Origin of the sequence: Gemmobacter denitrificans, assembly GCF_036964905.1 — a bacterium.
GTDB classification, from domain to species: Bacteria; Pseudomonadota; Alphaproteobacteria; order Rhodobacterales; family Rhodobacteraceae; genus Gemmobacter; species Gemmobacter denitrificans.
Genome location: NZ_JBALHR010000004.1, coordinates 109,462 through 333,876, shown reverse-complemented (window position 1 = coordinate 333,876; position 224,415 = coordinate 109,462). Strand labels below are relative to the sequence as shown.

General features: G+C 63.8%; 217 protein-coding genes and 1 tRNA gene (2 of these 218 cut by a window edge). 87 read left to right on the top strand and 131 right to left on the bottom strand.

The window, feature by feature from the left end; translation table 11 throughout:
- From fabB to V6590_RS09715, 5 genes are all read left to right on the top strand, one after another.
- Positions 1-941, top strand: the 3' portion of a protein-coding gene (fabB, locus tag V6590_RS09735; protein WP_335422367.1) for a beta-ketoacyl-ACP synthase I. The gene continues 289 nt to the left of window position 1, outside the view; 941 of the gene's 1,230 nt are visible here — the last part of the coding sequence; its start codon lies off the left edge, out of view; the stop codon is at positions 939-941.
- 45 nt (positions 942-986) lie between these two features.
- Positions 987-1,775 (top strand): enoyl-ACP reductase FabI, encoded by a 789-nt coding sequence (locus tag V6590_RS09730; protein WP_335422363.1) that lies wholly within the window; start codon positions 987-989, stop codon positions 1,773-1,775.
- A gap of 299 nt (positions 1,776-2,074) precedes the next feature.
- A complete protein-coding gene (locus V6590_RS09725) occupies positions 2,075-2,509 on the top strand; it encodes a universal stress protein (RefSeq protein WP_335422361.1) in 435 nt (144 codons plus the stop codon).
- Between the two features lie 17 nt (positions 2,510-2,526).
- Positions 2,527-4,083, top strand: coding sequence for an alanine/glycine:cation symporter family protein (locus V6590_RS09720; RefSeq protein ID WP_335422358.1), 1,557 nt, complete (start codon positions 2,527-2,529; stop codon positions 4,081-4,083).
- A 227-nt stretch (positions 4,084-4,310) separates the two neighbouring features.
- Positions 4,311-5,348 (top strand): calcium-binding protein, encoded by a 1,038-nt coding sequence (locus V6590_RS09715; protein ID WP_335422356.1) that lies wholly within the window; start codon positions 4,311-4,313, stop codon positions 5,346-5,348.
- Positions 5,349-5,432: 84 nt separating this feature from the next.
- On the opposite strand, the gene V6590_RS09710 is transcribed toward V6590_RS09715, so the two are convergent.
- Positions 5,433-5,506, bottom strand: a tRNA-Gly gene (locus V6590_RS09710).
- Between the two features lie 227 nt (positions 5,507-5,733).
- On the opposite strand from V6590_RS09710, the gene V6590_RS09705 reads away from it, so the two are divergent.
- Entirely contained in the window at positions 5,734-6,243 is a 510-nt protein-coding gene (locus V6590_RS09705; protein ID WP_335422354.1) for a hypothetical protein, read from the top strand.
- Between the two features lie 50 nt (positions 6,244-6,293).
- Entirely contained in the window at positions 6,294-6,977 is a 684-nt protein-coding gene (locus V6590_RS09700) for a hypothetical protein (protein WP_335422352.1), read from the top strand.
- A 21-nt stretch (positions 6,978-6,998) separates the two neighbouring features.
- On the opposite strand, the gene V6590_RS09695 is transcribed toward V6590_RS09700, so the two are convergent.
- From V6590_RS09695 to V6590_RS09685, 3 genes are read right to left on the bottom strand one after another with little or no spacing between them, the layout of a single operon-like run.
- Positions 6,999-7,646, bottom strand: coding sequence for a response regulator (locus V6590_RS09695; protein ID WP_335422350.1), 648 nt, complete (start codon positions 7,644-7,646; stop codon positions 6,999-7,001).
- Complete coding sequence (locus tag V6590_RS09690) at positions 7,643-9,031, bottom strand: sensor histidine kinase (RefSeq protein ID WP_335422348.1); 1,389 nt, start codon at positions 9,029-9,031, stop codon at positions 7,643-7,645. The genes V6590_RS09695 and V6590_RS09690 overlap by 4 nt, the downstream gene beginning before the upstream one ends.
- Positions 9,032-9,082: 51 nt before the next feature.
- Complete coding sequence (locus tag V6590_RS09685; protein WP_335422346.1) at positions 9,083-9,328, bottom strand: accessory factor UbiK family protein; 246 nt, start codon at positions 9,326-9,328, stop codon at positions 9,083-9,085.
- Positions 9,329-9,472: 144 nt separating this feature from the next.
- Between V6590_RS09685 and lgt the strand changes: the two genes are divergently transcribed.
- The 4 genes from lgt to V6590_RS09665 all read left to right on the top strand — a co-directional run bounded on the left by lgt (position 9,473) and on the right by V6590_RS09665 (position 12,568).
- Positions 9,473-10,354 carry a prolipoprotein diacylglyceryl transferase gene (lgt, locus tag V6590_RS09680; RefSeq protein WP_335422344.1) on the top strand — a complete coding sequence of 294 codons (882 nt, stop codon included), beginning with the start codon at positions 9,473-9,475 and terminating at the stop codon, positions 10,352-10,354.
- A gap of 37 nt (positions 10,355-10,391) precedes the next feature.
- Entirely contained in the window at positions 10,392-11,420 is a 1,029-nt protein-coding gene (locus tag V6590_RS09675; RefSeq protein WP_335422519.1) for a class I SAM-dependent methyltransferase, read from the top strand.
- Positions 11,417-12,166: a peptidoglycan editing factor PgeF gene (gene pgeF, locus V6590_RS09670; RefSeq protein ID WP_335422342.1), complete on the top strand. Its 750-nt coding sequence runs from the start codon at positions 11,417-11,419 to the stop codon at positions 12,164-12,166. Before V6590_RS09675 ends, pgeF begins: the two co-directional genes overlap by 4 nt.
- Positions 12,167-12,415: 249 nt before the next feature.
- A complete protein-coding gene (locus V6590_RS09665; protein ID WP_335422340.1) occupies positions 12,416-12,568 on the top strand; it encodes a hypothetical protein in 153 nt (50 codons plus the stop codon).
- Between the two features lie 431 nt (positions 12,569-12,999).
- Here V6590_RS09665 and V6590_RS09660 read toward each other — a convergent pair whose 3' ends face one another.
- Positions 13,000-13,500 carry an Lrp/AsnC family transcriptional regulator gene (locus V6590_RS09660; RefSeq protein ID WP_335422338.1) on the bottom strand — a complete coding sequence of 167 codons (501 nt, stop codon included), beginning with the start codon at positions 13,498-13,500 and terminating at the stop codon, positions 13,000-13,002.
- Between the two features lie 178 nt (positions 13,501-13,678).
- On the opposite strand from V6590_RS09660, the gene trxB reads away from it, so the two are divergent.
- Positions 13,679-14,617, top strand: a complete 939-nt coding sequence (gene trxB, locus V6590_RS09655; protein WP_335422337.1) for a thioredoxin-disulfide reductase — start codon at positions 13,679-13,681, stop codon at positions 14,615-14,617.
- Between the two features lie 99 nt (positions 14,618-14,716).
- On the opposite strand, the gene V6590_RS09650 is transcribed toward trxB, so the two are convergent.
- Together V6590_RS09650 and V6590_RS09645 are read right to left on the bottom strand one after the other, a co-directional pair.
- Positions 14,717-14,944: a DUF1150 family protein gene (locus V6590_RS09650; protein ID WP_335422335.1), complete on the bottom strand. Its 228-nt coding sequence runs from the start codon at positions 14,942-14,944 to the stop codon at positions 14,717-14,719.
- A gap of 12 nt (positions 14,945-14,956) precedes the next feature.
- Positions 14,957-15,412, bottom strand: coding sequence for an Hsp20 family protein (locus V6590_RS09645; protein ID WP_335422332.1), 456 nt, complete (start codon positions 15,410-15,412; stop codon positions 14,957-14,959).
- A gap of 217 nt (positions 15,413-15,629) precedes the next feature.
- Between V6590_RS09645 and V6590_RS09640 the strand changes: the two genes are divergently transcribed.
- From V6590_RS09640 to V6590_RS09630, 3 genes are all read left to right on the top strand, one after another.
- Positions 15,630-15,848 (top strand): YdcH family protein, encoded by a 219-nt coding sequence (locus V6590_RS09640; protein WP_335422517.1) that lies wholly within the window; start codon positions 15,630-15,632, stop codon positions 15,846-15,848.
- Positions 15,849-15,992: 144 nt separating this feature from the next.
- Complete coding sequence (gene purE / locus V6590_RS09635; protein ID WP_335422330.1) at positions 15,993-16,478, top strand: 5-(carboxyamino)imidazole ribonucleotide mutase; 486 nt, start codon at positions 15,993-15,995, stop codon at positions 16,476-16,478.
- Positions 16,471-17,541, top strand: a complete 1,071-nt coding sequence (locus V6590_RS09630) for a 5-(carboxyamino)imidazole ribonucleotide synthase (protein WP_335422329.1) — start codon at positions 16,471-16,473, stop codon at positions 17,539-17,541. Before purE ends, V6590_RS09630 begins: the two co-directional genes overlap by 8 nt.
- A gap of 235 nt (positions 17,542-17,776) precedes the next feature.
- Here V6590_RS09630 and V6590_RS09625 read toward each other — a convergent pair whose 3' ends face one another.
- Positions 17,777-18,706 carry an HNH endonuclease gene (locus V6590_RS09625; RefSeq protein WP_335422327.1) on the bottom strand — a complete coding sequence of 310 codons (930 nt, stop codon included), beginning with the start codon at positions 18,704-18,706 and terminating at the stop codon, positions 17,777-17,779.
- An 89-nt stretch (positions 18,707-18,795) separates the two neighbouring features.
- Positions 18,796-19,149 carry a hypothetical protein gene (locus V6590_RS09620; protein ID WP_335422325.1) on the bottom strand — a complete coding sequence of 118 codons (354 nt, stop codon included), beginning with the start codon at positions 19,147-19,149 and terminating at the stop codon, positions 18,796-18,798.
- Positions 19,150-19,219: 70 nt separating this feature from the next.
- Between V6590_RS09620 and V6590_RS09615 the strand changes: the two genes are divergently transcribed.
- Entirely contained in the window at positions 19,220-19,960 is a 741-nt protein-coding gene (locus V6590_RS09615; RefSeq protein WP_335422324.1) for a DeoR/GlpR family DNA-binding transcription regulator, read from the top strand.
- 2 nt (positions 19,961-19,962) lie between these two features.
- Here the strand turns inward: V6590_RS09615 and V6590_RS09610 are convergent, their stop codons facing one another.
- The 3 genes from V6590_RS09610 to groES all read right to left on the bottom strand — a co-directional run bounded on the left by V6590_RS09610 (position 19,963) and on the right by groES (position 23,444).
- Positions 19,963-21,213, bottom strand: a complete 1,251-nt coding sequence (locus V6590_RS09610) for a glycosyltransferase (RefSeq protein ID WP_335422322.1) — start codon at positions 21,211-21,213, stop codon at positions 19,963-19,965.
- Between the two features lie 238 nt (positions 21,214-21,451).
- Positions 21,452-23,089 (bottom strand): chaperonin GroEL, encoded by a 1,638-nt coding sequence (groL, locus tag V6590_RS09605; protein ID WP_335422320.1) that lies wholly within the window; start codon positions 23,087-23,089, stop codon positions 21,452-21,454.
- A gap of 67 nt (positions 23,090-23,156) precedes the next feature.
- The gene (gene groES / locus V6590_RS09600) at positions 23,157-23,444 is read right to left on the bottom strand and encodes a co-chaperone GroES (RefSeq protein WP_335422318.1); all 288 of its coding nucleotides are present in this window, start codon (positions 23,442-23,444) and stop codon (positions 23,157-23,159) included.
- Positions 23,445-23,717: 273 nt separating this feature from the next.
- Between groES and V6590_RS09595 the strand changes: the two genes are divergently transcribed.
- The 3 genes from V6590_RS09595 (at position 23,718) to V6590_RS09585 (ending at position 27,070) form a co-directional block, all read left to right on the top strand.
- Positions 23,718-24,551 carry a chromate resistance protein ChrB domain-containing protein gene (locus V6590_RS09595; RefSeq protein ID WP_335422316.1) on the top strand — a complete coding sequence of 278 codons (834 nt, stop codon included), beginning with the start codon at positions 23,718-23,720 and terminating at the stop codon, positions 24,549-24,551.
- Positions 24,548-25,912, top strand: coding sequence for a chromate efflux transporter (chrA, locus tag V6590_RS09590; RefSeq protein WP_335422314.1), 1,365 nt, complete (start codon positions 24,548-24,550; stop codon positions 25,910-25,912). Before V6590_RS09595 ends, chrA begins: the two co-directional genes overlap by 4 nt.
- 108 nt (positions 25,913-26,020) lie before the next feature.
- Positions 26,021-27,070 carry a TraB/GumN family protein gene (locus tag V6590_RS09585; protein WP_335422312.1) on the top strand — a complete coding sequence of 350 codons (1,050 nt, stop codon included), beginning with the start codon at positions 26,021-26,023 and terminating at the stop codon, positions 27,068-27,070.
- Positions 27,071-27,080: 10 nt separating this feature from the next.
- Here V6590_RS09585 and V6590_RS09580 read toward each other — a convergent pair whose 3' ends face one another.
- From V6590_RS09580 to V6590_RS09550, 7 genes are all read right to left on the bottom strand, one after another.
- Positions 27,081-28,103, bottom strand: a complete 1,023-nt coding sequence (locus tag V6590_RS09580) for a threonine aldolase family protein (RefSeq protein WP_335422310.1) — start codon at positions 28,101-28,103, stop codon at positions 27,081-27,083.
- Complete coding sequence (locus V6590_RS09575; protein ID WP_335422308.1) at positions 28,103-28,546, bottom strand: YcgN family cysteine cluster protein; 444 nt, start codon at positions 28,544-28,546, stop codon at positions 28,103-28,105. Before V6590_RS09575 ends, V6590_RS09580 begins: the two co-directional genes overlap by 1 nt.
- Positions 28,546-29,469: a bifunctional riboflavin kinase/FAD synthetase gene (locus tag V6590_RS09570; RefSeq protein WP_335422306.1), complete on the bottom strand. Its 924-nt coding sequence runs from the start codon at positions 29,467-29,469 to the stop codon at positions 28,546-28,548. The genes V6590_RS09575 and V6590_RS09570 overlap by 1 nt, the downstream gene beginning before the upstream one ends.
- A gap of 29 nt (positions 29,470-29,498) precedes the next feature.
- Positions 29,499-29,942 (bottom strand): MaoC family dehydratase, encoded by a 444-nt coding sequence (locus V6590_RS09565; RefSeq protein WP_335422304.1) that lies wholly within the window; start codon positions 29,940-29,942, stop codon positions 29,499-29,501.
- Between the two features lie 148 nt (positions 29,943-30,090).
- On the bottom strand, positions 30,091-30,972 hold the full coding sequence (locus V6590_RS09560) for a TIGR01459 family HAD-type hydrolase (protein WP_335422302.1): 882 nt from the start codon (positions 30,970-30,972) through the stop codon (positions 30,091-30,093).
- Positions 30,973-31,050: 78 nt separating this feature from the next.
- Positions 31,051-31,863, bottom strand: coding sequence for an alpha/beta fold hydrolase (locus tag V6590_RS09555; RefSeq protein WP_335422300.1), 813 nt, complete (start codon positions 31,861-31,863; stop codon positions 31,051-31,053).
- A complete protein-coding gene (locus tag V6590_RS09550; protein WP_335422298.1) occupies positions 31,860-32,456 on the bottom strand; it encodes a 2-hydroxychromene-2-carboxylate isomerase in 597 nt (198 codons plus the stop codon). The genes V6590_RS09555 and V6590_RS09550 overlap by 4 nt, the downstream gene beginning before the upstream one ends.
- Positions 32,457-32,585: 129 nt before the next feature.
- On the opposite strand from V6590_RS09550, the gene V6590_RS09545 reads away from it, so the two are divergent.
- Positions 32,586-33,605, top strand: a complete 1,020-nt coding sequence (locus V6590_RS09545; protein ID WP_335422297.1) for a ribose-phosphate pyrophosphokinase — start codon at positions 32,586-32,588, stop codon at positions 33,603-33,605.
- 259 nt (positions 33,606-33,864) lie between these two features.
- Positions 33,865-35,241 carry a methyl-accepting chemotaxis protein gene (locus V6590_RS09540; RefSeq protein WP_335422294.1) on the top strand — a complete coding sequence of 459 codons (1,377 nt, stop codon included), beginning with the start codon at positions 33,865-33,867 and terminating at the stop codon, positions 35,239-35,241.
- Positions 35,242-35,282: 41 nt separating this feature from the next.
- Here the strand turns inward: V6590_RS09540 and V6590_RS09535 are convergent, their stop codons facing one another.
- The 7 genes from V6590_RS09535 to V6590_RS09505 all read right to left on the bottom strand — a co-directional run bounded on the left by V6590_RS09535 (position 35,283) and on the right by V6590_RS09505 (position 41,618).
- Complete coding sequence (locus V6590_RS09535) at positions 35,283-35,633, bottom strand: H-type lectin domain-containing protein (RefSeq protein ID WP_335422292.1); 351 nt, start codon at positions 35,631-35,633, stop codon at positions 35,283-35,285.
- A gap of 113 nt (positions 35,634-35,746) precedes the next feature.
- Positions 35,747-36,145 (bottom strand): F0F1 ATP synthase subunit epsilon, encoded by a 399-nt coding sequence (locus tag V6590_RS09530; protein WP_335422290.1) that lies wholly within the window; start codon positions 36,143-36,145, stop codon positions 35,747-35,749.
- 11 nt (positions 36,146-36,156) lie between these two features.
- Positions 36,157-37,581 carry a F0F1 ATP synthase subunit beta gene (atpD, locus tag V6590_RS09525; RefSeq protein ID WP_335422288.1) on the bottom strand — a complete coding sequence of 475 codons (1,425 nt, stop codon included), beginning with the start codon at positions 37,579-37,581 and terminating at the stop codon, positions 36,157-36,159.
- Positions 37,582-37,602: 21 nt separating this feature from the next.
- Positions 37,603-38,469, bottom strand: a complete 867-nt coding sequence (locus tag V6590_RS09520; protein WP_335422286.1) for a F0F1 ATP synthase subunit gamma — start codon at positions 38,467-38,469, stop codon at positions 37,603-37,605.
- A 21-nt stretch (positions 38,470-38,490) separates the two neighbouring features.
- A complete protein-coding gene (gene atpA / locus V6590_RS09515; RefSeq protein ID WP_335422285.1) occupies positions 38,491-40,029 on the bottom strand; it encodes a F0F1 ATP synthase subunit alpha in 1,539 nt (512 codons plus the stop codon).
- Between the two features lies 1 nt (position 40,030).
- Positions 40,031-40,591 carry a F0F1 ATP synthase subunit delta gene (locus V6590_RS09510; RefSeq protein ID WP_335422282.1) on the bottom strand — a complete coding sequence of 187 codons (561 nt, stop codon included), beginning with the start codon at positions 40,589-40,591 and terminating at the stop codon, positions 40,031-40,033.
- Between the two features lie 262 nt (positions 40,592-40,853).
- On the bottom strand, positions 40,854-41,618 hold the full coding sequence (locus V6590_RS09505) for a class I SAM-dependent methyltransferase (protein ID WP_335422280.1): 765 nt from the start codon (positions 41,616-41,618) through the stop codon (positions 40,854-40,856).
- Between the two features lie 62 nt (positions 41,619-41,680).
- Here V6590_RS09505 and gloB point away from each other — a divergent pair, with 62 nt between their 5' ends.
- The 3 genes from gloB (at position 41,681) to V6590_RS09490 (ending at position 45,881) form a co-directional block, all read left to right on the top strand.
- Positions 41,681-42,451, top strand: a complete 771-nt coding sequence (gene gloB / locus V6590_RS09500) for a hydroxyacylglutathione hydrolase (protein ID WP_335422278.1) — start codon at positions 41,681-41,683, stop codon at positions 42,449-42,451.
- A gap of 158 nt (positions 42,452-42,609) precedes the next feature.
- Complete coding sequence (clpA, locus tag V6590_RS09495; protein ID WP_335422277.1) at positions 42,610-44,931, top strand: ATP-dependent Clp protease ATP-binding subunit ClpA; 2,322 nt, start codon at positions 42,610-42,612, stop codon at positions 44,929-44,931.
- Positions 44,928-45,881 (top strand): M23 family metallopeptidase, encoded by a 954-nt coding sequence (locus V6590_RS09490; protein WP_335422275.1) that lies wholly within the window; start codon positions 44,928-44,930, stop codon positions 45,879-45,881. The genes clpA and V6590_RS09490 overlap by 4 nt, the downstream gene beginning before the upstream one ends.
- On the opposite strand, the gene V6590_RS09485 is transcribed toward V6590_RS09490, so the two are convergent.
- Positions 45,873-46,841: a DUF2125 domain-containing protein gene (locus V6590_RS09485; protein ID WP_335422272.1), complete on the bottom strand. Its 969-nt coding sequence runs from the start codon at positions 46,839-46,841 to the stop codon at positions 45,873-45,875. The two genes, V6590_RS09490 and V6590_RS09485, sit on opposite strands and share 9 nt — an antisense overlap.
- Positions 46,842-46,902: 61 nt before the next feature.
- Here V6590_RS09485 and V6590_RS09480 point away from each other — a divergent pair, with 61 nt between their 5' ends.
- From V6590_RS09480 to V6590_RS09470, 3 genes are all read left to right on the top strand, one after another.
- Entirely contained in the window at positions 46,903-47,424 is a 522-nt protein-coding gene (locus V6590_RS09480) for a gamma-glutamylcyclotransferase (RefSeq protein ID WP_335422270.1), read from the top strand.
- An 82-nt stretch (positions 47,425-47,506) separates the two neighbouring features.
- Complete coding sequence (locus tag V6590_RS09475; protein ID WP_434063244.1) at positions 47,507-48,655, top strand: biopolymer transporter ExbB; 1,149 nt, start codon at positions 47,507-47,509, stop codon at positions 48,653-48,655.
- A gap of 1 nt (position 48,656) precedes the next feature.
- The gene (locus tag V6590_RS09470) at positions 48,657-50,240 is read left to right on the top strand and encodes a peptidoglycan -binding protein (protein ID WP_335422266.1); all 1,584 of its coding nucleotides are present in this window, start codon (positions 48,657-48,659) and stop codon (positions 50,238-50,240) included.
- A gap of 80 nt (positions 50,241-50,320) precedes the next feature.
- Here the strand turns inward: V6590_RS09470 and V6590_RS09465 are convergent, their stop codons facing one another.
- The 4 genes from V6590_RS09465 to V6590_RS09450 all read right to left on the bottom strand — a co-directional run bounded on the left by V6590_RS09465 (position 50,321) and on the right by V6590_RS09450 (position 53,853).
- Entirely contained in the window at positions 50,321-51,199 is an 879-nt protein-coding gene (locus tag V6590_RS09465) for an extensin-like domain-containing protein (RefSeq protein WP_335422265.1), read from the bottom strand.
- A 2-nt stretch (positions 51,200-51,201) separates the two neighbouring features.
- Complete coding sequence (locus V6590_RS09460) at positions 51,202-52,128, bottom strand: prephenate/arogenate dehydrogenase family protein (protein WP_335422263.1); 927 nt, start codon at positions 52,126-52,128, stop codon at positions 51,202-51,204.
- The gene (gene hisC, locus V6590_RS09455; RefSeq protein ID WP_335422261.1) at positions 52,125-53,210 is read right to left on the bottom strand and encodes a histidinol-phosphate transaminase; all 1,086 of its coding nucleotides are present in this window, start codon (positions 53,208-53,210) and stop codon (positions 52,125-52,127) included. Before hisC ends, V6590_RS09460 begins: the two co-directional genes overlap by 4 nt.
- 109 nt (positions 53,211-53,319) lie before the next feature.
- Entirely contained in the window at positions 53,320-53,853 is a 534-nt protein-coding gene (locus V6590_RS09450) for a TIGR00645 family protein (protein WP_335422259.1), read from the bottom strand.
- 101 nt (positions 53,854-53,954) lie between these two features.
- Between V6590_RS09450 and V6590_RS09445 the strand changes: the two genes are divergently transcribed.
- Positions 53,955-54,743 (top strand): alpha/beta fold hydrolase, encoded by a 789-nt coding sequence (locus tag V6590_RS09445; protein ID WP_335422257.1) that lies wholly within the window; start codon positions 53,955-53,957, stop codon positions 54,741-54,743.
- A 16-nt stretch (positions 54,744-54,759) separates the two neighbouring features.
- Here V6590_RS09445 and V6590_RS09440 read toward each other — a convergent pair whose 3' ends face one another.
- Together V6590_RS09440 and menC are read right to left on the bottom strand one after the other, a co-directional pair.
- The gene (locus V6590_RS09440; RefSeq protein WP_335422255.1) at positions 54,760-55,467 is read right to left on the bottom strand and encodes a GNAT family N-acetyltransferase; all 708 of its coding nucleotides are present in this window, start codon (positions 55,465-55,467) and stop codon (positions 54,760-54,762) included.
- The gene (gene menC / locus V6590_RS09435; protein ID WP_335422253.1) at positions 55,464-56,573 is read right to left on the bottom strand and encodes an o-succinylbenzoate synthase; all 1,110 of its coding nucleotides are present in this window, start codon (positions 56,571-56,573) and stop codon (positions 55,464-55,466) included. Before menC ends, V6590_RS09440 begins: the two co-directional genes overlap by 4 nt.
- A gap of 188 nt (positions 56,574-56,761) precedes the next feature.
- Here menC and V6590_RS09430 point away from each other — a divergent pair, with 188 nt between their 5' ends.
- From V6590_RS09430 to V6590_RS09420, 3 genes are all read left to right on the top strand, one after another.
- A complete protein-coding gene (locus V6590_RS09430; RefSeq protein WP_335422251.1) occupies positions 56,762-56,941 on the top strand; it encodes a CTP synthetase in 180 nt (59 codons plus the stop codon).
- A 166-nt stretch (positions 56,942-57,107) separates the two neighbouring features.
- Positions 57,108-57,401, top strand: a complete 294-nt coding sequence (locus tag V6590_RS09425; RefSeq protein WP_335422249.1) for an HdeA/HdeB family chaperone — start codon at positions 57,108-57,110, stop codon at positions 57,399-57,401.
- A 100-nt stretch (positions 57,402-57,501) separates the two neighbouring features.
- Positions 57,502-58,626, top strand: coding sequence for an MFS transporter (locus V6590_RS09420; RefSeq protein WP_335422247.1), 1,125 nt, complete (start codon positions 57,502-57,504; stop codon positions 58,624-58,626).
- On the opposite strand, the gene V6590_RS09415 is transcribed toward V6590_RS09420, so the two are convergent.
- The 3 genes from V6590_RS09415 to V6590_RS09405 all read right to left on the bottom strand — a co-directional run bounded on the left by V6590_RS09415 (position 58,623) and on the right by V6590_RS09405 (position 60,517).
- The gene (locus tag V6590_RS09415) at positions 58,623-59,786 is read right to left on the bottom strand and encodes an alpha-hydroxy acid oxidase (protein WP_335422245.1); all 1,164 of its coding nucleotides are present in this window, start codon (positions 59,784-59,786) and stop codon (positions 58,623-58,625) included. The genes V6590_RS09420 and V6590_RS09415 overlap by 4 nt on opposite strands.
- 90 nt (positions 59,787-59,876) lie before the next feature.
- Entirely contained in the window at positions 59,877-60,197 is a 321-nt protein-coding gene (locus V6590_RS09410; protein ID WP_335422243.1) for an antibiotic biosynthesis monooxygenase family protein, read from the bottom strand.
- On the bottom strand, positions 60,194-60,517 hold the full coding sequence (locus V6590_RS09405; protein ID WP_335422241.1) for an NIPSNAP family protein: 324 nt from the start codon (positions 60,515-60,517) through the stop codon (positions 60,194-60,196). Before V6590_RS09405 ends, V6590_RS09410 begins: the two co-directional genes overlap by 4 nt.
- An 82-nt stretch (positions 60,518-60,599) precedes the next feature.
- Between V6590_RS09405 and V6590_RS09400 the strand changes: the two genes are divergently transcribed.
- The gene (locus V6590_RS09400) at positions 60,600-61,322 is read left to right on the top strand and encodes an ArsR/SmtB family transcription factor (RefSeq protein ID WP_335422240.1); all 723 of its coding nucleotides are present in this window, start codon (positions 60,600-60,602) and stop codon (positions 61,320-61,322) included.
- Here the strand turns inward: V6590_RS09400 and trpA are convergent.
- Both trpA and V6590_RS09390 read right to left on the bottom strand, forming a co-directional pair.
- On the bottom strand, positions 61,271-62,062 hold the full coding sequence (gene trpA / locus V6590_RS09395) for a tryptophan synthase subunit alpha (RefSeq protein ID WP_335422238.1): 792 nt from the start codon (positions 62,060-62,062) through the stop codon (positions 61,271-61,273). The genes V6590_RS09400 and trpA overlap by 52 nt on opposite strands.
- 66 nt (positions 62,063-62,128) lie before the next feature.
- Positions 62,129-63,685, bottom strand: a complete 1,557-nt coding sequence (locus tag V6590_RS09390) for a hypothetical protein (RefSeq protein ID WP_335422236.1) — start codon at positions 63,683-63,685, stop codon at positions 62,129-62,131.
- Between the two features lie 108 nt (positions 63,686-63,793).
- On the opposite strand from V6590_RS09390, the gene ychF reads away from it, so the two are divergent.
- The gene (gene ychF, locus V6590_RS09385) at positions 63,794-64,891 is read left to right on the top strand and encodes a redox-regulated ATPase YchF (RefSeq protein WP_335422234.1); all 1,098 of its coding nucleotides are present in this window, start codon (positions 63,794-63,796) and stop codon (positions 64,889-64,891) included.
- 142 nt (positions 64,892-65,033) lie between these two features.
- The gene (locus V6590_RS09380) at positions 65,034-65,621 is read left to right on the top strand and encodes a 50S ribosomal protein L25/general stress protein Ctc (RefSeq protein ID WP_335422232.1); all 588 of its coding nucleotides are present in this window, start codon (positions 65,034-65,036) and stop codon (positions 65,619-65,621) included.
- A 66-nt stretch (positions 65,622-65,687) separates the two neighbouring features.
- Here V6590_RS09380 and V6590_RS09375 read toward each other — a convergent pair whose 3' ends face one another.
- The gene (locus tag V6590_RS09375; RefSeq protein WP_335422230.1) at positions 65,688-67,079 is read right to left on the bottom strand and encodes an aldehyde dehydrogenase family protein; all 1,392 of its coding nucleotides are present in this window, start codon (positions 67,077-67,079) and stop codon (positions 65,688-65,690) included.
- A 261-nt stretch (positions 67,080-67,340) separates the two neighbouring features.
- Here V6590_RS09375 and V6590_RS09370 point away from each other — a divergent pair, with 261 nt between their 5' ends.
- The 11 genes from V6590_RS09370 (at position 67,341) to V6590_RS09320 (ending at position 81,179) form a co-directional block, all read left to right on the top strand.
- Positions 67,341-68,381 carry a substrate-binding domain-containing protein gene (locus V6590_RS09370; protein WP_335422228.1) on the top strand — a complete coding sequence of 347 codons (1,041 nt, stop codon included), beginning with the start codon at positions 67,341-67,343 and terminating at the stop codon, positions 68,379-68,381.
- Positions 68,382-68,463: 82 nt separating this feature from the next.
- Positions 68,464-69,924: a phosphate ABC transporter permease subunit PstC gene (gene pstC / locus V6590_RS09365; RefSeq protein WP_335422226.1), complete on the top strand. Its 1,461-nt coding sequence runs from the start codon at positions 68,464-68,466 to the stop codon at positions 69,922-69,924.
- On the top strand, positions 69,921-71,273 hold the full coding sequence (gene pstA, locus V6590_RS09360; RefSeq protein ID WP_335422224.1) for a phosphate ABC transporter permease PstA: 1,353 nt from the start codon (positions 69,921-69,923) through the stop codon (positions 71,271-71,273). Before pstC ends, pstA begins: the two co-directional genes overlap by 4 nt.
- Positions 71,274-71,292: 19 nt before the next feature.
- Positions 71,293-72,081 (top strand): phosphate ABC transporter ATP-binding protein PstB, encoded by a 789-nt coding sequence (gene pstB, locus V6590_RS09355; RefSeq protein ID WP_434063246.1) that lies wholly within the window; start codon positions 71,293-71,295, stop codon positions 72,079-72,081.
- 15 nt (positions 72,082-72,096) lie between these two features.
- Positions 72,097-72,810 (top strand): phosphate signaling complex protein PhoU, encoded by a 714-nt coding sequence (gene phoU, locus V6590_RS09350; protein WP_335422515.1) that lies wholly within the window; start codon positions 72,097-72,099, stop codon positions 72,808-72,810.
- A gap of 4 nt (positions 72,811-72,814) precedes the next feature.
- Positions 72,815-73,507, top strand: a complete 693-nt coding sequence (gene phoB / locus V6590_RS09345) for a phosphate regulon transcriptional regulator PhoB (protein WP_335422220.1) — start codon at positions 72,815-72,817, stop codon at positions 73,505-73,507.
- 49 nt (positions 73,508-73,556) lie between these two features.
- A complete protein-coding gene (locus V6590_RS09340; RefSeq protein WP_335422218.1) occupies positions 73,557-74,021 on the top strand; it encodes an RrF2 family transcriptional regulator in 465 nt (154 codons plus the stop codon).
- Between the two features lie 96 nt (positions 74,022-74,117).
- Complete coding sequence (locus tag V6590_RS09335) at positions 74,118-74,900, top strand: hormone-sensitive lipase (protein WP_335422216.1); 783 nt, start codon at positions 74,118-74,120, stop codon at positions 74,898-74,900.
- Between the two features lie 63 nt (positions 74,901-74,963).
- Complete coding sequence (locus tag V6590_RS09330) at positions 74,964-75,908, top strand: efflux RND transporter periplasmic adaptor subunit (RefSeq protein WP_335422213.1); 945 nt, start codon at positions 74,964-74,966, stop codon at positions 75,906-75,908.
- The gene (locus tag V6590_RS09325) at positions 75,905-79,093 is read left to right on the top strand and encodes an efflux RND transporter permease subunit (protein ID WP_335422211.1); all 3,189 of its coding nucleotides are present in this window, start codon (positions 75,905-75,907) and stop codon (positions 79,091-79,093) included. The genes V6590_RS09330 and V6590_RS09325 overlap by 4 nt, the downstream gene beginning before the upstream one ends.
- A 112-nt stretch (positions 79,094-79,205) precedes the next feature.
- Positions 79,206-81,179, top strand: a complete 1,974-nt coding sequence (locus V6590_RS09320; RefSeq protein ID WP_335422210.1) for a M10 family metallopeptidase — start codon at positions 79,206-79,208, stop codon at positions 81,177-81,179.
- Positions 81,180-81,194: 15 nt separating this feature from the next.
- Here the strand turns inward: V6590_RS09320 and V6590_RS09315 are convergent, their stop codons facing one another.
- The 5 genes from V6590_RS09315 to V6590_RS09295 all read right to left on the bottom strand — a co-directional run bounded on the left by V6590_RS09315 (position 81,195) and on the right by V6590_RS09295 (position 87,831).
- The gene (locus tag V6590_RS09315) at positions 81,195-84,146 is read right to left on the bottom strand and encodes a calcium-binding protein (protein WP_335422208.1); all 2,952 of its coding nucleotides are present in this window, start codon (positions 84,144-84,146) and stop codon (positions 81,195-81,197) included.
- 259 nt (positions 84,147-84,405) lie between these two features.
- Positions 84,406-85,710: a UDP-glucose dehydrogenase family protein gene (locus V6590_RS09310; protein ID WP_335422206.1), complete on the bottom strand. Its 1,305-nt coding sequence runs from the start codon at positions 85,708-85,710 to the stop codon at positions 84,406-84,408.
- A 172-nt stretch (positions 85,711-85,882) separates the two neighbouring features.
- On the bottom strand, positions 85,883-86,785 hold the full coding sequence (locus V6590_RS09305; protein WP_335422204.1) for a DMT family transporter: 903 nt from the start codon (positions 86,783-86,785) through the stop codon (positions 85,883-85,885).
- Positions 86,786-86,843: 58 nt separating this feature from the next.
- Positions 86,844-87,449 carry a LysE/ArgO family amino acid transporter gene (locus V6590_RS09300; protein WP_335422202.1) on the bottom strand — a complete coding sequence of 202 codons (606 nt, stop codon included), beginning with the start codon at positions 87,447-87,449 and terminating at the stop codon, positions 86,844-86,846.
- A complete protein-coding gene (locus tag V6590_RS09295; RefSeq protein WP_335422200.1) occupies positions 87,442-87,831 on the bottom strand; it encodes an ACT domain-containing protein in 390 nt (129 codons plus the stop codon). The genes V6590_RS09300 and V6590_RS09295 overlap by 8 nt, the downstream gene beginning before the upstream one ends.
- A 98-nt stretch (positions 87,832-87,929) precedes the next feature.
- Here V6590_RS09295 and V6590_RS09290 point away from each other — a divergent pair, with 98 nt between their 5' ends.
- A complete protein-coding gene (locus tag V6590_RS09290) occupies positions 87,930-88,790 on the top strand; it encodes a LysR family transcriptional regulator ArgP (protein WP_335422198.1) in 861 nt (286 codons plus the stop codon).
- Between the two features lie 131 nt (positions 88,791-88,921).
- The gene (locus tag V6590_RS09285) at positions 88,922-89,875 is read left to right on the top strand and encodes a calcium-binding protein (RefSeq protein WP_335422196.1); all 954 of its coding nucleotides are present in this window, start codon (positions 88,922-88,924) and stop codon (positions 89,873-89,875) included.
- A 92-nt stretch (positions 89,876-89,967) separates the two neighbouring features.
- Here V6590_RS09285 and V6590_RS09280 read toward each other — a convergent pair whose 3' ends face one another.
- Positions 89,968-90,711 (bottom strand): YebC/PmpR family DNA-binding transcriptional regulator, encoded by a 744-nt coding sequence (locus V6590_RS09280; RefSeq protein ID WP_335422194.1) that lies wholly within the window; start codon positions 90,709-90,711, stop codon positions 89,968-89,970.
- Positions 90,712-90,822: 111 nt separating this feature from the next.
- Here V6590_RS09280 and pdeM point away from each other — a divergent pair, with 111 nt between their 5' ends.
- Positions 90,823-91,509, top strand: coding sequence for a ligase-associated DNA damage response endonuclease PdeM (gene pdeM, locus V6590_RS09275; protein WP_335422193.1), 687 nt, complete (start codon positions 90,823-90,825; stop codon positions 91,507-91,509).
- Here the strand turns inward: pdeM and V6590_RS09270 are convergent.
- The 15 genes from V6590_RS09270 to V6590_RS09200 form a co-directional block, all read right to left on the bottom strand.
- The gene (locus V6590_RS09270) at positions 91,473-92,096 is read right to left on the bottom strand and encodes a LytTR family DNA-binding domain-containing protein (protein WP_335422191.1); all 624 of its coding nucleotides are present in this window, start codon (positions 92,094-92,096) and stop codon (positions 91,473-91,475) included. The two genes, pdeM and V6590_RS09270, sit on opposite strands and share 37 nt — an antisense overlap.
- 310 nt (positions 92,097-92,406) lie before the next feature.
- Positions 92,407-93,297, bottom strand: coding sequence for a bifunctional methylenetetrahydrofolate dehydrogenase/methenyltetrahydrofolate cyclohydrolase FolD (folD, locus tag V6590_RS09265; protein ID WP_335422189.1), 891 nt, complete (start codon positions 93,295-93,297; stop codon positions 92,407-92,409).
- Positions 93,298-93,308: 11 nt separating this feature from the next.
- Positions 93,309-94,187, bottom strand: a complete 879-nt coding sequence (locus V6590_RS09260) for a bifunctional 5,10-methylenetetrahydrofolate dehydrogenase/5,10-methenyltetrahydrofolate cyclohydrolase (RefSeq protein ID WP_335422187.1) — start codon at positions 94,185-94,187, stop codon at positions 93,309-93,311.
- 49 nt (positions 94,188-94,236) lie between these two features.
- Entirely contained in the window at positions 94,237-94,548 is a 312-nt protein-coding gene (locus tag V6590_RS09255) for a chorismate mutase (protein WP_335422185.1), read from the bottom strand.
- Between the two features lie 70 nt (positions 94,549-94,618).
- Positions 94,619-96,295 (bottom strand): formate--tetrahydrofolate ligase, encoded by a 1,677-nt coding sequence (locus V6590_RS09250; RefSeq protein WP_335422183.1) that lies wholly within the window; start codon positions 96,293-96,295, stop codon positions 94,619-94,621.
- Positions 96,296-96,560: 265 nt separating this feature from the next.
- Positions 96,561-98,474: an ATP-dependent zinc metalloprotease FtsH gene (gene ftsH / locus V6590_RS09245; protein ID WP_335422181.1), complete on the bottom strand. Its 1,914-nt coding sequence runs from the start codon at positions 98,472-98,474 to the stop codon at positions 96,561-96,563.
- Between the two features lie 80 nt (positions 98,475-98,554).
- On the bottom strand, positions 98,555-99,808 hold the full coding sequence (tilS, locus tag V6590_RS09240) for a tRNA lysidine(34) synthetase TilS (protein ID WP_335422179.1): 1,254 nt from the start codon (positions 99,806-99,808) through the stop codon (positions 98,555-98,557).
- Positions 99,809-99,822: 14 nt separating this feature from the next.
- Entirely contained in the window at positions 99,823-100,632 is an 810-nt protein-coding gene (ybgF, locus tag V6590_RS09235; RefSeq protein ID WP_335422513.1) for a tol-pal system protein YbgF, read from the bottom strand.
- Between the two features lie 5 nt (positions 100,633-100,637).
- Positions 100,638-101,165 (bottom strand): peptidoglycan-associated lipoprotein Pal, encoded by a 528-nt coding sequence (pal, locus tag V6590_RS09230; RefSeq protein WP_335422177.1) that lies wholly within the window; start codon positions 101,163-101,165, stop codon positions 100,638-100,640.
- Between the two features lie 87 nt (positions 101,166-101,252).
- Positions 101,253-102,515, bottom strand: coding sequence for a Tol-Pal system beta propeller repeat protein TolB (gene tolB, locus V6590_RS09225; protein ID WP_335422511.1), 1,263 nt, complete (start codon positions 102,513-102,515; stop codon positions 101,253-101,255).
- Positions 102,516-102,808: 293 nt separating this feature from the next.
- A complete protein-coding gene (locus V6590_RS09220; RefSeq protein ID WP_335422175.1) occupies positions 102,809-104,008 on the bottom strand; it encodes a cell envelope biogenesis protein TolA in 1,200 nt (399 codons plus the stop codon).
- A gap of 7 nt (positions 104,009-104,015) precedes the next feature.
- Positions 104,016-104,513, bottom strand: a complete 498-nt coding sequence (gene tolR / locus V6590_RS09215) for a protein TolR (protein ID WP_335422173.1) — start codon at positions 104,511-104,513, stop codon at positions 104,016-104,018.
- 3 nt (positions 104,514-104,516) lie between these two features.
- Positions 104,517-105,218, bottom strand: coding sequence for a protein TolQ (tolQ, locus tag V6590_RS09210; RefSeq protein ID WP_335422171.1), 702 nt, complete (start codon positions 105,216-105,218; stop codon positions 104,517-104,519).
- A 141-nt stretch (positions 105,219-105,359) separates the two neighbouring features.
- The gene (ybgC, locus tag V6590_RS09205; RefSeq protein ID WP_335422169.1) at positions 105,360-105,752 is read right to left on the bottom strand and encodes a tol-pal system-associated acyl-CoA thioesterase; all 393 of its coding nucleotides are present in this window, start codon (positions 105,750-105,752) and stop codon (positions 105,360-105,362) included.
- Complete coding sequence (locus V6590_RS09200; RefSeq protein ID WP_335422167.1) at positions 105,749-106,378, bottom strand: hypothetical protein; 630 nt, start codon at positions 106,376-106,378, stop codon at positions 105,749-105,751. The genes ybgC and V6590_RS09200 overlap by 4 nt, the downstream gene beginning before the upstream one ends.
- 70 nt (positions 106,379-106,448) lie before the next feature.
- Between V6590_RS09200 and V6590_RS09195 the strand changes: the two genes are divergently transcribed.
- Positions 106,449-106,886 (top strand): RbsD/FucU family protein, encoded by a 438-nt coding sequence (locus tag V6590_RS09195; RefSeq protein ID WP_335422165.1) that lies wholly within the window; start codon positions 106,449-106,451, stop codon positions 106,884-106,886.
- 96 nt (positions 106,887-106,982) lie between these two features.
- Here V6590_RS09195 and ruvB read toward each other — a convergent pair whose 3' ends face one another.
- Both ruvB and V6590_RS09185 read right to left on the bottom strand, forming a co-directional pair.
- Positions 106,983-108,014 (bottom strand): Holliday junction branch migration DNA helicase RuvB, encoded by a 1,032-nt coding sequence (ruvB, locus tag V6590_RS09190; RefSeq protein WP_335422163.1) that lies wholly within the window; start codon positions 108,012-108,014, stop codon positions 106,983-106,985.
- Positions 108,015-108,074: 60 nt separating this feature from the next.
- Complete coding sequence (locus V6590_RS09185) at positions 108,075-110,246, bottom strand: primosomal protein N' (protein ID WP_434063245.1); 2,172 nt, start codon at positions 110,244-110,246, stop codon at positions 108,075-108,077.
- A gap of 110 nt (positions 110,247-110,356) precedes the next feature.
- Here V6590_RS09185 and fsa point away from each other — a divergent pair, with 110 nt between their 5' ends.
- From fsa to V6590_RS09165, 4 genes are all read left to right on the top strand, one after another.
- Positions 110,357-111,010 carry a fructose-6-phosphate aldolase gene (gene fsa, locus V6590_RS09180; protein ID WP_335422159.1) on the top strand — a complete coding sequence of 218 codons (654 nt, stop codon included), beginning with the start codon at positions 110,357-110,359 and terminating at the stop codon, positions 111,008-111,010.
- Positions 111,011-111,169: 159 nt separating this feature from the next.
- Complete coding sequence (locus V6590_RS09175; RefSeq protein ID WP_335422157.1) at positions 111,170-111,862, top strand: DUF484 family protein; 693 nt, start codon at positions 111,170-111,172, stop codon at positions 111,860-111,862.
- Positions 111,859-112,812 carry a tyrosine recombinase XerC gene (locus tag V6590_RS09170; protein ID WP_335422155.1) on the top strand — a complete coding sequence of 318 codons (954 nt, stop codon included), beginning with the start codon at positions 111,859-111,861 and terminating at the stop codon, positions 112,810-112,812. The genes V6590_RS09175 and V6590_RS09170 overlap by 4 nt, the downstream gene beginning before the upstream one ends.
- Positions 112,813-112,849: 37 nt before the next feature.
- A complete protein-coding gene (locus V6590_RS09165) occupies positions 112,850-113,554 on the top strand; it encodes a CDP-alcohol phosphatidyltransferase family protein (protein WP_335422154.1) in 705 nt (234 codons plus the stop codon).
- A gap of 9 nt (positions 113,555-113,563) precedes the next feature.
- Here the strand turns inward: V6590_RS09165 and V6590_RS09160 are convergent, their stop codons facing one another.
- The 4 genes from V6590_RS09160 to ileS all read right to left on the bottom strand — a co-directional run bounded on the left by V6590_RS09160 (position 113,564) and on the right by ileS (position 118,884).
- The gene (locus V6590_RS09160) at positions 113,564-114,400 is read right to left on the bottom strand and encodes a DMT family transporter (protein WP_335422151.1); all 837 of its coding nucleotides are present in this window, start codon (positions 114,398-114,400) and stop codon (positions 113,564-113,566) included.
- 16 nt (positions 114,401-114,416) lie between these two features.
- Positions 114,417-114,860 carry a methylated-DNA--[protein]-cysteine S-methyltransferase gene (locus tag V6590_RS09155; RefSeq protein ID WP_335422148.1) on the bottom strand — a complete coding sequence of 148 codons (444 nt, stop codon included), beginning with the start codon at positions 114,858-114,860 and terminating at the stop codon, positions 114,417-114,419.
- Entirely contained in the window at positions 114,857-115,453 is a 597-nt protein-coding gene (locus V6590_RS09150) for a DUF1176 domain-containing protein (protein WP_335422146.1), read from the bottom strand. The genes V6590_RS09155 and V6590_RS09150 overlap by 4 nt, the downstream gene beginning before the upstream one ends.
- A 446-nt stretch (positions 115,454-115,899) precedes the next feature.
- Positions 115,900-118,884, bottom strand: coding sequence for an isoleucine--tRNA ligase (gene ileS, locus V6590_RS09145; protein ID WP_335422144.1), 2,985 nt, complete (start codon positions 118,882-118,884; stop codon positions 115,900-115,902).
- A gap of 229 nt (positions 118,885-119,113) precedes the next feature.
- Between ileS and V6590_RS09140 the strand changes: the two genes are divergently transcribed.
- A complete protein-coding gene (locus tag V6590_RS09140; protein ID WP_335422142.1) occupies positions 119,114-120,280 on the top strand; it encodes an FAD-dependent oxidoreductase in 1,167 nt (388 codons plus the stop codon).
- Between the two features lie 84 nt (positions 120,281-120,364).
- Complete coding sequence (locus tag V6590_RS09135; protein WP_335422140.1) at positions 120,365-120,769, top strand: group III truncated hemoglobin; 405 nt, start codon at positions 120,365-120,367, stop codon at positions 120,767-120,769.
- Here the strand turns inward: V6590_RS09135 and V6590_RS09130 are convergent.
- From V6590_RS09130 to V6590_RS09120, 3 genes are all read right to left on the bottom strand, one after another.
- Entirely contained in the window at positions 120,746-123,508 is a 2,763-nt protein-coding gene (locus tag V6590_RS09130) for a DUF2339 domain-containing protein (RefSeq protein WP_335422138.1), read from the bottom strand. The two genes, V6590_RS09135 and V6590_RS09130, sit on opposite strands and share 24 nt — an antisense overlap.
- A 61-nt stretch (positions 123,509-123,569) precedes the next feature.
- Entirely contained in the window at positions 123,570-124,613 is a 1,044-nt protein-coding gene (locus tag V6590_RS09125) for a YcjF family protein (RefSeq protein WP_335422136.1), read from the bottom strand.
- Positions 124,610-126,025 carry a YcjX family GTP-binding protein gene (locus V6590_RS09120; protein WP_335422134.1) on the bottom strand — a complete coding sequence of 472 codons (1,416 nt, stop codon included), beginning with the start codon at positions 126,023-126,025 and terminating at the stop codon, positions 124,610-124,612. Before V6590_RS09120 ends, V6590_RS09125 begins: the two co-directional genes overlap by 4 nt.
- A gap of 133 nt (positions 126,026-126,158) precedes the next feature.
- On the opposite strand from V6590_RS09120, the gene truA reads away from it, so the two are divergent.
- Together truA and V6590_RS09110 are read left to right on the top strand one after the other, a co-directional pair.
- On the top strand, positions 126,159-126,929 hold the full coding sequence (gene truA / locus V6590_RS09115; protein ID WP_335422132.1) for a tRNA pseudouridine(38-40) synthase TruA: 771 nt from the start codon (positions 126,159-126,161) through the stop codon (positions 126,927-126,929).
- 203 nt (positions 126,930-127,132) lie between these two features.
- Positions 127,133-127,633 (top strand): pyridoxamine 5-phosphate oxidase, encoded by a 501-nt coding sequence (locus V6590_RS09110; protein WP_335422130.1) that lies wholly within the window; start codon positions 127,133-127,135, stop codon positions 127,631-127,633.
- 59 nt (positions 127,634-127,692) lie between these two features.
- Here V6590_RS09110 and V6590_RS09105 read toward each other — a convergent pair whose 3' ends face one another.
- Together V6590_RS09105 and V6590_RS09100 are read right to left on the bottom strand one after the other, a co-directional pair.
- Positions 127,693-129,972 (bottom strand): glycosyl hydrolase family 28-related protein, encoded by a 2,280-nt coding sequence (locus V6590_RS09105; protein ID WP_335422128.1) that lies wholly within the window; start codon positions 129,970-129,972, stop codon positions 127,693-127,695.
- 132 nt (positions 129,973-130,104) lie between these two features.
- Positions 130,105-130,503, bottom strand: coding sequence for a DUF4864 domain-containing protein (locus V6590_RS09100; protein ID WP_335422126.1), 399 nt, complete (start codon positions 130,501-130,503; stop codon positions 130,105-130,107).
- 98 nt (positions 130,504-130,601) lie between these two features.
- On the opposite strand from V6590_RS09100, the gene V6590_RS09095 reads away from it, so the two are divergent.
- Positions 130,602-131,477: a CHAD domain-containing protein gene (locus V6590_RS09095; protein WP_335422124.1), complete on the top strand. Its 876-nt coding sequence runs from the start codon at positions 130,602-130,604 to the stop codon at positions 131,475-131,477.
- Positions 131,478-131,501: 24 nt separating this feature from the next.
- Here the strand turns inward: V6590_RS09095 and polA are convergent, their stop codons facing one another.
- Positions 131,502-134,315 (bottom strand): DNA polymerase I, encoded by a 2,814-nt coding sequence (gene polA / locus V6590_RS09090; protein ID WP_335422122.1) that lies wholly within the window; start codon positions 134,313-134,315, stop codon positions 131,502-131,504.
- Positions 134,316-134,615: 300 nt separating this feature from the next.
- Between polA and V6590_RS09085 the strand changes: the two genes are divergently transcribed.
- Positions 134,616-135,080, top strand: coding sequence for a GNAT family N-acetyltransferase (locus V6590_RS09085; protein ID WP_335422120.1), 465 nt, complete (start codon positions 134,616-134,618; stop codon positions 135,078-135,080).
- 3 nt (positions 135,081-135,083) lie between these two features.
- Here V6590_RS09085 and V6590_RS09080 read toward each other — a convergent pair whose 3' ends face one another.
- The 3 genes from V6590_RS09080 to V6590_RS09070 form a co-directional block, all read right to left on the bottom strand.
- Complete coding sequence (locus V6590_RS09080) at positions 135,084-135,548, bottom strand: DUF1203 domain-containing protein (RefSeq protein ID WP_335422119.1); 465 nt, start codon at positions 135,546-135,548, stop codon at positions 135,084-135,086.
- 111 nt (positions 135,549-135,659) lie between these two features.
- The gene (locus tag V6590_RS09075) at positions 135,660-136,043 is read right to left on the bottom strand and encodes an HIT domain-containing protein (protein WP_335422117.1); all 384 of its coding nucleotides are present in this window, start codon (positions 136,041-136,043) and stop codon (positions 135,660-135,662) included.
- A 5-nt stretch (positions 136,044-136,048) separates the two neighbouring features.
- Positions 136,049-137,626 carry a DUF5928 domain-containing protein gene (locus V6590_RS09070; RefSeq protein WP_335422115.1) on the bottom strand — a complete coding sequence of 526 codons (1,578 nt, stop codon included), beginning with the start codon at positions 137,624-137,626 and terminating at the stop codon, positions 136,049-136,051.
- A gap of 147 nt (positions 137,627-137,773) precedes the next feature.
- On the opposite strand from V6590_RS09070, the gene V6590_RS09065 reads away from it, so the two are divergent.
- Both V6590_RS09065 and V6590_RS09060 read left to right on the top strand, forming a co-directional pair.
- Positions 137,774-138,592: a sulfotransferase family protein gene (locus V6590_RS09065; protein WP_335422114.1), complete on the top strand. Its 819-nt coding sequence runs from the start codon at positions 137,774-137,776 to the stop codon at positions 138,590-138,592.
- A gap of 60 nt (positions 138,593-138,652) precedes the next feature.
- Positions 138,653-140,065 (top strand): FAD-binding oxidoreductase, encoded by a 1,413-nt coding sequence (locus V6590_RS09060; protein WP_335422112.1) that lies wholly within the window; start codon positions 138,653-138,655, stop codon positions 140,063-140,065.
- Between the two features lie 72 nt (positions 140,066-140,137).
- Here V6590_RS09060 and V6590_RS09055 read toward each other — a convergent pair whose 3' ends face one another.
- Positions 140,138-141,739 carry a D-alanyl-D-alanine carboxypeptidase family protein gene (locus V6590_RS09055; RefSeq protein WP_335422110.1) on the bottom strand — a complete coding sequence of 534 codons (1,602 nt, stop codon included), beginning with the start codon at positions 141,737-141,739 and terminating at the stop codon, positions 140,138-140,140.
- Between the two features lie 172 nt (positions 141,740-141,911).
- Complete coding sequence (locus V6590_RS09050) at positions 141,912-142,622, bottom strand: HAD family hydrolase (protein ID WP_335422108.1); 711 nt, start codon at positions 142,620-142,622, stop codon at positions 141,912-141,914.
- A gap of 180 nt (positions 142,623-142,802) precedes the next feature.
- Between V6590_RS09050 and clpS the strand changes: the two genes are divergently transcribed.
- Genes clpS through V6590_RS09035 form a run of 3 tightly spaced genes read left to right on the top strand, consistent with a single transcriptional unit; the run spans position 142,803 to position 144,956 of the window.
- Positions 142,803-143,123 carry an ATP-dependent Clp protease adapter ClpS gene (gene clpS / locus V6590_RS09045; protein ID WP_335422106.1) on the top strand — a complete coding sequence of 107 codons (321 nt, stop codon included), beginning with the start codon at positions 142,803-142,805 and terminating at the stop codon, positions 143,121-143,123.
- Positions 143,124-143,151: 28 nt separating this feature from the next.
- Positions 143,152-144,132, top strand: a complete 981-nt coding sequence (locus tag V6590_RS09040) for a class I SAM-dependent methyltransferase (protein WP_335422104.1) — start codon at positions 143,152-143,154, stop codon at positions 144,130-144,132.
- Between the two features lie 20 nt (positions 144,133-144,152).
- Positions 144,153-144,956, top strand: a complete 804-nt coding sequence (locus V6590_RS09035) for an SDR family NAD(P)-dependent oxidoreductase (protein ID WP_335422103.1) — start codon at positions 144,153-144,155, stop codon at positions 144,954-144,956.
- A gap of 5 nt (positions 144,957-144,961) precedes the next feature.
- Here the strand turns inward: V6590_RS09035 and V6590_RS09030 are convergent, their stop codons facing one another.
- Positions 144,962-145,294: a hypothetical protein gene (locus tag V6590_RS09030; RefSeq protein ID WP_335422101.1), complete on the bottom strand. Its 333-nt coding sequence runs from the start codon at positions 145,292-145,294 to the stop codon at positions 144,962-144,964.
- A 112-nt stretch (positions 145,295-145,406) separates the two neighbouring features.
- Here V6590_RS09030 and hemF point away from each other — a divergent pair, with 112 nt between their 5' ends.
- Both hemF and V6590_RS09020 read left to right on the top strand, forming a co-directional pair.
- The gene (gene hemF / locus V6590_RS09025; protein WP_335422099.1) at positions 145,407-146,267 is read left to right on the top strand and encodes an oxygen-dependent coproporphyrinogen oxidase; all 861 of its coding nucleotides are present in this window, start codon (positions 145,407-145,409) and stop codon (positions 146,265-146,267) included.
- A 4-nt stretch (positions 146,268-146,271) separates the two neighbouring features.
- Positions 146,272-146,610 carry a hypothetical protein gene (locus V6590_RS09020; protein WP_335422097.1) on the top strand — a complete coding sequence of 113 codons (339 nt, stop codon included), beginning with the start codon at positions 146,272-146,274 and terminating at the stop codon, positions 146,608-146,610.
- A gap of 19 nt (positions 146,611-146,629) precedes the next feature.
- Here V6590_RS09020 and V6590_RS09015 read toward each other — a convergent pair whose 3' ends face one another.
- Together V6590_RS09015 and hemE are read right to left on the bottom strand one after the other, a co-directional pair.
- Entirely contained in the window at positions 146,630-147,706 is a 1,077-nt protein-coding gene (locus V6590_RS09015) for a calcium-binding protein (RefSeq protein WP_335422095.1), read from the bottom strand.
- 32 nt (positions 147,707-147,738) lie between these two features.
- Entirely contained in the window at positions 147,739-148,770 is a 1,032-nt protein-coding gene (hemE, locus tag V6590_RS09010; protein WP_335422093.1) for a uroporphyrinogen decarboxylase, read from the bottom strand.
- 125 nt (positions 148,771-148,895) lie between these two features.
- Between hemE and hemC the strand changes: the two genes are divergently transcribed.
- Positions 148,896-149,840: a hydroxymethylbilane synthase gene (gene hemC / locus V6590_RS09005; RefSeq protein WP_335422091.1), complete on the top strand. Its 945-nt coding sequence runs from the start codon at positions 148,896-148,898 to the stop codon at positions 149,838-149,840.
- Between the two features lie 24 nt (positions 149,841-149,864).
- Here hemC and ccoS read toward each other — a convergent pair whose 3' ends face one another.
- The 5 genes from ccoS to V6590_RS08980 form a co-directional block, all read right to left on the bottom strand.
- On the bottom strand, positions 149,865-150,023 hold the full coding sequence (gene ccoS, locus V6590_RS09000; RefSeq protein ID WP_335422089.1) for a cbb3-type cytochrome oxidase assembly protein CcoS: 159 nt from the start codon (positions 150,021-150,023) through the stop codon (positions 149,865-149,867).
- Between the two features lie 2 nt (positions 150,024-150,025).
- On the bottom strand, positions 150,026-152,239 hold the full coding sequence (locus tag V6590_RS08995; protein WP_335422087.1) for a heavy metal translocating P-type ATPase: 2,214 nt from the start codon (positions 152,237-152,239) through the stop codon (positions 150,026-150,028).
- Between the two features lie 5 nt (positions 152,240-152,244).
- On the bottom strand, positions 152,245-152,700 hold the full coding sequence (locus tag V6590_RS08990) for a FixH family protein (RefSeq protein ID WP_335422085.1): 456 nt from the start codon (positions 152,698-152,700) through the stop codon (positions 152,245-152,247).
- A gap of 1 nt (position 152,701) precedes the next feature.
- On the bottom strand, positions 152,702-154,120 hold the full coding sequence (ccoG, locus tag V6590_RS08985; RefSeq protein WP_335422083.1) for a cytochrome c oxidase accessory protein CcoG: 1,419 nt from the start codon (positions 154,118-154,120) through the stop codon (positions 152,702-152,704).
- Positions 154,121-154,417: 297 nt separating this feature from the next.
- Positions 154,418-155,308: a LysR family transcriptional regulator gene (locus V6590_RS08980; RefSeq protein WP_335422081.1), complete on the bottom strand. Its 891-nt coding sequence runs from the start codon at positions 155,306-155,308 to the stop codon at positions 154,418-154,420.
- A 96-nt stretch (positions 155,309-155,404) separates the two neighbouring features.
- Here V6590_RS08980 and V6590_RS08975 point away from each other — a divergent pair, with 96 nt between their 5' ends.
- Positions 155,405-155,554 carry a hypothetical protein gene (locus V6590_RS08975; RefSeq protein WP_335422079.1) on the top strand — a complete coding sequence of 50 codons (150 nt, stop codon included), beginning with the start codon at positions 155,405-155,407 and terminating at the stop codon, positions 155,552-155,554.
- Between the two features lie 150 nt (positions 155,555-155,704).
- Entirely contained in the window at positions 155,705-156,103 is a 399-nt protein-coding gene (locus V6590_RS08970; RefSeq protein WP_335422077.1) for a GFA family protein, read from the top strand.
- 110 nt (positions 156,104-156,213) lie between these two features.
- On the opposite strand, the gene ccoP is transcribed toward V6590_RS08970, so the two are convergent.
- From ccoP to ccoN, 4 genes are read right to left on the bottom strand one after another with little or no spacing between them, the layout of a single operon-like run.
- Positions 156,214-157,101: a cytochrome-c oxidase, cbb3-type subunit III gene (gene ccoP / locus V6590_RS08965; protein WP_335422075.1), complete on the bottom strand. Its 888-nt coding sequence runs from the start codon at positions 157,099-157,101 to the stop codon at positions 156,214-156,216.
- Positions 157,102-157,105: 4 nt separating this feature from the next.
- The gene (locus V6590_RS08960) at positions 157,106-157,309 is read right to left on the bottom strand and encodes a cbb3-type cytochrome c oxidase subunit 3 (protein WP_335422073.1); all 204 of its coding nucleotides are present in this window, start codon (positions 157,307-157,309) and stop codon (positions 157,106-157,108) included.
- A gap of 10 nt (positions 157,310-157,319) precedes the next feature.
- Complete coding sequence (gene ccoO / locus V6590_RS08955; RefSeq protein WP_335422072.1) at positions 157,320-158,045, bottom strand: cytochrome-c oxidase, cbb3-type subunit II; 726 nt, start codon at positions 158,043-158,045, stop codon at positions 157,320-157,322.
- 11 nt (positions 158,046-158,056) lie between these two features.
- Entirely contained in the window at positions 158,057-159,661 is a 1,605-nt protein-coding gene (gene ccoN, locus V6590_RS08950; RefSeq protein ID WP_335422070.1) for a cytochrome-c oxidase, cbb3-type subunit I, read from the bottom strand.
- Positions 159,662-159,885: 224 nt separating this feature from the next.
- Here ccoN and V6590_RS08945 point away from each other — a divergent pair, with 224 nt between their 5' ends.
- Entirely contained in the window at positions 159,886-160,734 is an 849-nt protein-coding gene (locus tag V6590_RS08945; RefSeq protein ID WP_335422068.1) for a universal stress protein, read from the top strand.
- A 118-nt stretch (positions 160,735-160,852) separates the two neighbouring features.
- Here the strand turns inward: V6590_RS08945 and fnrL are convergent, their stop codons facing one another.
- Entirely contained in the window at positions 160,853-161,599 is a 747-nt protein-coding gene (gene fnrL, locus V6590_RS08940) for a transcriptional regulator FnrL (RefSeq protein WP_335422066.1), read from the bottom strand.
- 61 nt (positions 161,600-161,660) lie between these two features.
- Between fnrL and hemN the strand changes: the two genes are divergently transcribed.
- The gene (hemN, locus tag V6590_RS08935) at positions 161,661-163,016 is read left to right on the top strand and encodes an oxygen-independent coproporphyrinogen III oxidase (protein ID WP_335422064.1); all 1,356 of its coding nucleotides are present in this window, start codon (positions 161,661-161,663) and stop codon (positions 163,014-163,016) included.
- Positions 163,017-163,125: 109 nt separating this feature from the next.
- Here the strand turns inward: hemN and V6590_RS08930 are convergent, their stop codons facing one another.
- The 6 genes from V6590_RS08930 to V6590_RS08905 all read right to left on the bottom strand — a co-directional run bounded on the left by V6590_RS08930 (position 163,126) and on the right by V6590_RS08905 (position 170,878).
- Positions 163,126-164,355, bottom strand: coding sequence for a glycosyltransferase family 4 protein (locus V6590_RS08930; RefSeq protein WP_335422062.1), 1,230 nt, complete (start codon positions 164,353-164,355; stop codon positions 163,126-163,128).
- Positions 164,352-165,941, bottom strand: a complete 1,590-nt coding sequence (locus V6590_RS08925) for an ABC transporter ATP-binding protein (RefSeq protein ID WP_335422060.1) — start codon at positions 165,939-165,941, stop codon at positions 164,352-164,354. Before V6590_RS08925 ends, V6590_RS08930 begins: the two co-directional genes overlap by 4 nt.
- The gene (locus tag V6590_RS08920) at positions 165,938-167,044 is read right to left on the bottom strand and encodes an ABC transporter permease (protein ID WP_335422058.1); all 1,107 of its coding nucleotides are present in this window, start codon (positions 167,042-167,044) and stop codon (positions 165,938-165,940) included. The genes V6590_RS08925 and V6590_RS08920 overlap by 4 nt, the downstream gene beginning before the upstream one ends.
- Before the next feature lie 3 nt (positions 167,045-167,047).
- Positions 167,048-168,214: a microcin C ABC transporter permease YejB gene (locus tag V6590_RS08915; RefSeq protein WP_335422057.1), complete on the bottom strand. Its 1,167-nt coding sequence runs from the start codon at positions 168,212-168,214 to the stop codon at positions 167,048-167,050.
- A gap of 36 nt (positions 168,215-168,250) precedes the next feature.
- Entirely contained in the window at positions 168,251-170,173 is a 1,923-nt protein-coding gene (locus V6590_RS08910; RefSeq protein ID WP_335422056.1) for an extracellular solute-binding protein, read from the bottom strand.
- Between the two features lie 180 nt (positions 170,174-170,353).
- Positions 170,354-170,878, bottom strand: coding sequence for a c-type cytochrome (locus V6590_RS08905; protein WP_335422055.1), 525 nt, complete (start codon positions 170,876-170,878; stop codon positions 170,354-170,356).
- 134 nt (positions 170,879-171,012) lie between these two features.
- Between V6590_RS08905 and V6590_RS08900 the strand changes: the two genes are divergently transcribed.
- From V6590_RS08900 to rpmE, 3 genes are all read left to right on the top strand, one after another.
- Positions 171,013-171,843: a prephenate dehydratase gene (locus tag V6590_RS08900; protein ID WP_335422054.1), complete on the top strand. Its 831-nt coding sequence runs from the start codon at positions 171,013-171,015 to the stop codon at positions 171,841-171,843.
- 264 nt (positions 171,844-172,107) lie between these two features.
- Positions 172,108-172,482 carry a 50S ribosomal protein L19 gene (rplS, locus tag V6590_RS08895; protein WP_335422053.1) on the top strand — a complete coding sequence of 125 codons (375 nt, stop codon included), beginning with the start codon at positions 172,108-172,110 and terminating at the stop codon, positions 172,480-172,482.
- Between the two features lie 11 nt (positions 172,483-172,493).
- Positions 172,494-172,715 (top strand): 50S ribosomal protein L31, encoded by a 222-nt coding sequence (rpmE, locus tag V6590_RS08890; protein WP_335422052.1) that lies wholly within the window; start codon positions 172,494-172,496, stop codon positions 172,713-172,715.
- A gap of 157 nt (positions 172,716-172,872) precedes the next feature.
- On the opposite strand, the gene V6590_RS08885 is transcribed toward rpmE, so the two are convergent.
- The 6 genes from V6590_RS08885 to V6590_RS08860 form a co-directional block, all read right to left on the bottom strand.
- Positions 172,873-173,223, bottom strand: a complete 351-nt coding sequence (locus V6590_RS08885) for a hypothetical protein (RefSeq protein WP_335422051.1) — start codon at positions 173,221-173,223, stop codon at positions 172,873-172,875.
- A gap of 77 nt (positions 173,224-173,300) precedes the next feature.
- Positions 173,301-175,733 carry a GcvT family protein gene (locus tag V6590_RS08880; protein ID WP_335422050.1) on the bottom strand — a complete coding sequence of 811 codons (2,433 nt, stop codon included), beginning with the start codon at positions 175,731-175,733 and terminating at the stop codon, positions 173,301-173,303.
- A complete protein-coding gene (locus V6590_RS08875) occupies positions 175,733-176,611 on the bottom strand; it encodes a phosphotransferase (RefSeq protein ID WP_335422049.1) in 879 nt (292 codons plus the stop codon). Before V6590_RS08875 ends, V6590_RS08880 begins: the two co-directional genes overlap by 1 nt.
- The gene (locus tag V6590_RS08870) at positions 176,608-178,581 is read right to left on the bottom strand and encodes an ABC transporter permease (RefSeq protein WP_335422048.1); all 1,974 of its coding nucleotides are present in this window, start codon (positions 178,579-178,581) and stop codon (positions 176,608-176,610) included. Before V6590_RS08870 ends, V6590_RS08875 begins: the two co-directional genes overlap by 4 nt.
- A complete protein-coding gene (locus V6590_RS08865) occupies positions 178,578-179,594 on the bottom strand; it encodes a betaine/proline/choline family ABC transporter ATP-binding protein (RefSeq protein ID WP_335422047.1) in 1,017 nt (338 codons plus the stop codon). The genes V6590_RS08870 and V6590_RS08865 overlap by 4 nt, the downstream gene beginning before the upstream one ends.
- Positions 179,595-179,663: 69 nt before the next feature.
- The gene (locus V6590_RS08860) at positions 179,664-180,602 is read right to left on the bottom strand and encodes an ABC transporter substrate-binding protein (protein WP_335422046.1); all 939 of its coding nucleotides are present in this window, start codon (positions 180,600-180,602) and stop codon (positions 179,664-179,666) included.
- A 232-nt stretch (positions 180,603-180,834) separates the two neighbouring features.
- On the opposite strand from V6590_RS08860, the gene V6590_RS08855 reads away from it, so the two are divergent.
- A complete protein-coding gene (locus V6590_RS08855) occupies positions 180,835-181,605 on the top strand; it encodes a DeoR/GlpR family DNA-binding transcription regulator (protein ID WP_335422045.1) in 771 nt (256 codons plus the stop codon).
- On the opposite strand, the gene V6590_RS08850 is transcribed toward V6590_RS08855, so the two are convergent.
- The gene (locus tag V6590_RS08850; RefSeq protein ID WP_335422044.1) at positions 181,561-182,199 is read right to left on the bottom strand and encodes a class I SAM-dependent DNA methyltransferase; all 639 of its coding nucleotides are present in this window, start codon (positions 182,197-182,199) and stop codon (positions 181,561-181,563) included. The two genes, V6590_RS08855 and V6590_RS08850, sit on opposite strands and share 45 nt — an antisense overlap.
- 59 nt (positions 182,200-182,258) lie before the next feature.
- Here V6590_RS08850 and V6590_RS08845 point away from each other — a divergent pair, with 59 nt between their 5' ends.
- Together V6590_RS08845 and V6590_RS08840 are read left to right on the top strand one after the other, a co-directional pair.
- Positions 182,259-183,146, top strand: a complete 888-nt coding sequence (locus tag V6590_RS08845; protein WP_335422043.1) for a phosphotransferase family protein — start codon at positions 182,259-182,261, stop codon at positions 183,144-183,146.
- A gap of 133 nt (positions 183,147-183,279) precedes the next feature.
- The gene (locus V6590_RS08840) at positions 183,280-184,089 is read left to right on the top strand and encodes a division plane positioning ATPase MipZ (protein ID WP_335422042.1); all 810 of its coding nucleotides are present in this window, start codon (positions 183,280-183,282) and stop codon (positions 184,087-184,089) included.
- Here the strand turns inward: V6590_RS08840 and V6590_RS08835 are convergent.
- The 5 genes from V6590_RS08835 to V6590_RS08815 all read right to left on the bottom strand — a co-directional run bounded on the left by V6590_RS08835 (position 184,058) and on the right by V6590_RS08815 (position 189,054).
- Positions 184,058-184,231, bottom strand: a complete 174-nt coding sequence (locus tag V6590_RS08835; RefSeq protein ID WP_335422041.1) for a hypothetical protein — start codon at positions 184,229-184,231, stop codon at positions 184,058-184,060. The two genes, V6590_RS08840 and V6590_RS08835, sit on opposite strands and share 32 nt — an antisense overlap.
- Positions 184,232-184,329: 98 nt before the next feature.
- Positions 184,330-185,118, bottom strand: a complete 789-nt coding sequence (locus V6590_RS08830; protein WP_335422039.1) for a trypsin-like serine peptidase — start codon at positions 185,116-185,118, stop codon at positions 184,330-184,332.
- Between the two features lie 50 nt (positions 185,119-185,168).
- Entirely contained in the window at positions 185,169-186,464 is a 1,296-nt protein-coding gene (gene glcF, locus V6590_RS08825; RefSeq protein ID WP_335422037.1) for a glycolate oxidase subunit GlcF, read from the bottom strand.
- 3 nt (positions 186,465-186,467) lie between these two features.
- Positions 186,468-187,556 carry an FAD-binding protein gene (locus V6590_RS08820; RefSeq protein ID WP_335422035.1) on the bottom strand — a complete coding sequence of 363 codons (1,089 nt, stop codon included), beginning with the start codon at positions 187,554-187,556 and terminating at the stop codon, positions 186,468-186,470.
- A gap of 64 nt (positions 187,557-187,620) precedes the next feature.
- A complete protein-coding gene (locus tag V6590_RS08815; protein WP_335422033.1) occupies positions 187,621-189,054 on the bottom strand; it encodes an FAD-linked oxidase C-terminal domain-containing protein in 1,434 nt (477 codons plus the stop codon).
- An 82-nt stretch (positions 189,055-189,136) separates the two neighbouring features.
- Between V6590_RS08815 and V6590_RS08810 the strand changes: the two genes are divergently transcribed.
- Positions 189,137-189,847, top strand: coding sequence for a DUF599 domain-containing protein (locus tag V6590_RS08810; RefSeq protein WP_335422031.1), 711 nt, complete (start codon positions 189,137-189,139; stop codon positions 189,845-189,847).
- Here the strand turns inward: V6590_RS08810 and V6590_RS08805 are convergent.
- From V6590_RS08805 to V6590_RS08790, 4 genes are read right to left on the bottom strand one after another with little or no spacing between them, the layout of a single operon-like run.
- Positions 189,829-191,913, bottom strand: a complete 2,085-nt coding sequence (locus tag V6590_RS08805; protein WP_335422029.1) for a hypothetical protein — start codon at positions 191,911-191,913, stop codon at positions 189,829-189,831. The two genes, V6590_RS08810 and V6590_RS08805, sit on opposite strands and share 19 nt — an antisense overlap.
- Positions 191,910-194,666, bottom strand: a complete 2,757-nt coding sequence (locus V6590_RS08800) for a DUF4159 domain-containing protein (RefSeq protein WP_335422027.1) — start codon at positions 194,664-194,666, stop codon at positions 191,910-191,912. The genes V6590_RS08805 and V6590_RS08800 overlap by 4 nt, the downstream gene beginning before the upstream one ends.
- Complete coding sequence (locus tag V6590_RS08795) at positions 194,666-195,538, bottom strand: DUF58 domain-containing protein (RefSeq protein WP_335422024.1); 873 nt, start codon at positions 195,536-195,538, stop codon at positions 194,666-194,668. Before V6590_RS08795 ends, V6590_RS08800 begins: the two co-directional genes overlap by 1 nt.
- The gene (locus V6590_RS08790) at positions 195,535-196,533 is read right to left on the bottom strand and encodes an AAA family ATPase (RefSeq protein WP_335422022.1); all 999 of its coding nucleotides are present in this window, start codon (positions 196,531-196,533) and stop codon (positions 195,535-195,537) included. The genes V6590_RS08795 and V6590_RS08790 overlap by 4 nt, the downstream gene beginning before the upstream one ends.
- A gap of 86 nt (positions 196,534-196,619) precedes the next feature.
- Here V6590_RS08790 and V6590_RS08785 point away from each other — a divergent pair, with 86 nt between their 5' ends.
- The 4 genes from V6590_RS08785 to V6590_RS08770 all read left to right on the top strand — a co-directional run bounded on the left by V6590_RS08785 (position 196,620) and on the right by V6590_RS08770 (position 198,429).
- Positions 196,620-197,168 carry a DUF1285 domain-containing protein gene (locus V6590_RS08785; protein ID WP_335422021.1) on the top strand — a complete coding sequence of 183 codons (549 nt, stop codon included), beginning with the start codon at positions 196,620-196,622 and terminating at the stop codon, positions 197,166-197,168.
- Between the two features lie 37 nt (positions 197,169-197,205).
- Positions 197,206-197,451, top strand: coding sequence for a DUF2798 domain-containing protein (locus V6590_RS08780; protein ID WP_335422019.1), 246 nt, complete (start codon positions 197,206-197,208; stop codon positions 197,449-197,451).
- A gap of 116 nt (positions 197,452-197,567) precedes the next feature.
- Positions 197,568-197,753 (top strand): zinc-finger domain-containing protein, encoded by a 186-nt coding sequence (locus V6590_RS08775; protein ID WP_335422016.1) that lies wholly within the window; start codon positions 197,568-197,570, stop codon positions 197,751-197,753.
- Positions 197,722-198,429 (top strand): DUF2459 domain-containing protein, encoded by a 708-nt coding sequence (locus V6590_RS08770; RefSeq protein ID WP_335422014.1) that lies wholly within the window; start codon positions 197,722-197,724, stop codon positions 198,427-198,429. The genes V6590_RS08775 and V6590_RS08770 overlap by 32 nt, the downstream gene beginning before the upstream one ends.
- A gap of 34 nt (positions 198,430-198,463) precedes the next feature.
- Here V6590_RS08770 and V6590_RS08765 read toward each other — a convergent pair whose 3' ends face one another.
- The gene (locus V6590_RS08765; protein WP_335422013.1) at positions 198,464-200,068 is read right to left on the bottom strand and encodes a lysine--tRNA ligase; all 1,605 of its coding nucleotides are present in this window, start codon (positions 200,066-200,068) and stop codon (positions 198,464-198,466) included.
- Between the two features lie 95 nt (positions 200,069-200,163).
- Here V6590_RS08765 and V6590_RS08760 point away from each other — a divergent pair, with 95 nt between their 5' ends.
- Complete coding sequence (locus tag V6590_RS08760) at positions 200,164-200,607, top strand: tellurite resistance TerB family protein (protein ID WP_335422011.1); 444 nt, start codon at positions 200,164-200,166, stop codon at positions 200,605-200,607.
- Between the two features lie 4 nt (positions 200,608-200,611).
- Here the strand turns inward: V6590_RS08760 and V6590_RS08755 are convergent, their stop codons facing one another.
- A complete protein-coding gene (locus V6590_RS08755) occupies positions 200,612-202,081 on the bottom strand; it encodes a D-alanyl-D-alanine carboxypeptidase/D-alanyl-D-alanine-endopeptidase (RefSeq protein WP_335422009.1) in 1,470 nt (489 codons plus the stop codon).
- A gap of 65 nt (positions 202,082-202,146) precedes the next feature.
- Positions 202,147-202,764, bottom strand: a complete 618-nt coding sequence (locus tag V6590_RS08750) for a nicotinate-nucleotide adenylyltransferase (protein WP_335422007.1) — start codon at positions 202,762-202,764, stop codon at positions 202,147-202,149.
- A 44-nt stretch (positions 202,765-202,808) separates the two neighbouring features.
- Here V6590_RS08750 and V6590_RS08745 point away from each other — a divergent pair, with 44 nt between their 5' ends.
- Complete coding sequence (locus tag V6590_RS08745; protein ID WP_335422006.1) at positions 202,809-204,131, top strand: KAP family P-loop NTPase fold protein; 1,323 nt, start codon at positions 202,809-202,811, stop codon at positions 204,129-204,131.
- A 72-nt stretch (positions 204,132-204,203) separates the two neighbouring features.
- The gene (ettA, locus tag V6590_RS08740; RefSeq protein WP_335422004.1) at positions 204,204-205,859 is read left to right on the top strand and encodes an energy-dependent translational throttle protein EttA; all 1,656 of its coding nucleotides are present in this window, start codon (positions 204,204-204,206) and stop codon (positions 205,857-205,859) included.
- Positions 205,860-205,952: 93 nt separating this feature from the next.
- On the opposite strand, the gene V6590_RS08735 is transcribed toward ettA, so the two are convergent.
- The 5 genes from V6590_RS08735 to V6590_RS08715 all read right to left on the bottom strand — a co-directional run bounded on the left by V6590_RS08735 (position 205,953) and on the right by V6590_RS08715 (position 209,556).
- Positions 205,953-206,669: a hypothetical protein gene (locus V6590_RS08735; protein WP_335422002.1), complete on the bottom strand. Its 717-nt coding sequence runs from the start codon at positions 206,667-206,669 to the stop codon at positions 205,953-205,955.
- Between the two features lie 72 nt (positions 206,670-206,741).
- A complete protein-coding gene (gene parA / locus V6590_RS08730) occupies positions 206,742-207,365 on the bottom strand; it encodes a ParA family partition ATPase (protein ID WP_335422000.1) in 624 nt (207 codons plus the stop codon).
- A gap of 55 nt (positions 207,366-207,420) precedes the next feature.
- Complete coding sequence (locus V6590_RS08725) at positions 207,421-207,834, bottom strand: universal stress protein (RefSeq protein WP_335421998.1); 414 nt, start codon at positions 207,832-207,834, stop codon at positions 207,421-207,423.
- Between the two features lie 101 nt (positions 207,835-207,935).
- Complete coding sequence (locus V6590_RS08720) at positions 207,936-208,139, bottom strand: YgaP family membrane protein (RefSeq protein WP_335421996.1); 204 nt, start codon at positions 208,137-208,139, stop codon at positions 207,936-207,938.
- Between the two features lie 67 nt (positions 208,140-208,206).
- Complete coding sequence (locus tag V6590_RS08715) at positions 208,207-209,556, bottom strand: 1-acyl-sn-glycerol-3-phosphate acyltransferase (protein ID WP_335421993.1); 1,350 nt, start codon at positions 209,554-209,556, stop codon at positions 208,207-208,209.
- A gap of 134 nt (positions 209,557-209,690) precedes the next feature.
- Between V6590_RS08715 and V6590_RS08710 the strand changes: the two genes are divergently transcribed.
- Positions 209,691-211,655 carry a methylmalonyl-CoA mutase family protein gene (locus tag V6590_RS08710; RefSeq protein WP_335421992.1) on the top strand — a complete coding sequence of 655 codons (1,965 nt, stop codon included), beginning with the start codon at positions 209,691-209,693 and terminating at the stop codon, positions 211,653-211,655.
- A 106-nt stretch (positions 211,656-211,761) separates the two neighbouring features.
- On the opposite strand, the gene lpdA is transcribed toward V6590_RS08710, so the two are convergent.
- The 10 genes from lpdA to mdh form a co-directional block, all read right to left on the bottom strand.
- Complete coding sequence (gene lpdA / locus V6590_RS08705; protein ID WP_335421990.1) at positions 211,762-213,150, bottom strand: dihydrolipoyl dehydrogenase; 1,389 nt, start codon at positions 213,148-213,150, stop codon at positions 211,762-211,764.
- Between the two features lie 77 nt (positions 213,151-213,227).
- Entirely contained in the window at positions 213,228-213,623 is a 396-nt protein-coding gene (locus tag V6590_RS08700; RefSeq protein ID WP_335421988.1) for an MAPEG family protein, read from the bottom strand.
- Between the two features lie 555 nt (positions 213,624-214,178).
- Positions 214,179-215,384: a 2-oxoglutarate dehydrogenase complex dihydrolipoyllysine-residue succinyltransferase gene (gene odhB / locus V6590_RS08695; protein WP_335421986.1), complete on the bottom strand. Its 1,206-nt coding sequence runs from the start codon at positions 215,382-215,384 to the stop codon at positions 214,179-214,181.
- 4 nt (positions 215,385-215,388) lie between these two features.
- Positions 215,389-218,358, bottom strand: a complete 2,970-nt coding sequence (locus V6590_RS08690; protein WP_335421984.1) for a 2-oxoglutarate dehydrogenase E1 component — start codon at positions 218,356-218,358, stop codon at positions 215,389-215,391.
- A 36-nt stretch (positions 218,359-218,394) separates the two neighbouring features.
- On the bottom strand, positions 218,395-218,748 hold the full coding sequence (locus tag V6590_RS08685) for a hypothetical protein (RefSeq protein WP_335421982.1): 354 nt from the start codon (positions 218,746-218,748) through the stop codon (positions 218,395-218,397).
- 58 nt (positions 218,749-218,806) lie between these two features.
- Positions 218,807-219,691, bottom strand: a complete 885-nt coding sequence (sucD, locus tag V6590_RS08680; RefSeq protein WP_335421980.1) for a succinate--CoA ligase subunit alpha — start codon at positions 219,689-219,691, stop codon at positions 218,807-218,809.
- A gap of 1 nt (position 219,692) precedes the next feature.
- Positions 219,693-220,313 (bottom strand): STM3941 family protein, encoded by a 621-nt coding sequence (locus V6590_RS08675; RefSeq protein ID WP_335421978.1) that lies wholly within the window; start codon positions 220,311-220,313, stop codon positions 219,693-219,695.
- The gene (gene sucC, locus V6590_RS08670; RefSeq protein WP_335421977.1) at positions 220,313-221,506 is read right to left on the bottom strand and encodes an ADP-forming succinate--CoA ligase subunit beta; all 1,194 of its coding nucleotides are present in this window, start codon (positions 221,504-221,506) and stop codon (positions 220,313-220,315) included. The genes V6590_RS08675 and sucC overlap by 1 nt, the downstream gene beginning before the upstream one ends.
- Positions 221,507-221,681: 175 nt before the next feature.
- Positions 221,682-222,362 carry a class I SAM-dependent methyltransferase gene (locus V6590_RS08665; protein WP_335421975.1) on the bottom strand — a complete coding sequence of 227 codons (681 nt, stop codon included), beginning with the start codon at positions 222,360-222,362 and terminating at the stop codon, positions 221,682-221,684.
- A gap of 79 nt (positions 222,363-222,441) precedes the next feature.
- The gene (gene mdh / locus V6590_RS08660; protein ID WP_335421973.1) at positions 222,442-223,404 is read right to left on the bottom strand and encodes a malate dehydrogenase; all 963 of its coding nucleotides are present in this window, start codon (positions 223,402-223,404) and stop codon (positions 222,442-222,444) included.
- A gap of 152 nt (positions 223,405-223,556) precedes the next feature.
- Here mdh and V6590_RS08655 point away from each other — a divergent pair, with 152 nt between their 5' ends.
- Positions 223,557-224,300, top strand: a complete 744-nt coding sequence (locus V6590_RS08655) for a sulfite exporter TauE/SafE family protein (protein WP_335421971.1) — start codon at positions 223,557-223,559, stop codon at positions 224,298-224,300.
- Between the two features lie 4 nt (positions 224,301-224,304).
- On the opposite strand, the gene V6590_RS08650 is transcribed toward V6590_RS08655, so the two are convergent.
- Positions 224,305-224,415, bottom strand: the 3' end of a protein-coding gene (locus V6590_RS08650) for a hypothetical protein (protein ID WP_335421969.1). 195 nt of this gene lie beyond the right edge of the window; only the last 111 of its 306 coding nucleotides appear in the window; its start codon lies beyond the right edge, outside the window — the gene reads right to left on this strand; its stop codon occupies positions 224,305-224,307.

The following is a 224,415-nucleotide window of genomic DNA, read 5'->3' as shown; positions in this document are numbered from 1 at the left end:
GCACCGGCATCATCGTGGGCTCCGGCGGGCCTTCGACCAAATCCTTCTTCAAGGCGCATAACATCGTGCGCGACAGCGGCAGCCCCAAGCGGATCGGGCCCTTCGGCGTGACCAAGGGCATGTCTTCGACCAACTCTGCCTGCCTTGCCACGCCCTTCAAGATCAAGGGCGTGAACTATTCGATCACCTCGGCCTGCTCCACCTCGGCCCATTGCATCGGCAATGGCACCGAGCTGATCCAGATGGGCAAGCAGGATGTGGTCTTTGCCGGCGGTGGCGAGGAACTCGACTGGACGCTGAGCTGCTTGTTCGACGCCATGGGCGCCATGTCGTCAAAATACAATGACGCGCCCGCCACGGCGAGCCGCGCCTTTGACGCCACGCGCGATGGCTTCGTGATCGCAGGCGGCGGCGGCGTGGTGGTGCTGGAAGAGCTGAACCACGCCCTCGCGCGCGGGGCCAAGATCTATGCCGAAGTGACCGGCTATGGGGCCACCTCGGATGGGCATGACATGGTCGCGCCCTCTGGCGAAGGCGGCGAGCGTTCCATGCGCCTCGCAGTTTCCACCCTGCCGGAAGGCCGCAAGATCAGCTATATCAACGCCCATGGCACCTCGACCCCCGCAGGCGACGTGACCGAGGTGAAGGCCATCCGCCGCGTCTTTGGCGAAGGCAACGTGCCGCCGATTTCCTCGACCAAATCGCTGACCGGCCACAGCCTTGGCGCCACCGGCGTGCATGAGGCGATCTATTCGCTGCTGATGCTGCAGGGCGATTACATCACCGCCTCGGCCAACGTCACCCAGCTCGACCCCGAGCTGAAGCCGGAAGAAATCGCCACCACCTACCGCGAGAATGTGGGCATGGATTCGGTTCTGTCCAACAGCTTCGGCTTTGGTGGCACCAACGCCACGCTGGTCATGAGCAAATATCGGGGCTGACGCCGCCCCGATTTTTCAACAAGTATCGGATTCAGGGGGAAAGCCATGGCCGGATTGATGGCAGGCAAGCGGGGCCTTATGATGGGCGTCGCAAATGAACGCTCGATTGCCTGGGGCATCGCCTCGGCGCTGGCGGCAGAAGGCGCGGAACTGGCCTTTTCCTATCAGGGTGAAGCCTTCGGCAAACGCGTCGAACCGCTCGCCGCCAGCGTGGGCAGCGATTTTCTGGTGGATGTCGATGTCACCAATGACGACAGCCTTGATGCCTGCTTCACCGCGCTGAAGGATCGTTGGGGCACGATGGATTTCCTCGTCCATGCCATCGCCTTTTCCGACAAGAACGAGCTGACCGGTCGTTTCATCAACACCACCCGTGGCAACTTCAAACATTCGCTGGATATCTCCTGCTTCTCCTTCATCGACGTGTCGCGGCGCGCCGCCGAGATGATGCCCAATGGCGGCAGCCTGATCACGCTGACCTTCCAGGGGTCGAACCGCGTGACGCCGAATTACAACGTGATGGGTGTGGCCAAGGCCGCGCTGGAAAGCGCCACGCGCTATCTGGCCAATGACCTTGGGCCGCAGGGCATCCGCGTGAACGCCATCTCGCCCGGCCCGATGAAAACTCTGGCAGGCGCAGCCATTGGCGGCGCCCGCGCCACCTATCGCCATACCGAAGCCAATGCGCCCCTGCGCAGCAATGCCACGCTGGAGGCCGTGGGCGGAACGGCCGTCTGGCTTTGCTCGGACTACGGTGCCTGCACGACCGGCGAGATTGTGCGGGTTGACGGCGGGTTCCACATTCTGGGCATGCCGCAAGCCGACAATCTTTGATTGTAAATTCAGCACGTTAAAGGGCCCGGCAGCAGCAATGTTGCGGGGCCTTTCGCATTTTGGCCTGTGCGCGCAACATTGCACTCGCAAGCAAACTTTCTGCGAAATTATGTTTCAAGACCGCAGATTCTTCTAAATGTGAAAGATTTGCGACAAGATTTCAGCAAATTCTTGCCAACACGTCCGCCAATTCGGGAAAAACCACCATGCGACCTGCGTCATAAGGCCCCACCCGCTGCGAGGGGCAGAGGGTGCGAACGGGGGCCAAACCCCCGTCCATGTAACAAGGGAGTCATGTGATGTCTGACACGATCATCGTGGCCTATGACGGCTCTGCCGCAGGCCGCAGGGCGGTCGATTTTGCCGCCGCTCTGGTGCGGGGGGCGGAAGGCAGTCTGGTGCTGCTGCATGTTCTGGAATGGTCGCCCTATTCCTTCCTGACCCCGGACGAGGTTGAGGAACGCCATGCCCGCCGCAAGGTGGAACTGGCCCGCGCAGAAAGCGCCATCGTCGCCCCCGTCAAGGCCGAGCTGGAGGCAGCGGGGCTGAAGGTCGATGCCCTGATCCGCTATGGCAATGTGACCGACACCATCTGCGAAGTGGCACAGGAAACTGGCGCGCGCCAGATCGTGATCGGCCGCACCGGGCAGGCCGGCGTCATGTCACGCCTGTTCGGATCCGTCGCGGGCGCACTGGCCCAGGTGGCCCCGGTGCCCTGCACCATCGTTCCGTGATGCCAGAGGAGAACCCGATGCAAACCTACACCCCACGTTCGGCCTCTGCCTGCCGTCTTGCGGCTGGTGCAGCCGCCACGCTGTTCAGCGCCCTGCCCGCCCGGGCCAGCACGCTGGACGAAACGATCAACACCGTCTTTGCCTCCACGACCGGCTGGTTCGTCAACTTCATCTTCGCCCCGCTGCCCGGCACCAGCTTTCCCTGGATCGTGCTGTGGCTGGTGGTCGGCGCCGTCGTCATGACGCTTTACTTCGGCTTCATCCAGTTCCGGGTGATCCGCCATTCCCTGCAGCTTGTGCGGGGCGATTATTCCGACCCCAAGGATGCGGGCGAGGTCAGCCACTTTCAGGCCCTGGCCACGGCGCTGTCGGGCACGGTGGGGCTGGGCAATATCGCCGGTGTGGCGGTGGCCGTGTCGATCGGCGGCCCGGGTGCAACCTTCTGGATGATCCTTGCCGGTCTTCTGGGCATGGCGTCCAAATTCACCGAATGCACATTGGGCGTGAAATACCGCAATGAATACCCCGATGGCACCGTGTCGGGCGGTCCGATGTACTACATCACCAAGGGGTTTGCCGAACGCGGTATCCCGGGCGGCAAGGCGCTGGCGGTCCTGTTTGCCATTTTCTGCGTGCTTGGATCGCTGGGCGGCGGGAACATGTTCCAGGCCAATCAGGCGCATCAGCAGATTGCCGGCGTGTTTGGTGATTTCCCCGGCTGGATCACCGGCATCGTCTTTGCCGTGATCGTGTTTGCGGTGATCGTCGGCGGGTTGAAGTCGATTGCGCGCGTCACCGACAAGATCGTGCCCTTCATGGGGGTGCTGTATTGTGGCACTGCCCTGATCATCGTGCTGATGAACTATGACAAGATCGGCTGGGCCTTCGGCCAGATCTTTGCCGGGGCCTTCACCGGGCTTGGCGTGGCGGGCGGCATGGTCGGCGCGCTGATCCAGGGGTTCAAACGGGCGGCCTTTTCGAACGAGGCCGGTGTCGGTTCGGCGGCCATCGCCCATTCGGCGGTGCGCACCAAGGAACCGATCACCGAAGGTTTCGTGTCGCTGCTGGAACCCTTCATCGACACCGTGGTGATCTGCACCATGACCGCGCTGGTCATCGTCATCACCCAACAGTTGATGATCGATCCGGCAACCGGGCTGTATATCGTGCAAGAGGGCCGCATCGCCACCGTGGGCGGAACCTCGGGCGTGGGTCTGACTTCGGCGGCCTTCGGGTCGGCAGTCAGCTGGTTCCCCTATGTTCTGGCGGTGGCGGTGATCCTGTTCGCCTTCTCCACCATGATCTCCTGGAGCTATTACGGGCTGAAAGCCTGGACCTATCTCTTTGGCGAGGGCAAGGGGCAGGAACTGTCGTTCAAGCTGCTGTTCTGCCTGTTTGTGGTGATCGGTGCAGCGGCAAATCTGGGGCCGGTGATCGATTTCTCGGATGCCGCGATCTTTGCGATGGCAGTGGTGAACATCATCGGATTGTACATGCTGCTGCCGATCGTCAAACGCGAGCTTGACAGCTATCTGTCGCGTCTGCGGTCGGGCGAAATCCGCAAGTTCCGCTGATTGATCTGCACTGGTAACACCAGACGATCGGGCCGGGCAGGCAACTGCCCGGCCCTATTTCGCCATTGGGCTGCCTAAACCTGCGATCTAGGCAGCCCTTGCAGGCTTCACCCAAAGGGGGAAAGCCGCACACCCCCCCCAGAAAGGACGCGAAGGTAGGGATTTGCCTACATTGACCCGTCAGCGGGCTTGTCATCACTCTGGCGCGATCCAGAAGGAGCCTGCCTATGCGTATTATCCGTGAAACCGTCTCGTCCGATATCAGCGGCTTTGACGACATTTACACCCCAATCACTGACCTGACCTCGATCCCCGGCGCAAAGATCGGCGAGATCGCCGTGGGCGGCAAGGTCGATGCCTTTGCCCATGTCAGCACGACCAATACGTTCGACCATGACACGTTCCGCACCGCCCTTGTCGCCGGTGAAAAGTATCGGCTGGTGTTCCGCCCGGATGATCCGACCAAGTTTCAGGGGAATGTCATTCTGTGGCAGCAAGACAGTTCAGGGCGCGATTCCGCCCTGGAGATGAACCTGATCGGCGCGCCGAACACCTATATCGAAGGTGCCCTCTATTCAGAGGTTTTTTCGGTGGCAGCCAGTGGCACCCATTGGCTCAACTTTCAGGTCGGCGTCAGCCCCGCCATCTTCTTCATGCCCGGCTTTTCCCTGTCCCAGATGGGCTATGAACTGACGCTGGAACGGATCGGGCCGAAGATCACCGAGGGCACCACCGGCGATGACCAGCTGACCGGCATTGCCAAGGCTGACCGGATGTATGGGCTTGAAGGCAACGATGTCCTGCTTGGCCGGGGCGGGAATGACCGGTTGAGCGGTGGCAGCGGCAATGACCTGCTGGATGGAAACACCGGGCGCGATACCCTGCTGGGCGGCAGCGGCAGCGATACGCTGGATGGCGGCACCGGCAAGGATGTGCTGGCCGGGTCGATCGGGGCCGATACCTTCCGCTTCACCGCCGCACCGGTGGCCGCCAATGCCGACCGGATCAGCGATTTCAACGGCAAGGTGGATCGGATCGCGCTGGACAATGCCGTGTTCACTGACATTGGCGGCAATGGTGCGCTGGACGCCGACGCCTTCACGCTGGGCACTACGGCCACCACGACGGCCCATCGGGTGATCTATCACCGCGACAGCGGGCAGCTGTTCTACGATGCCGATGGCCAGGGCGGTGCCGCCGCAGTGCTGATTGCCACGCTGGACGGGGGCACGGCAGTCAATGCAGGGGATTTCCTGATCCTGTAACAGCGCGCCAGTTGCGCCCAAATCACGAAAGCCGCCCTTCGGGGTGGCTTTTTCGTCGCTTCTCAGCTATCCGCTGGTGAAGTCTGGAGCGGGTAGCGGGAATCGAACCCGCCCCATCAGCTTGGAAGGCTGAGGCGCTACCACTACACCATACCCGCCGCTCTGCGCACCGTCTTAGCGGGCTGGCGGGCCGGGTGCAAGAGGGCGAAAGCGGTGGGACATCGGACCTTGGTCCGGTGACAGGGCCGGACTTTCGGACCAATCTGCCAAGGCAGTGGTCGGACCCTGCGGGGCAGAGGTCGGGCGGCAATGGCGATGCAGGGTGCCAGCGGGCAGGCTGATCCCATCCCCGCCATCCCGGCCGGGAAGAAAAGGAACCAGAGCCATGACCCAGACGAACCTTGCGCGCCGCCTGCCCGCCCTTGTCGCGGCTGCTGCGCTCTTTGCCACGCTGCCCTATACCGCCCGGATTGATCCGCAGACCGGGGTCTTTGCGATCAGCGATGCCGTGGCCCATGCCAAGCGCGGCCGGGGTGCCGATGATGGCGCAGACCACGATGCAGAGCATGATGCTGATGATGACAAGGGCGGCCTGCGCCCCCATGGTGACGACGATGATGACCGTGGCAAGGGGCGCAAGGGGAAAGGTAAGGGTAAGGGCAAGGGGAAAGGCAAGGGCGGCATCACCCCGACGCCCGATCCGGTCCCTTCGGGCCCGGTCACACCGGTAAAGATCGAACATTCGGCCGACGGGATCGAGGTGCGTTATTCCGACGGCACCAAGGAAGAGATCGAGAATGGACGGTATGAGCGCAAGAACAGCGCCGGCCGTACGGTCGAGGAACGCCCCGCCACCCAGGCCGATATTGACCGGCTGTCCGCGCTGCGCTCCTGATACCGCGGGGGGCGCCGCAAGGGCGCCCCCATCCTGAAAGGCCAGATCCAATGCGCCGCCGCTTTGCCCTTCTGCCGCTGATCGCCCTCTTGTCCTGGGGAGTGGCAGAGCTTGCCCTGTCAGATGTGCTGGGCTGGGGCATGGCCGAAGCGCGCCGCGGCGGTTCGGATGATGGCGGTTCCGATGACGGGGGCGGCGATGATCGTGGCAACGATGACGGCTCCGACAGTGACAAGGACCGCGACGCCGATGATGATCGTGACGATGACAGCGGCGGAAAAGGGCGCGGCAGGGGGCGCGGGCGCGGCGGTGCAGATTCCAAGGACGATCCGGCATCGGCAGGGACACCACTGGGCTCGGGGAAGGAGTTTCGCACCAAACTGCGCCGGACCCTGGGTGGTGAACAAACCCGTCGGCTTCTGAAGGATGGCAGCGAGGAACGCCTGATCGGCGGGCGGTATCAGCATCTGGACCGGGGGGGCCGGCTGATCGAAGACCGCGCGGCCACCGCCGCCGACCGCCGCCGTCTGGGCCAGCTTGACCGTGGCGCCGTGGCCGCGCTGATCGAAGTCAGGGGCGATGGTGTCATGGTCACCGATCCTGGCGGCTGGCGCGAGGAATTGCGCGCAGGCCGCTACCGTCTGACCGATCCGCGCGGCAATCTGGTGGTGGATCGCGTGGCAGGCAGCGCCGATCTGGAACGCATCCGGCAAAGCCTGACAGGGCAACGCTGAATGCCGCCACGACGCGCCAGACTACCGCCTAAGATGTTCGCGCGCCAGCACTGCCGCTTCGACCCGGTTGCGCAGATGCAGCTTCTGCAGGATCGAGGTCATGTAGTGTTTCACCGTCTTTTCCTGCAGGTCGAGCGTCAGGCCGATTTCCTTGTTGCTCTTGCCTTCGGCCACCAGCCGGAGGATGTCTTCTTCGCGCTTTGACAATTCATCCAGCGGATTGGCCGCGCGCTGCTTTGTCCCGCCGCGCAGCGTCGCCAGCAGCCGCCCGGCCAATGCGGGCGATACATAGGTCTGCCCCCGCGCCAGATCCTTGACCAGCGCTGCCAGTTCGCGCCCGCCCACCCCTTTCAGCACATAGCCGAGCGCCCCGGCCTTCAGCGCCTGCATCACCACGTCATCTTCTTCTGACGCGGTCAACATCGCCACTTTCGGCGGTTTATCCCATTCCATCACCGCGCGCAGGGCCGCAAGACCACCGCCACCCGGCATCGACACATCGAGCAGAAGCAGATCGGGCTTCATCCGTTCGGCCAGTTCCACCGCGCCCGGCGCATCCTGCGCCTGCCCCACGACAAGGATCCCTGCATCCTCGGACAGGCTGCGCGCCACGCCTTCGCGATACAGCGGGTGGTCATCAGCGATCACGACGCGGATCTGTTCGGTCATTTGTTCTGCCCCAGTTGCAATTCCATGCTGAGTTCCGTGCCGCCCCCGTTACGGGCGCGGATGTCAAACAGGCCGCCAAGCGCCTCGACCCGGTCCCGCAGCCCGGCCAGACCCAACCCGCCATCGGCACTTCCCGAAATCTGCATGCCGGGGCCGGGACCACGGTCGGTCACACTCAGCACCAGGCGGTCCCCCACCCGGCCCAGCCAGACCGCCTGTTCGCGGCCTTCTGCATGGCGCCACGCATTGGTCAACCCTTCCTGCACGAACCGGTACAGGCAGGTTTTGACCGCGGCATCCAGGGGCGGCAAGTCATCGGCAAGGCAAGTCACCTCGACATCGGTCCCGCTGCGGGCCCGATGGGTTTCCGCAAGATCGGCGATAAAGGCGCAGGGGCAGCGTTCGGCGATGTCGGGCAACGCCACCCCGCGCGAGATGGACCGGATCTCGCGGATTGCATCCTTGACCGCGCGTTCCATCTCGGCCAGCAGCAGGGCACCATCGGATGCCAGATGCGGCGCAAGGCTGTCCATCCGCAAGGCCGCAAAGGCCAGTTGCTGCGCCGGTCCGTCATGCAGATCGGCACCGACCTGACGCAGCACCTGATCATGCAGGGCCGAGATGCGACCGGCCGCGCCCTGCACCCGCAGACGAAGCGCAGTGTTGTGGGCCGACAGTTCGGCCAGTTCGGCCACCTGCTGCTGCAATTCGGCGGCCTGTGCCACAATCAGCCGGCTTCCCCGCGCCACGATCCCCCACAGCACAAGCCCGATGGCTGCGAAAACCGCGGCAACTGCGCCCCAGCTGCGCCGCCGTGCCTGCGTGAGATCGGCCACAAGGGCATCGGCACGTTCATAGAATTCCACCACGCCGATCACCCGGCCCGACCAGACTTCACGGATCGGGCTGTAGATTTCCAGAAGCGGCACGCCAAGCGCGGCCTCACCGGCGTTTTCCTGTTCCGTCAGATCGGCCAGACTGGCCGAAACCTCGCCGGCCCATGCCGCCCGCAATTCCGGCCCCACCGGAAACTGCCGCCCCAGCAGCGCATGGTCGGACGCATCAATGATCCGGCCCTGTTCCTTCCAGATCTTGTAGGACACCACCCTTGCGCCCAACGATGTGGATGTGAACACCTCGTCCAATGCCCGATGGGCCAGGGGCGACAGCTCGTCACTATCCGCCAGATCCTGACTGAGCGGCGAGATGAAGCTTTCCATGTAGAGTGCGGTTGCATTGGCCCAGTTGCGGATCACCGTTTCGCTGATCCGGGCCGCGACCCATTGGCCCACCACCAGCATGGCCACCAGCATGACGATACCCCCCGCCACCGCGAATTGCGTGGCAAGGGCTGCGTTGCGCCATCTGGAAATCAGCCTGTTCATCCCCCTGTTCTAGCCGCAGCTGACGGGGGCGCAAACGGGCTTAGGTCTGATTCACTTGAGTTTGGCTTCCAGCGCCGCGATCCGCGCCTCAAGCGCGGCGTTTTCCTCGCGGGCCTTCTGGGCCATCGCGCGGACGGCATCGAATTCCTCGCGGCTGACGAAATCGCGATCCGCCATCCAGCGATCCATCAGGCTTTTCACGGCCGTCTCTGCCTCGGTCCGGGCGCCCTGAGCCACGCCCATGGCATTGGTCATCAGCTGCGAGATGTCGTCGAGGAACTTGCTGCGCGTCTGCATCGGGAACTCCTGTGCGATGGGCTGTATATGCGGGCGCGGCGGGCTGCTTGCAAGCCCTGCCGGACCTGTGCCGCCGGTTGACATTGCCGCAGGGCCGCCCGACAAGCGGCATGAGGCCCGGCACGCCGGGGACCGGAGGCGCGCATGACCTATATCCCCTTTCCCGACATCTCGCCCGATCTGATCTCGGTCGATCTGTTCGGCATCACCTTTGCACTGCGCTGGTATGCGCTGGCCTATATTGCCGGGCTGCTGATCGGCTGGCGTCTGGTTTTGCGCGCGGCCGGTCTGGCAGTGTGGCAAGGGAAGCCGCCGATCACCGCCGAACAACTTGACCGGCTGCTGACATGGATCATCATGGGCGTGGTGATTGGCGGGCGGCTGGGCTTTGTGATCTTTTACCAGCCAAGGTATTTTCTGGCCAATCCGACAGAGATTCCGCAGGTCTGGCAAGGCGGCATGTCCTTTCACGGCGGGTTTCTGGGCGTCGTCGCGGCGGGGTGGATCTTTGCCGGGCGCGAAGGGATCGCGCGCGCCACGCTGGCCGATCTGCTCGCATTGGCCACGCCGCCGGGCCTTTTGCTGGGCCGCATCGCCAATTTCATCAATGCCGAATTGTGGGGCCGCCCCACCACCATGCCCTGGGGCGTAGCCTTCCCGGGCGAGGCCGCGCAGGCCTGCGCCACGCTGGAAGGCCCCTGTGTGCGCCATCCCAGCCAGTTGTACGAAGCCGGGCTGGAGGGTTTGCTCCTGGGGGCTGCCCTGCTCTGGCTGGCCTTCGGCACCCGAGCCTTCCGCCGACCGGGCCTGATGGCCGGGGTATTTCTGGCGGGCTATGGCACGGCGCGGTTCCTTGTAGAGTTCTTCCGCCAGCCCGATGCACAATTCGTGACGACGGACAATCCGCTTGGGCTCTATCTGCATATTGGCGGGTGGGGCCTGACGGCAGGGCAGCTTCTGTCGCTGCCCATGGTGCTGGCGGGGCTTTGGCTGGTGACAAGGGCGCGCCGTGTCTACCCCGCTTGAGCCGCTGATCCGCCGCCGTATCGCCCTGACCGGGCCGATGACGCTGGCCGATTACATGGCGGACTGTCTGCTGCACCCCGAACACGGCTATTACACGACGCGGACGCCCTTTGGGGCGCAGGGTGATTTTACCACCGCGCCGGAAATCAGCCAGATGTTCGGCGAATTGCTGGGCCTGTGTCTTGCCCAGACATGGCTGGATCAGGGTGCCCCGCCGGGCTTTGTGCTGGCCGAATTGGGCCCCGGGCGCGGCACGCTGATGGCCGATGTCTTGCGGGCCACGGCCCGTGTGCCGGGATTTCATGCGGCAGCGCGGGTGATGCTGGTTGAGGCCTCACCCCGATTGCGGGCGCAACAGCGGGCCACGCTGGGGACGCATGCCGTCGAATGGCGCGACCATGTCGATGAGTTGCCGCACGGCCCGCTGTACCTGCTGGCCAATGAATTCTTCGACGCACTGCCGATCCGCCAGTTCACCCGCGACGCGCGGGGCTGGGCCGAAACCGTGGTAACCGAGGCCGACGGCAAACTCGCCCTGGCCCGCACCCCGCCCATGCCATTGGCGCTGCTGGATCATCGGCTGACAGATACCACGCCGGGCGATGTGGTCGAGATCTGCCCCGCTGCGCCGCCGATCATGGCGGCCCTTGCCATGCGCATTGCCAATCATGGCGGGGTGGCGCTGATCATCGACTATGGCGGCTGGAAATCGCGCGGCGATACGTTTCAGGCGATGCGGCATCACGCCTTTACCGATCCGCTGGCCGAACCGGGCCATGCCGATCTGACGGCCCATGTCGATTTCGCGGCCCTTGCCGCGGCCGCCCTGCCCTGCAGCACCGCCTATGCCAGCCAGGGTGCCGTGCTGGAGGCGCTTGGCATTGCACAGCGCAGCACCACCCTTGCCGCAAGGCTGACCGGTGCCGCCCTGCAGAACCACCTTGCCGCCACACATCGCTTGACCCACCCCGATGCGATGGGACAATTGTTCAAGGTGCTGGCCTTGCATCCAACCGGCACCCCCCTGCCCCCGGGCTTCGCCCCCGAGACACGAGGACAGCCATGATCGAGATCATCACCTCAGACGCGCTGGCAGGTGTCACGCATGGTTTCTTCACCCGCAAGGGCGGTGCCTCTTCGGGGATATTTGCCGGGCTGAACTGCGGCACCGGATCATCTGATCTGGCCGAGGTGGTGGCGATCAACCGCGCAAGGGTCGTGCAGGCCATGGGGGCTACCCGCATCGAAACCGTGCATCAGGTGCATTCAGCCGATGTGGTCACGCTGACCGGCCCGCTGGACGGCCCCGCCCCGCGCGCCGATGGCATGGTGACGGCAACCCCCGGTCTGTTGCTGGGCGTGCTGACGGCCGATTGCCAGCCGGTGCTGTTTCAAGACCCAAGGGCCGGCGTGATCGGCGCGGCCCATGCCGGATGGCGCGGCACGAAGGACGGCATTCTTGAAGCGGTTCTGGACGCGATGGAGGCACTGGGTGCGCGCCGCGCCGATACGGTGGCAGTGATCGGCCCGACCATTTCGCAAGCGGCCTATGAGGTTGGCCCCGAATTCGTGGAAAGCTTCATCGATGATGACCGCGAAACGGCGCGGTTCTTCATCAATGGGCAGGGGGATCGTGCCTTGTTCGATCTGCCCGGCTATGCGCTGTGGCGGCTGCGGGCGACAGGCCTTGGCCATGCCGAATGGACGCGCCACTGCACCTATCGCGACCCGGAGCGATTCTATTCCTATCGCCGCACCACCCATCACAAAGAGGCCGATTACGGCCGGCTGATGTCCTGCATCCGGTTGTGAGTGCCGCAAGGCTGCCAAGGTCTTGCCGCATTTGCGGAAACAATCCCGCCGGATTGTCGCAGATTTGCGTAAAATTCCCTGAAATCACGGGCTCTGGAATTTGGGCCGCTACGCCACAATCTGCATGGCGATCACCGTCGCCCGCCATAATCCGGGCCCTAACCTTGCCGCAAAGCCCAGGCATAAAGTGTGCAAGGTCGAAGCGCCCAAAGCGGCGCGATCAGAGCAGAATGTGAAGGAGAACGGGCCATGAAGAAAGAACGCCGCTGGCTGAAATCGGTGATCGCCGCATCGGAAACCACCCAGGTCGCCATGCCTTGGCAGCGCGGTCAGCGCCGCAAACCCGAAGCCTTCAAGGCCCCCGCCCCGGCCACCAAACCGCCGGCCCAAGCCGCACGCTGATACATTCGTCACCCACCTTGGGACAGAAGGGCCGCGCAGGCAGAGGGCGCGGCCCTTCTGGCGTTTCGGGGCCGTGATTCCACAACGATTCGCGCGTCGGCCCCTGATGTGACGGCATTTTTGCGGCCCCGGTCAGTTACCCGGGAAACAATCACGGCAGTCGTGGTTAACTGGCGCCGAAGTTTGAGACAAAAATGGAAAAAGTTTGACGCACTGCCCAAAAGCCGCCATTTTCATACTTGTCCAAAACGTGCACCGGACCGCGGCGCGGTAAGTCCTTGCCCCGGCACCCCATGGTCCGATGTCAGGTGTAACTAGCTCAGTACGGGCGGCTCCGTTGCGAACCTCTGCGCAACATCACGGGGCCGCCTGTATGATTCCGGGCGTCCTGACAGGCAGAGGCCATCCCGAGGCGCCCCATTGCAGGGCGGTCAGGCGGTCTTGTTCAGCCGCGCTTCCAGTACATCAAAAGGCAGGCCCGGTTCATCCTTGGCGCAGCGGATCACCAGGCTGGTTTTCACACTGGCCACATTTTCTGCTGCCGTCAGATCGCCGGTCAGAAAGCTCTGAAAGGTGGAAAGATCGGGGGCCACGCATTTCAGGATGAAATCGATCTCGCCATTCAGCATATGGCATTCGCGTACCAGCGGCCATTCGCGGCAGCGCCGTTCAAAAGCCGAAAGATCGGCCTCTGCCTGACTCTGCAGCCGCACCATCGCGAAGACCTGCACTTCAAAGCCCAGTTCGCGGGCGTCGATATCGGCGTGATAGCCCCGGATATACCCGGCCTCTTCCAGGGTGCGCACCCGGCGCAGGCAGGGCGGCGCCGAAATGCCGACCCGCTTGGCCAGTTCCACATTGGTCATCCGCCCATCGGCCTGCAATTCTGCAAGAATGTGGCGATCGATGGGGTCCAGTTTGGAACCGGCCATGAGGGTATCCTTGTTGTCGCGCCAATGTCAGGCGCCGGTTTTGCGCGGACATTAGGATTTTGCGCCTTCAAGCGCAACATTCTTTCGCGCATTGCCACCATTGCGCACAGGGCTGTGAGCAGGGCTTTGCCTTGCCAGCCGCCGCCGTTATATGGCAGGGCAATCAAAGGGGGCAGAAATGGGCGAGACGCGTCACACCAAGGTTCTGATCATCGGCTCCGGTCCGGCGGGCTATACGGCGGCGGTCTATTCCGCCCGCGCCATGCTGGAGCCGATCCTCGTGCAGGGCCTGCAACCCGGCGGCCAGCTCACCATCACCACCGAGGTCGAGAACTGGCCGGGTGACACCCATGTGCAAGGCCCCGATCTGATGGTGCGCATGGAAGAACACGCCCGCGCCATGGGGGCCGAGATCATCTCGGATTACATCTCGTCGCTCGACCTCTCCAAACGTCCCTTTACCGCCATCGCCGACAGCGGCATCACTTTCACCGCCGATGCGGTCATCCTCGCCACCGGCGCACAGGCCAAATGGCTGGGCCTGCCGTCCGAGGAACATTTCAAGGGCTTCGGCGTTTCGGCCTGCGCCACCTGCGATGGCTTCTTCTATCGCGGCAAAGAGGTGGTGGTGATCGGCGGCGGCAATACTGCGGTGGAGGAGGCGCTGTTCCTGACGAACTTCGCCACCAAGGTCACGCTGATCCACCGCCGCGATACCCTGCGCGCCGAAAAGATCATGCAGGACCGCCTGTTCAAGCACCCGAAGATCGAGATGCTGTGGAACCATGAAGTGACCGAAGTGCTGGGCGATGATGCCCCGCGCGGCGTCACCGCCGTGCGCGCCCGCAATGTGCAGACTGGCGAAACCACCGATGTGCCCTGCGCGGGCTTCTTCGTCGCCATCGGCCATGCCCCGGCGTCAGAGCTGGTGAAAGACCAGCTGGAGCTGCACAATGGCGGCTATGTGAAGGTCGAGCCAGGCACCACCCGCACCTCCATCCCCGGCGTCTTTGCGGCGGGCGATCTGACTGACCATGTCTATCGCCAGGCCATCACCAGCGCCGGCATGGGCTGCATGGCCGCGCTGGACGCCGAACGCTTCCTCGCGGGGCACTGATCCCGAACGACAGATACCCAAAGGGGGCGGTCACAGGGCCGCCCCCTTTTGCATTCCACGCGCAAAATCTGCGGCGGGGTCGGGCCCCGCCTGATGGGGTCAATGCGCGCTGACCGGCGCCAGATCGTTCTGCCGTGCCAAGGCAAAGGCCAGGGCGCGATCACGCACCAGCGCCAGTCGTTCGCCATCGGGCCGATGCACGGCATAGATATGGTCTAGCCCGTCGGCCTGTGCCCGCAGTTCATCCGGCAATTCCCGAACCGGAACCGGGCGTACATAGACGATATTGCCCGGGCCTTCGGGAAAGAAATCCACTTTCGCATCCATCGCCTGCCCTCCTTACTTCGACTCGATCCGTTTCACCGGTGGCACCGGCGCATCCATGCGCCCTGACCGGATCGGGATGGTCTGAACGACGGTTTCCGGCACGATCCGCTGCAGATCGACATGCAGCAGACCATGTTCCATATGGGCCCCCGCAACCTCGACCCCATCGGCCAGAACAAAGCTGCGTTGGAAGGCGCGGGCCGCGATACCACGATGCAGGAAAACCCGGGCGGGTTCATCTTCACCCTGACGGCCACGGATCACCAGCTGGCGATCTTCCACCGTGATCGCCAAGTCTTCATCACGGAAGCCGGCCACGGCCAAGGTGATGCGATAGGCATTGTCTGCCACCGCCTCGATATTGAAGGGGGGGTAGCCATCCCCGGATTTGGCTGTGCGTTCGACCAGCCGTTCCAGCTGTTCGAACCCGAGCAGATAGGGGTGCGCCCCGAAGCTGATCTTTGTCATCGACTTGTCCTTGCGAAAAGCGACATATCGCGCCGGGCCCCTGCAGGCGCCGCGGCATGTTCTGAATATGGGCGTGCAATGCGGCGCGCGCAAGGCCAAGCCGTGCGACCATGCGCAGCGAACGCTGCCAGATTTTTTCCCAAAGCACGGAAAAAACGCTATATTTGATCAACGAACAACAACGACTCGAACCGAGCCCCTTGCCAGGACCATGCCCATGAATGCGTCGATGGAGCTGAACCTTGAAGAGATGCTGCGCATCCGGCTGGAGGTTCTCAGGCGCGAACACCGGGATCTGGACGAGGCCATTGCCGCGCTGGAAACCAATGGCCGCCCCGATCAGCTGACCCTGCGCCGGTTGAAAAAGCAGAAACTGTCGCTGAAGGACCAGATCGTGAAGATCGAAGATCAGCTGATCCCCGACATCATCGCCTGATCGCCCTGTCAGGGTGTTAGGGCTGTCGCGTGGCTGTATGGCCCGTGGGGAGGGGTGCGCCTTCGACGCTTGAAACCGGGCGTCTTCCTGTCTTGCCCCCCGCCCCCTGCCACGCTAAAGCGCCTGCAAACAAAGGGGGATGCGATGGCGGTGGATGTAGGAATCATCATGGGCAGCCAGTCCGACTGGCCCACCATGCGCGAAGCAGCAGCGATCCTTGACGAGTTGGGGATCAGCTACGAAGCCAGAATCGTCAGCGCCCACCGCACCCCCGACCGGCTCTGGACCTATGGCAAGACGGCGGCCGAGCGCGGCCTCAAGGTCATCATCGCAGGCGCAGGCGGCGCGGCGCATCTGCCCGGCATGATGGCCTCGAAAACCCGCATCCCCGTGGTCGGCGTGCCGGTGCAGACCAAGGCGCTGTCGGGTGTCGATAGCCTGTATTCGATCGTGCAGATGCCCAAGGGCTTTCCCGTCGCCACCATGGCGATCGGGGCCGCCGGGGCCGCCAATGCAGGCCTGATGGCCGCCGGTATCCTCGCGATTTCCGATCCCGCTCTGGCCGCCCGGCTGGATGCCTGGCGCGATGCCCTCTCCGCCTCCATCCCCGAGGAGCCCTCTGATGTCTGATATCCTCCCCCCCGGTTCGGTCATCGGCATTCTGGGCGGCGGGCAATTGGGCCGCATGCTCTCGGTCGCGGCGGCGCGTCTGGGCTATCTGACCCATATCTATGAACCAGCCGCCAACCCGCCCGCAGGCCATGTGGCCGACCGGGTGACGACCGCGAGCTATGAGGATGCAGACAGCCTCCGCGCCTTCGCGGCATCTGTCGATGTCATCACCTATGAATTCGAGAACGTGCCCACCGCCGCGCTCGACCTGCTGGAGGCGGCAAAGCCCATCCGCCCGAACCGCCGCGCGCTGGCCGTGAGCCAGGATCGCATCGCCGAGAAAGACTTTCTCACCGGCCTTGGCCTGACCTGCGCGCCCTATGCCGCCGTCAGCGACATGGACTCGCTGCAAGCCGCCATCGCGCAAGTGGGCACACCCGCCATCCTGAAAACCACCCGTCTGGGCTATGACGGCAAGGGCCAGGCCCGGCTGCGCAGCGCTGACGATGCGGGAGCGGCGCTGGCCGACATGAACGGCGCGCCTGCCGTGCTGGAAGGCTTCATCAGCTTCACGCATGAGGTCTCGGTCATCGCGGCGCGCGGCCTTGATGGCGCGGTGTCCTGCTATGACCCGGGCGAGAATGTGCATAAGGACGGTATCCTGCACACCACCACCCTGCCCGCGAACCTCAGCCTCGCACAGCGCACCGATGCCGTGCTGCTGGCCGCGCGCATCCTGAATGCGCTGGATTATGTGGGCGTGATGGGGGTGGAACTGTTCGTGACGCCCAAGGGCCTGATCGTGAACGAAATCGCCCCGCGCGTGCACAATTCCGGCCACTGGACCCAGAATGGCTGCGCCGTGGATCAGTTTGAACAGCATATCCGCGCCGTGGCGGGCTGGCCGCTCGGCGATGGCAGCCGCCATTCCGATGTGGTGATGGAAAACCTGATTGGCGATGACATCCTGCGCGTGCCGCAGATCGCCACCGAGAAACACGCGGCCCTGCACCTTTACGGCAAACACGAGGCCCGCCCGGGCCGCAAGATGGGCCATGTGAACCGCGTGACCCCGAAATAAGGGGCGTGCCTCGGGGGCATCGAGCCCCCTCGGCCCGCATTGCCATGGACAGCGGAGCCGACACCGCCCGCCCGGCAACGGTGCTTGGGCGGTTGCCGGGCATCTTGGATATTTGAACCAAGATTAAAACCAAACCGTGGACCCGCTTTCATCTTGGCCCAAATATCCTCAGGGGGTGAGGGCCGCAGGCCCGAGGGGGCGCGAGCACCCCCTGCCCGGCCCCCAGCCAAAGCGCTCAGCCCTTGAAGCGATGCTCCCGGTGCCATTTCAGATAGGCCGGATGGGGCGCCTTGCGCGCCTCCTGCGGCAGGATCAGCCGCATCTGGGGCACGAACAGCCGCTGCGCCAGATCCGCCGCCACCGTGTCGCGCGCCACAAGGATCGCCCCGTCATCCTCTGCCGAGACCAGCCCGCGATCAAACATCCAATGCACGGTGCCGGACAGCGCCAGACCATTGGACACCACATCCGGCCCCTGCGCCTCGACCGGCACGATATGCGCCGCCTCCACCTCGGGCCGCCCGCCGCCATTGCGCAGCGCGAGCCCCGTCATGGCGCAGCGCCCGGCATAGGCTTGCTTCACCTGCCGCGCGAAAGCGCGATCCCGGAAGGCGCGGTCGCTCAGCACGCGCTGCCGCTCCACAGCCTCAAACCCGACGAAATCGGCCTGCGCCGCCTCGCCAAATCCTGGGCCGAACCTTGGGCCGAACCCCGGCACAGGCGGTTGCAGCAAAGGCCCGCTGCGCGGCAATGTATCCGGGTTGCCCGCCTCCTCGCGCAGCCCTTCCGCGATGATGGCCGCGAAATCCGCCTCTGAAATCAACCGCACCGAGGAAGTGTTGGAGCCCCGCGCCCTTGGCAGCCCGGTTTCATAGGGCGTGTCATCGGCCCGAAAGCGCGGCACCTCGCGCTCGAAATCTAGGCGGCTGCCCCGATCCAGCACGGCATAGCTATGGCTGGCATCCGCCGGGTCCGGCACCACCCGCGCCACCCGCTGCACGGCGTAATAGCCCGAAACACCGCCCCGCCGCCCCTGATAGAAGATCACCCAATCGCCCACGGTCTGCGCCACGCGGGACAGGTAGATGTTCGGGAAGTGATACACCTCCCCCGGCCTGTCGTCGTAACGGCTATGGCTGGACGCGATGAAAATGGCCTTTGTCATCCTGGGCTTGACCTTGCTGCACCCGATCAATCTGCCTCAGACCGCGCCGCATCACCAGGCCCCACAGAGGCGAGATGCCCGCTTTCCCCTCACGCCATCGGCACCTCGGCCAAATCATGCCAGACCGGGATGCCCCGCGCCTTGGCGCGCCGCACATCCTCATCCGCCCCCACTGAGGCGCCGGGCAGGCGCAGCACGCCGCCGCAAACCTCCAGCAGGCGATGCGCCACCGGGTGCATCACCGCATCATACAGCGCATCGCCCACCGCGCCGCCACCCGCGCCGCGCAACACCGGCAGTGCCGCCCATTCGCCGATCATCGGCACATGGCCCTTCTGGAAGATCGGCCAGGCCGCCGCCTCCAGCCGCGCCAGGTTCGCGGCCATCTTCGCCGGGTCATCGCCGGTGCCGCTGCGATAGGGGCCTGCAATCAGGATCATCATGCTGTCTCTCCATGCTTGATTTCACACAACTGCACGTTTAATCTGATTCGTGCAATATCAAGGAATCCTTATGCTGACCCAAGACCGCAAAGCCCTGTTGCTGGACCGACTTGGCCGTGACGGGCGGCTGATTGCCGCCGAACTCGCCACCGAATTGCAAGTCTCCGAAGATACGATCCGCCGTGATCTGCGCGATCTCGCAGCCGAGGGGCGTCTGTTGCGGGTGCATGGCGGGGCCTTGCCGCTGTCCCCCACCCATGCGCCGGTGGCGACGCGCCAATCGCTGCACCCGCAGGCCAAGGCCAGGCTGGCCCGCCGTGCGCTGCCGCTGATCCGCCCCGGGCAGATCGTGATCATGGATGGCGGCACCACGCATCTGGCCATGGTCGCGCAATTGCCGCCGGGTCTGGCCTGCACCATCGTGACCCATGCCCCGGCGATTGCCGCCGCGCTGGAACCCTTTCCCCGGATCGAGATTCTGCTGATCGGCGGCCCGATCCTGCGGCTGTCGATGGTGGCCTGCGGCGCTGAAGCCGCCGAGGCCTATGGCAATATCCGCGCCGACCTGTGTTTTCTGGGGGTGACCGGCCTGCAGTCCGAAACCGGTCTGACCACCGGCCACCCGGAGGAAGCGCGGCTCAAGGCCCGGATGATGCGGTCAGCAGCCGAAACCATTGTTCTGGCAACGCCAGACAAGCTGGGGGCAACCTCACCTTTTCGCATTGCGGGGCTGGATGCGGCCACTACCGTGATCAGCCAAGGCCCGCGCCCAGACTGGTTGCCGGACAGGGTGGTGCATCTGTCGGCCTGATCTCAGGCTTGTTGAACGAACGAACCCGGCCCCGGCAGATGGGTCTTGATCACTTCGCTGCGGTGCCGGAAGACCGCTTCATCATCAAAGCCTTCGCGATCCCGGGCGGCCCGCCCGATCAGATCGGCCACGCGCGCCCGATCTGCCGCCAGTGCCACAACCTGCGCCGCAAGCGCCGCAACATCACCGCGCGGCACCAGAATTCCGCCCCCGGCCCGGCTGACAAGCTCTTCTGCGAACGCGTCGCCATAGCCCAGCAGCGGGGTGCAGGCGGCCAGAGCCTCGATCAGGCAGCGCGGCGATTCCGGCGTCTGATGGCAGAACAGAAAAACCTGCGCCCGCGCCAGCGCAGCCCGCACCGCCGCGCGATCCGTCACCTGCCCGGGCAGGCAGATGCGATCTTGCAGGCCCAGCTCGGCCACCCGTGCCCGCATCCGCTCCAGATCTTCGCCCGCACCAAACCATTCGGCATCCACATCGGCCCCTGCGGCAATGGCTTGCGCCACCACCTCGACCCAATCGAGACCGCCCTTCATCGCATCTGCCCGGCCCAGATACATCAGGCGCAGCGGCCCCTCAGCGGTGCCTGACTGCTTGGTGGCCACCTCTGCCACGGGCAGATGGTCGGCGCGCTTCAGATGGATGTCATGCACGATCTGCGGATTGCGGCAGTAGGGGGCGTAATGGTTGAAGGTCTCTTGCCCATGAAACAGGCCCAGATCGGCGCGGCGCACCACCGCACGTTCCAGCATCGCCATCGGTGCCCATGTCACCGCCGCCTTCAGCCGGGTCTTGAACCGTGGCGCAGACCGGGCGGCAAAGCGTGTCACCGCCGATTCAACGCGGTCGGTCCAGACATAGAACGGCCGCCGCATCGCCCGCGCCTCAAACGCCGCCACAGCCCCCCAATCGCCCACCAACCCGCCAATGGCAAAGCCCATGCGATCGGCCTTGGCAATGGCCGCCCGGATCGCGCGCCGGGCCGCTGGCAGGGCGCGCAGAAAGGATCGCAGCCCCCAGGCCGCCGGAAGCGGGACGAAGTCGATCCGCGCCAGCGCAGGGCCAATGGTATCCAGCGGCACCCAGCGACCAGGAGCGGGCCCCTCCTCGACCGGCATGATCGCAATGACGCGGTCGAAATTCTCGGCCCACAGCCGCATGCCGTTACAGGCCTGATCCTCCAGCAGGAAACCGCCGTTGCCATCCCGGTACAGCGGCACAGGCGCATAGATCAACAAACTGCCTGATGACACCGGAACCTCCTGCCGCAGTCTGCCCCATGCTGGCCTGTGCGGGCGCCGCAGGCAACGGCTTTTCGCCCTTGGATGGAAAACGGACTGGTGCCGCAACCAACAACAAAACCATGGATTTGCCGCAGGTCCGCCCCAATTCCCCTGCGCCGCCCCGCAGCGTGGCCTGAAAACGCAAAAGGGCGCCCCGAAAGGCGCCCTTCCACGTTTTGCCCCATAGGGCAAAGACCGGTGTGATGGATCAGAAATCCATCCCGCCCATGCCGCCGCCGCCCGGCATCGCCGGAGCAGCCTTGTCGGCCGGCTTGTCGGCAATCATCGCCTCGGTGGTGATGAGCAGCGAAGCAACCGAAGCCGCATCTTCCAGCGCGGTGCGGGTCACCTTGGCCGGGTCGATCACGCCGAAGGCGAACATGTCGCCATATTCTTCGGTCTGAGCGTTGAAGCCAAAGTTCTTGTCCGACGACTCACGCACCTTGCCAGCCACGACAGCGCCATCGACGCCAGCGTTTTCAGCGATCTGACGCAGCGGAGCTTCCAGAGCGCGGCGCACGATGGCGATACCAGCATTCTGGTCGCTGTTCACGCCCTTCAGACCATCCAGCACTTTGCCAGCCTGAACCAGAGCCACGCCACCGCCGACAACGATGCCTTCCTGAACGGCGGCACGGGTCGCGTTCAGCGCGTCATCCACGCGGTCCTTGCGCTCTTTCACTTCGATCTCGGTCGAACCACCGACGCGGATCACGGCAACGCCGCCAGCCAGCTTGGCCACGCGCTCTTGCAGCTTTTCACGGTCATAGTCGCTGGTGGTTTCTTCGATCTGGGTGCGGATCTGAGCCACGCGGGCTTCGATCTCGGCCTTGTCGCCAGCGCCATCAACGATGGTGGTGTTGTCCTTGTTGATGGTGACTTTCTTGGCGCGGCCCAGCATGTCGATGGTGACATTTTCCAGCTTCATGCCCAGATCATCGCTGATCACCTGACCACCGGTCAGGATGGCGATGTCCTGCAGCATGGCCTTGCGGCGATCGCCGAAGCCCGGAGCCTTGACAGCAGCGATCTTCAGACCGCCACGCAGCTTGTTGACGACGAGCGTGGCCAGAGCCTCGCCTTCCACGTCTTCGGCCACGATGATCAGCGGGCGCTGCGACTGGATCACGGCTTCCAGTAGCGGAACCATCGGCTGCAGCGACGAGAGTTTCTTCTCGTGCAGCAGGATCATCGCGTCTTCCAGCTCGGCGACCATCTTGTCGGCATTGGTCACGAAGTAGGGCGACAGGTAGCCACGGTCGAACTGCATGCCTTCGACGACTTCAACCGAAGTCTCCAGGCCCTTGTTCTCTTCGACGGTGATCACGCCTTCATTGCCGACCTTCTGCATCGCGTCAGCGATGAAACGGCCGATCTGGGCTTCGCCATTGGCCGAAATGGTGCCGACCTGGGCGACTTCGTCGCTGTCCTTCACCGGACGGGCAGCGGCCTTGATCTGTTCGACAACCTTGGTGGTCGCGAGGTCGATGCCGCGCTTCAGGTCCATCGGGTTCATGCCGGCGGCCACGGCCTTCAGGCCTTCCTTGATGATGGCCTGGGCCAGCACGGTGGCGGTGGTGGTGCCGTCGCCTGCTTCGTCATTGGTGCGGGAAGCGACTTCCTTCACCATCTGGGCGCCCATGTTCTCGAACTTGTCGGCCAGTTCGATTTCCTTGGCAACCGACACACCGTCCTTGGTGATGCGCGGGGCACCGAAGGACTTTTCGATCACCACGTTGCGGCCTTTCGGGCCCAGCGTCACCTTCACGGCATCGGCGAGGATGTTCACGCCGCGCAGCATGCGGTCGCGGGCATCGGATTCAAACTTGACGTCTTTAGCAGCCATTTGCTTGCTCCAGTGTCTAGAATTTCAGGGAAAGGGCGCGCGGTTCCGCACACCCGGAAAGGCGATCTCAGGCGATGATGCCGAGGATGTCGCTTTCCTTCATGATGAGCAGCTCTTGCCCATCCAGGGTCACTTCGGTGCCCGACCACTTGCCGAACAGCACGCGGTCACCGGCCTTGACCGACATCGCGATCAGTTCGCCCGAATCCTTGCGCGCGCCTTCGCCCACGGCAACCACTTCGCCCTCGGCGGGCTTTTCCTTGGCGGTGTCGGGGATGATCAGGCCGCCCTTGGTCTTTTCGTCGCTCTGGACGCGGCGAACCAGCACACGGTCATGCAGCGGTTTGAAAGCCATCTGGTAACACTCCCTAAGGTTCCAGGTTCAAATCTGGTTAGCACTCACATCGGATGAGTGCCAACGGGCGGAGAGTTAGGCAGCAAAGAGGCCCCTGTCAACGGGCAGTTTGCGAAAAATCCATCGCTCCGGTCTCGGTCAGCAAGGCGCGCGCCTTGACAACCTGCCGCCAGCCCCCGACAAAAGCGGCATGGGGTTTCACGAACTCCCCACGAGGCGCCAGCTGAAGATCGTGTTCCAATCCAGACCGTACACGACTTGGGAGGAACGCAGATGCCTGCGCCAGATGCCATTTCCAGTGAACAACTCGCCCGCCTGCTGGGCACACCAAAGGCCCCGGTGATTCTGGATGTCCGCCGCGATGCTGTGCGCGCGGGCGATCCGCGTCAGCTTCCGACGGCGGTCGCCATCCCGGAATCGGATGTATCGCCGCATTATCTTGCCCGGATCGCCGCAGAAACCGCGCAGCCCATCGTTGTCGTATGTGCCGAGGGCCATCGGCTCAGCCAAGGCACCGCCGCATGGCTGCGACACGAAGGGGCACAGGCCGAATACTTGCTGGGCGGTCAGGTGGGCTGGGCCGCGGCAGGTTTGCCGCTGATCGACCCGCGCAAGATCACCGCCCGCGACGCACAGGGCCGTTCCGTCTGGGTGACGCGGTCGCGCCCGAAGATCGACCGCATCGCCTGTCCCTGGCTGATCCGGCGGTTCATCGACCCGCAGGCCGTTTTTCTGTTCGTCGCCCCGGCCGAGGTTCCGGGCGTGGCCGAACGCTTCGGTGCCGTACCCTTTGACATCACCGACGTCACGTTCAGCCATCGGGGTGATCTGTGCAGCTTTGACGTGTTCCTGTTGGAATTCGGCCTGTCCACCCCTGCGCTGAACCGTCTGGCACAGATCGTCCGGGGAGCAGATACCGGTCGGCTTGATCTCGCGCCGGAATGTGCCGGCTTGCTGGCCGCCTTGCTGGGCCTGTCACGAATGTATTCCGATGATCTGGCCCAGCTGGATGCCGAGATGACCCTGTTTGATGCCTTCTACCGTTGGGCACGCGATGCGACGGATGAACGGCACAACTGGCCGAACCAGAACGGAAAACCGGCATGACCCGCCGCCCCTATCCCACCGTGACCGAGGCCGCGATGGTCTGGGCCCGAATTGCTGCCCTGTCCTTTGGGGGGCCAGCCGGGCAGATCGCGATCATGCATCGCATCCTGGTAGAGGAAAAACGCTGGCTGGGCGACGGGCGGTTTCTGCATGCGCTGAACTTCTGCATGCTTTTGCCCGGCCCCGAGGCACAGCAACTGGCCACCTATATCGGCTGGCTGATGCATGGGGTGCGGGGGGCCCTGCTGGCGGGACTGCTGTTCATCCTGCCCGGTCTGCTGGCGATCATGGCGCTGTCCTGGGTCTATGCAGTATGGGGCGATGTCGGGATCGTGGGCGGCCTGTTCTTCGGGTTGAAAGCCGCCGTGCTGGCCATCGTCTTGCAGGCGGTGGTGCGGGTTGGCCAAAGGGCGCTGAAGACGCGCGCCTTGCAGATGATTGCGGCGGGATCCTTTCTGGCGATCTTTGTCTGTTCCGCGCCCTTTCCGCTGATCGTGGCGACTGCAGCGCTGATCGGCTGGGCGGGCGCGCGGGCGGGCATCGCGGGCTTCCAGCCGGGCAGCGGGCTTGGGCCGGGCCATGCGGCGCAGGTCGAAGATGCACAGACCCTGCTGGGGGCGGATGCGGGCCATCTGACCGGGGCGCAGCGGGCAGCGGCCTTGCGGGCGGGGACATTTGCGTTGCTTCTTTGGCTTGCGCCGGTGGTGGCGTTGATGTTGCTGGCACCCGACAGCGTGTTCACCGATATCGCCACCTTCTTTTCCAGGCTTGCGGTGCTGACCTTTGGCGGGGCCTATGCGGTGCTGGCCTGGGTCGCGCAGGAGGCGGTCGGGTCTTACGGCTGGCTGCAGCCCGGCGAAATGCTGGATGGCCTGGGCATGGCCGAAACCACGCCGGGGCCGCTGATCATGGTGCTGCAATTCGTGGGCTTCATGGGGGCACTGCGCGAGGCAGGTTGGGCCATGCCCTTGCTGGCGGGCACTGCGGGCGGGTTGTTGGCCACCTGGGTCACCTTTGCGCCCTGCTTTGCATGGATTTTTCTGGGGGCACCCTTCATGGAAGGCCTGCGCGCCAACCGGGGGCTGGCGGCAGCGCTGGCTTCGGTCACGGCGGCTGTGGTCGGGGTGATCCTGAACCTTGGGCTTTGGTTTGCCCTTCATGTCATCTGGCGCGAAGTGACAGATATGGCCGTTGGACCGGTGGTCATCGACCTGCCGGTTCTGGCTTCGGTCAACCTGCCTGCGGCAGCTCTGTCGACATTTGCCCTGCTGGCCGTGTTTCGCCTGCGGTGGGGCATGGCTGCGGTGCTGGGCGCTTCGGCGGGGCTTGGCATGGCGCTGCATCTGGCCGGGCTGGTATGATTTCCGGCACGCGGGATGGGAGCCATGATCGGCGATAGCCCGCGCGGCGCAAGGCCACGCCAGACTTGGCCCCTTGGCCTGACACGATTGCCATGGCAGTCTGCGATCATGCGATTTCTGTCTGCCTTGCGCCCCGCCGCCCTGTTGCCCCGTCTGTTGCGCCGCCTGTTTGGTGCGGCGCTGCTGGCTAGCCTGCCCCTGGTCCCCGCGGCCGCCTGGGCCGCGTGCAACGGTCAGAACCTGTTTGCCAGCCTGTCCCCCGCTGACCGCGCCACGCTGGATGCCGCCACCGAGGCCCAACCCTTCGCAACCGGCAATCTCTGGCTGGCTTCAAAAGGCGATGATCGGCTCTGGCTGCTGGGCACCTATCATCTGGCCGATCCGCGACATGATGCGGTGATCGCGGCTGTGGAGCCGCTGATCGAAGACGTGACTGTGCTGCTGGTCGAGGCCGGGCCCGAGGAAGAGGCTGCGCTCAAGCGCGATATCGCAAAAGACCCCGGCCTGTTGTTCCTGACCGAAGGCCCCAGCCTGATGGAACAGATGCCCGCAGAAGACTGGCAGCGGGTACGCACCGCCGTCGCGGCGCGCAACATTCCCGGCGTCATGGCCGCCAAGATGCAACCCTGGTATCTGGCAACCATGCTGGCCATCCCCCCCTGCGCCATGCAGGAGGTGGCCAAGGGCAAGGGGCTGGATCATCAGGTGATGGAGATGGCCAAGGCGCGTGACCTTTCCGTGCGGGCGCTGGAACCCCATACCACGCTGTTTGCGATCTTCGACAGCCTGAGCGCCGAAGATCAACTGGCCATGCTGCGTTCCACCCTGCTGATGGAGGATCAGGTGGCCGATTTTTCGGCTACGCTGGCCGATGCCTATTTCGCAGAAGACAGCCGCCGTGTCTGGGAATACATGCGCCTGATGACCGCGCGGATGCCCGGCTACACCCAGACAAGTGCCGATGCCGAACTGGCCCGGATGGAAGAGGTCTTGATCACCCGCCGCAATGCAGGCTGGATCCCCCGGCTGGAGGCCGCCGCTGCCGAGGGCCCCGCGCTGGCCGCCTTTGGCGCGCTGCACCTGCCCGGACAGGGCGGCGTGCTGGCCATGTTGGCCGAACGCGGCTGGACAGTGGAACGGCTGCCGCTGGGCAATTGATCGCGCGGGATCAGATCAGCCGCAGAAAGGCCGCCACATCCGCCTCGGTCGTGGCCCAGCTGGTGACAAGCCGCGCCCCTTCCTGCCCTTCGGTGGCGGGCATGTCATAGAACATCGCCCCGCCCGCGCGCAGTCGGGCCGAGGTACCCACAGGCCATTCCACAAACAGGATATTGGCCTGAACCGGGTGGCGCAGCACGACGCCCCGCGTCGCCAGACCTTCGGCCAGCAGCGCGGCCATGGCATTGGCCTGTGCCGCCCAGTGCCGCCAGCGCCCGTCCTGCAGCATGGCCACCATCTGCGCGCCCAGATACCGGCCCTTTGACAGAAGATGCCCGCCCCGCTTGCGGCGCAACTCGAATTCCCAGGCCCTGGCAGGATCGAAGAACACCACCGCCTCAACCCCCATCAAGCCATTCTTGGTGCCGCCAAAGGACAGCACATCCACCCCCGCCCGCCATGTCAAATCGGCGGGTGTGGCCCCGGTTGCCATCACGGCATTGGCAAACCGCGCGCCATCCAGATGCACCGGCAGGCCCTGCGCGCGGGCAAGCCCCGCCAGTTCCGCCGTCTCGGCGGCGGTATAGACGGTTCCCGCTTCGGTGACATTGGTAAGTGTCAGCATACCACGCTGCACGCCATGCACGCCCCCTGCCCCGGTGCGGAGCAGCGCCGTGCCAAGTGCCAGAGCGTCCATCCGGCCATGATCGCCGCCAACCAGCACCAGCTTGGCCCCATGGGTATAGAATTCCGGCGCCCCGCATTCATCTTCGGCCACATGGGCATGGCTATGGCAGAACACCGCGCCCCAGGGCGGGCAAAAGGCCGCCAGGGCCAGCGCATTGGCGGCCGTGCCGGTGGTCACCAGATGCACCACCGCATCAGGCGCGTCCAGCACCTCGCGCAGCATCTCTTGCGCCGCTGCGGTAGCCTGATCGGCACCGTAACCCCGGGTGAAGCCGTCATTCGCCCGGGCCAGTTCGGCCATCACCTCGGGCGGGACCGGGGCCGCATTGTCAGAGGTGAAATACATCAGGGCGTCTCCTCGATGATGTAATCTTCCCAGTCCTCTTCCGGCACCTCGAATTCCGGCACCGTCCAGCCCCGGACCGAGGCCCCGGCGTCATGGATGGTTTCGCGGCTGCCGGTCAGCAGATGGTGCCATTCAGGCAGCGGTTTCTTTTCATGCAGCAACCGATAAGCACAGGTCTTGGGCAGCCAATAGGCCACCTTGGGCAGGGCTTTCGGGGTCAGTTGCACGCAATCGGGTACGAATTGCCGGCGGATCGCATATTGGCTGCACTGGCAGCTTTGTCCGTCCAGCAAGCGGCAAGCCAGCCGGGTAAAGGCCACCTCGCCGGTATCCTCGAATTCGATCTTGTTCAGGCAGCACTTGCCGCAGCCATCGCAGAGCGACTCCCATTCCTCGGGGGTCATCTTGTTCAGGGGCACGGTTTCCCAATAACGTTTGCGCATCACGCCGCCGCCAACAGGGCGCGGGCGCGCAGGCAATCGGCATCCATCTGCGCAATCAGCGCGGGCAGGCCATCAAATTTCATCTCGGGGCGCAGATATTCCACCAGCGCGACCGACAGGTGATGACCATACAAATCGCCTTTGAAATCAAACAGGAAGGTTTCAAGGTTGGGGGTGTTTTCACCAAACATGGGGCGCACGCCAAGGCTGGCCGCACCGCCATAGCTGCCGGCTTGCGGCCCGGTCAGCACATCGACCTTGACGGCATAGACCCCCAACCGGGGCAGATGCAGCCCTGCCACGCTCATGTTCGCCGTCGGATAGCCCAGTTCCCGGCCCCGCTTTTCGCCATGGATCACGGCGCCTTCGATCCGGTGCAGATGGCCCAGCATCAAGGCCGCGTCGCGCGGGCGGCCTTCGGACAGCGCGTTGCGGATCGCGGTTGACGAGATTTCCTTGCCCCCGGACCGCAGCAAGGGTGCGACGGTGACGCCAAAGCCCAACCGCGCCCCAAGCGCCTGCAGATCGGCCACGGTGCCCTTGCGCCCCCGACCAAAGCAGAAATCCATTCCCACGGTGACATGGGCGACACCCAAGCCTTCGGCCAGCACCTCTTGCGCGAAGGCTTCTGGCGTCAGGCTGGCCATCACCGCGTCAAAAGGCAGTTCGAACAGATGCGATACGCCCAGCTTGGCCAGCCGGTTGGCCCGTGCCTCGGCATTCATCAGGCGAAAGGCCGGGGCATCAGGGGCGAAGAATTCGCGCGGATGCGGCTCGAAGGTCAGAACGCCCAAGGGGCCCTGCGCGGCGGCTGTCTCGATCACCGACCGGTGGCCCAGATGAACCCCATCGAAATTGCCCATCGCGACCGAAACACCCCGGTCGGCAGCAGCGATCCCTTGCCAGGTCTTGATGATCTTCATGCGGCCCCGTGTCAGGGCGCGACGGCCCGTCAGTCGAACTTGCGGCTGGGCGCCAGAACCAGCGCCTCACCCTTCAGCACCACGGTATTGCCTACGGCGCAGTGGGTTTCAAGGGTCACGCGGCGTTTGGCATGATCGATCGCCGTCACCTTCACCTCGGCATAGACCGTATCGCCCGGGCGGACGGGGGCCATGAACTTCAGGCTCTGGCCCAGATACACCGTGCCATGGCCCGGAAGCTGTTCACCGATCACCGCCGAAATCAGCCCTGCCGTGAGCATGCCATGGGCAATACGCCCCTGAAAGATGGTGTCCTGCGCGTAATCTTCATCCAGATGCACCGGATTGCGGTCGGTGGAGACTTCGGCAAACAGTTCGATGTCGCGATCCGTCACGGTCTTGCGCAGATGGCGCGACATGCCGATCTCGATGTCTTCGATGCAGATCGTTCCACGCGGCATGTTGTCCAGCATCCTGCGATTCCTCCGGTTTACTGCGCTGCAGCCTAGCAGATGCTGCAACGCAGCGCAATCCGTCGCGAAACATTCGGGCGCAGATCAGGCGAAAGTGGCAATTTTGTTGCTTTGCCATTTCCCCAGCAGATCAGCGGGGCCCCTGCCCTTAGCGCAGATGCCCCATCGCATAGGTCGGGCCAAGCTGTTCCCGCGCCAACCAGGCCTCCAGCAGGGCCGCATCGGGATTGCCGCTGTCAGGGCCAAATTCATGCGCCACGATGCCGCCCGTGATGAACAGCGTATCGATCCCCTCATTCTGCCCTCCCAGAACATCGGTCCAGGGTCCATCGCCGATGCAGAGGATTTCGTCATTCGGGATCGCGCCAACCGTTTCCGCCAGTTTGCGCCGGGCCAGATCATAAATCGGCGGATGCGGCTTGCCGAAATACAGCGCCTGCCCGCCCATGTCCTCATAGGCTTTGGCGATGGCCCCGGCGCAATATAGCCGCTTGTCCCCCATATCGACGATGATATCGGGATTGGCGCAAAGCAGCGTCAGGCCCCGGGTCTTGGCCAGCAACAGCGTGGCGCGATAATCTTCGGGCGTTTCGGTCTCGTCATCCGCCAGGCCCGTGCAGACAACCCCCTCGGCCTCGGCGGTGGGCACAAAACTGATCGGCGGCTGGCCCTGCAGTTCGGGCGGCAGATCGGTGAAGAATGGCATGTCCTTTTCGGCACCGATGAAGGCCACGCGCCGCCCAACGGCCCCGGCCACCAGCGCCTGCTGCGCCGCATCGCCCGAAGACACGATCAGATCATAACAATCGCGCGGAGCGCCCATCCGCTCCAGCTGCGCGGCGACCGATCCAAAGGAGCGCGGCGCGTTGGTCATCAAGACCACGGTGCTGCCTTCGGCACGAAAGGCCTGCAACGCCGCGACCGCTGCAGGGAATGGGGTCTTGCCATTGTGCAGGCACCCCCAGAGATCGCAGAATACCGCGCGGTAATTGCGCGAGATTTCGGAAAGCGCTGAAATGATCCGGGTCATGGGGCACCTTTGGGATTGCGGGCTTGGCCCGGACATACAGACAAAACCGCTGCGGGGCCAGTGCGGCCACCGCGCGCATCAGGTGGTGGACAGATGCGCGCGCAGTTGCATGGCCACCAGGGACGAATGAGTGATCGGCACCATATGCCCCGCCCCCGGCACGGTGAAGCGGCTGACCCGGGGCAGGCGCGCGGCGAGCGCGCGGTGGATGGCCCCGATGATGGGCGGGCTGTCGGCCCCGTCGATCAGCAGAACCGGGCGGTCCAGCGCCTCAAGCCGCCCCGGCACCAGCATCCGGGCAGCGTCCTCCAGCAGGACCGGGCTTTGCCCCCGCACCAACGGCATGCGCGCGATCATGTAATCCTGTTGCACGGGGGGCAGACGGTCGAACGCGCCGATCCCCCAGCGACCATGAAAATCGCGTGCGGCAAGGCGGTCATCCTGGCCGATATGGTCCTGAACGCCTTGGTATCCGGCGACGAAGTCCTGCCATTCCGGGGCATCCGCCTGCAGGGCCGCGGCGAACAGCACGGGTTCGATCAGGGTCAGGCTGCGGATCAGCCCGGGCTGTTCCAACGCCAGCCGCAAGGCGACCGTGGCCCCGAAACTATGCCCGACCAGATCGACCGCGCCGCCCAGCCCCGCCGCCAGATCGGCAACAACGGCGGTGGTCAGATCATGCAGATCGGGGGCGCCGGTCCAATCGGCAGACCGGCCATGGCCCGGCAGATCGGGGGCGGTGATCCGGCATCCCGGCAGTTCGGCGGCCAGACCAGACCAGGCACCGGCATGGGCCAGCGAACAATGCAGGGCGAGAACCTGACGGTCACCTTCACCCCATTGGCGGAGGGCGGTCGGATGCCCCGCGGGCGTCAGCAACCCTTCCGTCACAACCGGCCCGCCAGATGGGCTGCCAGATCGTCGATATGATCCTGCCCCCAGAAACACTCGGTGCCGACCACATAGAACGGCACGCCGAAGACGCCACGCCCGACCGCCTCTTCCAGATTGACTGCATAGGTTTCCGCCGCCGCGAGCATGCCCTTTTGCGCAATGGCCGGATCAAACCCTGCCGCCTGCATCACCGCGCCGATCACCTCGTCATCCGAAATGTCGCGTTGTTCGGCCCAGCAGGCCCGCGTCAGACCATGGGCCAGCGCGCCGATATCCCCGCCCCCCGCCATTTGGGCCGCGATGATGGCATAAGAAGCCGGTGCCGGATTGACCGGCCAGAACATCGGCTGAAGATTGATCGGCAGGCCCAGCTTGATGGATTGCCGACGCAATTCCTGCAGCCGATAGGCCTTCCGGCTGTCATGGCGCTGCGCCAGCGGCAGGCCACCGGTGCGGGCAAACAATTGCGCCGCGTCAACCGGCTTGTAGGTCACAGTTGCACCCGCCTCGCGGGCAACCGCCTCAAGCCGCATGCCCGCAAGGTAGACATAGGGCGAAACGGGGGTGAAATAATAGTCGATATGGGCCATGGATATCCTCGTTCCTGCCGCACGCGGTTTGCGCCGACCCTAGCCCGGTGATAAGCGGTGTCAACGCCTGGGGACAGGCGCGAATCCCTGCCGAACATGATCGGCCCACAGGAATCCAGGATCAGACCCATGGCTGCCATGACCGAACCCAAGTTGATTGCGGGCAACGCGAACCGCACCCTTGCCAATGCGATTGCCCGGCGGATGTCGATGCATCGCGGCATGCAGGTGGGGCTGGTGGATGCCCGGGTCGAACGGTTCAACGACGGTGAAATCTTCGTCGAAGTGTTCGAGAATGTCCGCGGCGAGGATATGTACATCATCCAGCCGACCTCGCGCCCGGCCAATGACAACCTGATGGAACTGCTGATCATTGCCGACGCGCTGCGCCGGTCGTCGGCGGACCGGATCACCGCCGTGATCCCCTATTTCGGGTATGCCCGTCAGGATCGCCGCGCCAAGGCGCGCACCCCGATCAGCGCGAAGCTGGTGGCTAATCTGCTGACCGAGGCCGGGATCGACCGCGTTCTGACGCTGGACCTGCACGCCGCCCAGATTCAGGGGTTCTTCGATATTCCGGTGGATAACCTCTATGCCAGCCCGGTCTTCGCCCTGGACATTGAACATCATTTCAAGGGCCAGATGGCTGACCTGATGGTCGTTTCGCCCGATGTGGGCGGTGTGGCCCGCGCGCGCGATATCGCCAAACGGATCAACGCCCCTCTCGCCATTGTGGACAAGCGGCGCGAAAAGGCGGGCGAAGTCGCCGGCATGACAGTGATCGGCGATGTGCGCGGCAAGAAATGTATCATCGTGGACGATATCTGCGATACTGCCGGCACATTGTGCAAAGCTGCCGAAACGCTGATCGAGGCCGGTGCAACCGAAGTTCACAGCTATATCACCCATGGCGTTCTGTCCGGGCCTGCGGTGGAGCGGGTGACCAATTCGGTCATGAAATCACTGGTCATCACCGACTCCATCGAACCGTCAGATGCCGTGCGCAACTGCCCGAACATCCGGATCGTTCCGACCGCGCCGATGTTTGCCCAGGCGATTCTGAACACCTGGCATGGCACCAGCGTATCCTCGCTGTTCGAAACCGATACGCTGGTCCCGATCTATGACGGGATCTATCTGCGCGGGTAACATCCCGACTTTGCAAGACATCAGCATGGCGGACAGGGACAACCCGCCGCCATGTTTGGCCAATTCTGCGCGTGTTTCGACCCATGATTGCCGACGGGTTCCCCCGTCTGCGCATGACGGGCGCAGCATCAGCAAAGTGGTGCCGGTGCCCCGCGCCCCGCTTTGGGCTTAACGCCCTGTTTGGGTTTGCAGCCCTATAACCAGTTGGATCACATTCGGGGCCCACGGCATGCAAACAGCGCTTTCCTCTGCCGAAGACATGTCTCAATCGTCGCGGCTTGACCGCATGGCCCAGGGTGCGGTGCAATTGTCCTATGACATTGTGGAAACCGCTGGCCTGCTGGATACGGTCGAGGGGCTGACCCGCGCACAGGTGCAGGAACTGGATCGGTCGCGCACCGCAGCCCGCGCTGTCAGTCAGGCGTCACAGGACATGACGGCAGCATCCGACCGCGCAAGCCAGGCCCTGGTCGGGGTGACCGAGGCAGTGCATGACGCAACCAACCGGGTGCAACGTACCCTTGAAACCAGTGGTGCGGTGTTGAATTGGGTCGCAGGCACTGCGCAACGGATGGAAAAGGTCTCCACCATCATCGGGAAGGTGCGACAGAACAATACCCAGATCACGGAAATCTCGCGCGAGGTCAACATGTTGTCCGTGAACGCCCGGATCGAGGCGGTCCGGGCTGGCCAATCCGGGCAAGGGTTTATCGTCGTCGCAGATGCGATCAAGGTGCTGTCGCAGCAGACTTCGGTCGCAGCGGAAACCATCGGCGAAACGGTGCGGGATCTGGCGACGGAACTGGATGAACTGACCGCCGAAGCTGTCGAAGTGTCGGACCAGGCCCGCCATACCATATCCGCACTTGCCGAGGCAGAGGCCGCCATGGCGCGGATGGCAGAACAGTCAGACTGCGCGCAGACCGCAGCCAAGGACATCGCCCGCCAACTTGAAACGGTGCGACTGGCTTTGAACGATTTTGCACCGGCCCTGCGGGCGCTGTTTGGCAGCGTGACCCAGCAGATCGAAGAAATGCCCGCAATTCGTAAGCGTATCAACGGGTTGGTAAGTCTGGGCGAGGATCTGGTGCAGCTTTCGGTCGAGGCAGGCGGCGCGGCAGGCGACACCCCGCTGATCGAGGCGGTGCAGGCACGCGCCACCGAACTTGGGCAATTGCTGGACAGCGCGATAGACCGTGGCGATATCTCGATCACTGATCTGTTTGATGAAAACTATCAGCCTGTGCGGGGGTCAGACCCGCCACAGGTGATGGCGCGGTTCACCCAGCTGACCGACCGGCTTTTCCCGGCAGTGCAGGAACCGGCGCTGGAACTGGACCCCCGCATCGTCTTTTGTGCGGCGGTGGATCGCAATGGGTATTTGCCCACCCATAACCGCAAATTCTCGGCACCGCAGGGCAGCGATCCGGTGTGGAATGCCGCCAACAGCCGGAACCGCCGTATCTTTGATGATCGGGTTGGCCTTGGCGCCGGACGATCTACGGCATCATTCCTGATGCAGGTCTATCGGCGCGACATGGGTGGGGGCGTGTTCGCGATGATGAAGGATGTCTCGGCCCCGATCCGGGTCAAGGGGCGGCATTGGGGCGGGTTGCGGCTGGCCTATCGGTTCTAGGGCCAACTGACATGAACAGGTGGACCCACGATCCCCCCTGTTCAGTAGATTTCCCACTGGTCGTCGTCACGGACCGTTCCGATGGCCGTCCAGTCGGCACGGATACGGGCGACCCTTGTGTCGCCCCAGGTCCGAAACACCAGATGAAACCCTTCCGTCGTGATGTTTTCGGCGGTGATATCTGCCCGGCTCGTATGCTTGTGGTCGATATCCCACATCGACATGCCCACCATCACCGCGGGCACCTCGACAAAGGCCTCGTCAAAATTGATGATGTGGCGGCTTTCGCGCGGGCCCTGCCCCGTCCACATGACCCCGCCATCCGCAAAATCGGAAAACAGCACGCGGCTGCCCTGTGCGATCCCGATAGCTCCGGTTGTCATGCGTTTCATGCCAGATGCCTCCTGTCGGGATCGCCTTAACCGCGAATCCGGGCCAAAGTTTGGTAACATAATGAAAAAGGCCCCGAAAGTATCGGGGCCCTTCTCGCAGTCGATGGATGGCTTCAGTGCGCCGCGCCAGACCGGATGGCCAGCGTGTCGCTGACCAGCTTTTCTGCCGCGTCCTTCTGATCCGCAGGGGCAGCAGCTGCCTGGGCCCGGGCATCGGCAACCAGTTCATCGAACAGGGCCGGGGTCAGTTCGTCCAGCGGGATCGCGCGCTCGGCCAGAACCGAAACGCCCGAAGCGGTGATTTCAGCGAAACCGCCGGTCACCGCATAGGCCTTGGTGCCTTCGGCAGAAACTGCCTTCAGCACGCCGGGACGCAGGGTGGTGATGGTGGCCGAATGGCCCTCCATCGCCGTCAGGTCGCCGTCAGCCCCCGGGATCTGCACCTCGGTGGCCTGAACGGAAGCCAGCTTCCGTTCGGGCGACACTAGGTCGAATTGCAGGGTGTTGGCCATTCTCAGCCCCCTTACGCCGCAGCCGCAGCGAGTTTCTGGGCCTTGGCTTTCACTTCCTCGATGTCGCCGACCATGTAGAAGGCGGCTTCGGGCAGGTGGTCATATTCGCCGGCAACCACGGCCTTGAACGAGGCGATGGTCTTTTCCAGCGGAACCTGAACGCCGTCCGAACCGGTGAACACCTTTGCCACGTCGAAGGGCTGCGAGAGGAAACGCTGGATCTTCCGGGCGCGGGCCACGGTCAGCTTGTCCTCTTCCGACAGTTCGTCCATGCCAAGGATGGCGATGATGTCCTGCAGCGACTTGTAGCGCTGAAGGATACCCTGCACCGAACGGGCCACCTGATAATGCTCTTCGCCGATCACAGCCGGGTCGAGCAGACGCGAGGTCGAGTCGAGCGGGTCCACTGCCGGGTAGATACCCAGTTCCGAGATCGCACGCGACAACACCGTGGTGGCGTCGAGGTGGGCGAAGGACGTGGCGGGCGCGGGGTCGGTCAGGTCGTCGGCCGGAACGTAGATCGCCTGCACCGAGGTGATCGAGCCGTTCTTGGTCGAGGTGATGCGCTCCTGCAGGGCGCCCATGTCGGTCGCCAGCGTCGGCTGATAGCCCACTGCCGAAGGGATACGGCCCAGAAGAGCCGACACTTCCGAACCGGCCTGGGTGAAGCGGAAGATGTTGTCCACGAAGAACAGCACGTCCGTGCCCGACTGGTCGCGGAACTGTTCGGCCAGCGTCAGGCCGGTCAGCGCCACGCGGGCACGGGCGCCCGGCGGTTCGTTCATCTGGCCATAGACCAGGGCCACTTTCGACTCGGCCAGATTGTCCAGCTTGATAACGCCCGATTCGATCATTTCGTGATACAGGTCGTTGCCTTCGCGGGTCCGTTCACCCACACCGGCGAACACCGAGAAGCCCGAGTGCACCTTGGCGATGTTGTTGATCAGTTCCATGATGAGAACCGTCTTGCCCACGCCGGCGCCGCCGAACAGGCCGATCTTGCCGCCCTTGGCATAGGGGGCCAGCAGGTCGATGACCTTGATCCCGGTCACCAGAACCTGGCTTTCGGTCGCCTGTTCGCTGAATTCCGGGGCCTTCTGGTGGATGGCACGGTGTTCGCTGGCCACAACCGGGCCCTTTTCGTCCACCGGCTCGCCGATGACGTTCAGGATACGGCCCAGCGTCGCGTCGCCCACCGGCACCGAGATCGGTGCGCCGGTGTCGCTGACGCCAGCGCCACGGACCAGACCTTCGGTCGCGTCCATCGCGATGGTGCGAACGGTGTTCTCGCCAAGGTGCTGGGCAACTTCCAGAACCAGTTTCTTGCCGTTGTTGTCAGTCTCGAGGGCGTTCAGGATCGCCGGCAGAGCGCCTTCGAACTGAACGTCCACAACGGCGCCGATGACTTGCGTCACTTTGCCTTGTGCTTTTGCCATGTCGTTTCTCCGTTCGGGTCGTCAGAGCGCCTCGGCGCCCGAGATGATTTCGATAAGCTCTTTGGTGATCGCGGCCTGACGGCTCCGGTTGTACTGGATCGTCAGCTTGTTGATCATGTCGCCCGCGTTGCGGGTGGCATTGTCCATCGCGCTCATCCGCGCACCCTGTTCGGACGCGCCGTTCTCAAGCAGTGCAGTGAAGATCTGCGTAGCCAGTCCGCGGGGCAGCAGGTCGGCCAGGATGGCTTCCTCGTCGGGCTCGTAATCATAGAGCGCCGAGGGCGAGCCGCCTTCCAGCTTGGCCGGGATGACCTGCTGTGCAGTCGGAACCTGACTGATCACCGACTGGAAGCGGTTGAAGAAGATCGTCGCCACATCAAACTCGCCTGCTTCAAAGCGGGCCAGGATGTCGCGGGCGATTTCCTGCGCATTGGCATAGCCAAGACGCTTCACTTCCGAAAGATCGACGTGACCCACGAACTTGTCGCCAAAATCGCGGCGCAGTTGTTCGCGGCCCTTCTTGCCGACCGTCAGGATCTTCACGGTCTTGCCCTGCGCCAGCAATTCGTTCGCATGCGCACGGGCCAGCCGCACGATGGTCGAGTTGAAGCCGCCGCACAGGCCGCGTTCCGCCGTCATCACCACGAGCAGATGCACACGGTCGGCGCCCGTCCCGGCCAGAAGCCGGGGCGCGCTGGTTGATCCGGCAACCGAGGCCGCCAGCCCCGCCATCACGGAGTTCATCCGTTCGGCATAGGGGCGGGCCGCTTCGGCCGCATCCTGGGCGCGGCGCAGTTTCGCCGCGGCCACCATCTGCATGGCCTTCGTGATCTTCCGCGTGTTCTTGACGCTTCCGATCCGGTTTTTGAGGTCCTTAAGGCTGGGCATGTCCCTGTCCTTTCAGGCCGCTCAAGCGAAGGTCTTGGCGAATTCGGCGATCGCGTCTTTCAGCTTCTGCTCGTCGGCACCCTTGATCTTCGGATCGCTCTCGGTGATCCAGTCCAGGATGTCCTTGCGCTGACCGCGCAGATAGGCCAGCAGGCCCGCTTCAAAGCGGCCCACGTCCTTCACTGCGACCTTGTCGAGGAAACCGGCGGTCCCCGCATAGATCACGCAGACGATTTCGGCGTTGGTCAGCGGCGAATATTGCGGCTGCTTCATCAGCTCGGTCAGGCGCGCACCACGGTTCAGCAGGGCCTGGGTCGATGCGTCAAGGTCCGAACCGAACTGGGCGAACGCGGCCATCTCGCGATACTGGGCGAGCGACAGTTTCACCGGGCCAGCCACGGTTTTCATGGCATTGGTCTGAGCAGACGACCCCACGCGCGACACCGACAGACCGGTGTTCACAGCCGGGCGGATGCCCTGGTAGAACAGTTCGGTTTCCAGGAAGATCTGGCCGTCGGTGATCGAGATCACGTTGGTCGGAATGAAGGCCGACACGTCGCCGCCCTGGGTTTCGATGATCGGAAGAGCGGTCAGCGAACCAGCGCCGAAATCTTCGTTCAGCTTGGCCGAACGCTCCAGCAGGCGCGAGTGGAGATAGAACACGTCGCCCGGATAGGCTTCACGCCCCGGCGGACGGCGCAGCAGCAGCGACATCTGACGATAGGCAACGGCCTGCTTGGATAGATCATCATAGATGATCAGGGCATGGCGGCCATTGTCGCGGAAGTATTCCGCCATCGCGGTCGCGGCATAGGGGGCCAGGAACTGCATCGGAGCAGGGTCGGATGCGGTGGCGGCCACAACGATCGTGTAGTCGATGGCGCCGGTTTCTTCCAGCTTCTTCACCAGCTGGGCAACGGTCGAACGCTTCTGGCCGACGGCAACATAGATGCAGTACAGCTTCTTGCTTTCGTCCGAACCGGCAGCTTCGTTGTACGACTTCTGGTTCAGGATGGTGTCGAGCGCCACGGCGGTCTTGCCGGTCTGACGGTCACCAATGATCAGTTCGCGCTGGCCACGGCCAACGGGGATCATGGCGTCCACAGCCTTCAGGCCGGTCGCCATCGGCTCATGCACCGATTTGCGCGGGATGATCCCGGGGGCCTTCACGTCGGCGATGCGGCGCTCGGTCGCGGCGATCGGGCCTTTGCCATCGATCGGGTTGCCCAGACCATCCACAACGCGGCCCAGCAGGGCGTCACCGGCGGGCACGTCCACGATGGACTTGGTGCGCTTGACGGTATCGCCTTCCTTGATGTCCTGGTCGGAACCGAAGATCACGATACCGACGTTGTCGACTTCAAGGTTCAGCGCCATCCCGCGGATACCGCCGGGGAATTCCACCATTTCACCGGCCTGGACATTGTCCAGCCCGTGTACACGCGCAATCCCGTCGCCAACCGACAGCACGCGGCCAACTTCGGCCACGGCAGCGTCCTTGCCGAAGTTCTTGATCTGCTCCTTGAGGATCGCAGAGATCTCAGCAGCCTGGATTCCCATCTCACCCAACCTCTTTCATTGCATTCTGGAGAGCCGCGAGCTTCGACTTGATCGATGTGTCGATCATGGTCGAGCCGAGCTTGACGACGAGACCACCGATGAGGCTTTCATCGACGGCCAATTTCACTTTCACGTCCTTGCCGACGCGGGCCTTCAGCGTGGCGGCCAGCTTGTCGGCCTGCTCCTGGCTCAATGCGCTGGCAGCGGTCACTTCGGCGGTGACTTCACCCTTTTCGGCAGCGATGCGCGCGCGCAGATCGGCAACCAGTTGCGGCAGCACGAAAAGGCGGCGCTTGGCGGCCATCAGGCCAAGCGTGTTGGCCGTCAGGGCCGACAGCCCGGCCTTGCTGGCGATTGCGGCGATGGCATTGCTTTGGTCTTCACGCGAATAAATCGGCGAAGAAATCAGGTCACGCAGATCGGCGCTGGCGTTCAGGGCAGCGTCAAGCGCGTCGACGTCCCCTTCCAGAGCCTTCAGGCCCTTGTCTTCCCGTGCAAGGTCAAACAGGGCAGTTGCGTAACGCGCGGCAATGCCGGAGGAGATCGAAGCTGGTTCGGACACGTCAACCCTTCCGTTGGCTATGCCCCCCATCCCGCAGGTCGCGCGGGCCAGAGGCTTCCCGTGACGCATACGGATGCATGCGTCCTAATTTCGTGGCGTCTCTAGCAGAGCGGGCACCATGCCGCAACCGTGAACAGGGCATAAATAAGCCATGTCCGCCGCAAACATTTACCGGTTTGACCCCTTCGGCGTCGCTTGTATCGAAACAATGACACAATGGCGGGAATCGGTCGCAAAATGCCGCGGGTGACCCAAGGTTCCGTCAGGTCCGCGCACCGTCCATCGCGGGTTCCGGCACGCCCTTGCCTACCCCTTCCCAGACCCGCAAAGGCTGGCGCACCACGGCGCCCAGCCCCCCGCGCGTGGGGGCATAGACCTGCTTGCTGGCCTCGACCATCAAAACGCCCCCTGCGACCCAAGGTGCGACCGACCGGCCCATCCCTTCCCAGAGCGCCGCGGTGCGCAGCCAGAAGCGGCGGCCAGACGGCGGGGCGTAAAGGGCTGCCACATGCCGTTCAGGGGTGAATCCATGGCGTTTCAACTGCGCTTCCAGCTGGCGCAACGAATAGGGCCGGCCAAAGCCGAAGGGCGTGCCATCCCCGCGCACCCAAAGTCCGGAACGATTGGGAACCACGAACATCGCCTTGCCCCCCGGCCCCAGCACCCGGTTGCATTCACCAAGAATGACCGAAGGCTGCTCGGAGGTCTCGAGCCCGTGCATCAGCACCAGACGATCCACAAATCCGGTGGAGACGGGCCAGGCGGTTTCCTCGCAGAGCACGCTGACATTTTCCATGCCTGCAGGCCAGGGCATCACTCCTTGCGGGCCAGGCATGAGCCCGATCACCCGCCGTGCCTCGGCCAGATAGGGGCGCAACAGGGGCACGGCAAAGCCAAAACCCGCCACTGTCTGCCCCGCAGCGGGCGGCCACATTGCCACAAGTTGATCACGGATGGCCCGTTGTGCCACCCGGCCCAACTGGGTGCGATAGTAGAAGTTGCGAAGGTCCAGCACATCAAGATGCATTGCAGGCGGGTCCTGTTGCGGCCAAGTTAGGGCCAGATTGACCGATTGCGACAGGAATTGCCATGGCACCCGAATTGCTCACCATCCCCTGCCTGCAGGATAACTATGCCTTTGCGCTTCACGATCCGGAAACCGGAGCGACCGCGGTGATCGATGTGCCAGAGGCAGCGCCGATCCGTGACGCGCTGGCATCGCGCGGCTGGCAGTTGAGCCATGTGCTTCTGACCCATCACCATTGGGATCATGTCGATGGCCTTGCAGGGCTGATCGAGGACCAATCGGTTCAGGTGATCGGGGCTGCCGCCGATGCACATCGCTTGCCGCCCCTCTCGCAGACCGTGGCCGAGGGCGACAGGGTGCGGATCGGCCAGCTGTCGGCCCATGTGATCGAGGTGCCAGGACATACGGTCGGCCATATCGCCTTTCATGTGCCGCAGGCCGCAGCCGTCTTTACCGGCGACAGCCTGATGGCCATGGGCTGCGGGCGGCTGTTCGAAGGGACGCCGGCGCAGATGTGGGAGAGCCTGCGCAAACTGGCCACCCTGCCCCGCAATACCCTGGTCTGTTCGGGCCACGAATACACCATGTCGAATGCGCGCTTTGCCCAAAGCCTGGAAGATGATCTGCCGCCCGCCCTTGTGCTGCGCCTAGATGCCATAGCCCGCGCCCGGGCAGCCCAGCAACCGACGGTGCCTTCCCTTCTGGGCGAGGAACTGGACACCAACCCCTTCCTGCGGGCCACGGATCCGGTTTTGCGCGGTGCCCTTGGCATGGCCGATGCTTCTGACGCGGCGGTTTTTGCCGCGTTGCGCGCCCGCAAGGACAAATTCTGAGTCCCTTCGATCACAATTTGCAACCAACCGGGGCGTTGCGGACAAATCCACCAAATAGGGCTTGAAGCGACGCAAATAAAACCGAACTTTAACCCTATGAGGCCAGGCTCGGATCAGGCGTCAAAGCCCGACCGCCCGCAGGACAGGAGCACCGGATCGTGCCATCATTTTCGACCACTCTGGAACAGGCCATCCACGGCGCGCTGGCGCTGGCCAATGCCCGCCGCCATGAACTGGCGACGCTGGAACACCTGCTTTTGGCCCTGATCGACGAACCCGACGCCGCCCGCGTCATGAAGGCCTGTTCGGTCGATCTGGACGAATTGCGCAAGACGCTTGTCGATTTCATCGACGATGATCTGTCTACCCTTGTGACCGATGTCGAAGGGTCAGAAGCCGTGCCGACTGCCGCGTTTCAGCGCGTCATCCAGCGTGCGGCGATTCACGTGCAGTCCTCGGGCCGGACCGAGGTGACCGGGGCAAACGTCCTGGTCGCCATTTTTGCCGAACGCGAATCGAATGCGGCCTATTTCCTGCAGGAACAGGACATGACGCGCTATGATGCGGTGAATTTCATCGCCCATGGCGTGGCAAAAGACCCGTCCTTTGGCGAGGCGCGCCCGGTGACCGGGGCCGAAGATCCGCATCACGAAACCCCCAAGGGTGAGGCGGGCGAGGCCAAGGAATCCGCGCTCTCCAAGTATTGCGTCGATCTGAACGTCAAGGCGTTGAAAGGCGATGTCGATCCGCTGATCGGGCGTGAGGCCGAGGTGGAGCGCGCCATTCAGGTTCTGTGCCGCCGCCGCAAGAACAACCCGCTTCTTGTGGGTGACCCGGGCGTGGGCAAGACCGCGATTGCCGAAGGTCTGGCCAAGAAGATCGTCGATGGCGAAACGCCCGATATTCTTGCCGGGGCCACGATCTACAGCCTTGATATGGGCGCTTTGCTGGCGGGCACCCGCTATCGCGGCGATTTCGAGGAACGGCTGAAAGCTGTGGTGAAGGAGATGGAAGATCATCCCGACGCCATCCTGTTCATCGACGAAATCCACACGGTGATCGGCGCCGGGGCGACCTCGGGTGGCGCGATGGATGCCTCCAACCTGCTGAAACCTGCGCTGCAGGGCGGCAAGCTTCGCTGCATGGGTTCGACCACCTACAAGGAATTCCGTCAGCATTTCGAAAAGGACCGCGCGCTGAGCCGCCGGTTCCAGAAGATCGACGTGAACGAGCCCTCGGTGCCGGATGCGATCAAGATCCTTATGGGGCTTAAGCCGAATTTCGAAGAACATCACGATCTGCGTTACACGTCGGATGCGATCAAATCGGCGGTGGAACTGGCCGCGCGCTATATCCATGACCGCAAGCTTCCCGACAGCGCGATCGACGTGATCGACGAGGCCGGCGCAGCCCAGCATCTGCTGTCGGAATCCAAGCGCCGCAAGACCATCGGCACCAAGGAGATCGAGGCCGTGGTGGCCAAGATCGCCCGCATCCCGCCGAAAACCGTGTCGAAGGATGATGCCGAAATCCTGCGCGATCTGGAAAAGACGCTGAAGCGCGTGGTCTTCGGGCAGGACAAGGCGATCGAAGCGCTGGCATCGGCCATCAAGCTGGCGCGGGCCGGTCTGCGTGAACCCGAAAAGCCCATCGGGAATTATCTGTTTGCAGGCCCAACCGGCGTCGGCAAGACCGAGGTTGCCAAGCAACTGGCAAATACGCTGGGTGTGGAATTGCTGCGGTTCGACATGTCGGAATACATGGAGAAACATGCCGTGTCCCGCCTGATCGGTGCCCCGCCCGGCTATGTCGGGTTCGATCAGGGCGGCATGCTGACCGATGGCGTCGATCAGCACCCGCATTGCGTGCTGCTGCTCGACGAAATCGAAAAGGCCCACCCGGATGTCTATAACATCCTGCTGCAGGTGATGGATCACGGCAAGCTGACCGACCATAACGGTCGCCAGGTCGATTTCCGCAATGTGATCCTGATCATGACCTCCAATGCCGGGGCGTCGGACATGCAGAAGGCCGCGATGGGATTTGGTCGTGACAAGCGGACGGGCGAAGATACTGCCGCCATCGAACGCACCTTCACCCCGGAATTCCGCAACCGGCTGGATGCCGTCATCAGCTTTGCCGCACTTGGCCGCGAAACCATCAGCCAGGTGGTCGAGAAGTTCATCCTCCAGTTGGAGGCGCAACTGATGGACCGCAATGTTCATATCGAGCTGACCCCCGCCGCCGCGCATTGGCTGGGGGAAAAAGGCTATGATGACAAGATGGGCGCCCGTCCGCTGGGCCGGGTGATTCAGGAAAACATCAAGAAGCCATTGGCCGAAGAACTGCTGTTCGGCAAACTGCAGAAGGGCGGCGTGGTGCGGATTTCGGTGAAGGACGACCAGATCGACCTGATCATCGAAGAACCGGCCAAGCCCCGGCTGACCGGGCAGAAACCGCCGCTGCTGACGGCGGAATGATTAGGGCTCTGTCCCTTGGTCTGATCCTGGCCCCCGCTGCGGCGGGGGCCTTTGACTTGGGTTTGCCGGTTGCCTGCACCTTGGGCGAAACCTGCCATATCCAGCAATTCCCGGACCGCGATCCCGGACCGGCCGCACGCGATTACACCTGCGGATCGCTTAGCTATGATGGCCATGACGGCACCGATTTCGCGTTGCCTTCGCTGGCGGCCATGACGGCGGGGGTTGATGTGCTGGCCGCAGCGCCCGGCGTGGTGCGCGGCGCGCGCGATGGCATGCCCGATATCCTGATCAGCGATCCCGCCGCACCACCGCTGGAAGGCCGCGATTGCGGCAATGGGCTTGCCATCACCCATACCGACGGGTGGGAAACCCAGTATTGCCACCTGAAACAGGGTTCGGTGCAGGTCAAACCTGGCGACGCGGTGCAGGCCGGTCAGGTGCTGGGGCAGATTGGGCTGTCCGGCAATACCGAATTTCCGCATCTTCATCTGACCGTCCGCCAGAACGGCGTGGCAGTCGATCCCTTCGCCCCCGGAGATATGGCCCTGTGCGGCAAGGCGGGCGATGACCTCTGGTCCGCCCCCTTGCCCTACCAGCCCGGCGGGATCATAGCCATCGGTTTTGCCGATGCGGTGCCGGATTACGGGCAGGTCAAGGCGGGTCTGGCGGCGCAACCGCTGCGGGCCGCCGCCCCGGCCTTGGTGGTCTGGGCCTATCTGTTCGGCACCCGCGCGGGGGATCGGCTGCAGCTTACCCTGACCGGCCCGCAGGGCGAGGTGGTGGCAGACACCATCGCACTGGATCGCACGCAGGCGCAGGCCATGCGCGCCATCGGGCGCAAGTTGCGGGACAGCCGCTGGCCCCCGGGCCGCTATCAGGGGCAGGCGATCCTGTTGCGCGATGGCGCCGAGGTGGATCGCGCCATTCTGACGGCAGACCTACCGTAGCAGCGGCGCAGCCCCCAGCGGCAGCGGCCCCAACATCATCCGTCCGCCCTGCATGACCAGCGGCAGGTCCAAGGTGCCGGGCTCGGTCGATTGCGCGGCCAGCCCCTGCAACACTGATCGCAGCGCCACGCGAAACTGTTCCGGCACCAGCCCCATCTGTTCTGCCGCTGCAAGCCCGGCCTCCCACCCGGCCACCTTCAGGCGCAGTTCACCCTCTGCCTGCCCCAGATCATCGGCCACGACCCGGCCCGAAATGGTCGCCTGCACTGGCCCCCACAGAAGATGGGCCTCACGCAGATCAATCGCCCGCACCTCGGGACGATCCCCGCGCAGGGCCAGCGGCGCGGCAAGCTCCAGATCGGCCAGAAGGTCCAGCCGTTCGATGACCGCTGGCAGGCTGCCCCCCATTGCCGCGATCAGGGCCTGATCGGGCACCAGATCCAGCCCCCGCAGCGCCAGTTGCGCCGTGGCCCCCTCACCCGTCACCAGCGACACATTGACCGATCCTGCCGCAAGTGCCCAACCGGCATCCGACCGCAGGTTCAGCCCCTCGGTGACAAATTTGAAATCCGACAGTGGCAGCGCCGGTGAGGGCGTCAGGAACAGCGATGCCTGCATGCGCGTCGATTGTACCCCGATTGTCTGGCCCGGCAGGGTCAGATGCTGGTCATTGGGCAGCGCCGCGATCAGCTTCCACGGGCTGTAGCTGAGCGCGAAGACCTGCGCGAATTCCGCCTGCCAGCCCACCGCACCGGCGGCAACCCTGGGCTGGGTCAACGTCAGGTCAAACCGGCTGGGAAAGCCCGCAACCGACAGGCCCTGATGATCGACCACGATGCCCCGCGCTGCCGCCTCGACCAGTGCCCGCTCTGCCCCGCTTTCGGCAGCCCGCGCGCCCACGAACCAATAGCCCCCATACAGCGCGGCCAGTATCATCACCACCCAGATCAAGCCGCGCATGGCGCCCCCTTTTCCTTTACCGCCCCCCGGTTTACAGCGGCACGGGCAGGAGGGCCAGCGCATGTGGGTATTCGGTTACGGTTCCTTGATCTGGGATCCCGGCTTTCCGGTGGCGGAACGCCGCATCGCGCGCCTGACGGGCTGGCATCGCAGCTTCTGCATGCGCTCGATCCATCACCGCGGCACAGAAGACGCGCCTGGCCTTGTACTGGCACTGGATCGGGCCACAAGCGCCACTTGCGATGGCGTGGCGTTCCGGGTGGCACCGGGGCATGAAAGCGCCACACTGGCGGCCCTGCGTGAGCGCGAGTTGGTATCCTCTGCCTATCTGGAAACCCGGCTCGAGGTGCTGGCAGATGCAGACCGGCTCGACTGTCTGGCCTATGTGATCGACCCCGATCATGTGCAATATTGCGGGGGGCTGGCGCTGGAGGAACAGGCGCAGATCATCGCCCGCGCAACCGGCGGGCGCGGCCCCAACCGCGATTATCTGTGGAACACCGCCGCACATCTGGCCGAACTGGGCATCGCCGACCCGGATCTGGAATGGCTGGCAGCACGGGTCCGTGATCTGACGGCGTGACCTTCACGCTTGGCAGGCGCGACGCGGCAGCCTATTGTGGCGCGCAAGTGGCCCGATCAGCCGGTCACAGCGAGCAGGACCGATGATGAGCAGATCCCCCGCGCCGCTTTTCACCCAGCCGATCCGGCAGATCACCCTGATGTTGCTGGTGCTTGGCATGATTGCCGCCGGTGCATGGGTGGCACTGCCCATGCTGCGGGGCATCATTGCCGCCAATCCCTTGCTGAACGGCACGATCATCGGGGTGTTCGGGCTGGGCGTGCTGACCTGTTTCTGGCAGGTCTGGCAACTGGCGCAATCGGTCAGCTGGATCGATGCCTATGTGCAGGATCGCCCCGGATCGGAGACCGATGCAGCCCCCCGCCTGCTGGCCCCTCTGGCCGCGCTGCTGGGTCCGCGCACGGCACGGCTGCAACTGTCGTCTTCGTCCACCAGGTCCATTCTGGACAGTATTGCCACGCGGATCGACGAGGCCCGCGACATCACCCGCTATCTGGCCAATCTGCTGATCTTTCTGGGGCTTCTGGGCACGTTCTACGGGCTGGCCACCACGGTGCCCGCCATCGTGGACACCATCCGCGGCCTGTCGCCGCAAGAGGGCGAGAATTCGCTCGACATCTTCGGCAAGCTGATGTCCGGGCTGGAAACCCAGTTGGGCGGCATGGGCACGGCCTTCTCCTCGTCGCTGCTGGGTCTGGCCGGATCGCTGGTCGTGGGCCTGCTGGAACTGTTCGCCGGCCACGGCCAGAACCGGTTCTTCCGCGAAATGGAGGAATGGCTGTCCTCGATCACGCGGATCGGCGTGGCCGAGGGCGATGGGGGCGACATGGGTGCGCTGGCGCAGGTGCTCGATCAGCTCAGCCAGCAGATCGACAACATGCAGATGCTGTTCACCCAATCGGATATCAGCCGGTCTCTGGCCGATGAACGCACCGGGGAACTGGCCGAGGCGGTGGCACGGCTGGCCTCGCGGCTTGACTCCGAAGCCACCATTGCCGGGCAATTGCAGCGCATCGCCGATGGGCAAGAGCGGCTGTTGGCCGCCATGTCGCATAATGACAGCAATCTGCATGCCGATGCCGAGGCGCGGATGCGCCTGCGGTCGATGGATGTGCAACTGCTTCGCATTCTTGAAGAATTGTCGGCCGGGCGGCAGGAAAGCACGGCGGATCTGCGCGGCGATCTTTCTGCACTGACCCAGGCCGTGCGGCAATTGGGACGGGGGGCGTAGCATGGGCCTGTCGCGTCGCGGATCGGTCCGGTCGGGCGACGGGGTGATCTGGCCAGGCTTCGTGGATGCGGTCACCACACTCTTGATGGTGTTGATGTTCGTGCTGACCATCTTCACCGTCATGCAATCCGTGCTGCGCCAGACCATCGACAATCAGGGCAACGAACTTGACGCACTTTCCGCCCAGGTGGCGCAACTGGCCGATGCGCTCGGGCTGGAACGGGCGCGGGCCGAAGGTCTGCAGGCCGAACTTGGGTCGCTGCGCAGCACATTGGCCGAGGCCCAGGCGCGCGGCGAGGCGCAAGCCGGACAGATTGCCGCGCTGACCGCCACGCTGGCCGCGCGCGAAGGTGAACTGTCGCAGGCGCAGGCCCGTATCGCCAGCTTTGAACAACAGGTCGCCAGCCTGCTGGCCGAACGCGATGCCGCACGGGGCGAGGCTTCGGCGCTGGCCGCATCACTTCAGGACCTGGAGGCCGCACAAGCCCGCTTGATCAGCGAACAAGAGGCGCTGCAACTGGCGCTGGCCAAGGCGCGCGACGAGGTTGATGCGCAGGCCGAAGCCGCGCGGCTGGCAGCCGCCCGGGCCGAGGCGATCGAGGCGCTGGCCGCAAAGCTGCGGGCCGAAAATGCGCAGCGGGCGGCGGAACTGGACGAAACCGAAGCCGCGCGGCAGGTCGATCAGGCGGCATTGGCTGAATTGCGCGACCGCCTGAAAGGGGCGGATAGCGAACTTGCCGCCCTGACGCTTGCGCTGGAAGAACAGCGCAAAAGGGCCGAGGAAACCCTGACCCTGCTGGCCGCCGCGCAAGGGGTAGAGGCAGAAAAGACCGATGCCTTGCAAACCGCCCGCGCCCTTCTGGCCGAACGCGAGGCACAATCGGCCGAGGCCGAACGCCGCCTGGCCCTGCTGAATGAACAGATCACCGCCCTGCGCGGGCAATTGGGCAGCCTGCAGGCCCTGCTGGATGCGGCAAAGGCCCGGGATGCCGAAGCGCAAGTACAGCTTGAATCGTTGGGCGGACAGTTGAATTCCGCGCTGGCCCAGGTCGCGGCAGAACAGAAGCGCCGCGCCGAGTTGGAAGAGGCCGAACGCAAGCGGCTGGAGGCCGAAAAACAGAACCTTGAAAAATTCCGGTCGGAATTCTTTGGCCAGTTGCGCGAAGTGCTGGCCGGGCGCGAAGGGGTACGGATCGTAGGCGACCGCTTCGTCTTTTCGTCAGAAGTGCTGTTCACCCCCGGCGCCGCCGATCTGGCCCCCGAAGGTCGCGCCCAGATCGCCCGCGTGGTCGAAACGCTTAACGATGTGCGCGGCCAGATCCCGTCCGGGATCGACTGGATCATCCGGGTCGATGGTCATACCGACAATGTCCCGCTGTCCGGCACCGGGGCCTTTGTGGACAATTGGCAGCTGAGCCAGGCGCGGGCCCTGTCTGTCGTGCGCTTCATGCAGGATGAACTGGGGTTCCCTCCGGAACGGCTGGCGGCAACCGGATTTGGCGAATGGCAACCCGTGGCGGCAGGCAACAGCGCCGAAGCCCGCGCGCAGAACCGCCGGATCGAACTGAAACTGACCGAACGCTGAACCCCGCACTTGTCCGGGGGGGTCTCCACCCCGACGCGCGTTCCGATGAGATTTTGGCCAAGATAAAGGGAGGCGACCGGTCAGCGGCAATAGCTGCCATTGCCATGGCGAGCGACGTCGAAATGCAGGTGATCTTCGTGGTGGCCATCCGATCCGGGGCCCAGGGTAGTGCCGAAAATTCCGCAGGCTGCCTTGTGCGCGGCCTTGATCGCCTTGGACCGGCGATAATCCCCGGCAATGGACAATTGCCGACCATCCGCCAGCACAAAACCAGATATATCCAGCGCGCGGCCACGGCCATGTTCGCTGATCTTGGCGCCGCGGATATTGTTGCGCGGGCGACAGACATAATGGCCTGCGATGTTCAGCTTCACCACCGGGGTCTTGCCGAAGGCCGGTTGCACCGCGCGTTCCAGCCATTTCCGGGTGGCGATGGCCGTGTCGCAGGTGATGGTGGCCGGTTGGCTGAGTTTCACACCGGCGATGGAGGTCACGCGCACGGGGTCTTCGATCCCGCAACCCTTCACCTTGCTGACCACGGGGGCCATGGTTTCGCCCCGGATCGCCGGATCGCCGCAGACGGAGCCCTTCTTGGGCAGAAGGCTGCCCTTGTCTTGCGGAGTGCGCACGGCAGCAGCCTTGTGCAGATCGGCCACCTTCTTGCGCTTGGCCGCGGCTGGGGCCGCCGTCAGCCCTTCCGGGCGCGGACGGGGGCGCAGGCTGGTTGCCAGCGGTGCCAGAGCGGCCAGTTCAACCACGGTTTCGGGTTTGATGGCCCCCAATTGAGCGGGGCGGGGCTTGGGTGGCATGCGGCTGATCGGCGCGTTGGAACTGGCCACGGTCAGTTCGGCAGGAACCGGGCGCGGCTTGGGGATCAGGGATTTTCCGATCCCTTCGGCCAGCAGCGGTTGGCCCGTCAGCACCAGCAGAACGGCCAGAACGACACCCGGTCTTGTCATCATCACTCTCCCGCGGGGGGCTGCACACGTCCGAAATCGGGGGCGGCAGTATCCTGACCGGCCTCGATGATCCCCCGGCGGATGGCGCGCGTGCGAGTGAAATAGGCGTGAAGATGGTCGCCATCCCCCAGCCGGATCGCCCGTTGCAGCGCAAAGAGTTCCTCGGTGAACCGACCGAGAATATCCAGCGTCGCCTCCTTGTTCGTCAAGAACACATCGCGCCACATGGTCGGGTCACTGGCGGCAATCCGCGTAAAGTCGCGGAAACCCGCCGCCGAATACTGGATCACTTCGCTGTCGGTCACGCGGCGCAGGTCATCGGCCACACCCACCATCGTATAGGCGATCAGGTGCGGCGTATGCGAGGTGACGGCCAGCACAAGATCATGGTGCGCCGCATCCATTTCATCGACCTTGGCCCCCATCCCTTCGCACAATTGGCGCAGGCGAAGGGTGGCTGCGGGGTCTGTGCCGGGGGCCGGGGTCAGCAGCCACCAGCGGTTCACGAACAGCGTGGCAAAGCCCGAACGCGGCCCGGAATGTTCTGTCCCGGCAATCGGGTGGCCTGCCACGAAATGCACGCCTTCGGGCATATGCGGGGCGACGGCATCGATCACCGCCTGCTTGACCGACCCGACATCGGTCACCGTGGCACCGGGCGCCAGATGCGGGCCGATCTCGGCCGCCACCGCGCCCATCGCCCCGACCGGCACCGCCAGCACAACCAGATCGGCACCCACCACAGCCTCGGCAGCGGTCGCCGCCACCCGGTCAACAAAGCCGATTTCCAGCGCGGTCGCCCGGGTTTCTGCCGATTTGGCATGGCCGACGATTTCGCCCGCCAGACCATGCGCCTTCATGGCATGGGCCATGGAGGATGCGATCAACCCAAGACCGATCAGGGCCACACGGTTGTAGATGACGGTCATTTCTGCCCCTTGAACTGACCAATGGCATGCGCCACCCGGCGACATGAGGCTTCGTCACCCACCGTGATGCGCAGACAATGCGGCAGTTTGTAGCTGGCCACGCGCCGCACGATCAGACCTTGCTCCTGCAGGAACCGGTCGCAGGCTTCGGCCTCATCGGCATTGGCGAAACGCGCCAGCACGAAATTCGCCATCGAAGTGTCGGACGGCACACCATGTTCGGCCAGGGCTTCGGCCAACCAATGCCGCAGGCGGGCATTTTCAGCCCGGCATTTCGCCACATAATCCTGATCGCGGACGGCGGCCTCGGCCGTGTCCAACTGGGTGTTGGACAGATTGAACGGCCCACGGATGCGGTTGAGCACATCAATGATCGCCTTCGGCCCATAGCCCCAGCCGATGCGCAGCCCCCCCAGACCGTAGATCTTCGAGAAGGTCCGGGTCATCACCACATTCGACATGGCCTCGATCAGGCTCAGCCCGGCATCGAACCCTTCGACATACTCGGCATAGGCCCCGTCGAGCACCAGAATGGCCTGCGGCGGCAAACCGCGCGCCAGCCGCGCCACTTCGCCTGCCGAAATCATCGTGCCGGTCGGGTTGTTCGGATTGGCGATGAACACCAGTTTGGTGCGATCCGTGCAGGCGGCCAGCAAGGCATCCACATCGGTGCTGCGTTCACGTTCTGCCACTTCGACCGGGGTGGCGCCTGCCGCCATGGCCGAAATCTTGTACATCAGGAAACCGTGTTCGGTATACAGCACCTCATCCCCCGGCCCGGCATAGGCCTGGCAGAGGAAATGGATGATCTCGTCCGACCCCACGCCACAGATCACCCGCCCTGCATCAAGCCCATGGGTTTCGGCGATCGCCGCGCGCAGGCTGGCATGATCGGTAGAGGGGTAGCGGTGCAGCTGATGCACCGACCGGGCGAAAGCATCCTTGGCCTTGTCCGAAGGCCCGAACGGGTTTTCGTTCGAGCTGAGCTTCACCACATTGCTCACGCCCGCCACATGGGCCTTGCCGCCTTCATAAAGGGCAATATCCATGATGCCGGGTTGCGGGCGGATGGCGTCGTTCATCGCGGTCTCCTTGGGTTCCGGCCTGCGGTTTACCGGGACGGTCGCCGCAATGCCAGTGCGATGTTGCAGCGACAGACGAAAGGCGGGGCTGGCCGGCGGCCCAGTACCGTCAGTGCTTGTCGGTTTTCGAAGCCAGCAGGTCCATCAGCGCCAGCAGCACGCCTGACAGCACAAAGGTCAGGTGGATGACCACCAGCCAGAACAGCTTGTCGGTCGGCACCGCGTCACCGGCCTGCTTGCCCACTTCCATGAAGACCTTCAGCAGGTGGATGCCTGAAATCGCCACGATCGAGGCGATGAGCTTCATCTTCAGCCCCGAGAAATCCACCTTGCCCATCCAGTCGGGCCGGTCGCGCGCATCGCCCAGGTCCAGTTTGGACACGAAATTCTCATATCCCGAAAACAGCACGATCAGCAGAAGGTTCGCCGCCAGCGACAGGTCGATCAGCGTCAGAATGGCAAGGATCGCCTGATCTGCCGTCATGATCAGGGTCTTGGACGCGTAATAGACCAGTTCCTTGACAAAGACGACCGTCAGCATCGCAAGGCTGATGACCAGGCCCAGATACATCGGTGCCATCAACCAGCGCGAGGCAAAAAGCCCGTTTTCGAACCGGCTTTCCAGTGATGGTTTCTCGGCCATGATCCGCTCCTGTCCTGATCCTGCGCGGGCCAGATAATCCATAACGGTCTGCCGGAAAAGGGGGCCTTGGCAGGCTTCCGGCCTGCGGGTTAGATGCAGGCATGCTGAACATCGTCCATCACCCCGCCCAGACCCCCGCAAGCCGCCCCGATGACAGCCTGCCGCCGCTGCTGATCGTGCACGGGCTTTACGGGTCGGCCCGCAACTGGGGGGTGATTGCCCGCCGCCTGTCGGAAAACCGCGATGTGTTTGCGGTGGATCAACGCAATCATGGCGAAAGCCCGTGGTTCCCAACCCACAGCTACCCCGACATGGCCGCCGATCTGGCCGAGGTGATCGCCCGGATCGGTGGGCCGGTTGATATGGTGGGCCATTCCATGGGCGGGAAGGCCGCCATGCTGCTGGCGCTTACGCAGGGCGCGCTGATCCGGCGGCTGGTCGTGGCCGATATCGCGCCCATCGCCTATGCCCATGATCAGACGCAGTACATTACAGCCATGAAGGCCATGGATCTGACGGGCATTGCCGCCCGTGCCGAAGCGGACCGGCGTCTGGCCCTGACTGTACCCGAGGCCCCCTTGCGCGCGTTCTTCCTGCAATCGCTGGATCTCAAGGCACCGGGCGGGCCGCGCTGGCGGCTCAATCTGGATGTGCTGGAGGCAGAGATGCCCCGGATCGTCGGTTGGCCGCAGACCATCGATGGCCAGTTTGACGGGCCCGCGCTGTTCCTGACCGGCTCGGAAAGCCGGTATGTTCTGCCAGAACACCGCCCGGCCATCCGGTCGCTGTTTCCGGCGGCGCGTTTCGCGCGCATCCCCGGCGCAGGCCATTGGCTGCATGCCGACAAGCCGCGCGAGTTTGAAGAAACGCTGAAGGTGTTCCTGTCCTGATCTGCCGCAACCGGGATCAGGTCAGCACATAGACCCGGCGCTCGGGATCAAAGCCCACGATCTTCAGACCGGCCGCAAAGGCCGTGGTCAGGGCCGCACGGTTCGCCTCGCGCAGCCGCTGCGCCTCGGCCGGGTCGCGCAGCAGGATCGCACCGAAATCGGCTGGAATCTCTACCTCCAGCGCCGGATGCTGCGGCAGCGGCAAGGGGCGGTTGGCCGCCGCTGCCGTGACGCGCGGGCTGTCCAGATGCCAGTCGGCCAGCAACCGGTCCGAGGCCGCGCCCTTGTTGATCCCTTCCATCGCGCCATAGTAGTCAGGCAGATAGGTGCTGGCCCCTGCCCCCAAACGCGCGATGTTCAGGCTGGCATTGGGCAGGCGCAGCGGATCATAGGTCCAGCGCACATGGCGGATGCCCCGCGCCCGGCACCAGTCGCGCTGATACCATTTCAGCCGCAGGCCAAGACCCAGCCCCCGCGCATCTTCATGCACCGCGAGACGATGCGAATGCTGCACCCCGGGCGTTACGGTCGGAAAGCCGAAGACATAGCCCAGCAGCCGATCCCCCCGAAACGCCCCGGCGCAAAGCCCGCCTTCATGCTGCACGACCATCATCAGATCGGCCGGGTCTTCCTTGTCCCCTGCCCCCCAGACATCGCGCTGCAATTGTTCGGCCTTGCGGAACTCGTCCATCCCCTTCAGGTCGCGAAAGACAAGGTCGGTCATCCAAACACCTCGGGCGTCTCGGATACGCGGGCAAGAAAACCGCGGTCAACCGTGACCCCGATCCCCGGCCCATGGCGCGGCACGGGCATCTGGCCGCCTGCGGTTTCCAGCTGCTGTTCGGTGATGTCGCGGGTGAAATAGCGGCTGGAGGAAGACACATCCCCCGGCTTGGTAAAGTTGGGCAGGGTGGACAGGTGGATGTTATGCGCCCGGCCGATCCCCGATTCCAGCATGCCGCCGCACCAGACGGGCACGTTGAAGGCCAGACACAGATCATGGATGCGCAGGCTTTCCAGATAGCCGCCCGACCGGCCAACCTTGATGTTGATGACCCGCGCCGCATCGGTCTGCAGCGCCTTGCGGGCGTCCTGCAGGGTCTTGATGCTTTCATCCAGACAGATGGGCGTTGCAATCCGGGTTTGCAGCGTGGCGTGATCGTGCAGGTCGTTCCACGCCAGCGGTTGTTCGATATAGTCAAGATCGAAGGCATCCATCGCCTTCATCAGCGCAGTATCCGCCAGCGAATAGCAGGAATTGGCATCCACGGTCAGATGGGCATCGGGAAAGGCCCCCCGCGCCGCCCGCACAAGCGCCAGATCATGGCCCGGTTTCACCTTCAGCTTGATCCGCTGATAGCCCTGATCCAGATGGCTTTCGATCCGCCGCAACGTTTCGGCGACCGGGGTAATGCCCAGAGACACGCCCACCGCGACCTGATCGCCCGATCCGCCGATCACATCCTGCAAGGGCAGGCCCAGCGATTTGGCCCAGAGATCCCAGACCGCCATTTCCAGCATGGCCAGCGCCATCCGATGCCCGCGCCACGGGGCCAGAAGTGGGGTCAGCGCCTGCGGATTGCTCAGCGGACGACCGATCACGGCCGGGATCAACACCTCGCGCAGCAGGGCCATGGACGAGGGCAGCGCCTCTTCCAGATAATCGGGCCAGGGGTCCATCACCCCTTCGGCATAGCCTTCGATCCCATTGGCACGCAAAGTCAGCAGCGGAAACAGCTTTTCCGTCATCGTGCCGGTGGAAATGGTGAAGGGGGTCACCAGCGGCAGGCGCACAAGGCGCAATTCGGCGCTGTCGATCGTCAGGGTCATGGGGGGCCTTCCGGTGCAAGTCTCGGGCGAAGCGTCGCGGATGGGTGGCGTAACGTCAAGCTGGGTTGGCAGTCTGGCAGGGCATTCCGGCAGATCGCCATTTCGCGCCGCTTGATCCGGATCAAGGCCCCCGGTTCATAAAATGGCTAAGACAACAGCGAACGCGCCAGACCTTTGGGGAGGACAGCATGTCCCGCTTGATGATGGTAGTTTTTTCGATGGCCTCCACGGCGCTGATGGGGGCGGCCATCGTGGTTGCGCTGACCATGGGGATGGATACGCTGAAACCCATCGTGATTGCCGCCGCCATCGGCTTTGTTGCGGCACTGCCGGTCAGCTGGTTCGTGGCCCGTCAACTGGAAGGGTAAGACGGCCTCGATCCGCCTTTTGCGATAGCGCCGCCCCAAGCCCACATGCAGGGGTGGCGTCAGGTGCAATCGGGCGCATATCCTTTGGTTGGGATCCAATGCTGCGGCTTGTCGGCGGCATTGCGGTTGATAATCTGCCGCCGCAAACCCCGAACCGGAGACATCCATGTTCCCTGCCCGCCTGACTGCAACCCTTGTTGCTGCCACCCTTCTTTCCAGCCCTGCCCTGGCACAAAGCACCGATGTGTCCACCATCAAATGCGCCGATCTGGCAACGATGGATGCCGATGGCATTGCAACCCTGATGATCTGGGTGGATGGCTTCATGGGTGGTGCCGCCGAAGACCCGACCTTTGATCTTGACCGGCTGGGAACCAACATGGATGGCGCCGGAACGATCTGCGCCAACAATCCCGATATGTCGGTGATGGACGCCTTGGCACAGGCTGAAGGCCAGTAAAGCCCGTGACTGAAGCAGCCCGGGGCGACGGCGTGATGTCGCCCTTGGGCAAGCCCTGGCCGCCAGCCCTGCGCTAGGCAGGGGCATGGTATGGTTACGCATGATCCGGGACACCCGCGCACCGCTGGCTGCATTTGCGGCCATGGGGGTGATCTGGGGCAGCTATGCCGCTGTTCTGCCCGATCTGAAATCCCAATTGCAGGTGGATGAAACCCAGCTTGGCCTGCTGATGCTGCCAACGCCATTGGCGGCCGTGCTGGCCATGCTGGTGGCCCCGGCCATCGGTGTGGCACTTGGCCGGTTCGCGCTGCCACTGGCCGCAGCGGGGATGGCCTTTGCCTTTGCCGGTCCGGGTCAGGTGCATCAGGCATTGCTCTTTCCACTGGCAATGATGTCACTAGGGGCGGTCACCGGCCTGACCGATGTGCTGATGAATGCCCGCGTCTCGGCGATCGAGGCGGCGCGGGGGCAGCCGCTGATGAACCTCTGCCATGCGGGCTACAGCTTTGGCTATGCGGCGGGGGCGTTGCTCGCGGGGATTTTGCGCGACGCCGCCTGGCCCCCGAGCGCGGTGATGGGCACGATGGCATTGCTGGCCGGGGTGCTGGCCCTGCTGTGCCTGGAGCGCGATGGCCGGATCGAGGGCCTGGCCAAGCCCAAGGGCGCAGGCGGTGCCGGCCTCGGCTTGGTGCCGCTGATCGGCGGCGGCATCGTGCTGATCGCCTTTCTGACGGAAAATGCCGCCGAAAACTGGTCGGCCCTGCATATCGAACAGACCTTGGGCGGCGATCCGGCCCAAGGGGCGATGGGCCCGGCAGCGCTGGCACTGACCATGGGGTTTGCCCGGATCGCCGGTCAGGGTCTTTCGGCGCGGCTGGCACCGGGTGTGGTGCTGACGCTGGGTGCCGCCCTGTCCGCCTGTGGTATGTTGGGGGCGGCCTTTGCCACCAGCCCCGCCATGGCCCATGCCGGGTTCATCGTGATGGGGTTGGGATCGTCGGTGATCGCCCCGACCGCCTTCACGCTGGTGGGGCAGATGGCCCATCCCGAGGCCCGGGCCCGGGCTGTCGCCCGCGCCACGCTTTACGGCTATTTCGGTTATTTCTTCGGCCCGCCGATGCTGGGTTTTCTGGCAGGCAGTTTCGGGCTGCGCGCGGCCTTTGTCTTTGCGGCGGTGATGCTGCTGACGGTGCCGCTGCTGGCCCGGGTCTTGTTGCGGCGTTAGGCCCAGTCGCCCTCGAAATCCTTTGGCACCAGCAGATTATGCGCGCCAAGATTCTTGACGTCGCGTTCGCCGCACAGCGCCATGGTCACATCCAGTTCCTTGCGCATGATCTCCAGCGCGGTGCTTACCCCGGCCTGGCCCATCGCGCCCAGACCATAGATATAGCTGCGCCCGATCATCGTGCCATCGGCCCCCATGGCCAGCGCCTTGAGGATGTCCTGCCCCGACCGGATACCGCTGTCGATCCAGATTTCGGTCTGCCCCTTCACGGCGCGCACGACCGAAGGCAGGATGCGGATTGATGACAGCGCCCCGTCCAGCTGCCGACCGCCATGGTTCGACACTACAATGGCATCGGCGCCGAAATCGGCCGCGCGGCGGGCGTCATCTTCATCCAGCACCCCCTTCAGGACCAGCTTGCCACCCCATTTGTCACGGATACGGGCGATCTTGCCCCAGTCCAGCTTGGGATCGAACTGTTCATTGGTCCAGCTGGACAGCGACGACAGATCGCCCACGCCCTTGGCATGGCCGACGATATTGCCGAAGGTATGCCGCCTTGTGCCCAGCATCCCCATGCACCAGCGCGGCTTGGTCATCATGTTCAGGATATTGGGGATCGTCAGGCGCGGCGGGGCCGATAGCCCGTTCTTCAGATCCTTGTGCCGCTGACCGAGGATCTGCAGATCCAGCGTCAGCACCAGCGCCGAACAGCCCGCCTTGCGGGCGCGTTCGATGATATTGTCCACAAACTCTTCGTCCTGCATGACATAAAGCTGGAACCAGAACGGCTTGGTCGTATGTGCCGCCACATCCTCGATCGAGCAGATCGACATGGTGGACAGGGTGAAGGGCACGCCGAACGCCTCGGCCGCGCGGGCGGCCTTGATTTCGCCATCCGCCGATTGCATGCCGGTAAAGCCCACCGGCGCCAGCGCGACCGGCATGGCAACCTGCTGGCCCAGCATGCTGCCCGCGACCGAGCGGTTTGACATATCGACGGCCACCTTCTGCCGCAGACGGATGCGGGAGAAATCGCTGACATTTTCCCGGAATGTCTGTTCGGTATAACTGCCGCTTTCGGCATAATCATAGAACATCCGCGGCACGCGGCGGGCATGCAGGCGTTTCAGATCGTCGATGCAGGTGATGACGGGCATGGCGATATCCAATATTGGTTAGGTAACCTTACCAATATTGGATATCGCCATGCAAGTCTGTTGTCGAACCCAACTAGAATGACAGCGGGGTCAGGGCACCTCTGCCCGATCCTCCAACCCATAATCGCGGATCACCGCAGCCACACGCAGCCTGTAGTCGGAAAACAGCCCGCTGCGCCCGGCCTCTTGTGCGGAGCGGTGATCCGGGCTTTCGCGCCAGCGCCTTACTGCCTCCTCATCACGGAAGAACGACAGCGAAAGCAACTTGCCGGGCGTGGTCAGGCTTTGAAACCGTTCCACACCCAGAAAGCCGTCCACAGTCTCCAGCTCGGCCCGCAGCCGTGCCGCATGATCCAGATAGACCGCCATCGCGCCGGGGGCGGGCAGGACTTCGAAAATCACCGCGATCATGCGCCCGCCCCATGCGGGGCCGAGACCAGACGCAGAAAGGTACGATCCTCACGCAGCAGGAAACCTTCGCGCTGCGCAAATTCGTAATTCTGCCGCCCCAGCGGATCAGCCGCCAGCCTTGCACGATAGGCCTCGTATTCGGCCAGCGACGGGATGGTATAGATGCCATAGGCCAGGGTGGATGAACCTTCATGCGGTGCGAAATAGCCGATCAACCCGGCCCCGCAGCGCGGGATGGCCTGCCCCCAGGTGCGGGCGTAGGTTTCGAACTGCGCCTTTTTCGTCGGGTCGATGTGATAACGGATGATGCAGGTCAGCATGGTCTGTCCTTTCTGTTGCTGCCCCCTTCTGCCCGATTGCGTAACGCCAATGCTTCGGCCATGATCGAACTGTGGAGGTGCCATGAAAGACGGACCAGACCTTGCCCGCATCGCGGCGCTGATCGGCGATCCGGCGCGCGCCAATATGTTGACCGCCCTACTGGCTGGGGCGGCACTGACAGTCACCGAACTGGCCAATGAATCAGGGATCACCGTGCAGACCGCATCGGGCCATCTGGCGCGGCTGGCGGCGGGCGGGCTGGTCGAGGCCCGCATGTCGGGACGGCACAAGTATTATGCGCTGGCCGGGCCCGAGGTGGCGGGCGTGCTGGAATCCCTGCTGGGGCTGGCCGCCGCGCGGGGCCATCTGCGCCACCGCCCCGGCCCCCGGGATGAAGGCCTGCGCGCGGCACGGGTCTGTTACGACCATCTGGCCGGGGCGGCGGGGGTGCAACTGCATGACAGCCTGGTGGCACGCGGCCATCTGCTGCTGGGCCAGGACGGGCCTGTATTGACAGAGCCGGGGCGCGCTTTTCTGGCCGGGTTGGGCCTCAGCCTTGCCCCCAGCCGCCGCCCGCTGTGTCGGCAATGCCTGGACTGGAGCGAAAGGCGCAACCATCTGGCCGGCGCGCTTGGGGCGGCACTGTTGCAGCATATGCTGGGCCAGACATGGATCAGGCGGCCGGAGGGGGGCCGCCTGCTGCAGTTTTCCGATCAGGGTCGCCGCGCCTTTGACGCGGCCTTTCCGCCGGTTCAGGCCGAATGCGCGCCCGCGGCAAGATCGGCCACCCGGGCCAGAACCTGATCGACGGGCTTGCCCGCGCCGATTTCCTTCACGATGGCCGAGCCGACAACGCAGCCATCGGCGATGCCCGCAATGTCGCGCGCGTTTTCGGCGGTGGTGATGCCAAAGCCCACGATCACCGGCAGATCGGTCGCCGCCTTGATCCGCGCGACCTCGGGGGCCACATCGGCGGCCTGCGCCGCAGCGGCCCCCGTGATCCCGGTGATCGAGACATAATAGACAAAGCCGCTGGTATTCTGCAGCACCTTGGGCAGGCGCTTGTCATCGGTGGTGGGCGTGGCCAGACGGATGAAATTGATCCCCGCCGCCTGCGCCGGGATGCACAATTCGCTATCCTCTTCGGGTGGCAGATCGACCACGATCAGCCCGTCAATCCCGGCCTCGACCGCCTCGGCCAGAAAGCGATCCACACCGCGCGCATAGATCGGGTTGTAATAGCCCATCAGCACGATCGGCGTTTTCGTATCGCCCTTGCGGAAGGCGCGCACCATGTCCAGCACCTTGTCCATGGTCATGCCGCCATCCAGCGCGCGCTGCCCGGCCAGCTGGATCGTCGGGCCATCGGCCATCGGATCGGTGAAGGGCATGCCCAGCTCGATGATATCCACCCCTGCCCCCGGCAGGCCCTGCATCACCGCAAGCGAGGTGGCCACATCAGGATCGCCCCCCATGATATAGGCGACGAAGGCCTTCTTCCCCTCGGCCTTCAGCCGCGCGAACGTATCATCAATTCTGGTCATGGCCGGTCCCTTGAATGCCGCCTTGGGCTTGCACGGGACAAGGCCGGAAATCAAGGGGGGATGCAATCAAACTGCCCCGACCCAGATCGCAAAGGTCTCCAGCAGCGCAAGATAGCCCAACCCCACCCGGGCCGCGAAACCGCCAATACCCTGCCAAAGTGCCCAAGCCGCCCCGGCAAGAAGCAGGATCGGCAGCCACCAAAGCGTGGCCTGCGCCATAAAGCCCCGCACGGCATCCAGCGGGCTGTGGGGCGAGGCATCGATCCAGCGCGCGATGCGCCGACGTGGGCCTTGGGGAAGAAGCCCCTGCAACGCCAGCGCCGCAAGCAACAGATGCAGGGCTGTCGGCACAAGGGTGGAAAACAGGATCATGTAAAGCCACCAGTAATCGCCGGGGCTTGCCCGCAAACCCGCAAACAACGCAGGCAGATCCACCAGCGGCGCATTGGCCAGGGCATTCAGCGCCGCAATCACCGCCAGCATCGTGGCCCCCAGCCCGGCAAAAAGCAGCGCGCCAATCCCAAGGTCCAACAGGCCCAGCAGCAGCGCCCAACGGGTCGCCAGCCCCTTGCGCATCGTGGCCAGGGTGGCGGCATAGGACAGGGCGTCGAAAAGGCCGTTGATGAGGGGCAAAACGGCTAGGAAAACGATCATCGCCTTGCGACCTGTTGTTAGTGCGCTTGCGTCGACAAAGCGCACGAGGATTGCCAAGCCAAGCGACCACCAAAACAGCAAGTAGATGACTGCGCCACCCGGGCGGCTAGTTTCCCAAAGAAAACCCAGTGTGAGCGTGAATGCGAATGCGAATACCAGTGCTAGCGCCCCTGCGCCCTCGCCAGAAAACGCACCAGCAAGTGCGAAGGCTCCCGCGATTACCACTGCGTATCCGAATGCATATGCGCCAGTGAACGCATATGAGAATGCAAATGCAAATGCGACCGCGTATCCGCCTGCGAATGCGTATTCTGCAGCGAAAGTGTATGCAAATGCGAATGCTGATGCGAGTGCAAACATTGGCAGCCAGTCAGCGGCATTTCGCCAGAACCGCCGCGCATTTGAGCGCGCCAGATGCCTGCCCAGAAAACCCGAAGTCAGGATAACAAGCTGCCCCAGAACAACCGCGCGATCCGGCCAGAATGGGCTGGCCGGGAACACCACGATCCCCGCGCCCAGGACAGCATCGCCGCCAAACAGCCAGGGCCGTAGCAGCGCCAGCACCGGATAGGCCACCGCCAGCAAAAGAGCGAAGTTCAGCACCCGCCATGTCAGCGCCATGCGCATCAACCGCCGCAGGGGCGCGGTTTCGGGGGGCGGGCGCAAGGTGCCGTCTGGCCCCGGCTCCATCCGCCCCAGCCGGTGCCAGAGCCAGGTGTTCAGAGGCCGCGCCAGATAGAGGTAAACCTGAGTATAGCGGCGATGGCGCAGCGTGGCGGACAGATAGGTACGACGTTCCGTATCGGCCTGCATCAGCAAGGCCACAAGCGCCAATCCCAGCCAGAGGATGAAGGCCAGCCAATGCCAGGCCACGGCCCCAAATGTCTGGAACGCAACGCCCAGCAGGCCTGCGGCCACCGTCCAGACGGCAAGCGTTATGGAAATTGTCTTGTCAATCGTCCAGTTCATCCCTGCATTCAACTTTGGCGAAAGCCGAAACGCAAGGGCGGCAAAGCCGCGCTTGATCCTATCCCCCATCCCCCATAAAAGCGCGCCAAAGGTCAAAGGAGCGGGAACATGGGCTTCAAGATGGGCATTGTCGGGCTGCCGAATGTGGGCAAGTCCACGCTCTTCAACGCGCTGACGCGCACGGCTGCCGCGCAGGCCGCCAACTTCCCCTTCTGCACCATCGAACCCAACGTGGGCGAAGTGGCGGTGCCAGATGCGCGGCTGGACAAGCTGGCGGCGATTGCGGGCTCCAAACAGATCATCCCGACCCGGATGACCTTTGTGGATATTGCGGGCCTCGTGCGCGGGGCATCAAAAGGCGAAGGTCTGGGCAACCAGTTCCTCGCCAATATCCGCGAATGCGACGCGATTGCCCATGTGCTGCGCTGCTTTGAAGATGGCGACATCACCCATGTGGAAGGCCGGATTGATCCGGTCGCCGATGCCGAAACCATCGAGACCGAGCTGATGCTGGCCGATATGGAATCGATCGAGCGCCGTCTGGCCAGCCTGTCGAAAAAGCTGCGCGGCGGCGATCAGGAGACGCTGGATCAGGACCGCCTGCTGCGCGCCGCACTGGCCGCGCTGAACGAGGGCAAGCCCGCCCGCACCGTGCAGGTGGCGGCGGATGACCAGAAGCAATGGCGCATGCTGCAACTGCTGACGGCCAAGCCCGTGCTGTTTGTCTGCAATGTCGAGGAATCGAAGGCCGCCGAGGGCAACAGCCAATCCGCCCGCGTGGCCGAGATGGCGGCCAAGCAAGGCGCGGCCTCGGTGGTGATTTCGGCCAAGATCGAGGAAGAGATCAGCCAGCTTTCCGATGACGAAGCCGCGATGTTCCTGGAGGAAATGGGGCTGGCCGAGGCGGGTCTGGATCGCCTGATCCGCGCGGGCTATGCCCTGCTGGGCCTGCGCACCTATTTCACCGTCGGCCCGAAAGAGGCCCGCGCCTGGACGATCCTGTCAGGGATGCTGGCTCCGCAGGCGGCGGGCGTTATCCATGGCGATTTTGAAAAGGGCTTCATCCGCGCCGAAACCGTCGCCTATGACGATTACATCGCCCACAAGGGCGAGGCGGGCGCCAAGGAGGCGGGCAAGTTCCGGGTGGAAGGCAAGACCTATGAGGTGAAGGACGGCGACGTTCTGCACTTCCTGTTCAACGGCTGATAAGGCGCGCGCAGCCCGCCGGAGGGGCCTGAAGACGGGCCTTTCCGCTTGCCATCCGCACGATTCCCGGATAATGCCCGCCGATCCGTCACGCACCCTTGGAGGGTGACGGATGATTGCAATGCCAACGATGGAGAATACAATGGCAAGCAAGATCGAAGATCTGCACGCCGAGCTGCGCGCGGGGACGGGCAAGGGGGCCGCTCGCCAGGCACGCCGGCAGGGGCTCGTCCCCGGCATCGTCTATGGGGACAAGCAGGACCCGATGCCGATCAACATGAACTACAACACCCTGCTGAAGCGTCTGAAGCAAGGCCGTTTCCTTTCGACCCTGTTCAACCTGAAAGTCGAAGGCCAGGGCGACGTGCATGTCGTCTGCCGCGGCGTTCAGCGCGATGTGGTCAAGGACCTGCCGACCCACGTGGATTTCATGCGTCTGCACGATGACAGCCGCATCAACCTGTTCATCCATGTGACCTTCATCAACCACGACGCGGCCCCCGGGCTGAAGCGTGGCGGCACCCTGACCGTGGTACGTCCGGAAGTGGAACTGGAAGTTCTGGCTTCGGACATCCCGTCGGAAATCGTCGTGGACCTGACCGGCAAAAACTTCGGCGATGTGATCCACATCAATGACGTGACCCTGCCGAACGGCGCCAAACCGACCATCGACCGGAACTTCGTCATCGCCAACGTGACCGCACCTTCGGGCCTGGTCGCAGACGAGTAATCCGGCCCCCTTGTGGGACCGGCAACGCGGCGGGGGCAACCCTGCCGCGTTTTCTTTTATGCGGCCTCAGGTCAGAAAGCGGCGCACCAGCCCGATCATCCGCCGCGCCCGTCTGCCATAGGGCGGGAACAGCAGTGACAGGGGTGAAAAGCGGTTTTCCAGCACCGCCTTTTCATGACTGAAGGCCCGAAAGCCCCAATGCCCATGCGCGGCCCCGATGCCCGAACTGTTCACCCCGCCAAAGGGGAGGCCCGCATGGGAGAATTGCAGCAGGGTCAGGTTCACCCCCACCGACCCAGACGAGGTTTCGGCGATGATCCTGTCGATCCGGCTGCGGTCGGTATCAAAGACATAGAGGGCCAGTGGCTTGGGCCGGGCATTGATCCGACCGATCACCGCATCCAAAGCGCCATAGCGGATGATCGGCAGGATGGGGCCAAAGATTTCCTCGCGATCCAGCGCGCAATCGGGGGCCAATGCCTCGATCAGCGTGGGTTCGATGCGACGTGCCTCCGACGCACCGCCCAGCACCAGCCGCGCACCCTGAGCCTGCGCCTCGGCCAGATGCCCGGTCAGCCGGGCCGCATGGCGGGGGCTGACAATCTGCGCCAGATCGGGCGAGCCTAGCCCCTTGGGATACATGCCTGCGATGGCCCGCCGCAATTCCGTGCCGAAGGCTTCGGCCACGCTGTCGGCCACAAACACATGATCAGGGGCAATGCAGGTCTGGCCGGCATTGCTGAACTTGCCAAAGGCGATCCAGCGCGCCGCCCGGGTCAGATCGGCCCCCGGCCCGACAATGGCGGGCGATTTCCCCCCCAGTTCCAACGTGACAGAGGCCAATGACCGCGCCGCCGCCGCCATGACGATCCGGCCCACCTCGGGGCTGCCGGTGAAGAAGATATGGTCAAAGGGCTGGGCCAGAAGCTCTTCGGCCACTTCCTTGCCGCCTTCGATCACGGTCACAAGGTCGGGCGGAAAGGCGCTGGCGACCAGCCGCGCCAGCACGGCAGAGGTGGCGGGCGTCAGCTCCGAGGGCTTCAGCACCGCGCTGCACCCCGCGGCCAGGGCCGAAACCAGCGGACCAAGCGCCAGACTGACCGGATAGTTCCATGGGGCGATGATCAGCGCGGCGCCTTTGGTTTCGGGCCGCAGCCGGGCCACGGTGCCCAGGCCGGCCAACCCGCCCGCCTGCCGCCGCGCCCGCATCCATCCGGGCAAGGCCCGCCGCGCATGCGTGATCTCGGCCAGGGTCGGCACGATTTCCAGCAGGGTGAATTCGGCAGGATGCTTGCCCATGTCCTGGGCCACGGCGGCCTGCAGATCGGCCTCATGCGCGATGATCGCGCGGCGCAGATCGGCCAGCGCCTGCCGCCGTTCTGCCAGGCCGAATCGCAGCCGCCGCGCCGCCACCTGCGCCTTTTGTGCGGCCACTGTCGCGGCAATTGTCGCTGTCATGGCATGTCCTCCCCTGCCCTGCCGCGACAGGCTAACAGCCTTGTGCGCGATCTGCAGATGAACGCCGCGTCAGCGGGGAACCGATTCCGGCGCGGTTAATCTTTTCCACAGATTCGGTGCCTATCACATGGGTCGCTTTACAGAACTGTCACAAAACTTCGGCATAGGGTTCACAAATGCCCGCTAGTCGAAGCAACAAGGGCGGCCCACCGCCACCCTGACGACAAGCAGCCTGTAGTGGCAAAACCCAAGGAGCCTCCGATGAAACTGCTCTCGCTCACGACTTCGACCCTCGCGGTCGCAGCGCTCTCGACCGGCGTGGCCTATGCCCGCGACAACGTCCAGATCGCTGGTTCCTCGACCGTTCTGCCCTATGCGCAGATCGTTGCCGAAGCCTTCGGCGAAAACACCGATTTCCCGACCCCGGTCGTGGAAGGTGGCGGTTCGGGCGCCGGCCGCAAGAAACTGTGCGAAGGTGTGGGCGAAAACACCATCGACATCGCGAACTCCTCGTCGCGCATCAAGCAGTCGGACATCGACCTCTGCGCCCAGAACGGCGTGACCGAGATCATGGAAGTCCGCATCGGCTATGACGGGATCGTTTTCGCCTCTGACGTGGCTGGCCCGGAATTTGCCTATACGCCGACCCATTGGTTCAACGCTCTGGCCAAGGACATCGTGAAGGACGGCCAGATCGTCGCCAACCCGAACAAGACCTGGGCTGACGTTGACGCTGCTCTGCCGGCACAGGACATCCTGGCCTTCATCCCGGGCACCAAGCACGGCACCCGCGAAGTGTTCGACGAAAAAGTGATCGTGCAGGGCTGCGAAGACTCGGGCGCTTATGAAGCCTTCAAGGCTGCCAATGGCGGCGACGAAGACAAGGCCGAGGAAGCCTGCATGGCGCTGCGCACCGACGGTCTGTCGGTTGACATCGACGGCGACTACACCGAGACCCTGGCCCGCATCGACGCTGCCAAGAACGCCATCGGCGTGTTCGGCCTGTCGTTCTACCAGAACAACACCGACAAGCTGCGCGTCGCCACCATGAACGGCGTTGTGCCTTCGGTCGAAACCATCTCGTCGGGCGACTACCCGGTGTCGCGCCCGCTGTACTTCTACGTCAAGAACGCCCACCTGGGTGTGATCCCCGGCCTGCAGGAATATGTTGAATTCTTCATGTCGGATGACATCGCTGGCCCCGATGGCCCGCTGGCTGCCTATGGTCTGGTGTCGGACCCGGAACTGGCCAAGACCCAGGAAATGATCGCCAACAAGACCCCGATGGGTCCGCTGAAGTGATCTGACACGATCCGGGGGGCGCCTTCGGGCGCCCCTTTCGTCTTTTCGCCGCTGTTGTATTCCCAAAGCAATCGGACATTCCATGAGCGTCGGCCTTCTGTCCCTGATCGTGCTTGGCCTAGGGCTGGCAGGATTTTTCATCGGGCGCATGCGTGCGCTGCAAAGCGCCGGGGGCAACCCCCGCGAGCTTCATTCACTGCCGGGCTATTACGGCCAGGCGGTCTTTCTGTTCACGGCCGTGCCCGCTTTCGCATTGATGACGCTGTGGCTGCTGGTTCAGGCCCCGCTGATCGAAAGCCGCGTCGTCGGCATGCTGGGCACCCAGATCGCCCCCGATGCGACCACAGCGCAGCTGGTCATGGCCGATGTGCGCCGGATTGCCGGGGGCCTTGATGCCCTGCAGGCCGCCGGGCAGTTGTCCGACCAGCAGATCGTCGATATGCGCGCCGATCTGTCCGATATCCGGGGCCGTCTGGCTTCGGTGGGCGTAGCCCTTGGGTCTGAGGTGAAGCCCGAAGTGTTCGAGGCTGCCAAGGCCTACAAGAACATGCAGAAATCCGGTGCCTTCGCGATGAGCATCGTGGTCATTCTGGCCGCGCTGGCGGGCCTGTCGGTCGCGCTGATGCGCACCAACCGCGAGTTCCGTGCCCGCAACGTGACCGAACGCTTCGTGCTGTGGCTGTTCATTGCTGCGGCCGGGATCGCCATTCTGACCACGGTCGGCATCGTGCTGTCGATGCTGTCGGAATCGATCCGCTTCTTCGGCATGTATCCGATCACCGAATTCTACTTTGGCACCGTCTGGAACCCGCAATTCCGGGGCGGGTCGGAGCTGGGCTTCCTGCCACTGCTGTGGGGGACGCTGTACATCACCGTGGTGTCGATGCTGGTGGCCGTGCCGCTGGGTCTGTTCGCCGCGATCTACACTGCCGAATATGCGCCCAAGAAGGTGCGCAATGTCATCAAGCCGCTGATCGAGGTGATCGCAGGCATCCCCACCGTGGTGTTCGGCCTGTTCGCGCTGGTGACGGTCGGCCCGCTGCTGCGCGACTATTTCGCCCAACCGACCGGCCTGGGCGACTCCGGGTCTTCAGTGATGACCGCCGGGATCGTGATCGGTATCCTGAACATCCCCTTCATCTCGTCGTTGACCGATGACATCATCAATTCGGTCCCGCAATCCATGCGCGACGGGTCGCTGGGTCTGGGGGCCACCAAATCGGAAACCATCCGTCAGGTGGTTCTGCCTGCCGCCCTGCCCGGCATCATGGGTGCGGTGCTGATGGCGGCCAGCCGCGCGATCGGGGAAACCATGATCGTGACCATGGGCGCGGGTGCAGTTGCGAAACTGTCGCTCAACCCGTTCGAAGCGATGACCACCATGACGGTGAAGATCGTGGGTCAGCTGACCGGTGACACCGAGTTCAACTCGCCCGAAACGCTGGTGGCCTTCGCACTTGGCATCACGCTGTTCCTCATCACCCTCGGCCTGAACGTTCTCGCGCTCTTCATTGTGCGCAAGTACCGGGAGCAATACGAATGACCGATACCGCAACGCCCGGCCCCGCGCGGCAGATGCATGGCTCGCTTTACGAGCAAAGCAGCCTGATGAAGCGCCGCAACTCCGCCGAGACCCGTTTCCGCACCTATGGCATCCTTGCTGTTGTCGTGGCCCTGCTGACGCTGGCAATCATGCTCTTCACCATCTTCCGCGATGGCGTGTCGGCCTTCCGTCAGACGACGGTCGCCTTCCCGGTGGAAATCACCGAAACTGTTGTGGACAAGAAGGGCACCCGCAACCGCGACGACATGGCCAAGGTCACCACGGTGGGCTATGGCAAGCTGCTGGCGGCAGGCCTGCTGGCTGAAATTCAGGCCCGCGGCATCGACACCGCCGGGATGTCCGAAAAGGACATCACGAACATGCTGTCGAAGGACGGCCCGGCCCAGCTGCGCGATCAGGTCCTGGCCGATACGTCGCTGGTCGGCCAGACCATTGATGTGAAGATCTACACCAACGGCCGGATCGACGGCTATATCAAGGGCCGCGTCACCCGTGAAACCGCCGAGCGCGATTCCAACGTGACCCCGGCACAGCTTGATCTGGCCGACCGCCTGCGTGATGCCGGTATCCTGTCCACCGGCTTCAACATGGGGTTCCTGACCAACCCTGACGCGTCTGATACCCGGCCAGAAGCTGCCGGCCTGGGCGTGGCAATCATCGGATCGCTGTATCTGATGGCGCTGGTGCTGATCTTCACCCTGCCTGTCGGTGTGGCAGCCTCGATCTATCTTGAGGAATTCGCCCCCAAGAACCGCATCACCGACCTGATCGAGGTGAATATCTCCAACCTTGCCGCCGTGCCGTCGATCGTGTTCGGTATTCTGGGTCTGGCGATCTTCATCAACTTTGGCGGTCTGCCGCAATCTTCGGCGCTTGTCGGGGCACTGGTGATCTCGCTGATGACGCTGCCGACCATCATCATCGCCACCCGTTCCGCGATCCGCGCTGTTCCGCCGTCGATCCGCGATGCGGCGCTTGGCATCGGTGCGTCGAAGATGCAGACGGTGTTCCACCATGTGCTGCCGCTGGCCGCACCAGGCATCCTGACCGGCACCATCCTTGGTCTGGCATCGGCGCTTGGCGAAACCGCGCCGCTGCTGCTGGTGGGCATGGTGGCCTTCGTGACCAACTACCCCGCAGGCCCGTTTGACGGGGGCGTGATGGACCCGGCAACCGCCCTGCCCGTGCAGGTCTATTCCTGGGCCTCGCGTGCCGATCCGGCCTTCCTTGAACGCTCGTCCGGTGCGATCATCGTGCTGCTTGTGTTCCTTGTCATCATGAACGCGGCCGCCATCCTGCTGCGCCGCCGCTTCGAACGTCGCTGGTAAGGTGAGCCAAATGAACGATATGCGAATTGTGGAGAGAACCGTGTCCACCGAGACCGCGAAAATGACCGCCCGTGGCGTCCAGGTTTATTATGACGAAAACCACGCATTGAAGGATGTCGATGCCGATATCCTGGCCAATACCGTGACGGCCTTCATCGGCCCCTCGGGCTGCGGCAAATCCACCTTCCTGCGTTGCCTCAACCGCATGAACGACACCGTTTCGGTGGCGCGCGTGGTGGGCGAGATCAAGCTGGATGGCGAGGATATCTATGACAAGCGCGTCGATCCGGTGACACTGCGCGCCCGGGTCGGCATGGTGTTCCAGAAGCCGAACCCCTTCCCCAAGTCGATCTATGACAATGTGGCCTACGGCCCCAAGATCCACGGCCTGACCCGCAACAAGGCGGAAATGGACGAGATCGTCGAGACCAGCCTGCGGAAGGCCGCGCTCTGGAACGAGGTGAAGGACCGGCTGAATGCGCCCGGCACTGGCCTGTCGGGTGGTCAGCAGCAGCGCCTGTGTATTGCCCGCGCGGTTGCCACCAGCCCCGAAGTCCTGCTGATGGACGAACCCTGTTCGGCCCTTGACCCCATCGCCACGGCGCAGGTCGAAGAGCTGATCGACGAGTTGCGGGCCCATTTCTCGGTGGTGATCGTGACGCACTCGATGCAGCAGGCCGCGCGGGTCAGCCAGCGCACCGCCTTCTTCCATATGGGGCATCTGGTGGAATACGGCGAAACCGGCCAGATCTTCACCAATCCCAAGGACCCGCGGACCGAGTCCTACATCACCGGCCGGATCGGCTGAGGAGTACGTGCGATGATGAACACCGATCCCCATATCCGTTCTGCCTTTGATCACGATCTGGAAGCCGTGCAGGCCATGGTCATGAAGATGGGCGGTCTGGTCGAGGCGGCGATGCTGGATGCGGCTCAGGCGCTGGATACCCGGGACGCCGAACTGGCCGCCCGGGTTCGCGAAGGCGACAAGGCCATTGACTCGCTGGAAGAGCAGATCCAGACTGAATGCGCCCGTCTGATCGCCCTGCGTGGCCCCACCGCCAGCGACCTGCGCACCGTGCTGAGCGTGATGCGTATTGCCGCCAATCTGGAACGCTGCGGCGATTATGCCAAGAACATGGCCAAGCGCAGCACCGTTCTGGCCGACATGCCCGTCGTGCCCGGTGCCACTGGCAGCGTGCGCCGCATGACCAAATCGGTCGTTGGCCTGCTGAAGGATGCGCTGGACGCCTATATCGCCCGTGACGCCGCGATGGCCGATGATGTGCGTCGCCGCGACCGCGAGGTCGATCAGATGTATGACGGGCTGTTTCGCGAATTCCTGACGCATATGATGGAAGACGCGCGCAACATCAGCGCCAGCATGCATTTGCATTTCATCGCCAAGAACATCGAGCGCGTGGGCGACCATGCGACCGGGATCGCCGAACAGGTGATCTATCTGGTCACGGGCAGGCTGCCCGAGGAAGAGCGCCCGAAAGGGGCCAACCCGTCCCAGTTCGGCGCGGCGGAGTGACTTGATGGCCGCGCAGGACAGACCTACCGTTCTTCTGGTCGAAGACGAGCCGGCGCAACGCGAAGTTCTGGCCTACAACCTCGATGCCGAAGGCTTCGAGGTTGCTCAGGCTGGCGACGGCGAGGAAGCGTTGATGCTGGTCGAGGAATCGCCTCCCGACATCATTATTCTGGATTGGATGATGCCGAAACTGTCGGGCATCGAAGTGTGCCGCCGCCTGAAGATGCGGCCCGAGACGCGCGGTATTCCGATCATCCTGCTTTCGGCCCGGGCCGAAGAGGTGGATCGGGTGCGCGGTCTTGAAACCGGGGCGGATGACTATGTCATCAAGCCCTATTCGGTGCTGGAACTGATGGCCCGTGCCAGGGCGCAACTGCGTCGGGTGCGCCCCTCGACCGCGGGCGTGGTGCTGGAATTTGCGGATATCCGTCTCGATCCCGAAACCCATCGCGTGTATCGGTCGAACAATATCCTGAAACTGGGCCCGACCGAATTCCGCCTGCTGTCCACCTTCATGGAAAAGCCGGGCCGGGTCTGGAGCCGCGAAGCGCTGCTTGATCGTGTCTGGGGCCGCGACATCTATGTCGATACCCGCACGGTCGATGTGCATATCGGGCGCCTGCGCAAGTCTCTGTGCCAGTTCGGAGGGGAAGACCCGCTGCGCACCGTGCGCGGTGCGGGCTATGCCTTGGGCTGAGACCGGGAAACCCGATTGAAAACCGACCGTTGCGTGGTTAGCATGCCGCATGATCACGCAACGGATGAAATACGCCTTGAAGGCACTTCTGGTGCTGGCCGATGAAAAGGCCGGGGCGGGCAGCGCGTTGCGGATCGAAGAGGTCGCGCAACGGGCCAATGTGCCCAAACGCTTTCTTGAACATATCCTGCTGGATATCCGCAATGCTGGCGTCATCGCATCGATTCGGGGGCGATCTGGGGGGTATGTGCTGGTGAAAGACCCGGCGCAGGTGTCGATTTCGGAACTGTTGCGCCTGATCGACGGGCCGATTGCCCCGCTGCAATGCCTGAGCCGCCACAGCTATCAGCGCTGCGAAGATTGCGCCGATGAGGAAAGCTGCCGCATCCGCCGTGTCTTTGCGGAAATCTTCTACAGCTATCTGGTGCTGATCGACAGCCTGACATTGGCCGACATGCTGCGCAGCGCGGCGGTTCAGGCCTCGGTGCTGCAAGGCGCGACCGCCGCGCGATAGCTTTGCCGCCCGCACAGACCGGATCATCGGCATATGTGGGCTTGACCGTGTTCCGCCCGGCAGAAAGGATGCCGCGACAGTTTGGGGGGAAGCGATATGGATATGGACAGGGCTTATGCCAATGGGGCTTTCATTCCCGGGGCAGACCAGTATCCGCCGAGATGGGCCACAGCGGCAGCGGCCTTTCGCGATGGCCTTGGTGCCCGGGCCGAAACCGGTATCGCCTACGGGCCGGGTGCACGGCAGGCGCTGGACCTGTTCTTGCCCGAAGGTACAGCCCGCGGGTTGCTGGTCTTTGTCCATGGCGGCTATTGGCTGGCCTTCGGGCGTGAGACATGGTCGCATCTGGCCGCCGGGGCGCTGGCGCGGGGATGGGCGGTGGCGATGCCATCCTATACCCTTGCGCCCGAGGCGCGCATTGCCACCATGACGCAGGAAATCGCCCGCGCGGTCGAGGTGGCCTCTGTCCGGCTGCCCGGCCTGCCCGTAGTCATCACCGGCCATTCGGCAGGCGGGCATCTGTCGGCGCGGATGGGCTGCGCCGATCAGGCCCTGCCCCACCTGCACCGCGTTGTGCCGATCTCGCCGCTGTCCGATCTGGCCCCCTTGATGCAGACCGAAATGAATACCCGCCTGAAGCTGGATGCGGCCGAGGTGGCGGCGGAAAGCCCGGCACTGCTGTCACTGCGGGCCGGGGTGCAGGCGCATGTCTGGGTGGGCGGACAGGAACGCCCGTCCTTCCTCTGGCAGGCCCGGTTGTTGTCAGAAGCCTGGAATTGCGGCTGGACGGTCGATCCGGGGCGCCATCATTTCGATGTGATCGACGCCTTGGCCGATCCGGCATCCCCCTTGATCGCGGCTTGTCTGAACGGGTTCTAAGGCTTGCAATTCACGCGGGATGATTATATTCACAATGCTGAATATAATCATCCCGAGGTTCCCATGCTGCGCGCCCTTCTGCTGACATGCCTGTTTACCTCGCCATTGGCGGCAGAACCTGTGGCGTTTCAGACCGTAACCGACTGGAAACCGGTTTATGGACGGGTAGAGGCGAAGGATCGCCTGCCCGCCCGCGCCCGCATCGGTGGCACGCTGGTCGCGCTGAACCTGGTCGAGGGCGACCGGGTCGCGGCCGGGCAGGAACTGGGCCGGATCGTCGATGACAAGCTGACCTTCCAGATCGCCGCCGTGCAAGCGCAGATCGAGGCCTTGCAGGCGCAGTTGGCCAATGCCCGGACCGAATTGCAACGCGGCGAAGACCTGTTGAAGCGCGGGGTCAGCACGGTGCAGCGGCTGGATGCCCTGCGCACGCAGGTCGATGTGTTGACCGGTCAGATCGCGGCACAACAGGCACAGGCCCGGGTGCTGGAACAGCAAGAGGCCGAGGGGCGCATCATCGCGCCGGTGGCGGGCCGGGTGCTGCAGGTGCCACAGGCGGTGGGTGCGGTGATCCTGCCGGGCGAGGCGGTGGTGACCATCGGCGGCGGCGGGTTCTTCCTGCGGCTGGCCGTGCCGGAACGGCATGCCAGCCTGCTGCAGCAAGGTGCCGCGCTGGAGGTGGAAACCCCCGCCGGGCCAGCCAATGGAACGCTGGCCCGCATCTATCCGCTGATCGAAAATGGTCGTGTTCTGGCCGATGTCGATCTGCCGGGCCTGTCAGATGCCTTTGTCGATGCGCGCGTCGTGGTCAAACTGCCAGTGGGGCAGCGGCAGGCCCTGCTTGTGCCATCGGCCGCTGTCCTGTCGCGTATGGGTCTGGATTACCTGCAACTTTCCGACGGGGAACGGGTTGTGGTGCCCGGCCAGCGGCATCTGGTGAACGGGGTCGAGATGGTGGAAATCCTGTCCGGCCTGCAGGTGGGCGATGAGATCGGGGCACAGCAATGACCCCGAAACTTGGTATTGCGGGCGGCCTGACGCGCGCCTTCATCGGATCGGCCCTGACGCCACTGTTCATTCTGGCAGCGCTTGCAGTGGGCCTCGTGGCGCTGGTCTCGCTCCCGCGCGAGGAAGAACCGCAGATTTCGGTGCCGATGATCGACATTCTGGTCACCGCCCAAGGCTTGCGCGCGGAAGATGCCGTGAAGCTGGTCACCGAACCGCTGGAAACCATCGTGAAGGGGATCAACGCCGTCGATCACGTCTATTCGCAGACGCGCGACGATGGCGCGATGGTGACCGCGCGGTTTCTGACCGGCACCCCTGCGGATGCGGCCATCCTGCGGGTGCATGAAAAGCTGCGCGCCAATATGGACCGGATGCCGGTCGGCATTCCCGAACCGCTGATCGTGGGCCGGGGGATCGACGATGTGGCGATTGTCTCGCTGACCTTGTCGCCCAGGCCCGGGGCCAGCATTGGCCCCGCCGATCTGACCCGCATCGCCCGCGAATTGCGGTCGGAAATCGCCAAGACCGAAGATGTCGGCCTGACCTATCTGGTCGGCGAAGCCTCTGAGGCGATCCGCATTGCCCCCGATCCGGCGCGGCTGGCGCTCTATGGGGTGACGCTGCAGCAACTGGCGCAGAAGGTGCAGCAGGCCAACCGGGCGATGAACACCGGCAAGCTGCTGGATCAGGGTCAGGAAATCGATCTGGTGGCGGGGGAAACGCTGACTGCGCCGTCCGAAGTGGCGAACCTTCTGCTGACCACCCGCGATGGCCGCCCGGTCTATGTGGCCGATGTGGCAGACGTGGCCTATGTGGAAAACACTGCGGATGCGCTGGTGTCGCATCTGTCGCGCGACGCAACCGGCGCGGTGCAGCGCGCGCCTGCGGTCACGCTGGCCGTGGCCAAACGCGCCGGGGCCAATGCCGTGGTGGTGGCCGAGGCGGTGTTGCACCGGGTTCACACGCTGGAAGGCCGCCTGATCCCCGAAGATGTGGCGGTCACCATCACCCGCGATTATGGCGAAACCGCCAATGAAAAGGCCAATGAACTGCTGTTTCATCTGGGCCTTGCGACTGTCTCGATCATCGGGCTGGTGCTGATCGCCATCGGCTGGCGCGAAAGCCTTGTCGTGGCCATCGTGATCCCGGTCACCATCCTGCTGACGCTGTTTGCCGCCTGGGTCATGGGCTATACGCTGAACCGGGTCAGCCTGTTCGCGCTGATCTTTTCCATCGGCATCCTTGTCGATGACGCCATTGTGGTGATCGAAAACATCGCGCGCCATTGGGGCATGGGCGATGGCCGGGCACGCCCGCAGGCCGCCATTGATGCCGTGGCCGAAGTGGGCAACCCCACCATTGTGGCCACGCTGACCGTTGTGGCGGCGCTTTTGCCGATGCTGTTTGTCAGCGGGCTGATGGGCCCCTACATGTCGCCCATCCCGTCCAATGCTTCGGCGGCGATGATCTTTTCGTTCTTCGTCGCCGTCATCATCACGCCCTGGCTGATGGTCAAGATCGCAGGCAAGGCCCCGGCCCATGCGCATGACAGCCATGGCCCGGCAGGTGGGCGTCTGGGTGCGGCTTTTGCAACAGTGGCGCGGCCGCTGCTGGCCACCAAAGCCCGCAGCCTGACCTTCCTGCTTGTGACGGCGGCGCTGTCCTTCGGGTCGCTGGGGTTGCTTTACACCCAGCATGTCACGGTGAAGCTGCTGCCCTTTGACAACAAGTCGGAACTCTCGGTCACCATCGACCTGCCGGAGGGCAGCAGCCATGAGGCGACCGACCGCGTGGCACAGGATGTGGCGCAGGTGGTGATGGCCCTGCCCGAAGTGGTGTCGGTTGAAACCCATGCCGGGACGGCAGCGCCCTTCAACTTCAACGGGCTGGTGCGCCACGCCTATCTGCGCAATGCGCCGGAACTGGGCGAAGTGCAGATCATGCTGGCCCCCAAACATGACCGCGACCGCGCCAGCCACGACATCGCGCTGGAGATCCGCGAACGTCTGGCGGACCTGAAGGTGCCACCCGGCACGGTGCTGAAAACGGTAGAACCCCCACCCGGCCCGCCGGTCATGGCGACCTTGCTTGCCGAGGTTTACGGCCCCACGCCAGAAGCCCGGCGCGCGGCCGCCGCGCAAATCCGCGAGGCCTTTGAACAGGTGCCCTTCATCGTCGATGTTGACGACAGTTTCGGCACCCCGCCACGCCGCCTGCGTGCCACGATTTCCACCGACGATCTGGAATTCTTCGCCGTGCAGGAACAGGATGTGTTCGACACGATCGCCCTGCTGAATGCGGGGCAGACGGTCGGCTATTCGCATCGCGGCGAAGGGCGCCAGGCCCTGCCCATCGTGATCGACCGGGCCAAGGCGGATCGCGTGCTGGATGAAACCGCGCTGTCCACCCCGATCCCGGCCAATACCCTGCCGGGTGCGCGGGGCGTGGTGGAACTCGGCGATGTGATCCGCGTGACCGAGGAAACCGCAAGCTTCCCGATCTTCCGCCACAATGGCCGCGCGGCCGAGATGGTCACCGCCGAACTGGCGGGGGATTTCGAAGCCCCGCTTTACGGCATGATCGCAGTGGCCAAGGTGCTGGAAGGGATGGAGTGGCCCGAAGGCACCCGCCCTGTCATCAGCCTGAATGGCCAGCCCGAGGATGAGGCCGGCATCACCCTGCTGTGGGATGGCGAATGGGAGGTGACCTGGGTGACCTTCCGCGACATGGGCGCGGCCTTTGCGGTGGCGCTGTTGGGCATCTACATCCTTGTTGTGGCGCAGTTCGGATCGTTCCGGCTGCCGCTGGTGATCCTGACACCGATCCCGCTGACCTTTCTGGGGATCATGGCCGGGCATCTGATCTTTGATGCGCCGTTCAGCGCGACCTCGATGATCGGGTTCATCGCGCTGGCCGGGATCATCGTGCGCAATTCGATCCTGCTGGTGGACTTCATCCGCCATGCGCCACCCGGCCTTGGCCCGGTGGAGCTGCTGATCGAGGCGGGCGCGATCCGTTTCAAGCCGATCCTGCTGACCGCCATCGCCGCCATGATCGGCGCGGTGGTGATCCTGGCCGACCCGATCTTCCAGGGCCTTGCCATTTCGCTGTTGTTCGGGCTGCTCAGTTCAACCCTGCTGACGGTGCTGGTGATCCCGGCCATCTATCGGGTGTTCAAGACCTGATGGAACCATCTTTAGGCGGATTTCCGTCGGACCGGGGCATAGAGGCTTGGCCAGCGCCGGTCCCGCAGGTTACACCAAAGGCAGATCTGGACAACACGGATAGGCCCTTCGCATGTGCACGCTTTGCTCCGCCCTGAACCCGACCGACCTTGCGGCAGGCTCTGACCTTCATCTGGGGAATGCACCCAATGCCAAATTGTCCAGTTTCACGCTGGATCAGATCGCGGATCAGCTGACCGAAGGCTACTGGACCTTCAACGAAGAAGCCCCGAACCGCAGCTTTGACGTGGCCCCGGGTGGCACACTGACAGTGGATTTCGGCGATCTGGGGGCCGATGAACGCTATCTCGCGCGGGCGGCACTGGAAGCCTGGACTGATGTGACCGGCATCATCTTCGAAGAATTCGTCGAACCCGATCTGACCGATGTTTTCGAAATCGGGGATGCGGGCGAAGGCACGACCACGGCCGCGCGGATGACGGTGGGCCAAGCCTATCATGGTGAATTGACCAGCGACACAGATACGGATTGGGTTGCTGTCCGGCTTGAGGCGGGCAAGACCTATACGGTCGCACTGGCCGGTGAAGGCGACAGCTTCGAGGCTTTGGAAGACCCGCGCCTGTTCCTTTACGATGCGCAAGGCAGGCTGGTGGCGGAGAATGATGATTTTCAGGGTGGGCTCAACAGCCTGCTGACCTTCACCGCCACCACAACCGGCACCTATTATGTGCGCGCCGCCGCCTATCAGGATGATTTCGGGGCATATGTGATGGGCGTGGCCGAAGGTGCGATGACGCCGCCCCAGATCACCTTCACCAATTCCGAAGAACTGGACGGAGCCTATGCAACATCCGAACTCGACGGGAACACGATCCTGAGTTCAGCGATCAATATCGGCACCGAATTCAATTCGGAACCGTTTTCGCTGAATTCCTACTGGTTCGAAACCTATATCCATGAAATCGGCCATGCCCTGGGCCTTGGCCATGCGGGCAATTACAACGGCAGCGCCGTGTTCAGCCGTGATGCGCATTACGCCAATGACAGCGTGCTGAATACGATCATGTCCTACTTCGATCAGGACACGAACCCGAATTTCGACGCCGATTATGGTTATGTCTCGACCCTGATGCCCGCCGATATCATCGCGATCCAGAATCTTTACGGAAGCAACGTGCAAACGCGCACCGGCGATACGGTCTATGGTGCCAACAGCAATGTCACCGGCTATCTGGGCGATCTGTTCGGGGCCATGTTCGATGGGGATGCCGCGGCTGCTCGGATCTGGCAGGACAGCAACATGGCCTTCACCCTGTTTGATACCGGCGGTCATGATACGGTGGACATGTCTACCGTTCGGGCGCGGCAGACTATTTCCTTGACGGCGGGCGAACTGTCCTCGGTCGGCGGCTTCAAGCTCAATATGGCCATCGCCCGGGGCACGGTGATCGAAGACGCCATCGGCGGCAGTGGCGCAGACCGGATCACCGGCAACAATGTGGGCAACCAGTTGGTCGGCAAGGCTGGCAATGACCGGCTGATCGGGGGTGGCGGGGCCGATACCCTGATCGGGGGGGTGGGCAATGACCGCATGATCGGCGGCACCGGTCGCGATGCCGTGTCCTATGCCGAGGCGCGCAACGCGATCCGTGTCGATCTGAACCGCACCACCGCGCAGGACACTCGGCAGGGGCGCGACACGCTGACCGGGATCGAGGACGTGATCGGATCACGGTTTGGCGACCGTATCACCGGCAGCAATCGTGCAAATGACCTGGATGGCCGCGCGGGCAATGACACGCTGGCAGGCGGGCGCGGCGATGATGTGCTGGCTGGTGGGGCCGGGGCCGATACGTTCCGCTTCAATGCTGGTGCCGATCGCATTACCGATTTTGCCGCAGGTCAGGACCAGATCGGCTTTGATGATGCGCTTTGGGGCGGCGGGCGCCGCAGTGGCGAGCGTATCCTTGAGGCCGCCGAAGTGGTCGGCGATGCGGTCGTCTTCACCTTTGGCCAGGGCAACAGCCTGACACTGGAGGGCATCAGCAGCCTTGCCGGTCTGGCGGACAACCTGTTCAGCTACTGACCCAAGGCCTGCCGGTCAGATCAGCACCAGCATGGCGCGCAAGGCATCCAGGTTCGGCACATCCTCAAGCAGGAGCCGGCCCTGGTTGCCGAAATCCAGTACAACATCAGCCCCAGTATCGCGGGCAAAGCGTGTGATCACGCTGGAAACGGTGGTATTGGACCCGAGCCCAAGATCCGACAGGTCAAGATGGACACGGTCGCCCTCGGCCCGGCTGGCATCCCGAATGGTATCGCGGCCGGACCCGAACACAAAGACATCCCCCCCGGAGCCCCCCGTCAGCACATCATCGCCCACCCCGCCAACCAGCCGGTCACGGGCAGAACCACCGCTCAGCGTGTCATTGCCATTGCGGCCAAACAATTGATCAGCACCTGAATTCCCGCTCAGACGGTTGTTGCCGGCATTGCCGAGCAATCTGTCATTGCCGCTGCCACCCAGCAGCGCCTCAATGCCGATCAGCGTATCCCTGCCATGGCCCGTTTGCTGCCCGCCCTGTTTGGCCAGATCAATCTGCAAATTGGCGCGCGCATCGCGGTAATCGGCAACATCATAGCCCGTCCCGCCCGCAAGCCGGTCATTGCCCTGGCCGCCCCGCAGCGTATCATTGCCGCGCTGTCCTGCCAGCGTATCGTCACCTGCACCGCCCTGCAGGATATTGGCCCGCTTGTTGCCCGAAAGCCGATCATTGCCATCGCCGCCCCGCGCATTCTCAATCCCGGTGATGATGTCGCGCCCGGCACCACCGGTTGTCTGCACGGCCTTTGTTCCCAAAGTGATCGAGACCGCCGGCAGGCCGTCGTACCAGACCCAGTCCTTCAGCCCGCTGCCACCGTTCAACGTATCATCCCCAAGCCCGCCGATCAGCGTATCGCTGCCAGCCCCTCCGGACAGGGAATCATTGCCTGAGCGACCTTCCAGCCGATCATTGCCGCTACCGCCGACAAACACATCCGCCCGATCCGTGCCCGCGATCCGATCCCCGAAGCGCGATCCGACCAACACTTCCACACCGTCCAGCCGGTCTCCCTTTGCGGCCCCCCGAAAAGACCCGGATGCAAGATCGATCCGCACTGCACTTCTCGCCTCGGCCCAGGTCACGGTGTCGATCCCCTGGCCGCCAATCATCAGATCGGCCCCTGAACCGCCATCCAGCGTGTCATTCGCTTCGCCACCATCCAGCGTATCGGCGCCCTTGCGGCCGATCAGAACATCCAGCCCGCCCCGCCCGAGCAGCCGGTTCCCGCCCCCATCGCCGCGCAACGTATCGTCAAGCCGTCCGCCCGCCAGCCCTTCGATGCCTTCCAGCCGGTCCTGCACAATGGATCCGGCTGTTGCCGCCTGCGTGTTCAGATCGGCCAGCACAGGGGCCTGAACCGCGCCATAGTCCACCAGATCAAAGCCGCCCCCGCCGCGGATCACATCGCGCCCACCGCTGCCACCGACGAAGGTATCCGCGCCTGCGCCGCCCTCCAGCGTATCATTGCCGGTCGTGCCCAGCAGTCGCAGCCCCGGATTGACCGGCGGCGCCACCACATGCCACAGGCCGAACAGATCGGAGGAGGTAAAGGTCTCCGACGGCAAGGGCCGCCCGCTGGAGGAATAGATATACACGATTTCGTCGTTCCAGCGCAGGATCAGCATGTCGGGGCGTTCCAGCGACTCCACCACTTCGATGGAATAGACCCGCCCCCAGTTCGACAGATCGAGCCGATCCTGCCCGGGGGTGAAATCGCGGATCGTGTCGGCCTCGCCATCCGCCAGCAGAACGAACAGATCGGCACCGGAACCACCGGTCATTTCATCGCGTCCGGTTCCATCCACCAGTATGTCGTCGCCTGCCCCACCCTGCAGCGTGTCATTGCCAGCGCCCCCGGCCAGCAGGTCGTTGTTGCCCCCCCCGATCAAGCGGTCATTGTCCTGACGCCCGACCTGCTGCCGGGCCAGAGTACCCGGGTCAAGGGACAGCCGCAGCACACCGCTGCCTTCGGTGCCGATGATCACTTCGATCCGGCCATTCACCAGCACCGCCTCGATCGCGGAAATATTGTCCAGCGGCATGCGGTCTGTCAGCAATTGCTGGGCCACAGAAACCAGCTTGCCATCGGGCAAGAGCATGAAGGCCGACAGACCTTCATCATTCCCCCCGGCAAACACGAATACGCGATCCCCCACCACCACCGTGGCCATGGCCTGCACCGATTGGAACCGGGTATCCAGTGTATCGACAATATGATCGGTCAGACGAATGCGGCCATTGCTGCCCAGCAGCAGCACCGAAATTGACGACGATCCACCACCGGCCAGAAAGACCCAGGTGTTTCCGCCGGTCTGCACGACCTCAAGGGCACTGGGGGCAGAAATGCCCAATCCCGCCGGCGCCCCGACCTGCGAGATCACGGACAACCGCCCGTCACTTGACAGTTCTGCCACCGTGACCGTTTCGGCCGCCGTGGACAGTGACAGCACAAAGCTGCGGCTGCCGATGGTCACGATCTGCAGATCGGCGATGGTCACACCCAGCGTTGCAGGATCGGTCAGCTGGGTGACGCTGCGCCTGCTCATGCTGCCATTGTCGGCGATCTGCCAGACCTCGACAAAGGCGCTGTCCTTCATGGCCAGAACCACCGTTCCACCGCTGAAGGCCTGCGCCACCACCACGCCAGAGGGACCATTGGCAAAACCCCGCTCTGCCCCGATCATCCCGCGATCATCCAGCGCATAGCCGATCGGGCGCGACGCCCACCCCCCGAAGGATGCCAGAACACCGTTGTCCAGCACGGCCAGACGGCCCGGTGCCGACAGAACATTGCTTGCGGCCAGCCCCTGCTGGTCGATCAGGGTCAGCCCGTCATCCGTCTGATCCAGCCGGAGCGCCAGAATCCCGCCCCCGGCACGCGTCGTCGTGAAGACCTGAACAACGCCGTCCACGACACGCAACGCAATATCCGTTACCCCGGCAAGCATCTGTGATGCCGCAGACCGGAATACGCCCCGCAACTCGAAGCTGAACACCTCGCACCCTCACCACCCCGTATCACCCGTGGTCAGTGTAGCGGCCAGTTTCTTTTCACCGGCTTAACGCAGCAGGGCTTGCCCGTGCAGACTGGTGGCAAGATTGCGGTCTTTGGGCAGAATCTGTGTCAAATCCTGTTTGACAGGGCGTAAAGAAAAGGGGCTGGTGGAAACAATCCCCCGCCCCCGTAGCCTGTGTAACGCCAAAGGGTCAGCGCCCGACCCCGACATAGGTTTCAAACCCTGCGGCCAGAACCTCGTCCCGATCATAGACATTTCGCAGATCGGCAAGCCGCGGATGGGCCATCTTCTTGGCCAGCTTGCCCAGATCCAGCGCGCGGAATTCGTTCCATTCCGTCAACAGCACAAGCAGATCAGCCCCCTGAGCCGCGCCATAGGCGCTCTCCACCCATTTGACGCCGGGCAACAGCGCCTCGCCTTCATGGCGGCCCTGGGGATCGACCACCCGCACCTTCGCTCCAGCCCCGACCAGAGCCGGAATGATGGTCAGCGACGGCGCGTCGCGCATGTCATCGGTATTGGGTTTGAATGTCACGCCAAGAATGGTGATGACCTTGTCGCGCAGCGCGCCATCGCACAAATCCTCGATCTTTTCGATCATGCGGTGCTTGATCTCGTCATTCACCCGGATCACGGTTTCGGTGATCTGCATCGGCACGGCATGGTCCTGCCCGATCCGGGCCAATGCCTTGGTATCCTTGGGGAAACAGCTACCACCATAGCCGGGGCCTGCATGCAGGAATTTCGATCCGATCCGGCCATCCATGCCGATGCCCTTGCTGACCGCCTTCACATCGGCCCCGACCTTTTCGCACAGGCGGGCGATTTCATTGATGAAGGTGATCTTGGTCGCCAGAAAGGCATTGGCGGCATATTTGATCATCTCGGCGGATTCGAGATTGGTATAGACCACCGGAAATTCGCGCAGTGAGAGCGGGCGATAGATGTCGGCCATGGTCTTGCGGGCGCGGTCGTTTTCAACGCCGACCACCACACGGTCAGGGCGCATGAAATCATCGATCGCCGCCCCTTCGCGCAGGAATTCGGGGTTGGAGGCCACGTCGAACGGCGTATCGCCCGCTGTGCGGGCCACGGCCTCGGCCACCTTGCGATTGGTGCCCACCGGCACGGTGGATTTGGTCACGACAACCGTATAGCCGGTCAGTGCTGCGCCGATTTCCTCGGCCGCTGCCATGACATAGCGCAGATCGGCATGCCCATCGCCGCGCCGGGTGGGGGTGCCCACCGCGATGAAAACGGCATCCGCCCCCGCCACAGCCGCCGCCAGGTCCAGCGTGAAAGACAGACGCCCAGCGGCCACGTTCTTGGCCATCAACTGTTCCAGCCCGGGTTCATAGATCGGCACTTCGCCGCGCAGCAGCTTTTCGATCTTTGCCGGGTCTTTATCAACGCAGACGACCTCGTGGCCGAAATCCGAAAAACACACGCCGGAGACCAACCCGACATACCCGGTCCCAATCATTGCAATCTTCATCGTCTCTGCCCGTTTTGCCGCCTGCGGTCCTGTGGGCGCATCGGTTGCGCCCCTTTGCATCCTTAACAGGCCAAAGCGGGCCTGCAACAGCCGTCTAGGCGGCAATCCGGGCGAAAGAATGGCATTGTTGCGCGCTCCGCGACAGTCTGGCGGATTGCGTCGGCAAATTCCGTCAGAGCTTGGTCGCCAGAACCGCAGGCGTGGCCTGACGCTTCAACACTGCTTCGCGCCAGGTGATATAGCTGATTGCAGCAATGATGACCCCGCCGCCCAGCAGCACGAAGGCATCAATCCCTTCGCCAAAGACCAGGGCGCCCAGCAATGTGGCCCAGACAAGTTGCAGGAAGGTCACCGGCTGGGTCACCGTCAGCGGAGCAACCGCGAAGGCGCGGGTCATGCAGTAATGGCCCGATGTGGCGCAGGCCGCCACCCCGGCCAGCGCCGCCAGTTGCGACAGCGATACCGGCTGCCACACCATCAGCGCCAGCGGTGTCAGGCCCAAGGTCACGCTCAGGCTCATCATCGCGACAATTGCCCCTGCACTGGCCAGACCGCTCAGCCGTTTCGCAAACAGATAGGATCCGGCAAAGAAGAACGCGGCCCCCACCTGCGCCAGATGGCCGTCTGTCACCTCGCGCAGACCGGGCCGCAGGATGACAAGCGCCCCCAGGATCGCCACACCCACCGCCAGGATGCGCCGCAGCGCCAGATGTTCGCCAAAGAACAGCGCAGCCCCCAGCGTGACCAGCACAGGGTTCAGATAGCCGATGGCCGTCACCTCGGCCACCGGCAGGCGGGCCATGGCATAGAACCAGCACAGCACGGCCGCCGTATGCACCACGCCGCGCAACGCAAACAGCCGCAGCGCGCCGGGGGCAAAGCCTGCACGCAGCATGGGGGCCATTGTCGGCAACAGGAACATCACGCCAAAGGCAAAGCGCAGAAAGGCGCTTTGCGCCGTGGGCAGATCGGTGCCCAGCCAGCGCACCAGCCCCGTTACCCCGACAAAGCTCAGGCCAGAGCCCAGCATCCACAAAACGCCCTCAAGGGGGCGCATCTCGCGCGCGTCCATCATGGGATCACCCAAGCCCATGGCCCGGGCGGGCGCAAGCGCTGCTTTGTGACCCGAACAATCAGCCCCCGAACGCCAGCCCCGCCGCAATGGCCCACATCAGGCTGCCGATCGCGATTTCCAGCACGACCCAGGCACGGGGGCGCGCAAAGACCGGGGCCAGCAGCCGCGCGCCGAACCCCAAAGCGGTGAAGAAACTCAGCGACGCCGCCGCTGCCGCCACACCGAAAATCAGGCCATGGGGCGCGTATTGTGCCGAAATGGAGCCGACCAGCACCAGCGTATCCAGATAGACATGCGGATTGGCCCAGGTGAACAACAGGCACATCGCAACCACCCGGCGCAGCGGCACCGGGTCACTGGCGGCAGGCACCAGCGCCTCGCCCCCTTTGGCCGCCGCCCGAAAGCGCAGAGCGCCATAGGCCAGCAGAAAGGCCACACCCAACCAGCGCATCGCCTGCCCGAACCATGGCGCTGCCTCGGCGATGCGGCCAAAACCCATGACCCCCGCCATCATCAGCACCGCATCCGACCCGGCACAGATCGCCACGACCGGCAACACATGTTCGCGCCGCAGCCCCTGTCGCAGGACAAAGGCATTCTGCGCCCCGATGGCCACGATCAGGCTCAACGATACCAGATAGCCCGCAATTGCCGCTTCAAGCATCTGACAGCCCCTGCAAGACGGCCATCGCCCGATCCGCATCCTCCGCAGGCAGAAAGATGTGATCGTGGTGAAAGCCCGCGATCATGTTGGCGCTGATCCCGGCCTGCGCCAGCGCGCCCGATACGGCAGCGGTCAGGCCCACGGCCTGCAACGCACTGTGAATGGTCAGGGTGATCCGCGCCATCGGCCCCTGTGGCGCAAGCCCTGCCGCCAGAAGCTGCGCCATCGGCGCGATGAGCGTCAGCCCTTCCTCTTCGGCCACTGTGGCAAAGGCGGTCACCCCCGCAGGCGGGGCAGCGGCCAGCGCATAGCCCCAATCGCGCCCGCACAGGGCCGGTTGCATCCCTGCCAGCAGTTTCTGCAGATCCGTTTCCCCAGACATCGCATCCCCCGATCCTTGATCCCCGGCTTTGGCTTGACATATCCCCGGCACATCGGATCAATCCAGTTAAGATTCCTTCAGTTGATTAAGTTTCTCTAATGCTCGACTATCCGCAGCTTCTGGCACTGGCCACCGTCCATCGTCGCGGCAGCTTTGATCTGGCGGCGGCGCAGCTTGGCCTTACCCCCTCTGCCATCTCGCAGCGCGTCAAGGCGCTGGAGGAACGGATGGGCACCCTGGTGATCCGCAGGGGCCAGCCTTGCAGCGCGACCGAGGCGGGCTTGCGGCTGATCCGTCATCTGGAAGAGGTGGTTCTGATGGAGGCGGCACTTGACCTGCCGGGTCAGGCGCCCGCCATCACCCGCATCGCAGTCAATGCCGACAGCCTGGCGACCTGGGTGATCCCCGCTTTGGCCGAAACCGACGGGCTGCTGTTCGACATCGTGATCGACGATCAGGATGTGAGCCAGGATTGGCTGGCGCGGGGCGAGGTTGCGGGGGCGATCACCGCCAGTTCCGGCCCCCTGCAGGGCTGTGATTGTCTGCCCTTGGGCACGCTGCGCTATCTGGCAACGGCCAGCCCTGGATTCGTGGCGCGCTGGCTGCCCGATGGCCCCACCCCAGCGGCCATGACCCGCGCGCCCGCCCTGACCTTCAACGACAAGGACAGGCTGCAGGCCCGATGGCTGCGCCGCGCTCTGGGGCCGGGTCTGGCCTTTCCCAGCCACCGGCTGGCCTCGTCACAGGGCTTTGTTGATGCGGCACTGGCGGGGCTGGGCTGGGGCATGAACCCGCTGCCTCTGGTGGCCGATCATCTGGCGGCTGGCCGGTTGGTGGAGCTGATCCCCGATACAGAGCTGGACATTCCGCTGTTCTGGCAATTTGCCCGGCGCAATGCACCGGCGCTGGCCCCGTTGACCCGGGCCTTGCACCTTGCGGCCCGGAACCGCCTGATCTGACCCCACCCGCAAATCTTGCAACAGGGCCACCAGCATCGCGCGGCAGTTGCTGCAGGTGCAAAATCAGGCTATGCTGCGCGTGTTACTATTTGACCGATTTTCCTGACCTTCCCCTTTTCCAAAGGTGTTCCATGGCGCTTTTTCACAGCAGCAATGCCAGCGATTTTCGTGCGGCAACCTCCGGCTTCGGGTTGGATGTCTTTGCAACGGTATCGCCGTCACGGCTGTTTCAACAGCAGTTGAACAGCGGTAACTGGAGCATCGCGCTTTATGATCGCCAAAAGGACTGGGCGTCAGAGCTTTTGCCAACGACCCAGACCATTCACAGCAACAACCGCGACCTGACCCAGTTTCTGTTCGGAACCGGGTTGGCCATCTCGGGCGGGCAAGTCAGCGCCGGGCAAGTGTCGGGCTGGTATGTCGATCAAGGCGATGGTCTGGTAATGCTCGCCCATGCCGATCTGGCTGGCCGCGATGTGGCCGCTGCCGCAGCTTCGGAAACGCGCGCGGATGATCTGATGATCCTCAGGCAAGCGCTGGCTGGTGACGATCTGATGATCCTGTCGAACGGCAATGACTATGCGCAATCCCATGGCGGGCAGGATATTCTTGGCGGCAATACAGGCCATGACACGCTGCGCGGCGGCAGTGGCGGGGATATGGTGCTGGGGGGCGTCGGCAATGATCGGCTGCTGGGCGAAAACGGCAATGACCTGCTGGTCGGCGCACAGGGGCAGGACCATCTGATCGGTGGCAGGGGCGATGACACGCTGGATGGCGGTCTGGGCCGCGACACAGTGACAGGGGGCAGCGGCAGCGACAGGTTCGTGTTCCGGGGCGGTGACGCTGCCGCCGTCATCACTGATTTCGGCACAGGCGACCGGCTGGTTTTCGCGGGCGATCTTGAACGTGACGACCTGACCGTTGCCCGGCGCGGAGATGACCTGATCCTGCGGATCGCCGACATGACCATCACCTTGCAGGATGTCAGCCGCAGCGCGCTGAAAGAGCGCATGATGATTTTCGGGGATGACCCGGTTACCGCCCGCTTCGACGCCTTTCTGGACGGATGGAGCTTTGCGTGATGATCAAGGCCCGCCCCCGCAGCGCCCGATGATAAAGAAGGCCCCCTGACCGGCAGTCAGGGGGCCTTTCACTTATGATCTGTCAGGCTGGTTCAGCCCAGTTGGGCCGCCACTTCATCCGACATGTCGAAATTATGGGTGACGGTTTGCACATCGTCATCCTCTTCCAGCATGTCGATCAGCTTCATCAGCTTTTGTGCGGTGTCGAGATCAACCTCGGTCCGCGATTGCGGGCGGAAGATCAGTTTGGATTCGGTGGATTCGCCCAAGGTCTTTTCCAGCGCATCGGAAACTTCGGACAGGTTTTCTACCGCGCAATAGATCCAGTGGCCTTCCTCATCGGATTCCACGTCATCCGCGCCGGCCTCAAGCGCCGCCATCATCACCGTATCGGCATCGCCCACGCTGGCCGGGTAGGAAATCTCGCCCACCCGATCAAAGCTGTGGCTGACCGATCCGGTCTGGCCCAGATTGCCGCCAGCCTTGGTGAAATAGCTGCGTACATTGCTGGCCGTGCGGTTCAGGTTGTCGGTCATCGCCTCGACGATCACCGCGATACCGCCCGCACCATAACCTTCATACCGGATTTCGGTGTAATCCGCCGCATCGCCACCCATGGATTTCTTGATCGCGCGATCAATCACGTCCTTGGGCATCGAAACGGCCTTCGCCGCCTTCACCGCAAGACGCAGACGCGGGTTCTTGTCAGGGTCGGGATCGCCCATCTTGGCCGCGACGGTCAGTTCTTTCGACAGCTTGGAAAACATCTTGGAGCGCAGCTTGTCCTGCTTGCCCTTGCGATGCTGGATATTGGCCCATTTGGAATGGCCTGCCATGGCCCTGCTCCGGTCGTTTGTACGATGATGGGCTCCTCTACACCAGCCGGGGGGGCGCGGGCAACCCCTGCCCCCCTTGCGCGTCTGGCGCGGAATTGGCACTGCTTGCGGATGGATCACGCCTTTGCCTTTGCCGGGGCGCATTTGCGGGCCATGGCCTGCGGGGCGCTGCACTGGCCCGACCAGCGGTTGCTGGTGGTTTCTGACCTGCATTTCGGCAAATCCGCCCGGCTGGCCCGGCGCGGCGGGGCGCTGCTGCCGCCCTATGAAACCCGCGAAACCCTGTTGCGGCTGGATCAGGCGCTGGAGGTGACCGGGGCACAGCGGGTGATCTGTCTGGGTGACAGTTTCGACGATCTGCAGGCCGAGGCCGAGCTGGAGGAGACAGACCGGCTCTGGCTGATCCGGCTGATGGCGGGGCGCGACTGGATCTGGATTGCGGGCAATCACGATCCGGGCCCGGGCCATATCGGCGGCAGCCACCGGTCAGACATGCGGCTGGCTGGCCTGACCTTCCGGCACATGGCCGAAACCCCGGGGGGCGAGGTTTCGGGCCACTTCCACCCCAAGGCCCGGCTGGCCGGGCAAAGCCGACCCTGCTTTCTGATCGATGGTGATGCGCGGCTGATCCTGCCTGCTTTCGGGGCCTATACGGGTGGGCTGTGGTGCGGGGCTACCGCACTTGACGCGGTGATGGGTCCGGGCGCTTTGGCCGTGCTGACTGGCCCCCGCGCCCTGCCCCTGCCCTATGCAGCCGCCTGTCAGAGCAGCCCGCGATCTTCCAGCTTGGCGCGATGAGATTTGCTGACAGGCATGCGCAGTTCAGGGCATAGCCGCACCCAGACCCGGCCATTTTCCTTTTCCACCGCACGAATCGCAGCCCATGCCACCCAATGCGAGCGGTGAATCTGCGTGCCCGCTTCGCCTTCGGCTTCGGCAATCGCATCCGCCAGCCGGATCAGCAGCGCCCCGCGCCCCTTGCTGGTATAGACATCGACATAATGGTCACGCACCGTCAGGGCCAATAGCCGCCCCTGCAATTCCGGCTCCAGCCGGGCGACAACACGCGGCAGCGGCTGGTCTTCGGGTTGATCTGGCAGATCGGCGGTTGACAACAAAACCGGTACAGCGCCGGTCGTCAGCATTTCGCGCACGGCCCCGATCAGGAGCGAGATGCCAAACACAAAGATCACCAGATCAATCAACGACGGGCGCATGGCCTCAACCGCGTCAAAGACCCGTGCCGACAACAGATAAAGCGGCCCGGACATGACAAGCGCGGACAACACCGCCACCAGAACTGCACCTCGGAGGAAATCGGTCTGGCGCAACACCCCGCGCACAAAGGCCCTGATGGTCATGCCGACCATCATGCCGACGGCCATCAACCCCAACCAGAGCAAAATGCGGCTTGGAAGATCCAGTGCCCAATACGATCCGAATGGACCAGAAACCCCGAGAATCAAACCGAAGGCAAGCCAAGCCACATAGGGCAAGGGGCTTTTCAGATCAGCGGTCAGAACTGAGATAAAGGCCGCCATTACAAATCGGAATATTACCATGCACCTGCAGCAGCGATAATCGTTACACCTCTGCAGCGCAACACGCGATTGCGTTGCGCAGCGCAAGTTCATGTCGCTTTGCGACATATATGGCAGCCGCCCCGGTCAGAAATGTCGCGGGGCGGCGCCCGTGTCAGGCCGTCAGCCCGGCCGGTTCCGGCAGGCCATGGGCACGGCAGCAGGCCGTCAGTGTATTGGCCAGCAGGCAGGCAATGGTCATCGGCCCCACCCCGCCCGGTACCGGGGTAATGGCCCCTGCCACAGCCGCAGCGCTTTCAAAGTGGACATCGCCCACCAGCTTGGCCTTGCCCTCGCGTTCGATCCGGTTGATGCCGACATCGATCACCGTCGCCCCGGGCTTGACCATATCGCCCGTGATCATCTCGGGCCGTCCGACGGCGGCCACAAGAATATCGGCCCCGCGACACACCGCAGCCAGATCCTTGGTGCGGCTATGGGCAATGGTCACGGTGCAGCTATCCCCCAGCAGCAACTGGGCCATGGGCTTGCCCACGATATTGCTCCGTCCCACGACGACCGCATTCATCCCGGCCAGCTTGCCATGGTGATCGCGCAACATCATCAGACAGCCAAGCGGTGTGCAGGGCACCATGCTTTTCTGCCCCGTGCCCAGCAGGCCGACATTCGAAATGTGAAAGCCGTCCACGTCCTTGGCCGGGTCGATCGTGTTGATGACCAGCTCCGAATTCAGATGCGCCGGCAGCGGCAACTGCACGAGAATGCCGTGGATTTTCGGATCGGCATTCAGCTTGCCGATCAGGTCCAGCAGCACAGCCTCGGACGTGTCGGCAGGCAGCTTGTGTTCGATCGAGGCCATGCCAACCTCGACCGTCTGCTTGCCCTTGGATGACACATAGACCTGGCTGGCCGGGTCTTCGCCCACCAGAACCACCGCGAGACCGGGCTGCAGCCCATGTTCCTCCTTCAGCCGCGCCACATGGCCCGCGACCTCTGCCCGTACCTTGGCCGCAAAGGCCTTGCCGTCAATGATTGCCGCCGTCATGGTGTTCTCCCTCAGCGTTCCACCGCAAAGGCGGCGGTGTAATGATCCATTTGCATGCGCGTGGCCAGCACGGCGTTTTTCATCAGCGTGGCCACGGTGACCGGCCCGACCCCACCCGGAACCGGGGTGATCCAGCCCGCCACCTGGGCGCAACTGTCGAAATCGGCATCGCCCACCGTGCGACCATCCACCCGGTTGATGCCGATGTCGATCAGCGCAGCCCCCGGTTTCAGCATCTCGCCCGTGACCAGACCGGGCTTGCCCACCGCCACAAAGACGGCATCGGCGGCGCGGCTGTGCACGGCAACCTGCCGGGTCATGTGATGGCAGACAGTCACCGTGGCCCCCAGCCCCATCATCAGAAAGGCGATGGGTTTTCCCACGATTTCCGAATGGCCGATGACACAGACATCCAGCCCTTCCATGCGCAGCGGCAGGGTTTTCAGGATTTCCACCGCAGCCACGGCGGTGCAGGGGCCAAGCGTCAGGTCGTTATAGACGATATTGCCGATGCTGGCCGGATGCATGCCTTCCACATCCTTCATCGGATGCACGGCCTTCTGCAGGGTCTTGACCGGAATATGGGCGGGCAACGGGCGCTGGATGATGATGCCATTCACCCTCGGGTCGGCGTTCAACCCGTGAAGCACGCCGATCAGTTGTTCAAGGCTGATCTCGGCAGGGTAATTGCGCGCCTCGAAGGCGACCCCCGCCGCCTCGGCCTGGCGCTGCTGATTGCGGACGTAAAGTTCCGCCGCAGCCACATCGCCCACCGAAATCGACACCAGGCGCGGCGCCCAGCCCCGTTCAGCCAGATCGCCAGCCTCGGCCTGCACCTGCCCCAGCATGCGTGCGGCGATGGCCTTGCCGTCAATCAGGGTTGCGGTCATGCGTGCCTTCCACTGCTGTGGGCCGATCCTGCAATACGGCCCGCGCGGGTCATCCCTTGCGCAGGCTGTCGGGGCCCAGATGGGTTTCCTCGCGCGCAATCGACCAATCGATCAGACGGCGCCAGAATTTCTCGATCAGGTCGGGGGGCAGACCCGCTGCCTCGGCATGACGGCGCACATTGGCCACCACTTCCTCCACCCGATCCTCGATGCGTGCCGGCAGATCGACCCTGGATTTGATCTGCGCAGCGCGGTCGATATAGGCGGCACGTTCGGCAAACAGGGCCACAAGCGTTTCGTCCAGCCGGTCGATCTCGGCCCGGACATGGGCCATGCTGTCGCAGTCTGCCGGTTTGCGCATCACGCTTCCTCCGATAAGTCCGCCCCCGAGATAAGGGGGCGGACCGGAAGACGCAACGGGGCGCAATGCCTCAGAACAGGCCCTCGACATGGCCCTGATCGTTCAGCCGGATGACTTCGGCGCTCGGCACTTTCGGCAGGCCGGGCATGGTCATGATTTCACCGCAGATCACCACGATGAAGCCTGCGCCAGCCGAAAGCCGCACTTCGCGCACCGGAACCGAATGGCCGGTGGGGGCACCGCGCAGGTTCGGATCGGTGGTGAAGCTGTACTGCGTCTTGGCCATGCAGATCGGCAGATGGCCATAGCCGGCCATTTCCCATGCCTTCAGCTGATCGCGGATCGACTTGTCGGCCAGCACTTCATCGGCGTGATAGATGCGCTTGGCGATGGTTTCGACCTTCTGGAACAGCGGCATGTCATCGGGATAGAGCGGCGAGAAATTGGCCGCGCCCGATTCCGCCAGGCTCACCACCTTGCGGGCCAGGTCCTCGATCCCTTCCGACCCCTTGGCCCAGTGCTGGCACAGGATCGCCTCGGCGCCTTGCGCCGCCACATAATCCTTCACCGCCTGAATTTCGGCATCGGTGTCGCTGTAGAAGTGGTTGATCGCCACCACGACCGGCACGCCAAAGCCCTTCACATTGGCGATGTGACGGCCAAGGTTCGGGCAGCCCTTCTTGACCGCTTCGATGTTCTCGGCTCCCAGATCGGCCTTGGCGACGCCGCCGTTCATCTTCATGGCGCGGACGGTGGCCACGATCACGGCTGCGGCCGGTTTCAGGCCCGCCTTGCGGCACTTGATGTCAAAAAACTTCTCGGCCCCCAGATCGGCCCCGAAGCCCGCTTCGGTCACGACATATTCGCCCAGTTTCAGCGCGGTCTTGGTCGCGATGACCGAGTTGCAGCCATGGGCGATGTTGGCAAACGGGCCGCCATGCACGAAGGCCGGGTTGTTTTCCAGCGTCTGAACCAGGTTCGGCTGCATCGCGTCCTTCAGCAGCACGGTCATGGCCCCATCGGCCTTGATGTCGCGGCAGTAGATCGGGGTCTTGTCGCGGGTATAGGCCACGACGATATCGCCCAGACGCTTTTGCAGGTCGTCCAGATCGTTCGACAGGCACAGGATCGCCATGACTTCCGACGCCACGGTGATGTCAAACCCGGTCTGGCGCGGGAAGCCGTTCGACACGCCGCCCAGCGACACCACGATATCGCGCAGCGCGCGGTCGTTCATGTCCATCACACGACGCCACACCACGCGGCGTTCGTCGATGCCCAGGCTGTTGCCCCAGTAGATGTGGTTGTCGATCATCGCCGACAGCAGGTTATGCGCGCTGGTGATCGCGTGGAAATCGCCGGTGAAATGAAGGTTCATCTCTTCCATCGGCACGACCTGCGCCATGCCACCGCCAGCCGCGCCACCCTTCATCCCGAAATTCGGGCCGAGCGAAGCTTCGCGGATGCAGATCACGGCTTTCTTGCCGATCCGGTTCAGGCCATCGCCCAGACCCACAGTGGTGGTGGTCTTGCCCTCGCCCGCGGGCGTCGGGTTGATCGCGGTCACCAGAACCAGCTTGCCGTCGGGCTTGTCTGCCAGCGACTTGATGAAATCCTGGCTGACCTTGGCCTTGTCATGGCCATAGGGCAGCAGCGATTCCGACGGGATGCCCAGCTTGGCACCGATCTCCATGATCGGCTTTTTCTTGGCTTCGCGTGCAATCTCGATATCGGTCTTGAAGGCCATGATCTCTCCTGCGGGTGTGGCGCCCAGATGTGTTTGACCGCACGATACCGACAGGATTGCCCCCCGACAGGGTGGTTTCCGACCTGTCCCAAGCGAAATTCGCCAGCGCAGGTTTCCGATGGGAAATATCGGAACAGGTGGCGGAAACTTTCCATAAATGGAATTTTCAATCCAATTCCTGTGCCGCTGCGACGAATCGTCCCGCAAAAGAAAAACCCCGGTGCCCTGCCTGGGCTCCGGGGTCATTTGATGCGTCTTGCGTCACTCAGGCGGTGGGCTCGGGTTCCATTCCGCCATCGGGTTTGACGCGCGGTTTGGTCTTGGGGATCGCCAGAACCGACCCGCCTCCACCGCTGTCACCACCGGTTCCGGCATCGCTGTCGCCGCCCAGCGGTTCACCTGCGATGACCTTGCGAATCTCGTCGCCGGTCAGGGTTTCATATTCCAGCAGCCCCTGCGCCATGCGCTCGAACTCTTGCTCGTTCTCCAGCAGGATGCGGCGGGCCTCCTGATAGCCATCGTCAATCAGCCGCTTCACTTCGGCTTCGATCAGCTGCTTGGTTTCGGCTGACACCGAGAAGCCCCCGGTATTGCCGGTATAGCCCTGATGCGCCTCGGCATAATCGACATTGCCCACAACATCCGACATGCCCCACCGCATCACCATCGCGCGGGCAAGGCTGGATGCCTGCTGGATATCGCCCACCGGGCCAGAGGACACGCCCTCTTCGCCATATTTGATGATCTCGGCGGCCTTGCCAGCCATGGTCATCGCGATCTTCTGCTTGGCCTCATCCTTGTGCATCTGCAGCCGGTCCATTTCGGGCAGGCTGACCACCATGCCAAGGGCACCGCCGCGCGGGATGATGGTGGCCTTGTAGACCGGGTCGCATTTCGGCAGTTTCAGCCCGACGATGGCATGACCAGCCTCGTGATAAGCGGTCTTTTCCCGCTGGTCCTGCGTCAGCACCATCGAACGGCGCTCTGCCCCCATCATCACCTTGTCCTTGGCGTTTTCGAAATCATCCATGGTGACAAAGCGGCGGCCAACGCGGGCAGCCATCAGCGCCGCCTCGTTCACAAGGTTCATCAGATCGGCGCCCGAAAAGCCCGGGGTGCCGCGCGCGATGGTGCGCAGGTCCACGTCAGGCCCGACCGGCACCTTGCGGGCATGCACCGTCAGTATCTTTTCGCGGCCCTTGATGTCGGGGTTGGGCACATGGATCTGACGGTCAAAACGGCCGGGGCGTAGCAGTGCCGGGTCCAGCACATCCTTGCGGTTGGTGGCGGCGATGATGATCACGCCTTCATTCGCCTCGAACCCATCCATTTCGACCAGAAGCTGGTTCAGGGTCTGTTCGCGTTCGTCATTGCCGCCGCCGATGCCCACGCCCCGGGCGCGGCCCACCGCGTCAATCTCGTCGATGAACACGATGCAGGGTGCGTTCTTCTTGGCCTGTTCGAACATGTCGCGCACACGGGATGCACCGACCCCCACGAACATTTCCACGAAATCCGAGCCCGAGATGGTGAAGAAGGGCACACCCGCCTCGCCCGCAATCGCCCGGGCCAGAAGGGTTTTACCGGTGCCGGGCGGGCCGACCAGCAGCGCGCCCTTGGGGATCTTGCCGCCCAGACGGCTGAATTTCTGCGGGTTGCGCAGGAATTCGACAATCTCTTCCAGTTCTTCCTTGGCTTCGTCGATGCCGGCCACGTCATCAAAGGTCACGCGGCCCTGCTTTTCGGTCAGCAGCTTGGCGCGCGATTTGCCAAAGCCCATGGCCCCGCCGCGTCCGCCACCCTGCATCCGGTTCATGAAGAAGATCCAGATGCCGATCAGCACGATGAAGGGCAACCAGACCCCCAGCAGGCTGAGCAGGCCCGATTGTTCCTGCGGTTCGGCCTTCACTTCCACGCCCTTGGCGATCAGCCGGTCGGTGATTTCTTCGCCCTGCGGCTTGATGGTGGCATAGGTGTTTCCATCCTTGCCACGCACCAGAACCCGTTCGCCATCCAGCGTCACGCTTTGCACTTGGCCTTCATCGACCCGGGCAATGAATTCGGAATACGACAGGTTGCGCGAGGCGGTCGTAGTGGTTCCGGTGCTGAACATGTTGAACAGCGCAAGGATCAACAGGAACAGAACAACCCAGAAAGCGATATTGCGTGCGTTACCCACGAGGGAACTCCTTGGAAGCGGGCGCGAGAGGGCGGCGCCCGCGCGATCTTGGGACTAAAATAGACATCTGGGGCCGGGGTTCAATGCGATATGACGAATAAGCTGAAGTCGGGGCTCAATGTCGCGGTCCAGCCTGCGGTTTTTCCGGCCAGCGGGGCGGAAATCAGCCGATCCCCCAGCCAGATGCCGGGGCTGGCCAGAAGCGCATCGCGCGATCCATGATCCCGCCAGCCGGGGCATTGGCGCAAACCGTCAGGGCCAAGCGCGGCAATGGCCTGCCCTTCCTGCACGGGGCCGGACAAGTGCCAGCGATGATCCCAGATCAGGCCGGGCTGTACCGGCCCCATGACCGCGCGCAACTCGCGGCTCACCATGCAGATGTCGCCCTTGCAGCGGAACCGCACCCCGCCCAACGTGGCATCCCTGCCTTCGGCCAGCGCTGTGAAAAGCTGGGAAAGCTTGCTTTCCCGCGGGGGATATGGCGCGCCGCTGTACCATTGGATCATCGCAATCAGCAGGCGGCGGCGGATTTCCGGGTCGCTGTCAATCAGCGCAGACCTCTGGACCTGAAGCGCCCCCCCGGTCACTGTCACCCGGTCGCGGGCGGCATGGGCCACCGAGTTTTGCACCGTATCCCGCGCAGCTGACAGATTGGAAATCACATCTGACAGCCGATCGACCGTTATCCCCAGCGGCTTCAACGCCTTCAGCGCACGTCGGGCCTTTACCCGCGTGAAACGGTCATTGTCATTCGACGGATCGTCGATCCAGCCCAGCCCATTGCGGCGCAGATAGGCGCGCAGGGTTTCGCGGGTGTGGCGCAACAGCGGGCGATGCCATGCGATGCCCTGCTCCTGCCACTGCCCCCGCATCCCCGACAGGCCATCCAATCCCGCCGCGCGCCCCAGGTTCATCAGAAAGCTTTCGGCGTTATCATCGGCCGTATGGCCCAGCATCACATGGGGGATGCCCTGCCCCCGCGCCCAATCGGCGATCAGGGCAATCCGGGCGCGGCGGGCCTGATCCATCAGGTTGCCCTGCGCCGCCGGGCCCGACCAGCGCAGCACCCGATGCGGGATACCAAGCCCCGCGCAAAGCTCTGCAACCTGCGCCGCCTCGGCCGCACTGTCAGGCCGCAAGCCGTGATCCACCGTGACGGCATGCAGGGTAAGGCCTGCGGCGGGTGCCGTGCGGTGCAACAGATGCAGCAGCGCGACAGAATCGCCACCGCCCGAAACCGCCACCGCCAAAGACAAGGGCGCGGCCCCGCAAGGCCGCGCCGGAACAAGCGCCTGGGCCACTGTCTGCAAAAGCGCGACTTCTGCGCTTTCCATCAGCGACCCATCGGTCATTGGCAGGCCAAGGCGGCCAGTTTGCCCTGCGCTTCGGTCGCGTCGGCACTGCCGGGGAAGCGAAGACCCACTTCCTGCAGGGTCACGCAGGCCTCGGCCACCTGTCCAAGATCGGCCAGACCCTGCCCCAGCTTGACCAGTGCCAGCCCTGCCATCGGGCCATCAGGCCGTCCGGAAAAGGCATTCAGCCAGGACCGCGCCGCCCCTGCCGTATCGCCCGCCTGTTTCAGCGCATCGCCCTGCAGGACCTGCGCTTCCTGCATCAGGGGGCTGCCCGGGTAGGCCGTGGCAAAGGCCGCAAACTTTTCCGCGGCGGCTCGAAAGTCACCCTGACCGAGCACCTCCTTGGCCCGGTCAAAATCGCCCTGTTCCCCGACCGCAAGTTCGGGCCCCGGTGCTGCGGGGGTGGTTTCGATGGGTGCCGGGGCGGTATCGCCGCCCAGTGCGGACGTGGGCGGAATGGCCCCGACATCGCCACCTTCCAGTTCCACCACGCGGAACTCCAGATCGCCGATCCGGTTGGTGCCGTCCGCGACCACACGGTTCACCTTCAGTTCCACCTGTTCGGTCTTGGCGGTCAGGCGCATCAATGCGGCCTCGATCGCGTCCAGCCGCTCCAGCGCATTGGCGCCGGCCACGCCGGTTGCCACCGCGCCGGTGGTCACCAATTCCTGTTTCAGCGCCGCGAACTCGCCGTTCAGCGCGGCAAGCTCGGCCTTGATATCGGCCAATGACTGCGCCCGGTCCTGCGCAAATGCCAGACCGGGCAGCAGCATCAGCGCCAGCGCAAAGACGCGAAGGCGCATCATCCTCAGGCCCCCGCGCCTGCCGACAGCACGGTCACCGCGCGCCGGTTCTTGGAGAAGCAGGCCTCGCTGGCGCAGACTTCGATCGGGCGTTCCTTGCCATAAGACACGGTGCGCATGCGATGCCCGGCAACGCCTTGCGAAATCAGGAAGTTCTGCACCGCGCTGGCACGGCGGGCCCCAAGGGCAAGGTTGTATTCGCGCGTGCCCTGTTCGTCGGCATGGCCTTCGATGATGATCGCGAAATCGGCATTGGTGTTGAGCCATTGCGCCTGACGGGTCAGGATCGCGCGGGCCTCGTCCGACAGGGTGGATTGGTCCACCGCGAAGAAGACGCGGTCCCCGAGTGTCTGCTGGAAATAGGCGACCGAAGTCGGATCATTCGGCCCGCCCAGGGCCGACCCGTTGATCCCGCCTGCACCAAGCCCACCCGCGCCGCCATTTGCCCCGCCCGCACCATAGCGGTTGGGGTTGTTGCAGGCGGCCAGACCCAGAACCGAAATCAGAAGCAGGGCTTTGCCAATATACGCCATGTTTTTATCCTTTGCGTGGTGCTGTCCCGACCGGGCCAGCGTATCAGGTTTGGCCCACCGGGGGAATCGGTGGGCGCGTGAACTTTGTTACGGAAGCAAGGGCGACCATGCCGGGTCGGATGCCGCCGTGCCGGTCTGGATCCGCTTCAGATTGCGCCCCGAAACATCGACCGAATACAGCATCGGATCACCACCCGGGTCTTGCCGGGTGAACATGATCACACGCCCATTGGGCGACCAGGTCGGTCCTTCGTCGATGTAGCTCGAGGTCAGCAGTTTTTCCTCGGTGCCATCGGCCAGCATCACGCCGATATGGAACCGGCCTGCATTCTGCTTGGTGAAGGCGATGTAATCACCGCGCGGCGACCAGACCGGGGTGCCATAGCGCCCCGCGCCGCCCGAAATCCGCGTGCCCTCGCCGCCCGAGGCGGGCATGACATAAAGCTGCTGGTTGCCCGACCGGTCGCTTTCAAAGACGATCTGGCTGCCATCCGGGCTGAAGGAGGGCGCGGTTTCGATGGCAGGGGAATTGGTCAATTGCCGCAGACCGCCCCCATTCACGTTCAGCGAATAGATATCGGTATTGCCGCCGCGTTCCAGGCTGAACACCACGGTCTGCCCGTCCGGCGAAAAACGTGGGGCAAAGGTCATGGTGCCCGGCTGTTCCCCCAGCCCCCGGATCGCCAGATTGGCGACATCCATCACATAGATCTGCGGAAAGCCCGAAGAATAGGAGGTGAACAGGATACGGTCCCCGGCAGGCGAAAAACGCGGCGCCAGCACGATGGACGAGGAATCCGTCAGATAGGACACATTCGCGCCGTCATAGTCCATCACCGCCAGCCGCTTTTGCCGTTCGGATTTGGGGCCTGCTTCCGACACGAACACCACGCGGCTGTCGAAATAGCCGCTTTCACCGGTGATCCGGCTATAGACCGCATCGGCCACCTTATGCGCCACCCGGCGCCAGCTGCCGGCATCGCCCGCGAATTGCAGGCAATCTTCCAGCGTGCCATTGGCAAAGACGTCATGCAGGCAGAACTTCACCGCCACCTGCCCGCCACTTGCCTGCACCGCACCGGTGATCAGCGCCTGCGCATTGATCGCCTGCCAATCGGGATAGGACACCGCCGTGTCAAAAGACGTGATCTGCTGGATATAGGCATTGGGCGGGATCTGCGCGAACAGCCCCGTCCCGGCCAGATCGGCGGCGATCACGCTGCTGATATTGGCCGCCAGCTCGCCCGCGCCACCTTCATCCACAAAGGTCGGAAGCGCGAAGGGCATGGGTTCGATCACCGGGCTGCCCAGGGTGATCGTCAGCCGGGCTTCGGCCGGCGTGGCCAGCATCGACTGGCCTGCAATGGTGGTGGCGACCATGGCGGCCGCCGTCAGAAGAGTGCGAAACCTGCTCATCCGGGCCTCTGCTTTCCTTTTGTCGCGGCGGCACCCGTGCGGCCCGCCGTCTGTCCTGTTCCCATGGGCGGGATCACCGCGCCCTGTGCTGTTTGGTCGGCACCCCGACCGCATTCGTTCAACTGCTGAGGCCAAGGATCACCTTCCCCATACCCCGGGCTGGCCGGGCCTGTTCGGCCCAGGGGCTGCCCCGGGCATGCAAGAGGGACCTTGTCGCATCCACCCGATCACAGGCCCACCCTTCCCTTGTCGAAGATCAATTCCAGTTCGCGCCATGATTCATACTTTTCATCCGGCAGCGGGAAGCCATTGGCTCCGCAGCGCAGAATTGCGCGCCGTGCCGCCTCGAAGGCCTGCCGCCCTGCAGCATCGGATGCGCTGTTCGACGCCAGTTCGATACTGGTCGCAACCGGCTTCTTGTCGGGGCCGATGGTGACGTAAATCGAAATGACGGCGCGCTGCGCCTCGGTGGATAGCGACCCCACATTCCAGCAACGCTCCACCGCCACGCGCAGCGCATCCTTTTCACCCGATGACATGGGCGGCCCGTTGGCGGCGATCCCGCGGCCCGGTGCGCTGTTCTGGTTTGCGGCAGCCGCAGCGGCCTCTGCCGCTGCAGCCTCTGCCGCTTCGGCGGCCAGCGCCTCGGCCACGGCATCATCGGTGGCCTGGGCGTCAACATTGGAACTGCTGGCCGCTGTGCGCGGCGGTTCAGGTGTCGGATCGGGGCGGCGGGGCCGGGATTGCGGGCGTTTGGAGCTGGTCGGGGCCAGCGTTGCCTGTTGCTCGGTTTCCGTCGCCTCGGTCACCACTTCGGTCGCGGCCTCGGGCGGTGCAGCGGCCTCTTGCTGTTCTTCGGCCGGGGGTGTTTCGGGCGTCGCTTCCTCGGCCACGGCCTGCTGCACCTCGTCCGCTTCGGCCACGTCTTCGGGCGGCGCGTCCTGAGGCACCGGGGCCACACGGTTCGACGGGCGTGGGCGCGGGCGGGGCGAACTGGTGATCACGGCCACCGGCTGTTCCTGTTCCGACGGCGGTGCAATCGGTTCCGGCACCGGCTCGGGCTGCGCCACATCAGCTTCGGGCAGCGGATCGACAACAGGTTCAGGGTCCGCTTCCGCAGGCGGAGGCGGTTCGGCCACGGGTTCGGCAGGACGCTCTTCCACCGGAGGCGTGGGCCGCGTTGGTGGACGCAGCGATTGCGTCGGCGCAACCTCTTCGGGCGTTTCGGTCTCGGGCGGGGCTGCGCTACCGCCTGCCGCCTCCATCATCGCGTCGAAATCGGCGCTCGAAATCGTGCTGACCGACATGGCCTCAGGCTCTGCCGGTGGCGGTGGGCGAAACAGGACATCGCCGAACAGCACCCAGAGGATGACGACCGTATGGCCGACCCCCGAGACGACAAAGCTTTTGTCCATGTCACGCAGCATGGCCGACCTATTCGTTCGGCTGGGCGGCGGCGCCCCCCGCCTCGGCCCCCATCAGCGGGCCATTGCTGTCGGTGACCAGCCCGATATTGCGGAACCCGGCCGCATTCAGCGCCCCCATCACCTGCGCCACCCGTTCATAGGGCACCGCCCCATCGGCGCGCAAAAAGATCTTGTCAGACTCGCGCGTGGCCGCAATCGCCTGCAATTGCGGGATCAGCGTGGTCTCGTCGGCCTCAGCATTCATCAGGAACAGCTTGCCCGTCGCATCGATCGACAGGGCCAGCGGCTCTTCCTGTTCGGTGGGCAGGCTGGCCGCGGCGGTTTCCGGCAATTGCAGCGGCACACCAACCGTCAGCATCGGTGCCGCCACCATGAAGATGATGAGCAAGACCAGCATCACATCGACAAAGGGCGTGATGTTGATGTCAGACATGGCAGCGGAATTGCCCCGCCGCCGTCCGCGCCGACCGCCCCCGCCCGATTTCTTGGCAACCCCTGCTCCCATGGGTCAGGCGTCCAGCTGGCGCGACAGGATGGTGGCGAATTCGTCGGCAAAAGCCTCATATCCGCCCAGGATACGTTCGCTGTCGGCATTCAGCTTGTTGTAGAACACCACGGCGGGAATAGCGGCGACAAGGCCGATCCCGGTGGCCATCAGCGCCTCGGCGATGCCCGGCGCCACGGTCGCGAGGTCGGTGTTCTTGGTGGCGGCGATTTCGGTGAAGGCATGCATGATGCCATAGACAGTGCCGAACAGCCCGATGAAGGGCGCAGTCGAACCCACCGTGGCCAGAAAGGACAGGCCGCTGTTCAGCGCTTCGGATTCGCGCGAAATGGCCACATCCATCGCACGGTCGATGCGCGATTGCGCCCCCGCGATCAGCCCACCATCCTGTCGGTGGCTGCGCCGCCATTCCAGCATGCCAGCCGCGAATATCTTTTCGCTCTGGCCTTCCGGGGCGGGGCCGATCTTCTCGAACAGCTCGTCCAGCGGCTCGCCCGACCAGAAGGCCCGGTCGAAGACCGCAGCCTCTGCCCGTGCCGCGCGGAACATCAGATGTTTGCGAATGATGATGGCCCATGACCAGAAGGACATGATCAATAGCCCGATCATCACCAGTTTGACGGTGATGGTCGCACGGGCAAAAAGCCCGATGAGCGAGAAGTCGATCTCGCTTGCCGCCGTGCTTGCCGCGGTGACGGTTTCCATGATGTATACGCCTGCTCTTGCTGTCGTGCCGTTTCCCGGCCGCTCTTACGCCTGATTCTACCCTGATTTTAGGGGGATTGCCAACACAACCTCGTCAAAAGGCCGCAATCCGCCGATCATTTTGCTGCGCCGCAGCAATAGTCAGCCGGTCAGGGCTGCACGAACCTGCGGTGGCAGGCGTGCGGCCCTCCCGTTATCCCCCAGACAGACCAGCGTAACCGCCGCGGTAAACAGGGTATCCTCACCACGCCGGACGGTCTGCCACAGTTCGATCCGCGAGCCGCCAAGTTCGCGCAACTCTGTCGTGACCTCCAGCAGGTCGTCGAAAACCGCAGGGCGCAGGTAATCGGCCACCACCCGGCGCACGGCAAAGACGATACCGTGATCCGCCTTCACCTGCGTCTGATCCACGCCCCGCGCCCGCACCCATTCGCTGCGGCCCCGTTCGATGAACTTCAGGTAATTGGCATAATAGACGATCCCGGCCAGATCGGTGTCTTCGTAATAGACCCGCACCGGATGCACATGCGTCATGCCACGCCCCCCTGCCCGATACGCGCCACCAGCCGCAAGGCATGGCTGGGATCCCGCGCCACGGCGGGCATCACCCGATCATAGCCTGCGCGGATCACCGCGCCGATTTCCGGGCGCAACACCACCTGCCCGCCCGCCAGCGCCAGCGGCGAGGATTCGGCAAAGGCCCGGTCAGACCACAGGCAGATCACCTGCACCGCCTGATTGAGCGCCAGCGTTTCAGCCGGCAACGCCGCAAGTTCGTCATCCATGCGGATGAACACAAAGGCCGCCTTGATCGCGCCGTCGGCATCAAAGCGGAAAGCCCGGTACTGATTGGCCCCCTGCGCGGCCAGCCGGGCACAAAGTGGGGCCAGATCGGGCACAAGCCGGTCAAGGTTCGGCACCTCGGTCAGTTCGGCCCAGTCGCGGAAGAAGAACAGCATCAGATTGGCCCCCAGTTCCGGGTCCGTCTCGGCCATCTTGTGCCCGGCCAGCGCCACGACCGCCTCGATCGCGCCCTTCACGGTGGACAGCGTGGCGTCATCGACCCCGAAGACCACCGGCACGATGGGCCGCCCCCACCGGGCAAAGAGATATTCCCCTGTCGCGCGCGTGAACAGCGCTTCCACCCCGGCTGCGTCCATGGTTTCCTCGTCAGCAAAGCCCGGCCCGGATAGCGGCTTTCCCGCCCCGGCTCAAGCACAGGAGAAACGGATGCTGAAAGGGATCGACCCGCGCGTGACACCCGACCTGATGGATGTGCTGATGCGCATGGGGCATGGCGATGAACTGGCGGTGGTGGACAGCAACTATCCCGCCCATGCCCTGCCGACGCGCAGCAACAGGGTGGTCGAACTGCCCGGGCTGGATGTGGTTCAGGGCTTGGGTCTGATCCTTGGCCTGATGCCGCTGGACGGGTTCACCGATTATGGCGCATTGTGGATGGAACGCGATGGCGCGGGGTCGAACCCCGATCCCGTGCATCGCGCGGCGCTTGAGGTCATCGCAGCGGCACTGCCCGAAGGTGCGCAGGCCAGATCACTGGAACGTCAGGCCTTCTATGCCCATGCCCCCGGCTGCTTTGCGGTCGTGCGCTGCACCGAAAACCGCCCCTTTGGCTGTTTCATCCTGCGGATGGGGGTGGTGTTCTGACGCCCGGGAGCCAGCTTCCCGGCTGAGGCGACGCCGGGGTCTTTCCACGGCACTGCCTCCGATGGGGTTCGATGCCCCTTTCGGCAGCCACTTGTTTCATGAATCGAACAAACCGCCCTGCGTCGGAGCGCGTGGGGCCTCAAGCCCGATATGCCGCCAAGCCTTGGCCGCCAGCATCCGCCCGCGCGGGGTGCGCTGGATCAGGCCTTGTTGCAACAGATAGGGTTCGATCACCTCTTCGATCGCATCGCGGCTTTCTGACAGGGCGGCGGCGATGGTTTCCACCCCCACCGGGCCGCCGCCATAGTTTTCGGCCAGCAGCAACATGTAGCGACGGTCGGCGCCATCAAGGCCCAGATTGTCCACCCCCATCCGCGTCAGTGCCCGGTCGGCAATCGCGCGGGTCAACCGGCCATCGCCCTCCACCGTCACGAAATCCAGCACGCGGCGCAGCAGCCTGCCGGCAATCCGCGGCGTGCCACGGGCGCGACGGGCGATTTCGCGGGTGCCTTCGGGCAAAGGTTCGATCCCCAGCAGCCGCGCGCCGCGGGTCACGATGTGATCCAGTTCATCCTCGGTATAGAATTGCAGCCGGGTCGGGATGCCAAAGCGATCGCGCAAGGGTGTGGTCAACAGGCCCAGCCGCGTGGTTGCCCCGACCAGCGTGAAGGGCTGCAGGTCGATCCGCACCGTCCGGGCGGCAGGCCCTTCGCCGATCACCAGATCCAGCGCAAAATCTTCCATCGCGGGATACAGCACCTCTTCCACCACGGGCGACAGGCGGTGAATTTCGTCGATGAACAGCACGTCGCGCGGTTCCAGATTGGTCAGGATCGCGGCCAGATCGCCCGGCTTGGCCAGCACCGGCCCCGAAGTCATGCGAAACCCCACCCCCAATTCGCGGGCGATGATCTGGGCCAGCGTCGTCTTGCCCAGACCCGGCGGGCCGTGGAACAGCGTGTGGTCCATCGCCTCGCCGCGCATCCGGGCGCTTTCGATGAAGATACGCAGATTGGCCCGCGCCTCGGCCTGCCCCACGAAATCCTCCAACACCTGCGGGCGAAGCGCGCGATCGGCGTCTTCGGGCAGGCGGTCGGGGCGAAGGGCGGGATCGGGCTGCTGGGTCATGACCGGAACAATCCCCGAACGCGGCCCCTTTTGCAAGGGGGCGGGTCATGGCCCGATGCGCTACAGAAAGCTCTGGGGGTCGATATCGACGGCCAGCCGAATGGCGTTGGGCTGTTTCAACTGCGCCAGCCATTCGGCAATGGCCGCCTGCAACGGCGCCCCTTTTTCGGCCTTGATGAGCAGCCGCACACGATGGCGCCCGCGCACCCGCGCAATGGGGGCCGGGGCGGGGCCGAAAAGCTGCGCCCCGATGCGACGCAACGGCCCGTCGCGCCGCGCCAGTTCGGCCGCGAAATCAAAGACCGGCTGCACTTCGGGGCCAGAGAGGATGATCCCGGCCATGCGGCCATAGGGCGGCACGCCTGCCGCCTGCCGTTCCGCCGCCTCGGCCCGCCAGAACCCCTCTTCCTCGCCGCTCAGGATCGCGCGGATCACGGGATGTTCGGGCTGATGACTTTGCAGCAGCGCAAGGCCACGGCGGTCGCCCGACCGCCCGGCCCGGCCTGCAACCTGCCGCATCAGCTGAAACGTGCGTTCGGCCGCGCGCAGGTCAGAGCCTTGCAGGCCCAGATCGGCATCGATCACCCCGACCAGCGTCAGCAGCGGAAAGTTGTGCCCCTTCGCCACGATCTGCGTGCCGATGATGATATCGGCCCCCCCCGCCGCGATGGCCTCGATCTGCTCTTTCAAGGCGCGGGCCGACCCGAACAGGTCTGATGACAGGATGGCCAGCCGCGCATCGGGAAAGCGTTCGACCACCTCTTCGGCCAGACGTTCGACACCGGGGCCGACGGGGGCCATCCGGCCCTCGACCCCGCAAGAGGGGCAGGCGGTGGGCACAGGTTTCGTGGCACCGCATTGGTGGCAGACCAGCCGCGCCAGAAAGCGGTGTTCCACCATCCGCGCATCACAATCGTCGCAGCCGACCTGATGGCCACAGGCGCGGCAGATGGTCATCGGCGCATAGCCGCGACGGTTCAGAAACAGCAGCGATTGTTCCCCCGCCGCCTGCCGTGCCCTGACAGCTTGCGCCAGCGTGTCGGAAATCCAGCGATTGGCGGGCAGTTTTTCGGCCCGCATGTCGATGGCGCGCATGTCGGGCAGTTCAGCCGTGCCAAAGCGCGAGGACAGATCAAGCCGCTGATACTTGCCCTGATCGGCATTCACCCAGCTTTCAAGGCTGGGCGTGGCCGAGGCCAGCACCACCTGCGCGCCACAGATCGCCCCCCGCAGCACGGCCATGTCGCGGGCATTATAGAGCACGCCCTCTTCCTGCTTGTAGGAAGTGTCGTGTTCCTCATCCACCACCACCAGCCCCAGATGCTGAAACGGCAGGAACAGCGCGGAACGCGCGCCCACCACCATCTGCGCCCGGCCTTCGGACACCATCTTCCAGACCCGGCGGCGTTCGGTCTGGGTGACGCCGGAATGCCATTCGGCAGGACGCGCGCCAAACCGCGCCTCGACCCGTTTCAGAAACTCTGCCGTCAGCGCGATTTCCGGCAGCAGCACCAGCGCCTGCCGCCCCTTGCGCAACGTGGCGGCGACGGCCTCCAGATAGACCTCGGTCTTGCCGGAACCGGTGACGCCTTTCAGCAGAGTTGCGTGAAAGCCACCCTGTTCGACATTGGCCACCAAGGCATCGGCGGCGGCGATCTGGTCGCCCAGCAACGTCGCCCCCGGAACGGGATCAAGCGTGGGGAAAGGCAGATCGCGCGGGGCGGCCTCTTCGGCAATGACACCCGCCTTCACCAGCCCCTTGATGACCGAGGCCGTGCAGGCCGCCGCCTCGGACAATTCGCCCAAGGTGACCGCGGCGCCTGCAAAATCGCGCAGGGCTTCGATCACCCGCAGCCGGGCATCGGTCAGCCGGTTGGGCACCGGCCCGCCCAGCCGATAGACCTTTCGCGCCCCCGGCGGATCGAACAGGCCCGGGCTGCGGGTCGCCAGCCGCAACATGGCGGGCAAGGGGGTCAGGGTGTAATCGGCGGCCCGGGCCAGAAAGCTGCGCAATTCGGCCCGCATCGGGCGGGCATCCAGAACCCGCGTCACCGGGCGCAGCCTGGCCAGATCGAACGACCCCTCGCCCGCCCCCCAGACCACGCCCAGCATCCGCCTTGGGCCAAGCGGCACCTCGACAAAATCGCCTGTGCCGCATCCGCCTTCGGGGGCCAGATAATCCAGACAGCCCGACAGGGCCCGCCCCAGCGGTTCGGTCAGCAAGACCCCCACCCTGTCGCCCGGTGCAAAGACGCGGTCCAAGGCAATCCTTTCTTTTCCCTGTCGTCTCCTTGGGCTAATACGGCGCCGAGAGCGCCTGCAACCCCATGAGGACATTCCCGATGAAATTCTTCGTCGATACCGCCGATGTGGCGGCCATCCGTGAGCTGAACGACCTTGGCATGGTGGACGGCGTCACCACCAACCCTTCCATCATCCTGAAATCCGGGCGCGACATCATCGAAGTGACGCGCGAAATCTGTTCCATCGTTTCGGGCCCGGTTTCCGCCGAAGTGGTGTCGCCCGACGCCGAGGGCATGATCGCCGAAGGCCGCAAGCTGGCCGAGATTGCCGAGAACATCACCGTCAAGGTGCCGCTGACCTGGGACGGGCTGAAGGCCTGCAAGGTGCTGTCGGGCGAAGGCAAGATGGTGAACGTGACACTGTGTTTCAGCGTCAACCAGGCGCTGCTGGCCGCCAAGGCCGGGGCCACCTTCATCAGCCCCTTCATCGGGCGGCTGGATGACATCAATCTTGACGGGCTGGAGCTGATTTCGGACATCCGTCAGGTCTATGACAATTACGGGTTCGACACGCAGATCCTTGCCGCCTCGATCCGCACCGTGAATCACGTCACCCAATGCGCGCTGATCGGCGCGGATGTGATGACCGCCCCGCCTTCGGTGATCAAGAGCATGGCCAACCATGTGTTGACCGACAAGGGGCTGGAGCAGTTCGAAAAAGACTGGGCCAAGACCGGCCAGAAGATCCTGTAATCTGCTGCTGTGGCCCGGCCCCCTTTCGGGCGACCCGGGCCACAGCCCCCATTCAGCCGCCTGCGCTGATGCCCCCTTTTCCCCCTTCGAACATTTTCCCGCGACAAGCCCCCCGCGCATTTGCTAGACTTGCGCAAAACCAACAAACGGGCAGTGAAGATGATCGAACCGGATCTCCGCGACCGGATTCTGGAAAAGCCGGAAACCATCCTTGAAGACCGCGATCTGATGCGCGCCCTGATCGCCGCCAATGATCGGGCGATGGGCAGCAATATCGTTGATCTGCGCGGCATCGCGATGGAACGGCTGGAAAACCGGCTGGAGCGGCTGGAGGATACCCACCGCACCGTCATCGCCGCCGCCTATGAAAATCTGGCAGGCACCAATCAGGTGCATCGGGCAATCCTGCAGATGCTCGACCCTCTGTCCTTCGAAGAATTCCTGAAAAGCCTGGCATCGGATGTCGCGCAGACCTTGCGGGTCGATTGCATCCGGCTGGTGCTGGAATCGGTGCAAGAGGCCGAAGACCCGGCGCTGCGCCGTCTGGGCGATGTGCTGTTCGTGGCCGAACCGGGCTTCATCGCCGATTACGTTTCGGGCGGGCGCAATGTCTCGCTGCGCCCGGTCACCCTGCGTCAGACCATCCCGTCTTCGAACCTGATCTATGGCGAAACCGCCGGCTGGATCAGGTCCGAGGCGCTGTTGCGGCTCGATTTCGGCAAGGGTCGGTTGCCGGGCCTTCTGGTGATGGGCTGCGAAGACCCGCATCACTTCAAGCCCACGCATGGGACCGATCTGCTGGCTTTCTTTGCCGGGGTCTTTGAACGCACCATGCGGCGTTGGCTGTCATGACGCTGACCATATCTCCGGCGGCGCGGGACGCGCTGGAGGCATGGCTGACCCATCTGCGCGCGCTGGATGGCAAGGCAGAAAGGACCGTGGCGGCCTATGGGGCCGATCTGCGCGGGTGGCTGGCCTTTCTGGCCCGGCATCGCGGCGAGACCGAAGGTCTGTCCAGACTGATCGAAGTGCCGGTTACCGATATCCGTGCCTATATGGCCCATGAACGGGCGCGCGGGGTTTCGCCCCGGTCGCTGGCACGGGCGCTGAGCGCAGTGAAGAATTTCACCGCCTGGCTGGCCGAACGGCAAGGGATGGATGCCACCACCCTGCTGCAGATCCGTGGCCCGCGCTTTCAGAAAAAGTTGCCGCGTCCGCTCAGCATTTCTGGCGCGACCGAGGTGCTGGACAGTATCGGCGACGATGCCCGCCAGCCCTGGATCGCGGCGCGCGACACGGCGGTGGTGACGCTGCTTTACGGCTGCGGGCTGCGGATTTCCGAAGCGCTTGGCCTGACCGGGGCCGAGCCCCCCCTGCCCGAGGTGCTGCGCATCCGGGGCAAGGGCGGCAAGGAACGGCTGGTGCCGGTGCTGCCCGCCGCGCGCAAGGCGGTTGCAGCCTATGTCGAGGCCTGCCCTTTTGATCTGTCCCCGACCGAACCGCTGTTTCGCGGCCTTCGCGGCGGTCCGCTGAACCCCCGGCTGATAGCCGCCGCGATGGAACGCACCCGCAACCGGCTGGGCCTGCCCGCCAGCGCCACGCCCCATGCCCTGCGGCACAGCTTTGCCACCCATCTGCTGTCAGCGGGCGGGGATTTGCGGGCCATTCAGGAATTGCTGGGCCATGCCTCGCTGTCCACCACCCAGGCCTATACCGGGGTTGATGCCGCACGGCTGATGGAGGTCTATGACGCCAGCCACCCCCGTGCGGGCCATCACCGCACGCGCAACGCGGCGCGCTGACAGTTGCTTTTCCCGTTCTGATCGGTGAAATGGTGCCATGTCGATGCGTCTCAAAGCCTTGTCTGTTCACCTGTTCACCGCCACCGGTGCCGTTCTGGCCATGCTTGCCATGCTGGAGGCGGTGCGCGAACGATGGGACATGATGTTTCTCTGGCTGGTTGTGGCGCTGTTCGTCGATGGCATCGATGGCCCGCTCGCCCGTCGCTATGACGTGAAACACAATTGGCCCACCTATGACGGGCAATTGCTCGATCTCATCATCGACTATCTGACCTATGTGTTCATTCCCGCCTTTGCGCTGTTCCAATCTGGCCTCTTGCCAGGCTGGACCGGCTGGCTCGCGATTATCGTGATCACCTATGGGTCGGTCGTCTATTTCGTGGATACGCGGATGAAGACGAAAGACTGGTCCTTTGCCGGATTTCCGGCCTGCTGGAACATGGTCGTGCTGGTGATGTTTGCGCTGCATCCGGGGCATTACGTCATTCTGGGCGTGGTAGTTCTGCTGACCATTGCCATGTTCACCAACCTGAAATTCGTCCACCCCACCCGCACCCAACGCTGGCGCGAAGTGACGCTGCCCATGTCCATCGCATGGACCTTTTTTGCGGGTTGGGCGGCTTGGGTCGATTTCCACCCCGCAAGCTGGGCGCATTGGGGGCTGGTGGTGACATCGGTTTATCTGACATTGGCGGGCATTGCCCAGCAGATCATCCCCGAACGGCCACGCCGGATCGCCTGACGCCCGAAGCTAAAGCCGCGTCACGATCACCCCGACCACGATCATCAGCGCGGCAATCGCCTTGTCGCGTGTCATCCTTTCGCCGAAAGCCAGCCAGCCGATCAGAACGGCGAACAGGATGGATGTTTCTCGCAGCGCCGCCACGACAGCAATCGGCGCCACAGTCATCGCCCAGATCGAAATGGCATAGGCCCCGTAAGAGGCCAGCGATGCAAAGCTGCCCACCGCCCAGGCCCTTGGTGCGGCCGGAAACACCGCCCGCCCCTTCCATAGCGCCATGCCACAGCTAAAGATCAGCCCGTCTGCCACAAAGACCCAGGCGACATAGGCGATCGCATCCCCCGAAATACGCGCCCCCAGACCATCCAGCAGCGTATAGGTCGTCGTGGCCAGGGCAGACCCCACAGCAAAAGGCAGAAGCCTGCGGCTTTCGCCATCGGTGAAAACGCCGCGCGCCATGACGCCGATCCCAAGCGCCAGCAAGGCAATCCCGGCATATTGCGCCGCGCTGATTGCATCTTCCAGAAAGACCGCGCCAAACAGCGCCACGATCATCGGCGCAGTGCCGCGGGCAATGGGATAAACCCGGCTTAGATCGCCGCGCTCATAGGCGAAGGTCAGAAAGGTCTTGTAGAAGAAATGCGTGCAACCTGCCGCAATCACCCAGGGCCAGGCTTCCGGTGCGATGGCGGGGCGCGGCAGCGCAATGATGAGACCGATCGGCACCTCGGCCACCGACAGGATCACCATGGCACCAACCTTTGACGTGCCCAGCTTGATCAATGCGTTCCACAGAGCATGCAGAAAGGCCGCCCCCAGAACCGCCAGCAGAACCCAGATCGTCAAGACTTGCCACCCACCATCAGATCAGCAGCCCTGCTGCGCCTTCAAAGCGCAGCAAGGCCACCTTGGTTTCCACGCCGCCCGGTGCCGAAAACCCGCCGAGGGTGTTTTGCCCCAGCACCCGGTGGCAGGGGATCAGGATCGGCAACGGGTTCGCCCCGCAGGCCTGCCCCACCGCCTGGGCCGGGGCCCCCACGGCGCGTGCAATCTCGCCATAGCTGCGGGTTTCGCCCAGCGGAATGGCCGCCATGGCCCGCCGCACCTTTTCGTGCAGCCCCTGCCCCCAATCCAGTGGCAGATCAAAGCGCGTCAGGCGGCGGTCGAAATAGGCCTGCAACTGGGCCAGCCCTTCGGCGATCAGCGGCGACGCCTCGCCGCTGCCCGGCCCCCAGACCAGCGCCACCAGACGCCCATCCGCTTCGCGCAGCGACACCGGGCCAAAGGGGCTTTGCACCGTCGTCATGGCGCGGGGATCAGGGTCACCGGATTGATCTGATCGTCATAGCTGGCATCCACCTCATAGCGGATCAGGCGAAAGCCTTCGTCCACAAGCTGCCATTCTGCCGTTGAAGACGCATCCCCCAGGCCCCGCCATTTGCTGAATTCGAACACCCGCCCGGTTGCGGCGTCCATCTCGGCATTGACCAGGAAGGGGCTGGCGGACCAGCCGGCGATCTTTACCTCTTTCAGCGGGCTTTCGGGGTTGGCCGGGTCTTCCGTCACAATGGTCAGATCGGGCCGCGCAAAGCCCTGCGGCACCAGCCCCCAAGCGGGCGATTGCACCATGACCACCGAGGTCATGTTATAGGCCCCCAGCATGCAGGTAAAATGCCACAGCGTCACCGGCGTCGGATCACCGCCCCAGCTGTTGGGTGAGGTCATCTCGAGCCGCTGCGGCGGTTCGGCCAGTTTGCCTGTTTCGTCAAAGGCCGGAGCGCAGGCTTCGGCATAGGCCGCCGAAAAGGCCGCAATCGCCGCATCATCGGCAGGATCGGCCCAAACCGGGCTGACCATCAGGCACAGCGGCAGGGCAAGCAGGGCGAATGGGCGGGTCATGCAAGGGCTCCGTTGTTTTGCGCGATGCTGGCACGGGCCAAGCCGCGCCACAAGCGCAAGGCCACGAATTGGCGGCGCTTTCCGGCCCGGCACCGGCCTTTTGCCGCGATCTGGGCGGGCCTGCGCGGATTGGCCGCTATGCGGGACAAACCGGCGCTAGCCCCCCTTGAAGAAGGTCACCAGCAAATCCCAGATCGGACGCAAGGCCGCCACAACCGCCTGCCCTTGTGGCGTCGCGATCCAGTTTTGAACCTTATCGCCGCATCGGCCAGACGGCCCGTGGCGGCCGCCGCGCCGGTCAGCAATCCGACAATCGCACCAATTGCAGTCAAACCGCGTTTCAGTAGCGCCGGCCTGACCCTCGCCGAGGTCGAGGCCATGTTGCATGACGAAGGGGCGGACCCTGACAGCCCGCCCCCTCCAAAATTGCCTTGCAGGCAGGCGCGTTAGCCCAAAGCCTCGTCGCAGCGGGCGCAGGTTTGCGCATGCTTGTGCGTGCCCACATCCGGCAGGATCTGCCAGCAGCGGGCGCATTTCTCGCCCTCGGCCAATTCAAACACCACAGCCACGCCGGGCTGTTCCGGCAGGCGGAAGGCCTCGGCGGGGGCCGGGTCTGCCGTCACCTGAATGGCGCTGGTGATGCAGACCTGCGCGAAATCGACCGATTTCAGCGCGGCCAGCATGGCCGCATCTTCCACATGCACCACGGGCGCGGCCTCAAGGCTCGCCCCGATCACCTTGGCGCTGCGCTGCACCTCCAGCGCTGCCGTCACAACGCGCCGCGCCAGACGCACCTGCGCCCATTTCGCCGCCAGCGGCTCATTGAGCCAATCCTTCGGCGTGTCAGGGAAATCGGTCAGGTGGATCGACGAGCCATCTTGCGGGAACCGCTCCAGCCAAACCTCTTCCATGGTGAACACTAGAATGGGTGCCAGCCACGAGGTCAGCCGGTGGAACAGGATATCCAGCACCGTGCGCGCCGCGCGGCGGCGGGTGCTTTCCGGTGCATCACAGTACAGCACGTCCTTGCGGATGTCGAAATAGACCGAAGACAGATCAACCGTGCAGAAGGTGAACAGCTTCTGGAACACGCCCTGGAAATCATAGGCGGCATAGCCCTTGCGCACCTCGGTATCCAGCTCGGCCAGGCGGTGCAGCACCCATTGCTCCAGCTCTGGCATTTCGGCCGTTTCCAGACGCTCGGCCTCGGTGAACCCTGCAAGGTTGCCAAGGATATAGCGCATGGTGTTGCGCAAGCGGCGATAGCTGTCGGCCACGCCTTTCAGGATTTCCTTCCCGATGCGCAGATCGACCGTATAGTCCGAGGTCGCCACCCACAGACGCAGGATATCGGCGCCATATTCGTCGATCACCTGCTGCGGGGCCACGGTATTGCCGAGCGATTTGGACATTTTCATGCCCTTCTCGTCCAGCGTGAACCCATGGGTCAGCACCCCGCGATAGGGCGCCCGGCCCTTGGTGCCGCAGGCTTGCAGCATCGACGAATGGAACCAGCCGCGATGCTGGTCGGTGCCTTCAAGGTAAAGATCGGCCAAGCCATCCTCGGTGCCGTCAGCACGGTCGCGCAGCACGAAAGCATGGGTAGAACCACTATCGAACCACACATCCAGCACGTCAAAGACCTGTTCATAATCCGACGGATCGACGATGCCCTGCAGCACCTTTTCCTTGAACCCTTGCACATACCAGACATCCGCGCCCTCGGCCTCGAAGGCCGCCGCGATGCGCTTGTTCACCTCTGCGTTGAGCAGCAGGAAATCGGCATCCGTGGGCCGCGCGCCCTTTTTGGTAAAGCAGGTCAGCGGCACGCCCCAGGCACGCTGGCGCGACAGAACCCAGTCAGGCCGCGCCTCGATCATCGAATGCAGGCGGTTGCGGCCCGAGACCGGCGTGAACTGCACCAGATGGTTGATCGAATGCAGCGCGCGGGCGCGGATCGTATCGCCATAGGCGCCCTTGCCATCCTCGATCTTGGCATCAATCGCGGCAAACCATTGCGGGGTGTTGCGATAGATCACCGGCGCCTTGGAGCGCCACGAATGCGGGTAAGAGTGCTTCAGCTTGCCCTTGGCAAACAGCGCCCCCGCCCCGTGCAGCGCCTTGATATTGCTGACATTGGCCGGGCCTTCCTTGCCCTCGGGCGTGATGATGTGCTGGCCTGCAAACAGCGGCAGATCGGCACGATAGGAACCATCCGCCTCGACGTTATAGGTCATCTTGAGGCCGAACTTGAGGCCAAGCTGATAGTCGTCATCGCCGTGCGAAGGCGCGGTATGCACAAAGCCGGTGCCCGCGTCATCGGTCACGTGGTCGCCCGGCAGCATCGGCACGTCATAGTTCCACTCTATGACAGGCATACCATCGGCGTCCTTGATCCCACGATAAGGATGCGCCGCAACTAACTCCGCCAAAGTTGATGCATCGACACGCTCGACAACGCGCCAATCTGTGACCTTTGCCGCCCTAAATACATCTTCAGCGAGTTTGCGCCCCAGGATGAGCTTTTCACCGACAACTGCAAGGCTTCCGTCCGCGACGGCAAGAACCTCAAAAAGATCGTATGGAAACGCCTCAGAGTAAGCAACGGCGCGGTTCTGCGGGATTGTCCATGGCGTCGTAGTCCAGATCACAACCGAAGCTTTTGATTCCTCTATTCCTTGTGCCAACTTGTTGGCTTGAGACTCTTCAAAGGGCTGGTCACCGTCTCTAGAAGAAGGAACTTGATTGCGCTTTGCTCTAACCTTGAACCGCACCCATACCATATGGCTGGTATGGTCGTGATACTCCACCTCGGCCTCGGCCAGTGCGGTCTTTTCCACCGGCGACCACATCACGGGCTTCGACCCCTGATACAGCGTGCCGTTCATCAGGAATTTCATGAATTCCTCGGCAATCACCGCCTCGGCGTGGAAATCCATCGTCAGGTAAGGGTCAGCCCAATTCCCCGCAACGCCCAGGCGCTTGAACTCCTCGCGCTGGATATCCACCCAGCCTTCCGCGAATTTGCGGCATTCCTGACGGAAGGCCACCACATCCACATCATCCTTGTTCAGGCCCTTGGCGCGATACTGCTCCTCGATCTTCCATTCGATCGGCAACCCATGGCAATCCCAACCCGGCACATAGCGCGCGTCATGGCCCAGCATCTGCTGGCTGCGCACGATGAAATCCTTCAGGATCTTGTTCAGCGCGTGGCCGATATGCAGATGGCCGTTGGCGTAAGGAGGGCCATCATGCAGCGTGAAGGGCTTGCGGCCCTTCTTTTCGCGCAGCCGGTCATAAACCCCGATCTCCTCCCAGCGTTTCAACCAGCCGGGCTCGCGGGCAGGCAGGCCCGCACGCATCGGAAAGGCGGTTTCGGGCAGGAAGACAGGGTACTTCGGATCGGTTTCAGGCGTGTCGGCGCACATCTCGGGCAGTCCTCGGAGAGATCGGAAAGGGGCAGCCCGGCTTGGGGCCGCAAGCAGAATGCGTAACCCGGCGGCTGATCAGCACGCCGGGACGGTAATTCGATGGATGAGCGCGGTCAGGGTCATCATGCGGGCCTTATACGCAAGGCCGCGCGCCGGGTCCAGCCTTTCGGGCTTTGCAAATCCGGGCGTTTGCGGCCATTCAGGGGCCGTGCAGCAGGGGGCGGGAATGCAAATTGCAGTTGTCGGGGCCGGGATCGGCGGGCTTGCCTTCGCGGCACTAGCCGCGCAGGCGGGGCGGAATGTCACGCTGGTCGAGCGGTTTCAGGCCCCCGGTCCGGTCGGTTCGGGGCTGGTGATCCAGCCGGTCGGGCTGGCGGTCCTGGACCGGATCGGCGCGGGTGATCAGGCGCGCGTTCTGGGTGCGCCGATTGCCCGGATGCTGGGCCATGCGGTCGGGCGGCGCGGTGCCGTGCTGGATGTCAGCTATCGCAGTGGCGCGCCGGGTTTGGCGATTCACCGCGCGGCCCTGTTCGATACGCTGTGGCAGGCGGTGCAGCGGGCTGCCGTGCCGGTCATCACCGGGGCCGAAGTCATCGCGGCCCCGCCACAGGGCGCGGGGCGCAGCCTGATCCTAGCCGATGGCCGCCAGCTTGGCCCCTTTGATCTGGTGGTCGATGCGGCGGGTGCGGGGTCACACCTGTCGCCCCTGATCGCCCGGCCGCTGCGCTATGGCGCGGTCTGGGCCAATCTGCGCTGGCCTGAAGGCTGCCGCCTGCCCCCCGATCAGCTGCGCCAACGCTATCGTGGTGCGGCACAGATGATGGGCGTCTTGCCGATTGGCCGGATGCAACCCGGTGGCCCGGCGATGGCGGCCCTGTTCTGGTCGCTGCCGGTGGCCGATATTCAGGCATGGCGCGACGGCGGGGTGGCGGCCTGGGCGGCACAGGCGCGCGACCTTTGGCCCGAGGCCGAGGCGTTTACCGCACAAATCACCGATCTGGCCCAGTTCACCCCGGCGCGCTATACCCACGGCACGCTGCGCCGCCCACATGCGCCCGGTCTCGTGCAGATCGGCGATGCCGCTCATCGCGCCAGCCCGCAGCTTGGACAGGGGGCGAATATGGCGCTGCTGGATGCGCTCGCCCTGCATCTGGCGCTGGATCAGGCCGAGCCCCTGCCCGCCTATGCCGCCATGCGCCGCTGGCATATCCGCGCCTATCAGGGCATGAGCGCGGCCTTCACTCCGATGTATCAATCCGGCAGCCGGGCCTTGCCGCCACTGCGCGACCATCTGCTGGCGCCGCTCTCTCGCCTGCCGGGGGTGCGCCATCTGCTGACGGCGCTGGTGTCGGGCGACATGCTGCCCCCGCTGGCAGGACAGCGCTTTCCGTGATGCTTCGGGCCTGAGACATCCCGCCGCCTTGCCCCCGCGCGCACAAAGCTGCATCGCTGGTGCATCTTGCCCCAAGGTGCCGCCATGACCGCCTTTCCGCCCCGCTTTTTCGTGACTGCCGAACAGATCTCCGCCCAGGTTGCCGCGTTTTATGCCGCCGTGCGCGCCGATGCGCTGCTGGGACCGGTCTTTGCCGCCCATGTCGATGACTGGCCGGCCCATGAGGCCAAGATCACCCGGTTCTGGCGCAATGCGATCTTGCGCGAAGGGGTCTATGACGGGTCGCCCATGCTGGCCCATCGGCAGGCGGGCGATGTGCGCGAAGAGCATTTTCCCCATTGGCTCGCCCTGTTCGACGCGACACTGGCCCGCACACTGCCCGGCGAAGCTGCCGCCGCATGGTCTGCCATGGCGCACCGGATCGGCCGCGCGCTGTCGATGGGCGTGGCCGAGGCGCGGCGCCCGTCAGACGCCGTCCCGCGGTTCTGACAATGCGCCGCGCGCCCAACGGTTCAGCCATGCCAGACCGGCCAGCGACAGGCCGAGCCCGGCAAAGCTGACCACGCGGGTCAGCCCGGTCAGCCCGGCGGCATCCCACAGGAAAACCTTGGCGACCGTCAGCCCGATCACCAGCATGGCCATGCGTTGCAGGGCATCAGACCTGCGGGCAAGGGCCTGCCACAGCAGCACCGCCCCGGTCAGGAGCAGCGCCACGGTATAGCTGTAAAGCTCGCCCTGTCCGACAGCGGGCAGGCCCAGCCATGGCCCTTGCCAGAAATGCCGGATGGTCAGCACGGCCCACAGGATGACAAGCGCGCTGCCCGGGATCAACGCCAAGGCGCGCAACGATCGCCGCTCGCTCTGCGCGCCAAGCATCCGCCCGACCCCCAGCAGCATCAGACCCGGCAGCAGATAGGCCAGGGCAAGGCTGTTGATCAGGATCGGCCCGATCACCTGACCGGTCGGCCCATCCCCCGGGATGAAATGCAGCGGGCTTGCGATGAAAACCGCAAGCACCAGCCCGCCCGCCGCCAGCACCCCGGCCAGGCCCGCCAGCAAAAACCGCCCGCGTTGCACCCAGCCGGTGCTGGCCGCAGCCCGCCACAGTTGCGACAGGCACAGGATCAGCCAGGGCATCGCGTTCAAGGTCAGGCCCCAATGGCTCATGCTCCAGTCCGGGGTCCAGCCGTCGGCAAGGGGTTCGGGGGCCAGCAGCCGCGCCAGCAGCACATTGGCCAGCAGCGCGACCGAGGCCAGACCAAGGCTTTCCAGCACAGCCCTTGGCGCGGGCAGGTCCGGGCGCAGCAGCCACAGCCCTGCGGCACAGGCCCCCGCAACCGCCAGATAGCTGGCCAGCACCGGAACCAGATCGGCATCAAGCGCCCAATCCAGCCCCGGATCGGCCACCAGCCGCCAGGACAGAACCGCCGCCCCCGCCTGCAGGAACCATCCCATTTCAGGCAAGTTGAACCGCCGATCCAACGCCGCCGCCGCAACCAGCAGCACTGCAAGCGCCAGTGTCAGCGCCGCCGCAGATGTCAGCACGAACAGCGCAAGCGCGATCAGCGACAGTGCCGCCAGAATGGCCCAGGCACTGCGCCGGCCCGGCGCGCCTTCGTTCCGCGCCCAGATCACTGCCAAGGCGACCATGCCCGCCGCCACCGAGATCACCTGCAACGCCCAGGGGAAGGCCCCGATCACCGGCACTGGCTGCCAGATCAGATCCAGCAGCAGTACCGCAGCCGGGGCGACAAAGATCGCGCCGAAGGCCTCGGCCAACCGTGACGGCGCGCGGGCGCGCAACGCACAGGCCGCCGAAATTGCCACCGCCAGCGCCAGCAGCAGGCTGACCGTTCCGGGGGCGGCAGTTTCCGGCGCGCGCAGTGCAATGGCCGCCGCCGCGAAGTCATCAACCATCGGCTGGGCCAGTACCAGCTTGGCCAGAAATCCCACAGCCGCCATCGGGGCCAGATCTTCCAGGCCCTGCGCCCTGTCAGCCCAGAGCAATAGCCCCACCGCCAAGGCAGCCAGAAGCAGGAAAGCCAGCAATCCCGCAGCCCCATCCGGCATGGCCAGCGTCAGCACCGCAACCACCACAACCGTATTGCCGAAGGCCAGCCGCACCGGGAAGGCGGGCCAGACCCCATCGCGCTGCCAGAGGCGACGCAGCACCGAAGGCGCGTCATGATCGGGCATCAGCGACCGCTGCGGCAGGATGATCGCCATCAGCGCCAGCCCCACCAGCGACCACAGCCACCCGGCGTCACCCGCTCCGCCCGCAGCCATCAGCCACAGGCCCAGATGCGCCAGCGCCAGCGCCAGCACCGAAACCCAGGCCCAGCGGCGGAACGCATCCACCGCCAGCCCGACAAAGGCCACAAGCAGGTAATGTCCATAGAGCCACGGCACCGCGCCGCCGCCGCCATCCACCAGAAACGGTGTGGCTGCAGCGCCAATCAGCCCGACGGCCACCAGTAACGGACCATGCCGCCAGCCAAGGGCGATCGCCCCCATCGCGGCCAGCGCCAATCCGGCAAAGGCCAAACCCGGTCCATAAAGCCCGTACATCAGCCGCCCTGCCGCAACCCCGGCAAAGACGGCAACGATCCCCGCGCCGGAAAAGACCGACGGCAGATAGGCGGTTGCCATCTCTGCGCCATCCCCCCAACGCCGCCGCACGGCCTCGCCCGCCGCGATCAGAGCCAACCCGAACAGGATTGCCAGCGCCACACGCGCCGGGGGCGGCAGAAGGCCACGCTCCACCCCGTATTGCACGAAAAACACCCCGGCCAATGCCAGCGACAGCGCTGCAACCGCATAGACCCAATTGTCGCGCAGCCATCCTGCAAGCTCGGCCAGCCGGTCCCGACGCAGCACAAGCGGCTGGTCTTGCGAAATGGCAGGCGCTGCGGGGGCCGGCTTGGCTTCGGCTTCGGTCGATACGGGTGCGGAACTGCCGCCGGGCAAGGCCCGATCCCAGGGCGATGGCACGGCTGGTGGCAGCGGGTCGGCCATAGTGGGCAAGGCAGGGGCAGCCGGCGATGATGGCTTGGGCACCTGCTTCACGGCGATTGCCTCTGTGCCCTGTGGCGCCGGATCCAACTTTGCCAGCTGCGCCTCAAGCGCATCGACACGCCGCCGCAAGCCAATATGCGAAATGACCAGAAGGATCAGCCCGACAGGCACCGCCAACAGCGCCAGCCCCAGCAGCATCAGCATTGCTTCCATTCCAGGCCCCTTCCACACCCCTCAGGCGTGACACCATAGCAGGGGGATCGGAAACCGAAAGTCAGCTTTTCCCGACCGTTTCTTGCCCACCGCGCAGCCCGTCAAACACCCCTGCCAGCGCGCGGCCCATCAGATTGGTCACCTGCGGACGCCGGGCGGCATGAAACGGCAACGGGCGGCACAGGTCCATTGCGGCCACCCCGACCCGCGCTGTCAGCGCGCCATTCACCATGCCTTCGCCAAAGCGGCGCGATAGTTTCGACATCACGCCCCCGCCAGCAAAAGACCCGATCAGATCATCCGTCAGCGCCACCGCGCCCGTTGCCACCAGCGAGGCAAAGACCCGGCGCAGCAAGCCCCAACTGGCAAACCCGCCCGACCTGCCGCCGTAGATTTCGGCAATCCTTCGGATCATGCGCAGATTGCTGACCAACGCCGCCGCCACATCGGCCAACGCCATCGGCACCAGCGCAGTGACCGTGGCCACCTGACGGGCGGCCGCTTCGATCTCGCGCCGCGCCCGGTCGTCCAGCGGCTGCACAAGCGTGGTTTCCGCCAGATCAAGCAGGCCATCGGCATCGAACAACTCGGCCCGCCTTGCGGCCAGATTGGCAAGGCCGGGCGCCAGTTCCGGTCGCCCGGCATAAAGGCGGGCCAAGCGGTCGGCGACAACCCGCGCCCGCGCCAGATCACCACCCGATCGCGCCAATGACGCCTGCGTGCGCAGCGTATCGAGCCGCGCCAGCCGCAGAAACGCCCACCATTCGCGCAAGGCAAGCATCAGGCCCAGCGCCAGTGCCACCACCGTCAACCCGAAGGCAACCGTGCCCAGCAGCGGATTGCGCGCCATCAGCCCCGCGATGAAATCATAGGCCGCCACCGACAGCACAAAGCCGAACAGCGTGCCAAAGGCCCAAAGCGTCAGCCTGACAAGCGGCGATCCGCGACGGGCCATCATCCGGGCCGCGGCCTGCATCGCCTGCCCCTCGGCCATCGTATCCGGCACGGCATCGGGCACAGGCGCGGCCAGCGCCGGATCGGCCTGCTCCGCATCCTCGCGATCTATCACCAGCGGGCGGCGCAGCGGGGTCTGGTCATCGGTCACAGCCGGTCTCCGATCAGGAATTCTGCCGCCCGGTCCAGCCGGATATGCGGCGGGCCTTCGCCCGGGCGACGGGTGAAGCGGGCGGGCCCAAAGCTCATCATCGCATAATCCGCACCCAGCCACCGTTCGGCCCCCTGCCGTGCAGGCGAAAGCAGGCGCGCAGGATCAGAGGGCAGTTCCCCGGGATAGAGGGCCGCCTGCTTGCCGGTGGTCAGCAATCGACCGCGCACCATGGGCAAGGAGCTGTCACCCTGTGGCACCTCTTCCTCCACCGTGGCCCGGATCGAGGCAATGGACATGGCCGCCACCTCGGCCCCGGCAAAGGCCGCCCGATCCCGCGCCTCGCGCACCAGCGCCTCTGTGATCGCCGTCAACGCGGCATGCTGGCTGTGATGCAGATGATCGGCCTTGGTCGCGGCAAACAGGATCTTTTCGACCCGGCGCCCCATCAGGATTTCCGACAGGAACCCGTTTCGCCCAGGACGAAAGGCCTTCAGGATATCGGCCATGGTCTGCCGCAAATCCTCCAGCGCCTGCGGCCCGGCATGAATGGCCCCCAGCACATCCACCAGCACGACCTGCCGGTCGATCCGTGAAAAATGGGTACGGAAGAAGGGCTTTACCACCTTGGCCTTGTAGGCTTCAAAACGCCGCTCCATCTCGCGCCACAGGCTGCCCCGGCCCTGTGTGGCGGGCAAGGGCAGCGGCGCGAAGGTCAGAACCGGGCTGCCCACCAGATCGCCGGGCAACAGAAACCGCCCCGGCGTGCAATCCGACCAGCCCGCCGCCCGCGCTGCCTGCAGATAGTCGGTAAACCCCGCAGCCAGCGCCTGCGCCCGCAATTCATCATGGGCCAGGGCGCCATCCTCGGCCCGGGCTACCGCCAGAAACTCGGCCCCCTGCGGACGCTTCGCCATGCGGATCAGCGTCTCTTCAGCCCAGGTTGCATAATCCTTGTCCAGCAATGCGAGATCAAGTAGCCATTCCCCCGGATAATCGACAATATCCAGATGCACGGTCTGTGTGCCCATCAACCCGGAAAACAGACCCTCAGGCTGCACCCGGAATGACAGCCGCAACTCTGACACTGAACGCGTGCTGGCAGGCCAATGCGGATCGTCACCGGTCAACGCCGCCAGATGGCCTTCGAAATCGAAACGGGCCACCGTGTCATCGGGTTGGGGTTGCAACCATGCCGCCTCGATCCGCCGCGAGGCTTCGGCCTTCAGTTGCGGCATCCGGCCCCTGTCCATCAGATTGGCCACCAGACCGGTGATGAACACCGTCTTGCCTGCACGCGACAGACCAGTCACGCCCAGCCGCACTACTGTATCGGAAAACGGATCGGTCACCGTGGCAACCAGACCCTCCAGACTGCGGCCCAGTTGGTCGGTAAAATCGGAAATCGCCACGCAAGGCCCCCTGTCTGTGCCGACCCAAGATAGGCGCGGCACGAACATCTGTGTAGGGGGCATCCGACATGGGCTGCAACAGCCACATCACGGCAGGATGGACAGCCGCGCCCCGCTGCGCTACCCCCACCCCATGCCGAGATATGCCCTGAAAATCGAATATGACGGTGGTCCCTTCGCGGGCTGGCAGCGCCAGTCACAAGGCCAGCCTTCCGTGCAGGCGGCCATCGAAGCGGCGCTGGCCCGGCTGGAACCGGGTCCACATACCATCGCCGCCGCAGGGCGCACCGATGCCGGGGTTCATGCCACGGGACAGGTGGCCACCTGTGATCTTGCGCGCGACTGGGATCCCTTCCGCCTGTCCGAGGCGCTGAACTATCACCTCAAACCTGCGCCAGTGGCGGTTTTGCAGGTAGCGCAGGTTAGCGATGACTTCCACGCCCGCTTTTCGGCGCTGGAGCGGCGCTATACCTTCCGGCTCGTCCAGCGCCGCGCGCCAGCCACGCATGACAAGGGGCTGGTCTGGCGGGTGCAGAACCCGCTGGACGCCGCGGCAATGCGCGCCGGTGCCGCCCATCTGGTCGGGCATCACGATTTCACCACCTTCCGGTCGTCGATCTGTCAGGCCGCCTCGCCCGTCAAGACGCTGGATGAGATCACGCTGGAAGAATTGCCCTACCCCGGTGGGTGCGAATACCGCTTCCATCTCCGGGCGCGCAGCTTTCTGCACAATCAGGTCCGATCCATCGTCGGAACGCTGGAACGCGTCGGCGCAGGATCATGGCAGCCCGACGATATTCGCCTCGCATTGGAAGCCCGCAACCGCGCCGCCTGCGGACCGGTTTGCCCGCCACAGGGGCTGTACCTTACCGGGGTCGGATACCCGGCCGATCCCTTCGTGTGACCTGAACGCAAGCACCGCGGAGCCAACCGGGCCCAAGGCCCGGGCAGGCGACCCAAATGGCTTGCGCGGGCCGGCAGGACCGCGCTCCGCAAGGTCACTGCCGCCACCGACCTACGCCCAAGATGACCGGCTGGATGCCATCTTGCACCGCGCACCGAGGCCGCTAGGTTCACCCCATGCTCCAAGTTGATGGAACCGCGCCCATGTCCCAGCCCCGCCCAGACCCTGTGCAACCCGCCGATGACAATGCGCGCAGCCTTGCCCGGAAGCTTCTGTCAGAGGCCACCCATGCGGCGCTGGCCTATACCGATCCGGCCACGGCTGCGCCCGGCATCAGCCGGATCGCCTTCGGCCTTTGCCCCGCATATCAACCGATGACACTGGTCTCGGCGCTCTCGGCCCATCATGCCGCTTTGACAACGCATCCCGAAGCCGCCCTGATGGTGGGCGAAGTGGGTGACAAGGGCGATCCGCTGACCCATCCGCGGCTGATGCTGCGGGTCAGGGCCTCGTTCATCGACCGCAAATCCCCCGATCACCCTGCCCTGCGCGATCATTGGCTGCTCGGTCATCCCAAGGCGCGGCTCTACATTGATTTTGCCGATTTTGCGCTCGTGCGCCTGCAACCCGTCTCGGCTTTGCTCAATGGCGGGTTCGGCAAGGCGTTCCGTCTGGAGGTCGAAGACCTTCTGCCCCCGACATGACCACAAAAATGTGCGGGCACCCTTCGGCGCCCGCCCTGTTCATGCTGGATCTTGCGCGCTTAGACCGGCTTGTCGGTGCGGTAGGTCACCTGCACCTTGCCCCGCAAGGCGCGCGGCCAGACCAGATTCAACCGATCGCCATTGGTACCTTGCTGAGGCTGGGCATAAGGCATGCTGAAGTCGGTGGCGTTCGCAGAATCGCGGATTGGGCCATCCGGCTGCACCGACATCACGGTCAGCGCCCGGCCACCAAACGGATGCAGGCTCGACCCATTCACCGACCAAGTTGTGGCATTGCTGCTCTGGTTGTGTTCCAGTGTGATGGGGTTCATGCAGATATCGTTGACCCCGTGGAACGTATTTCCCGTCACCACCACATTGCGCGCCCGGCTGTGATCCAGATCGGCCGTGCTGTCATCGACCTTTTCGATCCGGTCGATACTGCCATTGGTCGTGCGAAACACGTTGCCGATGATCGCCAAGCCATTCAGGAAATGCCCGGCACCGCGCGGACGCACCACGATCCAGCGGAACGATGGTGCCACGTCGATCGCCATGAAAGTGTTGCCGGTAATGGTCAGCCCCCCGAAAGAGAATTCGCTTTCGAAACCCGGGTTCGGATCATGTTCGTTCGACAGTTCGATCCAGCAGTTGTCGATGTAATTGCCGTTGATGATGCTGCGGCCATTGGTGTTGGTCAGGATCAGGCCAGCCTGGCGCAAACCGTCGGTCTCGTCATCGCCCTGGAAGAAGTGGTTGCCCAGCACCATGTTGCCGCCGCCCGCCAGAACGCAGAAATGCGCAAACCGGACGACGCGGTTGTCCCGCAGCTTGACGTCGTTCGAATTGGCATTCAACGCGATGGTATTGCGCACCTGTGCTGCAAGCGATTGCTCGTTCGACAGGAACTGGCACTGATCGACAATCATGCCCTGGCAACCGTCGCCGATCGAGGTGATCGCACGGTTCTTGGGCGAGGTGAAAACGCAATCGGCGATGCGGAACACCAGGCCGGATTTTGCCAGCATGATCCCGCTGGCGCGGCCCGAACAGGCGAAATCGATATCCGTGATTTCGAACCGGGCCAGGTTTTCGAAGCCTGAAAAATCCAGCAGATACTTGTAGCGGGTAAAGGTCAGCGTCCGGGTGCCTGCTGCTGCCGGCAACAGAGGCTGACTCAGGGTAATGGTCGCGGCAGCGGTGTTCTTGTTGCGCACATAGACTTCGCGCCCCACCCCGGTGCCCGTGATCCGCGATCCAATCGGAATGTTGGCCACATTGGTCAGCGTCGTCGCATTGCTGGTGCTGTAGGTGCAGACCGAGGTCACCTGCGTCTGATCCCAGTTGGTCGAGCTGGCCGCCACGATCTGACCATTGGTCAGCACACGACGACTTGCCAGGCTGGTGATCCCGGCCAGAGCTGCCACATCCAGCGGTTCGGTCAGTTCGACCTTGCGGCCCGACATGTCGAACACCACGTGATCATTGAAATAGAACAGCGTCTGAAGCCCACGACGGAACCCCTCCATCTCGCTGCCAAAGGCCGCAGAATAGGTGTTGAGGTCATAGTTGCGCGTGCAGGTCAGCCGCGCCGACGACGGCATCACCAGCGTGCCTTCGAACCGGACAGGGCTGTCCAGCGTCAGGCTGGAGGCAATGCGATAGGTTCCTGCCGATACCAGAACCGTACGGCCATCCGCTGCGGCGTCAGCCGCTGCAAATGCGGCAGAGTCATCGGTGGTGCCATTGCCGATGGCGCCATAGTCCCGCACATCGACCACATCGATCAGTTTGCGGTGGAACACTTCGGTGACATCTTCGATCACGATGTCATCAATGCGCACCACACCGCCATTCGGCCCGCTCATGTTCACGCCGAAATGGCCATAAACCGGCTCGGCGCCCCAGACCATGTCCACGCCCTGACGGTTGCCGGCACCGATGATCGCGGTCACCGTCACAACTTCGCCATAGGTGGTCAACGTGGTTGCAGGTCCGGTCAGCGGGACACTCACGGCAGAACCATTGGCGCGCCCTGCATAGGCCGCGATGCGCACCGTCGGCAGGTTGCCCGAAACGGCCTTGACCCGGGCCGTCACCCGCAGATACAGGCCGGGCTCGATCGGCGTCTGGCCCTTGTAGCGCAGCCGCTGTGTTGTCTCGATCTTCTGCAGTTCCAGACAACCGCCGAAATCCTGATCGGAAGGTACCAACGCCGCGTTGGGCTGCCCGGCATAGCTGGCCGACCCGGGCGTTCCATCTTCACGCGACCATTGGGTCAGCCCCGCCGAAAACGGCGGCGGCATCAGCACCAGACCATCGGTAATCGCCTTGTTCATCTTGTCAGACCCTCGCCTCGTTCCACCAGAGATGGGCGCACATCCCGCACGCCCCGGACCGGACAAATATCAAGGGAAGGTTAACCACGGCTCAGACGACCGTGCGCTGTGCCCAGCTTGGGCGCAACGGCTTCAGGCGCTCAGGTCCGGCTCCGGCAACACCTGCACGGCATTGATCCGCCAGCCCTCTGGCGTTTCGACCATCTGGTAATCCAGCAGATGTCCGCGTCCCGCCGCATCGGTGACCCTTACGCGTTGCCACAGGCCGCCCGCCACGTTGCGCCGTTCCAGAAGTTCAACCTTGCCGGGTTGCCGGACCATCGGATAGCCGCGCTGCACCATGCCCCCAAAGACCTCGGGGCTGCCGAACAATGCGCGCAGATTGGGTGAGGCATAGGTGAAGGCTTCGGCCACATCGCCCTCCCGAAAGGCCTGCATCTGCGCCTCGATGGTGCCGCTGATCCCATCCGTCTGGGCCATGGTCCCAAAGGCCGCCAGACACAGGGCAGCCAAGGTGAATTTCATCTTCATGTTACACCATTGTCGTGATTGCCATGCAGCAAAAACCTAGTATGACCTTGATATCCGGCAAGGCCGCCTGCCCTGCCCGCCTGACAGGACTGCGACACATGCCTTACCGTTTCGACCTGCGCGATGCCTCCTTGTCCGAGGCCCTGCGCCGGATCGCAGGCGAGGAAATCGCCAGCATGCAAGCCCGGATCGGGGCCGGTTCACTGGAACCGGGTGATGTGCATGGCTTGCGCAAAAGCTTCAAGAAACTCCGCGCCCTGCTGCGTCTGGTCCGGCATGGGCTGCCTGAAATCCAACCCGCCGAAAACGTGGTGCTGCGCGATGCCGCGCGCAGTCTTTCGGGCCAGCGCGACGCAGCCGTGCGCATCGCAGCCCTTGACCGGCTGATGCCCGGCGCATCCGATCCGGCGCTGCTGGCCCTGCGCGCGCATCTTGTGGCCGAAGCCGCCATGCCCGCGCCGCCGCCGCCCGATCTGCGCGATCTGCTCGCTGGTCTTGCCTTGCGCATCAACGAATGGGAATTGCAGGGGCAGGATCGCCGCATCCTGGCCGAAGGCCTGTCCGAAACCCGTAGCCGCGCCCGCCGGGCGATGCGCGCGGCCCGCGACAATCCCGATGACGAAGTCCTGCATGACTGGCGCAAGCGCGCCAAGGATCACTGGTATCAGGCGCGGCTGTTCCTGCCAGTCTGGCCCGACGTGATGCGTCCCATCGTCACCGAGGCCGACCGGCTGGGCGAAGCCCTTGGTGACCATCACGATCTGGCCATGTTGCAGGCCCATCTCGATGCCCTGCCTGACAGCATATTGCCCGCAGACACCCGCACCCTGCTGGCCGACCGCAGCCGCGAAGCCCGTCAGGCGATCGAGGCGACCGCTTTCCCGCTGGGGGCCCGACTGTTTGCTGGCGACCCCGAGGAAATGGCCGATCTCTGGATCAAGTGGTGGAAGATCTGGCTCAGCCAGATCGGCTGACCGGCATCTTCCGCCCCGGCCGCCTCAATGCGCGGCGGCCCAGTTGCGGCCCTGCCCCGCATCGGCCCGCAAGTGCACATCCAGATGCACGGCGGGATCGGCTGCACCCTCCATGACAGCCCGGGCCACCTGGGTCAGCTTTTCAGCCTGCTCTTCGGCCACCTCGAACAGCAATTCGTCATGGACCTGCAGCAGCATCTTCGCATCCAGCCCCGCAATGGCCTGCGGCATGCGGATCATGGCCCGCCGGATCACATCTGCAGCAGTGCCCTGGATCGGCGCGTTGATCGCCGCGCGCTTGGCAAATCCGGCCCCCGGCCCCTTGGCGTTGATTTCCGGGGTGTGGATCTTGCGCCCAAACAGAGTCTGCACATAACCCTTTGATTTTGCGAAGGCCACCGTTTCATCCATATAGGCGCGGATGCCTGGGAACCGTTCGAAATAGCGGTCGATGAAGCCCTGCGCCTCGGCCCGCGGAATACGCAGGTTACGGGCAAGACCAAACCCGGAAATGCCGTAGATCACCCCGAAATTGATCGCCTTGGCCTGGCGGCGGACACTTGGGTCCATTCCTTCGACCGGCACGCCGAACATCTCCGAGGCGGTCATGGCATGGATGTCCAGCCCATCTCTGAACGCCTGTTTCAGCGCCGGAATCCCCGCGATATGGGCCAGAATGCGCAATTCGATCTGGCTGTAGTCCAGACTGACCAGAACCCGCCCTTCGGGGGCGACAAAGGCCTCGCGGATGCGCCGCCCTTCCTCGCTGCGCACCGGAATATTCTGCAGGTTGGGGTCGGTAGATGCCAAACGCCCCGTATTTGCCCCGGCAATGCTATAGCTGGTGTGCACACGTCCGGTTTCCGGATGGATGTGGTTTTGTAAACTATCGGTATAGGTGGATTTCAGCTTGGAAATCTGCCGCCAATCCAGAACCCGCGCCGCCAGCTGCGCGCCGGTCGGATGCGCCTCCAGCGTGGTGATATCTTCCAGAACCTCGGCCCCGGTGGCATAGGCGCCGGTCTTGCCCTTTTCACCACCCGGGATCTGCATCTGGTCAAACAGGATTTCGCCCAGTTGCTTGGGCGATCCGACATTGAACCTGGTCCCGGCAATCTCGTGGATCTCTTCCTCCAACTGCACCAGCTTTTGCGCAAAGGCATTGGACATCCGCGCCAGCACATCGCGGTCCACCTTGACGCCGGCCATTTCCATATCGGCCAACACCGGGATCAGCGGGCGTTCCAGCGTTTCATAAACCGTTGTCACCTGCGCGCGATGCAGCGCCGGTCGGAAGCGTTGCCACAGGCGTAGCGTCACATCGGCATCCTCGGCCGCATATTTCACCGCATCGACAATGGCCACCCGGTCAAAGGTCACTGCCGCCTTGCCGCCGCCCAGCAATGATTTGATCGGGATCGGCGTGTGGTTCAGATAGCGGTCCGACAGTTCATCCATGCCGTGATTGTGCAGCCCCGCATGCAGCGCATAGCTTTGCAACATCGTGTCTTCAATCGGGGCCATGTGGATGCCATGGCGGGCCATGATCTTGAAATCATACTTGATATTCTGCCCGATCTTCAGAATTGCCGGATCTTCCAGCACCGGTTTCAACGCCGTCAGCACGGCGTTCATTGGCAACTGGCCCTCGCTCAGGCTGTCGCTGGCAAACAGATCGCCCCCCCCCTGCCGATGGCCCAGCGGCACATAGCAGGCCCTGCCCGCATCGACCGCCAGCGAAATACCCACCAGATCGGCCCGCATTTCATCCAGACTGGTGGTTTCGGTGTCAAAGGCCACATGGCCAATGTCACGGATACGCGCGATCCAGCGCTCCAGCGCCGCCATATCGATAACCGCCTCATAGGCACCGTGGTCAAAGGGCAGCGCCTCGGGCAGCGGACCGGCCTCCGCCTCGGTGGCCTCGGCCGTCACCATGGGCGGCGGCGTCACATCCAGCTTGTCGGCGATCCGCTTGGTCAGGGTGCGGAATTCCATCGCATTCAGAAAGCCCATCAACACCTCGGGCTCGGGCTCGCGCACTTCAAGGCTGTCCAGCGAAAATTCCAGCGGCGTGTCGCATTTCAGCATGACCAACTGTTTGGAAATCCGAATCTGATTGGCAAAATTCACCAGCGTTTCCCGACGCTTGGGTTGCTTGATCTCTGTCGCCCGCTCCAGAAGCGTTTCCAGATCGCCATATTCCTGGATCAACAGCGCCGCTGTCTTGATCCCGATGCCCGGGGCACCGGGCACATTGTCCACACTGTCCCCCGCCAGCGATTGCACATCCACCACCCGCTCCGGGCCGACGCCAAATTTTTCCACCACCTCGTCGCGATCAATAAGCTTGTTCTTCATGGCATCGAACATCACGACACCATCACCGATCAGTTGCATCAGATCCTTGTCCGAACTGATGATCGTCACCCGCCCTCCCGCGTCCCGCGCCTGGCAGGACAGGGTGGCGATGATGTCATCGGCCTCATAGCCTTCGGTCTCGATGCAGGCGATGTTGAAGGCCCGTGTCGCATCGCGTGTCAGCGGAAATTGCGGGCGCAGATCTTCCGGCAATTCCGGGCGGTTGGCCTTGTAGGCGGGGAAAATCTCGTTGCGAAAGGTCTTGGACGAATGGTCAAAGATCACCGCCACATGGGTTGGCGCGTCCGGCCCCTTGTTCCCCTCGACATAGCGGTACAGCATGTTGGCAAAGCCTGCCACCGCCCCGATGGGCAGCCCGTCGGACTTGCGCGTCAGCGGCGGCAGGGCGTGATAGGCGCGGAAGATGAAGGCCGATCCGTCGATCAGATGCAGGTGGCAGCCCTTGCCGAATGTCATGATGGTCCTCCGCGCGATTTTGCGGCAGTATTGGCACGAATGGTGGGCCGGGGAAACCCGATGGCTGCTGGCTTTGCCCATGCCCGCGTGAGTGGCAGCCGATTTCGCGGCTTGACGCAACACCCCGAAAGGCAGATTGTCCTGCCCATGCTGAACCGGAACGCCCAGTTTTCGTTTTATTGGACCTGCGCCATATAGGCGGCCGGTCAGTTCTGCATGACAGAGTGATCCATCAAGCCGCCCGCAAGGGACAGGCCAATATCGCTTCCCCTTCGCGGGCCCCACGCGACAGAGGAAGACATGACACCACCGCATATCCATCTGGCCGAACCGCACGATCTGCCCGAAGTGCATCGCATGCTGATCGCACTTGCGGCCCATCATGGGGATACGGCAACGATCCCGCCCGCCGAACTGGCCCGGCTGGCCTTGCATCATCCCGACATGCGGCTTCTGGTGGCCAGCCTGCCGGACAGCCCCGCCCCGCATCCGGTGGGATATGCGCTGCTGCGGGGCTGGCAGAACATGGTGACCGGCCAGATGGCCTATGTGCTTGACCATCTTTTCGTGCAACCGCCCTTCCGCCGTCAGGGCGTGGCGCGCGCGCTGGTCGAAGCTGCCCGCGCCTGCGCATTGCAAGAAGGTCGCAGCGGCCTGACCATCCCCACCCATCCGGCCAATGCCATGGCGCAGACGGCCTATCGCGCCATGGGTCTGGCGGAACTTCCGCCCGCGGGACCACGGTTCGCGGTGTCGCTGGCCTGATGGTCAGGCCCGGTCAATCCGGCACTGGAAACAACCGTTCCGGGCGGAACGGACATGCACATATGCAATGGCCGGATTGCCCAGCAGGGCCGTTGCCGCATCCATGATCTGCCCGGTCGGCACAACGGCGCCGGAGCCATAGACGATGCGGTCATCGGCGCCATAACCCCGGATCATGTAGTCGGGCGATGTCAGCATGGCGGGCAAGGTTGCCCCACCGCCCGCCGGACACTCATCGGCACATAGAAAGATCGGGCCGGTTTCAGCATAGGGTTGCGGCATGGGAAAGGGACGATGCGCCAAAATCAACATGCCGGCCCCCTCGGGCACATGCGCAAGGCAATGGCGGCAAGGATTGCCCGCGCCTTCGGCGTGCACCCGCTCGGGCGGCAGGCCATAGGCATCGGGGCCACCGGCCCGAAGGGCGCGGGCCAGATCGGTCGGGATCGGGGTAAAGCGGATGGTCATGCGGTCCTCCTGCGGTTTCCCCATCTCTGGGCTGAACCGCCGGGCTGCGCGACCCGCTTCCTGCGCATTATGCGCAGGACGCGGCCAGCAAAAAGCGTAACGGCGGGCTGGTCAGTCGGCCCGCGCCACCATGCGGCCCATCATGCGCCCGCCCAGGATATGCAGGTGGAAATGGGGCACCTCCTGCACACCATGCGCCCCCGCATTGGTGATGGCGCGGAACCCCTCGCCCCCCTCACCCGGCTGCACCCCGGTCATGGCACAGACCTGGGCGACGGCGCGGTGGAAATCGACGATTTCCGCGTCTGACGCATCGCGGGCAAAATGGTCATAGGTGACATAGGGCCCCTTGGGGATCACCAGCACATGCACCGGCGCCTGTGGCGCAATGTCGTGGAAGGCCAGCGTATGCGGGGTTTCCAGCACGGTCTTGTTGGGGATTTCGCCGCGCAGAATGCGGGCAAAGATGTTTTGCGGATCATAGGCATAGGGCATCGGGATCAATCCACGAAAAGATAGTGTGTCTCGGCGATCTCGCGCGCCTTCGATGGGGTGATGCCCAGAAAGGCCGCCAGCGGCGCAGTGTTCTCTTCCACCGTGGCAGATTGGCGGATGCGATGGAACCCCTCGAAATCGGCATCGCGGATATGGTCGCTTTCAAAGCGCACGTCATAGCGGATGGTGGGCAGCAGGCGTTCGATCACCTCTTGCGGCGTCTGATCACTGGCCAGGCCAACCCTGCGGGCATGGCCGATCAGATACTCATCCGTGAAATCGCATTCGATTTCCAGCAGCCGGGTGTTCGATTTGTCGGAATAGAAATCCTGCATCAGGTCCACATTGGCCGGGTCGATGCAGACCACCAGCTTGTCGGTGTTCCAGTAATCGAACAGCATCCGCACCAGCGCCCTGCGATGGCGGGTGCGCTTTTCCAAGGTGGTCTGAATCCCGCCCAGATCAGGCAGCGGGGTCGAGGCTTCGTTGAACAGGTAATCCACCGCCGGCATGCCTGTCACAGCCCGGATCCGGTCCACCAGCCGCTTGGCCACATGCCATTTCTTGCAGGTCACGATCAGCAGCGTGCGTTCGCGCCCCAGACTGGCTTCGGTTTCCCAGAACCGCGGCGCAAAGCGGCGGCCGATCCGGCCCCGCCCGGTCAGAAACTTGAACAGGCTGCGCCCTTCACCCGAAATCGGAAAACTGACCCCTTCGGCAGTATAGAGGTCGCCCAGCCGCTCCTTGAGCTCCTTCGCCTCGGGGCTGATCTTGCGCGCGAACAGGTAATCCTGCGAAATCAGCAGATCATACTGATCATTGTAGAAATTCACCGGCATCCCGTAATCGGTGAACATCAGAAAAGTCAGCGTGCGGGTGCGAATCTCGTCTTGCGGCACAAGATGGCGCACCAGCGTCTGAAAGAACGTCTCGTCCGGGATCCAGGTCGTGCGGAAAAACCGCATGACATCAGGCCGCCGACGGCAGAAATCCAGCACCCATTCGACAGTGCGCCGCCGCAGGCACCACCATTGGCTGCCGATCTGGATCGCCAGATCTTCGGGAACTTCGCGCTGCAGGCCGAATTTTTCCTGCAGGTTCATCGACGCATAGAACAGCCGCTTGTGGGTACGTTCGTTGAACCAGTGCCGATAGATCAGCCGTTCTTCCTTGATCCCGGTCTTGATCCAGTCCGACCGGAAGAAATCGAAGCTTTCGATATAGTCAACTTCGGTCTGATCCAGAAAATCATGGGCATATTCGGCAGATTTCACTGGCATGCAATCGCCCGACAGCATGTAGAAATGCGTGGCGCGCGGAAAGGCATCGACCGCCGCGCGCACCGCCTGCAGCGAGGCATCGACCAGGCTCCATTCGCCCCAGCCGCATTTCAGGCGCTTCCTTGCAAATGTGACCGAAGGGTTGTCGGCCAGCGTGCTGCGGATCAACTCGTAATCCTCGCGCCGTGCGCGGGCATCGAAGTGAATCGAAATGTAGTCACCGGCTGCCGTCAGCCGCTGCGCCTGTGCGATGATCCCTTCCGGGTCCTTGTGGCACAGCAGGATATAGGCGATTCGAGCCATTCAGGAAACACAACCCCTCAACTTCCCCGCACTGTTTCCATAAAGTGCTTTATGGGTCATTGAAAAGACAGAGTTTGTTTGCTTTTTGTGACCATACAGTCAAGCGCCGCCCCGAAGGGCGGGCGATAAGGCAATGGAGGCAGGCCGATGGGGTTCCCCGGCACCTGGATGACCGAAAGTGAAAGTGTTGTGTACCGTGTGGTGCCCAAATGTGCCTGTTCGTCGATCGGACAGATCATGTTCTATTCCGACCACGGCAAGTTTTTCGATGGTGATATTCACGACTCGACGGCCGGTCTGCACAAATGGAGCCAGGAGGCCAGCCAGCAGCTGATCGAACGCAACGTGAAGGCGCATAAATCCTATGCCTTCACCTGCGTGCGCAACCCCTATGCGCGCATCCTGTCGTCCTTCTTCGACAAGATCTGCGGCATCCAGCGCAATGGCAAACGCTATCGCGGCAACCTTGTGCCGCTTCTGGTGCAGAAATACGGGATCGAGGTGGGCAGCCCGGAAGACGGGTTCGAATTCGACCAGATCAAGAGCTTCCGCCGTTTCCTGCTGTTTGCGCGCGACACCATCCGCTTCCGCAAGCCGATGGAACCCGACATTCACTGGTCGGCCATGTCGGGCCATATCTCCACCTTCATCGTGAATGGCGGGCGATATGACCATATCTTCTTCACCGAAAAGTTCGACGAGGGCATGCAGCACGTCCTGAACAACATCAAGACGAAGAAGAAGGTGAACCTGAAGAAGATCCCCAAGTTCAACGAAAGCGAGGGGCATGGGCCCAAGCGGGCGCATCCGGTGGCGGATTACTTCGACGATCTGTCGCGCCATCTGGTCTGGGAAATCTACCGCAAGGATTTCCAGCTGTTCAAATATGACTTTGACGATCCGAACAACAAGATGCCGCTGGGCGAGGTCGATCTGGACGAGGTTCACGCCAAGCTGGGGGATTGATCCCCCAAAACCCGGTTCCGGCCCCGCTCTGGCCCCCTGTCTGCAAGGAAAGGCCCTGCCATGTCAGATGCCCTGATCCAGGACCTGCGCGCTCTGATCGGCGCGCCCCATGTGCTGATCGGGGCTGATCTGGCCCCTTATTGCGGCGATTGGACAGGGCATTATACCAGCGCCCCCTGCGCCGTTGCACGCCCCGCCGATACGGCGCAGGTTTCCGCAGTCGTGCAGGCCTGTGCGCGCCATGGCGTGCCGGTGGTTCCGGTGGGCGGGCGCACCGGTCTGGTCGGCGGCGCGATGACCACGGGCGGCCTGATGCTGTCGCTGGAGCGGCTGAACCGCATCCGCGACATCCGCACCGAAGCACGGGTGGCGGTGGTCGAGGCCGGGGTCATCCTTGCGGCATTGCAGGATGCCGCAGCCGATCATGGGCTTTACTTTCCGCTCTGGTTCGGCGCGCGCGGCTCGGCCATGGTGGGGGGTGCGCTGTCCACCAATGCGGGCGGGTCGAACGTGCTGCGCTATGGCTCTACCCGCGCGCTATGCCTGGGGCTGGAGGTGGTGCTGGCCGACGGGCAGGTGCTGAACCTGATGGGCGCGCTGCACAAGGACAATTCAGGCTATGATCTGCGCGACCTGTTCATCGGCGCCGAAGGCACGCTGGGCGTGATCACGGCGGCGGTGATGAAGCTGGTCCCAGCAGCCCAGGCCCATGCCACCGCCATGGTGGCACTGGACAATCTGCCCGCCGCGCTCACGCTGCTCAACCGCCTGCAGGGTGAAACCGGCGGTCTGGTCGAAGCCTTCGAATACATGCCCGAAAGCTATCTGCGCCGTCTGGCCGAGGCCCGCCCCGATCTGGATCCGCCCTTCACCCCACGCCCGGCGATTGCATTGCTGGTTGAACTGGGCGCGACGGCACCGCGCGATTGCGCAGCGGAACCCGATGGCAGCCTGCCTTTGACCAGCCTGCTGGAAACGGTGCTGGCGGGCGCACTGGAGGATGGGCTGATCCACGATGCCCATATCGCCCGGAACGAAGCGCAGCGGCGTGCCATGTGGCACCGCCGCGAATTGGCCGCCGAGGTCAGTTTCGCCCGGAAACCCCTGATCGACACCGATATTGCCCTGCCGCTGGATGCCGTGGCCCCGCTGCTTGAACGGTTCGAGGCGCGGTTGCCCGACCTGGATGCAGGTGCCGAAACGCTGGCCATTGCCCATCTCGGGGATGGCAATATCCATCTAACCATTTTTCCCAGCCATGATGCCCCGGATCATGCCGACCGGATCGTCGCGCTGCTGGAGCATGAAGTTCAGACCCTTGGCGGCACCTTCTCGGCCGAACATGGGGTCGGCCTGTCCAAGAAGGCCTCCATGGCGCGGCGCAAAGACCCGGTGGCGTTGGCGGTGATGCGCCAGATCAAACAGGCGCTGGACCCACAGAACCTGATGAACCCCGGCAAGGTTCTTCCCTGATCCTGCAGCATAGCAGAAAGCCCGAAGCGGTTCCCCACTCCGGGCCTGTTTCAAACTCCGGTCACAGCCCCGTCATGGCCCCATGGTAAAGCAGGGCGTGCCCCGGGCCTGCAGGCGGCGGCAGGCCAGATCGGCCTCTTCCTGGCTCAGCCCCATGAAATTGGCATCATAGCCCGCCTTGCGCTGCACAACCTTGCGCAAGCTTTCATCCAGCGTCGCGCTTTCGGCCAGCATTGTCTGCATCAAGGCCCGCTCCGCCGCCGTGCGACTGGGGAAGCGCCCGATATTCACGCCCCATTGCCGCCCGCCACTGGTGGAAATCCGGGTCACCACCTCTACCGGTTCAGCTTGGGCAACGGCTTCGGCGAGTTGTGGCTCGGACTGGCTGGAGGTATGGATCACCGTCGGCACATGCACCGGCTCGGGTTCTGGAAGGGCAGGCGTGGCCGGGGCCAGTGCCGCCAGCGACATGACCGAACCATCCTCAAGCGCGGGGCCCGCATCGACCACCTCGAAGGGTGGTGCAGCGCCCGCAGCCTCGGCCAGCGCACCGGCAATGCCGTCTTCCATCGCTGCCACCGCAACCTGCGCCGCGATCATTTCGGCCACCGGGTCGGAGCCCGCATCAGCCGCCGGGGCCACCTCGGCCACAGCCACCGGTGCGGCCTGGACGGCCTCGGAACCCGAACCCGGCCTGCGCATGGGCCGTGGCGAACGCTCGACCACTGTGCTGACCCGCAGGGTCTTGGCCCCCATCATGCGAGCCTCGCCCGATCCGGCCTCGGCCACCAGTTGCGGTTCTTCGGCAGGCATCTCCACCGGTTCGGGCGGGCGGGTCTTGGCCCCGGGCCGGGCCTTGGCAAAACCCATATCCAGCAATTCGACCATCTTGGCATTGCGCTGCGCGGTGGACGTGCCGCCAAAGATCGTGGCGATGATCCGCACCCCGCCCCGCTCGGCCGATGCTGTCAGGTTGAACCCCGCCGCATTGGTAAAGCCGGTCTTGATGCCATCCGCACCCTTGTACATGTCCAGAAACTTGCGGTTCGTGGACACGACATCGGTCACCCCCGCATCCGTCTCACGGCGCGAGAAAATGTTGTAATATTGCGGAAAATCATAGAATAGCCGACGCCCCAGCACCGACATGTCATGTGCGGTGGACAGATGCCCCTTGGCTGTCAGCCCGTTGGCATTGGCAAAGGTGGTGCCGTTCATCCCGATGGCCTTGGCCGTGCGGGTCATCCGCTTGGCAAAGGCCGCTTCATTGCCTTCCAGCGCCTCGCCGATGGCAGTGGCCGCATCATTGGCCGACTTGATCGCCGCCGCGCGGATCAGGTGGCGCAGCGCCACCTTCTGCCCGGCCTTCAGGCCCAGACGCGACGGCGGCTGCCCTGCCGCGTGTTTGGAAACCTTGACCATGGTATCAAGGCTGATTTCGCCACGTTCCACCGCCTGAAAGGCGATGTACAAGGTCATCATCTTTGTGAGCGAGGCCGGATGAAGCCGGGCATCGGAATTGTGCTCATACAGCGTTTCGCCCGTGCGCGCATCCATCACATAGGCCGCATATGGTGCCGCCCCCGTCGGTTTCGGGGTCGAACAAGCTGCTACCACCGCAAAGATGGCGAGCAAAACGAAATGTCGGACATACTGCCCCAGCCGCGCGGTCACGTCGCTGCCCCTTGCCTGTTCTGATTACTGCCTGGTCGCCCCTGTTTTCGGGGCTTTCGATAAGGCTAGCATAGCGCACCCGGCACGAAAACCCCCCAAATTCCAGAGGTTTACGTTAACCCTTTCGTAAACCATGGCAAATCTGGTGGCGGTTTCTCACTGCACCACAAGATCAAGCGACCAGTCGCCCCAAAAGGGAATTCAGGCCCGACAAATCCTCCAGTTCGAAAAACCGCGGATGTTGCGCGGGGGGCTCAGCCCGCTCCAGTTCCCATGTCAGACCATGTGGGACGTGAACGCCAAATCCTCCCGCCGCCAGCACCGGCAGCACATCGGATTTCAGCGAATTGCCGACCATCAGCGCCGACTCGGCCCGCGCGCCATGGCGGGTGAACAGGCGGGCATAGGTATCGGCCGTCTTTTCCGACACGATCTCGACCCCGTGGAACAGATCGCCCAGACCGGATTGCGCCAGCTTGCGTTCCTGATCCATCAGGTCGCCCTTGGTGATCAGCACGACATGGAATTGCTCTGCCGCCTGTTCCACCGCCGCCCGCGCATGGGGCAACAACTCAATCGGATGTTCCAGCATCTCGCGCCCGGCGGCCATGATCTCCGCAATGACCTGGGCACTGACGCGGCCCTGCGTGACCTCAATGGCCGTTTCGATCATCGACAGGGTGAACCCCTTCACGCCATAGCCATAATGGCCCAGATTGCGCCGTTCCGCAGCGATCAACCGGTCATGCAGCGTGGCGGAATCGCAGAAATCCGCCAGCAAGGACTCCAGCCGTGCCTGCGTCAGGCGGAAGAAGGTCTCGTTCTGCCAAAGCGTGTCATCGGCATCAAAGCCAACAAGGGTGATCTTGCCCGGGCTGTGCATCGGTAGGGGCTCCTGCCTGTGATGGCGCGACCCTAGCCAAATGGCGGGGGAAGGCCAGCCCTTTTCGCCCCGCGCATTTGCGCTATACTATACAGCCTGTAACCCAACCCGAATCCGTCCCGGATCCTGCACGGATCCCTGCAAAGCCGGAGCGCTGCCTTGACCCTTCGCCCAATTTCGATGTCCGATGATGACCAGGGCAACGGAACGGACAATTCTGTCCTGACGAAGACGCGCAGCCGCACACAGCGGCCACCACTGTACAAGGTGTTGCTGCTGAACGATGATTACACGCCGATGGAATTCGTCGTGCATATCCTGGAACGCTTCTTCGGGCTGAACCATGCGCAGGCCTTTGAAATCATGCTGACGGTCCACAAGAAGGGCCTTGCAGTGGTCGGCGTTTTCTCGTTCGAAGTAGCCGAAACAAAGGTGGCGCAGGTGATGGATTTCGCGCGCCGCCATCAGCATCCGCTGCAATGCACGATGGAAAAAGAATAACGGAAGGATCAGGCCCACAGGGCCGCCCATGCGTTCGACCCGACTTGACCTTGCGCTGGAAACCGGCGCGGCCCGCCTGCCCGAGGCAGGCGATATCCTGATCCTGCGGCCCCGCGCCGGGGATGATCTGTCGGCACTGCCCAAGGCGCGGTTGCGCGTGGTCACCGGGTTCAAGCCCGATTTCGACTGGTTCAGCCGGGCGGGCCTTGCCTGCGCCACCACCCCCTCTCCCGCTGCTGCAGCGCTGGTCTGCCTGCCACGCGCCAAGGCCGAAGCCCGCGCCCTGTTGGCCGCCGCCTGTGCCGCCTTGCCGCCCGGAGCGCCGGTTCTGGTCGATGGGCAAAAGACCGACGGGGTTGATTCGATCTACAAGGATCTGCGCGGTCGTGTGGCCGTGGGCCCGGCCCTGTCCAAGGCACATGGCAAGATCTTCGGTTTCCCCGCCAGTGATGCGCTGGCTGATTGGGTGGCAGTGCCGCAGCAGGTGGCGGGGTTCACTACCCTGCCCGGCGTCTTTTCCGCTGATGGGCCGGACCGGGGCTCGGCTCTGCTGGCCGAAGTGCTGCCGCCAAAGCTGCCCGGTCGGGTTGTCGATCTGGGGGCGGGCTGGGGATATCTTTCCCACCACATCCTGCTGCGCGATGGCGTGAAGGAACTGCATCTGGTTGAAGCCGAGGCCGCAGCCCTGGATTGCGCCAAGGCCAATATCACCGATCCGCGCTGCCAGTTTCACTGGGCCGATGCGACCCAATGGCAGGTGCCGCATCTGGCAGGCGCAGTGGTGTGCAACCCGCCCTTTCATACCGGGCGCAATGCCGACCCGTCGCTGGGCCAAGCCTTCCTGAAGGCTGCGGCGCGGATGCTGGCCCCCGATGGCACGCTCTGGCTGGTCTGCAACCGCCATCTGCCTTATGACCCCGTGTTGAAGGCAGCCTTTCACAATATCGAGGAGATCGGCGGCGATGCCGCTTTCCGCCTGATCCGTGCAAGCCACCCCAAACGGCGCTGAGCGCCGAAAGGAAGCTCCCCATGTCGCTTTCCATCGCAGGCAAGACCGCCATCGTCACCGGTGCCGCCAACGGCATCGGTCTGGCCATCGGTCGCCATTTCCTCGACAAGGGCGCGAATGTGATGTTCGCCGATATTGATGAAGCCCGGCTGGAGGCCGAAATCGGTGCTGCGGCCCGCAGCGACGGGCCGGTGCGGATGTTCGCGGGCGATCTGCGCCGCAAGCTGGACATTACCAACCTGCTGTCGGCCACGATGGATGCCTTTGAACGGGTGGACATTCTGGTGAATGCCAGCCGGCAGATGCAGGCCTCTGATCCGCTTTGCATTGATGATGATGCGGTGGAACCGATGCTGCAGCAGAACCTGATGCCCAGCCTGCGGCTCACGCAATTGACCGCCAAGCGCATGATCGCCCATGCGGAACGCAGCGGCGAACCGCTGCAGGGCGCAATCATCAACCTGTCGTCGCTGGCCGCGCGGCTGACCCGGCCCGAACTGATGGGCTATTCCATTGCCTGCGCCGCGCTGGAACAGATGACCCGGTCGATGGCGGTGGTTCTGGCTCCCCGCGGCATACGGGTGAATGCCGTGGCCTTCGGCTCGGTCATGAGCGCAAGTTTGCAGGGCCATCTGAAGGAACATCCCGAAGATCGCGATGCGATCCTGAAGGGCACACCGCTGGGCCGGATTGCCGCCTGTTCCGAACTGGTGGAAACCGTGCAATTCCTTGCCTCTGATGCCTCCAGCTTCATGACCGGGCAGGTGGTCACGGTGGATGGCGGGCGCGGCCTTCTGGACGGCGTTTCGGTCAGCGCCTATTGACGCGATCAGCGACAGGCTGCCAGCGCCGCCACACGGCTGGCCCGTTCAGCCTGCAGACGCTCCAGCCGAGCGGCACCGGTGGCCGCATCCAGCGGCACTTTTTCACGCCGGGTGATATCCACGCTGCAATCATCGCTGAACCCACAGTTCGGGCCCCAGCGGTCATAGCTGTGGGTGACCCATTCCAGGCTGTAGCCCCGCGCGATATCGGCCTTGGTTTCGGCGATGCGGCGATCGGTCGCCACCACCGCCCGTTCGCCCTTGAACCGGCAAGGATCAGAGCCTTCCGCCGGAACGCAGGCTGCAAGGATTGGAATCAGAACAAGATAACGGATCATGGCATACCACCTCGCTGCGTCATATCATGGCCCGCCCCCCTGCCCTGCGCAACGGGCTTCTGGCCCTGCTGGCGTGAAGTTGATAGGGTCGCGCCAAACAGGGGGCCATCTCATGACCGATGATTTCGAAAGCCGCAAATCCCGCGCCAGCGCCTGGTTCCGCGATCTGCGCGACCAGATCGTGACGGCCTTTGAAGGGTTGGAAACACAGCAGGGCGGGGCGGCACCTGGCCGGTTCGAAATCACCCCCACGCTGCGCGAATCCGGCGGTGGCGGCGAAATGGCGGTGCTGCGCAATGGCACGGTGTTCGAAAAGATCGGCGTCAATATCTCGACCGTCTTTGGCACGCTGGGCGACCGGGCACAGAAGGCGATGGCGGCCCGTGGCGTGCCGGGCATGGCCGATGATCCCCGTTTCTGGGCCAGCGGCATCAGCCTTGTGGCCCATATGCAGAACCCGCATTGCCCGGCAGTTCACATGAACACCCGCATGTTCTGGACACCGCATGCCTGGTGGTTTGGCGGTGGGGCCGATCTGAACCCCTGCATCGAATATCCCGAAGATACCGCGCATTTTCACGGCACCCTTCAGGCGGCCTGCGATGCCCATGCGCCCGACTACTATGCCCGGTTCAAGGCCTGGGCGGATGAGTATTTCTTCATCCCGCATCGTGGCCGGGCGCGCGGTGTGGGCGGCATCTTCTATGATGATCTGAACACCGGCGACTGGGAGGCCGATTTTGCCTTTACCCAATCCGTGGGCCGGGCTTTCCTGCCTGCTTTCCTGCCCGTCACCGAACGGCGGATCGCCAGCCCGGCCAGCGCCGAGGATCGCGAAACCCAACTGCGCCACCGCGGGCTTTATGCCGAATACAATCTGGTCTATGACCGGGGCACCAAATTCGGGCTGGAAACCGGCCATAACCCCGAGGCGGTGCTGATGAGCCTGCCTCCCGTGGCCAAGTGGTATTGATCCGATGGCAGATCTGGTCATCAAGGCGGGCTATGCGACCGTCACCGAAGAAGACGTGCTGCGATTTGTGGGCTTTGTCGATCCCCGAAAGGAAGATTACGCGCTGTTCCGCCAATCCCTTGATGGCGGGCCCGTCTGGTTCGAAGTGAATGACGAAGATTTCGGCGCCGATGATGCTGTGGCCTGTGCCGCAATCGGGCCCGAAGGTCTGGTGATCGACATCACCCCCGCCCGCGCTGCCCGCTTTGGCTATGCCAATCGCGTCGCCGTGCGGCTGAAGTCCTGCGAAGGAGCTGACGCAGCCCTTGCCGCCCTGCGCCTGATGGGGGTGCCGGGGCTGTAAAGGCACCGCCTGTGCCTGTTCACAAGATCAGATCATCTGCGCCAAGCATTTGAATATCCGTGACCTTGATGCGGAAATCGGGGCGCTTGTTGCCATCAACATCAGCCATCAGATAGACACCACCCGAAGAGCCCTCGACCCAGACAGAATTCCGGGCCGGCCCGCTGCGCGAATAGGCAAAGGCGTCATTGGTGCCGAACGTCCGGCTGTTGGCATCGATCCCGCTCAGATCGATCACATCTTCCCGCCGGTCGAAATCGTGAATGATATCCACCCCATCAGCCCGGCTGCTGTCATATATGCGGTTGAAAATGATCACATCGGGAACCGTATCCTTGCCCAGGAAATACCGGTCCCGGCCGACCCCACCCTCCAGAGAGTCGCGCCCCAAACCACCGGACAATCTGTCATTTCCAGTATCGCCGAACAGGTGGTCGTCGCCATCTTGCCCCGTGAGGCGATCATTGCCGTCACCACCGTTGAGCAGGTCGTTCCCTGCACCGCCATTCAGAGTGTCAGCATCCACACTGCCCCAAAGCGTATCGGCACCATCTCCGCCAAAAAGCCGGTCAGCACCTAAATGACCGTCCAGACTATCGTTCCCTGCCTGACCGAACACCAGATCAGCATGGTCTTCACCCGAGATGGTATCCGCACCGTCTCCGCCATACAGGGTATCACGGCCATCATCGCCGAACATCTCATCTGCCCCGGCCCCACCAAAGACAACATCGTTCCCATCGCCCGCATGAAGTTCGTCGCCAAAGCGGTTTCCGTAAATCCGATCGCTGTTGCTGGTCAGCAGATAGCTGAAATTCGGCGAACGGGAATCGACCCCGGTTCCGGTGAATACAAGGCTGGTGGTCCTGATTTCGACATCGCGGATCGTATAGTCAAACAAACCATGGACATCGACCAGCAGTCCGAATGACAAATCCTGCCCGGGATAGGTTCCGGTAATCCAGACAGTATCCGAATCGCGGCGGTCGGTTACGGACTGCGGCGCCCCGAGACCGCGCAGTTCGCTGTTGTAAACATCACCCCACCGCAGCACTCCGCCCGTTCCGAGCGCATCGTAGAACGTCAGAATTGCCATGATACTGTCTGCCACCCTTCAAGACGCGGGGATCAGCCCCGGCGCACTGTTTCGATCATCAGCGCCACATTTTCCGGGTCAGCATCTGGCGTGATACCATGCCCCAGGTTGAAGATATGCGGCCCTTTGCGGAAGGCCTCTACCACACGGCGAGTTTCTCTCACAAGATCGTCTCCACCGGTAACCATATGTTCCGGCGACAGATTGCCCTGAACGCAGCCCGATACCTGCACATGCGCCGCCGCCCATTCCGGGCTGACCGAATTGTCGATGGCGACACAATCCGCCCCGGTCGCCTGCGCGAAACCGATATAGCCCTGCCCGGCCTCACGCGGGAAGGCGATCACCGGCAGGCCGGGGTGCAGTGTCTTCAGTTCCGCAATGATGCGGGCAGCGGGTTTCACGGCAAACTCGGTGAAATCTTCGCCCTTCAGGCTGCCGGCCCAACTGTCGAACAGCTTCACCACCTCGGCCCCGGCCTTCACCTGCTCGGACAGATACAGCACGGTTGCTTCGGTGATGCGGTCGATCAGCGCGGCAAAGGCGGCGCGGTCGGTATTCTTCAACGCATGGGCCGCCCCTTGATCCTTCGATCCGCGCCCGGCGATCATATAGGTCGCCACTGTCCAGGGTGCCCCGGCAAAGCCGATCAGCGTGGTTTCACGCGGCAGATCGCGCGACAGGCGACGCACCGTTTCATAGACCGGTGCCAGCGTGTCATGGATCGCATGAGACGGTTTCAAGGCCTGCACTTCGGCCATGGTCGTGGTGGTCTGCATGCGCGGACCTTCGCCGGTTTCAAACCACAATTCGGGGCCAAGCGCCTGCGGCAGCAGCAGAATATCAGCAAACAGGATCGCCGCGTCAAAACCGTAACGGCGGATCGGCTGCAAGGTCACCTCGGCGGCCAATTCCGGGTTGTAGCACAGTTTCAGAAAATCCCCTGCCTGCGCCCGTGTGGCGCGGTATTCGGGCAGATAGCGCCCGGCCTGCCGCATCATCCAGATCGGCGGTGTCGGCAAAACCTCGCCCTTCAGCGCGCGGAGGATGGTTTTTTCGGTCATGGCCTGCCCTTTCCTGTTACCTCTGACTTCACTGCCCCGCGCGTGAAGTCAAGCGCGGCAAATGTCACATCACCTGCGGCGCTTGGCCCGTTGAAACGGACCTGCGCGGCGGGTAGATGTGGGGCATGACCCTGACGCTCCCCTCCCCCGCCGCCCCGCTGAACATCGGCACCCGTGGTTCACCGCTTGCGCTGGCCCAGGCGCATGAAACCCGCGCCCGGTTGATGGCCGCATTCGACCTGCCAGAAGCGGCCTTCCGCATCGTGGTCATCAAGACCACCGGCGACAGGGTGCTGGATCGTCCGCTGAAGGAAATCGGCGGCAAGGGCCTGTTCACCAAGGAAATCGAAGAGGCGCTGCTTGACGGCAGCATCGACATCGCGGTCCATTCCATGAAGGACATGCCGGTTGCCCAGCCCGACGGCCTGCTGCTGGATACATATCTGCCGCGCGAAGATGTGCGCGATGCTTTCGTCTCGCCCCATGTCGCCCGGCTGACCGATCTGCCGCAAGGGGCTGTCGTCGGCTCGTCCAGCCTGCGCCGCCGCGCCCAACTGGCCGCCCGCCGTCCCGATCTGCAATTGGTCGAATTTCGTGGCAATGTGCAGACCCGGATGAAAAAGCTCGAAGAGGGTGTGGCTGTCGCCACTTTCCTTGCCATGGCCGGGCTGAACCGTCTGGGCATGGCCAATGTCGCGCGCTCCGCCATCGAGCCTGAGGAAATGCTCCCCGCCGTTGCCCAGGGCGCAATTGGCATTGAACGCCGCGCTTCCGACAGCCGCGCTGCCACGATGCTGGCTGCCATCCATGACAGCGAGACAGGGCAGCGGCTGGCCGCCGAACGGGCCTATCTCGCGGCGCTTGATGGGTCTTGCGAAACACCGATCGCCGGCCTTGCCACACTGATAGGTAGGCAGATCACCTTGCGTGGTGAAATTCTGCGCCCGGACGGATCGGAAACCATCACGGGCAGCGTCAGTGGCCCGGTCGCCGATGGTGCCGCGCTTGGCACCGAACTGGCAAGACAGCTGCTCGCCCAGGCCCCCAAGGGGTTCTTCGACTGGCGCTAAGGCCAGCGCCCGGCCCTCTTTCCTTCAGCGCTTCGGCTGATCGTCGTATTCGGTGGTCAGGATGCGGCTGGCATCCCCCTGCGGATCATCGAACTGCCCCCGCTTCAGCGCCCAGAAAAAGGCCGCAAGGCCGATACCGCCCAGAAACAGCGAAACGGGGATCAGGATGGTCAGGATTTCCATGGTTATTTCAATCGCAGTGCATTCAGGGTGACAGAGATCGACGACAGTGACATGGCCAGCGCCGCCGCCAAGGGTGTGGCCGCACCCACCAGCGCCAGCGGCACGGCGATCACATTGTAAAGCGCAGAAATTCCAAAGTTTTCCTTGATCCGCGCCGCGGATTGCCGGGCAATGCGGGTCGCATCGGCGATGGGGGCCATGTCCTGCCCCAGCAAGACGATATCCGATGCCGTCCGCGCCGCGTCCAGCGCCGAAGCGGGCGAGATCGACACATGCGCGGCCGCCAGTGCCGCAGTATCGTTCAACCCGTCGCCCACCATCAAGACGCGCCGACCCTGCGCCGTCAGATCGGCCAGCAGCGCAGCCTTTTCTGCCGGCAAGGCACCCGACGTGTAATCGGTGATGCCCAAGCGCGCCGCCAGCGCGGCCACGGCCCCTTCGGTATCGCCCGAAATCAGCCGGATCGCCTTGCCCTCGGCCCGCAGCCCGGCAATCGCCGCCTCGGCCCCCGGGCGCAGCCGGTCGGTAAAGGTGAAGGGACGCGGCTGCCGGTCGCCGGTGCAAAGCCAGGTCGCGGTCACGCCCAGATCGCCTTCGGCCCCGCACCAGCCTGCCCGGCCCAGCCGCACGGTCTGGTCCCGCCACTGGCCTTCGATCCCATAGCCCGGCACTTCGCGCAGATCGGTCACCGGTGCGGGTTGCAATCCCGCCGCCCGTGCGGCCTGCGCCAGCGCCTGCGCCAGCGGATGGCCCGATGCCAAAGCCAGTGCCAGCGCCACCTCGGTCGCCTGACGGGGGTGATCGCCAAGATTGGTCAGCTCGGGCGCTCCCATGGTCAGGGTGCCGGTCTTGTCAAAGACCACGGTATCCACTTCGGCCAGCCGTTCCAGCGCCGTGCCATCCTTGATGAGCAACCCCTTGCGGAACAGTTTTCCACTGGCTGCCGTCACCACTGCAGGCACGGCAAGCCCAAGCGCACAAGGGCAGGTGATGATCAGAACCGCCGCCGAGATGTTCACTGCAAAGCGGATGTCGCCCCCTGTCGCCCACATCCAGTAGCCAAAGGCACTGAAGGACAGCAGATGCACCAGCGGCGAATAGGCGCGCGCCGCCCGTTCGGCAAGGCTGGTATATTTCGTCTTGGCACTTTCGGCCACGGCCACCAGATCGGCCATGCGATGCAGACTGCTGTCGCGCCCTGCAGCCGTCACGCGCAGCATCAGCGGACCGGTCAGGTTCACCTCACCGGCACTGACCACAGAGTTGGGGCCGGCCCAGGCGGGCAGGCTTTCGCCCGTCAGCAGGGACCGGTCGATCTCCGACGTGCCTTCGACAACCACGCCATCCACCGGCATCCGCCCGCCCGGGCGCACCCGGACCAGTTCACCCGCCGCCAAGTCTGAAATTGGCACAACCAGTTCTTCGCCGTCGCGCAAGACCGTGGCGCGGGGCACTTCCAGCGCGGCCAGTTCCTCGGCGGCGGACCGGGCCACTGCGCGGGTGCGGTGATCCAGATAGCGGCCCAGCAGCAGGAAAAAGGCCAGCATCACCGCCGCATCGAAATAGGCGTGGTGGCCTGAATGGATGGTTTCGAACAGGGAAATGCCCGAGGCCAGGATCAACGCAAGGCTGATCGGCACATCCATGCCCAAGCGACCGACGCGCAGGCTGGCCCAGGCCGATTTGAAGAAGGGCTGCCCGGCAAAGACCACGGTGGGCAGCGCGATCGCCCCGGAAATCCAGTGGAACATATCCCGTGTCGCATCGCCCGCGCCCGACCACACGGCGACCGACAGCAGCATGACATTCATCATCGAAAAGAAGGCCACGCCCAGCCGCATCAGCAGATCGCGGCCCTGCCTGTCGGTCTCGGTCGCAGACAGCAGCCCGGCATCCAGTTCATGTGCCTCATATCCCACGCCGTTCAGCGCCTCGATCAGCGGGGCGGCATCCACCGCGGGATCGGCGTCAACCGATACCCGCTTCATGGTCAGATTTACCCGCGCCGAACGCACACCGGGCAGGGCCTGCAGCGCATGTTCAACGGTCGAAATGCAGGCCGCGCAATGCGCCGTGGGGATCGACAGCATCAGCCGCGCATCGCCCCCTGCCGCCATTTGTGCCAGCCGCTCCGCCGAAGGGGCGGCCACGCAGGCCGGGCAGGCCGAAATCCCGCCCGCCGTTTCGCCGGTTTCGATGCGTTCGGCGATGGTCATGGCCGTCAGCCCTTCACGAAAAGATCAAGTCGCTGCTGGAACCGTGTGCCATCCGGCGCTTCGGCCTCGACACGCAGCATCCACTTGCCCGGCTCCAGCGTCACTGCGCTGCGATAGACACCGGCTTCACGCTGAAAATCAGGGCGCTGGTCGAAATTGTCATTGGTCGGGCGCCCCACCAGTACCGACAGATTGCTGAGCTGCACCGGCAGACCGGCCTTGTCGGTGAAGGTCAGCGTCAGTCCCTGCCCCGCCACATAGGCGGGTTGCAAGGTCCAGCCAAGCGCATCCTGCGCATCGCGCTTTTCCTCGAATTCCTGCGATGCGACATAGGAATTACCGACTTCCACCCCGGAAAAGGTGCTGACTGCCTGCCAGGCCATCACAACATTCACCGCGATGATCACGGCGAATGCCCCGCTGGTCACGGCAAAGACCTGACGACCGGTGATCTCGCCCATGTTACTGCCCCTTTCCGTTGAAGACCGTATCGTGATGCACCCGTGTATCGCCGACCGTATCGCTGACCCACAGGCGCAGTTCCGTCCGTTCGGCCCTGGCGGGTGCCGAGTCTGCCGGCGCCTCCAGATAGACCCGCGTGGACAGCGTATCATTCGCGGGAACAGAGACAACATTGCCTTCTGCCCCTTCGATGCGCAGCGCGACCCCATCCACGCCCGTCACCGAGATGCGATAGTCGTGATCCGATCCCAGCTTGTTGCGCAGGCGGATGTCATAGGTATTGCGGATCGTGCCATCCGACAGCGTCACGAAGGTCGGGTTGCGAACCGGGGTCACGTTCATGTCGATATCGCTGCGCAGGAACAGCGCCACGATCAGTCCGATCCCCACTGCGGACCACAACGCGGTGTAAAGCACCGTCCGCACCCGGAACACGTGTTTCCAGACCGATTTGGGCGGCAGCCCGCTGCGCTCGCGCGTTTCGTCGGTCAAAGCCAGATAGCCGATCAGGTCGCGCGGCTTGCCGATCTTGTCCATCATGTCATTGCAGGCGTCGATGCACAGGCCGCAGGTGATGCAGGCCAGTTGCTGGCCGTTGCGGATATCAATGCCCATGGGGCAGACATTCACGCAGGCCATGCAATCGATGCAATCGCCATTGCCTTCAACCGTCTGCTTGCCGCGCGGTTCGCCCCGCCATTCGCGATAGGCGATGGTCAGGGTATCTTCGTCCATCATCGCGGCCTGAATGCGCGGCCATGGGCAGGCATAGATGCAGACCTGTTCGCGGAAGAAACCGCCAAAGGCAAAGGTCGTCGCGGTCAGCACCAGAATGGTAGTATAGGCAATGGGATGGGCATTTCCGGTGACCAGATCACGCATCAGCGTCGGCGCATCGGTGAAATAGAACACCCAGGCCCCGCCCGTGGCCAGCCCGATCAGAAACCACAGCGTCCATTTCACCGCGCGCTTGCGGATTTTCTCGGCATCCCATTTCTGGCGATGCAAGCGGATACGGGCGTTGCGGTCCCCTTCGACCCAGCGTTCGACCAGGATCATCAGATCGGTCCAGACTGTCTGCGGGCAGGCATAGCCGCACCAGACACGACCCGCCGCGCTGGTGAACAGAAACAGCCCCAGCCCCGCCATGATCAGAAGGCCCGCCACGAAATAGAATTCATGCGGCCAGATCTCGATCATGAAAAAGAAGAACCGCCGCCCCGCCATATCCAGCAGGATCGCCTGATCGGGCAATTCGGGGCCACGATCCCAGCGGATCCAGGGTGCGAGGTAATAGGCCCCCAGCATCAGCGCCATCAGCCACCATTTCAGGTTGCGGAAGGTGCCTTTGACACGGCGCGGAAAGACCGGCTCGCGGGCGGCATATAGCGAATGGGGTTCGGTATCTGGGCTTGTCACGGAAGGACTCCGGCTGGCGTTCTGCTTCGGTATGGCTGCGACCGGGAAGTGCTGCCTTGACCTGTATCAAAAATCGCATCCCCGATACAGGATAGCGATGCGGCAAATGGCCTTGCACCTGCGGCAAAGCGCGCGCCGCGCGGCAAAACCTGTCAGATGCTTGAGTTTTGGGGGATGAGGCCCCGCCGCTTCCAGGAAACGCGCGAACAGGATGAAGCGGCGGGGCGTAGGTCTGGGGTTTGCCACCTGACCTGAAGTGCTTATCGCACCCCTGACGCGGGGGCACCTTGACCTGTATCAAACGGTAGCCGTCTGATCTGCGGCAGCCTGTCGCAGCACCCAAGCCGAAAAGGCCTTCACCGCCGGGCGCGGGTGTCCGGGCCGGGTGATAAGGAAATATCCTTCGCGTTCATCATCCTCGAACAGAACCAGCAGACGCCCTGCCGCGATGTCACGTTCGACAAAGGCCCGCGCCAGCACGGCCACCCCCTGCCCGTCGCGCGCCGCATCCAGAATCAAGTTGCCGGGCATCGACATCATGGTGGCCCCGGCACGGCGGATCAGACCGTATTTTTCCAGAAAGGCGGTGGCCTCGGTCGTACCCAGTTCCTGCAGCCAGGGCAGCCCCGCCAGTTGCTCCAGCCCCACCGGACCCGGGCCGGACACCAGCGCCGGGGCGGCCACAACCACAATGCTGGAGCGCAGCACCAGCCGCGCCTGCAGCCCCGGCCAGGTGCCACTGCCATAGCGCAGGCCCAGATCGGCCTCGCGCCCGATCTCGCGGTTCTCCGACGCCGGGTCGATCGCCAGATCAATCCCCGGATGTCGGGCGCGGAAATCAAACAGCCGTGGCATCAGCCACCCCGCTGCAAAGGTGGGGGTGGTGGTGATGCGCAGCGGTTGGGCTTCGTCCGCCCCCGTCAGCACCGCGATGGCCTGCCCGATCTGGCCAAAGCCCGCCACCAGCGCCTCGGCCAGCCGCTCGCCCTCGGGCGTCAGCGTCAGGCGACGCCCGCCGCGTTCCACCAGATCGAGCCCCAGATGCGCCTCCAACGCGCGGATCTGCTGGCTGATCGCCGCATGGGTCACCCCGATCCGCGCGCCCGCCTGTTCCAGTGACCGCGCCTCGGCAAAGGCCGCAAAGGCCCGCAACTGCGACAGCGGCGGAAAGTCGCGCCAGCCCAACATGAAAGCCTCACTTACATGACAGCAAAAACCCTGAGTCGCAGGATGCGCCTTTTCTGCCTATATTCAAGCCATACCCTGAACAGACAGGAGATAAAGATGTTAGGGATTTTTGCAGAGAGCCTGATGCTGGCCGCCCGCCTGACCCCGGCCACCAGCCGCGAACAGATCGCCCGGCTGCGCCGCGAAGACGAAGAATGGATGCTCAGCATCCGCGACCGCCGCCGGTTCCTGACCGAGGTGCGCTGACATCATGACCCCAACCGACCAGTAAAGGCCCCCGGATCGCTCCGGGGGCCTTTTGCTGTGTGCTGCCTCTCAACCCTGCACGATAGGGCTAGCTCTGCGCCAGAAAACCCCATATGTTCACTTTTTGTTCTTAAACTATGGAGGCAAGACATGATCTCGGGAAGCTGTTGCTGTGGCGCGGTAAAGTTCGAATTGCGCGCGGCACCTGCCATGATGGGCACCTGCCACTGCACACGTTGCCGAAAGGCGGGGGCAAGCACGCTCGTCTTTGTAAAGCGCGAAGATCTGATCTGGTTGCAGGGCAAAGAGCATGTCGCACTCTATACTCCCGCCCCACCTTACAAATATGGCCGGTGTTTCTGCCGGTTCTGCGGTTCTTCGCTGGGTGAAATTCTCTCTGACGCGGCAACTTTCCCGATCTCAGCTCATGCGCTCGATACGGAGTTCGGCCTCAGGAACCAGTTCCACGAATTCACCTCGGAAAAACCTGGCTGGTATGAAATCTGTGACGACGCACCGCAATCGACAGGGCATCCGTCGGCATCGTGACACCGTTCTTGGCTGTTCGCCGTGGCATTGTTGCGATCCGAACGCCCACACCTGAGAATCAAAAGGCCCCCGGATCGCTCCGGGGGCCCTTCTGTTTCCGGTCAGGCGCGTTATTCCCCGCCGCCCAGACCATGCACATAGACCGCCACTGCGCGGATTTCATCTTCCGACAGACGGGTGTTCCAGTTCGGCATCACGCCAAAACGGGCATAGGTCACGCTTTCGGTGATCGCCTCACGCGAACCGCCATACAGCCAGACGGCATCCGACAGTTTCGGCGCGCCCTGCGACCGGTCGCCCGAGCCGTCTTCCATGTGGCAGGAGGCACAGTTGTCGGCGAACACGGTGGCACCGGCTGCGGCTTTGGTGGCGTCATGCTCTTGCCCCGACAGGGCCAGCACATGCTCCACGACTTCTTCGATCTGCGGCTTTTCCAGCAATCCGTCCACGCCGAATTTCGGCATTTCCGAATAGCGGGCATCGGCGTCATCGGTGTTGCGGATGCCATGGGTGATCGTCAGGTGGATCGATTCCATGTCACCGCCCCACAGCCAGTCATCATCCAGCAGGTTGGGGTAGCCAAGGTTCTGCACACCGGCGGCACCGGCACCGTGGCATTGGGCGCACCAGGTCTTGAACACGGCAGCGCCCGCCGATTTGGCATAGCCCTCCAGTTCGGGGTCGGCCGCGATGGCATTCAGTTCGGTGGCCACCAGCTTGGCCTTGATCGGCGCATTGGCGTCATCGAACCGCTTGATCTCTTCGGCCACGGCCAGACGGGTATCCCCCGCCGGCTGCGTTCCCCACATCCCTTGCGTCGCCGAGCTGACCAGCGGCCAGGCCGGATAGAAGATCATATAGGCCACCGACCAGATGATCGTCAGGTAGAAGGTCCACAGCCACCAGCGCGGCATCGGATTGTCATATTCCCGAATGCCATCCCATTCATGGCCGGTGGTCGGAACCTCTCCGGGCTTCTTCACTTGTTTGGCGCACATCGTTTCACGCCTCCTTGCTGTTGCGGCTGGGCCCTTCCGCAGCGGAAGCAGGGTGCTTCTCGTTGCGGAAGATCGAGTTGGCGGCCTCGGACTGAAGCTTGGCGCTGCCGGGGCGGAAGGCATAGAGCACTACCCCCACAAACAGGGCCGTCATCAGCAGAAGCATCCAGCTGTCGGCGAATTGGCGCAGGAAGGAATAGGTATCCATCTTCGCCCCCTTACCGGTTCGGGTCGGGCTGGAAGGTCGAGAAATCAACCATCGTGCCCAGCACTTGCAGATAGGCGATCAGCGCATCCATTTCGGTCAGCTCGGGCTGGCCGTCAAAGTTGCGCACCTGCGCCTTGGGATAACGGGCCAGCAGACCATCGGTATCGCCATTCGGATCGACCTGCACCGCGAAATCGGCAGCGGCGTTCTCCATCATCTCGGCGGTATAGGGCACGCCGACAATCTGGTTGGCCCGCATGGAATTGCCGATGTAGCGGGCGTCGATGACGTTGCCCATCAGGTATTCATACTTGGGCATCACCGATTCCGGCACCACGGATTGCGGGTTCATCAGGTGATCGACATGCCATTCATCCGAATAGCGCCCACCCACGCGGGCCAGATCCGGCCCGGTGCGTTTGGAGCCCCATTGGAACGGATGGTCATACATCGATTCCGCCGCGAGGCTGTAATGGCCATAGCGTTCGACCTCGTCCCGCATCGGACGGATCATCTGGCTGTGGCAGACATAGCAGCCTTCCCGGATGTAGATTTCCCGGCCCGCCAGTTCGAGCGGGCTGTAGGGGCGGACCCCTTCAACCTTTTCGATGGTGTTTTCCAGGTAGAACAGCGGCACGATCTGCACCAGACCGCCGATGGTCACCACGAGGAACGAAAGCACCAGCAGCAGCGTCGCATGGGTCTCGATGGCCTTGTGCTTGTCAAGAAATGCCATGGTGTTGCTCCTCATTCCGCCGGGACGAAGTTGTTGGCATTCACCGGCGCCTTGGCCGGCTGGGCCCGAACGGTCATCCACAGGTTGTAGCACATGATCAGCGCACCCGTCAGGAACAGCGCCCCGCCCAGACCGCGAACCACATACATCGGGAATTTCGCGGAAACAGTGTCGGCGAAAGCATTCACAAGGAAGCCATTGGCATCGACTTCGCGCCACATCAGGCCTTCCATGATGCCGGTCACCCACATCGAGGCGGCGTAAAGCACGATCCCGATGGTCGCCAGCCAGAAGTGCCAGGACACAAGGCTGAGGCTATAGAGCCGCTCGCGGTTCCACAGGCGCGGCACCAGGAAGTACAGTGCGCCGAAGGTGATCATGCCGTTCCAGCCCAAAGCGCCGGAATGAACGTGGCCGATGGTCCAGTCGGTGTAATGCGACAGGCTGTTGACGGCCTTGATCGACATCATCGGGCCTTCAAAGGTGGACATGCCATAGAAGCCGATCGACACCACCATCATGCGGATGATCGGATCGGTGCGCAGCTTGTCCCAGGCGCCCGACAGCGTCATCAGGCCGTTGATCATACCACCCCAGCTGGGCATCCACAGCATGATCGAGAACACCATGCCCAGGGTCGAGGCCCATTCCGGCAGAGCGGTGTAGTGCAGGTGGTGCGGACCGGCCCAGATATATAGGAAGATCAGCGCCCAGAAGTGGATGATCGACAGCTTGTAGCTGAAAACCGGGCGTTCGGCCTGTTTCGGCACAAAGTAGTACATCATGCCCAGGAAGCCCGCCGTCAGGAAGAAGCCCACGGCATTGTGGCCATACCACCATTGCGTCATCGCATCCTGCACGCCACCAAAAGCCGACACCGACTTGGACGAGAAGATCGAAACCGGAACGGCCAGGTTGTTCACGATATGCAGCATGGCCACAGTGATGATCATCGACAGCAGGAACCAGTTCGCCACATAGATGTGGGGTTCCTTGCGCATGATGAGCGTGCCCATGAAGGTCAGCAGGAAAGCCACCCAGACCACGGCGATCCACAGGTCGATATACCAGACCGTCTCGGCATATTCCTTCGACTGGGTCCCGCCCAGCACATAAGAGGTCGCTGCCAGCACGATCATCAGCTGCCAGCCCCAGAACACGAACCAGCCCAGATTGCCGCCCCACAGCCGCGTGGCGCAGGTGCGCTGCACGATGTAGAAGGCCGACATGATCAAGGCATTGCCGCCAAAGGCAAAAATCACCGCCGAGGTGTGAAGCGGACGCAGCCGCCCAAAGTTCAGGATGCCCTCGACACCCGGAATGTTCAGCGCGGGAAAGGCCAGCTGAAAGGCGATGACAACGCCCACCAGAAAGCCCACCACGCCCCAGAAGGCGGTTGCAATGACGCCGGCGCGCACGACGCCGTCATTGTATTCATTGATGGCCACGCGCTTCGGCTCGTCCATGCCACGCAGCACCACCACGAAGGTGATGGCCGCAGCAAGCATGACGACGATCGCGTTCACCATGTATGGCAGGTCATGCGCATAATTGGCGGCAATCGCGGCCAGCACCGCGACCGCGCCAAGCACGACCAATTTAACGTAATCCCACATTTTGCGTCCCTTCGTCTTGGCCCTTGTCACCGCCTTGAGGGGCGAGTCGTCCGGGCGCTTTTCGACCCCTGTGCTTTCGCATTTGCAGCGTGAAGCAGCCTTGATCCATGTCAATCTTTAGTTCTCCCTCCCTTGACGCAGGTCAATGCGACACGGGGCGCTGCGGGCTAGGCATTTCGTCGCGCCCCACAGCCCGGAGGGGCCCAGGACAGGAGACAGGACAGATGGCCTACAAGACGCTGACAACCGTCGTCACCGCCCCCGAAGATGCCGAGGCCGCCATTGCCGGGGCTGCCCGGCTGGCGCTCGCCTGCGATGCGCATCTGGATATTCTGGCACTCGGGATCGACCGCACGCAGATGGGCTATGCCTATATCGGCGGCGGGGCAGTGCTGATGCAGGTCGCCATGGATCGCGCCGAGGCCGATGCACGCGCCACCGAAGCCGCGGTACGCGCTGCCCTGCAAGGCCAGCCCGTCGGCCTGCGCTGGAGCGTGGAAGGCGCCATCACCCAGATCGGTGCGCTTGGCGAACTGGTGGCCCTGCGCGCCCGCTTCTCCGATCTGGTTGTGCTGCCGCGCCCCTATGGCAAGGGCAAGGGCAGCGAATCCGAGGCGGTGATCGAAGCCGCGCTGTTCGAAGGTCAGGCCCCGGTCATGGTGTTGCCCGACCAGAGCGCCCCCGGCTTTGGCCTGCCCCAACGCGTGGTCATCGGCTGGAACCAGAGCGCCGAGGCCATGACCGCCGTCCGTCGCGCCCTGCCGATGCTGACCGCCGCGCAACAGGTGAATATCGCGGTCATCGACCCGCCGCAGCACGGCCCCGAACGGTCAGACCCCGGCGGCGCGCTGTGCCAGATGCTGGTGCGCCATGGGGTGCGGGCCGAAGTATCGGTGCTGGCGCGCACCATGCCGCGCATCTCGGATGTCCTGAACCGCCATGCCCGCGACCTGAATGCCGATCTTCTGGTCATGGGGGCCTATGGCCATTCGCGTTTCCGCGAAGCGATCCTGGGCGGTGCCACCCGCAACATGCTGGAACAGGCCGAACTGCCGGTGCTGATGGCGCATTGACCATACCCGGCCGGGGCTTGGCCCAAGGCCTCCTTTATCTTGGTCCAACTATCCTCAGGGGTGAATAGAGCCGAAGAGGGGGCGCGAGCGCCCCCTGCCCCGCCACACAGGGGCCAGGTCAGTCGAGGAAACCGCCATCGCTGTCATCGGCCGCCTCTTCCATCAGCCGGTCGAAATCGGGGATGGTGACATGGCGCTTGCCTTCCAGCGCAATCACCCCGTCCCGCTTCAACGCGCTGATCTGGCGGCTGACGGTTTCCAGAGTCAGACCCAGGTAATCGGCCATTTCCTCACGCGTCAGCGGCAGATCGAAGCTCAGCGCGCCCTTGGGGGCCTTCAGCTTCAGCGTTGCATCGCGCCGCGCGATGATGCCCAGAAGCGAGGCGATCTTTTCCCGTGCCGTCTTGCGGCCCAAGAGCAGCATCCATTCCCGCGCCGCATCCAGTTCGTCCAGCGTCATTTCCAGCAGGCGCTGCCCGACATGCGGGGTGGTTTGCATCAGGTCTTCAAAGGGCTTCTTGCGGAAACAGCACATGACCAGATCGGTGGTCGCTGTCACATCATAGGCCGCCGTGGCCCGACCCGGACGCCCGACGAAATCCGATGGCAGCAAAAGCCCGACCATCTGGCGACGACCGTCTTCCATGGTCTGGGTCAGCGTGGCGATGCCCGTCACGACCGAGGCCACGAAATCCATCCGGTCGCCCGACCAGATCACCGTCTGGCCCGCCTGATAGCTGCGGTAATACTTGATCTGTTCCAGCCGGGTCAGTTCATCGCTGTCGCAGCGGGCGCAGACGGCCCGATGCCGGATGGGGCAATCACCACACTCATGATGCACAATGTGCATATCCTGCATCGGCATCAGCTTTCCGGTTTGATCTGGGTCAAGGTAAATTTTCGCGTCGTGAACCTAGTTTAGCCCCATGGAACAGGAATCGCAACTCGCCCGGCTCGGCCTTTTCGATGCGCGGGTGCCCCGGTACACCAGTTACCCGACGGCACCGCAATTCGGAAATTCGGTCACACCCGACCTCTTTGCCCGCTGGATTCAGGCAATCCCGGCGGGTTCGGCCATTTCGCTTTATCTGCATGTGCCATTCTGCCGCAGGTTGTGCTGGTTCTGCGCCTGCCGCACCCAGGGCACCTCCAGCGATGATCCGGTCATTGCCTATGTGCAGACCCTGAAGGCCGAAATTGCCACGCTGAAGCGCCATCTGGCGCCGGGCGTGCATCTCAGCCGCCTGCATTGGGGGGGCGGCACACCGACGCTGCTGCAGCCCGATCTGATCCGCGATCTGGCGGCCACCATTTTCGATGCTGTGCCAATGGGCGCGGATGCCGAGTTTTCGGTGGAAATTGACCCCGACGAGGTGGACGGTCCAAGGCTGGACGCGCTGGCGGCCAGCGGCATGAACCGTGCCTCGATCGGGGTGCAGGATTTCGACGATGAGATCCAGCGGCTGATCGGTCGCATTCAGCCCTATGACCTGACGCGCCGTGTGACCGACATGATCCGCGACCGGGGTGTACGCAGCCTGAATGCCGATATTCTCTATGGCCTGCCGCGCCAGACGCCGGAACGTATCTCGGACAGCGTGCAGAAACTGCTGACCCTGTCGCCCGACCGTGTGGCGCTTTACGGCTATGCCCATGTGCCATGGATGAGCCGGCGCCAGCAGATGATCCCGTCAGACTCTATCCCTACCCCGCAGGAACGTCTGCGCCTGTTTGACACGGCCGCGCGACTGTTCGACTGGGACGGGTATGAGGCCATTGGCATCGACCATTTCGCCCGGCCCGAAGACGGCATGGCCGTGGCCCATCGTGCGGGCCGCCTGCGGCGCAATTTTCAGGGCTATACCGACGATCAGGCCGATGTTCTGGTGGGGCTTGGGGCCTCCAGCATCTCGCGCTTCCCGCAAGGTTACGCGCAGAATGTGTCGGGCACGTCGGACTACACCAAACAGGTGCGCGCCGGGCAGTTCACCACCCATCGCGGCCATGTCTTTTCTGGCGAAGACAAGCTGCGGGGCCGGATCATCGAAGCGCTGATGTGCGATTTTCGCGTCTCGCTGACAGAATTGCAGCGCGATTTCGGCGTAACCCAGGCGCAACTGGCACCAATGTTCGCCGCGGCCAAGGCGCAGTTCAGCGCGATGGTGGACCTGACGGCAGAGGCTCTGACCATCCCGCCGCATGCCCGCCCGTTGACCCGGATGATCGCGCGGGCCTTTGATGCCTATGACCAAAGCAAGGCGCAACATTCGGCGGCAATCTGAGCAGGCCGCCACAGGAACCAAGGCAAGGCAGGGCCACTTGCTCTGCAACGCGCGGGGTTCGCGGCCTTTCGACCTGCGATCACGGCCCGGCAGCGGGGTGCCGCCTGCCCTAACCTGCCTTCGGGCCGAAGCTTTCCACCCAGGCCACCATGCGCGGCAGGCACACGGTTTGCAGATCGTAATTCTGCAGGATCGTTTCCCGCGCGCGCGCGCGCAGATCATCAAACCGGCCCGGATGGGCCAGCGCCTTGGTTACCAGCTTGGCCCAGCCTGACGGATCGAAGAAATCGACCAGGCGACCATTCACGCCATCTTCGATCAATTCCTGCACCGGCGCGGTGCGCGAACCGATGACCAGACAGCCTGCGCTCATCGCCTCCAGCATCGACCATGACAGCACGAAAGGATAAGTCAGATAGGCATGCACCCGGCTGACCTGCATCATGGATACAAAGGTCGGATAGGGCACCTTGCCCATGAAATGCACCCGGTTCAGGTCGATCCGGCCCTGCACTTCCGACAGGAAGATATCCTTCCACTTCGCCCCCTCGGGCGCGGCACGGCCATAACTGACATCATCGCCGCCGACGATCACCACCTCCACCTCGGGTCGTTCGGCCATGATCGCAGGCAGCGCTCGCATGAAGGTATGATAGCCGCGATAGGGTTCCAGATTGCGATTCACGAAGGTCAGCACCTCGTCGCCCGCGCGCAGTACCTTGCCATTCGGCAGGGTCAGGCTTGCTGACGGATCGGGTTTCATGACCTGAGTATCCACCCCGTCAAAGATCACCTCGATCTTGTCGCGCAGGGTCTGAGGATGGGTGCTGGCCTGCCATCTGGTCGGCGATAACCCGGCATCGCCATGCAGCAAGGCCTGCCCCAGATGGGCGGCGCGGCCCTGCGCGATCATCACCTGATCAAAGCTCGGATTGTCGAATTCGGGGTCAAAGCCCACATCGGCCCCGCGCCCCTTGTAGTAGAATTCGCTGTACACCAACAGCTTGGCCTCGGGCCAGACTTCCTTCAGAAACAGCGTCTCGCCCCAGCCGGAATGGCCAAAGATCACATCGGGCACATAGCCCTTTTCCCGCAACTGCAACGCCGCGCGGGCAACCGTCACCCCGCGATCCGACATCTGGGTGAAGTTGCGGCCCAGCCGACAGGCTGCCGGATCGGGCGCCGGGCTGGAATGGCGGTATTTCACCACCGGGATCGACGCCGCGCGGTTGTTGGTCGCATCGGTCAGTGCAAGGCATTCATGGCCGCGCCGCGCCATCTCGGGCGCCAGATGCAGGAACTGGCCCGGGAAATTCTGGTGAACGAACAAAATCTTCATGCAAACTCCGATCCGCCGAAAGCGGCGGTCAACAGACGGCGGGTATAATCTTCACGCGGATCGGCAAAGACCTGCGACCCGGATTCGACAATATCGCCATTGCGCATGACGATCACCTGATGCGCAAGTGCGCGCACCACCCGCAGGTCATGGCTGATGAACAGATAGGCCAGCCCGTATTTGCGCTGCAGGCTGCGCAGCAATTCCACGATCTGCACCTGCACGGTCATATCCAGCGCCGACGTGGGTTCATCCAGAACCACCAGCCGGGGCCGCAGGATCATGGCGCGCGCAATCGCGATACGCTGGCGCTGCCCGCCGGAAAACTCGTGCGGGTAGCGGCCCATCATGCCTGGGTCCAGCCCGACTTCGGTCAGGATATCGGCCACCATGTCGCGCCGGTTCCGGCCGGGATCAAGGCCGTGGACGTCCAATCCCTCGCCCACGATTTCCTCGACCGTCATGCGCGGCGACAGGCTGCCGAACGGATCCTGGAACACGATCTGCATATCGCGGCGCAACGGGCGCAGATGCCGCCCGCTGATCTGCTGAATCTCGCGCCCCTGCAGGCGGATCTTCCCCTGCGACGCAATCAACCGCAGAATGGCCAGCGCCAGCGTGGTCTTGCCCGATCCGCTTTCCCCGACAATGCCCAGCGTTTCACCGGCGCGCACCGACAGATCGGCACCGTTCACCGCCTTTACATGGCCGGTGACCTTGCGCAAAAGCCCGGTGCGGATCGGGAACCAGACCTGCAAACCCTCGGTCGCCAGCATCTCGGGCGCCTCGGCCGGCAGCGGATCGGGGCGCCCCTTCGGTTCGGCAGCCAGAAGCCTCTGGGTATAGGGATGCTGTGGATCGGCAAAGATCGCCGCCGCCGGCCCCTGTTCGACGATCTCGCCATCCTTCATCACGCAGACACGGTCTGCGATCCGGCGTACGATGCCCAGATCATGGGTGATGAACAGCATCGACAGGCCTTCCTCGCGCTTCAGATCGGCCAGAAGGTCAAGGATCTGCGCCTGAATCGTCACATCCAACGCGGTGGTCGGTTCATCCGCGATCAGCAGATCGGGGCCATTGGCCAGCGCCATAGCAATCATCACCCGTTGGCGTTGCCCGCCCGACAGTTCGTGCGGATAGGCCCCCAGACGGCTTTCGGGGTCACGGATGCCGACCTTGGTCAACAATTCCACGATGCGCGCCCGCGCGGCGGCCCCGGTCAGGCCCTGATGCAGCGACAGGCTTTCGGCCAACTGCTTTTCAATGGTGTGCAGCGGGTTCAGGCTGGTCATCGGCTCTTGAAAGATAAAGCTGATGTCGTTGCCGCGCACCCGCCGCAATTCGGGTTCCGCCGCAGTGGCCATGTCGCGGCCCTGCCACAGCACCTGCCCCGACACTTCAGCATTGTCGGCCAGCAACCGCACGGTGGACAGCGCCGTGACCGATTTGCCCGATCCGCTTTCGCCGACGATGGCCACCGTCTCGCCCCGGTTCACGTCAAAGCTGACGCCCTTCACCGCATGGATCAGACGGCCTTCCTGACGGAAGCGGATATGCAGGTTTTCAACCGAAAGCAGGGTCATTTGAAGGTCTTTCGCGGATCGAAGGCGTCGCGGACCCCTTCAAAGATGAAGACCAGCAGCGACAGCATCACCGAAAAGGTGGCAAAGGCGGCAAAGGCCAGCCAGGGCGCCTGCAGGTTCTGCTTGGCCTGCTGGGTCAGCTCGCCCAGCGACGGGGCCGAGGCGGGCAGGCCAAAGCCCAAAAAATCCAGCATGGCCAGCGTGCCGATCGCCCCGGTGATCAGGAAGGGCAGCATGGTCAGCGTGGCCACCATGGCATTGGGCAGCACATGGCGGAACATGATGACCCGGTCGGCGACACCAAGGGCCCGCGCCGCGCGGACATATTCGAAGTTGCGCGCCCGCAGGAATTCGGCCCGCACCACGCCGATCAGCGTGGTCCAGCCGAACAGGACCATCAGCCCGACCAGCAGCCAGAAATTCATCTGCCAGATCGCCGCCACGATGATGATGATGTAAAGGCTGGGCGTGGCCCCCCAGATTTCGATCACGCGCTGAAAGATCAGATCGACCCAGCCGCCGAAATAGCCCTGCACCGCACCGGCCGCGATGCCGATCAGGCTGGTCAGCACCGTCACGATCAGGGCAAAGCTGACCGAAAGGCGGAAACCATAGATCACCCGCGCCAGCACATCGCGCGCCGTGTCATCGGTGCCCAGCCAATGCCGGGCATCGGGGGCCGAAGGTGCCGCGCCACCGATGTCGTTGATGGTATTGTAGCTGTAGGGGATGGGCGCCCAGAGCATCCAGCCCGGTTTGATCGGCTGGCCTTCCACACTGCCCGCCTGCGCCTGGGCAAGAATACCTTCAGGGTCGTCCCAGCAGGCATCAGACCCTTGGGCCACGATCAGGCATTGCACTTCCGGGTCGCGATAGGCCGCCTCGGTCTGGAAATCGCCACCAAAGGCGGTTTCGGGGTAGAAGGTGAGGAAGGGCGTGTACAACTCGCCCTTGTGGCTGACCAGCAGCGGCTTGTCATTGGCGATCAGTTCCGCACAGAGCGACAGGCCAAACAGAACCGAAAAAATCCACAAGGACCACCATGCCCGGCGGTTGGCCTTGAAATTGCGCCAGCGGCGCTGATTGAGCGGTGACAGAGCCATGTCTTACCCCCGCTTTTCAAAGTCGATACGCGGATCGACAAAGACATACATCAGGTCCGACAGGATACCGACCAGCAGGCCCAGCAGGCTGAAGAAGAACAGCGTCCCGAACAGCACCGGATAATCGCGGTTCACCGCCGCCTCGAACCCCAGCCGCCCCAGCCCATCCAGCGAAAAGATGGTCTCGATCACCATCGACCCGCCGAAGAACACGCTGATGAACAGCGCCGGAAAGCCCGCGATCACGATCAGCATGGCATTGCGGAACACATGGCCATACAGAACCTGCGCCTCGCCCAGCCCCTTGGCGCGGGCCGTCATCACATACTGCTTGCGGATTTCATCCAGAAAGCTGTTCTTGGTCAGCAGCGTCATGGTGGCAAAGCTGGAAATCGTGCTGGCGGTGATCGGCAGAACCATGTGCCAAAGATAATCGACGATCTTGCCCCACAGGCTCAGGCTTTCCCAATTGTCCGATGTCAGCCCCCGCAGCGGGAACCACTGGACAAACGACCCGCCCGCAAACAGCACCATCAGCAGAACGGCAAACAGAAAGCCGGGGATCGAATAGCCGATGATGATCAGGCCCGAGGTCCATGTATCAAAGCTCGATCCATCGCGCACCGCCTTGCGGATTCCCAGCGGGATCGACACCAGATAGGCGATCAGGGTGGACCACAGGCCAAGGCTGATCGACACCGGCATCTTTTCCAGCACCAGATCGACCACGCTGATCGACCGGAAATAGCTCTCGCCGAAATCGAAGGTCAGGTAATTGCCCATCATGATGCCAAAGCGTTCCCAGAAGCCGATCATTTCCTTGCGGCATTCAGGGGCCTTTGTGGTGACAGGGCCGGTATAGCCTTCGGCACAGATGATGCGGGCAAAGCCGAATTGTGCTTCCAGATCGTCGATGAAATCGGGCGGCAGGCCGCGCGCACCGATATAGCCGCCCGCACCGCCGCCTTCGGCGCCCGGCGTTTCTGCCGGGGCCCCGGCATCGCCCCCACCCGAGATCGACTGGAACGCATCGCCGCCGCCATCAATCCGTGCCAGAACCTGTTCCACCGGCCCGCCGGGCACGAATTGGGTCAGCCCGAAATTGATGATCATGATCCCCAGCAAAGTGGGGATGATCAGCAGCAAACGCCGAAGGATATAGCCTGCCATGTCGCGGTTCTGCCCGTCGTTATCTCTGTGCAGTCGTTATTTCAGCGCGCCGGCAGCCTTCAGCGCAGCGCCCTTTTCCGGGTTGTACCACCAGAAATCCATTTCGCCCAGAGCGTAGGGCGGCAGGGTTTCCGGGTGTTCATACATGTCGAAATAGGCAACCGTGTGGGTATCCTTGAACCATTGCGGCACCCAGAACCTTTCGGCCCGCAGAACCCGGTCCAGCGCCATGGTGCTGATCGTCAGCTCATCCTTGGATTTTGCGGCCATCACGACCCGGATCAGCCGGTCCACTGCGGGGCTTTTCAGACCCATCAGGTTGAAGGCGGATTGGTCGGCAGTTTCGCTGCCGTAATACTGCAGCAGGTCGCCCCCGGAAAAATAGCCGGTCTGGGCATGACCGGTGATGATGTCGAAATCATAGGTGGGTGGGCGCTGGCGGGATTCAGCCTGCGCCGGGTCCACCTTCACCACCACCGCATCCACACCCAGGGCGCGCAGGTTTTCGACAAAAGGATTCAGAACCCGGTCGAAATTCGGATCATCGTTCAGGAATTCGACCTTCAGCACCTCGCCCTTGGCATTACGCCGCACCCCGTCAGCGCCAACCGCCCAACCGGCCTCGTCCAGCAGTTTGGTGGCCTTGCGCAGATTGCCGCGATCCAGCTGCCGTTCGCCCGACACCGGGGGCAACACCGCCTCGTCAGTCAGGATGCTGGCGGGCAGCAGACCTTCATCGACCAGGGGCTGCAGCACCGCCACCTCTTGCGGCCCCGGCACGCCTTCGGCCTTCATCCATGTCTTTTCCCAGAACGATGTGATGCGGGCATATTGGCCATAAAACAGGGTCTGGTTCGACCATTCATAATTGAACATCAGCCCGATCGCCTCGCGCACGCGCGGATCTTGGAACTTTTCGCGCCGCAGGTTGAACAGGAAGCTCTGCCCCGTCGTCTTGGTGCCCTTGGGTAGCACGGCCTGTTTCACATGGCCCGCCTGCACCGCCGGAAAATCATAGGCGGTGGCCCATTGCTTCGCGCTGTTTTCATTGCGGAAGGTATAGGCCCCGGATTTGAACGCCTCGAACGCGGCGGCACTGTCGGCGAAGTATTCGATGCGGATGCTGTCGAAATTGTTGCGCCCCTTGTTGATCGGCAGATCGGCGCCCCAGTAATCGGGGTTGCGCTTGTAAACCAGCGTGCGGTTGACCTCCATCCGGTCAAACACATAGGGCCCCGACCCGATATAGGGGGTCAGGGTGCTTTCCTCAAGATCAAGCTTGTCGCGGTCGTATTGCGCCCTGGACAGGATCGAAAGGCCGCCCACCATTTCCGGCAGGTCGCGCATTTCGGCCCCCGGCTTGAAGGTGAACTTCACCCGATGCGGCCCCAGAACCTCGGCCCCCTGAACCCGCTGCGCCGCGATGGTACGGAAATCGGTCAGCCCCTTGGCCAGAAAGGTTTCAAAGGAAAAGACCACATCTTCGGCGGTCAGCGGTGTTCCATCGGAAAACTTCGCCTCGGGCCGCAGATTGAAGATCACCCAGGACCGGTCTTCGGGATATTCCAGCGTCTCGCACAACAGGCAATAGCTGGCCCCGATTTCATCTGCCGTGCCGGTCAGCAGGCTTTCCAGCATGATGGACGACAGCGCCCCCGCCCGGCCCTTGACCGAAAAGGGGTTCATCGAATCAAACCCGCCCATCGTCCATTCGCTGATTTCGCCCCCCTTGGGCGCATCGGGGTTCACATAATCCAGATGCGGGAAATCGGCGGGATATTTCAGATCGCCAAAGGTGGAAATGCCATGCGCGACGATCACCGCGCTTTCCGCGCGCACCTGCAGTGCCCCGGCCAGAACCAATGCACCCGCCAATCCCAGCCCGGTCGCCAGCCAGCGCAGGCTGGTTTCCCCTTCCCTGGCAAGGGCTATGGCACGGGCGGCGGCGGGGCGGGTCATGCAGGTCTCCTTCTGGCGGGGCAACTTTGGCAACAGACAGTAACGCAAATTCCCGCCCTCTCAAGGCGCGATTCCGTGAGAGGGCCGATAGCAACAAGGGAAAACCGGCGACAAGACCGCCAAAACGAAAGGGCCACCCCCGCCGGATGGCCCTTGATGGAACTTGTGCCCGTGCCGTGATTACGGCTGCGTCGCCAGCCAGGCAATCAGGTTCGCCCGATCTTGAACCTTGGGCAGACCCGAGAAAGACATCTTGGTGCCCGGCATATAGCCCTTGGGGCTTTCCAGGAAGGCGTTCAGATTTTCTGCGGTCCAAGCGTCCGAGGCCATGGCCAACAGCGCATCGGAATAGCCAAAGCCTGCAACGCTTGCCTTGGCACGATCCACCACACCATTCAGGTGCGGGCCGGTGCCATCGCTGCCATCAACCTTGTGGCAGGCCTTGCACTTGGCAAAGACCTTTTCGCCCGCTGCAGCATCGGCTGCCGCATATACAGTGGCGAAATCCGGGCCAGCTTCTTCGGTTGCGGCTTCGGTCGCGCCGCCGGCCACCTCGATCACATAGCTCTGGGTTTCCTCGCCATGGCCGCCATGGCCACCGTCCATGGAATACAGGGACGTTGCGGCCCAATTGCCCAGAAGGAAAACCAGAAGCGACCCGCAGACCGCGCCCAGCACCTTGGTGAATGTCATCGTGTCGAACATGTCGCGTCCTACCTTGGCTTGTCGCTAGGGGGGCTTCTATCCGCTTCCCCCCCATGGTTTCAAGGTGTAGTAGCGCCATGATCCGCGCAAATGCGGCGAAATGACCACGCTTGACCGACAGGAGCCCGATACCCATGGCCCTACGCATCGCCTTTCAGGGGGAACTTGGCGCCTATTCGCATCAGGCTTGCACCCAGGCACGCCCCGGTTGCGACCCGGTTCCCTGCACCACATTCGAAGACGTGGTGGAATTGACCCGGTCGGGCGAGGTCGATCTCGGTATGCTGGCGGTGGAGAACTCCACCTATGGCCGCGTTGCCGATGTGCACAGCCTGCTGCCGCGCGCCGGCCTGCATATCGTGGACGAGGCGTTCGTGCGCGTGCATGTCAACCTTCTGGGGGTGAAGGGCGCGCGGCTGGATCAGGTGCGCGAGGCGCATGGCCATGTGGTGATCCTGCCGCAATGTGCGGGCTTCCTGCGCCAGCATGGCATCAAGGGCCGTGTCAGTTCCGACAATGCCCGCGCCGCCCGCGAAACAGCAGAAGCAGGCGATCCGTCCCGCGCGGCGCTGGCCAGCGAACTGGCGGCGGAAATCTATGGGCTGGATGTGCTGGCCCGCCATATCGAAGACCAGGCGAACAATACCACCCGCTTTCTGCTGATGAGCCGCACGCCAGACCACAGCCGCCGCGCATCGCAGATGATGACCACCTTCACCTTCCGCGTGCGCAATATCCCGGCAGCGCTTTACAAGGCGCTTGGCGGCTTCGCGACCAACGGGGTGAACATGACCAAGCTGGAAAGCTATATGGTCGGCGGCAGCTTCACGGCGACGGAGTTTTATGCCGACATCGAAGGCCATCCCGAAGATGCCCACGTTGCCCGCGCGCTGGACGAACTGGGCTACTTCACCTCGCACATGAACATCCTGGGCGTCTATCCCGCCGACCGCAACCGCGACTGACCGGCTGCATACCTTCATTACCGCCGCCGCTTGACCCCGCCCCCCTTCGCGCCTATACGCGCACGGTCCGGGGCTGCGATGCCCACGGGCCCGACTCCCTTTGGCGCCCTGCCTGCTTCGGCTGGGCCTACGCCCGGGGATCGGTTGTTGCAATAACGTCGGCGCATCTCTGGCGGGCTCGTGCGAACGGGGACCCGGTGAAGACCAGAAGCTCTGGGCACGGCATCACCTCTGCGGAACACCGCAGGCAGACAGGAGACTGCGATGAACCTTATCGCACAACTCGAGGCCGAGCAAATCGCCGCCCTCGGCAAGAAGATCCCGGATTTCAAGGCCGGCGACACCATTCGTGTCGGCTACAAGGTGACCGAAGGCACCCGTTCGCGCGTGCAGGCCTATGAAGGCGTCGTGATCGGCCGCAAGGGCGGCATGACCATTTCCGCCTCGTTCACCGTGCGCAAGATTTCCTTCGGCGAAGGCGTGGAACGTGTGTTCCCGCTCTATTCGACCAACATCGACTCGATCGAGGTCGTGCGTCGCGGCCGTGTGCGCCGCGCCAAGCTGTATTACCTGCGCGCCCGTCGCGGCAAATCGGCCCGTATCGCCGAAGTCACCAACTACAAAGAAAAAGCTGAGTGAGGACTGGCGCCATGAAACAGGGCATCCACCCCGACTATCACTTCATCACCGTGAAGATGACCGACGGCACCACCTTCCAGACCCGCACCACCTGGGGCAAGGAAGGCGAACAGATGTCGCTCGACATCGACCCGCTGTCGCACCCGGCATGGACCGGCCAGACCGCCAAGCTGATGGACACCGGCGGTCGCGTGTCGAAGTTCAAGAACAAATACGCTGGCCTGGGTTTCTGATCCCACCCGCGTTTCATGCAAAAAGCCCCGCACCCTTGCGGGGCTTTTTCATTTGCTGCGGCCCTACCTGCCTGTCAACAGCCTGAGAATCCGTCCAAGCACCGAGGTGTGGCCGCGTTCCGCAGGGCGGGCACGGGGCGGCGAGGTGCCGATCATGTCAGGGAAATGCTGGCCAAGCGCGGTCCCAGTCGCCATCCCCAAGTTCCCGCGCTAGGCTTTGGGGATCAAGAACAGCCACTTCGTCATATCCGACCAAGACTGTGGTCTCGCTGATTGCAAACCGCTGCATGGGTCGCCATCCGCCACCGATCCAGACACTGGCCTGTTCCTGTCCGCTGGTCAGATCATGGCGGACAATCTGCGATCCCTCGTCCTGCCCCTTGCGAAAGCGCCCCAAGCACCAAAAATGATCGCCTTCAGCGTGAAAATCCTGCACATGACCGCCGTTAAACGTGCGAAACAGCAACAGCCGTTCACCCGGCCCCTTCAGCACATCGACATAGGCCATATGCTGGGGCCGGTAATGCGCAATCCGCAACCAGCGCAGGTGCGTCCAACACGCTTGGCCCTTGCGCGCGCAGCAGTCTAGCAGCGGATGCGCAGCCCTTCCGGGTCCACCAGCGGGCGCAATGTCAGCTCTGCCGCAGTTTCCTCGCCTGCTATGACCAGCGCATAGCGCCCGTCCCGCAACCATTCGGCGGTCACCCCTGCGGCATTGCGAACATAGCCATAGCCGATGCTTTTCCCGATCGTATAGCCATAGCCGCCCGAGGTGAGATAGCCCACTGGCACCCCGTCGCGCAGGATGGTTTCGCGCCCGACCAGAACCGCCCCCGGCGCATCCACCGTGAACCCGGCGAACATCTTGGCCAGCGGCTGCCCCTGCGCGGCTTCCAATGCGACGCGGCCCAGAAAGGGCGTATTGCCCTTCAGCTTCACCGCCCAGCCCAACCCGGCCTCAAAGGGTGTATCGTTGGGGGTAATGTCGGATGACCACGCCCGATAACCCTTTTCCAGCCGCAGGCTTTCCAGCGCGCGATAACCCACCGGTCGCAGGTCTGTATCGGTCGCCATCAACGCGTCATAGACCACGCCCAGTTGTGCAATCGGGCAATGCAACTCCCAGCCCAGTTCGCCCACATAGGTCACCCGCAGGGCACGCACCGGCACGCCAGCCAACGTGATCAGCCGCGCCGATCCGAAGGGCAAGGCCGCATCCGACACATCCTGCGCTGCCACCCGGCCCAGTATGTCCCGCGCATGCGGGCCCATCAGCGACAGGGTGCCCCAATCTTCGGTCACATCGCGGAAGACAACGCCATCCCCCGGCAGATGGTCGGCGATCCAGCCGAAATCATGGGTCCGAAATCCGGTTCCGGTCACGATATAGAACAGATCCTCGGCCATGCGGGCCACGGTCAGGTCGGCCTCGATGCCGCCCCGGCTGTTCAGAAGCTGGGTATAGGTCAGCCGCCCCACCTCGCGCGCCACCCGGTTGGCACAGATCGCCTCCAGCGCCTCGGCTGCCCTGGGGCCGGAAAGTTCATATTTCGCGAAGGAGGATTGGTCGAAAAGGCCGGCATGGGCGCGCACATGGGCATGTTCCGCCCCGACGGCATCGAACCAGTTCTGCCGCCCCATGGAATAGACATCCTGCGCCACCACGCCCGCCGCGGCAAACCAGTTGGGACGCTCCCACCCCAGTTTGGAGCCGAACACTGCCCCCGCAGCCGCCAGCCGGTCATAAAGCGGCGAAACCAGCCTTGGCCGACCAGACAGATATTCCTCATGCGGAAACGCCACGGTGTAATGCTTGCCATAGGCCTCCAATGTGCGTTCGGCCACCCAGTCGCGATCGCGGTGCAGGCCGGAAAAGCGCCGGATATCCACGGCCCAAAGATCCAGCGGCGCCTCGCCCCGCATCACCCATTCGGCCAGCACCCAGCCAGCCCCCCCGCCCGATGCGATGCCAAAGGCGTTGAACCCCGCCCCAACATACATGTTGGCGCATTCCGGGGCCGGACCAAGGATGAAGTTGCCATCGGGGGTAAAGCTTTCCGCACCGTTGATCATCTGCTTCACCCCCACCTTTTCCAGCGCGGGGATGCGGGCGATGGCCTGTTCCAGATGCTGATCGAAATGGTCGAAATCATCATCGAACAGCCGGAATTCCCAGTTTTTCGGAATATCGCCGGTCACCCAGCCCTGCGGGTTCGGCTCATAGCCGCCCATCACCAGCCCACCGACCTCTTCCTTGAAATAGGTGCGGCGGTCGGGATCGCGCAGGGTGGCGGCATCCGGCGACAGGCCGGCGATCTTTTCAGTGATGATATACTGGTGTTTCACGGGATGCAGCGGCACGCAAACCCCGGCCATGGCCCCCAATTCGCGCGCCCACATGCCACCGCAGTTCACCACCTTTTCGCAGGCGATCACCCCCTGATCGGTTTCCACATGGGTGATGCGCTGCCCATCCATGACAAATCCGGTCACCGTCACCCCTTCCATGATCCGCGCGCCATGCATCCGCGCGCCTTTTGCCAGCGATTGGGTGATGTCTGATGGGCTGGCCTGCCCGTCGGTCGGCAACCAACTGGCCCCGATCAGATCGGAGGTATCCATCAAGGGCCACATCCGCTTTACCTCATCTGGGCCGATCAGCTCCATCTCCATGCCGAAACTGCGGGCGGTGGTGGCCAGCCGGCGGAATTCGGTCCAGCGGTCGGGCGTGGTGGCCAATCGCAGGCAACCGGTCATCTTCCAGCCGGTATCCAGCCCGGTTTCCGCCGCCAGCCCCTTGTACAGATCGACCGAGTATTTCAGCACGCGGGTGATGCTGGCCGAGGACCGCAATTGCCCCACCAGTCCGGCCGCGTGCCAGGTTGACCCGCTGGTGATCTTGCCCTGTTCCAGCAAGAGGACATCGGCCTTGTGATCGCGCGCCAGATGATAGGCGGTGGAACAGCCGATGATGCCGCCGCCGATGACGATGATCTGGGCATGGGTCGGAAGGGACATCAGGGTTCTCCGTATTGCGCGGTGAAAGCGGCAAGCTTCGCTGCAAGTTTTTCAAGATTTTCCGCTGCATAGGCCCGGTAATCTGCCCCGGGTGCCGACAGGTGCAAATCGCTGACCATCGACCACATCGCCTCGCGCAGCAGACTGGCGCATTGCATGGCTTCAAAGGCACGGCAAAAGGCGGCATCGGGGCGATGACCCAGATAGGCCAGCAGCAACGCCTCGGTTTCGGCATCGTTCATCCCGGCATTCGAAGCGGCACCGGCCAGATCGAACATCGCCGTACCAAAGCCTGCATATTCATAATCGATCAGCCAAAGCCTTTGGCCGTCATCCAGGAAATTCGCGGGCAGCAGGTCATGATGGCCAAAGCTGATGGGCAATGCGATCTGTGCCGCCTCCAGCCGCGCGGCAAGGTCCAGATGCGCGGGCAGATCCCGGGCAAAGGGGCTGCCCCCTGCCGCAAGGGTGCGCGCATAATCGCGGATCACATGGAAGGGCCAGAAGATGAACCCCGCCCCGCTGACATGGGCGGGCATTTCCGTGTGAAAGCGGCGCAACACCGCCCCGACCCGATCCGGGGCCGCGCGCAAATCGGCGGCCCCCCAGGTGCGCGCGGGCAGAAACGCCACCACGCTGACGCCCGGTGCCGCGAACTGCACCGCAGGGCCAAAACCCGCCGCATGGGCCGCGCGGCCTGTCATCACCTCGCGTGCCCGATCCACATGGTGAAACGGAAAATCATGGCCAAAGCGCACCACATGCGCCCCGGCCGCATCGGTGACCTTCCAGATTTCATTCGACAGCCCGCCGGGCAACGGCTCTGCCGTGATGTCGCCCTGCCAGCAGGGCAAGGTGCGAATGCGATCAGGGATCATGGCGTGCCCCCTTCCAGCCCCAGTTTCATGCGCTGCGCCCGCGCCGCTGCCGCAATCAGCCGGTCGGCCATGATGGCGATGAAGGCAATCGCCAGCCCCGCCACCAGCCCGTTGCCCGGATTGGCCTTGGTCAGCGCGATATAGACCTCTTGCCCCAGATCGCGGGTGCCCACCAATGCGGTGATGACCAGCATCGACAGCGCGAACATGATGGTCTGGTTCAGGCCCAGCAGGATTTCCGGCAGGGCCAGCCGCAGCCGGATGCGGGTCAATATCTGCAGCGGGGTGCAGCCCATGGCGCGGCCAGCCTCGATCAGCCGCGGGTCAACGCCCTGCAGGCCCAGCACGGTATAGCGGATGGCGGCGACCACGGCATAGGCGACCACTGCAATCATCGCGGTGAAATCCCCCACCCGGAACAGCATCACGACCGGCATCAGATAGACAAAGCTGGGCAGGGTCTGCAGCGTGTCGATCACCGCCCGGGTCACCGCCCAGGCGCGGGGACGTTCGGCCACCCAGATCCCGATGGGCAGGCCGATGGCCATGGCCACCACCACCGAAATGCCGCAGAGATAGACCGTAATCATCGCCTTTTCCCATTGACCTGTCGCGGCGATCAGGAAGGACAGGCCCGCGCAGAGCGTGCCCAGCCGCCAGCCGCCCAGCCGCCAGCCCGCAAAGCCGAGAAACCCCACCGCCACGGCCCAGGGCAGGCTGGTCAGCGCCCGTTTGACCGGCACAAGCGCCCATGTCAGAACAAAGGTCTTCACCGCCTCCAGCGTGTCGAAGAAATTCACGTTGATCCATTCGACCAGCGCCGCCCAGAACGGGCTGGTGGTCAGCCGCGCCGTCTCGGGCCAGGTCTGCAGCGCGGGGATCAGCAGGGCCATCGGCACGGCCACCACAACCAGCACCCCCGCCGCCCGCAAATGCCCGCCGCCTCCGGGCCGCCCCTGTGCGGCGGCCTGGCTGACCCGGTCAAGTGCGATGGCCAATGCGACAATGGCCAACCCCGCCTCAAGCCCCGCGCCGAAATCCAGCCGCCGCAGCGCGTTCAGCACGTCAAACCCCAAGCCCCCCGCCCCGATCATCGAGGCGATGATGACCATGTTCAGCGACAGCATGATCACCTGATTGACCCCGACCATCAGCGGTTCACGCAGTGAAGGGATCAGCACCCGCCACATCCGCTGTCGCGGCGTGCAGCCCACCATGGTGGCCAGATCATGGGTTTCCCCCGGCACCCGCGACAGCGACAGCGTGGTGATGCGCGTCATCGGTGGGGTGGCGTAGATCAGCGTCGCGATCACCGCCGCCGTGGGGCCAAAGCCGAACAGGATCAGAATCGGCACCAGATAGGCAAAGACCGGCATGGTCTGCATCAGATCCAGCAGCGGCCGCAGCGCCCGGTCAAGCCAGCGGTGGCGCCAGGCCAGAATGCCCAGGGCCAGCCCCCCCGCCACCCCCAGTGGCACGGCGACCAGAATCGAGGCCAGTGTCACCATCGCCGAATGCCATTGCCCGAACACCGCGATGAAGCAGAAACAAGCCGTCACCAGCAGCGCCAGTCCGCGCCCGCCCGCGCGATGGGCGATCAGCGCGGCAAGCCCCGTGACCACCACCCATGGCAGAGGTGGCAAAATCTGCTGCACCTGCCCGGCCTCTTGCCGCTGCACACCATCTGCCAGCAAGGCCAGCACCGCGCGATAGGGCAGGTCGATCACAAATGCCAGGGCGCGCGTCAGGTCGGAAAAGGCCAGCGGGCCGATGGCCGCTTCTTTCACCAGCCATGTCATCGCCGCACCGATCCAGCCCGCCAACGGCAGGCGCCAGCCTTTGGGGTATTCGAAAGCCCAAGGCCACAGATCGCGCCCGAAAAGCCAGATCGCCAGCGACATCGCCACAGCCAACGCCCAAAGCGTGCGGTCTGGCAGCGCCGGGCGCTGTGGCAGGGCCAACGCCGTCATGCCCCGCCCCCCAGCAACAGATCAATCACCGCACGCCGGGACACCGTGCCGACGGGCAGGCCATCCTGCGTGATGCCGATGGCCTCTGCCCCGCCCAGAAAGGCCGGGCCTGCCTCGGCCACCGTGGCGCGATCTGGCATCAGCGCCAGGCCTTCGGCCACCGGCCCCGGGATCATCAGCCGTGCCAGCCGGACCACCTTGGCCTTGGGCACCGCCCCGGTGAAGGCGCGCACATACTCTGTCGCCGGTCGCAGCACCAGCGCCTCGGGCGTATCGCATTGTTCGACGACGCCATCCTTCATGATGGCGATGCGGTCGGCCAAGCGGATCGCTTCGTCAAAATCATGGGTGATGAACACGATGGTCTTGTGCAGCCGCGATTGCAGACGAATGAATTCATCCTGCAATTCGCGGCGGATCAGCGGGTCCAGCGCGGAAAAGGGTTCGTCCAGAAACCACAGCTCCGGTTCTACGGCCAGTGACCGGGCAATCCCGACACGCTGCTGCTGCCCGCCCGAAAGCTGGCGCGGATAAGACCCTTCGCGCCCGGCCAGCCCGACCAGCGCCACCATCTCGCGCGCCCGCTCGGCCCGGCGATCGGCGGCAACCCCCTGCACAGCCAAGGGAAAGGCCACATTTTCCAGCACGGTCAGATGGGGCAGCAGCGCGAAATGCTGAAACACCATGCCCATCTTGTGCCGTCGGATCCGGGTCATTTCAGCATCCGAGGCGGTCAGCAGGTTCTGGCCGTTGAACAGCACCTCGCCCGCCGTTGGTTCGATCAACCGCGACAACAGCCGCACAAGGGTGGATTTGCCCGAGCCCGACAGACCCATGATCACGAAGATCTCGCCGCGCCGCACCGACAGGTTCACCCCACGCACGGCCGGCACCAGACCCTGTGCCAGCAGTCTGTCCGCGTCGCCCTGCGCTGCGGACAGGGCGGCACCAGCATGGGCACCAAAGACCTTCCACAACTCGCGGCAGATCAGGGTTTCGTCAGGTTCAGCCATGGGTGCGCCGCCCAGAAAACCCCGGCCGGAGAGGGGATCGACCGGCCGGGGCCACGGAGCCTGAAAGGATCATTTGGCGACCCATGCGCTCCAGACAGGTTCATTGGCTGCCATCCAGTCGGCCACCACAGCCTCAACCGTCTTGCCGTTCAGATCGACCTCGGTGATCATCGCCCCCATCGCCGCATTGTCGATGGTGAAGGCCTGTACGGCCTTGTGCGCACCGGGCCATTTGTCCTTCAGGCCCGACCAGCCCACTTTCCAGATATCACCAAAGGGCTTGCCGCAGTCATGGGTGGCATCAGGATTGCCGCCCCAGGCGGCATCGGTGTAGCAAGCGGCTTCATAGGTGGGGAATTCGACCCATTCGCCCTCGAACTTCGCCGGGGCCCAATGTGGCGCATAAATCCACAGCAGGACCGGTGCCTGCCGCTGATAGGCGCTTTCCAGCTCGGCAAAAAGTGCGGCATCGGTCCCGGCATGGATCACCTCGAAGGGCAGATCGAGAGCGGCGATCCGCTCTTCGTCAAACCCGCCCCAAGTGACCGGCCCGCCCAGATAGCGGCCCTTCGGCGCGGTTTCCGCCGTGCTGAACGCTTCGGCGCAGGCCGGGTCCTTCAAGGCCTCCCAATTGGGCAAGCCGGGGCATTTTTCCTTCATGTACGAGGGATACCACCACTCCTCCTTGGCCTGCATGCCGGTCGGCCCCAGCACTTCGACAGAACCGGTGGCGGTCGCGGCATCCATCGCCTCGCGCCCCGTGGTTTCCCAGATTTCCATGGCGACATGCAGATCGCCGGTTTCCAGCCCGGCAAACTGGGCCAGATAGTCGGCCTGCACATATTCGACGTTATAGCCGCCTTTCTTCAGCACCTCGCCCATCAATTGGGTGGTGATGAGCTGGCCGGTCCAGTCATGCAGCGTCAGTTTGATCGGGTCAGACGACTCCTGCGCCATGGCGGTGGTGGCAAGCAGCAAGGCAGGCAAGGTCAGGCAAGGAAAGCGCATCGGAAACTCCCTGTTCTGGTGATGCGACAAGCGCGGTCAATCCGGTGGGGCGGGCGCTTCGGGCCAGCCAATCGGGCCGCGCGCCTTCTGATCCTGATCCGATTTACGCAAGGCCAGACCTAGCCTGTCAACGAAAATCGGGTGATTTTGTGGTTTTTATGACCGATGATTTCAATTATGGTCACCATACGGGCAAATCAGTGCGACAAATCCACAGGCTACCGGTGCTTTCATGTTGACCAAACGTCATGGCGCGATACTGAAACTGCTGGAACGCCAGGGGTCTCTGTCGGTCACGGCACTGGCGCAGGGGCTTGATGTTTCGGCAGAAACCATCCGCCGCGACATCCGCACCCTGGCCGATGCGGGCGCGGTGATCCGGGTGCATGGCGCTGTGGGGCTTGCGGGGCAGATCGGCGAGGCCCCTTTCGAACGACGCATGCGCGAAAACGCGGGGGCCAAGCGGTCCATTGCCCGGGCCATGGCCGACAATATCGCCGATGGCGATTCGCTGATGCTGGATACCGGCACCACCACAAGCTTTCTGGCCCGCGAATTGCTGGGCCATCGGCGGCTGACGGTGGTGACCAATTCATCAGACATCGCGCGCACCCTGGCCACGGTGAACGGCAACCGGGTTTTCATGGCCGGGGGCGAATTGCGGGGCGACAGCGGGGCCGCGCTCGGCGCTTCGGCGCTGGATTTCATCCGGCCCTTTGCCGTGCAACATGCCATCATTTCGGCCGGGGCAGTGGATGCCAGCGGCGTGATGGATTTTGACCTGCACGAGGCCGAATTTGCCCGCGCGGTTCTGGCCTGCGGTGAATGTCGGACAGTGGTGACCGATGCCAGCAAGTTCGGCAGGCGCGGGTTCATCCGGGTGGTCGGCTTCGATCGGATCGACGCGATGGTGACCGATGCCGCGCCTGCCCCGGATATCGCGGCGGCGCTGGCGGCATCAGAGGTTCGGCTGACCCTCGCGCCGCAAGACCACCGCCAGTGACGGAACCGTGCCGGTTTCGCCCGGCATCGAGACATAGGGCGCGGTCTGTTCCACGATCCGCAGCCCCGGCAGGCGGCCAAGCGCATCGGCAAAGCCGCCGTCCCACAGCGAGGTCTTTACCGTAAGCACGATCACACCGCCCGGCGCTGTGATGCGGATCAGTTCGGGCAGCGCCTCTGCGCCGACATGGCCAGTGGTGAACACCCCGGTTGAAATGACCGCCGCGAAATACCCGTCGGCAAAGGGCAGATCGCGACCAAGCGCCAGCCGATGCAGCGCCGCATAGGGCCCCTTGGCCCGCGCGACCGCCAGCATGCCTTCCGACAGGTCCAGCCCTTCGGCAGGCGCAAAGCCCAGAATGTCCAGCCAATCGCCCAAAAGCCCGGTGCCACAGCCCGCATCCAGCACCGGTCCGGTGCCGCGCGGGGCGTGGCGGGACAACAGCGCCAGCCCGACCGATGGGTGGCGATAGCCCGCCCGGGCCATTTCGGCATCATAGCTGTCGGCCCAGGCGTCATAGATTGCCGCCACTTCCTCTGGGGCGCTGGCCTGATAGACCGCACCCAGATGCCCGTCATGCTGCCCTGATGCCATGCTGGACTCCCACGCTTTGCTGCCGCTAGCTTGGGTCAGCAGCGATGAAAGGGCAAGCCATGCAGGATGACATTGCGGCCTTGGTGGCCCGGGTTCCGGGGCTGGTCCCGACAGGCCAGCCCGAACGGCTGGGCGGCCTGACGAACCGGGTCTACCGGCTGGGCGATCTGATCGTGCGGGTTCCGGGCGAAGGCACTGCCGAATACATCGACCGCAAGGCCGAGGCTGTTGCCGCCCGCGCCGCCGCAGGCGCAGGGGTCAGCCCCGATCTGGTGATGGCCGATCCGGACAGCGGGGTGATGATCACCCGCTTTGTCCCGGGGGTCACCATGACACCCGAAGCGTTCCGCAGCCGGACCGGCGCTCCGGCCCGTGCCGCGCTGGCCTTGCGGCAGTTGCATCGGTCAGGCGAAACCTTCCCGACGCGGTTCGACCTGTTTGCCATGATCGACGATTACCTGCGCCTGCTGTCGGGCAAGGATGTGGCCCTGCCCGAGGGCTATCACGCGGTTCTGGCCGAGGCCGAAACCATCCGTGCCGCGCTGGCCCGCCACCCGGTGCCGCTGGTGCCCTGCCATTGCGATCCGCTTTGCGAGAATTTTCTCGATACAGGCAGCCGGATGTGGGTGGTGGATTGGGAATATTCCGGCATGAACGATCCGATGTGGGATCTGGGCGACCTGTCGGTGGAAGCGCAGTTCGATGCAGCACAGGACGAGGCTTTGCTGACAGCCTATTTCGACGGCCCCGCCCCCGATCAGGCCCGCGCCCGCATGGTGATCTACAAAGCGATGTGCGATCTGCTCTGGACGCTCTGGGGCCTGATCCAACTGGCGAATGGCAACCCGGCAGATGATTTTCGTGCCTATGCCGAGGGGCGGTTTGCCCGCTGCCGGGCCCTGATGGCCGATCCAGTCTTTGCCCGACATCTGGCCCTTCTGGCCTGACACCCCATCGCTGGGCCTGCCACCTGAAACCTTTGCATATTCTGCCGCATCTGTCGGCGGCTTCCCGCTTCCCTAAGTTTCGGCCAGCCCTTAGAAGGGGCGCAACAAGAAGACAGAAGGAAGGGCCACTGCCATGGCGCATATCATCGTTGTGGGCAACGAAAAGGGCGGGTCGGGCAAATCGACCACCTGCATGCATGTGGCCACCGCCCTGGCCCGGATGGGGTTTCGTGTCGGCGCGCTGGATCTTGACCTGCGCCAGCGCAGCTTTGGCCGCTATGTCGAAAACCGCCGCGCCTGGATGGCCAGGTCCGAAAAGGACCTGCCCACCCCCGATTACCGCGAAATGCCCGAGGTGGACCCGGCCACCCTCGCCCCCGGCGAAAACCCGTTCGACCACCGGCTTTCGGTCGCGATGGCCGCGCTGGAGCCCGCCTGCGATTTCATCGTGATTGATTGCCCCGGGTCGCATACCCGGCTGAGCCAGGTGGCGCATAGCCTGGCCGATACGCTGATCACCCCCCTGAACGACAGTTTCGTCGATTTCGACCTGCTGGCCCGGGTGGACCCGGAAACCGGCAAGGTAAAGGGGCCTTCGATCTATTCGGAAATGGTCTGGAATGCCCGGCAATTGCGCGCGCAGGCCGGGCTGAAACCGATCGACTGGATCGTGCTGCGCAACCGTCTGGGTGCCCAGCAGATGCACAACAAGAAGAAGGTCGGCGCCGCGCTGGAAGAATTGTCAAAGCGGATCGGCTTTCGCGTCGCCCCCGGCTTTACCGAACGGGTGATCTTTCGCGAACTCTTTCCACGCGGCCTGACCCTTCTGGACCTGAAGGATACCGGCGTCGATCAGCTTAACCTGTCGAACATCGCCGCCCGGCAGGAATTGCGCGATCTGATGGCCGAACTCAGGCTGCCGACTGTTGCCGTGAATTTCTGAACGGCGTTGCTGCCGGTTCGCGGCGGGCGCGGCCCTGCATCTTGCGCAGGCGCATTTCGAACACGTCTTCCTGTTCGGCCTGTGCTTGCGTCTGGGTGGGGGCACGGCGGAGCCGGCTCAGCAGGCGGGTGACAAAGCTCATTTCGGCTCTCCTCGGTTGGTAAATGCAGGATAGCCGGGCAAGCAGGGCGAAAATGCGGCCTTCGCAAGGGATTTTCTGGGGCATCTGCCGCGCAGATGTCAGGGCTTGATGAAGGTCCCTGCCCCGCCGCCCGACAGAACTCGCACCTTGCCAGTGCGGCGCGGCGAGGACAGCGCCATTTCCGCCTGAAGATCCTGCAGCGGCGCACGCAGGGCCGTGCCAAGCGCCACGTTGCGCCCGCCCAGTTCAGCCTTGGCTGAAACCACCGACACGACACGCGGGACCCCACCGGCAAGCGAAAAGACCGGCGAACCCGAAGCGCCAAAATCCACATCGCAGGACAGGACCAGCATTTCCGGCCGCTGGTTCAGCACCTCGCACACCTCTTGCAGCGATGGCGCATCCGCGCGGTCCCTGGCATAGGACACCACGCCGACACTGTCGCCGGTGCCCGGCTGATCCGCGATGTCAAAGGGCTGAATCGATGGCAGATGGATCGGGCGATCCAGACGCAACAGTGCCAGATCATGCGTTACCCGGTCCAGCCGTTCGCCCCCGGCATAGACATAATCGGGATGGGCCACCGCCGCGCTGACACCGCGATAGGCGGCGGCCCGCCCATTGCGCCAGCCAGCCAGAAATTCGATGGTCGTAGGGTCGATCCGCGCGCCGGTATCCTTGTCGAACAGGCAATGCCCGGCAGTCAGCACCAGATCGGGCGCGATCAAGGCCCCGGTGCAGAACCCCTTGCGCCCAAGGTTCAACCGCCCCACCGCATCCCAGCCCCGGCTGTCATCACCGGTCATCAGGCTGCGCAGACGCGCGTCATCGGCGCGCAGCGGCAGCGCGGCCAGGATCAGGGCAAGGGCAAGGCTCAGGCGTTTCATGCCGCATCCGTTAACCGGGAATATCGGCAGCAATGCGGCAAAACCGGGCGTCAGACAAGCTCGGGCTGCAGCGCCCTTGGCCTTGGCCCGCCCAAAGCCCAATCCAGCAATTCCACCGTATGCACCACCGGAACCGCCGTGCCCGATCCGATTTGCATCATGCAGCCGATATTGCCCGCCGCAATCACCTGGGGGGCCTTCGCCTCCAGCGTTGCCACCTTGCGCGCCTTCAGCGCGGCCGAAATCTCGGGCTGCATCAGGTTGTAGGTGCCCGCCGATCCGCAGCACAAATGGCTGTCTACCGGCTCCACCACCTCAAATCCGACCCGTTTGAGCAGGTCTTTCGGCGCGGACTTCACCTTTTGCCCATGCTGCAGACTGCAGGCGGCGTGATAGGCCACGCGCAGCCCCTTTGGCGCGCCTTCCGGCATACCGATCTTCACCAGGAGTTCCGAAATATCCATGGCCAGTTCAGACACCTGCGCAGCGTCAGCCGCCATCGGGTCGGTGCGGAATATATGAACGTAATCCTTGACCGTCGTCCCACAGCCCGAGGTGTTGATGACAATGGCATCCAGCCCGCCGTTGCGCTGTTCGGCCATCCAGGCCCGGATATTGGTCGCCGCCTGTTCGTGGCTTTCGTCCGTGCGCCCCATGTGATGGGTCAGTGCCCCGCAACAGCCCATGCCCCGCGCGACCACCACTTCGCAGCCCAGACGGCGCAACAGCCGGATGGTGGCATCGTTGATGTCGGTGTTCAGCGCCTTTTGCGCACAGCCGGTCAGCAAGGCCACCCGCATCCGGCGCGGCACCGTCGGGGCAAAGACCTGCGGATCGTCATTGCGGCTGACGGGCGGCACCTGTTTCGGGGCCATGGCGATCATCGCCCGCAAACGACGGTCCGGCAGCAGCCCGGCAAAAGGCCGCGCCATCTTGGCCCCCAGCAAGGCCAGCCGGAACCGCCCCGGATAGGGGATGATGCGCGACAGAACCCACCGCAGCAGCCTGTCACCCAGGGGCCGTTTGTAGGTCTTTTCGATATATTCCCGCGCCTGATCCACCAGATGCATGTAATGCACCCCGCTGGGGCAGGTGGTCATGCAGGCCAGACAAGACAGGCACCGATCAATGTGCTTGACCGTTTTTGCATCTGCCGGACGACCGGTTTCCAGCATCTCCTTGATCAGATAGATGCGCCCGCGCGGGCTGTCCAATTCATCACCCAGCACCTGATAGGTGGGGCATGTGGCGGTGCAGAATCCGCAATGCACACAGGCGCGCAGGATTTCATTGGCCCGGGCCAGACCGGGATCACGCAGCTGTTCCGGGGTGAAATGGGTCTGCATCGGTCAATTTCCTGCTGTGGTCTGGGCCAGGGTGGATGACGGCGCAAAGATGCCGCGCGGGTCAAACTGGTGGCGCAACCCGTCGGACAGACCGGCAAGCACCGGGGGCAGCGGTGCCGTATCCGCCGCACCACGCAACCGCAGGGCATGGCCCTGAAACGCCCCGGCCCGCGCACGCAGATCGGCCCCCGGCTCCATCAATGCCCAGATCAGGCCGCCGCCCCAATCCAGCATCACCGCCTCTGCCCCGATCCGGGCCACCACTCCCGCCGCCTCGGACGGGCGCAGATGCAGCCGCCAGACATCGCCCGCACGCCCGGCAAAGGGGGCCACATCGCGGATCTGCCCCCAAGGATCGGCCACCTCCTCGGCAAGGCCAAAGGGCCGCAACAAAGCCGCCAGCCGATCCCGGCGATAGGCCACCGATCCTGCAAACCCTTCCAGCCGCAAGTAGGTGCCCGCTTCCGGCAGATGCGCAGCGCCCGTCACCTCGAAGGGCGATCCCAGGGCCGCTGCCATGGCGGCCACGGCCTGCCCGATGTCCAACCCGGGCAGCAGCAGCGTGACCACCGCCTCGGGGCGCGGCAGCACTTTGAGCGCCACTTCGGTCAAGACCCCCAACTGGCCGCGGCTGCCCGCCATCAGCTTCACCAGATCATAGCCGGTGACATTCTTCATCACCCGCCCGCCATTGCGGATCAGGTCACCACGCCCATCGACAAAGGCCACGCCCAGCAGAAAATCGCGGGCCGCGCCAACAGCCACCCGACGCGGGCCGGCGGCATTCTCGGCCACCACGCCCCCCAGCGTGGATGCGCCCTCGCGCCCCAGAAGCGCGCGCAGATCGGGCACTTCAAATGCCAGACGCTGCCCTTCTGCTGCCAGCACCGCCTCCACTTCGGCCAGAGACGTGCCCGCCGCCGCCACCAGCGTCAGCGCGCCGGGTTCATACAGCCGCACGCCGCACAATCCGCCAGTCTCCAGCACCGCCCCGGGCCCAAGTGCCCCGCGCGTCCCACCGCCCTGCACCCGCAGCGGCGCTTCGGTCGCCCGGATCATCTCGGCCAGTTCGGTTTCGTCATTCGGGCGCATCGTGCTTTTACCTTGGTCCAAATTTCCCACGGGGGTCCGGGGGTGTGCCCCCCGGTCTGCCCTTTCAGCCCGCGCGCCGCGCGGCCGTCACCTGCAACGGAAACACCTTGGCGGGGTTCAATAGCCATTTCGGGTCAAAGACATCCTTCACCCGCAGCTGCGCTTCCAGATCGGCGGGGGCATATTGCACCGCCATCAGATCGCGCTTTTCGATCCCCACGCCATGTTCGCCGGTCAGGCAGCCGCCAACCTCGACGCAGAGCCGCAGGATATCGGCCCCCAAGGCCTCGCATTTCTCCTGCTCGCCGGGCTGATTGGCATTGTAGAGGATCAGCGGGTGCATGTTGCCATCCCCCGCATGGAACACATTCGCCACTTTCAGCCCGTAATCCCGGCTCAGCTCCTCGATCCGGCGCAGGACATGCGGCAGGCTGGACACCGGAATGGTGCCATCCAGACACATGTAATCATTGATCTGTCCCATGGCCCCGAAGGCCGATTTGCGGCCCAGCCAGATGCGCTTGGCCTGATCTTCGTCCGCGGCCTCGCGCAGTTCGACCGGGTTATGCCGGCGGGCAATGGCTATGATGAGATCAAGCTGGTGGCGAATCTCGGCGGGTGAACCCTCCACCTCGATGATAAGCAATGCCTCGCACATCGGATAGCCCGCTTTGGCAAAGGCTTCGCAAGCCTCGATGCAGGGGCGATCCATGAATTCGATGGCGACCGGCAACACGCCCGCCTTTATGATGTCTGACACGCAGGCCCCTGCGCCTTCCGAACTGTCAAATCCCATCAGAACCGGCAGCGCGCCTTCGGGTTTTGGCAAGATACGCAGGGTGGCTTCGGTCACCACGCCGAGTTGCCCCTCTGACCCACAGACCAGCCCCAGCAGATCAAGGCCCGGCCCATCCATCCAGGGCCCGCCGATTTCGACCACCGTGCCATCCATCAGCACCATGGTCACCCCCAGCAGATTATTGGTCGTCACCCCGTATTTCAGGCAATGCGCCCCGCCCGAATTCATCGCGATATTGCCCGCAATGGCACAGGCCAACTGGCTGGATGGATCGGGGGCATAAAAGAACCCCTCGCCTTCCACCGCCGCCGTCACCTGCAGATTGGTCCGCCCGGCCTGCACCCGGATGAAACGGTCGGCCAGATCGGTTTCCAGCACGGATGTCATGCGCGCCACGCCAAGGATGACACTGTCGGCGGTGGGCAAGGCGCCCCCGGCCAACGAGGTGCCCGCCCCGCGCGGCACCACCGGCACGCCTTCGTCATGGCATACCTTCAGCGCCGCCGCGACTTCGGCAGTTGTGCGGGGCAAGATGGCCGCCAGCGGCGGGCAGCGATAGGCCGACAGCGCGTCACATTCATAGGCGCGCACTTCGTGCGGGTCATGCACCACGGCATCTGCGGGCAGCACCTCCAGCAGGCGTTGCACGATCCGGTCCTTGCGGGCCAGGATGGCAGGGTTGGGCTGGGGCATATCCATAGGCAAGCTCCGCTTTATTGGTAAAGTAATATAACCAATTTTGCGATTTGGCAAGGGTGGAATTAGGCTCTACCCTGACCACATGCTGGAGATCCTGTCCCTTATCACCCCGGCGGACTATGCCGCCCTTGGTTTCACGCTTGCGGGCGTGGTGCTGCTGCAAACCCTGATCGAACGCCCCAATCGCTGGCGGCCATCGGTCACCGTGCTGATGCGGGCCTATCGGCGTGACTGGATGCGCGAATTCGTGACCCGGCAGCCCCGCATGTATGATGCCACCGTGCTGGATGGGCTGCGGCAAGGCATCACCTTCTACGCCTCCACCTGCATGCTGGCGCTTGGCGGGGGGTTGGCGCTTCTGGGGGATACGCAGCCTCTGGAAGGTCTAGCGCACAGCTTTGCCCTGCCCGATGCCCCGGCCTTGCTGACCAAGGCCAAGATCCTGTTCGTGCTGGCCTTCGTGGTGAACGGATTTCTGAAATTCGTCTGGGCGCACCGGCTGTTTGGCTATTGTTCGATCCTGATGGCATCGGTGCCCAATGACCCCGACCATCCCCATGCCATGACCCGCGCCATGCAGGCGGCCGAGGTGAACATCACCGCCGCCAAGAACTATAATCGCGGGTTGCGATCGGTCTATTTCGCGATTGGCGCGCTTGGTTGGCTGGTCGGGCCGCTGGGTCTGGCCCTGGCCATGGCGATGACCTTCGCCACACTGATCCGCCGCGAATTCATCTCGCAATCGCGCGTGGCCATTGTGGCCGGGTTGAAGGATCAGGATCCGATGGTCTGACGGGGCCGGGTGATCCGGCCCTCCATCAACCAGGCCAGCACCGCAAAACCCGCCGCCAGCAAAAGCCAGGCCCAGCCGGGCAGCAGCGGGGTGATGCGTATGTCCGTTGTCAGATGCGCCTCGCGCGGGGTGATGCCCAGCCAGCCCCGCCCCGCCGCCGTGCGCCCTGTCTCCACCTGCCGCAGATCGGGCAAGCGGTCGGCAATCCGCAATGTGCCGCCGCCTGTCGGCGTGATGACCGGCTTCAGCGGATCGGGGCTGGCAAGGATCTGTTCAAATTCCTTCGGCGCAGGCGGACCGACGGCCACCACCGTCGCCAGATCGCCCTGCGCAAGGCGGTAAAGCCCGACATCCGGCGCAGCAATATCCGCCTCGTACAGCCCCGGGGCCTTTTGCGCCAAGGTCACCTGCATTTCGGTCCCATCCGGCCGCGTGAGTGTGACGGGCCCGGGATCAGCTTCTGACAGGCTGCGCCGGGTGATCGCAAGCATGGCCGCGCCGGGTTGGGCCGACAGGGTTTCTTCCTCCAGTTCGGGTTCCTTCAGCATCCAATGCGCCAGCCGCCGCAGCAGTTCCAGTTGCGGTCCGCCGCCTTCATACCCGCGTCCCCAAAGCCAGGCATGATCCGAGGCCAGCACGGCCACCCGGCCTTCGCCTTCGCGGGCCAGTACCAGAAGCGGCTGACCACCTGCCCCCTGCATCACCACCTGCCCCGCGCCCCGCGCGGTGATTTCGATCTGGCGGAACCAGCGCCCCCAGCCACCTTCGGGGGCCAGCGCATCCAGACTCCGGGTCACCGGATGGCGCTGCCCCAGATCGGTCAGCGCCGGGCGAAAGCCGCCCTCGATCACCCGGCTGGTCGTGGTCACCGGCAGGATGTCAGCCAGAGGCGACCGCCACAGGCTGTCAGCCGTGCCGAATTCCGGCCCGGCAGCCACCAGCACCGTGCCCCCGCGCAGAACGTAATCTCGCACGTTTTCAAGGTATTGCATGGGCAAAATCCCACGCAACCGGTAGCGATCGAAGATGATGAGATCAAATTCATCGATCTTTTCGACAAACAGTTCCCGGGTCGGAAAGGCGATCAGCGACAACTCCTCGACCGGCACACCATCCTGTTTTTCGGGCGGGCGCAAAATGGTGAAATGCACCAGATCGACCGAAGGATCGGATTTCAGCAGATTGCGCCAGACCCTTTCGCCGGCATGGGGTTCGCCCGAAACCAGCAGCACCCGCAACCGGTCGCGCACCCCGTTGATTGCTGTCACGCTGGCATTGTTGCGGTCCGTCAACTCGCCGGGGGCTGTTTCTACCGTGAACTGCAGGATATTCTGCCCGCCATGCGGAAGTGTGACCGGCAGATCCAGATCCTGCCCCACCGGCACGCTGTACCATTGCGGCGGGCCGCCATCGACGGCGATGGACAGGTTGGCCGTGGCCCCGGCCTCGACGGGCACAGCACCGCTGTCTTCGACCCGCAATTGCAGCATCACAGGTTCACCGATGATCGCGAAAGCGGGGGCATTTTTTACGATCAGCCGCCGGTCCCAATCTGCCGTCTCGCCGGTCAGCACCAGATGAAGCGGGGCAGGCATCGCGGGGGCCAGATCGACGTCATGCGCCTGACCATCGCTGATGATCACCGCACCGGCCACCCGGGCACGCGGTTCGGCGGCCAGTGCCTCGGCCAGCGTGGCCATAACCGGCGATCCGCCATCCCCCCCGGCATCACGCACCACCACCTCGCGCAGTTCGGTGTTCGGCAGCGCCGCCACTTCGGCCCGCAATGCCGCCAGCGCCGCATCGGTCTGCGCCGCCCGATCCCCGACGGTCTGGCTGGAGCTGCGGTCGATCACCGCGATCACGATATCGGACAGGGCTTCGCGGTCTTCAGTCTGCAACGAGGGATTGGCCAGCGCCGCCAGCAGAACCACGGCACCGACGGCCCGCGGCAACCAGCCCGCCAGCCGCCGCCACAGCGCATAGAGGCAAAGCAGCGCCGATAGCGCCGCCATCCCCCACAGAAGCGGCCAAGGGATCAGCGGGGCAAAGACAATCGCGTTCATTGCCCCAGCCTTTCCAGCAATGCAGGCACATGGACCTGATCGGATTTGTAATTGCCCGTCAGCACATGCATGATCAGATTGACCCCGAACCGATAGGCGATCTCGCGCTGGCGTTCACCGGCGGAACCACGCCCTACTGGCAGAAGCGGGATACCATCCTCGTCCACCGCCCAGGCTGCCGCCCAGTCATTGCCGCCCACGACCACCGGGGTCACACCATCATTCAGATTGCGGAAGGGCATGCCTTCCACCTCTTCGGCATCTGCGGGCGGGGCCTCCACCCAGATCGGGCCATTCTGCCGGCCCGGAAAATCCTGGATCAGATAGAAGGTGCGCGTCAGAACATGATCGGCGGAAATGGGTTCGATGGGCGGAATGTCCAGCGCGCTGGCGATCAGTTGCAGCCGCCGCGCCTCGGGCGAGGTGCCGCCGCCCATCCCGGCATCGCGGGTATCGAACAGGATCATGCCACCGCTGCGCAGATACTGGTTCAGCTTCTGATAGGCCGCGACCGACGGCAGCGGCTGGTCGGCGGTCACGGGCCAGTAGAGGAACGGGAAAAACGCCAGCTCGTCGCGTTCGATATCCACCGCCATCGCATCTGCGGGCTCGATCGTGGTGCGTTCATAAAGCCGCAGGCCAAGCCCGCGCAGCCCCGCCGCCGCCAGATCATCGACCCGGCCATCGCCCGTCAGCACATGGGCCAGACGGACTTCGCCCGTGGCGGCCAGCGCAAAATCATCGCCCGGCAGCGTTTCCTGCGCCCGGACCTGCGCCACCGGCAGAGCCAGGACCAACAGCACCGACAGACGCGCCAGCAGCCCCCCCGACAGACGCCCGGAAATCCACAGCGCCGCGATCACATCGGCCATCAGCGCCAACAGCGCCGCCGCAAGGAACCCACCGCCCAAGGGGCGCTCGCGCGGGCGCTCTGCCCCCTCTACCGGCACCCCATCGGGCCAGCGGGCCGCTGCAAGCCGGGTGTCTGGTCCGATCACATTCAGCGCGACGCGGCGGTCGCCATCGGCATATAGGCCCGGCGGCAGATCGGGCCCCAAAGCGCCATCGGCCAGATCCTCGCCCCGCACCCCGGGCAGGCCGCCCGGCGGTCTGATCCGCCCGAAGGCATCCAGCAGACGTTCGGCAGTAAAGGTCATCCCCGCCAGATCGGCGGCCTCGGGCGCAGCGGGGCGGGTGGAAACCGCCAGCCGTTCCAGCATCTGCACGAAAAGCCCCGACAAAGGCAACGAAGACCACTCCGCATTTGCAGTGACATGGAACAGCACCACCTGCCCCTGCCCCAATGGCTTGCGCGTCACCAGCGGCGTGCCATCGGCCAGCGCCGCGATCGACCGTTCGGCCAGATCGGGATCGGGCTGGGCCAACACCTGCGCCGTCACTGTCACCTCGGGCGGGATAGGCAGGCCGAAGAAGGGGCTGGATTCAGGGAAAGGCGCCAGCAGCTTTGGGTCACCCCAGCTCATGGCGCCGCCCAGACTGCGCCCGCCTTCGCGCAGCCGCACCGGCAAAAGCGGATCGGCCTCGGCCCGGGCAATATCGGACGCTGCCAGTTTCGGCCCCGCAAAGCGCAGCAAAAGACCGCCGCCTTCCACCCATTTCACCAGCGCGTCGCTTTCGGCCTGGGTCAGCCGTGCCACATCTGCCAGCACGATCACATCGGGTTTGGCCTGCACCACATCCTGCAACCCGCCATTGATCAGATCGGCCACCGGGGCCAGCGCCTGCCGCAGGTAATGGGTGGGTGACAGAAGTTGCAGACCTTCGGCCTGCGCACCGCCCCCGATCAGCGCCACCTTGGCGCGGCGCAGACTGTCATCGGTCAGGCTGACGGCCCCTGCGCTGGCTTGCCCCACGATTTCAAAGCGCGACAACCGGTTGCGCAATTCGGGCGGCAGGTCGAGCGCGGTTTCCGCGCCCGACTGCCCGGTGGCAAAGGTCAGGCTGGCGCGGGCGAGTTCGCGTTCGATCCCGGCAGGGTCAAGCCCACGGGCCGAAACCTCGATCTCGGTCTGGGCACCGGCGGGCAGGCGTTCGGCACGGATCTGCACCTTGCCATCGGCAAAGCCTGCAGGGGCCAGCGCAAACACCGTGCGCGGGCTTTCCCAGATGCTCAGCGGCCCGCGCGCCTGCAAGGCGGCCGTCAGGTCTGCCCGGCCCGGATGATCCAGCCCGTCCGACAGCCACCAGGTTTCAAATCCGGTTTCGGGCAAGACCTCGGCCCATCCAGCCAGATCGCGTGGCCCCCAGGGCTGCGGCTGCAACCCGGCCAGCCGGGCACCTTGCGTCGCGGCAGCCTGAAAGACCGGGGCCTCGGGCGTATCGGTCAGGCGGATCAGTGCCAGAACACGCCCCGCCCGCGATGCCCCTTCGGCCAGCCGCAGCGCCTGATCCACCCGACGCGGCCAATCCCGCGCATCGGCCCATCCGCCATCGACCACGATCAGCAAGGGCAGGTCAGTCGCGCCTTTGGGCGGTTCGGGGTTCAACACCGGACCGGCAAAGCCGATGATCGCCGCTGCAATGGCCCCTGCCCGCAGCAGCAGCAGCCACAGCGGGGTGCGCGCGGTTTGGGCATCCTTGTCGCGCAGGCCCAGCAGCAAGGCCACACCCGGAAACCGCCGCAAGATCGGCGCAGGCGGCACGGCGCGCAGGATCAGCCACAGCACCGGCAGGGCCGCCAGCGCCATCAGGATCAGCGGCGCGGTAAAGCCGACAGGACCCAGCATCCACATCAGAACCCGGCCTCCAGCGCCTGATAAAGCCACAACAACGCGCCTTGCGCCGGATCACCGCTGTGATGGGTGGTGAATTGCCAGCCTGCCTGCCGCGCCAATTCGGCCAGCCGCGCGTTGCGATCGGCCAGCCGCGCCAGATAGCGGTCACGCAGATCGCCCGCCCGCAGCGTTTCGTGCCGGATTGCCCCGGTCATCGATTCAAACACGGTGCGGCCGTCAAAGGGAAACTCTTCCTCGGCCGGGTCCAGCACCTGCAGCATCACCCCGCGCACCCCGCGATCCGATGCGGCGGCCAGCGTGGCTTCCAGCCCGGCCAGATCGCCCAGAAAATCCGACAGCAAGACCGCCCGGCCATGCGGCGCAAGCCCGGTGGTTTCGGGGCGCCCGTAATCCTCGGCCCCGTCCGCCCCAAGAGCCAGCGCCAGCCGTTCGGCCTGCGCCCGACCCGACCGGGGCGGCGTGTGGTCGCCCATCAACCCGACCCTTTCGCCCCCGCGCAGCAACAGCACCGCCAGCGCCAGCGCCAGCAGCCGCGCGCGGTCGGCCTTGGGCGCGCGGGACCGGTCGCCCGAAAATCGCATCGACGCCGAAGGATCGACCCAAAGCGACACGCTTTGCGCGGCCTGCCATTCGCGTTCGCGCACATAGGTCGCGTCAGACCGGGCCGACCGTCGCCAATCGATCATGCGGGCCGTATCGCCCGCATGGGCCTGACGATATTGCCAGAATTCATCGCCCATGCCCGCACGACGGCGGCCATGATCGCCCAGAACCATTGCACCGGCCAGATGATCGGCTGCCGCCAGCAAGGGCGGCAGGCTCTGGCCCAGCCTTTCGGCCCGGGCGCGCAGATCGGCAGGGATCGTCACGCGGCGGCCTCTTGGCCAAGCGCGCGCAGCGTCGCCCGGTCGATCACCGCAGCGACGGTTTCACCCCTTGCCCGCGCGGCAAAGTTCAAGGCCATCCGGTGGCTCAGCACCGGCCGCGCCAGCGCCGCCACATCGGCCACCGCAGGGGCCAGCCGCCCCTGCAACAGCGCCCGCGCCCGCACTGCCAGCATCAGCGCCTGCGCTGCGCGCGGCCCCGGCCCCCAGGCCAGCGTATCGGCAAGATGCGCGCCCTCAACCTCGCCCGGGCGGCAGGAGCGGACCAGATCAAGGATCGCCTCCACCACGCTGTCCCCCACCGGCATCCGGCGGATCACCTCTTGCCCCGCCAGCAGATCATCGGCGGTAAAGACCTGATGCACCGCCGCCTCTTCGGCACCGGTGGTCGCCAGCAGGATGTCACGTTCGGTGGCGCGGTCGGGATAATCGACGTCGATCTGGAACAGGAAACGGTCAAGCTGGGCTTCCGGCAGCGGATAGGTGCCTTCCTGTTCAATCGGGTTCTGCGTCGCCAGCACATGGAAGGGGCGGCCCAGCGGGCGATGCTGACCGGCAATGGTCACCTCGCGTTCCTGCATGGCCTGCAACAGTGCCGATTGCGTGCGCGGGCTGGCGCGGTTGATTTCGTCCGCCATCAGCAATTGGCAGAAGATCGGCCCCTCGATGAAGCGGAAGGCCCGGCTGCCGCCCGCATCGCTTTCCAGCACCTCGGACCCCAGAATATCGGCGGGCATCAGATCGGGGGTGAACTGGATCCGGCTGCCCTTCAGCCCCATGACGGTGGACAGCGTATCGACCAGCCGCGTCTTGCCAAGGCCGGGCAGGCCGACCAGCAGGCCGTGCCCGCCACACAGCATGGCCGCCAGCACCAGATCGACCACCTTGTCCTGCCCGATGAAGCGGCGATTGATCGATGCCTTCGCCTCGGCCAGCCGGGTTCCCAGCGTTTCGATCTGTTCCACCAGCGCCTCGGCCATGACATCCGTCCCAAGTTGACTATATCTGGTTCAGTTATGCGCAATGCCGCGCGCCTGCACAAATGACAAAAGCGAAAGAGCGACAAATGGCTGAACCCAACGGGATCCTTGCTGCCGCACAGGCCGCCTCGAAAAAGGGGCCGCCGCCGGTTCACCTGTGGAATCCGCCCTATTGCGGCGAAATGGATCTGCGGATCGCCCGCGACGGCACATGGTTCCATGAAGGCGCGCCGATTGGCCGCGCCCCGCTGGTCAAGCTGTTTGCCGGGATCCTGAAGCTGGAAGAGGGACGGTTCTATCTGGTGACCCCGGTCGAAAAGCTGGGAATCACGGTGGAAGATGCGCCCTTCATTGCCGTCGATTTCACGGTGTCCGGCAGCGGCCGCAATCAGGACGTGACCTTCACCACCAATGTGGGCGACGACGTACCACTTGGCCCCGACAACCCCCTGCGCATGGGCGATGGCGCCCCTTATGTGATGGTGCGGCGCGGGCTGGAGGCGCGGGTGGACCGGAAAAGCTTTTACCGGCTGATCGATCTGGGCGAAGCCGAGGGCGATTGGTTCGGCCTGTGGTCGCGCGGCCATTTCTTCCCGGTGATCCCAGTGGCCGATCTGCAGGACAGCAGCCTGTGATCCTGCCAACCCCCATATTTGCCGCAAGGAACGCGTTATGATTCCCGCCCGTTTTGCCCCCATCCTGTTTGGCCTGATCCTGTCAGGGCTGATGTCCTGCATGGTCAGCGGCATTTCCACCTTCCGCGCACTTGGGTTTTCGGCAGGCTTTCTGCCCGGTTGGATCGGCAGTTGGCTGGTGGCCTGGGCCGTGGCTTTTCCGGTGGTCCTTGTGGTGGCCCCGCTGACCCGCCGGATCGTCGCGCGTCTGGTGGCCGCCCCTGAAAACCCGGCGCAACAGTGACCACATGCGCAACCGCCCGCGGCCCGCAGGGCTTGCCGGGTGGGGCCCGCGCGCGCTAAGAGAGGGCGGGGCACCCTGCCCCGAATTGCCAAGCCTGCCAAGCCAGAGGAAGAGCCATGAGCATCGACGCGCCGGAAACCCAGGTTGTCACCCGCTGGAAAGTGGCCTGTGACGGCGGCGAGGGCGCGCTTGGCCATCCGCGCGTCTGGCTGACCATCCCGCAGGATACCGGCTTTGTCGAATGTGGTTATTGCGACAAGCGCTATGTGATTGATCGCGACCACGCCCACGACGACCACTGACAGCCCGCCGATGTGGCGCGGCCTTGCCCTGTTTGTCGCGCTGCCGCTGGGTCTTGTCATCCTTTGGATCGTTGCAGGGGTCCTTGGCGCGCTGATCCCGGGCCAGGTTGCCCGGCATGACGGGCCTGACCTGGTGCAGATCGGGCTGATCGCTACCCCGATTCATTATGATCTGCTGCTGCCGATAACGCCCGAATTGCAAAGCCGCTTCGGCTTTGCCGCCGCCGATGGCGTTGGGATCACGGCACCCGATGCGGGTTGGCTGCTGATCGGTTGGGGCGCGCACGAGTTCTATACCAGTGCGGGCGGCTACAGCGATGTTCCACTGCACGCCGTCTGGCGTGGCATTGTTGGCGATGCTTCGGTGCTGCGGCTGGAGGCCTGGGGCCAGTTCGCGCTGGCCGATCTGCCTGAGGTGCAGCCCATTACCCTGACCGAAAGCGGTTATGCCGCCCTGCTCGACCGGATCGAGGCCGAGATCACCCCGCCGCGCCTGCTGCGCGCGCCCGGGCTAACAGAGGCAGATGCCTTCTATCACGCAAGGACCGGCTTTTCCGCCTTGCGCACCTGCAATGTCTGGATGGGGGAAACCCTGCGCGAGGCAGGCGTCCCGCTGGGGGCGTGGCTCCCCACCCCGCAGGCGTTGCGCCTGTCGCTGTGGTTCTGGGGCGATTGACCGGCCCGCAGGGCAGCGGGCCGGTGGGATGGCGTCAGGCCTCGGCTTGCGCAGGGTCTTTCTTGACCAGTTCACCAGCCAAGGCGCGGTCGATCAGCGCGATGGTTTCCTCCACGCCATACAGCGCGATGAAGCCGCCAAAGCGCGGCCCTTCGCTGGCACCGAGCAGGGTTTCATACAGCGCCTTGAACCAGTCGCGCAGCGGCTCGAAGGCGTGTTCCTTGCCCACGGCAAAGACCATGCTTTGCAGCGCCTCGTCATCAAGGCCACCTTCCCAGGCGGTCAGGCGGGCACGCAGGTCCAAAATGGCCGCGCGTTCCTGATCGGTCGGCAGGCGGAAGCTGCGCGTGGGCGCGATCTTGTCGGCGAAATAGCGCACGGCAAAGCCCGCCGCCGCATCCAGATCAGGGTTGGCCTCCGGGCTCGCCTCGGGCGCATAGCGCTTGATGAAGCCCCACAGCCCCTTGGCATCCGTAGCGCCCGCCACGCTGGCCAGATTGAGCAGCATCGAGAACGGCACCACCATTTTCGACTCGGGCGGGTTGCCGCCATGAATATGCCAGACCGGGTTATTGGCCTGCTGATCCACATCCTGCGTGGGATAGGCGCGCAGCTGCTGGTGATATTCATCCACCGCCCGCGGGATCACATCGAAATGCATCCTCTTCGCGGTTTTCGGCTTCTGATACATGAAATAGGACAGGCTCTCGGTCGAGGCATAGGTCAGCCATTCATCGATGGTCAGGCCATTGCCCTTGGATTTCGAGATCTTCTGGCCCTGATCATCCAGGAACAGCTCATAGGTGAAATGTTCCGGCTTCTTGCCGCCCAGCACTTCGCAGATGCCGTCATAGATCGGGGTATTGGTGGAGTGATCCTTGCCATACATCTCGAAATCGACGCCAAGGGCCGCCCAACGCGCGCCGAAATCCGGCTTCCATTGCAGCTTCACATGGCCGCCCGTCACCGGCAGCGTCCATTCCCGGCCCTCCTCATCATCAAAGGTGATGGTGTGATTCACCGGATCGACGTTCTTCATCGGCACATACAGCACCCGGCCCGTTTCCGGGTGGATCGGCAGGAAGCAGCTATAGGTCTGCTGGCGCTCCTCGCGCAGGGATTTCAGCATGATCGCCATGATCGCGTCATAGCGTTCGGTGGCGAGCCTCAGCGTGTCGTCAAAGCGGCCCGATTTGTAAAACTCGGTCGCGCTGATGAATTCATATTCAAACCCGAAGGTATCCAGAAACCGGCGCAGCATGGCGTTGTTGTGATGGCCGAAGCTGTCATATTCGCCATAAGGATCGGGCACCGAGGTCAGCGGCTTTTGCATATGCTCGCGCAGCATCTCTTGCTGGGGCACGTTTTCCGGCACCTTGCGCATGCCGTCCACGTCATCCGAGAAGCAGATCAACCGCGTCGGAATATCCGAGATCACCTCGAACGCGCGGCGGATCATCGTCGTGCGCGCCACCTCGCCAAAGGTGCCGATATGGGGCAGGCCGGACGGGCCATAGCCGGTCTCGAAAAGGACATAGCCCTTTTCCGGCGCCTTCTTCTCGTAGCGCTTGGCGATCTTCCGGGCCTCTTCAAAGGGCCAGGCTTTCGATTTCATCGCGGCGTCACGAAGGGCGGACATCGGGTTTTCCTCGCGGATTGCGGCAAGCCCCATGCCTGCCGAACCCGCCTCTCCTATTGCCGCCCCTGCCGCACGTCAATATTCTGGGGGTCATAATGCAGAAAGGACGCCTTTTCGTGCCCGATACCCCCCCTTCCCTCTCGCCGCAGGATGCGCTGATCGCGGTGATGGTTGCCGCCTCGGCCAGTGACGAGAACATGCGCACCGCCGAACTGGTGGCGATTCAGCGCATGGTGAACCATATGCCGGTCTTCGCGGGCTATGACACAGACCGCATCCGCCGTGTCAGCCAGACCGTGTTTGACCTGTTCGAAGAAGAAGACGGGCTGGAGGCGCTGTTCGGCCTGATCCGCGACGGGCTGCCGGAGCGGCTGTTTGAAACGGCCTATGCGCTGGCCTGTGATGTGGTCACCGCCGATGGCCGCCATACCGATCAGGAACTGCGCATGCTGGAGGAAATCCGCGACGAGCTGAACATCGACCGGCTGCATTCCGCCGCGATCGAATGGGGTGCCCGCGTGCGGCACATGACGCCCTGAGCCGTCAGGCGTAAAGCCCTGCCCAACGCGTCAGCAATTGGCCCTGCAGGCGGCGGGCGCGTTTGGCCCAGGATTTTCCCCCCTCGGGGGCCTCGCGCTCTTGCGGCGAAAGGCGGGCGCGGCGGTCGGGATCGGCGGCAAAGATCGCAAAGACCAGACGCCGCCCGCCGGGCAGCAGGATATAACCCGCAAGTGTGGACACGAAATTCAGCGTTCCGGTCTTGGCGCGCACCTGCACCGGATGACCTTCGACAGCATTGCCCTTGGCATCGGTCAGGGGGTGGTCCTTCATCAGGTGCGGCAGCAGCCCGCCCTGTTCGCCCTGCAGCAACCGCACCATCTGCCCTGCCGATATGCGCGATACCCCGCCCAACCCCGAATGATCCGCGATCCGGGCGGAAATCCCATGCTGCGCCAGAAGCCAATTCTGCATGGCCTGTGCCGAAGCCGGCAGACCGGCCGCCCCTGAGGCTGACAGACCCGCCACCTCGGCGGTGATATTGGTGGAATGTTTCAGCATGTCCCGCAGGATCACGTCCAGGCTGTCGCTGGCATCGCTGGCCAGCACCTGCCCTGTGGGCAAGGCCGCCACGGATTGTGGTTCCGGCAGGTCGATCCCCTGCGCGGCGGCGAGCGTGCGAAACACCTCGGCCGCATAAAGCCCCGGATGGCGCACTGGCAGCCAGCGCGCACCACCCTTGCCAAGCGCCTCGGACGCGACGGTCCAACGGTCGCCCTGACTGTCGCCTTCATAGGTGAACAGCGGCAAGGTGCGGCGTTCGACACGCATCCGCGCCATGCGCACCGGCGGCACAAAGCGTTCGGCCCGGGCATCCATGGTCAGCGCCCAATCGGCCCCACCGGCCTGCCGCCATTCGAAATGCACCCGGTTGAAATTCAGGTTCAGCCCCCCAAGCGCGGGGTTATAGCCCACGAATTCGGGCTGTTCCGCATCGATCCGGTCCAGCCGGGGCAGGGCTGCGTCCCAGTAAAGCAGCCGGCCCGACACCTGCCGCAGGCCCGTCGCTGCCAGCCGCGCCACCAGATCGCCCAGCCGGTCGGTGTCCAGCGTCGGATCGCCGCCCCCCACCAGCACCAGATCGCCATCAACCCGTCCACCCTGCATGGGCGCAGTGGCCAGAACCTGTGTTGTAAAGCGATGCGCCGGGCCCAGTCGGTTCAGCGCATAGGCCGCTGTCAGCGCCTTCATCACGCTCGCGGGCGGCAGCGGCTGATCGGCCGCGCCGCTTTCCAACATCTCGCCCGTGGTCGCATCGGCCAGTGCAAAGCCTACCGTCGCGCCCTGCAACCGCGCCTCGGCAATCAGCCGATCGACTGCTTGCGTATCGCGGGCGGCTGGCGTGGCCTGCCCTCGGCGGCGCGGCAAAAGCGAGGTCGCCGGGGCCTCGGCCCAGAGCGGTGCTGCCGCCCCCGCCAGAAGCCCCGCCATCATGCCCCGTCTTGTCCAGCCCATGCCGAGTCGCCCCCGTTCACATTCTCAGCCGGGATAGCCTGCCAATGGTTGCGGGAAAAGCGGCCTCACGCAGATGTGCCGGGATAGCGCCAATCGCCCCGCGCCCGGATGGCGCTGGACGAGGCGCCGTTCAGCGGCACATCGGCCATCACCCAGACGGGCGGCGCCATGCGGCCCAGACGGTTGGCGGCACCAAGGCTGGCGCGTTCCCGGTCATAGACCTGCGCGGCCATGCTGCGCCGCGCCTTCAGCCCCGATCCGGGCCGGGCCAGCACCCCCACCGGCACCATGTGCATGATCGTCTCCCACCGGTCCCAGCGATGGAACCCGGCCAGATTGTCTGCCCCCATCAGCCAGACAAAGCGCACCCCCGGATAGATCGCCTTCAGCTTGCGCAGGGTGGCGGCGGTGTGGCGGGTGCCCAGATGCGCCTCAAGATCGGTGATCCTGACGCGCGGATGCCGCATCACCCCCCGCGCCTGCGCCAGCCGCAACGCCATGGGCGCGGGCGGGCGGGCCTTCAGCGGATTGCCCGGGCTGACCAGCCACCAGACCTGATCCAGCCCGAACCGCCGCAGCGCCTCACGCGTGATATGGGCATGGCCATCATGGGCCGGGTCGAAAGAGCCGCCCAGAAGTCCAACGGTCATGCCGCGCGTTGCCATGGGAAAGCCCTGTCGCATAAGCTGAAGGCGTAACCCGGAACGGCAGGGATTTGGAACTGGAAATGTTTGATTCTGACATGGAAATCAATGTCGGTCAGGATACCTTTGCCACCGAACGTGACGGGCAGAAGCTTGACCTTCTGAACCGCGCCGCATTTGGGGCCCGTTTGTCCGAGGTCATGGAACGCGGGGATCAGCCGCTGGTGCTGGCCCTTGATGGGGCCTGGGGTTCGGGGAAATCACATTTCCTGAAGCTTTGGGTGGGCACGCACAACCAGACAGAAGGCCACAAGGCGCGTGTGATCTATTTCGATGCCTTCGCGCAGGATTATCTGGATGATCCGCTGATAAGTCTGGTGGCAGCGATCAGCACAGCCCGCGCCACAGAGCAGGGCAAGGGCGAAAAGGCCCTTGGTCTGGTCAAGGCATGGGGGCTGAAACTTGTCAGACCTGCCGCCCGAGCCGGCCTTTTTGCGGCAAGCGCGGGGATCAGCGAACTCGCCCTGCCGGTTCTGGATACGCTTGCGGACAAATTCATCGAGGAAGCGAGCGATGAGGCCAAGGCGGCGATCGACAACCTCTGGAAACAGGAAGAAAGCCGCATCGCCGCAGTCGAGGGGTTTCGCAACGCCCTGACCGCCCTTGCCGCCGATCAGCCTCTGATCCTTGTCATTGATGAACTGGACCGCTGCCGCCCGGATTATGCGCTGTCATTGCTGGAGGTGGTGAAACACTTCTTCGCCGTGAAGGGCGTTCGGTTTGTTTTGGGGGTGAACCTGGAGGCGCTGGAACACTCGGTCCGCCAACGCTATGGCGTCGGGGTGGATGCAGGGCTGTATTTGCAGAAGTTTATTCATTTGCAGGTGGAGTTGCCGCAGATGCAGAACGTTCAAGCTTGGGAGAGTTACTTCGCCCATCTTTGTGGTAGGTTGGGCGATCTCAAAACTATACATGATGAAGCACTCAACACCTTGCAGCTGTTCGCAACAAGACAGATCAACTTAAGAGATGTTGAAAGAATTGTGGCACGCTTAGCAATTCTACCAGACGATTTCGGGACTTATTACCCCGCATGGAGAACCATCCTTATCACCGCACTAGCGATGGAAACACTGGCTAAACAATCATACGCCAAACTTCGTGCAGGTCGGCTGACGCTCGACGAAATGGGAACAATGTTCCTAATGGATCAGGCCGCTGAGAACGGCGACTATCGCGCAAACTTCATGCGGCATGTATGGGCGCGCGCCCTCAGCGGCAGCACAAGTGAGGAAGCGCTGTTTGTAACGAAAGGCGCATTCGGAGGGTTCGAGGATCGCAAACCAAATATTGAGCCGTTCCTTCGCAAAATGCTAGACACCTTCGCCCCGCCACCCGCGCGCTGAACCCGCGTTGCCCTTCGCCCCCCCTTGCGGTACAAGCGGCGGCAAATCCAGACACATGCCCGAAGGACCATCATGGCCAGCTATCAATACGTCTATCACATGGAGAACGTCTCCAAGACCTATCCGGGTGGCAAGACCTGCTTCGAGAACATCCACCTGAACTTCCTGCCCGGCGTGAAGATCGGTGTCGTCGGGGTCAACGGTGCGGGTAAGTCCACCCTGCTGAAGATCATGGCGGGCATGGACAAGGACTTCAAGGGCGAGGCCTGGGCCGCCAAGGGGGCCAAGGTCGGCTACCTCGCGCAGGAGCCCTATCTGGACCCGACGCTGACCGCCAAGGAAAACGTCATGCTGGGCGTGGCCGCGCAGCAGGCGATCCTGGATCGCTATAACGAATTGGCGATGAACTATTCGGACGAGACCGCCGACGAAATGGCCGCGCTACAAGACCAGATCGACGCGGGCAATCTGTGGGAGTTGGAGGCCACCGTGGGCGTCGCCATGGATGCGCTGCGCTGCCCGCCCGATGATTCCGACGTGACCACCCTGTCGGGCGGGGAACGTCGTCGCGTCGCGCTGTGCAAGCTGCTGCTGGAAAAGCCCGACATGCTGCTCCTGGACGAACCGACCAACCACCTGGACGCGGAATCGATCGCCTGGCTGCAAAAGCACCTGATCGATTACAAGGGCACCATCCTGATCGTCACCCACGACCGCTATTTCCTGGATGACATCACCGGCTGGATTCTGGAACTCGACCGTGGCCGGGGCATCCCCTACGAGGGCAACTATTCCGCCTGGCTGGACCAGAAGGCCAAGCGCATGGCGCAAGAGGCCCGCGAGGACAAATCCAAGCAGAAGGCGCTGGAAAAGGAACTGGAATGGATCCGCTCGGGCGCCAAGGCCCGGCAGGCCAAGGGCAAGGCCCGGATCGCGCGCTATAACGAAATGGCGAACCAGACCGTCACCGAACGCGCCACCACCGCGCAGATCATCATCCCCAATGGCGAACGTCTGGGCAACAAGGTGATCGAGGTCGAGGGCCTGAAAAAGGCGATGGGCGACCGCCTGCTGATCGAAGACCTCAGCTTCACCATCCCGCCGGGGGCCATTGTCGGCGTCATCGGCCCGAACGGTGCCGGCAAATCGACGCTGTTTCGCATGATCACCGGGCAGGAACAGCCCGACGAAGGCACCATCACGCTGGGCAATACCGTGCAACTGTCCTATGTGGACCAGTCGCGCGACGCGCTTGATCCGAACAAGAACGTCTGGGAAGAAATCTCGGGCGGGGCCGAGGTCATCCATCTGGGCGACATGCAGGTGAACAGCCGCGTCTATACCGGGGCCTTCAACTTCAAGGGCACCGACCAGCAGAAGAAAGTGGGCCTGTTGTCGGGCGGTGAACGCAACCGCGTGCATATGGCGAAACTGCTGAAATCGGGCGGCAACGTGCTGCTGCTTGACGAACCGACCAACGATCTGGACGTGGAAACCCTGCAGGCGCTGGAAGCGGCAATCGAAGATTTCGCGGGCTGCGCGATCATCATCAGCCACGACCGCTTCTTCCTTGACCGGCTTTGCACCCATATCCTCGCCTTTGAAGGCGATGCGCATGTGGAATGGTTCGAGGGCAACTTCGAAGCCTATGAGCAGGACAAGATCCGCCGCCTTGGCCCGGATGCGGTGAACCCCAAGCGGGTGAAATACAAGCGTTTCGCACGCTGATCCGTAACGCCCGCGCGCGGTAACCGGACGAAAGGCTCTGGCAAGTGGGACTTGCCAGGGCCTTTTTTGTGGCGGTCGGGTGATCCTGGCCTGTCAGGCGCTTTCCTCAGCCTCATCAGCCATGCCGTCGGCCTGCGCCAGATGCGCCTGCAGCCTTAGCTTGGCCCATCGCGGCAGGCTGTTCATCCTCCCCTCGACCATCGGCGGCAACAGGCGCGACAGGACCCCCGCCTCGGCCATGCGTTTCAACACCAGATGCCCCGCCCCAGGGATCGGGCACAGATGCATCTTGGGATAGCGTGGCCCGGCATATTGAAACAGAAAACGGGCGTCCAGAAGGGTCAGCGGATCAAGGATCACCAGCGGGATACAGTCCCCTTCGGGGGGCGGAAGAAATTCCTCGTGCAGAAAAGGAAGATCGCGCGACCGGGGCGCGTTCAGGATCGGGTGACGGGGCAGGCGCGGTGCCGCGGCCAGAATCTCGGACCGGATCGCGCCGCCGAAGTAAAAGGCACAATAACCGCCGACGCTGGACCCGTAACAGACCACACGGTCATATCCTGCAGCCAACGGGGCCAGAGTACGCGCAAAGGTTTCGCGCGACAGGTGCTGATACTGGCTGCGCCGCGCCTGTGCGACATAGACCGTGTCATGCCCAAGTTTCAGCGCCCAGTCGGTGCCGAAGCCGCGTTCCGTCAGGCTGCTGGAGATATCGCCAAACGTGATGATCAGCGTCTGCGCCGGGCTGTCCTGCCGATGCGCGAAGATGCCAAAGCCATCCTGCCGAAGAAGAGTTTCGCTGCGTGCCACACCTGATCCCTTGCCGCCCCGTTGCGCAATCCTAAGCGCAAGGCAGACACGGGAAAAGCGCCAATGCCCCGGTCATACCGCCAGCAAGGCGCGGATTTCGTTGACCAGTCGCTTGGCTTCGGAGGCGGCGGCGCCGCGCCCCTCGACCGCCGCAAGGCCCTGACCCAGAGTTTCGGCATAGGCAACCCGTGCGGCCAGCCGGGTATCGGCCAGTTGGGCCACACCCGCCGCCGCCTCGGCCACTTCATCCGACAGGCGCGTGCCGGTGGACATGCGGTTCAGCACGATCAGCGCCCGGCCGCTTTCGCGCGCCACCAGATCCAGCACCCCATCCGTGGCCCAGAGATCCAGATGGCTGGCCGTGACCGGCACCAGCACAAGATCGGCCTCGCGCAGCGCCGGGCGCAGATCGCTGTCCACCTTGGGGGGGGTATCGACGATCACCACGTCATGGGTGCCGCGCAATTTCTTGCATTCATACCCCACCCCCCAGGCCGAGGCGGTGGAAAACTCGACATCCGGTTCGCCCATCCGTTCGGCACGGGTCATGAACCAGCGGCCGAGACTGCCCTGCGGATCACTGTCCACCAGCGCCACACGCAGCCCCTGACGCACCAGACCTATGGCCAGCGTCACGGCCAAGGTGGTCTTGCCCGCGCCCCCCTTTTGCTGCGCAACCGTGATGACCTTGCCCATGCGAATCCCCCTTGCTGCGTCGCAGCATAGCGGAAATGTCGCAAAGTCCCCAGCGTCAACGTGCCACGGTCACCGTGCAATGCGCCCGCGCCATCACATCCGCCGCAACCGAGCCCAGCATCAGCCGCGAAATGCCGCGCTTGTCCCCCGTACCGACAACGATATGGTCATAGCCGTTCTGTTCCGCATGATGCACGATGCCTGCCGCAGCCTCGCGGCTGGCAATGGCAACGCGGCGGGCCTCGGCCACGCCATGCTGTGCCGCCAAGGCCTGCGCCGCATCCAGCAGGGCCACCACATCCGCCTCGGGCCAATGGGGGATCAACGGCCCCTTGGCCCCGCCATGTGCGACATTTACCACGCACAGCGTCAGCTCGGCGCCGTATTTCGCCGCCAGATCGGCCGCATGGGCCACGGCGATGTTGGAATGATCGGTCCCGTCCGTGGGACAAAGGATCTTGCGGGTCATCTGCGCCTCCTTGCATCTGCGCGACATTCACTTGGATGCAGGAATTTTTCACCACAGGAGGCATGCCCGCCATGATTTGGGTCAAACGGGACCGATTGTCATTACTGGAATGCGCAGCCCGATTTGATGCCCAGTTTCTTGAACACGATCGCCGCCGGGCAGAACCCGGTGAACGAGGATTGCAGCAGGTTCAGCCCGATGAATACGGTGAACCAGATGAACAGCGGCGAAACCCACATGGTCAGCGCCACCGACAGCAGCACCATAGCCCCTGCAAAGCGAAACATTGCACGATCCAGCGTCATGTCATTCTCCATCCTGATGCCGCAACCAGCGGCTTGCAGGGGGCGATAGCACATCCCATTTACAAATTCAACTTAATGAATTTGTAATCACTTGCTCAACCGGGCCTGCCTGAAAGGCCAGCATGGCCTCTTGCCCCGGGGCCGGCGTCAGATCAGCCGTGACAAGCCCGCGCACCTGCAGCAGTTCTGTGGCGTGAAGAATGGCGGCGTCCAGCTCGGGTTGCGGCCATTCGACGCTGCCACCGGCGGCTTCGACCTGTGCGGCCAGGGCCAGCACCCGCAGAGTCAGATCGCCCGTGCCGCCCTGCCGGATTGCCGCCGCAACCAAGGGCACGGGAAGCACCGGAACGGCCTTTGCCACCCTGGCCATCAGATCGGCGCCCAAGGCCTCGGGATCGGGCGGATGGCTGCCCAGCCAATCCCCCAATGACAGAGGCGCCCCGAACGCCACCGCCGCCATGCCAAAGCCTTTCCATGTCCCCCGGATCTTGCGGCGGATCATGCGAAAGACGAAGACCGCAATGCCCCAGAACCCGGCGCGGAACTTGCGTTCGCCCTTTTGCGCCGCGGCAACCAGCACCCGATCCTCCAGCACGCGATCATAGCTGATGCCGACCGGCACAAAGACCACATCGCGATGCCCCGGCCCGAAGCCCTGCAGGATATAGCTCAGCAATCCCATCCGTGCCGCGCCCATCTGCCCGTTCAGGCTGAGCCCGCCTTCTGGGAACACCGCCTGGGTCACCCCTTCCGCCGTGATGGTCTGCACATAGCGGGCCAGCACCTTGCGATAGAGCGTGTCGCGCGAATTGCGCCGCACGAAAAACGCCCCCATGGCCCGGATCATCGCCGAGAGCGGCCAGACCCGCGCCCATTCACCCACCGCGTAAGACAGGGCCGAACGATCCGCCACCAGCCAGGTGACCAGAACGTAATCCATATTGCTGCGGTGGTTCATCACAAAGACAACCGTGGCCTGCCGGTCGATCCCGGCCAGGGCCGTATCCACCCGCCCCACCCGAACCGTGTAGAGCGCCTGGCTGAGCCAGCGGGCCAGTCGCGTCGCGATGGAGAAATAGACCACCGCCGAAAAGCCCGGAACAATTTCGCGCGCCGCCTTGCGCGCCGCATCGAAGACCACGGGTTCGGGGGTGCCGCTGGTTTGCGCCTCTTCCATCACCGCCTTGATGACCTGCGGATCATAGGTCAGCTGCACCACACGATCCTGCCGCGCCATCAGGCGAAACGGCTGGATCGGGCGGGCCAGCCGCGTGTTCAGCCGGGCCACCAGACGTTCGGCCCATCGACGCAGGAACCAGCGCGCAGAAGGCATCAGCACCCGCTCCAGCGCTGCAATGGCGGCGAGGATCAGGGTCAGCACCACCAGCCAGAGCGGAAGTTCTATGGTCTGCGTCATTCCCGAAGGCTAGGCTATCGCCGCGCCTGCGTAAATCCCGCCATGCCGCAACGCAGCGAATTGACATTGGCATAATCTTTCCCCCATATCTGCATGCAAGCAATAAAATTGCCGATCCGATTCACGAGGCCGCCATGACCCAAGCGAAGGAAACCCCCTGGCTGTTCCGCACCTATGCGGGCCATTCCACGGCCAAGGCATCTAATGCGCTGTACCGCACCAATCTGGCCAAGGGGCAGACCGGGCTTTCGGTGGCCTTCGATTTGCCAACCCAGACCGGCTATGACAGCGATCACGAACTGGCGCGCGGTGAAGTGGGCAAGGTGGGCGTGCCGGTCAGCCATCTGGGCGACATGCGGGCGCTGTTCGACGCGATCCCGCTGGAACAGATGAACACATCCATGACCATCAATGCCACGGCCCCCTGGCTTCTGGCGCTGTACATTGCAGTGGCCGAAGAACAGGGCGCGGATGTGTCGAAACTGCAGGGCACGGTGCAGAATGACCTGATCAAGGAATACCTCTCACGCGGGACCTATATCTGCCCGCCGAAACCCTCGCTGCGCATGATCACCGACGTGGCCGCCTATACGCAGAAACACCTGCCGAAATGGAACCCGATGAACGTGTGTTCCTATCACCTGCAAGAGGCCGGTGCGACGCCCGAGCAGGAACTGGCCTTTGCACTGGCAACGGCCTGTGCCGTTCTGGATGATCTGAAGGGCAAGGTTTCTGCCGCCGATTTCCCCAATATGGTGGGGCGCATTTCGTTTTTCGTGAATGCGGGCATCCGCTTTGTCACCGAGATGTGCAAGATGCGCGCCTTTGTCGATCTGTGGGATGAAATCCTGCTGGAACGCTATGGCGTGACCGAGGCCAAGTATCGCCGGTTCCGCTACGGCGTGCAGGTCAACAGCCTGGGGCTGACCGAACAGCAACCCGAAAACAACGTCTATCGCATCCTGATCGAGATGCTGGCGGTCACGCTGTCCAAAAAGGCCCGTGCCCGCGCGGTGCAATTGCCCGCCTGGAACGAGGCGCTTGGCCTGCCCCGGCCATGGGATCAGCAGTGGTCGCTGCGCATGCAGCAAATCCTGGCCTATGAAACCGACCTGCTGGAATATGATGACCTGTTCGATGGCAACCCGGCCATTGATCGCAAGGTCGATGCACTAAAACAGGGTGCGCGCGAGGAACTGGCGCAGATCGACGCCATGGGCGGTGCCGTGGCGGCCATCGACTATATGAAAGGCCGCTTGGTAGAGGCCAATGCCGAGCGGATCAGCAAGATCGAGGCGAAGGAAACCATCGTCGTCGGCGTGAACCGCTGGACCGAGGCCGCCCCTTCGCCGCTGACGGCCGGCGATGGCGCGATCATGCAGGCCGACCCTGAGGCCGAGGCGGATCAGATTGCCCGGCTGACCGCCTGGCGCGCGGCACGGGATGAAGGCCGGGTGCAGGCCGCGCTCTCTGCCCTGCGCGCAGCTTGCGCCAATGGTGAAAACGTCATGCCCGCCTCGATCGCCGCCGCCAAGGCCGGGGCCACCACCGGCGAATGGGGGGCCACGGTGCGCGCGGCCTTTGGCCAGTATCGCGGGCCGACCGGCGTGTCGAAAGCGCCCTCGAACCGCACCGAAGGGCTGGACCCGATCCGCGAGGCGGTGCAGGCCGTATCCTCCAGGCTGGGCCGGCAGCTCAAGTTCCTGGTCGGCAAGCCGGGTCTGGACGGCCATTCCAATGGTGCCGAACAGATTGCCGCCCGCGCCCGCGATTGCGGCATGGACATCCATTATGAAGGCATCCGCCTGACCCCGGCCGAAATCGTCGCTTCGGCGGCGGATCAAGAGGCGCATGTGGTCGGCCTGTCGATCCTGTCGGGAAGCCACTTGCCACTGATTGCAGAAACGATGGATCGGATGCGTGCTGCCGGTCTGGATCATGTGCCGGTGGTGGTCGGCGGAATCATCCCCGAGGACGACGCGGCCCAATTGCGGGCCATGGGCGTTGCCGCCGTCTATACGCCGAAGGATTTCGAACTGAACCGCATCATGATGGACATTGTGGCGCTGGTCGATCCGGCCCCGATTGCGGCCCAGTGACGGCTGCGCCAATCCTGAGGCTTTGGCCCGAACGGGCAAAAGCCGAGGCAAAAACAGCAACGCCCCGGTCGCAGGACCGGGGCGTTTCCGCATGGTCAGACCGTGATCAGGCGTGGATCGCGCCGTCGCCACAGGCCAGGGCTGCTTCGCGTACCGCTTCCGAATAGGTCGGGTGGGCATGGCAGGTCAGCGCCAGATCCTGCGCGCTGGCGCCGAATTCCATGGCCACGCACACCTCATGGATCAGATCGCCTGCCGCAGGCCCGATGATGTGGCATCCCAGAATGCGGTCGGTGGCCTTGTCGGCGATCAGCTTGACGAAACCCTCGCCCTGGAACACCGCCTTGGCGCGGGCATTGCCCATGAAGGGGAACTTGCCCACCTTGTAAGCGCGGCCTTCGGCCTTCAGCTGTTCCTCGGTCTTGCCTACCGATGCCACTTCGGGCGTGGTGTAGATCACGCCGGGGATCACGTCGTAATTCACATGGCCATGCTTGCCCGCGATGACCTCGGCCACCGCCATGCCCTCATCCTCGGCCTTGTGCGCCAGCATCGGACCGACCACGGCATCGCCGATGGCATAGATGCCCTTCACATTGGTCTGGAAATGGCCATCGATCTTGACCTGACCGCGCGGCTCCATCTCCACACCCGCCTCGGCAAGACCAAGGCCCGCTGTATAGGGGCGGCGACCAGTGGCCAGCAGCACGGCTTCGGCCTCGATCTCATGCGCGCTGTCATCCTTGCGCAGCTTGTAGCTGACTTTCGCGCCATTGGCGGTGCGCTCGGTGCCCTGCACCGCTGCGCCCAGCACGAATTTCAGCCCCTGCTTGGCAAGCAGCTTCTGGAAGGCCTTGGCCACTTCGGCATCCATGCCGGGGGTGATGACATCGAGATATTCGACCACCGTCACCTCGGTGCCCAGACGCGCATAGACCGAGCCCATTTCCAGCCCGATCACACCCGCGCCGATCACCACCATGGATTTCGGGATCTTGCCCAAGCTGAGCGCGCCGGTCGAGGTGACCACGACCTCTTCGTCAACGGTCACGCCCGGCAGGCTGGCCGGTTCCGATCCGGTGGCGATGACGATGGCCTTGGCGCTGTGAACCTCGTCACCCACCTTCACCTGACCGGCCGCGGGGATGGAGCCCCAACCCTTCAACCAGGTGACCTTGTTCTTCTTGAACAGGAACTCGATGCCCTTGGTGTTGCCGTTCACCACATCCTGCTTGTAGCCCTGCATCTTGGCCCAATCCACCGTCGGCGCGCCGCCCATCAGGCCCATCTTTTCGAAGTTCTCATGCACCTCATGCAGGTGATGCGTGGCGTTCAGCAGCGCCTTTGACGGGATGCAGCCGACGTTCAGGCAGGTGCCGCCCAAAGTCTCGCGCCCTTCGACACAGGCGGTTTTCAGCCCCAGCTGGGCACAGCGGATCGCACAGACATAGCCGCCCGGGCCGCCGCCGATCACGATCACATCGAATTCTGCCATTTTGATCTCCTGGTGGTGCCCGCGGCCGGGGGGCGCTGCCCCCGGACCCCCGGGATATTTGTGAACAGATGAAAGGGTCAGATCAGGCTGGCCACGATCATGGTGAGGGTTGCGAAAAAGCCCACACCCCAGATGGCGGACCGCCAGGGGTTCCAGCCGAAGGCATAAGCGGGGATATAGGCGATGCGGGCGGCCAGATAGACCCAGGCGGCGATTTGCGTCACCACGCTGGACTGATGACCAAGGGTGACCACGGTGACGGCGATGCCAAACAGGATCAGCGCTTCGAAATGATTGGCCATGGCGCGGCCCAGCCGGGCGGTGCGCTTGGACATCGGCCGTTCGGGCGGAAAATCACGGCTGCCCCCCGTGTAGCGGGTGCCGAGTTCGAGGTTGGCCGGAACGGTATAGAGGCCGTATTGAACGGCCTGCAGCAAGACGGCAAGGGCGAGGGCGGTGAGTTCGGGGGTCATGTGGAGGTTCCAGCTTGCCACGCGGAGTACGTTGTCCATAGTAGCATTGGAGCGTCTTTGATAACTTCGGTAACTTTTTCCTTTGAAGCATCCTTGAAAGCTCCAACCAGCAGATTCTTTAGTGAAGCCGCAGTCCCCTTTGGCGATCTATCGAGCAGCGCTTCTCCTTTCGCCGTAATTTGAGCGCTTGAGTAGCAGCCCCCGCGTTCTACGTAGCGCTGCCTTTTCCCAAGCGAGATCAAACCCTCACGCTCTAGATACTGTGCTGAACCCCAAAAAAAGTCTGCGTACTCCGGGAAAGACAAGTGCTTTGACGATAAGGTCCCAACTCTATCGCCTCGTTGCGAGAGTAGTTGGAGAATGTCTGCGCGGACCAAATCGCTTACTTCTTTGTCAGAAGGTGAACTAGACACAGACAGCCTCCCGATCAGTCTTCAACTTCAGAAACCTCTCGCAGAATTAGTGCTTCACGAGACACTTTCAGACCTATTGAGCAAGGCAGACTATCGTGGCCGCCTTGCGCATTATTCAGTGCGTTGGGCGAGCCCTTAAGGCTCACAGATCCATCAGCAACCGGCGCGGGTCTTCCAGTGCTTCCTTGACGCGCACGAGGAAGGTCACGGCGCCCTTGCCATCGACGATACGGTGATCGTAGCTGAGCGCCAGATACATCATCGGGCGGATCACGATCTGGCCATTCACCACCACCGGGCGGTCCTGGATCTTGTGCATGCCCAGGATACCCGATTGCGGCGGGTTCAGGATCGGCGAGGACATCAGCGAGCCATAGACGCCACCATTCGAGATGGTGAAGCTGCCACCGGCCATTTCGGCCATCGACAGTTTGCCGTCACGGGCACGAACACCCAGTTCGGCGATCTTCTTCTCGATCGCGGCAAAACTCATCTGATCGGCGTCACGCACCACCGGCACCACAAGGCCCGACGGCGTACCGACGGCCACGCCCATATGGACGTAGTTCTTGTAAACGATGTCGGTGCCGTCGATTTCGGCATTGACCTCGGGCACTTCCTTCAGCGCGTGGCAGCAGGCTTTCACGAAGAAGGACATGAAGCCCATCTTGACGCCATGCTTCTTTTCGAACTGGTCCTTGAAGGTGTTGCGCAGGTCCATGATGCCCGACATGTCCACCTCGTTATAGGTGGTCAGCATGGCGGCGGTGTTCTGGCTGTCCTTCAGGCGGCGCGCGATGGTCTGGCGCAGCTTGGTCATCTTCACACGCTCTTCGCGCGACGCGTCATCTGCGGGCACAGGCGCGCGTGGCACGGCCACCGGGGCGGGGGCAGCGGTGATGGCGGCAGCGGCGGCCTTGGCCACATCTTCCTTCATCACGCGGCCATCGCGGCCCGAACCCTGCACCTGATCGCGCGACAGCCCGGCTTCGGCCATGGCTTTCTTGGCGGCGGGGGCATCTTCCACATCGCGGGCCGCAGCAGGGGCTGCGGCAGCCGGGGCGGGCGCGGCGGCGGCGGGTGCTGCAGCCGGGGCCGCAGCCGCGGTGGCGCCTTCGGCAATGGTCGCCAGCAGCGCGGCGGCGGCAACGGTTTCGCCTTCCTTGGCCAGTATTTCCCCCAGAACGCCCGCGGCGGGCGAGGGAACATCAAGGCTTACCTTGTCGGTTTCCAGTTCGCACAGGATTTCATCCATTGCGACGGCATCACCCGGCTTCTTGAACCAGGTGGCGATGGTCGCCTCGGTAACGCTTTCGCCAAGGGCGGGGACGCGGACTTCAACGGTCATTGGTTCATTTCCCTTCAACGGTCAGCGCTTCGTTCACCAGCGCTTCTTGTTCAAACTTGTGGCGTGAGGCAAGGCCCGTGGCGGGCGAGGCCGAGGCGCTGCGGCCGACATAGCGCGGACGTTTAGCCACGCCCCCGGTCTGCCCAAGCACCCATTCGATATTGGGCTCCATATGCGTCCAGTAGCCCTGGTTCTTCGGTTCTTCCTGGCACCAGATCACTTCGGCATTCGGGAAGCGGCCCAGTTCCGCCGTCAGCGATTTCGCCGGGAACGGATAGAGCTGTTCGGTGCGCAGCAGATAGACATCGTCCAGCCTGCGCGCATCCCGTTCGGCCAGCAGGTCGTAATAGACCTTGCCCGAACACAGCACGACGCGGCGGATTTCGGCATCAGGCTTCAGCGCGGTCTTCGACAGGCCCTGTTGTGCATCATCCCACAGCACGCGGTGGAAGGTCGAACCCGTGGTGAATTCGTGGGCCTTCGACACGCAGAGCGGATGGCGCAGCAGCGATTTCGGCGTCATCAGGATCAGCGGTTTGCGGAAATCTCGGTGCAGCTGGCGGCGCAGGATGTGGAAGTAATTCGCAGGCGTCGAGCAATTCGCCACGATCCAGTTGTCTTGCGCCGAATTCTGCAGGAAGCGTTCCGGCCGGGCCGAGCTGTGTTCCGGCCCCTGCCCTTCAAACCCGTGCGGGAGCAGCACGACAAGACCCGACATGCGCAGCCATTTGCTTTCGCCCGAGTTGATGAACTGGTCGAACATGATCTGCGCGCCATTGGCGAAATCGCCGAACTGGGCTTCCCACAGGGTCAGCGCATTGGGTTCCGACAGCGAATAGCCATATTCAAAGCCCAGAACTGCGTATTCCGACAGCATGGAGTCGATGACTTCATACTTGGCCTGGCCTGGGCGGATATGGTTCAGCGGATAGTAGCGTTCTTCGGTGGTCTGGTCGATCAGGCCCGAATGGCGCTGGCTGAAGGTGCCACGGGTGCAATCCTGGCCTGCCAGACGCACCGGGAACCCTTCAACCTGCAGCGAGCCGAAGGCCAGAGCCTCGGCGGTGGCCCAGTCAAAGCCCTCGCCGGTTTCGAACATTTTCTTCTTGGCGTCGAGCTGGCGCACGACCGTCTTGTGAAGATCGAAGTTCTCGGGCACGCGGGTCAGTGCCGCGCCCACTTCGGCCAGGGTTTCCGGCTTGATGGCGGTATTGCCCGGCGTGTATTCGCGGCCTTCCTTCGACAGGTTCTTCCAGCGACCATCCAGCCAGTCGGCCTTGTTGGGCTTGAATTCGCGGCCTGCCTCGAATTCCTCGTTCAGACGCGCCTGGAAGGCAGCCTTCATATCCTCGATTTCACCTTCGGGGATCAGGCCATCCTTCACCAGCCGCTCGGTGTAAAGCTGCAGGGTGGTCTTGTGCTTCTTGATCCGGTTGTACATGACCGGATTGGTGAACATCGGCTCGTCGCCTTCGTTGTGACCGAAGCGGCGATAGCAGAAGATGTCCAGAACCACGTCCTTGTGGAATTTCTGGCGGAATTCGGTGGCCACGCGGGCGGCATGCACCACGGCCTCGGGGTCATCGCCATTCACATGGAAGATCGGCGCTTCCACCATCAGCGCAATATCCGTCGGATAGGGCGACGTGCGCGAGAAATGCGGCGCGGTGGTAAAGCCGATCTGGTTGTTCACGATGATATGGATGCAGCCACCGGTGCGGTGACCCTTGATGCCCGACAATTGCAGACATTCGGCCACGACACCCTGACCGGCAAAGGCCGCATCGCCATGCAGCAGGATCGGCATCACCGCGGTGCGCGTGTCGGTATCGCCCAGCTGGTCCTGCTTGGCGCGGACCTTGCCCAGCACGACCGGATTCACCGCCTCGAGGTGCGAGGGGTTCGCAGTCAGCGACAGGTGGACGGTGTTGCCGTCAAACGTGCGGTCCGACGAGGCGCCGAGGTGATATTTCACGTCGCCCGAACCATCCACGTCCTCGGGCTTGAAGCTGCCGCCCTGGAATTCGTTGAAGATGGCGCGATAGGGCTTGCCCATCACATTGGCCAACACCGACAGACGGCCCCGGTGCGGCATGCCGATGACGATTTCCTTCACACCCAGATTGCCGCCGCGCTTGATGATCTGTTCCATTGCCGGGATCAGGGCTTCGCCGCCATCCAGACCGAAACGCTTGGTTCCCATGTATTTCACATGCAGGAACTTCTCGAACCCCTCGGCCTCGACCAGCTTGTTCAGAATGGCCTTGCGGCCTTCGCGGGTGAAAGCGATTTCCTTGCCATAGCCCTCGATCCGTTCCTTCAGCCAGCTGGCTTGTTCCGGATCGGAGATGTGCATGTATTGCAGGGCAAAGGTGCCGCAATAGGTGCGGCGCACGATATCCATGATCTGCCGCATCGAAGCGGTTTCCAGACCCAGCACCTTGTCGATGAAGATCGGACGATCCATGTCGGCTTCGGTAAAGCCGTAGGATTTCGGGTCCAGTTCCGGGTGCGGCGTGGTTTCGCGCATCCCCAGCGGATCAATGTCGGCAATCAGGTGACCCCGAATCCGGTAGGCACGGATGATCATCAGCGCGCGGATCGAATCCAGTACAGCGCGCTGCAATTGCGCATCCGACAGGCTCACCCCGGCCTCGGTGGCCTTGGCGGCGATCTTCGCCCCTGCGGCCTTGGCCTCTTTCACCGGGGCCATCGGCCATTCGCCAGTCAGCGCGGCAGTCAGATCGTCGCTGGCCTGCGGCGGCCAGTCGGCCCGGGCCCAGCTGGGGCCTGCGGCGGCGCGCTTGGCGTCCAGCTCGCTGTCGCCCAGGGCCTTGAAGAAGGCTGCCCAGCCCGCATCCACGGAATTGGGATCGGCGGCGTAGCGCGCCTGAAGCTGGTCGATATATTCGGCATTGCCGCCATCCATGAAGGATTGGGCATGCATCGTGGCGTTGGGGGTCTGGTCGGTCATATGATTTGCCTCATGGAGACGTATGGGTCGGGGGCATTACTTGCAGGTCACGACGAGCTTGCGCACGCCCGGCAACTGTTCAGGATGTTCAAGGTCCATATCCTGCGCCGCAGCCACCCCACGCCCGCCACATATGCGCGCGGGCGCAGCTTTCAACTGCGCCTTGTCGGTGGTTGCGGATTTGTAGAACAGGATATCGGGCAGGCCAGCGATCACCACGCCCAGCCCTGCGCCATTGCCGGAATAGGCGACGATGTTTTCGGCAGAGACACCGGTTGCGGCTTCGGCGGCGACCATTGCCGGATCGGGACGCGCAGCCTTTTCCGCACCAGTCTGGACACAGGCCGGAAGGGAAATGGCGGCCAGAAGGGCCAGAGCGTGCAGCTTCATCTTTGTCCCCGTCATGCAGTCACCCCCGGGAAGCTATTCCCCCGGGGGTAACGGAAGGTTACTTGCCAAGCGCTTTCATCACAGCCTCGCCCAGGTGGGCCGGGCTGTCAGCCACGATGATGCCTGCGGATTTCATCGCTTCGATCTTCGATTCCGCATCGCCCTTGCCACCGGCCACGATGGCGCCGGCATGGCCCATGCGACGGCCCTTCGGCGCGGTGCGGCCCGCGATGAAACCGGCGGTCGGCTTCCAGCGGCCGCGCTTCTTCTCGTCGGCCAGGAATTGCGCGGCTTCCTCTTCGGCGCTGCCGCCGATTTCCCCGATCATGATGATCGACTGGGTTTCCGGATCGGCAAGGAACATCTCCAGCACGTCGATATGCTCGGTGCCCTTGATCGGGTCGCCGCCGATACCCACGGCCGACGATTGGCCAAGGCCCAGATCGGAGGTCTGCTTCACCGCCTCATAGGTCAGTGTGCCCGAGCGCGACACCACGCCGACGCTACCGCGCTGGTGGATATGGCCCGGCATGATGCCGATCTTGCAGGCGCCGGGGGTGATGACGCCGGGGCAGTTCGGCCCGATCAGGCGCGATTTGCTGCCTTCCAGCGCGCGCTTCACCTTCATCATGTCCAGCACCGGGATGCCTTCGGTGATGCAGACGATCAGTTCCATCTCGGCGTCGATCGCCTCGAGGATCGAGTCGGCGGCGAAGGGCGGCGGCACATAAATCGCGGTCGCATTGGCGCCGGTTACGTGGCGCGCTTCATGCACCGAATTGAACACCGGCAGGCCCAGATGCTCCGTGCCACCCTTGCCGGGGGTCACGCCGCCGACCATCTTGGTGCCATAGGCAATCGCCTGTTCCGAGTGGAAAGTGCCCTGCGAGCCGGTGAAGCCCTGGCAGATCACCTTGGTATTTTCGTTGACGAGAACGGCCATATCAGGCTCCTCTGATTTCTACTGTCGGGCTCTGCCCGTCGTTGATTTTTTCAGGTCCATAGGCACGCCAGTAAGCGTGAACCAAATCATTTAGCGCGGCAAAGCTCAACTTCAGGTCCACGGCGCTTACCCAGAAAACGTGACCAAACGCCCTATTCAGCCTTAGCATAGCGCTCGAGAACGGCGTCAGCTGCAGATGGGTTCCCGCTGCAAGATCAAGGATTAACATCTTGGACTTCTTGTCGAACCTAACGTTGACCACTGCCTCCCAAGGGATCTCGGTGCGCGACAGGCGCAAATCGCGAAGACCTTGAGGCGAAAGCGTAAGCACAAACTTGGGGACTGTGAAAAGTTGCCAGATCAAAACCATCAGGCAAAGGCCGAAGAAGATCATCCCGATCACACCCCAAAACAGCGCGCCAGAACGGAAACTTTCTCCTGGACCTATAACCAGCCACCAAGACACTAGGATAAGCGCCAATGCGCCAGCAAAGAGGAATACCACCTTCAGCCTCGATCTCTCGATGCTGATAACCTGTGTTGTATCGATCTTCGCCGTTTCCATCGTGCTTTTACCATCCGAGTGGCAGAGACGCGCAAAGCACGCCTCTGCAAAAAGCATCAGCCCTTCACCGCCTTCACAATCTTCTGGGCCGCATCGGCGAGGTTGTCGCCCGCGATCACGTTCAGGCCGGAATTGCGGATGATCTCCTTGCCAAGCTCCACATTGGTGCCCTCCAGACGAACGACCAGCGGCACTTTCAGGCCAACCTCTTTCACCGCCGCCAGCACGCCTTCCGCGATCACGTCGCAGCGCATGATGCCGCCGAAGATGTTCACGAGGATGCCTTTGACGTTCGGGTCCGAGGTGATGATCTTGAACGCCTCGGTCACTTTCTCCTTGGTGGCGCCACCGCCCACGTCGAGGAAGTTCGCCGGTTCGGCGCCATAAAGCTTGATGATGTCCATTGTCGCCATGGCAAGGCCCGCGCCGTTCACCATGCAGCCGATTTCACCATCCAGCGCGATGTAGTTCAGATCGAACTTCGACGCGGCCAGTTCCTTCGGGTCTTCTTCGGTTTCGTCGCGCAGGGCGGCGATATCGGCATGGCGATAGATCGCGTTGCCGTCAAACGACACCTTGGCATCCAGAACCTTGATCTGGTTGTCGGGCGTCACGATCAGCGGGTTGATCTCCAGCATCTCCATGTCCTTCTCGACGAAGGCCTTGTAGAGCGTCTTGATCAGCGCCACGCATTGCTTGACCTGCGTGCCTTCCAGGCCGAGCGCGAAAGCCACGCGGCGGCCGTGGTAATCCTGCAGGCCCGCTGCCGGATCAACCGAGAAGCTGATGATCTTTTCCGGGGTGTGGGCCGCCACTTCCTCGATATCCATGCCGCCTTCGGTCGAGACGACAAAGGAAATGCGCGAGGTCTGACGATCCACCAGCAGCGCGAGATAGAGTTCGCGGGCAATGTCGGAACCGGCTTCGATATAGATGCGGTTCACCTGCTTGCCAACCGGCCCGGTCTGGTGGGTGACCAGAGTGCGGCCCAGCATCTGCTTGGCCAGCGTCGCGGCCTCTTCGACCGATTTGGCCAGACGGACACCGCCCTTTTCACCGGCTTCCGGCTCTTTGAACGAACCCTTGCCGCGGCCACCTGCGTGGATCTGTGCCTTGACGACCCAGAGCGGCCCGTCAAGTTCGCCTGCGGCGGTCTTGGCGTCTTCGGCCTTCAGGACCACGCGGCCATCGGACACCGGCGCGCCGTAGCTGCGCAGAAGTGCCTTGGCCTGGTATTCATGGATGTTCATGGATCATGTCCCATCGCTGCTGATTTGCGGCGGGAATGCCACAGAAAACGGCGCTTTCAAAACGCGTTTTGCGGGAACGGGGGGTTTTGGGGCAGAAAAATCGCATTTGTGATCACAGCCTGAAAAAGTGTGATCACAAGAAAGAAACTGCTAACGCAAACAGCGCCCCCGCAGGTCAGCTGCGGCGGGTTGCCACACAAAGCGCCTGCCCCCGCGGCAGGCGGGTCGGGCGAATCTGGACATCAAGCCCGGCCTGCCAGGCAAAGTGATGCACGTCTTCGGCCAACACATGATAGGGCGCGCGGGCGTCATGGGTTACCACCCCGTCAGGCTGGCGCACCGGGGCAAGGGCAGCCTGCGCATCGGGGGCCAGAAAGACGGTGAACAGGAACTTTTCGAACCGCGTTACATGCTGCGCCACCCGGATCAGGCCGCGCCGCAGATGGTTCAGCGGCAGATGGGTGAAAACCGCAAAGCACAGCACATAATCAAAATCGCGCGGCAGGCCCGGCAGGCTGAAATCCGGATCGCCGATCAGCTGCGATCTGGGCAGCCGGGTCCGGTCGCTTTCGGTCAGCTCTGACGCGTATCCCTTCAGGATCAGATCGCGCGACAGATCGGTGCCCCAGTAGTTGCCGGGGTTCAGAAAGGGCACAACACGGCAACCGGTGCGCAGCGGCCCGCAGCCGATATCCAGCAGACGGTGCCGGGGCTGCAGCCCTTCGGCCAGCAGCATCTCCATCTGGATATTGCCCGTCTCTTCCCACCGCCCGCCGATGATCGCGCGGTGATGCCCGCGCGCCAGCGCATCGGGAATGAAATCAGGGGCGTGATAGGGCGAGATATGGCTGGACATGGGGCGGGATTAGCACCCCGCGCCACAAAGCAAAAGGGCGCCGCAAGCGACGCCCCTGCCCCGGTTTCCCGGCGATCAATCAGTTCAGCGACGGATCGATGGTCTTGCAGGCGGCGACAAGGCCCTTCACCGCATCGATCGACTTGTCCATCATCGCCTGTTCTTCGGCATTCAGCTTGATGTCCACGATCCGTTCGATCCCGTCCTTGCCGATGATGGTCGGCACGCCGACATACATCCCGTCCAGACCATAGGCCCCCTTCACATAGGCAGCGCAGGGCAGCAGGCGCTTCTGGTCTTTCAGATAGGCCTCGGCCATTTCGATGGCGCTGGTGGCCGGGGCATAGAAGGCCGAACCGGTTTTCAGCAGGCCAACGATCTCGGCACCGCCATCGCGGGTGCGCTGGACGATGCTGTCCATACGCTCTTGCGTGGTCCAGCCCATCGCCACCAGGTCCGGCAGCGGGATACCGGCCACGGTCGAATAGCGGACCAGCGGCACCATGGTATCGCCATGGCCACCCAGCACAAAGGCGGTGACATCGCGCATGGAGACGTTGAATTCCACCGACAGGAAGTGGCGGAAGCGGGCGGCATCCAGCACGCCAGCCATGCCGACAACCTTGTTGTGCGGCAGGCCCGAGAATTCGCGCAGCGCCCAGACCATCGCATCCAGCGGGTTGGTGATGCAGATGACAAAGGCGTTCGGCGCGTGCTGCTTGATGCCTTCGCCGACCGATTTCATGACCTTCAGGTTGATGCCCAGCAGATCATCGCGGCTCATGCCCGGCTTGCGCGGTACGCCTGCGGTCACGATGCAGACATCGGCGCCTGCGATATCGGCATAGTCATTGGTGCCTTTCAGCACAGCGTCAAACCCTTCGACGGGGCCACATTGCGCCAGATCCAGCGCCTTGCCCTGCGGGGTGCCTTCAGCGATGTCGAAAACTACGATGTCGCCAAGTTCCTTGGTGGCTGCAAGATGGGCGAGGGTGCCGCCGATCTGGCCTGCGCCAATCAGTGCGATCTTGGGTCGTGCCATGATTCCGTCTCCGGCTGGGATTGTATACGGTGGTATGCATAGAGCCCCGCGCCGAGTCTCGCAAGGCTGCCGCGATGCGGCATGACAGGCCCTGCTGGTTCGCGCAAGTTGTTTGCGCTAAACCCGGCGCAATTCGACATAAAGGGGCGGATATGCAGGATTGGGCCTTCTGGGCCATTGCGGGGCTGGCATCGGCGCTGGTTGGCCTTGGCAAGGGCGGCGTACCGGTCGTGGCGATGCTGAGTGTGCCGCTGATGGCGTTGGTCATGTCGCCGGTCATGGCAGCCGGGCTGCTGCTGCCGATCTACATCGTCTCGGACATGTTCGGGCTTTACGCCTATCGCGGCGCGTTCAACCGTCGCCTGCTGATCATCCTTGTGCCTGCCACGGCGATCGGGGTCGCCCTTGGATGGGCCACGGCACATCTGGTGCCGGAAAAGACGGTGGGGGCTGTGGTCGGGGGCATCGGGGCAGTGTTTGCCGCCAATCTGTTGCTACGCCCGCAGACATCAGAGGGCATTGCGCATCCGGGCCGGGTGGTGCCAGGGTTGTTCTGGGGCACGCTGACCGGTTTCACCAGCTTTGTCAGCCATGCCGGGGCGCCGCCCTATCAGGTTTACACCCTGCCGCTGCGCCTGCCCAAAGAGGTCTATGCCGGGACCTCCACGATCCTCTTCGCCTGGGTAAACCTGATCAAGCTGCCGCCATACTGGGCGCTTGGCCAAGTGAACATGGGCAACCTGAAGGTCACGCTGATCCTGATGATCCCGGCCATTCTGGCGGTTTTCGTCGGCGTCCGTCTGGTGCGCAAGCTGCCAGAGGCGCTGTTCTTCCGGCTGGTCACCTGGGCGCTGCTGGCGCTCTCGGTCAAGCTGGTCTGGGACGGCATCGTCTGACGGATCAGGCCGGATCGCCCTTGGCCGGGGCCGGTTCCAGCAAGGCCTGATAGCCCTGGCCCGACGCCAGCAGGCAGGACATGCCGTCGGGCATGGTCACCATGATGGTCCAGCT

What these genes read in the sequence shown, in the direction of transcription:
- V6590_RS09545 (WP_335422297.1), top strand. Translation starts at nt 32,586, where the DNA reads ATGGCTGCCATGACCGAACCCAAGTTGATTGCGGGCAACGCGAACCGC.
- V6590_RS09445 (WP_335422257.1), top strand. Translation starts at nt 53,955, where the DNA reads ATGCTGAACATCGTCCATCACCCCGCCCAGACCCCCGCAAGCCGCCCC.
- V6590_RS08990 (WP_335422085.1), bottom strand. Translation starts at nt 152,700, where the DNA reads ATGGGCGAGATCACCGGTCGTCAGGTCTTTGCCGTGACCAGCGGGGCA.
- V6590_RS08760 (WP_335422011.1), top strand. Translation starts at nt 200,164, where the DNA reads ATGCAGAAAGGACGCCTTTTCGTGCCCGATACCCCCCCTTCCCTCTCG.
- V6590_RS09340 (WP_335422218.1), top strand. Translation starts at nt 73,557, where the DNA reads ATGATCACGCAACGGATGAAATACGCCTTGAAGGCACTTCTGGTGCTG.
- V6590_RS09305 (WP_335422204.1), bottom strand. Translation starts at nt 86,785, where the DNA reads ATGATGGACGCGCGCGAGATGCGCCCCCTTGAGGGCGTTTTGTGGATG.
- V6590_RS08900 (WP_335422054.1), top strand. Translation starts at nt 171,013, where the DNA reads ATGGCCCTACGCATCGCCTTTCAGGGGGAACTTGGCGCCTATTCGCAT.
- V6590_RS09720 (WP_335422358.1), top strand. Translation starts at nt 2,527, where the DNA reads ATGCAAACCTACACCCCACGTTCGGCCTCTGCCTGCCGTCTTGCGGCT.
- V6590_RS09465 (WP_335422265.1), bottom strand. Translation starts at nt 51,199, where the DNA reads ATGACAAGACCGGGTGTCGTTCTGGCCGTTCTGCTGGTGCTGACGGGC.
- V6590_RS08840 (WP_335422042.1), top strand. Translation starts at nt 183,280, where the DNA reads ATGGCGCATATCATCGTTGTGGGCAACGAAAAGGGCGGGTCGGGCAAA.
- tolQ (WP_335422171.1), bottom strand. Translation starts at nt 105,218, where the DNA reads ATGGAAACCGTCACCGCGGCAAGCACGGCGGCAAGCGAGATCGACTTC.
- V6590_RS08870 (WP_335422048.1), bottom strand. Translation starts at nt 178,581, where the DNA reads ATGACGGCGTTGGCCCTGCCACAGCGCCCGGCGCTGCCAGACCGCACG.
- V6590_RS09535 (WP_335422292.1), bottom strand. Translation starts at nt 35,633, where the DNA reads ATGAAACGCATGACAACCGGAGCTATCGGGATCGCACAGGGCAGCCGC.
- V6590_RS09285 (WP_335422196.1), top strand. Translation starts at nt 88,922, where the DNA reads ATGGCGCTTTTTCACAGCAGCAATGCCAGCGATTTTCGTGCGGCAACC.
- V6590_RS09130 (WP_335422138.1), bottom strand. Translation starts at nt 123,508, where the DNA reads ATGGAAGCAATGCTGATGCTGCTGGGGCTGGCGCTGTTGGCGGTGCCT.
- ccoN (WP_335422070.1), bottom strand. Translation starts at nt 159,661, where the DNA reads ATGTGGGATTACGTTAAATTGGTCGTGCTTGGCGCGGTCGCGGTGCTG.
- V6590_RS09035 (WP_335422103.1), top strand. Translation starts at nt 144,153, where the DNA reads ATGTCGCTTTCCATCGCAGGCAAGACCGCCATCGTCACCGGTGCCGCC.
- V6590_RS09165 (WP_335422154.1), top strand. Translation starts at nt 112,850, where the DNA reads ATGTCGATGCGTCTCAAAGCCTTGTCTGTTCACCTGTTCACCGCCACC.
- fsa (WP_335422159.1), top strand. Translation starts at nt 110,357, where the DNA reads ATGAAATTCTTCGTCGATACCGCCGATGTGGCGGCCATCCGTGAGCTG.
- ileS (WP_335422144.1), bottom strand. Translation starts at nt 118,884, where the DNA reads ATGTGCGCCGACACGCCTGAAACCGATCCGAAGTACCCTGTCTTCCTG.
- V6590_RS08995 (WP_335422087.1), bottom strand. Translation starts at nt 152,239, where the DNA reads ATGACCATCGCCGAACGCATCGAAACCGGCGAAACGGCGGGCGGGATT.
- tolR (WP_335422173.1), bottom strand. Translation starts at nt 104,513, where the DNA reads ATGGGAGCAGGGGTTGCCAAGAAATCGGGCGGGGGCGGTCGGCGCGGA.
- tolB (WP_335422511.1), bottom strand. Translation starts at nt 102,515, where the DNA reads ATGCTGGCCACGCCGGCCGAAGCCCGGCTGACGATCACCCTGGGCAGC.
- glcF (WP_335422037.1), bottom strand. Translation starts at nt 186,464, where the DNA reads ATGCAGACCCATTTCACCCCGGAACAGCTGCGTGATCCCGGTCTGGCC.
- pstB (WP_434063246.1), top strand. Translation starts at nt 71,293, where the DNA reads ATGCGAATTGTGGAGAGAACCGTGTCCACCGAGACCGCGAAAATGACC.
- trpA (WP_335422238.1), bottom strand. Translation starts at nt 62,062, where the DNA reads ATGACCAGAATTGATGATACGTTCGCGCGGCTGAAGGCCGAGGGGAAG.
- mdh (WP_335421973.1), bottom strand. Translation starts at nt 223,404, where the DNA reads ATGGCACGACCCAAGATCGCACTGATTGGCGCAGGCCAGATCGGCGGC.
- V6590_RS08800 (WP_335422027.1), bottom strand. Translation starts at nt 194,666, where the DNA reads ATGTGGATGCTGGGTCCTGTCGGCTTTACCGCGCCGCTGATCCTGATG.
- V6590_RS08790 (WP_335422022.1), bottom strand. Translation starts at nt 196,533, where the DNA reads ATGGCCGAGGCGCTGGTGGAACAGATCGAAACGCTGGGAACCCGGCTG.
- V6590_RS09490 (WP_335422275.1), top strand. Translation starts at nt 44,928, where the DNA reads ATGATTAGGGCTCTGTCCCTTGGTCTGATCCTGGCCCCCGCTGCGGCG.
- V6590_RS09175 (WP_335422157.1), top strand. Translation starts at nt 111,170, where the DNA reads ATGATCGAACCGGATCTCCGCGACCGGATTCTGGAAAAGCCGGAAACC.
- V6590_RS09080 (WP_335422119.1), bottom strand. Translation starts at nt 135,548, where the DNA reads ATGACCATCCGCTTTACCCCGATCCCGACCGATCTGGCCCGCGCCCTT.
- sucC (WP_335421977.1), bottom strand. Translation starts at nt 221,506, where the DNA reads ATGAACATCCATGAATACCAGGCCAAGGCACTTCTGCGCAGCTACGGC.
- V6590_RS08980 (WP_335422081.1), bottom strand. Translation starts at nt 155,308, where the DNA reads ATGTTGGGCTGGCGCGACTTTCCGCCGCTGTCGCAGTTGCGGGCCTTT.
- V6590_RS09650 (WP_335422335.1), bottom strand. Translation starts at nt 14,944, where the DNA reads ATGGATGCGAAAGTGGATTTCTTTCCCGAAGGCCCGGGCAATATCGTC.
- V6590_RS09645 (WP_335422332.1), bottom strand. Translation starts at nt 15,412, where the DNA reads ATGACAAAGATCAGCTTCGGGGCGCACCCCTATCTGCTCGGGTTCGAA.
- V6590_RS09575 (WP_335422308.1), bottom strand. Translation starts at nt 28,546, where the DNA reads ATGCGCAAACGTTATTGGGAAACCGTGCCCCTGAACAAGATGACCCCC.
- V6590_RS09280 (WP_335422194.1), bottom strand. Translation starts at nt 90,711, where the DNA reads ATGGCAGGCCATTCCAAATGGGCCAATATCCAGCATCGCAAGGGCAAG.
- V6590_RS09050 (WP_335422108.1), bottom strand. Translation starts at nt 142,622, where the DNA reads ATGCACAGCCCGGGCAAGATCACCCTTGTTGGCTTTGATGCCGATGAC.
- hemC (WP_335422091.1), top strand. Translation starts at nt 148,896, where the DNA reads ATGACCCTGACGCTCCCCTCCCCCGCCGCCCCGCTGAACATCGGCACC.
- V6590_RS09150 (WP_335422146.1), bottom strand. Translation starts at nt 115,453, where the DNA reads ATGACCCGCCCATTCGCCCTGCTTGCCCTGCCGCTGTGCCTGATGGTC.
- V6590_RS09475 (WP_434063244.1), top strand. Translation starts at nt 47,507, where the DNA reads ATGATGAGCAGATCCCCCGCGCCGCTTTTCACCCAGCCGATCCGGCAG.
- V6590_RS08785 (WP_335422021.1), top strand. Translation starts at nt 196,620, where the DNA reads ATGGCTGAACCCAACGGGATCCTTGCTGCCGCACAGGCCGCCTCGAAA.
- V6590_RS09675 (WP_335422519.1), top strand. Translation starts at nt 10,392, where the DNA reads ATGACGCTGGCCGATTACATGGCGGACTGTCTGCTGCACCCCGAACAC.
- V6590_RS09540 (WP_335422294.1), top strand. Translation starts at nt 33,865, where the DNA reads ATGTCTCAATCGTCGCGGCTTGACCGCATGGCCCAGGGTGCGGTGCAA.
- V6590_RS09085 (WP_335422120.1), top strand. Translation starts at nt 134,616, where the DNA reads ATGACACCACCGCATATCCATCTGGCCGAACCGCACGATCTGCCCGAA.
- V6590_RS08665 (WP_335421975.1), bottom strand. Translation starts at nt 222,362, where the DNA reads ATGTCCAGCCATATCTCGCCCTATCACGCCCCTGATTTCATTCCCGAT.
- V6590_RS09390 (WP_335422236.1), bottom strand. Translation starts at nt 63,685, where the DNA reads ATGAACTGGACGATTGACAAGACAATTTCCATAACGCTTGCCGTCTGG.
- V6590_RS09460 (WP_335422263.1), bottom strand. Translation starts at nt 52,128, where the DNA reads ATGACCGTCATCTACAACCGTGTGGCCCTGATCGGTCTTGGGTTGATC.
- V6590_RS09520 (WP_335422286.1), bottom strand. Translation starts at nt 38,469, where the DNA reads ATGCCCAGCCTTAAGGACCTCAAAAACCGGATCGGAAGCGTCAAGAAC.
- V6590_RS08765 (WP_335422013.1), bottom strand. Translation starts at nt 200,068, where the DNA reads ATGTCCGCCCTTCGTGACGCCGCGATGAAATCGAAAGCCTGGCCCTTT.
- V6590_RS08750 (WP_335422007.1), bottom strand. Translation starts at nt 202,764, where the DNA reads ATGCGACAGGGCTTTCCCATGGCAACGCGCGGCATGACCGTTGGACTT.
- V6590_RS08925 (WP_335422060.1), bottom strand. Translation starts at nt 165,941, where the DNA reads ATGACCCTGCTTTCGGTTGAAAACCTGCATATCCGCTTCCGTCAGGAA.
- V6590_RS09295 (WP_335422200.1), bottom strand. Translation starts at nt 87,831, where the DNA reads ATGTCTGGGGAAACGGATCTGCAGAAACTGCTGGCAGGGATGCAACCG.
- V6590_RS09430 (WP_335422251.1), top strand. Translation starts at nt 56,762, where the DNA reads ATGTCCCGCTTGATGATGGTAGTTTTTTCGATGGCCTCCACGGCGCTG.
- pstA (WP_335422224.1), top strand. Translation starts at nt 69,921, where the DNA reads ATGACCGATACCGCAACGCCCGGCCCCGCGCGGCAGATGCATGGCTCG.
- V6590_RS09155 (WP_335422148.1), bottom strand. Translation starts at nt 114,860, where the DNA reads ATGACGACGGTGCAAAGCCCCTTTGGCCCGGTGTCGCTGCGCGAAGCG.
- V6590_RS09400 (WP_335422240.1), top strand. Translation starts at nt 60,600, where the DNA reads ATGAAAGACGGACCAGACCTTGCCCGCATCGCGGCGCTGATCGGCGAT.
- V6590_RS09300 (WP_335422202.1), bottom strand. Translation starts at nt 87,449, where the DNA reads ATGCTTGAAGCGGCAATTGCGGGCTATCTGGTATCGTTGAGCCTGATC.
- V6590_RS08920 (WP_335422058.1), bottom strand. Translation starts at nt 167,044, where the DNA reads ATGGCTCTGTCACCGCTCAATCAGCGCCGCTGGCGCAATTTCAAGGCC.
- V6590_RS09335 (WP_335422216.1), top strand. Translation starts at nt 74,118, where the DNA reads ATGGATATGGACAGGGCTTATGCCAATGGGGCTTTCATTCCCGGGGCA.
- V6590_RS09450 (WP_335422259.1), bottom strand. Translation starts at nt 53,853, where the DNA reads ATGGCCGAGAAACCATCACTGGAAAGCCGGTTCGAAAACGGGCTTTTT.
- V6590_RS09415 (WP_335422245.1), bottom strand. Translation starts at nt 59,786, where the DNA reads ATGCCCGTCATCACCTGCATCGACGATCTGAAACGCCTGCATGCCCGC.
- V6590_RS08910 (WP_335422056.1), bottom strand. Translation starts at nt 170,173, where the DNA reads ATGACCCGCCCCGCCGCCGCCCGTGCCATAGCCCTTGCCAGGGAAGGG.
- V6590_RS09250 (WP_335422183.1), bottom strand. Translation starts at nt 96,295, where the DNA reads ATGGCCTTCAAGACCGATATCGAGATTGCACGCGAAGCCAAGAAAAAG.
- V6590_RS09705 (WP_335422354.1), top strand. Translation starts at nt 5,734, where the DNA reads ATGACCCAGACGAACCTTGCGCGCCGCCTGCCCGCCCTTGTCGCGGCT.
- V6590_RS08820 (WP_335422035.1), bottom strand. Translation starts at nt 187,556, where the DNA reads ATGCGCCCGAATGACGAAACCGAACTGGCCGAGATGATCCGGGCGACC.
- ybgF (WP_335422513.1), bottom strand. Translation starts at nt 100,632, where the DNA reads ATGCGCCTTCGCGTCTTTGCGCTGGCGCTGATGCTGCTGCCCGGTCTG.
- V6590_RS08830 (WP_335422039.1), bottom strand. Translation starts at nt 185,118, where the DNA reads ATGAAACGCCTGAGCCTTGCCCTTGCCCTGATCCTGGCCGCGCTGCCG.
- V6590_RS09690 (WP_335422348.1), bottom strand. Translation starts at nt 9,031, where the DNA reads ATGAACAGGCTGATTTCCAGATGGCGCAACGCAGCCCTTGCCACGCAA.
- truA (WP_335422132.1), top strand. Translation starts at nt 126,159, where the DNA reads ATGCCGAGATATGCCCTGAAAATCGAATATGACGGTGGTCCCTTCGCG.
- phoU (WP_335422515.1), top strand. Translation starts at nt 72,097, where the DNA reads ATGAACACCGATCCCCATATCCGTTCTGCCTTTGATCACGATCTGGAA.
- trxB (WP_335422337.1), top strand. Translation starts at nt 13,679, where the DNA reads ATGGGCGAGACGCGTCACACCAAGGTTCTGATCATCGGCTCCGGTCCG.
- V6590_RS09135 (WP_335422140.1), top strand. Translation starts at nt 120,365, where the DNA reads ATGACCGCCTTTCCGCCCCGCTTTTTCGTGACTGCCGAACAGATCTCC.
- V6590_RS08960 (WP_335422073.1), bottom strand. Translation starts at nt 157,309, where the DNA reads ATGGATACCTATTCCTTCCTGCGCCAATTCGCCGACAGCTGGATGCTT.
- V6590_RS09070 (WP_335422115.1), bottom strand. Translation starts at nt 137,626, where the DNA reads ATGGCTCGAATCGCCTATATCCTGCTGTGCCACAAGGACCCGGAAGGG.
- V6590_RS08715 (WP_335421993.1), bottom strand. Translation starts at nt 209,556, where the DNA reads ATGACGCAGACCATAGAACTTCCGCTCTGGCTGGTGGTGCTGACCCTG.
- V6590_RS09100 (WP_335422126.1), bottom strand. Translation starts at nt 130,503, where the DNA reads ATGAAGATGAAATTCACCTTGGCTGCCCTGTGTCTGGCGGCCTTTGGG.
- V6590_RS09260 (WP_335422187.1), bottom strand. Translation starts at nt 94,187, where the DNA reads ATGACCGCAACCCTGATTGACGGCAAGGCCATCGCCGCACGCATGCTG.
- V6590_RS09440 (WP_335422255.1), bottom strand. Translation starts at nt 55,467, where the DNA reads ATGACCGACCTTGTCTTTCGCGACCTGAAGGGGATGGACGAGTTCCGC.
- V6590_RS09020 (WP_335422097.1), top strand. Translation starts at nt 146,272, where the DNA reads ATGGCAGATCTGGTCATCAAGGCGGGCTATGCGACCGTCACCGAAGAA.
- V6590_RS08875 (WP_335422049.1), bottom strand. Translation starts at nt 176,611, where the DNA reads ATGATCCCTGATCGCATTCGCACCTTGCCCTGCTGGCAGGGCGACATC.
- V6590_RS09625 (WP_335422327.1), bottom strand. Translation starts at nt 18,706, where the DNA reads ATGACAAAGGCCATTTTCATCGCGTCCAGCCATAGCCGTTACGACGAC.
- V6590_RS08945 (WP_335422068.1), top strand. Translation starts at nt 159,886, where the DNA reads ATGGCCTACAAGACGCTGACAACCGTCGTCACCGCCCCCGAAGATGCC.
- gloB (WP_335422278.1), top strand. Translation starts at nt 41,681, where the DNA reads ATGGCACCCGAATTGCTCACCATCCCCTGCCTGCAGGATAACTATGCC.
- V6590_RS09505 (WP_335422280.1), bottom strand. Translation starts at nt 41,618, where the DNA reads ATGCATCTTGATGTGCTGGACCTTCGCAACTTCTACTATCGCACCCAG.
- tilS (WP_335422179.1), bottom strand. Translation starts at nt 99,808, where the DNA reads ATGGAAAGCGCAGAAGTCGCGCTTTTGCAGACAGTGGCCCAGGCGCTT.
- ybgC (WP_335422169.1), bottom strand. Translation starts at nt 105,752, where the DNA reads ATGACGCATGTGCATCCGGTGCGGGTCTATTACGAAGACACCGATCTG.
- V6590_RS08655 (WP_335421971.1), top strand. Translation starts at nt 223,557, where the DNA reads ATGCAGGATTGGGCCTTCTGGGCCATTGCGGGGCTGGCATCGGCGCTG.
- V6590_RS09370 (WP_335422228.1), top strand. Translation starts at nt 67,341, where the DNA reads ATGAAACTGCTCTCGCTCACGACTTCGACCCTCGCGGTCGCAGCGCTC.
- V6590_RS09485 (WP_335422272.1), bottom strand. Translation starts at nt 46,841, where the DNA reads ATGCGCGGCTTGATCTGGGTGGTGATGATACTGGCCGCGCTGTATGGG.
- ccoP (WP_335422075.1), bottom strand. Translation starts at nt 157,101, where the DNA reads ATGTGCGCCAAACAAGTGAAGAAGCCCGGAGAGGTTCCGACCACCGGC.
- V6590_RS09565 (WP_335422304.1), bottom strand. Translation starts at nt 29,942, where the DNA reads ATGCTGGACAACATGCCGCGTGGAACGATCTGCATCGAAGACATCGAG.
- V6590_RS08745 (WP_335422006.1), top strand. Translation starts at nt 202,809, where the DNA reads ATGTTTGATTCTGACATGGAAATCAATGTCGGTCAGGATACCTTTGCC.
- V6590_RS09695 (WP_335422350.1), bottom strand. Translation starts at nt 7,646, where the DNA reads ATGACCGAACAGATCCGCGTCGTGATCGCTGATGACCACCCGCTGTAT.
- V6590_RS08860 (WP_335422046.1), bottom strand. Translation starts at nt 180,602, where the DNA reads ATGCGCTTTCCTTGCCTGACCTTGCCTGCCTTGCTGCTTGCCACCACC.
- V6590_RS09030 (WP_335422101.1), bottom strand. Translation starts at nt 145,294, where the DNA reads ATGATCCGTTATCTTGTTCTGATTCCAATCCTTGCAGCCTGCGTTCCG.
- V6590_RS09060 (WP_335422112.1), top strand. Translation starts at nt 138,653, where the DNA reads ATGTCAGATGCCCTGATCCAGGACCTGCGCGCTCTGATCGGCGCGCCC.
- V6590_RS09665 (WP_335422340.1), top strand. Translation starts at nt 12,416, where the DNA reads ATGAAGAAAGAACGCCGCTGGCTGAAATCGGTGATCGCCGCATCGGAA.
- hemE (WP_335422093.1), bottom strand. Translation starts at nt 148,770, where the DNA reads ATGACCGAAAAAACCATCCTCCGCGCGCTGAAGGGCGAGGTTTTGCCG.
- ruvB (WP_335422163.1), bottom strand. Translation starts at nt 108,014, where the DNA reads ATGACCCAGCAGCCCGATCCCGCCCTTCGCCCCGACCGCCTGCCCGAA.
- parA (WP_335422000.1), bottom strand. Translation starts at nt 207,365, where the DNA reads ATGGGCAAGGTCATCACGGTTGCGCAGCAAAAGGGGGGCGCGGGCAAG.
- V6590_RS09405 (WP_335422241.1), bottom strand. Translation starts at nt 60,517, where the DNA reads ATGCTGACCTGCATCATCCGTTATCACATCGACCCGACGAAAAAGGCG.
- V6590_RS09470 (WP_335422266.1), top strand. Translation starts at nt 48,657, where the DNA reads ATGGGCCTGTCGCGTCGCGGATCGGTCCGGTCGGGCGACGGGGTGATC.
- V6590_RS09325 (WP_335422211.1), top strand. Translation starts at nt 75,905, where the DNA reads ATGACCCCGAAACTTGGTATTGCGGGCGGCCTGACGCGCGCCTTCATC.
- V6590_RS09615 (WP_335422324.1), top strand. Translation starts at nt 19,220, where the DNA reads ATGCTGACCCAAGACCGCAAAGCCCTGTTGCTGGACCGACTTGGCCGT.
- V6590_RS09015 (WP_335422095.1), bottom strand. Translation starts at nt 147,706, where the DNA reads ATGGCAATTCTGACGTTCTACGATGCGCTCGGAACGGGCGGAGTGCTG.
- V6590_RS09065 (WP_335422114.1), top strand. Translation starts at nt 137,774, where the DNA reads ATGGGGTTCCCCGGCACCTGGATGACCGAAAGTGAAAGTGTTGTGTAC.
- V6590_RS09200 (WP_335422167.1), bottom strand. Translation starts at nt 106,378, where the DNA reads ATGGACGCAGCCGGGGTGGAAGCGCTGTTCACGCGCGCGACAGGGGAA.
- lgt (WP_335422344.1), top strand. Translation starts at nt 9,473, where the DNA reads ATGACCTATATCCCCTTTCCCGACATCTCGCCCGATCTGATCTCGGTC.
- ccoO (WP_335422072.1), bottom strand. Translation starts at nt 158,045, where the DNA reads ATGGCATTTCTTGACAAGCACAAGGCCATCGAGACCCATGCGACGCTG.
- V6590_RS09630 (WP_335422329.1), top strand. Translation starts at nt 16,471, where the DNA reads ATGTCTGATATCCTCCCCCCCGGTTCGGTCATCGGCATTCTGGGCGGC.
- V6590_RS09220 (WP_335422175.1), bottom strand. Translation starts at nt 104,008, where the DNA reads ATGCTGCGTGACATGGACAAAAGCTTTGTCGTCTCGGGGGTCGGCCAT.
- V6590_RS08725 (WP_335421998.1), bottom strand. Translation starts at nt 207,834, where the DNA reads ATGACCCGCAAGATCCTTTGTCCCACGGACGGGACCGATCATTCCAAC.
- groL (WP_335422320.1), bottom strand. Translation starts at nt 23,089, where the DNA reads ATGGCTGCTAAAGACGTCAAGTTTGAATCCGATGCCCGCGACCGCATG.
- V6590_RS09410 (WP_335422243.1), bottom strand. Translation starts at nt 60,197, where the DNA reads ATGATCGCGGTGATTTTCGAAGTCCTGCCCGCCCCCGGCGCGATGGCG.
- ettA (WP_335422004.1), top strand. Translation starts at nt 204,204, where the DNA reads ATGGCCAGCTATCAATACGTCTATCACATGGAGAACGTCTCCAAGACC.
- V6590_RS08850 (WP_335422044.1), bottom strand. Translation starts at nt 182,199, where the DNA reads ATGGCATCAGGGCAGCATGACGGGCATCTGGGTGCGGTCTATCAGGCC.
- V6590_RS09570 (WP_335422306.1), bottom strand. Translation starts at nt 29,469, where the DNA reads ATGAAGATCATCAAGACCTGGCAAGGGATCGCTGCTGCCGACCGGGGT.
- V6590_RS08880 (WP_335422050.1), bottom strand. Translation starts at nt 175,733, where the DNA reads ATGTCCCTTCCGACCCATGCCCAGATCATCGTCATCGGCGGCGGCATC.
- V6590_RS09425 (WP_335422249.1), top strand. Translation starts at nt 57,108, where the DNA reads ATGTTCCCTGCCCGCCTGACTGCAACCCTTGTTGCTGCCACCCTTCTT.
- pstC (WP_335422226.1), top strand. Translation starts at nt 68,464, where the DNA reads ATGAGCGTCGGCCTTCTGTCCCTGATCGTGCTTGGCCTAGGGCTGGCA.
- purE (WP_335422330.1), top strand. Translation starts at nt 15,993, where the DNA reads ATGGCGGTGGATGTAGGAATCATCATGGGCAGCCAGTCCGACTGGCCC.
- rplS (WP_335422053.1), top strand. Translation starts at nt 172,108, where the DNA reads ATGAACCTTATCGCACAACTCGAGGCCGAGCAAATCGCCGCCCTCGGC.
- V6590_RS08710 (WP_335421992.1), top strand. Translation starts at nt 209,691, where the DNA reads ATGACCCAAGCGAAGGAAACCCCCTGGCTGTTCCGCACCTATGCGGGC.
- V6590_RS09270 (WP_335422191.1), bottom strand. Translation starts at nt 92,096, where the DNA reads ATGGCCGTCGGCATGATGGTCGGCATGACCATCAGGGCCTTTGTGCGC.
- V6590_RS08815 (WP_335422033.1), bottom strand. Translation starts at nt 189,054, where the DNA reads ATGGATATGCCCCAGCCCAACCCTGCCATCCTGGCCCGCAAGGACCGG.
- V6590_RS08690 (WP_335421984.1), bottom strand. Translation starts at nt 218,358, where the DNA reads ATGACCGACCAGACCCCCAACGCCACGATGCATGCCCAATCCTTCATG.
- V6590_RS09715 (WP_335422356.1), top strand. Translation starts at nt 4,311, where the DNA reads ATGCGTATTATCCGTGAAACCGTCTCGTCCGATATCAGCGGCTTTGAC.
- V6590_RS08915 (WP_335422057.1), bottom strand. Translation starts at nt 168,214, where the DNA reads ATGGCAGGCTATATCCTTCGGCGTTTGCTGCTGATCATCCCCACTTTG.
- V6590_RS08930 (WP_335422062.1), bottom strand. Translation starts at nt 164,355, where the DNA reads ATGAAGATTTTGTTCGTTCACCAGAATTTCCCGGGCCAGTTCCTGCAT.
- V6590_RS08975 (WP_335422079.1), top strand. Translation starts at nt 155,405, where the DNA reads ATGTTAGGGATTTTTGCAGAGAGCCTGATGCTGGCCGCCCGCCTGACC.
- V6590_RS09075 (WP_335422117.1), bottom strand. Translation starts at nt 136,043, where the DNA reads ATGCCCTATGCCTATGATCCGCAAAACATCTTTGCCCGCATTCTGCGC.
- V6590_RS09730 (WP_335422363.1), top strand. Translation starts at nt 987, where the DNA reads ATGGCCGGATTGATGGCAGGCAAGCGGGGCCTTATGATGGGCGTCGCA.
- V6590_RS08810 (WP_335422031.1), top strand. Translation starts at nt 189,137, where the DNA reads ATGCTGGAGATCCTGTCCCTTATCACCCCGGCGGACTATGCCGCCCTT.
- V6590_RS09420 (WP_335422247.1), top strand. Translation starts at nt 57,502, where the DNA reads ATGATCCGGGACACCCGCGCACCGCTGGCTGCATTTGCGGCCATGGGG.
- pal (WP_335422177.1), bottom strand. Translation starts at nt 101,165, where the DNA reads ATGGCGTATATTGGCAAAGCCCTGCTTCTGATTTCGGTTCTGGGTCTG.
- V6590_RS09140 (WP_335422142.1), top strand. Translation starts at nt 119,114, where the DNA reads ATGCAAATTGCAGTTGTCGGGGCCGGGATCGGCGGGCTTGCCTTCGCG.
- pdeM (WP_335422193.1), top strand. Translation starts at nt 90,823, where the DNA reads ATGGATCACGCCTTTGCCTTTGCCGGGGCGCATTTGCGGGCCATGGCC.
- V6590_RS08720 (WP_335421996.1), bottom strand. Translation starts at nt 208,139, where the DNA reads ATGACGCTGGATCGTGCAATGTTTCGCTTTGCAGGGGCTATGGTGCTG.
- V6590_RS09725 (WP_335422361.1), top strand. Translation starts at nt 2,075, where the DNA reads ATGTCTGACACGATCATCGTGGCCTATGACGGCTCTGCCGCAGGCCGC.
- V6590_RS08885 (WP_335422051.1), bottom strand. Translation starts at nt 173,223, where the DNA reads ATGGCCTATGTCGATGTGCTGAAGGGGCCGGGTGAACGGCTGTTGCTG.
- menC (WP_335422253.1), bottom strand. Translation starts at nt 56,573, where the DNA reads ATGACCCTGACGATCGACAGCGCCGAATTGCGCCTTGTGCGCCTGCCG.
- V6590_RS09660 (WP_335422338.1), bottom strand. Translation starts at nt 13,500, where the DNA reads ATGGCCGGTTCCAAACTGGACCCCATCGATCGCCACATTCTTGCAGAA.
- V6590_RS08675 (WP_335421978.1), bottom strand. Translation starts at nt 220,313, where the DNA reads ATGCTTTTTGCAGAGGCGTGCTTTGCGCGTCTCTGCCACTCGGATGGT.
- lpdA (WP_335421990.1), bottom strand. Translation starts at nt 213,150, where the DNA reads ATGGCAGAATTCGATGTGATCGTGATCGGCGGCGGCCCGGGCGGCTAT.
- V6590_RS09620 (WP_335422325.1), bottom strand. Translation starts at nt 19,149, where the DNA reads ATGATGATCCTGATTGCAGGCCCCTATCGCAGCGGCACCGGCGATGAC.
- V6590_RS09685 (WP_335422346.1), bottom strand. Translation starts at nt 9,328, where the DNA reads ATGCAGACGCGCAGCAAGTTCCTCGACGACATCTCGCAGCTGATGACC.
- polA (WP_335422122.1), bottom strand. Translation starts at nt 134,315, where the DNA reads ATGACATTCGGCAAGGGCTGCCACCTGCATCTGATCGACGGATCGGCC.
- V6590_RS09560 (WP_335422302.1), bottom strand. Translation starts at nt 30,972, where the DNA reads ATGACCCGGATCATTTCAGCGCTTTCCGAAATCTCGCGCAATTACCGC.
- V6590_RS08845 (WP_335422043.1), top strand. Translation starts at nt 182,259, where the DNA reads ATGCAGGATGACATTGCGGCCTTGGTGGCCCGGGTTCCGGGGCTGGTC.
- atpA (WP_335422285.1), bottom strand. Translation starts at nt 40,029, where the DNA reads ATGGGAATCCAGGCTGCTGAGATCTCTGCGATCCTCAAGGAGCAGATC.
- V6590_RS08905 (WP_335422055.1), bottom strand. Translation starts at nt 170,878, where the DNA reads ATGTTCGACACGATGACATTCACCAAGGTGCTGGGCGCGGTCTGCGGG.
- V6590_RS08685 (WP_335421982.1), bottom strand. Translation starts at nt 218,748, where the DNA reads ATGAAGCTGCACGCTCTGGCCCTTCTGGCCGCCATTTCCCTTCCGGCC.
- V6590_RS08855 (WP_335422045.1), top strand. Translation starts at nt 180,835, where the DNA reads ATGTTGACCAAACGTCATGGCGCGATACTGAAACTGCTGGAACGCCAG.
- V6590_RS09095 (WP_335422124.1), top strand. Translation starts at nt 130,602, where the DNA reads ATGCCTTACCGTTTCGACCTGCGCGATGCCTCCTTGTCCGAGGCCCTG.
- ychF (WP_335422234.1), top strand. Translation starts at nt 63,794, where the DNA reads ATGGGCTTCAAGATGGGCATTGTCGGGCTGCCGAATGTGGGCAAGTCC.
- V6590_RS09170 (WP_335422155.1), top strand. Translation starts at nt 111,859, where the DNA reads ATGACGCTGACCATATCTCCGGCGGCGCGGGACGCGCTGGAGGCATGG.
- pgeF (WP_335422342.1), top strand. Translation starts at nt 11,417, where the DNA reads ATGATCGAGATCATCACCTCAGACGCGCTGGCAGGTGTCACGCATGGT.
- V6590_RS09105 (WP_335422128.1), bottom strand. Translation starts at nt 129,972, where the DNA reads ATGAACAAGGCGATTACCGATGGTCTGGTGCTGATGCCGCCGCCGTTT.
- V6590_RS09550 (WP_335422298.1), bottom strand. Translation starts at nt 32,456, where the DNA reads ATGGCCCATATCGACTATTATTTCACCCCCGTTTCGCCCTATGTCTAC.
- V6590_RS09310 (WP_335422206.1), bottom strand. Translation starts at nt 85,710, where the DNA reads ATGAAGATTGCAATGATTGGGACCGGGTATGTCGGGTTGGTCTCCGGC.
- fnrL (WP_335422066.1), bottom strand. Translation starts at nt 161,599, where the DNA reads ATGCCGATGCAGGATATGCACATTGTGCATCATGAGTGTGGTGATTGC.
- groES (WP_335422318.1), bottom strand. Translation starts at nt 23,444, where the DNA reads ATGGCTTTCAAACCGCTGCATGACCGTGTGCTGGTTCGCCGCGTCCAG.
- V6590_RS08780 (WP_335422019.1), top strand. Translation starts at nt 197,206, where the DNA reads ATGATTCCCGCCCGTTTTGCCCCCATCCTGTTTGGCCTGATCCTGTCA.
- V6590_RS09375 (WP_335422230.1), bottom strand. Translation starts at nt 67,079, where the DNA reads ATGACAGCGACAATTGCCGCGACAGTGGCCGCACAAAAGGCGCAGGTG.
- V6590_RS09110 (WP_335422130.1), top strand. Translation starts at nt 127,133, where the DNA reads ATGTCCCAGCCCCGCCCAGACCCTGTGCAACCCGCCGATGACAATGCG.
- V6590_RS08805 (WP_335422029.1), bottom strand. Translation starts at nt 191,913, where the DNA reads ATGAACGCGATTGTCTTTGCCCCGCTGATCCCTTGGCCGCTTCTGTGG.
- V6590_RS09255 (WP_335422185.1), bottom strand. Translation starts at nt 94,548, where the DNA reads ATGCGCAAACCGGCAGACTGCGACAGCATGGCCCATGTCCGGGCCGAG.
- V6590_RS09315 (WP_335422208.1), bottom strand. Translation starts at nt 84,146, where the DNA reads ATGCTTGCCGGGGTAACGGATATTGCGTTGCGTGTCGTGGACGGCGTT.
- hisC (WP_335422261.1), bottom strand. Translation starts at nt 53,210, where the DNA reads ATGAACGACGCCATCCGCCCGCAACCCGGCATCATGGATATTGCCCTT.
- rpmE (WP_335422052.1), top strand. Translation starts at nt 172,494, where the DNA reads ATGAAACAGGGCATCCACCCCGACTATCACTTCATCACCGTGAAGATG.
- phoB (WP_335422220.1), top strand. Translation starts at nt 72,815, where the DNA reads ATGGCCGCGCAGGACAGACCTACCGTTCTTCTGGTCGAAGACGAGCCG.
- atpD (WP_335422288.1), bottom strand. Translation starts at nt 37,581, where the DNA reads ATGGCAAAAGCACAAGGCAAAGTGACGCAAGTCATCGGCGCCGTTGTG.
- V6590_RS09040 (WP_335422104.1), top strand. Translation starts at nt 143,152, where the DNA reads ATGCGTTCGACCCGACTTGACCTTGCGCTGGAAACCGGCGCGGCCCGC.
- clpS (WP_335422106.1), top strand. Translation starts at nt 142,803, where the DNA reads ATGTCCGATGATGACCAGGGCAACGGAACGGACAATTCTGTCCTGACG.
- V6590_RS08755 (WP_335422009.1), bottom strand. Translation starts at nt 202,081, where the DNA reads ATGGGCTGGACAAGACGGGGCATGATGGCGGGGCTTCTGGCGGGGGCG.
- V6590_RS08865 (WP_335422047.1), bottom strand. Translation starts at nt 179,594, where the DNA reads ATGGCTGAACCTGACGAAACCCTGATCTGCCGCGAGTTGTGGAAGGTC.
- V6590_RS09290 (WP_335422198.1), top strand. Translation starts at nt 87,930, where the DNA reads ATGCTCGACTATCCGCAGCTTCTGGCACTGGCCACCGTCCATCGTCGC.
- sucD (WP_335421980.1), bottom strand. Translation starts at nt 219,691, where the DNA reads ATGGCCGTTCTCGTCAACGAAAATACCAAGGTGATCTGCCAGGGCTTC.
- hemF (WP_335422099.1), top strand. Translation starts at nt 145,407, where the DNA reads ATGACCGATGATTTCGAAAGCCGCAAATCCCGCGCCAGCGCCTGGTTC.
- V6590_RS08835 (WP_335422041.1), bottom strand. Translation starts at nt 184,231, where the DNA reads ATGAGCTTTGTCACCCGCCTGCTGAGCCGGCTCCGCCGTGCCCCCACC.
- chrA (WP_335422314.1), top strand. Translation starts at nt 24,548, where the DNA reads ATGACCCGCCGCCCCTATCCCACCGTGACCGAGGCCGCGATGGTCTGG.
- V6590_RS09480 (WP_335422270.1), top strand. Translation starts at nt 46,903, where the DNA reads ATGTGGGTATTCGGTTACGGTTCCTTGATCTGGGATCCCGGCTTTCCG.
- V6590_RS08970 (WP_335422077.1), top strand. Translation starts at nt 155,705, where the DNA reads ATGATCTCGGGAAGCTGTTGCTGTGGCGCGGTAAAGTTCGAATTGCGC.
- V6590_RS09320 (WP_335422210.1), top strand. Translation starts at nt 79,206, where the DNA reads ATGTGCACGCTTTGCTCCGCCCTGAACCCGACCGACCTTGCGGCAGGC.
- V6590_RS09330 (WP_335422213.1), top strand. Translation starts at nt 74,964, where the DNA reads ATGCTGCGCGCCCTTCTGCTGACATGCCTGTTTACCTCGCCATTGGCG.
- V6590_RS09195 (WP_335422165.1), top strand. Translation starts at nt 106,449, where the DNA reads ATGCTGAAAGGGATCGACCCGCGCGTGACACCCGACCTGATGGATGTG.
- folD (WP_335422189.1), bottom strand. Translation starts at nt 93,297, where the DNA reads ATGACGGCGGCAATCATTGACGGCAAGGCCTTTGCGGCCAAGGTACGG.
- V6590_RS09380 (WP_335422232.1), top strand. Translation starts at nt 65,034, where the DNA reads ATGGCAAGCAAGATCGAAGATCTGCACGCCGAGCTGCGCGCGGGGACG.
- V6590_RS09580 (WP_335422310.1), bottom strand. Translation starts at nt 28,103, where the DNA reads ATGTATTTCACCTCTGACAATGCGGCCCCGGTCCCGCCCGAGGTGATG.
- V6590_RS09640 (WP_335422517.1), top strand. Translation starts at nt 15,630, where the DNA reads ATGAATGCGTCGATGGAGCTGAACCTTGAAGAGATGCTGCGCATCCGG.
- hemN (WP_335422064.1), top strand. Translation starts at nt 161,661, where the DNA reads ATGGAACAGGAATCGCAACTCGCCCGGCTCGGCCTTTTCGATGCGCGG.
- V6590_RS09585 (WP_335422312.1), top strand. Translation starts at nt 26,021, where the DNA reads ATGCGATTTCTGTCTGCCTTGCGCCCCGCCGCCCTGTTGCCCCGTCTG.
- V6590_RS09530 (WP_335422290.1), bottom strand. Translation starts at nt 36,145, where the DNA reads ATGGCCAACACCCTGCAATTCGACCTAGTGTCGCCCGAACGGAAGCTG.
- V6590_RS08775 (WP_335422016.1), top strand. Translation starts at nt 197,568, where the DNA reads ATGAGCATCGACGCGCCGGAAACCCAGGTTGTCACCCGCTGGAAAGTG.
- ccoS (WP_335422089.1), bottom strand. Translation starts at nt 150,023, where the DNA reads ATGGAAATCCTGACCATCCTGATCCCCGTTTCGCTGTTTCTGGGCGGT.
- V6590_RS09700 (WP_335422352.1), top strand. Translation starts at nt 6,294, where the DNA reads ATGCGCCGCCGCTTTGCCCTTCTGCCGCTGATCGCCCTCTTGTCCTGG.
- V6590_RS08700 (WP_335421988.1), bottom strand. Translation starts at nt 213,623, where the DNA reads ATGACCCCCGAACTCACCGCCCTCGCCCTTGCCGTCTTGCTGCAGGCC.
- V6590_RS09595 (WP_335422316.1), top strand. Translation starts at nt 23,718, where the DNA reads ATGCCTGCGCCAGATGCCATTTCCAGTGAACAACTCGCCCGCCTGCTG.
- odhB (WP_335421986.1), bottom strand. Translation starts at nt 215,384, where the DNA reads ATGACCGTTGAAGTCCGCGTCCCCGCCCTTGGCGAAAGCGTTACCGAG.